At 50.9% G+C, this 230,686-nt stretch carries 211 protein-coding genes and 1 pseudogene (2 of these 212 cut by a window edge); 113 read left to right on the top strand and 99 right to left on the bottom strand.

Annotated features, from left to right (window positions below; translation table 11 throughout):
- The 3 genes in view from ACF8PK_RS16935 to ACF8PK_RS16925 are tightly spaced (at most 41 nt apart) and all read right to left on the bottom strand, a layout consistent with a single transcriptional unit that may run on beyond the window.
- A protein-coding gene (locus ACF8PK_RS16935) for a DEAD/DEAH box helicase (RefSeq protein WP_004727803.1) crosses the window boundary here: on the bottom strand, positions 1-486 show its 5' portion. Its footprint begins 783 nt before the window's first position; the window shows 486 of its 1,269 coding nt (coding positions 1-486); its start codon is at positions 484-486; the stop codon falls past the left edge of the window.
- Between the two features lie 36 nt (positions 487-522).
- Positions 523-1,104, bottom strand: coding sequence for an ACP phosphodiesterase (locus ACF8PK_RS16930; RefSeq protein ID WP_014258139.1), 582 nt, complete (start codon positions 1,102-1,104; stop codon positions 523-525).
- A 41-nt stretch (positions 1,105-1,145) separates the two neighbouring features.
- Positions 1,146-1,274 (bottom strand): hypothetical protein, encoded by a 129-nt coding sequence (locus ACF8PK_RS16925; RefSeq protein ID WP_004727801.1) that lies wholly within the window; start codon positions 1,272-1,274, stop codon positions 1,146-1,148.
- Positions 1,275-1,615: 341 nt separating this feature from the next.
- Between ACF8PK_RS16925 and ACF8PK_RS16920 the strand changes: the two genes are divergently transcribed.
- Positions 1,616-2,821 (top strand): aromatic amino acid transport family protein, encoded by a 1,206-nt coding sequence (locus tag ACF8PK_RS16920; RefSeq protein ID WP_143679465.1) that lies wholly within the window; start codon positions 1,616-1,618, stop codon positions 2,819-2,821.
- A 220-nt stretch (positions 2,822-3,041) separates the two neighbouring features.
- Entirely contained in the window at positions 3,042-4,466 is a 1,425-nt protein-coding gene (locus tag ACF8PK_RS16915; RefSeq protein WP_172562843.1) for a methyl-accepting chemotaxis protein, read from the top strand.
- Positions 4,467-4,638: 172 nt separating this feature from the next.
- On the opposite strand, the gene galE is transcribed toward ACF8PK_RS16915, so the two are convergent.
- Both galE and ACF8PK_RS16905 read right to left on the bottom strand, forming a co-directional pair.
- Positions 4,639-5,655: a UDP-glucose 4-epimerase GalE gene (gene galE, locus ACF8PK_RS16910; protein WP_004727798.1), complete on the bottom strand. Its 1,017-nt coding sequence runs from the start codon at positions 5,653-5,655 to the stop codon at positions 4,639-4,641.
- Positions 5,656-5,710: 55 nt separating this feature from the next.
- Positions 5,711-7,693, bottom strand: a complete 1,983-nt coding sequence (locus tag ACF8PK_RS16905) for a diguanylate cyclase (protein ID WP_392442565.1) — start codon at positions 7,691-7,693, stop codon at positions 5,711-5,713.
- 553 nt (positions 7,694-8,246) lie between these two features.
- Here ACF8PK_RS16905 and ACF8PK_RS16900 point away from each other — a divergent pair.
- Genes ACF8PK_RS16900 through ACF8PK_RS16890 form a run of 3 tightly spaced genes read left to right on the top strand, consistent with a single transcriptional unit; the run spans position 8,247 to position 10,647 of the window.
- Positions 8,247-8,987, top strand: a complete 741-nt coding sequence (locus ACF8PK_RS16900; protein ID WP_392442563.1) for a 5-oxoprolinase subunit PxpA — start codon at positions 8,247-8,249, stop codon at positions 8,985-8,987.
- Between the two features lie 14 nt (positions 8,988-9,001).
- The gene (locus tag ACF8PK_RS16895; protein ID WP_392442561.1) at positions 9,002-9,721 is read left to right on the top strand and encodes an allophanate hydrolase subunit 1; all 720 of its coding nucleotides are present in this window, start codon (positions 9,002-9,004) and stop codon (positions 9,719-9,721) included.
- Positions 9,718-10,647, top strand: a complete 930-nt coding sequence (locus ACF8PK_RS16890) for a biotin-dependent carboxyltransferase family protein (RefSeq protein ID WP_004727793.1) — start codon at positions 9,718-9,720, stop codon at positions 10,645-10,647. Before ACF8PK_RS16895 ends, ACF8PK_RS16890 begins: the two co-directional genes overlap by 4 nt.
- 104 nt (positions 10,648-10,751) lie before the next feature.
- Here the strand turns inward: ACF8PK_RS16890 and ACF8PK_RS16885 are convergent, their stop codons facing one another.
- From ACF8PK_RS16885 to ACF8PK_RS16875, 3 genes are all read right to left on the bottom strand, one after another.
- A complete protein-coding gene (locus tag ACF8PK_RS16885; protein WP_392442763.1) occupies positions 10,752-12,197 on the bottom strand; it encodes an FAD-dependent oxidoreductase in 1,446 nt (481 codons plus the stop codon).
- Positions 12,198-12,552: 355 nt separating this feature from the next.
- Positions 12,553-14,994: an ABC transporter permease gene (locus ACF8PK_RS16880; RefSeq protein WP_392442558.1), complete on the bottom strand. Its 2,442-nt coding sequence runs from the start codon at positions 14,992-14,994 to the stop codon at positions 12,553-12,555.
- Complete coding sequence (locus ACF8PK_RS16875) at positions 14,991-15,668, bottom strand: ABC transporter ATP-binding protein (RefSeq protein ID WP_014258130.1); 678 nt, start codon at positions 15,666-15,668, stop codon at positions 14,991-14,993. Before ACF8PK_RS16875 ends, ACF8PK_RS16880 begins: the two co-directional genes overlap by 4 nt.
- On the opposite strand from ACF8PK_RS16875, the gene tesA reads away from it, so the two are divergent.
- From tesA to ACF8PK_RS16855, 4 genes are all read left to right on the top strand, one after another.
- Positions 15,667-16,266, top strand: a complete 600-nt coding sequence (gene tesA / locus ACF8PK_RS16870) for a multifunctional acyl-CoA thioesterase I/protease I/lysophospholipase L1 (RefSeq protein ID WP_154180038.1) — start codon at positions 15,667-15,669, stop codon at positions 16,264-16,266. The genes ACF8PK_RS16875 and tesA overlap by 2 nt on opposite strands.
- 166 nt (positions 16,267-16,432) lie before the next feature.
- Entirely contained in the window at positions 16,433-17,617 is a 1,185-nt protein-coding gene (gene fabV, locus ACF8PK_RS16865) for an enoyl-ACP reductase FabV (protein WP_014258128.1), read from the top strand.
- Positions 17,618-17,812: 195 nt separating this feature from the next.
- Positions 17,813-19,729: a sensor domain-containing phosphodiesterase gene (locus ACF8PK_RS16860; protein WP_158108807.1), complete on the top strand. Its 1,917-nt coding sequence runs from the start codon at positions 17,813-17,815 to the stop codon at positions 19,727-19,729.
- A gap of 152 nt (positions 19,730-19,881) precedes the next feature.
- Positions 19,882-21,531: a P-loop domain-containing protein gene (locus tag ACF8PK_RS16855; protein ID WP_392442554.1), complete on the top strand. Its 1,650-nt coding sequence runs from the start codon at positions 19,882-19,884 to the stop codon at positions 21,529-21,531.
- A gap of 164 nt (positions 21,532-21,695) precedes the next feature.
- On the opposite strand, the gene ACF8PK_RS16850 is transcribed toward ACF8PK_RS16855, so the two are convergent.
- A complete protein-coding gene (locus tag ACF8PK_RS16850) occupies positions 21,696-22,319 on the bottom strand; it encodes a DNA-J related domain-containing protein (RefSeq protein WP_143679472.1) in 624 nt (207 codons plus the stop codon).
- A gap of 173 nt (positions 22,320-22,492) precedes the next feature.
- Positions 22,493-23,332, bottom strand: a complete 840-nt coding sequence (locus tag ACF8PK_RS16845) for an isopenicillin N synthase family oxygenase (protein ID WP_055465082.1) — start codon at positions 23,330-23,332, stop codon at positions 22,493-22,495.
- 230 nt (positions 23,333-23,562) lie between these two features.
- On the opposite strand from ACF8PK_RS16845, the gene ACF8PK_RS16840 reads away from it, so the two are divergent.
- Positions 23,563-24,171 carry a DUF2238 domain-containing protein gene (locus tag ACF8PK_RS16840; RefSeq protein WP_158141465.1) on the top strand — a complete coding sequence of 203 codons (609 nt, stop codon included), beginning with the start codon at positions 23,563-23,565 and terminating at the stop codon, positions 24,169-24,171.
- A 148-nt stretch (positions 24,172-24,319) separates the two neighbouring features.
- Here the strand turns inward: ACF8PK_RS16840 and cutA are convergent, their stop codons facing one another.
- Positions 24,320-24,655, bottom strand: a complete 336-nt coding sequence (gene cutA, locus ACF8PK_RS16835) for a divalent-cation tolerance protein CutA (protein ID WP_232659464.1) — start codon at positions 24,653-24,655, stop codon at positions 24,320-24,322.
- A gap of 417 nt (positions 24,656-25,072) precedes the next feature.
- On the opposite strand from cutA, the gene ACF8PK_RS16830 reads away from it, so the two are divergent.
- Positions 25,073-25,288: a hypothetical protein gene (locus ACF8PK_RS16830; protein WP_038151933.1), complete on the top strand. Its 216-nt coding sequence runs from the start codon at positions 25,073-25,075 to the stop codon at positions 25,286-25,288.
- 95 nt (positions 25,289-25,383) lie between these two features.
- Here the strand turns inward: ACF8PK_RS16830 and ACF8PK_RS16825 are convergent, their stop codons facing one another.
- Positions 25,384-26,040, bottom strand: coding sequence for an HAD family hydrolase (locus ACF8PK_RS16825; RefSeq protein WP_392442549.1), 657 nt, complete (start codon positions 26,038-26,040; stop codon positions 25,384-25,386).
- Between the two features lie 166 nt (positions 26,041-26,206).
- A complete protein-coding gene (locus ACF8PK_RS16820; RefSeq protein WP_392442547.1) occupies positions 26,207-26,713 on the bottom strand; it encodes a hypothetical protein in 507 nt (168 codons plus the stop codon).
- Positions 26,714-26,881: 168 nt separating this feature from the next.
- Here ACF8PK_RS16820 and ACF8PK_RS16815 point away from each other — a divergent pair, with 168 nt between their 5' ends.
- From ACF8PK_RS16815 to ACF8PK_RS16800, 4 genes are all read left to right on the top strand, one after another.
- On the top strand, positions 26,882-27,358 hold the full coding sequence (locus ACF8PK_RS16815; protein ID WP_014258119.1) for a CreA family protein: 477 nt from the start codon (positions 26,882-26,884) through the stop codon (positions 27,356-27,358).
- 120 nt (positions 27,359-27,478) lie between these two features.
- Positions 27,479-28,783 (top strand): inosine/guanosine kinase, encoded by a 1,305-nt coding sequence (locus ACF8PK_RS16810; RefSeq protein ID WP_392442544.1) that lies wholly within the window; start codon positions 27,479-27,481, stop codon positions 28,781-28,783.
- A 321-nt stretch (positions 28,784-29,104) separates the two neighbouring features.
- Positions 29,105-30,820 (top strand): GGDEF domain-containing phosphodiesterase, encoded by a 1,716-nt coding sequence (locus ACF8PK_RS16805; protein ID WP_004727776.1) that lies wholly within the window; start codon positions 29,105-29,107, stop codon positions 30,818-30,820.
- Between the two features lie 223 nt (positions 30,821-31,043).
- Positions 31,044-32,267 carry a diguanylate cyclase gene (locus ACF8PK_RS16800; RefSeq protein WP_392442540.1) on the top strand — a complete coding sequence of 408 codons (1,224 nt, stop codon included), beginning with the start codon at positions 31,044-31,046 and terminating at the stop codon, positions 32,265-32,267.
- Here the strand turns inward: ACF8PK_RS16800 and ACF8PK_RS16795 are convergent.
- From ACF8PK_RS16795 to ACF8PK_RS16785, 3 genes are all read right to left on the bottom strand, one after another.
- Entirely contained in the window at positions 32,194-33,300 is a 1,107-nt protein-coding gene (locus tag ACF8PK_RS16795) for a S1 family peptidase (RefSeq protein ID WP_392442538.1), read from the bottom strand. The genes ACF8PK_RS16800 and ACF8PK_RS16795 overlap by 74 nt on opposite strands.
- A gap of 154 nt (positions 33,301-33,454) precedes the next feature.
- Entirely contained in the window at positions 33,455-34,588 is a 1,134-nt protein-coding gene (gcvT, locus tag ACF8PK_RS16790; protein WP_392442534.1) for a glycine cleavage system aminomethyltransferase GcvT, read from the bottom strand.
- Positions 34,589-34,891: 303 nt separating this feature from the next.
- Positions 34,892-35,515 (bottom strand): helix-turn-helix domain-containing protein, encoded by a 624-nt coding sequence (locus ACF8PK_RS16785; protein ID WP_004727772.1) that lies wholly within the window; start codon positions 35,513-35,515, stop codon positions 34,892-34,894.
- A gap of 438 nt (positions 35,516-35,953) precedes the next feature.
- Between ACF8PK_RS16785 and ACF8PK_RS16780 the strand changes: the two genes are divergently transcribed.
- From ACF8PK_RS16780 to ACF8PK_RS16765, 4 genes are all read left to right on the top strand, one after another.
- Positions 35,954-37,261, top strand: coding sequence for a serine hydroxymethyltransferase (locus ACF8PK_RS16780; RefSeq protein ID WP_004727771.1), 1,308 nt, complete (start codon positions 35,954-35,956; stop codon positions 37,259-37,261).
- A gap of 96 nt (positions 37,262-37,357) precedes the next feature.
- Positions 37,358-37,738, top strand: a complete 381-nt coding sequence (gene gcvH / locus ACF8PK_RS16775) for a glycine cleavage system protein GcvH (RefSeq protein WP_004727770.1) — start codon at positions 37,358-37,360, stop codon at positions 37,736-37,738.
- Positions 37,739-37,791: 53 nt separating this feature from the next.
- Positions 37,792-40,656: an aminomethyl-transferring glycine dehydrogenase gene (gcvP, locus tag ACF8PK_RS16770; protein WP_392442530.1), complete on the top strand. Its 2,865-nt coding sequence runs from the start codon at positions 37,792-37,794 to the stop codon at positions 40,654-40,656.
- 354 nt (positions 40,657-41,010) lie between these two features.
- Entirely contained in the window at positions 41,011-42,675 is a 1,665-nt protein-coding gene (locus ACF8PK_RS16765) for a BCCT family transporter (protein WP_004727768.1), read from the top strand.
- A gap of 86 nt (positions 42,676-42,761) precedes the next feature.
- On the opposite strand, the gene ACF8PK_RS16760 is transcribed toward ACF8PK_RS16765, so the two are convergent.
- Positions 42,762-43,328: a hypothetical protein gene (locus tag ACF8PK_RS16760; protein WP_370447179.1), complete on the bottom strand. Its 567-nt coding sequence runs from the start codon at positions 43,326-43,328 to the stop codon at positions 42,762-42,764.
- A 292-nt stretch (positions 43,329-43,620) separates the two neighbouring features.
- Here ACF8PK_RS16760 and ACF8PK_RS16755 point away from each other — a divergent pair, with 292 nt between their 5' ends.
- A complete protein-coding gene (locus tag ACF8PK_RS16755; RefSeq protein WP_004727765.1) occupies positions 43,621-44,622 on the top strand; it encodes a phospholipase A in 1,002 nt (333 codons plus the stop codon).
- A gap of 65 nt (positions 44,623-44,687) precedes the next feature.
- On the opposite strand, the gene ACF8PK_RS16750 is transcribed toward ACF8PK_RS16755, so the two are convergent.
- The 10 genes from ACF8PK_RS16750 to thpR form a co-directional block, all read right to left on the bottom strand.
- A complete protein-coding gene (locus ACF8PK_RS16750) occupies positions 44,688-45,209 on the bottom strand; it encodes a DUF2058 domain-containing protein (protein WP_038151923.1) in 522 nt (173 codons plus the stop codon).
- Between the two features lie 97 nt (positions 45,210-45,306).
- The gene (locus ACF8PK_RS16745; RefSeq protein ID WP_392442527.1) at positions 45,307-45,843 is read right to left on the bottom strand and encodes a DUF3750 domain-containing protein; all 537 of its coding nucleotides are present in this window, start codon (positions 45,841-45,843) and stop codon (positions 45,307-45,309) included.
- Positions 45,844-46,032: 189 nt separating this feature from the next.
- Positions 46,033-46,308: a nitrogen fixation protein NifW gene (locus ACF8PK_RS16740; RefSeq protein ID WP_392442525.1), complete on the bottom strand. Its 276-nt coding sequence runs from the start codon at positions 46,306-46,308 to the stop codon at positions 46,033-46,035.
- A 100-nt stretch (positions 46,309-46,408) separates the two neighbouring features.
- Positions 46,409-46,996 carry a cold shock and DUF1294 domain-containing protein gene (locus ACF8PK_RS16735; RefSeq protein WP_143679484.1) on the bottom strand — a complete coding sequence of 196 codons (588 nt, stop codon included), beginning with the start codon at positions 46,994-46,996 and terminating at the stop codon, positions 46,409-46,411.
- A gap of 76 nt (positions 46,997-47,072) precedes the next feature.
- Complete coding sequence (locus tag ACF8PK_RS16730; RefSeq protein ID WP_392442523.1) at positions 47,073-47,411, bottom strand: hypothetical protein; 339 nt, start codon at positions 47,409-47,411, stop codon at positions 47,073-47,075.
- A gap of 128 nt (positions 47,412-47,539) precedes the next feature.
- A complete protein-coding gene (locus ACF8PK_RS16725; RefSeq protein WP_392442522.1) occupies positions 47,540-48,058 on the bottom strand; it encodes a hypothetical protein in 519 nt (172 codons plus the stop codon).
- A gap of 122 nt (positions 48,059-48,180) precedes the next feature.
- On the bottom strand, positions 48,181-48,615 hold the full coding sequence (locus ACF8PK_RS16720; RefSeq protein WP_004727758.1) for a DUF1360 domain-containing protein: 435 nt from the start codon (positions 48,613-48,615) through the stop codon (positions 48,181-48,183).
- Positions 48,616-48,713: 98 nt separating this feature from the next.
- Complete coding sequence (locus ACF8PK_RS16715) at positions 48,714-49,130, bottom strand: Rrf2 family transcriptional regulator (protein ID WP_081454243.1); 417 nt, start codon at positions 49,128-49,130, stop codon at positions 48,714-48,716.
- A gap of 92 nt (positions 49,131-49,222) precedes the next feature.
- Entirely contained in the window at positions 49,223-49,855 is a 633-nt protein-coding gene (locus ACF8PK_RS16710; protein ID WP_392442518.1) for a LysE family translocator, read from the bottom strand.
- A 172-nt stretch (positions 49,856-50,027) separates the two neighbouring features.
- Positions 50,028-50,609 carry an RNA 2',3'-cyclic phosphodiesterase gene (gene thpR, locus ACF8PK_RS16705; protein WP_392442516.1) on the bottom strand — a complete coding sequence of 194 codons (582 nt, stop codon included), beginning with the start codon at positions 50,607-50,609 and terminating at the stop codon, positions 50,028-50,030.
- 122 nt (positions 50,610-50,731) lie between these two features.
- On the opposite strand from thpR, the gene ACF8PK_RS16700 reads away from it, so the two are divergent.
- From ACF8PK_RS16700 to ACF8PK_RS16690, 3 genes are all read left to right on the top strand, one after another.
- Entirely contained in the window at positions 50,732-51,682 is a 951-nt protein-coding gene (locus tag ACF8PK_RS16700) for a ketopantoate reductase family protein (protein ID WP_392442515.1), read from the top strand.
- Positions 51,683-51,757: 75 nt separating this feature from the next.
- Entirely contained in the window at positions 51,758-52,393 is a 636-nt protein-coding gene (gene catB / locus ACF8PK_RS16695) for a type B chloramphenicol O-acetyltransferase (RefSeq protein ID WP_392442512.1), read from the top strand.
- Positions 52,394-52,821: 428 nt separating this feature from the next.
- Positions 52,822-54,480, top strand: coding sequence for a putative transporter (locus ACF8PK_RS16690; protein WP_392442510.1), 1,659 nt, complete (start codon positions 52,822-52,824; stop codon positions 54,478-54,480).
- Positions 54,481-54,572: 92 nt separating this feature from the next.
- Here ACF8PK_RS16690 and ACF8PK_RS16685 read toward each other — a convergent pair whose 3' ends face one another.
- Positions 54,573-55,607, bottom strand: a complete 1,035-nt coding sequence (locus ACF8PK_RS16685) for a methionine synthase (RefSeq protein ID WP_143679489.1) — start codon at positions 55,605-55,607, stop codon at positions 54,573-54,575.
- Positions 55,608-55,635: 28 nt separating this feature from the next.
- Positions 55,636-56,613 carry a DUF1852 domain-containing protein gene (locus tag ACF8PK_RS16680; protein WP_158164170.1) on the bottom strand — a complete coding sequence of 326 codons (978 nt, stop codon included), beginning with the start codon at positions 56,611-56,613 and terminating at the stop codon, positions 55,636-55,638.
- A gap of 454 nt (positions 56,614-57,067) precedes the next feature.
- Here ACF8PK_RS16680 and ACF8PK_RS16675 point away from each other — a divergent pair, with 454 nt between their 5' ends.
- From ACF8PK_RS16675 to ACF8PK_RS16665, 3 genes are all read left to right on the top strand, one after another.
- Positions 57,068-58,612: a methyl-accepting chemotaxis protein gene (locus ACF8PK_RS16675; RefSeq protein ID WP_392442506.1), complete on the top strand. Its 1,545-nt coding sequence runs from the start codon at positions 57,068-57,070 to the stop codon at positions 58,610-58,612.
- A 255-nt stretch (positions 58,613-58,867) separates the two neighbouring features.
- Entirely contained in the window at positions 58,868-60,253 is a 1,386-nt protein-coding gene (locus ACF8PK_RS16670) for a sensor histidine kinase (protein ID WP_055465045.1), read from the top strand.
- Positions 60,250-60,882, top strand: a complete 633-nt coding sequence (locus ACF8PK_RS16665; protein ID WP_004727747.1) for a response regulator — start codon at positions 60,250-60,252, stop codon at positions 60,880-60,882. The genes ACF8PK_RS16670 and ACF8PK_RS16665 overlap by 4 nt, the downstream gene beginning before the upstream one ends.
- A 186-nt stretch (positions 60,883-61,068) precedes the next feature.
- On the opposite strand, the gene ACF8PK_RS16660 is transcribed toward ACF8PK_RS16665, so the two are convergent.
- Positions 61,069-62,307 carry a DEAD/DEAH box helicase gene (locus tag ACF8PK_RS16660; RefSeq protein WP_392442503.1) on the bottom strand — a complete coding sequence of 413 codons (1,239 nt, stop codon included), beginning with the start codon at positions 62,305-62,307 and terminating at the stop codon, positions 61,069-61,071.
- Between the two features lie 12 nt (positions 62,308-62,319).
- Here ACF8PK_RS16660 and ACF8PK_RS16655 point away from each other — a divergent pair, with 12 nt between their 5' ends.
- The 14 genes from ACF8PK_RS16655 (at position 62,320) to ACF8PK_RS16590 (ending at position 73,745) form a co-directional block, all read left to right on the top strand.
- Positions 62,320-62,508 carry a hypothetical protein gene (locus tag ACF8PK_RS16655; protein ID WP_222732016.1) on the top strand — a complete coding sequence of 63 codons (189 nt, stop codon included), beginning with the start codon at positions 62,320-62,322 and terminating at the stop codon, positions 62,506-62,508.
- Between the two features lie 219 nt (positions 62,509-62,727).
- Complete coding sequence (locus tag ACF8PK_RS16650) at positions 62,728-63,354, top strand: LysE family translocator (protein WP_014258096.1); 627 nt, start codon at positions 62,728-62,730, stop codon at positions 63,352-63,354.
- A 51-nt stretch (positions 63,355-63,405) separates the two neighbouring features.
- A complete protein-coding gene (locus ACF8PK_RS16645; RefSeq protein ID WP_392442500.1) occupies positions 63,406-64,470 on the top strand; it encodes an NAD(P)H-dependent flavin oxidoreductase in 1,065 nt (354 codons plus the stop codon).
- A gap of 252 nt (positions 64,471-64,722) precedes the next feature.
- Complete coding sequence (locus tag ACF8PK_RS16640; RefSeq protein WP_143679496.1) at positions 64,723-65,337, top strand: outer membrane beta-barrel protein; 615 nt, start codon at positions 64,723-64,725, stop codon at positions 65,335-65,337.
- A gap of 306 nt (positions 65,338-65,643) precedes the next feature.
- Entirely contained in the window at positions 65,644-66,360 is a 717-nt protein-coding gene (locus tag ACF8PK_RS16635) for a carbonic anhydrase (protein ID WP_392442497.1), read from the top strand.
- A gap of 558 nt (positions 66,361-66,918) precedes the next feature.
- The gene (locus ACF8PK_RS16630) at positions 66,919-67,317 is read left to right on the top strand and encodes a hypothetical protein (RefSeq protein WP_004727741.1); all 399 of its coding nucleotides are present in this window, start codon (positions 66,919-66,921) and stop codon (positions 67,315-67,317) included.
- On the top strand, positions 67,318-68,088 hold the full coding sequence (gene atpB, locus ACF8PK_RS16625) for a F0F1 ATP synthase subunit A (RefSeq protein ID WP_014258092.1): 771 nt from the start codon (positions 67,318-67,320) through the stop codon (positions 68,086-68,088). It begins immediately after the preceding gene.
- Between the two features lie 54 nt (positions 68,089-68,142).
- Complete coding sequence (gene atpE / locus ACF8PK_RS16620) at positions 68,143-68,379, top strand: F0F1 ATP synthase subunit C (protein ID WP_004727739.1); 237 nt, start codon at positions 68,143-68,145, stop codon at positions 68,377-68,379.
- A 44-nt stretch (positions 68,380-68,423) separates the two neighbouring features.
- Positions 68,424-68,894: a F0F1 ATP synthase subunit B gene (locus tag ACF8PK_RS16615; RefSeq protein WP_038151913.1), complete on the top strand. Its 471-nt coding sequence runs from the start codon at positions 68,424-68,426 to the stop codon at positions 68,892-68,894.
- A gap of 8 nt (positions 68,895-68,902) precedes the next feature.
- Positions 68,903-69,445: a F0F1 ATP synthase subunit delta gene (locus tag ACF8PK_RS16610; protein ID WP_004727737.1), complete on the top strand. Its 543-nt coding sequence runs from the start codon at positions 68,903-68,905 to the stop codon at positions 69,443-69,445.
- 12 nt (positions 69,446-69,457) lie between these two features.
- Positions 69,458-70,993, top strand: a complete 1,536-nt coding sequence (atpA, locus tag ACF8PK_RS16605; RefSeq protein ID WP_004727736.1) for a F0F1 ATP synthase subunit alpha — start codon at positions 69,458-69,460, stop codon at positions 70,991-70,993.
- A gap of 30 nt (positions 70,994-71,023) precedes the next feature.
- Complete coding sequence (gene atpG, locus ACF8PK_RS16600) at positions 71,024-71,884, top strand: F0F1 ATP synthase subunit gamma (RefSeq protein ID WP_004727735.1); 861 nt, start codon at positions 71,024-71,026, stop codon at positions 71,882-71,884.
- A 22-nt stretch (positions 71,885-71,906) separates the two neighbouring features.
- Positions 71,907-73,289 (top strand): F0F1 ATP synthase subunit beta, encoded by a 1,383-nt coding sequence (gene atpD, locus ACF8PK_RS16595; RefSeq protein WP_004727734.1) that lies wholly within the window; start codon positions 71,907-71,909, stop codon positions 73,287-73,289.
- 15 nt (positions 73,290-73,304) lie between these two features.
- Positions 73,305-73,745: a F0F1 ATP synthase subunit epsilon gene (locus tag ACF8PK_RS16590; protein ID WP_004727733.1), complete on the top strand. Its 441-nt coding sequence runs from the start codon at positions 73,305-73,307 to the stop codon at positions 73,743-73,745.
- An 83-nt stretch (positions 73,746-73,828) separates the two neighbouring features.
- Here the strand turns inward: ACF8PK_RS16590 and arsB are convergent, their stop codons facing one another.
- Positions 73,829-74,854: an ACR3 family arsenite efflux transporter gene (gene arsB, locus ACF8PK_RS16585; protein WP_055465041.1), complete on the bottom strand. Its 1,026-nt coding sequence runs from the start codon at positions 74,852-74,854 to the stop codon at positions 73,829-73,831.
- Between the two features lie 335 nt (positions 74,855-75,189).
- On the opposite strand from arsB, the gene ACF8PK_RS16580 reads away from it, so the two are divergent.
- Entirely contained in the window at positions 75,190-76,104 is a 915-nt protein-coding gene (locus tag ACF8PK_RS16580; protein WP_004727731.1) for a LysR family transcriptional regulator, read from the top strand.
- Positions 76,105-76,210: 106 nt separating this feature from the next.
- Here the strand turns inward: ACF8PK_RS16580 and ACF8PK_RS16575 are convergent, their stop codons facing one another.
- Positions 76,211-78,115 (bottom strand): TRAP transporter permease, encoded by a 1,905-nt coding sequence (locus ACF8PK_RS16575; protein WP_392442489.1) that lies wholly within the window; start codon positions 78,113-78,115, stop codon positions 76,211-76,213.
- A gap of 13 nt (positions 78,116-78,128) precedes the next feature.
- Positions 78,129-79,070 (bottom strand): TAXI family TRAP transporter solute-binding subunit, encoded by a 942-nt coding sequence (locus tag ACF8PK_RS16570; protein WP_055465038.1) that lies wholly within the window; start codon positions 79,068-79,070, stop codon positions 78,129-78,131.
- A 414-nt stretch (positions 79,071-79,484) separates the two neighbouring features.
- Between ACF8PK_RS16570 and glaH the strand changes: the two genes are divergently transcribed.
- Positions 79,485-80,441, top strand: a complete 957-nt coding sequence (glaH, locus tag ACF8PK_RS16565; protein WP_392442486.1) for a glutarate dioxygenase GlaH — start codon at positions 79,485-79,487, stop codon at positions 80,439-80,441.
- A gap of 105 nt (positions 80,442-80,546) precedes the next feature.
- Complete coding sequence (gene lhgO / locus ACF8PK_RS16560) at positions 80,547-81,782, top strand: L-2-hydroxyglutarate oxidase (RefSeq protein ID WP_392442484.1); 1,236 nt, start codon at positions 80,547-80,549, stop codon at positions 81,780-81,782.
- Positions 81,783-81,891: 109 nt separating this feature from the next.
- Here the strand turns inward: lhgO and ACF8PK_RS16555 are convergent, their stop codons facing one another.
- The 10 genes from ACF8PK_RS16555 to ACF8PK_RS16510 all read right to left on the bottom strand — a co-directional run bounded on the left by ACF8PK_RS16555 (position 81,892) and on the right by ACF8PK_RS16510 (position 91,943).
- Positions 81,892-82,611, bottom strand: coding sequence for a molecular chaperone (locus ACF8PK_RS16555; RefSeq protein ID WP_392442481.1), 720 nt, complete (start codon positions 82,609-82,611; stop codon positions 81,892-81,894).
- Positions 82,577-83,872, bottom strand: coding sequence for a fimbrial protein (locus tag ACF8PK_RS16550; protein ID WP_392442479.1), 1,296 nt, complete (start codon positions 83,870-83,872; stop codon positions 82,577-82,579). The genes ACF8PK_RS16555 and ACF8PK_RS16550 overlap by 35 nt, the downstream gene beginning before the upstream one ends.
- Entirely contained in the window at positions 83,873-86,767 is a 2,895-nt protein-coding gene (locus ACF8PK_RS16545) for a fimbria/pilus outer membrane usher protein (protein ID WP_392442477.1), read from the bottom strand.
- Between the two features lie 9 nt (positions 86,768-86,776).
- Positions 86,777-87,499 (bottom strand): molecular chaperone, encoded by a 723-nt coding sequence (locus tag ACF8PK_RS16540; protein WP_241669753.1) that lies wholly within the window; start codon positions 87,497-87,499, stop codon positions 86,777-86,779.
- 79 nt (positions 87,500-87,578) lie between these two features.
- The gene (locus ACF8PK_RS16535) at positions 87,579-88,055 is read right to left on the bottom strand and encodes a fimbrial protein (protein ID WP_392442472.1); all 477 of its coding nucleotides are present in this window, start codon (positions 88,053-88,055) and stop codon (positions 87,579-87,581) included.
- Between the two features lie 466 nt (positions 88,056-88,521).
- Positions 88,522-89,445 (bottom strand): aromatic amino acid DMT transporter YddG, encoded by a 924-nt coding sequence (yddG, locus tag ACF8PK_RS16530; RefSeq protein WP_392442469.1) that lies wholly within the window; start codon positions 89,443-89,445, stop codon positions 88,522-88,524.
- Positions 89,446-89,497: 52 nt separating this feature from the next.
- On the bottom strand, positions 89,498-90,070 hold the full coding sequence (locus ACF8PK_RS16525) for a sugar O-acetyltransferase (protein ID WP_238771223.1): 573 nt from the start codon (positions 90,068-90,070) through the stop codon (positions 89,498-89,500).
- Between the two features lie 82 nt (positions 90,071-90,152).
- Positions 90,153-90,758: a DUF1294 domain-containing protein gene (locus ACF8PK_RS16520; protein ID WP_392442465.1), complete on the bottom strand. Its 606-nt coding sequence runs from the start codon at positions 90,756-90,758 to the stop codon at positions 90,153-90,155.
- 101 nt (positions 90,759-90,859) lie between these two features.
- A complete protein-coding gene (locus ACF8PK_RS16515) occupies positions 90,860-91,264 on the bottom strand; it encodes an OsmC family protein (protein ID WP_014258077.1) in 405 nt (134 codons plus the stop codon).
- 34 nt (positions 91,265-91,298) lie between these two features.
- The gene (locus ACF8PK_RS16510; RefSeq protein ID WP_392442461.1) at positions 91,299-91,943 is read right to left on the bottom strand and encodes an exopolysaccharide biosynthesis protein; all 645 of its coding nucleotides are present in this window, start codon (positions 91,941-91,943) and stop codon (positions 91,299-91,301) included.
- Positions 91,944-92,767: 824 nt separating this feature from the next.
- On the opposite strand from ACF8PK_RS16510, the gene ACF8PK_RS16505 reads away from it, so the two are divergent.
- Both ACF8PK_RS16505 and ACF8PK_RS16500 read left to right on the top strand, forming a co-directional pair.
- A complete protein-coding gene (locus ACF8PK_RS16505; RefSeq protein WP_004727710.1) occupies positions 92,768-93,232 on the top strand; it encodes a dCMP deaminase family protein in 465 nt (154 codons plus the stop codon).
- 271 nt (positions 93,233-93,503) lie between these two features.
- Positions 93,504-95,318, top strand: a complete 1,815-nt coding sequence (locus ACF8PK_RS16500; protein WP_392442459.1) for a putative bifunctional diguanylate cyclase/phosphodiesterase — start codon at positions 93,504-93,506, stop codon at positions 95,316-95,318.
- Here the strand turns inward: ACF8PK_RS16500 and ACF8PK_RS16495 are convergent.
- Positions 95,296-97,956, bottom strand: a complete 2,661-nt coding sequence (locus ACF8PK_RS16495; RefSeq protein ID WP_392442457.1) for an ATP-binding protein — start codon at positions 97,954-97,956, stop codon at positions 95,296-95,298. The genes ACF8PK_RS16500 and ACF8PK_RS16495 overlap by 23 nt on opposite strands.
- 116 nt (positions 97,957-98,072) lie before the next feature.
- On the opposite strand from ACF8PK_RS16495, the gene ACF8PK_RS16490 reads away from it, so the two are divergent.
- The 5 genes from ACF8PK_RS16490 (at position 98,073) to ACF8PK_RS16470 (ending at position 106,922) form a co-directional block, all read left to right on the top strand.
- Positions 98,073-98,516: a hypothetical protein gene (locus ACF8PK_RS16490; protein ID WP_038151894.1), complete on the top strand. Its 444-nt coding sequence runs from the start codon at positions 98,073-98,075 to the stop codon at positions 98,514-98,516.
- Complete coding sequence (locus tag ACF8PK_RS16485) at positions 98,513-99,556, top strand: hypothetical protein (protein ID WP_004727706.1); 1,044 nt, start codon at positions 98,513-98,515, stop codon at positions 99,554-99,556. Before ACF8PK_RS16490 ends, ACF8PK_RS16485 begins: the two co-directional genes overlap by 4 nt.
- Before the next feature lie 355 nt (positions 99,557-99,911).
- Entirely contained in the window at positions 99,912-101,348 is a 1,437-nt protein-coding gene (locus ACF8PK_RS16480; RefSeq protein WP_286281089.1) for a glyceraldehyde-3-phosphate dehydrogenase, read from the top strand.
- Between the two features lie 468 nt (positions 101,349-101,816).
- Positions 101,817-104,996, top strand: coding sequence for a DUF748 domain-containing protein (locus tag ACF8PK_RS16475; protein ID WP_392442453.1), 3,180 nt, complete (start codon positions 101,817-101,819; stop codon positions 104,994-104,996).
- A 429-nt stretch (positions 104,997-105,425) separates the two neighbouring features.
- The gene (locus ACF8PK_RS16470; protein ID WP_392442450.1) at positions 105,426-106,922 is read left to right on the top strand and encodes an EAL domain-containing protein; all 1,497 of its coding nucleotides are present in this window, start codon (positions 105,426-105,428) and stop codon (positions 106,920-106,922) included.
- Positions 106,923-107,002: 80 nt separating this feature from the next.
- Here the strand turns inward: ACF8PK_RS16470 and ACF8PK_RS16465 are convergent, their stop codons facing one another.
- The gene (locus ACF8PK_RS16465; protein WP_392442447.1) at positions 107,003-108,046 is read right to left on the bottom strand and encodes a 2Fe-2S iron-sulfur cluster-binding protein; all 1,044 of its coding nucleotides are present in this window, start codon (positions 108,044-108,046) and stop codon (positions 107,003-107,005) included.
- A 48-nt stretch (positions 108,047-108,094) separates the two neighbouring features.
- Positions 108,095-109,756, bottom strand: a complete 1,662-nt coding sequence (gene hcp / locus ACF8PK_RS16460; protein WP_004727701.1) for a hydroxylamine reductase — start codon at positions 109,754-109,756, stop codon at positions 108,095-108,097.
- A 282-nt stretch (positions 109,757-110,038) separates the two neighbouring features.
- On the opposite strand from hcp, the gene ACF8PK_RS16455 reads away from it, so the two are divergent.
- Positions 110,039-110,263, top strand: coding sequence for a hypothetical protein (locus ACF8PK_RS16455; RefSeq protein WP_004727700.1), 225 nt, complete (start codon positions 110,039-110,041; stop codon positions 110,261-110,263).
- Between the two features lie 95 nt (positions 110,264-110,358).
- Here the strand turns inward: ACF8PK_RS16455 and ACF8PK_RS16450 are convergent, their stop codons facing one another.
- The 3 genes from ACF8PK_RS16450 to ACF8PK_RS16440 form a co-directional block, all read right to left on the bottom strand.
- Positions 110,359-110,973, bottom strand: a complete 615-nt coding sequence (locus tag ACF8PK_RS16450; RefSeq protein WP_014258067.1) for a LysE family translocator — start codon at positions 110,971-110,973, stop codon at positions 110,359-110,361.
- A gap of 72 nt (positions 110,974-111,045) precedes the next feature.
- Positions 111,046-111,972 (bottom strand): LysR family transcriptional regulator, encoded by a 927-nt coding sequence (locus tag ACF8PK_RS16445; protein WP_143679521.1) that lies wholly within the window; start codon positions 111,970-111,972, stop codon positions 111,046-111,048.
- A gap of 86 nt (positions 111,973-112,058) precedes the next feature.
- Positions 112,059-112,508 carry an Lrp/AsnC family transcriptional regulator gene (locus ACF8PK_RS16440; RefSeq protein WP_392442442.1) on the bottom strand — a complete coding sequence of 150 codons (450 nt, stop codon included), beginning with the start codon at positions 112,506-112,508 and terminating at the stop codon, positions 112,059-112,061.
- Positions 112,509-112,815: 307 nt separating this feature from the next.
- Between ACF8PK_RS16440 and yjeH the strand changes: the two genes are divergently transcribed.
- A complete protein-coding gene (yjeH, locus tag ACF8PK_RS16435; RefSeq protein ID WP_038151884.1) occupies positions 112,816-114,075 on the top strand; it encodes an L-methionine/branched-chain amino acid transporter in 1,260 nt (419 codons plus the stop codon).
- A 65-nt stretch (positions 114,076-114,140) separates the two neighbouring features.
- Here the strand turns inward: yjeH and ACF8PK_RS16430 are convergent, their stop codons facing one another.
- From ACF8PK_RS16430 to hutW, 4 genes are all read right to left on the bottom strand, one after another.
- On the bottom strand, positions 114,141-116,264 hold the full coding sequence (locus ACF8PK_RS16430) for a methyl-accepting chemotaxis protein (protein WP_392442438.1): 2,124 nt from the start codon (positions 116,262-116,264) through the stop codon (positions 114,141-114,143).
- Between the two features lie 331 nt (positions 116,265-116,595).
- Complete coding sequence (gene hutZ / locus ACF8PK_RS16425) at positions 116,596-117,126, bottom strand: heme utilization protein HutZ (protein ID WP_014258063.1); 531 nt, start codon at positions 117,124-117,126, stop codon at positions 116,596-116,598.
- A gap of 23 nt (positions 117,127-117,149) precedes the next feature.
- Positions 117,150-117,653: a heme utilization cystosolic carrier protein HutX gene (hutX, locus tag ACF8PK_RS16420; RefSeq protein WP_004727692.1), complete on the bottom strand. Its 504-nt coding sequence runs from the start codon at positions 117,651-117,653 to the stop codon at positions 117,150-117,152.
- A gap of 14 nt (positions 117,654-117,667) precedes the next feature.
- On the bottom strand, positions 117,668-119,023 hold the full coding sequence (hutW, locus tag ACF8PK_RS16415) for a heme anaerobic degradation radical SAM methyltransferase ChuW/HutW (protein WP_392442433.1): 1,356 nt from the start codon (positions 119,021-119,023) through the stop codon (positions 117,668-117,670).
- A gap of 166 nt (positions 119,024-119,189) precedes the next feature.
- Here hutW and ACF8PK_RS16410 point away from each other — a divergent pair, with 166 nt between their 5' ends.
- Genes ACF8PK_RS16410 through ACF8PK_RS16385 form a run of 6 tightly spaced genes read left to right on the top strand, consistent with a single transcriptional unit; the run spans position 119,190 to position 123,760 of the window.
- On the top strand, positions 119,190-119,969 hold the full coding sequence (locus tag ACF8PK_RS16410) for an energy transducer TonB (protein ID WP_392442430.1): 780 nt from the start codon (positions 119,190-119,192) through the stop codon (positions 119,967-119,969).
- On the top strand, positions 119,969-120,661 hold the full coding sequence (locus ACF8PK_RS16405; protein ID WP_004727689.1) for a MotA/TolQ/ExbB proton channel family protein: 693 nt from the start codon (positions 119,969-119,971) through the stop codon (positions 120,659-120,661). Before ACF8PK_RS16410 ends, ACF8PK_RS16405 begins: the two co-directional genes overlap by 1 nt.
- Positions 120,658-121,077 carry a biopolymer transporter ExbD gene (locus ACF8PK_RS16400; protein WP_004727688.1) on the top strand — a complete coding sequence of 140 codons (420 nt, stop codon included), beginning with the start codon at positions 120,658-120,660 and terminating at the stop codon, positions 121,075-121,077. The genes ACF8PK_RS16405 and ACF8PK_RS16400 overlap by 4 nt, the downstream gene beginning before the upstream one ends.
- A gap of 8 nt (positions 121,078-121,085) precedes the next feature.
- Complete coding sequence (locus ACF8PK_RS16395; protein WP_158164142.1) at positions 121,086-121,940, top strand: hemin ABC transporter substrate-binding protein; 855 nt, start codon at positions 121,086-121,088, stop codon at positions 121,938-121,940.
- 42 nt (positions 121,941-121,982) lie between these two features.
- The gene (locus ACF8PK_RS16390; protein WP_004727686.1) at positions 121,983-122,978 is read left to right on the top strand and encodes an iron ABC transporter permease; all 996 of its coding nucleotides are present in this window, start codon (positions 121,983-121,985) and stop codon (positions 122,976-122,978) included.
- Entirely contained in the window at positions 122,978-123,760 is a 783-nt protein-coding gene (locus ACF8PK_RS16385) for a heme ABC transporter ATP-binding protein (RefSeq protein ID WP_154179224.1), read from the top strand. The genes ACF8PK_RS16390 and ACF8PK_RS16385 overlap by 1 nt, the downstream gene beginning before the upstream one ends.
- Positions 123,761-123,840: 80 nt before the next feature.
- Here ACF8PK_RS16385 and ACF8PK_RS16380 read toward each other — a convergent pair whose 3' ends face one another.
- Positions 123,841-124,302, bottom strand: coding sequence for a TetR family transcriptional regulator (locus tag ACF8PK_RS16380; RefSeq protein WP_004727684.1), 462 nt, complete (start codon positions 124,300-124,302; stop codon positions 123,841-123,843).
- Between the two features lie 580 nt (positions 124,303-124,882).
- On the opposite strand from ACF8PK_RS16380, the gene ACF8PK_RS16375 reads away from it, so the two are divergent.
- Both ACF8PK_RS16375 and ACF8PK_RS16370 read left to right on the top strand, forming a co-directional pair.
- Positions 124,883-125,185 (top strand): YfcZ/YiiS family protein, encoded by a 303-nt coding sequence (locus ACF8PK_RS16375; protein ID WP_143679536.1) that lies wholly within the window; start codon positions 124,883-124,885, stop codon positions 125,183-125,185.
- A 160-nt stretch (positions 125,186-125,345) separates the two neighbouring features.
- On the top strand, positions 125,346-125,945 hold the full coding sequence (locus tag ACF8PK_RS16370) for a hypothetical protein (protein ID WP_041943319.1): 600 nt from the start codon (positions 125,346-125,348) through the stop codon (positions 125,943-125,945).
- 66 nt (positions 125,946-126,011) lie between these two features.
- On the opposite strand, the gene ACF8PK_RS16365 is transcribed toward ACF8PK_RS16370, so the two are convergent.
- Entirely contained in the window at positions 126,012-127,118 is a 1,107-nt protein-coding gene (locus ACF8PK_RS16365; protein WP_004727681.1) for a 1-acyl-sn-glycerol-3-phosphate acyltransferase, read from the bottom strand.
- Positions 127,119-127,369: 251 nt separating this feature from the next.
- On the opposite strand from ACF8PK_RS16365, the gene ACF8PK_RS16360 reads away from it, so the two are divergent.
- The gene (locus ACF8PK_RS16360) at positions 127,370-127,978 is read left to right on the top strand and encodes an AraC family transcriptional regulator (protein ID WP_286281108.1); all 609 of its coding nucleotides are present in this window, start codon (positions 127,370-127,372) and stop codon (positions 127,976-127,978) included.
- 51 nt (positions 127,979-128,029) lie between these two features.
- On the opposite strand, the gene ACF8PK_RS16355 is transcribed toward ACF8PK_RS16360, so the two are convergent.
- Complete coding sequence (locus tag ACF8PK_RS16355) at positions 128,030-129,850, bottom strand: MOSC N-terminal beta barrel domain-containing protein (RefSeq protein ID WP_392442422.1); 1,821 nt, start codon at positions 129,848-129,850, stop codon at positions 128,030-128,032.
- Between the two features lie 256 nt (positions 129,851-130,106).
- On the opposite strand from ACF8PK_RS16355, the gene pyrC reads away from it, so the two are divergent.
- Positions 130,107-131,135, top strand: a complete 1,029-nt coding sequence (gene pyrC, locus ACF8PK_RS16350; protein ID WP_055465010.1) for a dihydroorotase — start codon at positions 130,107-130,109, stop codon at positions 131,133-131,135.
- Between the two features lie 77 nt (positions 131,136-131,212).
- Here pyrC and rlmC read toward each other — a convergent pair whose 3' ends face one another.
- Both rlmC and ACF8PK_RS16340 read right to left on the bottom strand, forming a co-directional pair.
- Positions 131,213-132,346 (bottom strand): 23S rRNA (uracil(747)-C(5))-methyltransferase RlmC, encoded by a 1,134-nt coding sequence (rlmC, locus tag ACF8PK_RS16345; protein ID WP_392442419.1) that lies wholly within the window; start codon positions 132,344-132,346, stop codon positions 131,213-131,215.
- A 92-nt stretch (positions 132,347-132,438) separates the two neighbouring features.
- The gene (locus tag ACF8PK_RS16340; protein WP_392442416.1) at positions 132,439-133,347 is read right to left on the bottom strand and encodes a DUF808 domain-containing protein; all 909 of its coding nucleotides are present in this window, start codon (positions 133,345-133,347) and stop codon (positions 132,439-132,441) included.
- Between the two features lie 177 nt (positions 133,348-133,524).
- Between ACF8PK_RS16340 and ACF8PK_RS16335 the strand changes: the two genes are divergently transcribed.
- Positions 133,525-134,445: a M14 family metallocarboxypeptidase gene (locus tag ACF8PK_RS16335; protein WP_392442414.1), complete on the top strand. Its 921-nt coding sequence runs from the start codon at positions 133,525-133,527 to the stop codon at positions 134,443-134,445.
- Positions 134,446-134,504: 59 nt separating this feature from the next.
- Here the strand turns inward: ACF8PK_RS16335 and ACF8PK_RS16330 are convergent, their stop codons facing one another.
- Positions 134,505-135,293, bottom strand: a complete 789-nt coding sequence (locus ACF8PK_RS16330) for a helix-turn-helix domain-containing protein (protein WP_014258049.1) — start codon at positions 135,291-135,293, stop codon at positions 134,505-134,507.
- A 99-nt stretch (positions 135,294-135,392) separates the two neighbouring features.
- On the opposite strand from ACF8PK_RS16330, the gene ACF8PK_RS16325 reads away from it, so the two are divergent.
- The 3 genes from ACF8PK_RS16325 (at position 135,393) to ACF8PK_RS16315 (ending at position 138,084) form a co-directional block, all read left to right on the top strand.
- Positions 135,393-136,292 (top strand): DMT family transporter, encoded by a 900-nt coding sequence (locus tag ACF8PK_RS16325; protein ID WP_392442412.1) that lies wholly within the window; start codon positions 135,393-135,395, stop codon positions 136,290-136,292.
- Positions 136,293-136,455: 163 nt separating this feature from the next.
- The gene (locus tag ACF8PK_RS16320) at positions 136,456-137,217 is read left to right on the top strand and encodes a DeoR/GlpR family transcriptional regulator (RefSeq protein WP_004727672.1); all 762 of its coding nucleotides are present in this window, start codon (positions 136,456-136,458) and stop codon (positions 137,215-137,217) included.
- 144 nt (positions 137,218-137,361) lie between these two features.
- Complete coding sequence (locus tag ACF8PK_RS16315; RefSeq protein ID WP_238771260.1) at positions 137,362-138,084, top strand: LuxR family transcriptional regulator; 723 nt, start codon at positions 137,362-137,364, stop codon at positions 138,082-138,084.
- Position 138,085: 1 nt separating this feature from the next.
- On the opposite strand, the gene ACF8PK_RS16310 is transcribed toward ACF8PK_RS16315, so the two are convergent.
- Positions 138,086-138,667 (bottom strand): acyl-homoserine-lactone synthase, encoded by a 582-nt coding sequence (locus tag ACF8PK_RS16310; RefSeq protein WP_004727670.1) that lies wholly within the window; start codon positions 138,665-138,667, stop codon positions 138,086-138,088.
- A 337-nt stretch (positions 138,668-139,004) separates the two neighbouring features.
- On the opposite strand from ACF8PK_RS16310, the gene ACF8PK_RS16305 reads away from it, so the two are divergent.
- Together ACF8PK_RS16305 and ACF8PK_RS16300 are read left to right on the top strand one after the other, a co-directional pair.
- Positions 139,005-139,496 (top strand): acyl-CoA thioesterase, encoded by a 492-nt coding sequence (locus tag ACF8PK_RS16305; protein ID WP_014258046.1) that lies wholly within the window; start codon positions 139,005-139,007, stop codon positions 139,494-139,496.
- A gap of 201 nt (positions 139,497-139,697) precedes the next feature.
- Positions 139,698-139,949 carry a hypothetical protein gene (locus tag ACF8PK_RS16300; RefSeq protein WP_004727668.1) on the top strand — a complete coding sequence of 84 codons (252 nt, stop codon included), beginning with the start codon at positions 139,698-139,700 and terminating at the stop codon, positions 139,947-139,949.
- Between the two features lie 336 nt (positions 139,950-140,285).
- On the opposite strand, the gene malG is transcribed toward ACF8PK_RS16300, so the two are convergent.
- The 3 genes from malG to malE form a co-directional block, all read right to left on the bottom strand.
- The gene (gene malG / locus ACF8PK_RS16295; RefSeq protein WP_004727667.1) at positions 140,286-141,176 is read right to left on the bottom strand and encodes a maltose ABC transporter permease MalG; all 891 of its coding nucleotides are present in this window, start codon (positions 141,174-141,176) and stop codon (positions 140,286-140,288) included.
- Positions 141,177-141,190: 14 nt separating this feature from the next.
- Positions 141,191-142,762, bottom strand: a complete 1,572-nt coding sequence (gene malF, locus ACF8PK_RS16290; protein WP_158108888.1) for a maltose ABC transporter permease MalF — start codon at positions 142,760-142,762, stop codon at positions 141,191-141,193.
- 81 nt (positions 142,763-142,843) lie between these two features.
- Positions 142,844-144,025: a maltose/maltodextrin ABC transporter substrate-binding protein MalE gene (malE, locus tag ACF8PK_RS16285; RefSeq protein WP_038152314.1), complete on the bottom strand. Its 1,182-nt coding sequence runs from the start codon at positions 144,023-144,025 to the stop codon at positions 142,844-142,846.
- A gap of 739 nt (positions 144,026-144,764) precedes the next feature.
- Between malE and malK the strand changes: the two genes are divergently transcribed.
- On the top strand, positions 144,765-145,889 hold the full coding sequence (gene malK / locus ACF8PK_RS16280) for a maltose/maltodextrin ABC transporter ATP-binding protein MalK (RefSeq protein WP_014258045.1): 1,125 nt from the start codon (positions 144,765-144,767) through the stop codon (positions 145,887-145,889).
- 37 nt (positions 145,890-145,926) lie between these two features.
- On the opposite strand, the gene ACF8PK_RS16275 is transcribed toward malK, so the two are convergent.
- The 3 genes from ACF8PK_RS16275 to ACF8PK_RS16265 form a co-directional block, all read right to left on the bottom strand.
- Positions 145,927-146,283 carry a hypothetical protein gene (locus ACF8PK_RS16275; protein ID WP_392442405.1) on the bottom strand — a complete coding sequence of 119 codons (357 nt, stop codon included), beginning with the start codon at positions 146,281-146,283 and terminating at the stop codon, positions 145,927-145,929.
- A 26-nt stretch (positions 146,284-146,309) separates the two neighbouring features.
- On the bottom strand, positions 146,310-147,224 hold the full coding sequence (locus tag ACF8PK_RS16270) for a hypothetical protein (protein WP_004727662.1): 915 nt from the start codon (positions 147,222-147,224) through the stop codon (positions 146,310-146,312).
- A 70-nt stretch (positions 147,225-147,294) separates the two neighbouring features.
- Positions 147,295-147,945, bottom strand: a complete 651-nt coding sequence (locus ACF8PK_RS16265) for a curlin subunit CsgB (RefSeq protein ID WP_392442402.1) — start codon at positions 147,943-147,945, stop codon at positions 147,295-147,297.
- 311 nt (positions 147,946-148,256) lie between these two features.
- Here ACF8PK_RS16265 and ACF8PK_RS16260 point away from each other — a divergent pair, with 311 nt between their 5' ends.
- The 3 genes from ACF8PK_RS16260 (at position 148,257) to ACF8PK_RS16250 (ending at position 149,982) form a co-directional block, all read left to right on the top strand.
- Complete coding sequence (locus ACF8PK_RS16260; protein WP_392442400.1) at positions 148,257-148,673, top strand: CsgE family curli-type amyloid fiber assembly protein; 417 nt, start codon at positions 148,257-148,259, stop codon at positions 148,671-148,673.
- Between the two features lie 94 nt (positions 148,674-148,767).
- The gene (locus tag ACF8PK_RS16255; protein ID WP_004727658.1) at positions 148,768-149,130 is read left to right on the top strand and encodes a curli assembly protein CsgF; all 363 of its coding nucleotides are present in this window, start codon (positions 148,768-148,770) and stop codon (positions 149,128-149,130) included.
- An 18-nt stretch (positions 149,131-149,148) separates the two neighbouring features.
- Positions 149,149-149,982 (top strand): CsgG/HfaB family protein, encoded by an 834-nt coding sequence (locus ACF8PK_RS16250; RefSeq protein ID WP_004727657.1) that lies wholly within the window; start codon positions 149,149-149,151, stop codon positions 149,980-149,982.
- Positions 149,983-150,076: 94 nt separating this feature from the next.
- Here ACF8PK_RS16250 and ACF8PK_RS16245 read toward each other — a convergent pair whose 3' ends face one another.
- Positions 150,077-150,982 carry a DMT family transporter gene (locus ACF8PK_RS16245; RefSeq protein ID WP_275724851.1) on the bottom strand — a complete coding sequence of 302 codons (906 nt, stop codon included), beginning with the start codon at positions 150,980-150,982 and terminating at the stop codon, positions 150,077-150,079.
- 97 nt (positions 150,983-151,079) lie between these two features.
- Between ACF8PK_RS16245 and ACF8PK_RS16240 the strand changes: the two genes are divergently transcribed.
- The 4 genes and pseudogenes from ACF8PK_RS16240 to ACF8PK_RS16225 all read left to right on the top strand — a co-directional run bounded on the left by ACF8PK_RS16240 (position 151,080) and on the right by ACF8PK_RS16225 (position 153,858).
- Positions 151,080-152,501, top strand: a complete 1,422-nt coding sequence (locus ACF8PK_RS16240; RefSeq protein ID WP_172562800.1) for a PLP-dependent aminotransferase family protein — start codon at positions 151,080-151,082, stop codon at positions 152,499-152,501.
- A gap of 72 nt (positions 152,502-152,573) precedes the next feature.
- Positions 152,574-152,975, top strand: a pseudogene (locus tag ACF8PK_RS16235) (DUF2391 family protein); the annotation flags it as partial.
- A 94-nt stretch (positions 152,976-153,069) separates the two neighbouring features.
- Complete coding sequence (gene speG / locus ACF8PK_RS16230) at positions 153,070-153,603, top strand: spermidine N1-acetyltransferase (protein ID WP_206981171.1); 534 nt, start codon at positions 153,070-153,072, stop codon at positions 153,601-153,603.
- Positions 153,604-153,606: 3 nt separating this feature from the next.
- Positions 153,607-153,858, top strand: a complete 252-nt coding sequence (locus ACF8PK_RS16225) for a Rho-binding antiterminator (protein WP_143679549.1) — start codon at positions 153,607-153,609, stop codon at positions 153,856-153,858.
- A gap of 81 nt (positions 153,859-153,939) precedes the next feature.
- Here the strand turns inward: ACF8PK_RS16225 and ACF8PK_RS16220 are convergent, their stop codons facing one another.
- The 4 genes from ACF8PK_RS16220 to kdgR form a co-directional block, all read right to left on the bottom strand.
- The gene (locus ACF8PK_RS16220) at positions 153,940-154,548 is read right to left on the bottom strand and encodes a 2OG-Fe(II) oxygenase (protein ID WP_392442394.1); all 609 of its coding nucleotides are present in this window, start codon (positions 154,546-154,548) and stop codon (positions 153,940-153,942) included.
- A 111-nt stretch (positions 154,549-154,659) separates the two neighbouring features.
- Complete coding sequence (locus ACF8PK_RS16215) at positions 154,660-155,376, bottom strand: exonuclease domain-containing protein (RefSeq protein ID WP_004727650.1); 717 nt, start codon at positions 155,374-155,376, stop codon at positions 154,660-154,662.
- Positions 155,377-155,380: 4 nt separating this feature from the next.
- Complete coding sequence (locus ACF8PK_RS16210) at positions 155,381-157,252, bottom strand: DUF294 nucleotidyltransferase-like domain-containing protein (protein WP_392442391.1); 1,872 nt, start codon at positions 157,250-157,252, stop codon at positions 155,381-155,383.
- An 82-nt stretch (positions 157,253-157,334) separates the two neighbouring features.
- Entirely contained in the window at positions 157,335-158,117 is a 783-nt protein-coding gene (kdgR, locus tag ACF8PK_RS16205) for a DNA-binding transcriptional regulator KdgR (RefSeq protein ID WP_004727648.1), read from the bottom strand.
- A 259-nt stretch (positions 158,118-158,376) separates the two neighbouring features.
- Between kdgR and kduD the strand changes: the two genes are divergently transcribed.
- The 16 genes from kduD to ACF8PK_RS16125 all read left to right on the top strand — a co-directional run bounded on the left by kduD (position 158,377) and on the right by ACF8PK_RS16125 (position 172,795).
- Positions 158,377-159,138 carry a 2-dehydro-3-deoxy-D-gluconate 5-dehydrogenase KduD gene (gene kduD / locus ACF8PK_RS16200; RefSeq protein ID WP_004727647.1) on the top strand — a complete coding sequence of 254 codons (762 nt, stop codon included), beginning with the start codon at positions 158,377-158,379 and terminating at the stop codon, positions 159,136-159,138.
- A 22-nt stretch (positions 159,139-159,160) separates the two neighbouring features.
- Positions 159,161-159,682 carry a YgjV family protein gene (locus ACF8PK_RS16195; protein WP_004727646.1) on the top strand — a complete coding sequence of 174 codons (522 nt, stop codon included), beginning with the start codon at positions 159,161-159,163 and terminating at the stop codon, positions 159,680-159,682.
- Positions 159,683-159,696: 14 nt separating this feature from the next.
- On the top strand, positions 159,697-160,020 hold the full coding sequence (locus ACF8PK_RS16190) for a cupin domain-containing protein (RefSeq protein ID WP_004727645.1): 324 nt from the start codon (positions 159,697-159,699) through the stop codon (positions 160,018-160,020).
- 49 nt (positions 160,021-160,069) lie between these two features.
- Complete coding sequence (locus ACF8PK_RS16185) at positions 160,070-160,705, top strand: RpiB/LacA/LacB family sugar-phosphate isomerase (RefSeq protein ID WP_000684798.1); 636 nt, start codon at positions 160,070-160,072, stop codon at positions 160,703-160,705.
- A gap of 113 nt (positions 160,706-160,818) precedes the next feature.
- The gene (locus tag ACF8PK_RS16180; RefSeq protein WP_392442386.1) at positions 160,819-161,718 is read left to right on the top strand and encodes an alpha/beta hydrolase; all 900 of its coding nucleotides are present in this window, start codon (positions 160,819-160,821) and stop codon (positions 161,716-161,718) included.
- 255 nt (positions 161,719-161,973) lie between these two features.
- Complete coding sequence (locus ACF8PK_RS16175; protein WP_392442384.1) at positions 161,974-162,966, top strand: TRAP transporter substrate-binding protein; 993 nt, start codon at positions 161,974-161,976, stop codon at positions 162,964-162,966.
- Between the two features lie 39 nt (positions 162,967-163,005).
- The gene (locus tag ACF8PK_RS16170) at positions 163,006-163,539 is read left to right on the top strand and encodes a TRAP transporter small permease (protein ID WP_238824682.1); all 534 of its coding nucleotides are present in this window, start codon (positions 163,006-163,008) and stop codon (positions 163,537-163,539) included.
- Positions 163,532-164,839, top strand: a complete 1,308-nt coding sequence (locus tag ACF8PK_RS16165; RefSeq protein WP_004727641.1) for a TRAP transporter large permease — start codon at positions 163,532-163,534, stop codon at positions 164,837-164,839. The genes ACF8PK_RS16170 and ACF8PK_RS16165 overlap by 8 nt, the downstream gene beginning before the upstream one ends.
- 19 nt (positions 164,840-164,858) lie before the next feature.
- Positions 164,859-166,001 carry a glycoside hydrolase family 105 protein gene (locus ACF8PK_RS16160; RefSeq protein ID WP_004727640.1) on the top strand — a complete coding sequence of 381 codons (1,143 nt, stop codon included), beginning with the start codon at positions 164,859-164,861 and terminating at the stop codon, positions 165,999-166,001.
- A 213-nt stretch (positions 166,002-166,214) separates the two neighbouring features.
- A complete protein-coding gene (gene rhaB, locus ACF8PK_RS16155) occupies positions 166,215-167,657 on the top strand; it encodes a rhamnulokinase (protein ID WP_014258033.1) in 1,443 nt (480 codons plus the stop codon).
- A gap of 10 nt (positions 167,658-167,667) precedes the next feature.
- Positions 167,668-168,933 carry an L-rhamnose isomerase gene (locus ACF8PK_RS16150; protein WP_004727638.1) on the top strand — a complete coding sequence of 422 codons (1,266 nt, stop codon included), beginning with the start codon at positions 167,668-167,670 and terminating at the stop codon, positions 168,931-168,933.
- Between the two features lie 6 nt (positions 168,934-168,939).
- On the top strand, positions 168,940-169,269 hold the full coding sequence (gene rhaM / locus ACF8PK_RS16145; RefSeq protein WP_232281722.1) for an L-rhamnose mutarotase: 330 nt from the start codon (positions 168,940-168,942) through the stop codon (positions 169,267-169,269).
- A gap of 22 nt (positions 169,270-169,291) precedes the next feature.
- Complete coding sequence (gene rhaD, locus ACF8PK_RS16140) at positions 169,292-170,116, top strand: rhamnulose-1-phosphate aldolase (RefSeq protein ID WP_154179262.1); 825 nt, start codon at positions 169,292-169,294, stop codon at positions 170,114-170,116.
- A gap of 168 nt (positions 170,117-170,284) precedes the next feature.
- Positions 170,285-171,091 carry a helix-turn-helix domain-containing protein gene (locus ACF8PK_RS16135; protein WP_004727635.1) on the top strand — a complete coding sequence of 269 codons (807 nt, stop codon included), beginning with the start codon at positions 170,285-170,287 and terminating at the stop codon, positions 171,089-171,091.
- Positions 171,092-171,234: 143 nt separating this feature from the next.
- The gene (locus tag ACF8PK_RS16130; RefSeq protein ID WP_004727634.1) at positions 171,235-172,161 is read left to right on the top strand and encodes a sugar kinase; all 927 of its coding nucleotides are present in this window, start codon (positions 171,235-171,237) and stop codon (positions 172,159-172,161) included.
- A gap of 10 nt (positions 172,162-172,171) precedes the next feature.
- On the top strand, positions 172,172-172,795 hold the full coding sequence (locus tag ACF8PK_RS16125; RefSeq protein WP_000854585.1) for a bifunctional 4-hydroxy-2-oxoglutarate aldolase/2-dehydro-3-deoxy-phosphogluconate aldolase: 624 nt from the start codon (positions 172,172-172,174) through the stop codon (positions 172,793-172,795).
- Between the two features lie 242 nt (positions 172,796-173,037).
- Here ACF8PK_RS16125 and ACF8PK_RS16120 read toward each other — a convergent pair whose 3' ends face one another.
- The 4 genes from ACF8PK_RS16120 to ACF8PK_RS16105 all read right to left on the bottom strand — a co-directional run bounded on the left by ACF8PK_RS16120 (position 173,038) and on the right by ACF8PK_RS16105 (position 180,926).
- Complete coding sequence (locus tag ACF8PK_RS16120) at positions 173,038-175,590, bottom strand: pectinesterase family protein (protein WP_392442377.1); 2,553 nt, start codon at positions 175,588-175,590, stop codon at positions 173,038-173,040.
- 121 nt (positions 175,591-175,711) lie between these two features.
- A complete protein-coding gene (locus tag ACF8PK_RS16115; RefSeq protein WP_392442373.1) occupies positions 175,712-177,739 on the bottom strand; it encodes a methyl-accepting chemotaxis protein in 2,028 nt (675 codons plus the stop codon).
- 132 nt (positions 177,740-177,871) lie between these two features.
- A complete protein-coding gene (locus ACF8PK_RS16110; protein WP_004727631.1) occupies positions 177,872-180,109 on the bottom strand; it encodes a hypothetical protein in 2,238 nt (745 codons plus the stop codon).
- An 88-nt stretch (positions 180,110-180,197) separates the two neighbouring features.
- The gene (locus tag ACF8PK_RS16105) at positions 180,198-180,926 is read right to left on the bottom strand and encodes an oligogalacturonate-specific porin KdgM family protein (RefSeq protein ID WP_014258026.1); all 729 of its coding nucleotides are present in this window, start codon (positions 180,924-180,926) and stop codon (positions 180,198-180,200) included.
- A 631-nt stretch (positions 180,927-181,557) separates the two neighbouring features.
- Between ACF8PK_RS16105 and ACF8PK_RS16100 the strand changes: the two genes are divergently transcribed.
- From ACF8PK_RS16100 to ACF8PK_RS16060, 9 genes are all read left to right on the top strand, one after another.
- Positions 181,558-182,442 carry a carbohydrate ABC transporter permease gene (locus tag ACF8PK_RS16100; RefSeq protein ID WP_004727629.1) on the top strand — a complete coding sequence of 295 codons (885 nt, stop codon included), beginning with the start codon at positions 181,558-181,560 and terminating at the stop codon, positions 182,440-182,442.
- Between the two features lie 2 nt (positions 182,443-182,444).
- Positions 182,445-183,356, top strand: coding sequence for a carbohydrate ABC transporter permease (locus tag ACF8PK_RS16095; RefSeq protein WP_143679565.1), 912 nt, complete (start codon positions 182,445-182,447; stop codon positions 183,354-183,356).
- A 33-nt stretch (positions 183,357-183,389) separates the two neighbouring features.
- A complete protein-coding gene (locus tag ACF8PK_RS16090; RefSeq protein ID WP_014258025.1) occupies positions 183,390-184,532 on the top strand; it encodes an ABC transporter ATP-binding protein in 1,143 nt (380 codons plus the stop codon).
- A gap of 22 nt (positions 184,533-184,554) precedes the next feature.
- Positions 184,555-185,841 carry an ABC transporter substrate-binding protein gene (locus ACF8PK_RS16085; protein ID WP_004727626.1) on the top strand — a complete coding sequence of 429 codons (1,287 nt, stop codon included), beginning with the start codon at positions 184,555-184,557 and terminating at the stop codon, positions 185,839-185,841.
- 137 nt (positions 185,842-185,978) lie between these two features.
- Positions 185,979-187,616: a pectate lyase gene (locus ACF8PK_RS16080; protein ID WP_392442368.1), complete on the top strand. Its 1,638-nt coding sequence runs from the start codon at positions 185,979-185,981 to the stop codon at positions 187,614-187,616.
- A 33-nt stretch (positions 187,617-187,649) separates the two neighbouring features.
- Positions 187,650-189,110 (top strand): EmmdR/YeeO family multidrug/toxin efflux MATE transporter, encoded by a 1,461-nt coding sequence (locus ACF8PK_RS16075; protein ID WP_148228018.1) that lies wholly within the window; start codon positions 187,650-187,652, stop codon positions 189,108-189,110.
- A 377-nt stretch (positions 189,111-189,487) separates the two neighbouring features.
- Positions 189,488-191,257: a sodium:solute symporter family protein gene (locus ACF8PK_RS16070; RefSeq protein ID WP_004727623.1), complete on the top strand. Its 1,770-nt coding sequence runs from the start codon at positions 189,488-189,490 to the stop codon at positions 191,255-191,257.
- Between the two features lie 62 nt (positions 191,258-191,319).
- Entirely contained in the window at positions 191,320-192,483 is a 1,164-nt protein-coding gene (locus ACF8PK_RS16065; protein WP_041943313.1) for an oligogalacturonate lyase family protein, read from the top strand.
- A gap of 139 nt (positions 192,484-192,622) precedes the next feature.
- Positions 192,623-192,943: a heavy metal-binding domain-containing protein gene (locus ACF8PK_RS16060; RefSeq protein WP_004727621.1), complete on the top strand. Its 321-nt coding sequence runs from the start codon at positions 192,623-192,625 to the stop codon at positions 192,941-192,943.
- Between the two features lie 97 nt (positions 192,944-193,040).
- On the opposite strand, the gene manA is transcribed toward ACF8PK_RS16060, so the two are convergent.
- The 4 genes from manA to mngA all read right to left on the bottom strand — a co-directional run bounded on the left by manA (position 193,041) and on the right by mngA (position 200,134).
- A complete protein-coding gene (manA, locus tag ACF8PK_RS16055) occupies positions 193,041-194,228 on the bottom strand; it encodes a mannose-6-phosphate isomerase, class I (protein WP_392442364.1) in 1,188 nt (395 codons plus the stop codon).
- Entirely contained in the window at positions 194,215-195,378 is a 1,164-nt protein-coding gene (locus ACF8PK_RS16050) for a glycerate kinase (protein ID WP_392442362.1), read from the bottom strand. The genes manA and ACF8PK_RS16050 overlap by 14 nt, the downstream gene beginning before the upstream one ends.
- 43 nt (positions 195,379-195,421) lie before the next feature.
- Positions 195,422-198,061, bottom strand: a complete 2,640-nt coding sequence (gene mngB, locus ACF8PK_RS16045) for a mannosylglycerate hydrolase (RefSeq protein ID WP_392442359.1) — start codon at positions 198,059-198,061, stop codon at positions 195,422-195,424.
- 135 nt (positions 198,062-198,196) lie between these two features.
- On the bottom strand, positions 198,197-200,134 hold the full coding sequence (gene mngA, locus ACF8PK_RS16040; protein WP_392442759.1) for a PTS 2-O-a-mannosyl-D-glycerate transporter subunit IIABC: 1,938 nt from the start codon (positions 200,132-200,134) through the stop codon (positions 198,197-198,199).
- Between the two features lie 241 nt (positions 200,135-200,375).
- Between mngA and ACF8PK_RS16035 the strand changes: the two genes are divergently transcribed.
- Both ACF8PK_RS16035 and ACF8PK_RS16030 read left to right on the top strand, forming a co-directional pair.
- Positions 200,376-201,095, top strand: coding sequence for a GntR family transcriptional regulator (locus ACF8PK_RS16035; protein ID WP_055464984.1), 720 nt, complete (start codon positions 200,376-200,378; stop codon positions 201,093-201,095).
- Positions 201,096-201,158: 63 nt separating this feature from the next.
- On the top strand, positions 201,159-203,231 hold the full coding sequence (locus tag ACF8PK_RS16030) for an ATP-binding protein (RefSeq protein ID WP_392442356.1): 2,073 nt from the start codon (positions 201,159-201,161) through the stop codon (positions 203,229-203,231).
- Positions 203,232-203,397: 166 nt separating this feature from the next.
- On the opposite strand, the gene ACF8PK_RS16025 is transcribed toward ACF8PK_RS16030, so the two are convergent.
- The gene (locus ACF8PK_RS16025) at positions 203,398-204,528 is read right to left on the bottom strand and encodes a lytic polysaccharide monooxygenase (protein WP_392442354.1); all 1,131 of its coding nucleotides are present in this window, start codon (positions 204,526-204,528) and stop codon (positions 203,398-203,400) included.
- A gap of 36 nt (positions 204,529-204,564) precedes the next feature.
- Between ACF8PK_RS16025 and ACF8PK_RS16020 the strand changes: the two genes are divergently transcribed.
- Both ACF8PK_RS16020 and ACF8PK_RS16015 read left to right on the top strand, forming a co-directional pair.
- Complete coding sequence (locus ACF8PK_RS16020; RefSeq protein WP_392442352.1) at positions 204,565-205,002, top strand: hypothetical protein; 438 nt, start codon at positions 204,565-204,567, stop codon at positions 205,000-205,002.
- Positions 205,003-205,068: 66 nt separating this feature from the next.
- Positions 205,069-205,416, top strand: coding sequence for a DUF3316 domain-containing protein (locus ACF8PK_RS16015; RefSeq protein WP_154179284.1), 348 nt, complete (start codon positions 205,069-205,071; stop codon positions 205,414-205,416).
- A gap of 136 nt (positions 205,417-205,552) precedes the next feature.
- Here the strand turns inward: ACF8PK_RS16015 and ACF8PK_RS16010 are convergent, their stop codons facing one another.
- The gene (locus tag ACF8PK_RS16010; protein WP_154179286.1) at positions 205,553-207,118 is read right to left on the bottom strand and encodes a PAS domain-containing methyl-accepting chemotaxis protein; all 1,566 of its coding nucleotides are present in this window, start codon (positions 207,116-207,118) and stop codon (positions 205,553-205,555) included.
- 305 nt (positions 207,119-207,423) lie between these two features.
- Here ACF8PK_RS16010 and ACF8PK_RS16005 point away from each other — a divergent pair, with 305 nt between their 5' ends.
- The 3 genes from ACF8PK_RS16005 (at position 207,424) to glpQ (ending at position 211,532) form a co-directional block, all read left to right on the top strand.
- A complete protein-coding gene (locus ACF8PK_RS16005; RefSeq protein ID WP_392442350.1) occupies positions 207,424-208,629 on the top strand; it encodes a diguanylate cyclase domain-containing protein in 1,206 nt (401 codons plus the stop codon).
- A gap of 310 nt (positions 208,630-208,939) precedes the next feature.
- Positions 208,940-210,310 carry a glycerol-3-phosphate transporter gene (gene glpT / locus ACF8PK_RS16000; RefSeq protein WP_004727169.1) on the top strand — a complete coding sequence of 457 codons (1,371 nt, stop codon included), beginning with the start codon at positions 208,940-208,942 and terminating at the stop codon, positions 210,308-210,310.
- A 166-nt stretch (positions 210,311-210,476) separates the two neighbouring features.
- A complete protein-coding gene (gene glpQ / locus ACF8PK_RS15995; RefSeq protein WP_392442348.1) occupies positions 210,477-211,532 on the top strand; it encodes a glycerophosphodiester phosphodiesterase in 1,056 nt (351 codons plus the stop codon).
- Between the two features lie 119 nt (positions 211,533-211,651).
- On the opposite strand, the gene xapA is transcribed toward glpQ, so the two are convergent.
- On the bottom strand, positions 211,652-212,482 hold the full coding sequence (gene xapA / locus ACF8PK_RS15990) for a xanthosine phosphorylase (protein ID WP_172475442.1): 831 nt from the start codon (positions 212,480-212,482) through the stop codon (positions 211,652-211,654).
- Positions 212,483-212,589: 107 nt separating this feature from the next.
- On the opposite strand from xapA, the gene ACF8PK_RS15985 reads away from it, so the two are divergent.
- Positions 212,590-213,510 carry a LysR family transcriptional regulator gene (locus ACF8PK_RS15985; protein WP_392442345.1) on the top strand — a complete coding sequence of 307 codons (921 nt, stop codon included), beginning with the start codon at positions 212,590-212,592 and terminating at the stop codon, positions 213,508-213,510.
- A gap of 37 nt (positions 213,511-213,547) precedes the next feature.
- On the opposite strand, the gene ACF8PK_RS15980 is transcribed toward ACF8PK_RS15985, so the two are convergent.
- The 6 genes from ACF8PK_RS15980 to rbsD form a co-directional block, all read right to left on the bottom strand.
- Positions 213,548-214,552 carry a substrate-binding domain-containing protein gene (locus tag ACF8PK_RS15980; protein ID WP_014258009.1) on the bottom strand — a complete coding sequence of 335 codons (1,005 nt, stop codon included), beginning with the start codon at positions 214,550-214,552 and terminating at the stop codon, positions 213,548-213,550.
- A 16-nt stretch (positions 214,553-214,568) separates the two neighbouring features.
- Entirely contained in the window at positions 214,569-215,486 is a 918-nt protein-coding gene (rbsK, locus tag ACF8PK_RS15975) for a ribokinase (RefSeq protein ID WP_154179297.1), read from the bottom strand.
- Positions 215,487-215,654: 168 nt separating this feature from the next.
- Complete coding sequence (gene rbsB, locus ACF8PK_RS15970; RefSeq protein WP_004727175.1) at positions 215,655-216,533, bottom strand: ribose ABC transporter substrate-binding protein RbsB; 879 nt, start codon at positions 216,531-216,533, stop codon at positions 215,655-215,657.
- Positions 216,534-216,595: 62 nt separating this feature from the next.
- Positions 216,596-217,579, bottom strand: coding sequence for a ribose ABC transporter permease (gene rbsC / locus ACF8PK_RS15965; RefSeq protein WP_014258007.1), 984 nt, complete (start codon positions 217,577-217,579; stop codon positions 216,596-216,598).
- A complete protein-coding gene (gene rbsA / locus ACF8PK_RS15960) occupies positions 217,576-219,081 on the bottom strand; it encodes a ribose ABC transporter ATP-binding protein RbsA (RefSeq protein ID WP_004727177.1) in 1,506 nt (501 codons plus the stop codon). The genes rbsC and rbsA overlap by 4 nt, the downstream gene beginning before the upstream one ends.
- Before the next feature lie 31 nt (positions 219,082-219,112).
- A complete protein-coding gene (rbsD, locus tag ACF8PK_RS15955; RefSeq protein ID WP_055465188.1) occupies positions 219,113-219,532 on the bottom strand; it encodes a D-ribose pyranase in 420 nt (139 codons plus the stop codon).
- Between the two features lie 408 nt (positions 219,533-219,940).
- Between rbsD and ACF8PK_RS15950 the strand changes: the two genes are divergently transcribed.
- Positions 219,941-220,204: a DUF3012 domain-containing protein gene (locus ACF8PK_RS15950; RefSeq protein WP_038152245.1), complete on the top strand. Its 264-nt coding sequence runs from the start codon at positions 219,941-219,943 to the stop codon at positions 220,202-220,204.
- Between the two features lie 157 nt (positions 220,205-220,361).
- On the opposite strand, the gene ACF8PK_RS15945 is transcribed toward ACF8PK_RS15950, so the two are convergent.
- From ACF8PK_RS15945 to ACF8PK_RS15935, 3 genes are all read right to left on the bottom strand, one after another.
- Entirely contained in the window at positions 220,362-220,763 is a 402-nt protein-coding gene (locus ACF8PK_RS15945; protein WP_392442337.1) for a hypothetical protein, read from the bottom strand.
- Positions 220,764-220,869: 106 nt separating this feature from the next.
- The gene (locus ACF8PK_RS15940; RefSeq protein ID WP_238825167.1) at positions 220,870-221,184 is read right to left on the bottom strand and encodes a hypothetical protein; all 315 of its coding nucleotides are present in this window, start codon (positions 221,182-221,184) and stop codon (positions 220,870-220,872) included.
- Positions 221,178-221,408: a hypothetical protein gene (locus tag ACF8PK_RS15935; protein ID WP_392442755.1), complete on the bottom strand. Its 231-nt coding sequence runs from the start codon at positions 221,406-221,408 to the stop codon at positions 221,178-221,180. The genes ACF8PK_RS15940 and ACF8PK_RS15935 overlap by 7 nt, the downstream gene beginning before the upstream one ends.
- Before the next feature lie 167 nt (positions 221,409-221,575).
- Between ACF8PK_RS15935 and ACF8PK_RS15930 the strand changes: the two genes are divergently transcribed.
- Positions 221,576-222,610, top strand: a complete 1,035-nt coding sequence (locus tag ACF8PK_RS15930; RefSeq protein ID WP_392442334.1) for a formylglycine-generating enzyme family protein — start codon at positions 221,576-221,578, stop codon at positions 222,608-222,610.
- A gap of 100 nt (positions 222,611-222,710) precedes the next feature.
- On the opposite strand, the gene ACF8PK_RS15925 is transcribed toward ACF8PK_RS15930, so the two are convergent.
- Positions 222,711-222,908, bottom strand: coding sequence for a hypothetical protein (locus tag ACF8PK_RS15925; protein ID WP_238770447.1), 198 nt, complete (start codon positions 222,906-222,908; stop codon positions 222,711-222,713).
- A gap of 593 nt (positions 222,909-223,501) precedes the next feature.
- On the opposite strand from ACF8PK_RS15925, the gene ACF8PK_RS15920 reads away from it, so the two are divergent.
- Positions 223,502-223,666 carry a DUF3012 domain-containing protein gene (locus ACF8PK_RS15920; RefSeq protein WP_392442331.1) on the top strand — a complete coding sequence of 55 codons (165 nt, stop codon included), beginning with the start codon at positions 223,502-223,504 and terminating at the stop codon, positions 223,664-223,666.
- A 9-nt stretch (positions 223,667-223,675) separates the two neighbouring features.
- Here ACF8PK_RS15920 and ACF8PK_RS15915 read toward each other — a convergent pair whose 3' ends face one another.
- The 5 genes from ACF8PK_RS15915 to ACF8PK_RS15895 form a co-directional block, all read right to left on the bottom strand.
- Positions 223,676-224,254, bottom strand: coding sequence for a hypothetical protein (locus ACF8PK_RS15915; protein ID WP_238770448.1), 579 nt, complete (start codon positions 224,252-224,254; stop codon positions 223,676-223,678).
- An 18-nt stretch (positions 224,255-224,272) separates the two neighbouring features.
- Positions 224,273-224,641: a hypothetical protein gene (locus ACF8PK_RS15910; protein ID WP_238770449.1), complete on the bottom strand. Its 369-nt coding sequence runs from the start codon at positions 224,639-224,641 to the stop codon at positions 224,273-224,275.
- A 472-nt stretch (positions 224,642-225,113) separates the two neighbouring features.
- Positions 225,114-225,314 carry a hypothetical protein gene (locus tag ACF8PK_RS15905; RefSeq protein ID WP_392442327.1) on the bottom strand — a complete coding sequence of 67 codons (201 nt, stop codon included), beginning with the start codon at positions 225,312-225,314 and terminating at the stop codon, positions 225,114-225,116.
- 236 nt (positions 225,315-225,550) lie between these two features.
- Entirely contained in the window at positions 225,551-225,934 is a 384-nt protein-coding gene (locus ACF8PK_RS15900) for a hypothetical protein (RefSeq protein ID WP_238770451.1), read from the bottom strand.
- A 321-nt stretch (positions 225,935-226,255) separates the two neighbouring features.
- A complete protein-coding gene (locus ACF8PK_RS15895) occupies positions 226,256-226,372 on the bottom strand; it encodes a pesticin C-terminus-like muramidase (protein WP_392442324.1) in 117 nt (38 codons plus the stop codon).
- A 415-nt stretch (positions 226,373-226,787) separates the two neighbouring features.
- On the opposite strand from ACF8PK_RS15895, the gene ACF8PK_RS15890 reads away from it, so the two are divergent.
- Positions 226,788-227,822 (top strand): SUMF1/EgtB/PvdO family nonheme iron enzyme, encoded by a 1,035-nt coding sequence (locus ACF8PK_RS15890; protein ID WP_222789422.1) that lies wholly within the window; start codon positions 226,788-226,790, stop codon positions 227,820-227,822.
- 34 nt (positions 227,823-227,856) lie between these two features.
- On the opposite strand, the gene ACF8PK_RS15885 is transcribed toward ACF8PK_RS15890, so the two are convergent.
- Positions 227,857-230,373: a LysM peptidoglycan-binding domain-containing protein gene (locus ACF8PK_RS15885; protein WP_392442320.1), complete on the bottom strand. Its 2,517-nt coding sequence runs from the start codon at positions 230,371-230,373 to the stop codon at positions 227,857-227,859.
- Between the two features lie 2 nt (positions 230,374-230,375).
- Positions 230,376-230,686 carry the 3' portion of a DUF4123 domain-containing protein gene (locus tag ACF8PK_RS15880; protein WP_392442317.1) on the bottom strand. Its footprint extends 292 nt past the window's final position, so 311 of the gene's 603 nt are visible here — the last part of the coding sequence; the start codon falls outside the window, past its right edge; the stop codon is at positions 230,376-230,378.

Here is a 230,686-nt window from a genome sequence, read left to right as displayed (position 1 = left end):
ATCCAGCACCAACGCTTCCGCATTGCCCAAATAGAGTGTTTTCACATGAGCGTGATCCAGCAAACGACCGGGCGTTGCGATCAAAATATCGGCCCCGCCACGCAAATTCTGCTTTTGCACGTTCATGCTGGTGCCGCCATACGCGGTGACAATTTTCAGTTCACTGCCTTGCGCGTACGACTGTAAATTATCAAACACTTGCTGCGCCAGTTCACGAGTCGGTACCAATACCAAAGCGCGAATGTCTTTGCTATTGGGTTCCCGTTGCAACGGATGGTCAACAAAACGCTGAATCAAGGGCAAACCAAACGCCGCTGTTTTGCCGGTGCCCGTTTGCGCGCCCGCCAATACATCTTTGCCTTCAAGCACATGGGGAATGGCTTGTGCCTGAATCTCGGTTGGCGTGTGAATACCAAGCGCAGACAAGCGTTCGACCAACGCGGGTGCGATGCCTAATGGAAGAAAAGGGGAAGATGGTGCGGACATGTCACTTACTCGAAAAACAATGGGCCGCGGATTGTATCAGACCTCAGCCAGTTTGGCTTTCTCTAATACGTCAGGGTACAGGGTAGCAAAAAGCGCATTCAGGGGCTGGTAATGGTGCTGCATGCTATCAAAGCAGTGAGCAAGCGGCGCCATACGCGGACTGCGCTGCGACATCCGCTGCAACGCAAACTCAATATTGTCAAAATCGGCATACGATTCCAGCCAGCGCCCCTGCCACATGTGCGTCGACACACGGGTAAAGCGCTCAGGCAGAACCGCCGGATGGGCATGTTGTACCCGTTGCTGTGCTTGATTGACAAACGAGCGTAGTGACAATGAATGGTATTGTCGCCACTCGTTTGCCAAGCAGTGATCCCAGAACATATCCAGCGCAATCGGCGCAAAGCGGCGCGTTTGTGAGGGGAAATAGGCCTTCGCCTGTTGCATCACGGGGTGGCTGTCGGTGTAAGCGTCGACCAGACGGTGCAAGCGAATACCACGCGCGATCTCCGTCGAGAACTGCGTATCCGGATCACCTTTGACGAAATCACCTAACAGGTTACCCAGCAGGCTGCTGTGGCAGTAGTCCGCAATGTGCAAATGGGCTAGATAGTTCATGCTCTAAAAGCCAACCATTTCAGTTGACTTCTCTGATGGGATTATTGAAGACAGAAATCGTCGCCGACTTCTTCGCGAGTCGCTTCGTACTCGGATAGATCAAAGCCAATTTCGAGCGCGTCAAGCAGCTCGAGACAATCATCTTGTTGGTATGTTGTTTGGTCACTCATTTTGACCTCCTTTATCATGCAACGGGAATTGCATCCCGTTTCCTTTCTAAACTGCTTTCATGACACGACGATGAAATTCAAGCGTCATTTTGCAGCGAAGTAAGATCTTTATCATAGGATGTGCAACTGCGCTAGTCCTTTCTTTCTGCGCTAATCCCCCACGCCAAACCGAATGTAATCTTAAGTTTACAGTTGTGGATTTTTATTTTTACAAACCCGTTGACCAGAACCCATAACTCCTACAAAATAGCCAAAAACCAGCGAATGAATGTCGAATATTTGTTCAAAATTCGCACAATGCACTTATGCAACCACAACAATCGTACAGATAAGTTTACATTATGATGAAATCAAAGCTTTTAGGCAGTACTTTGATTATCGCTGGCACCACAATTGGTGCTGGTATGCTGGCGCTGCCGCTAGCGTCCGCCGGGATCGGCTTCTCAACCTCACTGATGATCATGTTCGCTTTGTGGGCCATGATGGCATTTACCGCTTTGTTGATGGTCGAAATCCACCAATACGCAGATAAAGACGCCACCCTGCACACCTTGGCGAAACAGATCCTCGGCCGTAAAGGCAAATGGGTCGCGACCTTTGCGATGCTGTTCCTTTTCTACGCACTTTGCGCAGCATACATTGCAGGTGGCGGCGCACAATTCACCAGCCGGATTGGTGAACTGACGGGTTTGGAAGTCAGTGGCCCAACGGGCACCTTGATTTTCACGTTGATCGTGGCTGCGGTGGTAACCATCGGTACGGGCACGGTAGACCGCGTGAACCGTTTGCTGTTTGCCGGGAAAATGGTGGCCATGGTGATGGTATTGACCTTTCTTGCGCCAAACGTCAGCCAATCTTACCTGCTGAGCATGCCGCTGGGCCAAGGGTTGGTGATTGCATCCATTCCCGTCATCTTCACCTCGTTTGGTTTCCACGGCAGTATTCCTGCAATCGTGAACTACTTGGATGGTCACACACCTTCCTTGCGTAAAGCGATTGTGATTGGGTCTGCGATTCCGCTGATCATTTATGTGTTTTGGCAAATTGTGACATTGGGTGTGGTTAGCCAACCACAACTGGTTGAAAACGCAGGGCTCAGCGCGCTGATTGGCACGTTGTCGCAAACCGTTCATCAATCTAATTTGGGTAATGTGATTGGCATCTTCGCTGATTTGGCACTGCTGACTTCTTTCCTTGGCGTGAGCTTGGGTCTGTTTGAATTCATGGGCGATACCATCCGTAAAAAAGACGGCAATATGAACCGAATGGTGGCATCTCTGGCCACATTTGTTCCACCGTTGATGTTTGCCCTCTTCTACCCACAAGGCTTCATTATGGCACTGGGATATGCAGCCATCGCACTGGCGGTGCTGGCGATTTTCCTACCATTGATGATGGTGTCTCGTGTGCGTCGTCAAAGCAAAGAAGGCACCTATTACCAAGTGATGGGGGGAACACCTGCCCTTGCAATCACTGGTGTGGTGGGCATTCTGATTGTAGGCGCGCAGTTGCTTATCACCATTGGAGTGTTACCGTCACTGGGATAAGCACACACGCAAGCTGGCACCCAAAAGGCGAATACTCGGTATTCGCCTTTTTTGATTGCATGGTTTGGCTACACGGTTTGATTGAATGCGATTTATTTGACAAAAGTCTCAATTGTATCATTCGATCAACACCCATTGCATAAATTTATGTTGGATAGAACACCTTCGGCGTTAGGATAGAGTTCGTCTATTCAAATCTATTTTTAGCACCGGAGTTACCATGAAAGAAGTTCAATTCAGGACGATTGACCGCGTGTTCATTAAGATGTCGATCAACGACAAAATGTGGGCCATCGTCGTCCTCTTTCTGACCGCGTTAACTGCCATTGCTGGCGCTCGTTACTTCGACACGCTGACGCGTTTTGAAGCGCAATCCAAACTGGCTGTGGAATACAAATTACAAGGCATCTTGAGTCACCCTGATGTCACCACCCTTCCTGGGCTGCAAACCCGCACGAACACGGCTGAAACCACCTATAATAATGGCCGAGTCACCGCAACAGCCACCGCCGCCAACGGCAAAGTCTATGCACTGAGCGACGATTTCAGCCGTGAAGCAGCGCAAGTGCGCTCACAAGCACTGACCTCGTTCTTGCTCTCTTACCTGTGGACGTTGCCTTTTGCCCTCTTCGTTTACTGGGTGGCCACGTTCATTGGCGGCGCTTTGTGGGTTCTCTACAGCACCACGCTGAAAATTGCTGAAGGGGATTTAACATCGCGCTTGGGCTTCCACCCGGGTCGTGACGAATTCGGCACCATTGGTTGTGCGTTGGACAACGCCATGGACACGCTGACCGACTTGGTGGTTTCGGTGAAAGACAACGCTTCAACCTTGAGCGAAACATCGAACTCGTTTGCCAACGAGATGAAAGAGAGCGAAACGCAAATTCAAAACCAATACGCGTCGCTTGATTCTGTGGCAACCGCCATGGAAGAGATGACCGCTTCCGCGCAAGAAGTCTCCGGCATTTCTCAGCAAGCGACTCAGCAAGCCGAACAAGATGCCAAACAGGTGGAACGTGGCCGTCAACGTGTTCAGCAAGCCATCCACGAAATTGAGCAGCTTTCGCGTTTTATTTCGCAAACCTCATCATCGGTCTCCACGCTCAATGACAATGCGATTCAGATTAACGAAGTGATCACCACCATCAACGCGATTTCAGAGCAAACCAACCTGTTGGCACTCAACGCAGCGATCGAAGCAGCGCGCGCGGGTGAACAAGGCCGTGGCTTTGCCGTGGTGGCAGATGAAGTTCGTACGCTGGCCAGCCGCACTCAAGCCGCAACGGTCGAGATTCAATCGATGATTGAAAAACTACAAACCGAGAGCCAGAACATTGCGAAGATGACCCAACAAACGGTCAACCAAGCGGAAAGCAGCAACACGCTGGTGGCAGAAATCGGTCAAGACATCAATCTGATCGCCGAGTCGGCGCAGATGATCAACGACATGAGTATTCAGATTTCGACCTCGGCAGAAGAACAAAGCTCGGTAGCCAACGATATCGCCTCTGAACTGAGTGACATTCGCGCGCAGTCGAACACCATTCGCACCGTGGCGCAGCAATCATCAACAGGGATTGCCAATATCGCTCAAGCGACGCGTAATCTGGGGCAAACGCTGCAGCGCTATCGCACGAACTAAGACCTCGCTTCTCCGCATCCACAAACGCGGAGAATCATGATCGATAGAAAAATGTTGATAGTAAAAAAGCCAGTCATTCGACTGGCTTTTTCTTTGCTTTGCACTGTGCGAATACCCACAATATCAGGACAAAGGCGATGAGGACGTGACGCAAGCGAATGCGTCCCGCGCCTTACGCGTCAGGATAACCTTGCGGGTTATGAGACTGCCAACGCCAAGTATCTTGCGTCATCTCTTCCAAAGTACGGGTCGCTTTCCAGCCCAGCTCTTGCTGCGCTTTGCGCGGATCAGCCCAACACTCCGCGATGTCGCCCGGACGACGTTCCACCAACTTGTAAGGCACCGCTTTATTGGAGGCGATTTCAAACGCTTTCACCATGTCCAGAACGCTGTAGCCATTGCCTGTACCTAGGTTGTAGATGTGCAAACCAGATTTCTCACCCACTTTTTGTAGTGCTGCGATGTGGCCATCCGCCAGGTCCATCACGTGGATGTAATCGCGCACGCCGGTGCCATCTTTGGTTGGGTAGTCGCTACCAAACACAGAGAGAAACTCACGACGACCGACCGCCACTTGAGAGACAAACGGCATCAAGTTATTTGGAATCCCTTGGGGATCTTCGCCCAATTCACCCGATGGATGCGAACCTACAGGGTTGAAGTAACGCAGCAGCGTAATGCTCCAGTCTGGGTTGGCCTTTTGGAAGTCTGTTAGGCACTCTTCCACCATCAATTTGCTTCGGCCATACGGGTTGGTGGCACTGGTGGGGAAATCTTCAGTAATCGGCACTGATGCCGGATCGCCATACACCGTCGCCGACGAGCTAAACACCAGTGATTTGACGCCTGCTTCACGCATGGCATCCACCAGCACCAATGTTCCGTTGACGTTGTTATCGTAGTATTCCAACGGCTTTTGAACCGATTCACCCACGGCTTTCAGGCCCGCAAAATGAATCACCGATTGAATGTGGTAACGCTTCATCACCTCAACCAACAGCGCTTTATCACGAATATCACCTTCGATAAATTGAGGACGAACGCCCGCAACTTTCTCAATGCGCGCCAGCACGCTGGCTTTGCTGTTGTAGAGGTTGTCCAGAATCACAGGGGTCATGCCAGCAGCAATCATTTGAATGCATGTGTGGCTGCCGATGTAGCCCATGCCGCCGGTTACTAAAACGTTCATACCTAGCCTCCTTAGAATTTAAGGCTATTGTAACGACACTTGCCCCTGAAATCACTTAGGAATTTAGGGTTCTTTGCCTTGTATGATCCATGAGAATGTAACGTCCTTTACCAGCACATTTTGCTTGATACATAGCGCTGTCGGCCGATTTCATCACGGTGTCCAAATCGAGATTGGCGTCATCCACATAATAAACCCCCATGCTCGCGCCGACACGCAGCACTTGCCCGCGGTAGACCATGTCCTGCGCAATGACACTTAGCAGTCGGTTGGCAAGATGGGTGACACGGTCACGCTCGCTAGGATAGATCACCAACACGAATTCATCCCCAGACAGACGCGCAACCAGATCGTGACTGCGAACTTGAGACAACAAACGCTCTGACACCTGCTTGAGCACTTCATCGCCCGCATCGTGGCCAAATGAATCATTCACCTGTTTGAAGCCATCCAAATCAAGGTATATCAATGCAAACGGTACCAGCATGTTGTGGTTGCTCGCCAAAATATCCTCCACCACGCGATACAGTTCCGAGCGGTTGGCAAGGCCAGTGAGCGAATCGTGATGCGCCAGGTAAGCAAGCCGCTCCATCTCTTTGATGTTGGACAGATCGGAGATCATGAACACCATGTCATCGTCGTGCGGCGCTTCCGGCAATGAGATGCGATTCACTTTGATGAGCAGCGGCACAAGGTGCCCGTCCTGATGCTGCTCCCACACTTCCCCTTGCCAATACCCTTGCGCCGCCACGGCCTCAGTAATCGCCGGCATGAGCAATGAAAGCTGCTGCCACGCCACACTGTGTTGCAGGGGTTTATCAAGCAACGCGTCGCGATGATAGCCTATCAACTGCGATACCGCAGGGTTTAGGAGCGTGATGTCCCCTTGCGCATTGAGCACCATCAACCCATCTTGGCTGTTTTCAAACACAGCGGCCGCCAAGCGCTGACGACGCCTTGCGATTTCGATTTGGGTGACATCTTGAATCGCAAACAAGGTTTGCCCTTCACGCGATAGCGCTCGGCTGCCCACACGTAACAGCAGCGGCTGGCTGCGCACATCCATGGCCACCACCAGTTGTTCATCCAATTGCGTTTCGTTGCGAATGGCCGCTTGGATGACGTCAAGCTGATCCGTTTTCAACACATGCAGTAAATTGGCCCCCCGCAAATACGCGCGGGTACATTTGAACACGTGATTGGCGGCATCGTTGGCGTGAAGAATCATCCCCATGGCGTCCACCACCACCAGCGCGTGCTGCACTGTATCGACCACTTCGTTAGCAAATGACTTTTCTTGTTCAAGTTTGTCGAGCGTAAACAACACCTGTCGTTCACGTTGATCGAGCTTGTCGAGCATGGTGTTGAACGCCTGCACCAGATGGCCGATTTCATCGTCGGCGCGGCGGACCAAGGTCTGACGGCGTTCTTGGCGTTCGATGTAGGCCTGCACTGCTTGATTGAGCGCCAAAACGGGCGACAGAATCATCCGCTGCGCCATCCAATAGAGAATCAAACCGCCCATAAACAGCAGCGAGAAAAAGAAGGTCGCGTTATACATCGCCGATTGATAAAGCTGCGCAATCGACTGTTTGGAGATGATGACGCGCAGCGATGCCCCATGTGTTTCATCAATCACAACGGGAACCCGCAAATAAATGTAGTCCTCACTGATGGCGTATTGCTGGCGTTGAATCTGCTCGCGCTGCTGCGCATTGGGGATCGGCGCACTGCTGTCATAGCGTTCATACATGGCAAACAGCTGTTCAGCCGCGTCATACAGTTTGACGCGCACCACGTCTTTGTCGGCCGAAAATGCCGACAGCACTTCCTGCGCGGCCAATTGATCGTCAAACACCATCGCGGCTTGCAGATTGTACGCCACCCCTTTCGACAGCACGTTCACCCGCTCGATCAGGTTCGTTTGTCGCAATTGAGTCCCGGTGTACAACCCAAAGCCCTGCGCAATCACAAAGATGAGCGTCATCAGCATAAAAATGGGCAGCAGCAACTTGGTGCGCAGTGAGAGTTCACTCATCGCGCCGAGCCCTGTCGCCGTGTGACCGAGAACTTGAGGTCAATATCAACGCAAATCGCTGAATCATGGGTCCTTCGTGAGTCGTTGTGTGGGTCGGTATGAAGATAAAGATAGGCATAATCGGCCACGAACGTGACACTTTAAATGCAACAAAGTGACTAATACACGCACTTATTTTGAACTAACGCACATTATTTAGCCGCTGCGCACTGTTTAGCCGCTGCACACCGGTTGAACGTGTACCGACTTTTGACATCGTATTCGCGGCGACGCATCACGATGAGATTTCACACTTCACTCAACCGATGTCGCTCAACTGATGTTGCTCTGCGGCATGTTTGAGTCGATGAAACTGACCCCATGCAAAGAATTCATCGCCAAATTTTCCTATCCGTTTTCGGTTCACTATTCTTAAAAAGAGCAACGTAAATCTCTGGACAAACGGCTGAGAAACCGGAGACTGCATAGACATCATCAATGCATGCTTTCACGGTGTGCCATGCAGCATGGCAGCACATTCGCCGTGGCCAATACAACAAGGATATGGAATCCGGTGACGACACGAACAATCAAACTCAACTGCGACATGGGCGAAAGTTTTGGCGCTTGGATCATGGGCGCAGACCACCTCGTGATGCCTTATGTCGACATGGCAAACATTGCCTGTGGATTCCACGCGTCCGATCCGCATGTGATGAGCAAAACCATCGATATGGCGCTGCAGCATGATGTGATGATTGGCGCCCATCCGGGTTACCCTGATTTGCAAGGCTTTGGCCGCCGCTCTATGGCATTTAACGATGAAGAGATCTGCGAGATCTTGATCTATCAAATTGGTGCATTGAAAGCGTTGTGTGAAAGCAAAAATGCCGAACTGAGTTACGTCAAACCCCACGGCGCGTTGTACAACGACATGATGCGGGACAAAACGGTGTTTCGGGCGGTGGTCGATGCCGTCTCGGTGTTCAATGTGCCGCTGATGATCCTCGCCTCATCCAACAATCAAGATTATCTTGATATCGCGGATCGTTACGATGTACCGTTGTTGTTTGAAGCATTTGCCGATCGTACCTACCTGGCCAACGGCACACTCACCCCGCGCTCGATGCCCAATGCGGTGCTCAAAACCGAAGATGCCATTCTGAGCCAAGTGCAACAGATCGCCAAATACGGCAAGGTCACCAGTGCCGATGGTTTTGTCATTCCCATTGAAGCCGATACGCTATGTGTTCATGGCGACAATGACGAAGCCATTGCCCTCATTGCGAAGATTCGCGATCAACTTGAGAGATAAAAAAAGGATTTTAATTGCGACTGAATTACGCCATTGAGCCGGTTGCGGAAAACAGCCTGCTGATTCGTTTTGAGCATCAAGCGCATGCCGCGTTGTCCGTCACCATCGGAGAAATCGCCAAACGAATTCGTCTGACACTGGGGGATTACGTGATGAACGTGACGCCCTCCTACACCACCATTCTGATTGATTACTTGCCCTACCGCATCGCGCCAAGTTCATTCGCGAAACGGGTGATTCAGTGCGTCGAAAAAGCCAGCCTTATGGATGCGCAACCTTCGGCGCCAGTGGAACTGCCCGTGTATTATCACCCAGAGGTTGGCCCGGATTTGGCGCTGTATCAGCAGCAAGGGTTAAGCGTCGACGACGTGATTGCGCTACACACCCGCCCAACGTATACCGTGTGCGCCATCGGATTTGCGCCGGGATTTGCATTTATGACCGATGTGGCCGAGCCGTTGCGCCGCCCACGCCATGCGACGCCAAGGCTTTCGCTGCCCGCCGGTAGCGTCGCCATTGCCGAGCAGCAAACAGCCGTCTACCCGAACGCTTCACCGGGTGGATGGAATGTCATCGGCAACTGTCCACTGCCACTGTTCACGCCCAACCACTCGCCCATGCTGCCTTGGGAAATCGGCAGCCAAGTGACATTCCGCGCCATTGCGCGCGATGAGTTTTTAGCACTCGGCGGCATCATTGCGCCAACACAGTTTCAAGCGGGAGGTGAACGATGAACGCCTGCATTCACGTGATCAAGCCCGGGCAACTGAGCTTGATTCATGATTTCGGCCGTTTTGGCCTCAGTCATTTGGGCATCTCGCAATCAGGACCGGTGGATGATTATGCCTACAGTTGGGCGAACCATTTATTGGGCAATCCGGTGAACGCGCCCACCTTAGAAATTACTTTAGGCCAGGCCGAATTTGAGATTCAACACCCGTGTCAATTGGCCCTCACCGGCGGGGATTTGGCCGCAACCCTCGATGGCGAACCGTTGACGAACTGGTGTACATTTCGCGCGCAAAAAGGACAACGCCTGAAGTTTGCCCTGCCGCGCAATGGCCTGCGTGCTTATTTGGCGGTGCGCGGTGGCTTCTTGGTTGAACAACATCTGGGCAGTGTATCGACGGTGAAAAAAGAGACTTTGGGCGGTCTGCATCGCGACGGGCGCGCCCTATTAGCAGGTGATGCACTCTATTTCGACTCGCATCCGTTGGACAATAAGCCGCTGCAAATGACGTTTCGTCTCAAACCGGATTACAACTTGCCGCTGCGGTTACGGGTCATTGAAGGCTATCAGAATGACTGGTTTGACAAAGAGAGTTTGCACACCTTTTTTACGCGCACTTACACCGTCAGTCAGCACGCCGACCGCATGGGCTATCGCTTGACGGGCCCAGAAGTGCCTCCGCCCACCGAACCGATCTTGTCTGAGGGAATTGCGCTGGGTGCGATTCAAATTCCTCCCGACGGACAACCCATCGTGCTATTAAATGATCGCCAAACCCTCGGCGGCTACCCGAAAATAGGCTGCGTGGCGAAAATCGATCTGCCGCGATTGGCGCAAGCCAAACCCGGGCAAAGCGTGCGCTTTGTGAAAGGAGATTTAGAAGGTCTGCAAGATGTGTGGTGCCAATGGGCGCGCTTCTTTGGTTACTGATCGGCTCACGGTGACTGGCACCCAGCGACATCGGCATGACATCGACAAAAAAGCCCTGATTAATCGGGGCTTTTTATATATCTCTCACCGTTTGTCTCGCAAAGCTACGCCATGCCGACCACTTTCGCCAACGCAACTGGGTAGCCACGTTCTTGCGCCAGTTGCAACGCTTTACACTCCACCTGCGCTGCGGACAGGCTCATGCTGACTGGATGCTGCGCCTCAATGGACGCTGCGGCATCTTCATCCGCCAGTTGCCACTCAGAGACAATTTTTCTCGCCGCTTCAAGTGCAGAGGAGCCTTTCACCACTTCAATGCGCGCATAATGATGGGCTTCAAAGGTCACATCAGCGGCTCGCAACGTGGCGTCATCGCCCGGGATCTGCTGCGCGCCAAACAGCGGCTTTCCGCCCACTTCGGCTCGAGCAAACGCGGGCACAAACTGACTCATGTGCTCAATGGCGCGCTGCGTGCGCTCACGCGTCGCATCTGCTTGCCAGCCTTGCGTGATCTTGTGAGTCAAGTATTCGGGCAATTCTGGCTGTGATGACATGCCGTTGGACGCCACCAAGCCATCATCAAAGAGCGTGATGCCCTGCGTCATGCCGTGCAGTTGGAAAACACCATCTGCATACGGGGTGAGCTGCGCCATACCTTGCGGCGTGCCGCGTGGCCCATGGAAAATCACTTCCGGCCACTGCTGCTGACATTGCGGCCAGTGCGTCACGTAAGCGGCCTTAAACTCCACCAATCGCTGACGCTGGAAATGGGTCATGTCATCCACGGTTCCAGTTTCAAAGCCGCACGCGTTGATCAAGTAATCACACACCAACTGGTGTTGATGGCCGTCGGCATCCTGATACGTCAGTTGCCACTGGCCATCCACAAACGCCGATGCAATCAAGGTCGCGTGGGTCAAAACCTGACAGTTACTCAGCGACGCCAGCACCAGTTCCGCGCTGGCCGCTAAGCGAAACACGCTCCAGCCGTACTCTTGCACCGCAACCACCGGATACTTCAGCGCGGAAAGATCCGCATGCTGCGCAAACGGGATCAACCACTCCGCCATGGTGGTCGGGTTGTGTGGCTGCGTCTGGGTTGCTAACGCTTCCAGTTCCGCACGTTCAAACGTTTGATAGTAATCTTGCGGCGCGCCCAGAATCTCATTGCGAGGATCGTCGTTCACCAGCGCCTGATATGCGCTTTGAATCGCCACCAGCCGAGGCAAAATATCCTGCGGTTGACCCGGGTCCGAATGTGGCACCGCAATCACTGTCGGGCGTTTATTCAACGTATGAGGATACAGCCGAACGGTTTCGATCGACTGTCTTAATAATTCGATGCACTGCTGCTGAGAAATTTCGCGGTACAAGTTGCCGCCTGCATGCAAGTGACAAATAGGAGGGCCATTGACTAAACCCGGCCCTTTTTCCAACAGCAGCACATTGAGTCCTAACTCACTCATGTGAACTGCTGCGGTCGCCCCCGCAACACCACCACCAATGATAGCGACGCTGGGTGACACGGTATTTGGCGTTGTTTGTAACATGTCGCTGCCGATCGTCATTTATTCGCTGCTTATTCTAATGCTTGTAAAACGCTATGAAAATCACATTTTTTACGCGGTCTTCATTCAAGAACGACTCATTTATGTCGTCAATTTTTTTGTTACTACCCATCAATAGAGCTGGATCACTCTCTGAACAAATCAAGACAAAAAAAGCAAAAAAAAGCTTGACTCATTATTGCCAAAACCGCGTTTTCAGCCCCTTGTGCATAACGCAGGGTCTGGATCCTACGGCGGCACGGGGCTGGCGCGAAACTGTGAGTTATTAACAGGCTGAGTTATCCCAAACTTTATCCACTGTTTTTGTGGATAACTAAACTAATTACTCAAGTGAGGTCTAATTAAACGCTTTATTTATAGGAACTAATAACCGTTTGATGAGACTGCTCACAACCACAGCAAGTGTGCAAAACGTCACCACAGGAAGCGTCAACCACATCACAAAATGCGCAGATGGCGTGAGCTCAAAACCAAACTTCATCACGCTTGCCACCACGGCGTCCGCACTGAGGCTCGCGACCAAACCTGCGATCAGTGCCATTAAGCCGTACTCTGCCCAAATGGTGCGTGTGACGCGGCGACGGCTCGCCCCCAGCGTGCGATAGAGCTGAATCTCTTGCTGGCGCTGGCTCAAACTCAAGCGCAGCAGCGTGAAGATCAACAAGATACCAGCCACCACGCCCAATGCCGCCAACACGGTGATCGACCAAACGATCTGCGTCAGCAAGGTTTGGATCTTCGCACCCATCGAGCGGATATCCATCAAGCTTACGGTCGGGTGGTTACGCGACAGCTGGTTGAGCAGCGCATCATGCTGGGGTTCAACCCGAAAGCTCACCAGCCAGCTGCCGGTGATGTCTTTCATGACATCTGGGGTAAAGATGAAATAGAAATTCGGCTTCATTTCACGCCATTCCACGTGGCGAATGGTGTTCACCGTCGCTTCAATCTTTTGACTGTTGATCACAAACGTCAGTGTATCGCCAATCTTCAAGCCCAGATCGCGCGCCACATCCTCTTCAACCGACACCCCATCGTGCGTGGTCCATTGACCATCCAGCACCTCGTTGTAGCTCGGTAGCGTTTCCCCCCATGTGAAGTTGAGCTCTCGGCGTAACGCATCAGTGCCCTCTTCTCCCTGAGTCCGTGTTTTGGCATCCACACCGTTGATATCAGCCAAGCGACCCCGAATGATTGGGAATGCCTGAGAGCGCTCAATGCCAGCATCATCGAGCGTTTTGAGATACGCCTCTTTTTCATACGATGCAATATTCAGCGCAAACGCATTCGCGGCATCCGGCGGCAATGTGCGTTGCCAATCCGACAGCAGATCAGTACGCACCAGCCACATCACGGCTAAAAGCATCAACGACAGCGACAACGCGCCAAACTGAATACCGGTCGCGACACTCGAACGATTGATGCGGCTCAGCGCCAGTTTCATCGAGGTGTTCAACGGCAGGCGGCCAAGGGCTTTGGTCACCGCCACACTCAGCAACGCCAAGACCACAAACAGCACCACGATGCCAGCGAGCACAATCCACACCAAGCGGTTTTGCCAGTACACCGCCAGCATCGGCACCAGCGGCACCAGAATCAGTGCCACATTCCAGCGGTGACGACGCTGTTGTTGCGTCGCTTGCATCACGCTCACGGCATTCACATTCAGCAGATGCCCCAGCGGAATGCCCAACGCGGGCACCGCAATCAACACGCTTGATGCCAACGCAACCATCACCGGTTTGTAACCATAACCCGGCAGCGGATTGGGCAGCAGATCCACCAGCGGCACCCGCAGCAGATATTCCAGCCCCACACCAATCACGATGCCAGCAAGGGCAGCAAACCCCAGCAGCATCAACACTTGAACAGCCAACCAGCGGAAGATCCAACGCTTGCTGGCGCCCAAACTTTTGAGCATCGCAATGGTGCGTTGACGCGTAGAGACATAATGCTGACACGTCAGCACTAAGGTGGTCGCGGCCATAATGATGACGATGGCGACGGTCAACGAAAGGTATTGCTGAGTGCGTTCAAACACCTCGTTGGTGCGACTGGCGCTGTTTTGATCGCGCCAACGGTCGCTCGGCGTCAGTTCAGTTGCTTTTTTCAAGGCCTCAATTTGCGCCGGTTCCCCATTGATAAACAAGCGGTAACTGACTCGGCTTCCCACTTGCAATGCACCGGTTTTGGCCACGTCCTGTTGGTGAATCAACACCGACGGCATTTGTTGAAAGGGGTTAAAACTCAGCCCCGGCTCTTCGACAATACGTCCACTCACCGTAAAGTCGGCATCGCCAATCGTCACGTTCTCTCCAATCGCGACATCAAGCTGAGCAAAAATGCGTTCATCGAGCCACAGTTGACCGGGCTGAAGATGATTAACGATGGTTTGACCGTCGGAAAGCTGCATCTCACCGCGAATCGGGTAATGGCTATCGACGGCTTTGACCGTCACCAACTGCATGCCGTTGTCGCTAAAGGCCATGGTCGCAAAGCGGGTCATGGTGGATGTGGTCAACGCTTGCTGCTCAGTCAGCGCTTGCAGCGCGGGCGGAATCGGGTTGGCAGAAACGAACACACTGTCCGCAGTTAAGGCATCTTTGCCCTGCTTCACCACCACTTGTTCCATGCGACCAGCCAGCGCCGTTAGCGCAAACACGCATGCGATGATCAGCGTCAGCGCGACAGAAATAGGCCACAACTGGCCGTGACGAATCTCGCTCAAACTCCAACGAATGAGACGTCGATTAAGCGCAGGGGCCGAATGCTGACTCATGTGCGCTCCTCCAGCATGCCCGCTTGCATGTGAAAACGACGGTCACAACGCGCTGCCAGTTTTGGATCGTGAGTGACGAGCACCAGCGTGGTGCCATGTTTCGCGTTGAGTTCAAAGAGCAGATCAATCACTTTCGCCGCCGTCTCTTGATCGAGGTTACCGGTTGGCTCATCAGCAAACAGCACTTGCGGGCCAATCATGAATGCGCGCGCCAAGGCGACGCGTTGTTGCTCGCCACCGGACAGTTGGCTCGGCGAATGATGAATCCGATGTTCCAATCCGACAGACGTCAGCAGCGCAGTCGCTCGCTCGCGATCTTCCGCTTCCCCTTTCAACAAGCAGGGCAGCGTCACGTTCTCCAAAGCCGACAGGCTCGGGATCAACAGAAAACTCTGAAACACGAACCCGACCGATTCACTGCGAATGGCCGCGCGCGCTTCGTCATCCAACGCGGAGAGCGCTTTGCCCAGCAGATGAACTTCTCCGTGGCTTGGCGTATCTAACCCGGCAAGCAGGGTCATCAGCGTGGACTTGCCCGCGCCAGAGGTACCGACGATGGCAACGCTTTCCCCCTGATGAATCTGCAGATTCACCTCTTTAAGGATTGTTAATTGCTCCTGATTGGTGGAGACTACTTTGGATAACGATTGAGCTGAAATAACAGGTGTTTGCATGATGAGACGACTTTCCTTGATTCTTGTTCTTTTCTTTTCTGCTAGCGCTAGTAGTAACACACTCTTAATACTTGGCGATAGTTTAAGCGCTGGCTACCAGATGCCGATTGAGCAAGCTTGGCCCAGTTTACTCAGCAGTGCGTTGGCGGGAAACGGCAAAAATGTATCGGTTGTTAACGGCAGTATTTCCGGCGATACCACAGGCAATGGCCTTGACCGTTTGCCATCCCTGCTGAAACAACATCAACCCGATACCGTGTTGATCGAGCTGGGCGCCAATGACGGTTTACGCGGCTTTCCTCCCAAAGTGGTCGAAAACAATTTACGCGCGATGATCGACCAGATTCAGGCCAATAAGAGTCACGTGATTCTGATGCAAATTCGCATTCCGCCCAATTACGGCAAGCGTTACAGCGATGCGATCGCCCAACTGTACCCCACCCTGTCTGACGAAAAATCCGTGCCGCTGATCCCGTTTTTTCTGGAACAAGTCATCGTTAAACCCGAATGGATGATGAACGATGGTTTGCACCCTAAACCGGAAGCACAACCTTGGATCGCCGACTTTATGGCTCAACAACTCGCGCCATTGCTCTGATCCTATTTTCACCTTTTCTTCCCCGATTCCGCGGCGTTCACACCATGCGGAATCGGCCTTCCCTGCTTAAAATCCCAGTTTTTAATGGTCTAGCTCAATAAAATTTACGCAGCTTTACGATATTGTTAACACTCCCCCTACTGTAATGTTTAAAAGGTGATCATCAATGCGCATTGAGCCCGTGATTCAGGGTGTAGTGGCCCGCACCGCTCATCCACTTGGCTGTGAACAAGCGGTTTTACAACAAATTGAGTACGTTAAATCGGCAAAACCGATCACACAGGGGCCCAAACGCGTTCTGATCCTCGGCGCCTCTTCTGGCTTTGGTTTGGCGGCACGCATTGCACTCACGTTTGGTGGTGCCAACGCCGACACGATTGGGGTCTCTTTTGAACGCGGCCCGTCTGAGAAAGGGGTGGGCAGCGCTGGCTATTTCAATAATCTGGCGTTCAAGAAATTTGCAGAACGTGAAGGCCACATCGCGGTCAACATCAACGGCGATGTGTTTTCCGATGCCGTGCGAGAACAAGTCGTTGAAGCGATCGAAACCTACTTTGAAGGTGAAGTGGATCTGGTGATTTACAGTATTGCCAGTGGCATGCGCCGCAAACCGGGCAGCGATGAGTTCTGGCGTTCCGCCATCAAACCGATTGGTGACGCCGTTTCTGGCGCGACGATTGTGTTGGAAAACGACACATGGGTCGACACCACCTTGGAACCGGCTAACGATGAAGAGATCGACAGCACGCTGCATGTGATGGGGGGTGAAGATTGGGAAAGCTGGATTGATACGCTGATCAACAACGAGTCCATCGCGCCAGGATGTAAAACCATCGCATTTTCGTATGTGGGTCCATCAATCACGCATCCGATCTATCTCGATGGTACGCTCGGCCGCGCAAAAATCGACCTGCATCAAACCAGCCATTCACTCAACCTGAAACTGGCAAACTTTGACGGCGGCGCCTACGCCACCGTGTGTAAAGCCTTGGTCACCAAAGCCAGCGTCTTTATTCCCGGCTTAAGCCCATACATGTTGGCGCTGTACCGCGTGATGAAAGAAAAAGGCACACACGAAGGATGCATTGAGCAGATGCATCGTTTGTTCAGTGACAAACTCTATAGTCACACCAGCGTGCCTGTTGATGGTGAACGTCTGGTACGTATGGATGACTGGGAACTGAACCCTGACACGCAACAGCGCGTGCGTGAAGTGCTTGCTGAAATGAACGGCAGCAACTTCCAACAAATGGGCGACTACGCGGGCTTTAAAGCCGAGTTCCTGCGTTTGAATGGATTTGGTTTTGACGGCATCGATTACGATGCTGACGTCGACCTAGAACGCTTTTAGACGCTTCGCCAGAGCCGAATGTCGAATCGGCGACAATTTCTGTCAATTTGTGAAGGTCCCGTGCATTTGCCGGGACTTTTTTTGTCGATTTGCCAACCCGTTCATATACTGTAAATACGTGCTGCAACAACGCAGCGCACGAAAGCTGAGCACGGATCGCTCAGCGGTTCCGCCGACGTTCAAAGGATGGGCTGTATGTCGAAAATCAATACACAGTCATTAACTGTTCCTCAAGAGATGCTGAGTGGCTGGCAAACCATCGTCAATCTGTTGGCCGATATCCTCCAGGTTCCTGCCGCACTCATCATGCGTCTGCACGATGAAGAAATCGAAGTTTTCTGCGCCAACACCAATGTCAAACAGCCGTATCGCAGCGGTGACACCGAAGCCCTCGGCCAAGGCCTGTATTGCGAAACAGTGGCCAAAACACGTCAAGAACTACTCATTCCAAATGCCTTAACTGACATGAAATGGCGTCATAACCCTGATATTTCTCACGGCATGGTGGCCTATTGCGGGATTCCGGTCTGTTGGCCCAATGGCGACCTGTTTGGCACCATCTGTGTGCTGGACAATAAAGCGAATGCCTTCACGCCCACGTATCGCAAGCTGCTGCAAAGTTTTCGTGTTTCGCTCGAATCGCAACTCACTGTGATTTACCAACATCAGAAGCTCAAACTGCTCAATGATGATCTGCAAGCGCGCATTCAAATTCGCACCCAAGATTTAGCCGACCTCAACTACTCCCTCAATCAGGAAATTGACAAGCGTAAAGCGGCGGAACAGTTAGTCGCGTTCCAATTGCACCACGACACCAGCACCGCTTTCTTCAATCATTCCGGTTTGGAGCGTGAAGTCGACAAAGCACTAACGCGTGGCGATCACGATTTGGCACTGCTGTATGTTGGCTTTGCCAACGCCCGTCATCTGCAATCGCGCTTGGGGTATCAAAACTGGGAGAAAGTGCTGAAGCGCTACCGCGAACGCGTTGGGCATTTTGAAGGCATTGAAATCCTCACGGCGCGCCCCACCGCCAACGATTTGGTGCTGTTGGTCAAAGCGCCATCCTTAGAGAACAGTTTGGAGCTACTGTGCCATCGGCTGGTCGGCATTCATCAAGCCGAGTTTCAACTTGAGCAAGAACGCTTTCACCTCAACGCCTACATTGGCATTGCGACCCATGCCGACTCCGCTCATGCCGGAGAACTGATCCACTTTGCGTCCGAAGCCATGTTGGCCTGCAAAGATTCCGGCTATCAGTTCCACTACCATTCTCAATCCAGCGCGGATCAATTGGCGTCCGCCAATGCACTGGAAAGTTACCTGTTGCAGGCGTTGCAAAATGATGACTTAGCGCTCTATTTTCAACCCAAAGTGGATCCCCGTTCACGCCGTTGGTTAGGCGCGCAAACCGTCCTGCGTTGGAGCCATCCACTGCTGGGCGACGTCACACATGAAGCGCTCATCAACATGGCCGAACAAAACGGGCTGATGTTTGAAGTGGGTAACTTTGTGCTGCGCCACACCATTGAAATGGCCGGCCGCTGGCGTCACTCCTTCCCCTCGCTACGACTCACCGCTGCAATTTCGACGGGTCAGCTACAAAATGGTCAGTTGGCCCAACAGATCGAAGCCTTGCTTAACGCGCATGATGTACCGCCCGCGCAACTTGATTTGGAGATCAACGAAAATGCCTTGTTGTCCGATGAAGTCGTCGCGCGCAACACACTCAGCGCCTTACATCAACTGGGGGTTCACCTCACACTGAGCGAGTTTGGATCGGGATTTGCGTCATTCCATCACTTAAAACATTACCCATTTGATGCAATCAAACTCGACAAAACCTTTGTGCAACAACTCACCCATAACGACGAAGACGAAGAGATTCTGCGTTCAGTCATTCACGTTGCGCAGAAACTGCATTTGCAAGTTGGGGTTGAAGGCGTCGACACCCCAGAGCAAGACACGTTTTTCATTGAAGAAGGCTGCGATATCGCAGAGGGGTATCTGTACGGACGCCCATTGCCAACCGAAGAGTTTGAACTGGTGATGCTCAATCAAAGTTATTCCTTTGCCAAATTGGGCGGCAACACCCACTTAGCATCAAAGTAGTTTCGCGGCTCGCCTCGGTTCCCCTCGCGCACGCAAGGCGAAGCCAATTAAAGGTTTCCCCACTGCTTTGAATTGCTTATCATCCCTTTACTCTCTGGTGGGCGCTCCCTATAATCGCCCCCTTTTCTCTTTCTCAATGAGCGATAAACGAGATGGATCTATTAACATCTATACTGAAAAAACTCGAAAAACAGAACTACCGAGCGTATCAGCAAATTAAAGGCCAATATGATTTTGGTGACTACACCCTGTATATCGATCACGTTCAGTCGGATCCTTACGCTTCGGCCTCTCGTCTTCGCGCGACCCGCGCTTGGTCGCTCACCGGCCTTGATTGGTTGCGCGAGAAATCGCCGTCTTACCAACGTGCGGCGCGTGATTTTATCGCTCGTTCCTTTGCTGAATTTGCCAAGCAAGAGAACTCCATTTCCATTTCGCTCAGTGGCCAGACGGTGCTCGACAGCACCTCCGTGGTGTTCACCAATGACGGAATCGAACTGCGTTTTCGCATGAGTCTGCCGGCAGAAGGGCGTGATATTTTGGCCAAGAAAGCGCTGAATATCTTGACGTTCCACATGCCAAAATTCATTCGCCGCGCCACCATTGAGCGTGAGCTGGATAAAGACGCACTGATCCACCACTGTGAGATCATCGAAGATCAAGATGCACTGCGCGATCAACTGGCAGACCAAGGCTTGGTCGCGTTTGTTGCCAACGGGAGTGTGCTACCACGCCTTGCCGGTAACTGTGACCTGCCGATGAAAGACGCCGTTCCTTTCACTGCGCCAAGCGCACTGGAAGTGACGCTGACCACCCCCAACCAAGGTGAGATTCGTGGTTTGGGGATCCGTCGAGGCATCACCTTAATTGTGGGCGGCGGTTTCCACGGGAAATCAACGCTGTTGACTGCGCTAGAACGCTCAATTTACAACCACATTCCGGGAGATGGCCGTGAGCGCATCGTGACCGATGGCAATGCGATGAAGATTCGTGCCGAAGATGGTCGCTGTGTGCACAACCTGAATTTGGCTAACTACATCAACCACCTGCCCATGGGCAAAAACACCAGCGATTTCAGCACGCAAGACGCATCGGGCTCCACATCGCAAGCGGCATGGTTGCAAGAGTCCATCGAAGCTGGCGCGACCACGCTGCTGATCGATGAAGATACCTCTGCCACCAACTTCATGATTCGCGACGAACGCATGCAAGCGCTGGTGAGCAAAGGCGATGAACCCATCACGCCGCTGGTCGACCGTATCGGTCAATTGCGTGATGAACTTGGTATTTCAACTTTGGTGGTCATGGGCGGCTCAGGCGACTATCTGGATGTGGCGGACACCGTGATTCAAATGCACGATTACCAAGCCGTCGACGTTACCGAGAAAGCACAGCAAGTGATCGCTCAGCACCCAACGGCCCGTCGTAACGAATGTGAAACGCCACTGGCAACCTTCCCTCCGCGCTCGTTTAACCGTGCCGCGCTGCAAAAACTGCTGGTTGAAGGGAAGTTCCGCGTCTCCGCCAAAGGGGTTGATGCGCTGCGCTTCGGGAAAGAGTTTGCAGATATTTCGGCGCTAGAGCAGTTGGAATCAGCGTCTGAAGTGAATGCGATTGGTTGGTTGTGGTTTCAGTTGGCGCAGCTGCCAGGTTGGTCAAAAAACCCAGCCAAAGAGATGGCAGAAATGCTCACCGAACACTGGTACACCGCGATGCCAAATCACGGCGATCTGGCCAAGCCACGCATTCTGGATGCCATGGCTGCATTGAACCGCATGCGCAAATCGCAATTCAAAGCGTAAACGCCTCAGCGAAATCGGCTGGCCTTTGATGCGTGAGCGCATCCAACGTGTGCCCTCGAAAAGCTGAGAAGCGAGAGCCGCTGAGCCGTTAGAGCCGCTGAGAAACAATAAAAACGCCCGCAGACCTTGTCGCGGGCGTTTTTATTGGTATTCAAATCAGCAAATTAATACTCTTGACGCAACACATTCCATGCAGCGCATAAAATACGAAACTGCTCGGCATTGCCATTGTCACGGTCCGGATGCCAACGCAGCGCCAGTTTGCGCCATGTTTTGCGAATCTCAAACGATGTTGCGTCGCTCGGTAAGTCAAACAAACGCAAGGCCTCATGACGATTGAGGTGACTGACCGTTTCCCCCCCGACAAACCGGCGATAACGAGTCCAAAACTCATTCAATAGCCGCTTCACTTCCCCTTCACTGGCCTCATAATGGGTCCAGTTGGTGTAGTAATCGCGCAAAGGCTCGTCCGGGTCGATAACATGGTTGGCATTGCGAAACATCGGCATCAACACAATGTCCATCGCTTCTACTTGCAACCATTTTTGTGGATACAAGATTTCCTGCAACTGATAGAGCGCGTTCATGATCAGAAAGTTACGTTTAAACAAGTCTTTCTCTGGCGCATCATCGAGTACTGGCACCAATTCAAGTTCACTCAAATGGGCGGCCAATGTGTGAACTTTCCAGCCCGATGGCTGTTGTTTCAACACTTCCAGAATCGGCCAAAGCAGCGGATTTTCCATGTACGTTTGGAAGGTCGCGCTCAGCGGTTGTGTATCAGACATACGATGCTCGTTTTTCAATCCCTGCATTAAATTCAAATCCAAATTGACCGATTTGTCGAGTCGCACTCCGTTTCACGATGCAAGTTTTTGAACTAGCGTCTGTTTCTGATGTAACGTTGACACAATAAAAAAGCCAGCACGTGGCTGGCCTTGAGGTAGATAACCGAGCGCGGTTAAATCACGCCCAGTTCACGTAAACGTTCCATCAGGTAGCTGTGCGCTGTGTAACGCTCAGACAACACCACTTCTGGCTTCGGGTGCAGGAACAGCGGCAGAGAAATGCGCGATTGAGTTTGGCGCTCACCACTTGGGTTAATCACACGGTGCGTGGTCGACGGGAAGTAACCGCCCGATGCCTCTTGCAGCATGTCACCGATGTTGATGATCAAGTTGCCAAAATCACAAGGAACATCGATCCAGTTGCCATCGCTGCCCATCACTTGCAAGCCCGGCTCGTTCGACGCAGGAAGCACCGTCAGCAGGTTGATGTCTTCATGCGCTGCCGCGCGGATTGCGCCTGGCTCTTCATCACCACTCATTGGCGGGTAATGGAGCACACGCAGCAAGGTTTTCTCACTGCCATTGATCATCTCAGACAGAGCAATCGAAAAACGCGCCTGCACGTCTGCCGGAGCATGCGCTTCCACCCAGCTCAATAGCTCTGCGGCAAATGCATTCGCGCGGTCATAGTAATCCAGAATCTGTTCTTTCAGCTCTTGCGGGATCTGCCCCCAAGGATAAACGTGAAAGTATTCTTTGATGTCTTTCACGGTGTGACCTTTCGCCACTTCCGAGACGCTGGGAGGGAAATAACCGTCTTGTGTATCGACGTTAAACTGGAACTCATTTTTACGTGCGGAGGTAAAAAATTGGTACCAATTTTCGTAGATGGATTCAACCAGCTCTTTGGGAATCGGGTGGTTTTTGAGTACACCAAAGCCCGTTTCGCGCAGTGACTTTACAAATTGCTCGGCAGCATCCGGAGCAAGATAATCGACAGTGTCCAGTTTCATGACTTTACTTTTTTGTTATGAGAATTGAACGCGGGATTTTAAAAGTCACTATGGGGTAAATCAAACTTTAATGAAATGATCGGTTTTGAATGCGTTGAATCTGAGCGAACCACGCCAATTTCAACAGTAAACGTTTACGTCAGATGACTTTCCCGCGTAAAAACACAATTGAACAGCGTTCATAATAGTGGCACCATAGACTCAGCACTTAAAAAAGGATTGATCACCCAATGAATTTTCCCAAAAGTTTGATTGGCTTTACGCTCGCCTACGCTGTGGTCTTTGTGTTCTCGGCCATTGCCCCATCGTCACGCGCGGTATGGATCGCTGAAATTCTGCCCGCCGTACTGATTTTGGTTGGGATTTGGTGGACATCCACCCATCAAACGTTAAGTAAAACGGCCTACCTGCTGATGTTTATTTGGTTAACCCTACATACCATTGGCGCGAAATACACATTCGCAGAAGTCCCGTTTGACTGGTTCAACCAACTGATTGGCTCTGAGCGTAATAATTTTGACCGCGTCGCACACTTTGCGATCGGCTTATATGCTTACCCCATCGCGGAATATCTCATTCGCCGCCAACTCGCGAACCGCTGGATCGCAGGAGCGTTTGCGCTGTTTTGCATCATGAGTATTGCCGCTGGCTATGAAATCATCGAATGGTGGTATGCCGATTTGGCGGGCGGCGAGGAAGGCATCGCGTTTTTGGGATCACAAGGCGACATTTGGGATGCTCAAAAAGACATGCTGTGCGACACACTGGGAGCGATCACCGCGTTGTGCGTGATGAGCGTGCAGTGCCGAATGCAACCGCAGCGCTTCTCCGTGGCTTAACCGGTTATACCTCGTATGGTATAGAAAATCGCACGCATAGAACGCGCATAGAAAAAGGAGCTGAGGCTCCTTTTTTATTTGGATGATTCGATGTGCTTGAGCGCCTCGATTTGTGTGCGCGACCTGATCGGTTCGGGTGACTCGCCTGCTACCGGGTTTCTGTCGTCGGTGTATTTTGCTCAATCCATGTCAGATATGGATTGAAGCCATCGACAATCGGCACTTGGACAATTTGTGGCACTTCATAACAATGCAGCTGTGCGATTTCCTGTTCAAGGTCGGCATAACACGCTCGGCGCGTTTTGATGATCAGCAAAATTTCGGCATCACAGCATACTTCGCCATTCCACAAATAATGACTTTGAATTGGCATGGACTGCACGCACGCCGCCAGTTGTTTTGACAGCAGGCTATGTGTGATTTGCTGCGCGTTCTCCGGACGATTGGTGGTGGTCAAAACCATGCAGAATGCCTGCTTATCCATCGTACTCTCCTCTCATCGAGTTCAATCGAAACCTCATCACTTCACAAAGCATATACCGAAATCGTCGGTGCGGAGAGTGCTATACCACCACGCTGCGATCTCAGTCCCCCCCATTCAACGATGTGGTCATTTCCACTGAGAATCGGTATGATTTTCATTCAGAATTTTAAAAGTGCCATCAGCCTTAGAAATAGAATAAATTTCTATGTTGTTTTTCAGTGTGATGACAGATTTATTTATGAATTCACTCTCAAAACCAGCACAAAACCCAACACTGTAACAGTACGGATTCATGATTCCGATTATTCTAGAAGCATAACAAATGAAACCCAACATCATGGCGCCACCGGCGAGCAGCCAAGGCTTCATCCATAAGGGTCAACATTCACGCTTTTATCGCTGCTGAGTAAGTTCATTATGACAAAATCAAACCATACCGATGCTTTATCGCTCGATTGCTGTCCACTATGCCAACATGACGAATACCTGATGTCGGAGGATGGGGAAAAGTTTATCTGCGGTCAGTGCGGATTTAAAACCGACCATCTGAAAAGCATTCAACTGCAATTGATGCTGCTGCATCATTCATCTGCATTACATCGCACGCACTCGCTTCGCCCAACCATGCACTAAGCTAGCGCGGCGTTTATTAGTGTTCAACAAACCGATGTGTTCAACGAACCGATGTATTCACCGAGTCGCTCTGTTCGCTGACACGTCGTATTCGCTTAACAGACATAGTCCGTGAGTTGTTCTAATCTACTGAGGATCACCACGTCGTCGTGCGTGGTGCGGTTGGCCGGGCTCAACGGTTCCAACTGATACGTGGTCACGCCCGCTTGCACACCCGCTTCCACCCCTTTTGCGGTGTCATCCACATACACGCACTCATCCAACATGAAGCCCATATTCATCGCACAATAGCGAATCAAATCCGGTTCAGGTTTCCAACTGTTGGCTTCAAACGCCGAAAAGACTTTGCCATTGAAATACGGCAGCAAGCCGGCCAACTGCAGCGTGGTTTCAATTTTATTGCGCGGCGCATTTGAGGCCACGCAGAACTCTACATTGTGACGCGTCAACGTCTCCAGCAGAGGTAACACGCCATCCATTGGTTTCAGTTCATGAGCGAACAGTGTATCCAACACATCGCGGTAGCGCGCTTCCAAAACATCTAAATCCGCAGTCATGGATGCCAGCTCTAATGTGGCGGTCAGAATGTCCGCAATCTTGCCCCCCTCGAAGGTATCCGCGACATCGTCCACCGTCAGATTTGCATCTAACTCATTGAATATTCGAACAAGGGCTTCGCAACAAAGACGCTCGCTGTCAACCAACGTCCCTTCACAGTCAAAAATAACGCAGTTTGTTTTTTTGTTAGTCATATACGCTCCCCCTTTTCGAGCAGTGTATACGCATACAATCACGACGAAATAACACAACGAAGGAAATGAAACCGTTCTCACATGGTGAAAAACAATTTCCCAACCAACATCACTTTTCTGAACGTGAGTAGCCTAAGCTGTCTTAAAGCTGCAACATTATTGACGTTTATACTTCGAGGAACGCCTCGCCATCGAACGCATGGGCTTGGCACCACTTCGCCAGCACGGCCGCGGCAAACTGAGGGGCATCGGCGTAGGTTTGATTGGTATTCAGTGCGATATCCGACACCAACACGTTGTCGTCGTGTGCGGTGACGATCGCGGCCGCCACTGGCTGTGAGTTTTCAAACCCGACATACAGCGAGCAAGGCTCAGAAAAGATAATTTGGGTGAAGAATTCGACCAGCAAATTTTGCTCAGCTTCCGTCTCCATCTGCGCCGCTTGTAGCAGTGCAAACATGATGGTCAGGCGGTGAAAATCGACTAGAAAGATGTCATCCAGTGCCGCTGAATCCTGCAGTTGGCTGGCAAAGGGTTGAACCTGGCGAGATGCGGTGTGAGCTTGATAGAGCGCACGCCCCTTGAGGCTTTCCGGTGTCGGATACTCGACATCAACTTGGCTCCAGAGCCACTGATTTTTGATTTCAACAATCGCATGAGATGACGGTGTCATAAGGCGTACTTCTTATCGTTAGCAAAATATCAGGTGCAGATGGCGATGATCGCACGCAGGCGAAATCGTGTCACAGCACCGAAAACCTAGAGTCTACCACAATTCGGTTCTGTCTTTCTCGTAACATACTGCTATCATGGACTCAACGTGAACAGTTGGAATAATAAAATGATCAAGAAATTAGCCGTAATTTCTTTAAGCGCGCTTGCCCTTGCCGGGTGTGATAACTCCGAAGTGGGCGACGTCAGCTTGGGTATGTTTACCATGAAAGATATTAAGATTGGCTCGCTCAAAGATGATGTGGTCACGGGTGTGACATGTCACATCGCTTCCATTGAAGCGAATCTGAGCTTTGCAGATCCAAGCGACAGCTCCATCTCTTGCCGTCAAACTGGCGACATTACGCCAGAAATGATCGCGCAGATTGATAAGAGCAAATCGGGTGAAGTGGTCTTTAAGAAATCAAAGAGTATTTTCTTCAAAACCATGAAAGTACGCCGCATCTACGATGCTGAGAACCAAACGCTGCTCTACCTCTCATACACCACCAAAGAAACCGAAGGCAGTTTCAAGCACAGCCTGTCGACTGTACCGCTTTGGGGAACAAAGGCTTACAACGCCTTCCCCGCGACTGCTGAGAAATAGCGCACATCATGAATGCCCGCGACTCGTTCTGAGTCGCTTTTTTATGTCGTTAAAATGAAACTTTGCATAAATTTTTGTGATATCATCCGCGAAAATTCTTTCACAATGCCCACTTAACACATGAAGTTTCCTGGACAGCGCAAATCTAAGCATTATTTTCCGACGCACGCCCGTGATCCGTTGGTCAACCAAATCCAACAAACCCCACTACTCCATCGCCCTACGATCGTCGGTGTCGGTCAGACCATCGTTGATATTGAAGCGCGCGTGGATAATGCATTCTTAGACAAATACAGCCTGAGTAAAGGACATTCTCTGGTACTGGAAGAGAGTCAAGCCGACGCGCTTTACCAAGAACTGGTCGAACGGAATTTGATCACACACCAATACCCGGGTGACACCATTGGCAATACCCTGCACAACTATTCCGTGCTGGCGGACAGCAAATCGGTCCTACTCGGCGTGATGTCAAAAAACGTCGAAGTTGGCTCTTACGCGTATCGCTATTTGTGCCGCACGTCGTCACGCATGAACCTCAACCATCTTCAAACCGTGGATGGCCCAATTGGCCGTTGTTACACCCTCATTTCTGAAAATGGTGAACGTACTTTTGCGATCAACGAAGGTCACATGAACCAGTTGCATCCTGAAAGCATTCCTGAAGACGTATTCGACAAGGCGTCCGCTTTGGTGGTCTCTTCATATCTGATGCGCGGTAAGCCAAACGATCCGATACCTCAAGCCGTACAACGCGCCATTGAAATTGCCAAAGCGAAATCGGTGCCGGTGGTACTCACGCTTGGCACGAAGTACGTGATCGAAGGCAATGAAACATGGTGGCAAGACTACCTCAAAGAACACGTCACCGTTTTGGCGATGAATGAAGAAGAAGGTGAAGCGCTGACCGGCGAAAAAGATCCGCTTCTGGCTGCCGATAAAGCACTCGAATGGGTCGATTTGGTGTTGTGTACCGCTGGCCCAGTTGGCCTATACATGGCCGGTTATGTCGATGAAGCCGCTAAACGCGAAACCGAACTGCCGCTGCTGCCGGGCAATATTGCTGAGTTCAACAAATACGAATTCAGCCGCGCAATGCGCCAGCAAGACTGCGAGCAGCCACTGCGTGTTTATTCTCACATCGGCCCATACCTTGGCGGCCCCTTAGAGATCAAAAACACCAACGGTGCTGGCGATGGCGCGTTGTCGGCATTGCTGCACGACATGGCGGCCAACAGCTACCACCTGCGCAATGTACCCAATTCGGCCAAGCACGATCGACACTATTTGACCTACTCGTCGCTATCGCAAGTGTGCAAATATGCCAACCGCGTCAGCTACGAAGTGTTAACGCAGCACTCGCCACGTCTGTCACGTGCGCTGCCTGAACGGGAAGACAGCCTAGAAGAAACCTACTGGGATCGATAAATCGTTCACGAAGACTGGCACTCCACCACTCATATGGATTAGATTAGCGGCTTGTAAGCCGCTTTTTTTGTGCTTCAACATAGTCGACTAACACAAATCATTCTCAATAGATATTCAATGTGTTGAAAAGTATGGGTGTACGCACGCTTATCATTTACATGGAATTTCATAATTGAGACATTCTTTCATAAAAGATATAGTTGACGCCTAAAAGAAAATTAAATTAATAACTTTGTTATCAACGCCTTTTATTTTTTAACGTTGTTGCTTTAACTTTAGTGCTCAGAATCCGTATGGTTCAGTAGAGCTAGGTGCATTGATATGTCATTGACGCAGGAAAAACCCGCAGACGTGATCAATATGTTTTCAGACGTCTATCAAAAACGTTTGATGCATATCTTTGACGTATTCAGCGAGGGGATTTTTCACATGGATGAGCAGGGCTGTATGACATTTTACAACCCTGGCTTTTATCAACAATTTGGTTTCAATGCTTCCACAATCACTTTGAATGAGTGGTTCACTGTCGTTCACCCGCAGGATCGTGAGGATCTGGAAGCGCGGGTGCATCACCATGTTGCGAGTATCGGCCGAGCCACCGCGCAGTACCGAGCACGTAAAAGCAATGGGCAGTATGTTTGGATTGAAGGCACCGCCGTCACCTGCCAGCGGGATGGCGAAACGTTTATGGTTGGCAGCCATCGGGATATCTCTGATCAGAAGTTGATGGAGTCTTATCTCAATCAGGCGGCGTTTTACGATAACGTTTCAGGCTTAGCCAACGCGACCAAACTGCTCAAAGATATTGATCAAATTAAACTCGACGACCAAAAGTCGGGCACCTTGCTTTACATCCAAATTGACGACATCAAATCCTACTTGAACCAATACGGTACGGAAGTGGTGCAGCACATTTTGCACCATTTGATCTCCGCGCTAAACAGCGTGACCAATCCTGACACCGAATTCTATCGCGTTCGCTCCGATGACTTTGCCCTATTGCTGAGTCAGAACATCAGCCATGACGCGCTGACCGCGTTGTGTCACGACATCTTGGATCGCTACGCAAAATCAGCGCAAGAACATGGGCACTTGTTTGGCGACAGCATGAGCATCGGCGTCTATCCTGAATTTTCAAATGCGTACAGCGCCGAGCAGATCATCAATATTGCCTCACGCACTTGTCAGTACGCTGGTGAGAAAAAGCGCTCGCGGATTGAAATCTACAACGGCAAAACGCAGCGTGCAGTTGATCGCTTCTTCTATATCGAGCGCGGGCTCAAAGAAGCGCTGCAATCGCGTTCACTCTCCGTCAAATTCCAACCCATTTTGAATGCACAAAGCGGCCAAGTATCGAGCTTTGAAGCGCTGGTACGTTGGCGTTCCAAAGAGTTTGGCGAAATTTTCCCCGACGAATTCATTCCCGTGGCCGAAGAGAAGGGGTTAATTACCGACTTGGGTTATCAAGTCTTTGAAAAAGCGTGTGAATTCATCAGTCGCTACAACAAAGTCAACGGCGTGAACATTCGCGTCAACATCAACGTTTCGGTGTTGCAACTGCTCAATAGCACCTTCCCTTCCAACATCAAAATGATGGCCAGTGAAGCGGGCATTGATCCTCAATCCATCGTGTTAGAACTGACGGAAACCGTGATTTTGGATGGCAACAAGAATGCGCTCAATCAATTGGAAACCCTGAGCAAAATGGGCTTTCAGCTCTCTTTGGATGATTTTGGCACCGGCTTTAGCTCCATTCACAGCTTTTTCGATTTGCCGTTGAATCAAATTAAAATCGATCGTTCTATGGCCACAAAAACCTTGACCAACCAAGCCTCCGAAGAGTACCTGAGCTTCATCATTCAGCTCAGTCGTAGCAAAGGCGTCGACATCGTGATTGAAGGCATTGAGAACAGCGACATGTTTAGGAAGTTTCGTGCAATGGGCGCGTCCTATTTGCAGGGCTACTGGTTCTCGAAACCACTGTCGCTTGCCAGTGCCAGCCGTTACACACTGTCTAGCAACCTCACCACTGGTTAAACCACACGATGTGAACTCGCTCTGATTCAAAGCGATGTTCATAAATCCTTCATCTAAGTGACTGGATTTTAGTGAGATTGCTCCATAATATCGCCGAAACATACGGAAGTGTTTCAGGCGCATGATCCTCAATCAAACCCCAATATCCAGCTCATCATCCTTTCAACTGGAGGTTAAATGCCTTCTGTTTACGCTCGTCATCGTGTTCCTGATTAATACGCCGATGCGCTACGTAAAATCTGACAAAGAATCCGACTTCGCCGCGCAACTCAAAACGTTAGAAAATACCCTGATCCTCAAACGCAACCTGGCGTCGAGCTTCCTCGCCATCGGTGACTCGCACATTGCCACCCGTTATTTTGACGATCCAGCGCCGTTTTTAGATCTCGCCAATCAGTTGCTCGCCACCCAATCCTTGATCAAATCCATGACGATCGTGGCGAAGACGCCGCCCGTGGGGTATCGCTACCAACGTTGGATCACCACTTACAACCGGTTTTACAGCAGCAGCCTCAATCGCCAGAAAACGCAACTGCTGCTCTCACCGCAATGGGGCGTATTCACCGAGTTTAAGGCCATCTATCGCCATCAGCGCCACATCGGGTATCTGGTGTTGGAGATCGATCTCAATGAATTTTCTGAAATTGGCGGCGACAACATCCTGCTCATCAATCAGCTCGGCACCGTCTATTCCAGCTCTCATACCGGAATCGACAGCCTGAGCAATTTGAGCGATAGCTTGCCCCATGTATGGCAGGATTTACAACGCTCTAACCGCTTTGCCGGTTTATTTGAATACGATGATTTTAGCTTTATCTACCGCAAACTCGATCTGCTGAATGACGGCAAAACCTACTTGGTCAAAGTGGTCGATAACCATGAACTGGTTCCGCCCTACTTCTACTTGATTTTGATGTTCGGCAGCATCACAGCGGGCGTGAGCCTCTACCTGTATCGCATTCGCAAAGACAAACAGGAACTGACGAAAATCACCTTCACCGACGAGCTTTCCGGGCTGCACAATCGCCACTATTTGAAAAAAGTCAGTCGTCAGCTCAAAGCGCATCACCGGTATCATTTGTGTATTCTGGATATCGATCACTTCAAGTTGGTGAACGATAAATATGGCCATGACATTGGCGATCAAGTGATTAAGCGCGTGGCCTCTGTGATCAAAAGCCGCATTCGCTTATCGGATTATGCGTTTCGTTTTGGCGGTGAAGAGTTCGTGGTGGTGATCAAAACTGACTCTGCCGAACAAGCTGTGCGTATTTTTGACCGGATTCGCGAGGATGTGGCGCTGTATGTACAAGCGCCGAAAGTGACGATTTCAGGCGGTGTTTGGCCCGTCACCGAATCGGTGGATGCCGCAATCAAACACGCCGACCGTTTGTTGTATATGGCGAAAGAACAGGGCCGCAATACGATTTTGAGTGAAGCCGCTTAACCCGACGCGCACGCCACAATCCCAGGACCAATAATGCACCAAAGCTCACTATGTTCAGCGAACCGCCGCCGCCACTGTCGGATGTTGTCGTTCCATTGAGATAAGCAACCCGTTTGTCATCCGTGGCCACAAAATCTGGCGTTTCGCTGCCAGCCAGCACGCTGTTGATCCAACTGGTGTAGTCAACCACTTCGGTAAATACTGCATCGGCGTTGGACATGGTCCACGGGTTGCCGCACGTGGTGGGGCCAAAACTGACAATGCCCACTTGTTTTAATGTACCGCTGTCATTCCAATAAATGGGGCCACCCGAGTCGCCCTGACAGGTGCCGTTGTCCAGCCCCGTGGTCACGCTGGTATCACCACCAAAACAGATCTGTTTGCTGGTCAGCGCAGTCAAATCCAACTGACACGTCGCGTTCGAGACATAGTTCATGTCGGTCACCAGCAGGTCGTCACTGTCATCGGTGCCGGTACTGGTATTGCCATGGCCGACGGCTTCAAACACATTGTCGTTGGTATCATTATCTGTGTTATCGGTTCCTAAGCGATAAGTCTCAGTACTGGGGATATCGGTATAGCCAATCACGTTCAGGGGCGATTCTAACTTGATGATCGCAATGTCATTCGGCCACAGGTTGGTGGAGGAGTCTTCATACCCGGGATGATAATAGAACTCAGACGCTCGCACGGTTTCAATATTGCCGTTCGGGAAGGCGGATTCACTGTCAGTTTGCGCCACCACCGTAAACAAATTGTAGTTTTCATCTAAATTGCCGGAGCCATCAAAGATACAGTGTGCGGCCGTAAGCACATGCGTCGCATCCAGCATGGTGCCGCCGCAATAACTGCCGACACCATAGACGCCATCGTATTCAATGCGGTCGTAATACAGGCTGACAAACGAGTCATACGTCGTCACCGAGGTCGTGGTGCCGTTAACGATGTATGTGGTCACGTCCGTCGTGGCTGCCAATGCGGGTACAGCAGCAAAGAAACTGGTGAGCGCCGCCAACGCCTTCCATGTCGTCATGTCGATATCCTTAAAGTAAACCTGCTCAGATAGTACTTGATACGTACCATTCAGCAACACTGGCCTTACGCGCCAGTCAAAGCGTCAATAAAAGTATGCATGATAAATAAAAAAACAGCCCCTAAAAAGGAGCTGTTGTCGCAAATTCAATCGCTTAGCCGCGGTAGTAACGTTGCGGTACAAACGGCATTTTTTCCACCAGCATCGGCAGCATTTTACCGCGCACTTCAGCAAACACTTCCGTGCCAATGGCCGCTAAGTCGGCACGCACATACGCCATAGAAACCGGAATTCCCGCAGTTGGACCAGCAGTGCCGCTGGTCACGAGACCAATTTTTGCGCCATCGGCATCAAACAGTTCGGTGCCTTCACGCACAGGCGCTTTGGTTTGACCAACCAGACCTACACGTTTGCGCGACACATCTTTTGTCGCGATTTGCGACAGAATGATATCCGCACCTGGGAAACCACCTTCACGCGCGCCGCCCGTGCGACGAACTGGCTGAATTGCCCACAGCAGGCTGGCTTCAACCGGTGTGGTGGTTTCATCCAAATCGTGACCATACAGACACAGGCCACACTCCAGACGCAGCGAGTCACGCGCGCCGAGGCCGATCCACTCCACTTCTTCAAACGCCGTCAAGGTGCGAGCCAACGCTTCGGCTTGGTCAGCTGGGACTGAGATTTCGTAACCATCTTCGCCGGTGTAACCACTGCGGCTTACGATGCAGTCGATGCCATCGATTTGCACTTGCTGGATATCCATAAACAGCATATCCGCGACCGCAGGTTGCAGGCGAGCCAGCACGTCAGCCGCTTTCGGGCCTTGCAGCGCTAGCAGCGCGCGGTCGTCAATGATTTCCAGCTCGACACCTGATGGCAAATGCGCCTGCAGGTGATTGATGTCTTGGTCTTTACAGGCCGCGTTCACCACCACAAACAGGTGATCGCCCAAGTTCGCAACCATCAGGTCATCCAGGATGCCACCTTGCTCGTTGGTGAAGAATGCATAACGTTGTTTGCCTTCCGCTAAATCAACCACATCAACCGGAACAAGCGTTTCCAGTGCGGCAGCCGCCCCTTCACCGTGCAGACGAAGCTGACCCATGTGTGAAACGTCAAACAGACCCGCCGCTTCGCGTGTGTGCAAGTGCTCTTTCTTCACGCCCAAGGCGTATTGCACCGGCATGTCGTACCCCGCAAAAGGCACCATTTTTGCGCCAACTTCCACGTGAAGCGCGTGCAATGGTGTGATCAGGAGTTCTTGTGTCGCATGTTCTTGAGTCATTTTCTTCTCCATTAAGCCAGACTCCGTCTTTTGAGTGTAGCCGCTAGTGTTTAGCAAAAACTGTCGCAAAAGTGCGCATCAGGAAACCATGTTTCCAATAGTGAACAAAGATGCCCTTGTTTTAGCGGATTAACAAGTTCAAAACAGTGAGAATCGTCATAATTAACAACTCAATCACATTTAAAGCGGTAAAAGAAAAACGCCGCACTGACGACATTCTCATCATTGCGGCGCATTTTTCTTCAATTCGCAACAAAAAGCAAACGGTTGCTTTCACTATAGGAAATTTTTTAGTTTTTCACTTTATTTGGCCGTGACCCACAAGATCAGCGCATCGTCCTCACTCACCGAGACCAACATGTGGCCCATATTGGCGTCATAATACACACTGTCACCTTCGGCCAGCAGCACCGGTTCATAGAACTCACTGTAGAACATCACCTCGCCTTCAAGGATCAACAGGAACTCTTCACCGTCATGGCGAACCCAGTCACCATACTCTTCAAATGCACGTGCTCGAACTCGGCTTTTAAACGGCATCATCTTTTTATTCGACAGTTGCGTAGCCAGCAATTCATGCTCATAAGTTTGGGTTGGATGCGGTTTACCCTGCCCTTTCTTGGTCACATCACGACGGCCGCTTGCCATAATTTTTTTAGGTGGCTCAAAGAGTTGAGGCATATCAATTTGCAAACCATGCGCCAGTTTCTGCATGGCTTGAAACGTTGGTGAGATCTGTTCATTTTCGATTTTGCTGAGTGTGGAACGAGCCAACCCCGTGCGTTGACTGGCCTCTTCCAGCGTGATGCCAAGCTTGGCGCGAATGTCTTTAATGCGCTGGCCGAGTTTAAGCGGTTCGATCGTTTGGTCGCCGGATTCCTTGGCGAGCGTCAATGATGGGTACTCATCATAAATGTCTTCTGACATGCTTTCCCTCGAATATTTATTCTTCCTGTCGTAAAAAACATTGTTGCACGAAGCGACAGAGTGATTAAAGAGCACAATCGGAAATAAAGCGTGCTTTAGGTAGCAAAAACCGAAACCGTGTTTCCTATAGGAAATTTTTGATTGATTGTTCATATCACAGGGAGTATGTTACGTCCTTGTTAGATGAAGAGATGCAAGTTACCGCGTTCAAGTGGCAAGGATTTAACATTTGGCTGCGGGTTTGGACCCTGTTTTTGGGGTCAGTTATCGGTGCAATCACCACGAGTCACCTCAGTGGCTCACCCGCGATTGAACCGATAGCCGTGATTAAGGAACAACCAACACATGCACGATTTTGCTTTGGCAGAATCGAAGAAGAAGGACCGACGAGCCGCAAGACGCTCAAACGCTCGTCAGATTATGGGAAGGTCATCTACCATGAACGCAAACGTGAACAAAGCTTACCAAAATCACAGCCTGGAGAGCTTCTTCTCCACGAACCTCGCGGCTACGGACGATGCGGTATTTGCCGGCATTCAAGCCGAATACACCCGTCAAAACGAACAAATCGAACTGATTGCTTCCGAAAACATTGTGTCGAAAGCCGTCATGCAAGCCCAAGGCACCTGCCTGACTAACAAATACGCGGAAGGCTATCCGGGTCGTCGTTACTATGGCGGCTGTGAGCACGTCGACAGCGTTGAAGCCATTGCCATCGAACGCGCAAAGTCACTGTTTGGCTGCGAATATGCCAACGTTCAACCGCACTCTGGCGCACAAGCGAACGGCGCAGTGATGCTGGCGCTGCTACAACCGGGCGACACCATCATGGGGATGTCGCTGGACGCTGGCGGCCACCTAACGCACGGCGCGCGCCCTGCTTTATCGGGCAAATGGTTTAACGCCGTGCAGTACGGTGTCGACCGCGCAACGTTGGAAATCAACTACGACGACGTACGCAAACTGGCGCTGGAAAGCCAACCAAAGCTGATTATTGCCGGTGGCTCAGCCATTCCACGCATCATTGATTTCAAAAAATTCCGCGACATCGCTGACGAAGTCGGCGCACTGTTGATGGTTGATATGGCGCACATCGCCGGTTTGGTTGCCACGGGCGCTCATCCAAGCCCGCTGCCACACGCCCATGTCGTGACCACCACCACACACAAAACCCTGCGCGGCCCACGCGGCGGCATGATTCTGACCAACCACGAAGAGATCATTAAGAAGATCAACTCGGCTGTATTCCCCGGCCTGCAAGGTGGCCCACTGATGCACGTCATCGCAGCAAAAGCGGTTGCATTTGGTGAAGCGCTAGGCCCTGAGTTCTCAAGTTATATTGATTCGGTGATCGAGAACGCAAAAGTTCTGGCCGAAGTATTGCAAACTCGCGGCTGTGACATTGTGACTGGCGGAACCGACACGCACCTGATGCTGGTTGACCTGCGTCCGAAAGGATTGAAAGGCAACGTGGTCGAACAAGCACTGGAGCGCGCGGGAATCACATGTAACAAAAATGGCATCCCTTTTGATGAAGAGAAGCCTATGATTACTTCGGGCATTCGTTTAGGTACGCCCGCTGGAACCAGCCGTGGTTTCGGTCGTGAAGAATTTAAACTCATTGGTGAGTGGATTGGCGACGTGCTGGATGGCTTAGTTGAAAGCCCTGAAGGTAACCCGGATGTGGAACAACAAGTTCGCAAACAAGTGAAGACGCTATGCCAGCGCTTCCCGCTTTACCAATAAACAGTTAATGACGCAGAAGGCGCATCAACGTCAAACCCAATTCAACGTTGATGCTCACCTTAGGCAGCAAATTCGATACATTTTGGAGATTATGCAATGGACAAAACACTGAAGTTTACAGACAGCCATGAATGGGTGCGCGACAACGGTGACGGTACAGTAACAATCGGCATCTCTGAGCACGCTCAGGAAATGCTGGGCGATGTTGTGTTTGTTGAACTACCCGAAGTCGACAGCGAATGCGATGCAGGCGAAAGCTTCTCACTGGTTGAATCTGTAAAAGCAGCTTCTGACATCTACGCGCCTGTATCTGGTGTGATTGTGGAAGTGAACGAAGACCTTCAGGATAGCCCAGAGCTAATCAACGAACAGCCATACGACGGCGGCTGGATTGTAAAAGTGAAACTGTCTGACGCAGCTGAACTCGACGATCTGAAAGACGCCGAAGAGTATCTGAGCTCTATCGAAGAAGACTAATGTCTCAGAATAAAGCTGCCCTTACGGGCGGCTTTTTTTCAAGGGAAAGGAAAATGACTGAATTACTTCACAGCCTAAGCACTCAAAATGAGTTCGTTGCTCGCCACAACGGACCCAACACCGCTGACCAAGCGAAAATGCTCAACACAATCAACGCGGCTTCTCTGGAAGCGCTGATTGCAGAAACCGTTCCAGCGAACATTCGTCTGGAAAAACCAATGAGCCTTGCGCCAGCGAAAAGCGAAGCCGACATGCTGACTGCCATGAAAGCATTCGCCCAACAAAACCAAATCAAACGCACTTTCATCGGTCAGGGTTACTACAACACCTTCACGCCCAACGTCATTCTACGTAACGTGATGGAAAACCCGGGCTGGTACACGGCTTATACGCCTTACCAACCAGAAATTTCTCAGGGTCGTCTTGAATCGCTGCTGAACTATCAACAAATGGTGATGGATCTGACGGGGATGGAAATCGCGAACGCCTCTCTGCTGGACGAAGCGACCGCGGCTGCCGAAGCAATGGCGCTATGTCACCGCGCAGGTAAGAGTAAGAGCAATGTCTTCTACGTGGCAGACGACGTTCACCCGCAAACCATCGAAGTGGTGAAGACTCGTGCGGCTTTCCTGGGTTTTGAAGTTCAGGTTGGCGCAATCGATTGCCTAGCAGAACAAGACGTGTTTGGTGCGCTACTGCAATACCCAAGCACCACGGGTGAAGTTCGCGATCTGACGGACATCATCGACAAAGCGCACGCCAATAAAACCTTGGTGACAGTCGCGACTGACCTGCTGGCCAGCACGCTGCTGAAACCTGCCGGCGAAATGGGCGCAGACGTGGTGATCGGTTCTGCGCAACGTTTCGGCGTGCCGATGGGTTACGGCGGTCCGCACGCGGCCTTCATGGCAACGCGTGATGCGTACAAACGTACCATGCCAGGCCGCGTCATCGGTGTATCTATCGATGCCAAAGGCAACCAAGCCCTGCGTATGGCGATGCAAACGCGTGAGCAGCATATTCGCCGCGAGAAAGCGACCTCCAACATCTGTACCGCTCAAGCGCTGCTGGCAAACATGGCCTCATTCTACGCCGTATTCCACGGTGCTGAAGGCCTGCGCACGATTGCTCGCCGCACGCACCACCTGACTGCAATTCTGGCCGCTGGCCTGACCAAAGCGGGCTTCGAACTGGCGCACAACAGCTTCTTCGACACCATCACCATCAATTCAGGTGCCAACACTGACGCGCTGTACCAGAAAGCACAGCAGGCCGACATCAACCTGCGTAAATTGCCTGTTCAACTGGGCATCAGCTTAGATGAAACCACCAGCATCGCCGATATCGAAGCGTTGTTTGGCGTGTTCGGCGTCAGCGAAAGCGTTGAAACGCTGTCGGCGTCGATTGAAACGAACGAGTTTGCTGCGATTCCAGAAAACTGCCGTCGTACGTCTGAATACCTGACTCACCCGGTCTTCAACACGCACCACAGCGAAACGCAAATGATGCGCTACCTGAAAAAACTGGAAAACAAAGACTTCTCTCTGACGCACGGCATGATCCCACTGGGCAGCTGTACCATGAAGCTGAATGCTGCGGCAGAAATGATTCCGGTGACTTGGCCAGAATTTGGCTGCATTCACCCATTCGCACCCAAAGCTCAAGCGGCGGGTTATGCGGCTCTGGCCAGCGATCTGAAAGCGAAACTGTGTGAAATCACCGGTTACGATGCGTTCTCACTGCAGCCCAACTCGGGTGCGTCAGGCGAATACGCAGGTCTTGTTGCGATTCAGCGCTACCACCAAAGTCGTGGCGAAGGCCATCGTAACGTCTGCCTGATCCCAAGCTCTGCGCACGGTACAAACCCGGCGACCGCATCAATGGTTTCGATGAAAGTCGTGGTGGTGAAATGTGATGACAATGGTAACGTGGATATCACTGACCTTGCAGAGAAAATCGAAAAACACAAAGACAACCTGTCAGCCATCATGATCACCTACCCGTCGACACACGGTGTGTACGAAGAACAGGTGCGTCAGGTGTGCGACATGGTTCATGCCGCTGGCGGTCAGGTTTACCTAGACGGCGCGAACATGAACGCTCAGGTGGGTTTGACGTCGCCAGGCTTTATCGGCTCTGATGTCTCACACTTGAACCTGCACAAAACGTTCTGTATTCCTCACGGCGGCGGCGGCCCGGGCATGGGTCCTATCGGTGTGAAATCGCATCTGGCACCATTCCTGCCAGGTCACATTGAAGGCGGCCTGGAAGGCACAGATTTCGCAGTTTCTGCCGCGGATCTGGGTAGCGCCTCGATTCTGCCTATCTCTTGGGCTTACATCGCGATGATGGGTGCAGAAGGCCTGACCAACGCGACTGAAGTGGCGATTCTGAATGCGAACTATGTGATGGAGCGTCTGCGTCCTCACTATCCGGTTCTGTACCGTGGCGCGAATGGCCGCGTTGCGCACGAATGTATTATCGACATTCGTCCGCTGAAAGAAGAAACCGGCATTAGCGAAGAAGACATCGCAAAACGTCTGATGGACTACGGTTTCCACGCGCCAACCATGTCGTTCCCTGTTGCGGGCACGCTGATGGTTGAACCAACAGAATCGGAAGATCTCGCCGAGCTGGATCGTTTCTGTGATGCGATGATCGCGATTCGCGAAGAGATCAACCAAGTTCATTCTGGTGTATGGCCACTGGCAGACAACCCATTGGTAAACGCGCCACATACACAAGTTGACCTTTCAAGCGACGAATGGGTTCACCCGTACTCGCGCGAAATCGCCTGCTTCCCTTCCGCGCAAGCGAAAGCCTCGAAGTACTGGCCAACGGTCAATCGTGTCGACAACGTCTACGGCGACCGTAACCTGATTTGCTCTTGCCCGAGCATTGAAAATTACGAAGAGTAATGACGTTTTTCACGTACACGCAAAAGGCGAACCTCAGGGTTCGCCTTTTTGATGGGTTGTTTTACACAACCTGATGGATTGTTATCGACGTGCGAGAAAACGATAAATTCTTGTATCGAGAAAATAAAATGACACTCCTGAAACATTTCCCCCTCAAAATAAGTTCAGAAATTCTATATAATACCGTGTTGAATATCACATTTGTACACATTGGACGAACGCTCGCGCGTTCATTCACTGCGTGGAACCCTCGTTGAATTTTGCCCAAGATGTGGCACAAAACCGGGGCATCATGCCCGGCCAGCAAACGGGTCACGATGTGATGTAAATGCATTCAAAGCAATAGGAAGGACTATGAGTGATAATAATGGCGGCATTCCGCATCCAAGCGGAAAAGCAACGCCCATAGACACCGACTATACCGTCGGACAGGACAACGTCATTGTGTCCGTAGGGCCATTTGGTCTTGATATTCATAACCGCGTGTTTGCGGTTTCTGGGTTAGCGATCGTGATTTTCGTCTTCGCAACCTTAATCTTCCGTGAACAAGTTGAGCCTCTGTTTGTTCACATGCGCTCTTGGTTGACCTCAAGCTTAGATTGGTTTTTCCTTCTTTCCGGCAACATTTTTGTCATCGTCTGCTTGGGTTTAGCCATTTCACCATTGGGCCGCGTGCGCATTGGTGGCACCGACGCCACCCCAGATTACAGCTACATGGGCTGGCTGGCGATGCTGTTTGCCGCTGGCATGGGGATTGGTCTGGTGTTCTTTGGCGTGTCTGAGCCAATGTCGCACTTCAGTACATCACTGGCAGGTCCGGTGTTTGAAAACGGCGTACGCACCGACTGGGCGCCGCTCGCAGGTGCAATCGGCGATGTGGAAGCGGCCCGCTCACTGGGCATGGCTGCCACCATTTACCACTGGGCACTTCACCCGTGGGCGATTTACGCGCTATTGGCGCTGGGTTTAGCCATCTTCTCCTTTAATAAAGGATTGCCCCTGACCATGCGCTCCATTTTCTATCCGCTGTTTGGCGAACGCGTGTGGGGCTGGACGGGTCATATCATCGATATTTTGGCGATCATCGCGACGGTCTTTGGCCTTGCCACCTCGTTGGGATACGGCGCGTCGCAAGCAGCAACAGGCTTAAATTTCCTATTTGGTGTACCACTCACTGACACCACGCAAATCGTGTTGATTGTGGTCATCACTGCGTTTGCATTGATCTCGGTGGTCGCTGGCCTGAATGGCGGCGTGAAACTGCTGTCTGAAATCAACATGGGCTTGGCGGCACTGCTCCTGCTGTTTATCGTGATTGCAGGCCCAACGGCGGCGATTTTGCTTGGTTTCTTTGACAACATCGGCGCTTACCTCACGAATCTGCCTGCGTTGTCGAATCCGTTCGCACGACCTGATGTTAACTTCTCACAAGGTTGGACATCATTCTACTGGGCATGGTGGATCTCATGGTCACCATTCGTTGGCATGTTCATCGCTCGCGTCTCTCGCGGCCGTACCGTGCGTGAATTCATCGTGTGTGTGCTGTTGGTGCCATCCGCCGTGTGTGTATTCTGGATGACCGCATTTGGCGGCACCGCCATCAGCCAATTCGTGAATGAAGGCTACGAAGCGGTGAAAAACGCTGATTTACCACTGAAGCTATTTGAAATGCTGGAAATCATGCCGCTGTCGAGCATCACCTCGATCGTGGGTATCGTTCTGGTCGTGGTGTTCTTCATCACATCTGCCGACTCCGGCTCACTGGTGATCGACACCATCGCCGCGGGTGGTAAAGTGGATGCGCCAACACCGCAGCGTATTTTCTGGTGTACGTTTGAAGGCTTGGTGGCGATTGCCTTGTTGCTGGGCGGCGGGCTTGCTGCCGCGCAAGCGATGGCGGTAACCACGGGCTTCCCATTTACGATCGTGCTTTTGATCGCCACGGCATCGCTGATCATTGGCTTGCTGGACGAACCCCGTTCAGTGCCGAAAAAAGCGGTGCTACGCCCCGGTAAATAATCGGCCCCAATGCAAAGAACCCCAATATTTGGGGTTCTTTTTTATCTGGAGAACGCGCTACTGCGAAGACGCAGGATCAAACGCCCTTAATCCCGATCCCATGGCGACACCGTTTCACCGCTGTGTTTTTGAAAGAAACGATAATTGCGTTGCATGTAGTCATCTTTCTTCAACGCGTCAAAATCCCAAGATTCCCCGCTGAGATCAAACTGAAAATCGTTGTTGGCCAACTGCAACTGATGAAAATCAGGTTTGGCAATTCGATACACGGCGCTGTTGGCTGTTTGGCAGATGAACTTCACCGTTTCGCTGGGCGCCTCATTCACCTGTAACGTGGCTTGAATCGGTGACTTTTCATCACACGGCGCATCTTTCACGAAGGTAAACAAAAAGAAACCATTGTTGGTGGTGTTGAGGAACACAGCCAGATGATGGCCGATATCCACCTGACGATAAATCAGTTGATTGGAATGATGTTCACGGGCGCTTTGCATGGCGTGATCGTTGAAACTGATCAGTTGACTGTCGACCCAAAACCACCGCAATCCGTGATTCATGAACGTCAGCGACTGGTAGGAATGAAAGGCGAGCACACCAAAGCCCACCAAAAATACCGCGCTCACCGAAACCATTATTTTAAACAACTTAGACATCATTTTTTCTCAAACCCACTGCAAGCGCACCATTCTAACATGACCATTGTGATGAAGTTTTGAACGTGTTCGCTAAATGTAATCCGGCATGATGCGAGCAGGTTGCCCTCGATGTCAATCAGGATATTTTTATGGATGGCCGTTTCCTCACGCGACATCATGCATCGATGATCATGGGGCAAAGCAGCACAGTTATCGTTTTTAGCGCTCGAATAACAATTCTCTTACGTCCTACTTTCAAAGCGCCTTTATAATAGCGAGGTTGAACTTAATTGAATGCGAAGGAAGCAACATGGATGCAACCATGAAGACGACACTGCTAGCGGCAACGCTACTCTCGTCGCCTTTATTGAAGGCGCAAGAACTCAGTGACTATGACCGATGTCTGTTGACGGCCACCCAATCGCAGAGCGGTGAAATGACCATCAACCAAGTGCGTCAGCGTTGTCAGTCGATGAGTGAAACCCCGTCCGAGACGCAGAAAGAAGACCTACTGAGCCAACGCCGCGAATCAGAAAAAAGCACCGAATTTCGTCCTTTTGTGATGACCGCGCATCGCATGAACTACATTTTACCCATCGTCTACACCGATAGTATCAACCGACAAGCGTATGAAGAATCAGGTTGGGCAGATGGCCTGCGCAAAGCAGAATCGGAGTTTCAAATCAGTTTTAAAGTGCCACTCAATTATACCGATCTGCTGTTTGAAGATGATGCCCTGTTCTTTGGCTTCACACTGCGCTCGTACTGGCAGGTGTATGCAGAATCGATTTCTCGCCCATTCCGCGAAACCGATTATCAACCGGAACTGTTTTACTTCACGCCCACCCGTTGGAAACCGCTGGGCGGGAACACCTGGTTAGGATTTGGCATTGAGCATCAGTCCAACGGCCAACGACAAGATTTGTCGCGCAGTTGGAACCGCGTATATGCCTCATTTGCCTACGAGAAAAATCGTTTGGCGCTCAACCTGCGTCCGTGGTGGCGCATTCCCGAAAATGACAAAACCAGCGCTGATGATCCCAACGGCGATGACAACCCAGACATCACGGATTACATGGGGCACTTTGAGCTGATGGGCGCGTATAAATGGGACAACCTCACCCTGAACTTTACCGGACGTGAAAACTTCGCCACCCACAAAGGCTACGCCGAGTTGGGGTTAACCTTCCCGATCTGGGGTAAAGTGCGCGGCTACGCGAAATACTCCACGGGGTATGGCGAAAACCTGATTGACTACAACCACAATCAGCAGCGCTTTGGTGTCGGCATTGCCATCACCGATCTGCTGTAATCCCGTTTTACGAAGATAAAAAAGCCCGAGCATTGCTCGGGCTTCTGTCTGTTTTTTGCGGTGAATTACCACATGAGATCGTCTGGTACGACGAAGTCGGCGTACGGATCGTCTTCATCCACCGTGTCGCTTGAAGCAACCTGTTGCTCGATGATGGTTTGCTCATCACGTTGCGCAATTTTATTGGCGACAACGCTTGGAATAATCACGTATGTGTCTTCGTATCGCGCAATCGCCACAATGCCTTTGATCAATTGCTCGCGCAGCAGTGAGGTCACATACAACGATTTCACCAGCGTGCCGTCGGTAAAGTTGTATTTGATGTCGCCATCTTTGGTGTTGAGCTTGTTCAGCTCAATCAGTTGCTTCACTTGTGACTGAATTTCTTTGCTTAAACGCGCTTCGTTCTTTTGCGTATTCAGTTCTTTGTCACGCTCTTGCTGCTGACGCTTTTGCTCTTCAACCGCCGCTTTGACTTCGCGTGATTGAACGCGAGATTTTTTCGCGCCTTTGGTAACTTTCTTGAATTTCTTCTCGTTCACCAAGCCCGCTTTTAACATTTGCTCCTGGAGCGTAAGTTTTGCCATGAGATGTCTACTTTTCTGTGCTTTTTGCGCATTCTATCGGCTCCGCTCACGCAAATAAAGTCGCCTGATGAACCGCTTTCACACTCGGGAGAAATTCTTACCCGCCATAGCCACTACCAATCGCGCGAAATGGCATTTTCAGCCCCAATTCTGGCACTTGCCGCCCCACCCATGCCGGAAACGTATTGCTGTTTGGCCCCGGGAACAAGGTGTATTCGTTGGCCCACGGATACAGCGCCACCACATCCTGCACTTTCGGGATCAACTGCTCGGCTTTTTCGCCTTGAATCGACAGCACTTTTTCAGGGCGTGCGCCATACCAGTAACGATCCGGCGTCGCCGTTTGATATTGATACAGCGCAGGCTGACCGCGATCCACTCGCCAGCCAATCACTTCATAGACCGTGTATTGCTCGGCATCGTGCGGCTTCACCGCCACCCACGTATGCACAGCAAACCAACCGCGCCAACTAAACGCATCGGCGGCGTAAAATTCAATCACTGCTTGACGATTGTGTTGCGGATCGGGCGCAATGCCTGCCGGTTCTCGGCTTGCGGTGCGCCAATCGCTCTGCGTGCACGCGCCTAACAGCGCGCCTGTGGCGAGCAACATCCACTTGACCGATCGCTTCATATTCAAACTCCCTGTCATTCTTGGCTTGGCTATTAGTTGGCTATTGGTTGGCTTCGCGTCACTGTATCAAACCGATAGCGATTGAGAAAACGTTCACCACAAACTCTATACGCAGCGCGAGGAAAATGAAGGCAAATGCAATCCAGTCACTTGTCTATCGCCCCCGCATTCTTTCCGCAGAAACATCACTCAGCGACGCTGGCATGACGTGTAGCCACGGCACGCCGAACGCGTGTGAGGATCCAACCGCCCTCGTTGAATTTTACAATAAGCGTTTTTCAGTGCACGTCGCGCAGCAAACCAATCCTGCGGTTTTTCGAGCAGTAAATAGCCATAAAAACGTTTGGCCAGAGGTTCACGATACTCGTCGATAAATCGGCTATCAAAGTCGATCTCAAAGTAGGTCAGTGCCTGTTCAATGGAAGTAAAGCTGGCAATGATGTCTTGAATAGTGTTGTCGCTCACGGTTTCGATCCTCGGTCATCGTAACACCAGTCTACAAACGCAAAACGCCCGCTGCATTGATATCGCGCGGGCGTTTTGCACATTCTTTAAGCGCGATGCGCTAGAGAATCAAATGGGTCAAACGGGTGATCACGTCATGTCCGGGCTGAGAGAACGTCCAGAAAAAGCCGGCCATATTGATGAAAATAGTCAGCCACAGAATGGTTTTGAACGGCTGCTTTTTCGATTTATGCCGCAACTGGCTTTGTGCCATTAACGCGCCGGGCCAACCACCGGCGAGCGCCAACACATGTAAGGTATTTTCTGATGTGCGCCAATTGCCCAATTGTGCGGCCCGTTTATCGCCCGCATACGCCATGTACGTCAGGACACTCATCACCAAATAAAGCGGAATAAACAGCACCGAACCGCCCAATAGAACGGTGGCACCCGACACAAACACCAAAAACGTGCCACCAAACAACGCGGTGACTGACAGCCCTTTAACCCCAGTCAATTCGACATTCACGGCGTTCAATCGGCCTTTGCGATCCTGCTCTACATCGAATGACACGGTGTCGTTTTTCGCCAGTCGTTTAGCGCGATGTTTCACCGCCGAAATGTGGACGAAGATTTTACTCTTGCCGTCCGGCGCCGTAATAAAGCCGTACCCTTTGTCATCATGCCAACGCGTAATTTTGCCTTTCACTGATTCTTATTCTCTGTCGGTGATTATTTTTTATAAGCTTAAACCAGTTCGTCTCGAACGCTAGTACAGCCCGCAACTACTGCTGAGCACGGCGAATATTGAGCCAAAATGCCTGCTGACACGCATTGATAAAATGCTTTCGCTTCGGCGTAATATTCATCGTGTCTGGCTCGCTCACGACACGATAGCTGATCCAACATTCGGCGCACACGGCATCGTTGGGCTGCATATCGAATGCTTGTTCAATCGATTGATGGATCACCACACCATTGGTAAACGTCACGGTTTGTTCGCGCGTGTAAAGTCGCTCACCTTGGTCGTCTTGCGTGGTGTCTTCATTTGTGGTGCGTTCGGCAATCGTCAGCGCAAGCGTCGAATCCAACATCGCCGCCACGTAGAGGTGGAGATCGTTCATGAGCTCGTGATCCTAAAATGGAGTACGCCATTGTGCCATGCTTGGCGACATGAGGCATCCATGAATTGTTAAGCCACTGAAAAACAAAGGGCGAACCTAATGTTCGCCCTCAAAATGCCGATGGACACTCAGTAGGTTTTGTCTTTTTTGTCCTTCTCTTTTTTCATCATTTTGTCTTTGTTCATCTGTTTATCGAGTTTCGCCTGACACTCTTTTGCGCTGCGGCCATCTTTCTCACACGCTTTGAGTTTCGTCATGTACGCTTCACGCTCCTCCGCGGACATGCCTTTGGCATTCGCTTTATCCATCGACTTGGCCTTTTCCATGGACTTTCCTTTGTCTATCGACTTTCCTTTGTCCATCGATTTGGCTTTGTCTTCGTCGATTTGATGCATCGAACCCGCTTTGCCGAGGCTGCGCTCTAACTTCGCTTCACACGTTTGGGTACTGTGGCCCTCTTTTTCGCACGCGTTGAGTTTCATCCTGTACGCTTCACGTTCTTCAGCAGACATGCCCATGGTTTGATGCATGGCGCCCATGTCGTCGTCATCCATCATCCCTTCGGTTTTTTCGTGGTGGTTTGCCAAGGCCAACGTCGAGAAACTACAGGTTAAGCCAATCAACCCAGCCATGATCCAATTGTTCATCGTCTTTCTCACTTGTTTCGGTGAATCCCTTCTACAGTGTAGTTCAATCACCACTCGCGAGACGCAAGGAGGCCGTGTCGCGCTTCAACAGCACTCACAGCCTCCTTTCACAACAAGCAGATTTATGCCTTAGCCTTCTCCGCCTTGACGGCCGAGGATGCATTGCTGGCCGCAGCCGCCATCAGCGCTTGGACTTCAAGCTCTTTGATTTTTTTACCCATCGCCGCCTGAAACACCTGAAACATCAGACCGCTGAAAAAACTGCTCAGCGTGATGGCAAAAAACGTGGAAACCACCAGATCCACCGGCCAATACGGGCTTTGCACCACCACCGGTTGATAAACCACAACGCCAGCAATCACCACCCAGTGGCTCATGCAGTAAAAACAGCGAAACAGGTAACCAATCATGTGCCCCAAACGCTCAGTGAACGCGCGCAGCGGCGCAAACAACTCGGTTTGTGTGATGGTGATGGAAATGCTCGATGCACTGATCGCCAGTACCAAACAAACCCAAACACCGTGTAACAGTTCTTGATCAAATAGTGTATTCATCATGACGCCTCCTAATGTAACTTAAAATGTTACGTTAGGAGATAAACGAGATCAACGCCAAAAAAATTAAGGTTATTTTTTAAACAGAGGGGATGCGGGGATTATTCCAGTTGCGCGATAAATTCTTGACTGAGATCCGCCAGAGAGATCTGAGAAAAGCGAGTCAGTAGCAGCACTTCCGCTTCGTGCAACACATCACGCAACGACGCATTCACCGCTTTTTCAACCACGCAATTGGGGTTGACGTTGTCAAAGCCGATCGAAAAAATCTTCGGCTCGCCAACCGCTTGATAGATATCGAGTAAGGTCACGCGCTGGAGATCGCACGACAATGTCCAGCCGCCGCCCTGCCCTTTGGTGGACGTCACATACCCCGCATCTCGCAGCCCCGCCATCGTGCGACGAATCACCACCGCGTTGGTGCCGAGCATGGTCGCAAATTGCTCCGACGTCATCGGTTGTTTCACCAAATGCAAAAGGATGTGCAAAACACGGGAAAGGCGGCTGTCTAGTCTCATGGGGTCGGATATCGGTTACAGGGTTGAGGTCGTCATCTTAACAAGCCAACGCACGAAGACCAACGGCCAATTGCAGCGACGCCTCACTGACATTAAGGGCGAGAACTGAGCAGCACACCGCTGCCCATGGTGATGAACAAGCTTCCACTCACTTTCGCCATGATGTGCTCAAAATGCCCGCGGCTCACTTTTTGCCCGACTTGAGTGACCAACCACACATACGCCAAATGCACCGACATCACCGTCACCGCGATGGTTCCAAACATCACAGCGAACTGTTCACTGTGCGGGTGTGTTACATCGAGGAACTGCGGCAAAAACGCCGACAAAAAGATCATGGTTTTGGGGTTACTAGCCGACACCAAGAATGACTGACGAAACAGTTGAAGATTGGATTTGCGCGCGCCGCGCGATGTGCGTTCAATGGTGGGTAAACCTTGCTGCTTTTGACGCAGTGCTTTGACTCCAAGGTAGATTAAATACGCGCCGCCCAGTACTTTCATCACCAAAAACCACAGTGGCATTTTGCTCAGCAACTCGCCAACACCCAACGCAACCAAACTCACGATGATCAACTGGCAACTGAGATTACCCGCTACCGTAACAAAGGTGGTTCGCCAGCCATATTGCACGGCGTTTTTCAGCACTAATAGTACATTCGGCCCCGGCGTCAACGTGGTTGCCAAATACGCCAGCGCAAACATCACCCACAGTTCAATACTCATATATCATCCTTGAAAAAATCACGCTGCGATTCCCACCTCACCATTCACAAACTGAAAGATGAAATAGCTGCGTGGCATTGCAGTCAATAGGTGAGCATTATGCCACCAATATCATCCATGAACATGCTTTGTTCATGTTACACGCACGCTGCCCATGGTACATACGGGCGGCTCAGTCGACCAAACGAATTTCCTCTAGCACGTCATAGATCAGCTTGTTGTCAACATGCTTGCTTTCCATCAATGCGACGGAATGCACCACCAGCGTCAACGGCGCCATCGGTATGTCTCTCAAACGGGTATCGAGCATCACGTGCCGTCCCAACGTAATGTGCGGCACATAAGGTCGATTTTCTGGGGGAAAGGGGGTGTCAGCGAGCTTCATGCGTAGCGCTGCTTGCAGAGCCATCAAGTCATGTTGTTGGGTCACACCCAGCCAAATCAGTTGGCGACCTTTGATATGGAAATGGCCGAGATGGTCGACATGAAGTGTCATCGGCGCGCATTCAAGCTCATGCAATAAGCCTTTCAGCGTGGGTAAATGCTCACTTGCGACCTCACCAATGAATTCCAACGTGAGATGAAAGTTATCGCTGTGCGTAAACGTCCCTTTCGTGGCATGAGTTTTGAGCCGCTCGCGCTCGCGGCGAAGCTGGGCTTTTTCCTCGGCTGCAAAGGTCAGTGCAAAGAAACAACGCAAGTCCGAATTCATCATCCACTCCTGTGGGTTGAGATCCTGAATGAAAGACGACAAATTATTCTCCCTTTCTGCGGCGTTTTAAAGCAGATTTTGTCGACTGAAACCGCTGGCCGCATACTCCGATAAGGGGTAACCTGTTGACTCTAATATAAATAAGGTCATTCAGGAGGAGAACCTTGAAATTCGCGATTTTAGGCGCTGGCGGCATTGGATGTTACTACGCAGCGCGTTTACTACATGCTGGTCACGATGTGGTTTTGGTAGCCCGAGGCGCTCACCTTGATGCCTTGCAAAGCCAAGGCTTGTCGCTCAGCCATCCTGATTTCTCGTTTGAAGGCCGCGTGAACGCCACCGACGTCGCGGGCCTTTGCAAGCAGGAGAACGCAGCGGACTTCGATCTGCTGATCCTCGCATCAAAAGGCAGCACAACCGCACCGATTTTGGCGCAAATGCAGCCTTGGTTGGCGGGCAGTTCAGTGCCGATGTTGTCGATTCAAAACGGCGTGACCAACGAACAAGTGATTGCCGAGGCGCTCGGCATCGAACGCACCATTGGTGGCTTGGCGGTGAAAATTGGTGCCCATGTGCTCAGCCCCGGCGTGGTGGAAGCGACTGGCATCGCACAAATTGATTTTGGCGCCTGGCCCAACGTACAACACAACCCGACCCTCCAACCATGGCTAGAACAGCTCGCGGCCATCTTCCTTGATGCGGGTATTCCCAACCAATTGTATGACGACGTGAGTTACGCCTTGTGGCGCAAGCTGATGATTAATAACGCCGTCAATCCCATCACTGCGCTGACCATGCAAGACACTGGCGTGGTGACGCGCGATCCGGTGCTGCGCCGCACCATTCACACCATCATGCAGGAAACAGCGCGTGCGGCAAGTGTGGCCGGCGTGACCATGACCGAGCAAGACGTCGATGCGATGTTCGATCTCATTTGTCAGTTTGATGCGATCAAAACCTCTATGCTGGTCGATCGTGAAAAAGGCCGCCCGATGGAGATTCACGAAATCTGTGGCCCGGTGATTGAGAACTGTCGCCAATTGGGCGAACCGGCGGTCACCACAGAACTGATAAGCCAACTGTTGCAGCACGCCAGTGGTCAACGGCCAGCTTAATCGTTTACACTTTCCGACGTGTTGAGTGGCACGGCCACGCAATGCCGTCGTCTAAAACCGTCTTAAGGAATCGTTGTGAGTAACTACTTTGACAACCCATTTTCAGGTAAACCGCTCACCGAACAGGTGACCAATCCTAACATTCACGTGGGTCGCCACAGCTATTACTCGGGTTATTATCACGGCCACAGCTTCGACGATTGCGTGCGCTATTTAAACCCTGATCGCGAAGATGTGGATCGGCTGATCATCGGCGCGTTCTGCGCCATCGGCTCCGGCGCAGTCTTTATGATGGCGGGCAATCAAGGCCATCGCACCGATTGGGTCAGCACTTTCCCGTTCTTTTATGTCGACGACGATACCTTTACCGATGCCGACGATGGGTTTGTTCGCGCTGGCGATACCGTGATTGGTAATGATGTGTGGATTGGTTCAGAAGCGATGATCATGCCCGGCGTGACCATTGGCGATGGTGCCGTGATTGCCAGCCGTGCGGTGGTGACGAAAAACGTCGCGCCGTATGAAATCGTCGGTTCCAATCCCGCGAAACACATTCGTTTCCGCTTCACGCCCGAACAGATCGAGACACTCTTGGAGATGCAATGGTGGCATTGGCCAGATGCGCAGCTCAAGGGGGCAATGAAACTGCTGACATCCGGCGACATCGACGGGTTGTACCACTACTGGCAAAGCAAGATCCGCAACCACTAAGCCGCGCAAAACCTGTCTCTAATTTTTCAATTTTCAACGGCGCATGACGGCGTAAAAACCGTCATCGCTCACACACTTCGTTGGCCAATTATGGCTGGCATTCACGTCGCATTTTATTCACTTTCATCCCTTTTTATAAACGCCATTTACCTATAATTAACAAAGATTTATCACAGCGAACCAATATCCGCCAAGGTGCACAATTTTGCATAACCACGGTTAACTTTTATGCACCATTGCAGTATTACTGGTAATCAGTTCAGGGCAACAACAAAACGGACGACAGCCATTGAGTCTCCGTATTTGAACCCCTCAGCTGTAGACCTAACCACGCTTGCAGTTTTACTCTCGCAGTTCTTACGCCTACCCCTGTCTGCTGTTCAATCGCGTTTGCCCGCCATGATTTTTAATTGATCAGGAGACTCGCTATGAGTGATATCGCACTCTCTATCAGTATTCTTGCGCTGGTAGCGGTGTTGGGTCTGTGGATTGGGAATTGGCGCGTGTATGGCGTCGGTTTGGGGATCGGTGGGGTGCTGTTTGGCGGCATTCTAGTCGGTCACTTTACCGGCTCTTGGGGCGTTCAACTCAACTACGAAACCTTACACTTCATTCAGGAGTTTGGCCTCATTCTGTTTGTTTACACCATCGGAATTCAGGTCGGCCCCGGTTTCTTTTCTTCACTGAGAAGTTCCGGGCTCAAACTCAACGGCTTTGCGGCCCTCATTGTTCTGCTCGGTTGCGTGGTGAGCGTTGCGCTTTATTACCTGTTTGATGTACCACTGCCCGTCATGTTAGGCGTCTTTTCCGGAGCAGTCACCAACACGCCCTCCCTCGGTGCTGGCCAACAAATCCTCACCGAACTGGGTGCAGAGAGCAACTTACTCGACCTCACCGGCATGGGGTACGCCATCGCCTACCCATTTGGTATCTGCGGCATTTTGATCACCATGTGGCTGCTTCGCATGATTTTCCGCGTCAACGTCAACAGCGAAGCGGACGAGTTTGAAACCCACAACGGCCACAAAAAAGAGAATCTGCACACCATCAACGTCGCCGTTAAAAACCCCAATCTGAATGGTTTGCAACTGCAAGATATTCCGGCATTGAGCGAAGGTGACATTGTATGTTCGCGCCTCAAACGGGGTGAAACACTGCACGTTCCCAAACCGGATTCACGCGTAGAAGTGAACGACTTACTGCACTTAGTGGGCGACAAAAGCGCCCTCGAAAGAGCGCGGTTGGTGATTGGAGAAGAAGTCGATGCGTCGCTGTCGACTCGTGGCACAGCGCTGCGCGTGCAACGTTTGGTCGTCACCAATGAAATTGTGCTCGGCAAGAAGCTGCGCGATCTGGATTTGAAAGAGAAATACGACGTGGTCGTGTCCCGTTTAAACCGTTCGGGTATCGAACTGGTGCCCACCAGCAATTCAACCCTGCAATTTGGTGACATTCTCAATCTGGTTGGCCGTCAGGAAGCAATTGAAGCGGTTAGCGGCATGGTGGGTAACGCCCACCAAAAGCTGCAACAGGTGCAAATGCTACCCGTGTTCGTCGGGATCGGTTTAGGGGTTTTACTGGGTTCGATTCCGTTCTATCTACCGGGTTTCCCTGCCGCGATCAAACTGGGATTGGCGGGCGGCCCGCTAATTGTCGCGCTGATCCTCGCCCGGATTGGCAGCATCGGGAAGATGTATTGGTTTATGCCACCGAGCGCCAACTTAGCGCTGCGTGAAATCGGCATTGTGCTGTTTCTGGCGGTGGTCGGGCTTAAATCCGGCGGCAACTTTGTCGAAACGCTGGTGCAAGGCGACGGCGTGAGTTGGATGGGTTATGGCGTCTTGATCACCGCGATTCCACTCATCACCGTCGGCATTCTCGCTCGCGTGCTTGGCCACATCAACTACCTGACCATCTGCGGCATGCTGGCCGGTTCGATGACCGATCCACCAGCGCTGGCCTTTGCCAACGCCATTCACGAAGAGAGCGGCGCGTCTGCCCTTGCCTACGCCACCGTCTACCCATTGGTGATGTGTTTAAGGATCCTCTCGCCGCAAATCCTCGCGCTGATTCTATGGAGTATGTAGATAAAAAAACGGGCTTCGGCCCGTTTTTTGTCGTCAGTCTCGAGATGTCGAGTCACCGGAACTACTAGTTCAATCCCAGCGTGCAAAGGCGCTTATGATTTGGCCAAAATCTCTTGGCGAATGATCTCCGCGCCAGCGCTAAGTGCGCTTAACTTGCCGCGAGCAACGTCGCGTGACAAAGGCGCCATGCCGCAGTTGGTGCATGGGTAGAGCTTATCTGCATCAACAAATTGCAGCGCTTTGCGCAGCGTAGCGGCCACTTCTTCGGGGGTTTCAATCGTGTCGGTCGCCACATCAATCGCTCCAACCATCACTTTCTTGCCGCGCACCAGTTCCAGTAGTTCGATCGGCACACGGGAGTTGTGACATTCAAGCGAAATGATATCGATGTTCGATTGCTGCAATTTCGGGAACACTTCTTCGTATTGACGCCATTCATTCCCGAGCGTCTTTTTCCAATCGGTGTTGGCTTTGATACCGTAGCCGTAGCAGATGTGCACCGCGGTTTCGCATTTCAGGCCTTCGATCGCGCGCTCCAGCGCCGCAATGCCCCACTCGTTCACGTCATCAAAGAAGACGTTAAACGCAGGTTCATCGAACTGAATGATGTCTACACCTGCCGCTTCCAGCTCTTTGGCTTCTTCATTCAGAATTTTGGCAAATTCCCACGCCAGTTTTTCGCGGCTCTTGTAGTGATCATCATAAAGGGTGTCGATCATGGTCATCGGCCCAGGCAGCGCCCATTTGATCGGCTTGTCGGTTTGCTGACGCAGGAACTTCGCATCTTCAACAAACACCGATTTCTGACGCGACACCGGCCCCACCACGGTTGGCACACTCGCCTCATAGCGATTACGAATGGTGACCGTTTTGCGGTTCTCAAAATCAACGCCGCTCAGGTGTTCAATAAAGGTGGTCACAAAGTGTTGGCGCGTCTGTTCGCCATCGCTGACGATATCGATTTCCGACTGTTGTTGCTCTTGCAGTGACACACGCAGTGCGTCGTGCTTGCCATCGGTAAGTTCCTGGCCTTGCAGTTTCCAAGGTGACCAAAGTGTTTCCGGTTGAGCCAGCCATGTCGGTTTCGGTAGGCTGCCAGCGGTTGAAGTCGGTAGTAGTTTTTTCATAATCAATGCTTCTATCAATGTGAGTGAATTACAAAGGTGTGTTGGCAGACCACTGTTCAAGAATGGTTTGATACGGCTTGATAAAGTGTTCGTGCGCAAACTTCCCTTGCTCAACCGCTAACTGGCTACGCTCTGCACGGTCATACACGATTTGGGTAATGGAATGATCGAGGTTCTTTAAGTTCGGCTGGTAGCGTTGTCCTGCCGACGAATTGGCGTTGTAGATCTCCGGGCGATAGATCTTTTGGAACGTCTCCATGGTGCTGATGGTGCTGATCAGCTCTAGATTGGTGTAATCATTCAGCAGATCGCCAAAGAAGAAGAACGCAAAAGGCGCGGCGCTATTCGCAGGCATGAAGTAACGCACCTGCAAGCCCATTTTTTTGAAGTATTGCTCAGTCAGCGACGACTCATTCGGCAAGTATTCATCGCCCAGAATCGGGTGATGATTTTCCGTGCGCTCGTAGACTTTGCTGTCTGACACGCTCAGGCAAATGACTGGCGGTTTAGCAAACGCTTCTTTGTAGGTTGGCGAATCCACAAAGGTTTTAAACAGCTTGCCGTGCAGGTCGCCAAAGCCATCTGGGATCGAGAATGTCGGTTGGTTCTTATTGTGCTCTAGCAGCAATACGCTGAAGTCATAATCACGCACATAAGAGGAGAAGTTATTGCCCACAATGCCTTCAATGCGCTCGTTGGTTTTGTGGTCAAGGATGTTGGTTTTCAGAATTTCAATCGATGGAAATGCTTGGCCGCTGCCTTCGATATCCAGATCTACCGAGATGATTTCCAGCTCAACAGAGTAACGATCGCCGCTGGCGTTGTCCCAGTTCGCCAGTGCGTTGAAGCGGTTATCAATCATCTTCAGCGCATTACGCAGGTTCGACTGACGGCTTTCGCCGCGCGCCAAGTTGGCGAAGTTCGTAGTAATACGTGTGCTATCAGAAGGATGATAATTCTCATCAAAGACCACACTGTTAATCGTAAATTTAAAGCCTGTATTCATGGTAATCATCCTTCCTATTGCTGAGCTAAACCTGAGTGACTTTTCTGCGCTTCGTCCATTTCACGGTTGTTATGCGATGTGGGCGGCGTGATTGGGTTGGGTGAATCCGCCCCATCAATATTATTTAGAGTTATGAGCGCTGTAGTTTTTATACATGTGCGGTTATATGAATAAAAGTGGCATTACTTCATGTTCAACATGAAAATAATTAATGATTAGGTTTTCGACGGTCTGCATACAAGACGGAATGGCGGGTGGCACGCCAAATCGCGACCTAACATATCTGCTTTGAGGCGCAATTAGACTTTAGTGAAAGGCAGCACAAGCTCAACGTTCTACAGATGAAAATCACGCTATAGTTTAGGCGCTACTCTGCTGTTTCAACGCTGGCACGGTCGTCGTCAACACGGAGCTGCAGGGATAAAAATCACAATAATAACGACTAGGACAACGTATGCTATCCGCTCAACAACGTATTGGCTTGAACCTCGCTGCCTGCGCCATTTTGGCAGCCGCAGGTGGCGCTTGGCTCAGCATCGAAAGTGCTGCACTGATTCTTCTCACGGGCGTCATCATGGAGCTGTTGCAACGGGTTGGGCACACAACTGCCAACGCTGACATAGCTCAAACCGAGGCAGAGGTGATTGCCCCCTTGATCGCCGCCGAGCTCAACACCAACGCCGTGAGTGCGGCCAAAGTCTCGTACGCGATTGATGTGGTGAAAACGCAAACCTCACGCCAAGTCGACTCCATTCAAACCATCGCAGACACCTCCAATGCGATCACCGAAACCCTCGCCGTGACCGCCACCAGCGTGCAATCGGCACTTGGCGCGACGCAAACCATGCGCGACACCAGCGAAGCGGGGCGCGGCGAGCTCGAATCCGCCATCGCGGGCATGCAGCAAATCAGCGCGCAAACGGCGACGTCGGTGACCCAAATTCAAACGTTGGACGCGCAAGTGCACCGCATCAAAACGGTGGCCGAAGTGATTGAAAACATCGCCGCGCAAACCAACCTTTTGGCGCTCAATGCCGCCATTGAAGCGGCGCGAGCCGGTGAAAGTGGCCGCGGGTTTGCGGTGGTAGCCGATGAAGTTCGCAGCCTTGCCGAACGGACTTCGCGCAGCACCGAAGAAGTCTCGGGCATTGTGCAGCAAATTTTCGATGAAACGCAGGAAGTGACGGCCACCATCACCGCGCTGTCCGATAAGGTCGAGCAAGGTGTCACCCGAGTCGAAAGCGTGAATCAGCGGCTGCACAGCATCGCCCACCAATCGCAAGAAGTAGAATCGCAAATGAGTGGCATCAGTCAGGATGTGATTGCCAACGAACGCAGCCTGCGCCAAATCGCTGAATCAATCGAACACATTCAGGGCGAACTGTCCGACAGCGACAATGAACTTTCTGATTTACAAAGCGAAGCCGAGCAATTAATGCAAATCGCCGAACACAGCAATGCGGTGTTGGTGGAACATTTCGAGGAGAGCATTCATCGTCCGTTCTACGATTTAGCCGCCGGATTGGCGAAAGCCGTGGGCGCGCGTTTTGAAGCCGATATTGCATCTGGCAAAATCGCCGAACAGGCGCTGTTTGATCGCCAGCACCAACCCATCGCCAATACTTCGCCAGCCAAATATCACACTGCGTTTGATCAATACTGCGATGCCGTGTTGCCTGAACTGCAAGAGCAGGTCATCCAACAGCGCCGCGAAATGGTTTACGCCATTGCCACGGACGATCACGGTTACGTGCCCACCCATAACAACCAATTTTGCCAAGCCTTGACGGGCGATCCCAAAGTCGACATGGCGCGCAATCGCACCAAACGAATTTTTGGTGACCGCGTCGGCCTGCGCTGCGGCAAGCACACGCAAACCATGTTGCTGCAAACCTATAAACGCGACACGGGCGAAGTGATGCATGATATTTCGGTGCCGGTGATGGTGAATGGCCGCCATTGGGGCGGCATGCGCCTTGGTTACTATCCACCCAAGTAAAACGTCCTTGGCAAAGCGCTGCTGGCATAGTGCCGCCGCGATGCCTGATAGAACCGCCCACCGATAGCAACACATGAGCGTTCGTGGCCACTCGCGGATTGTCACGAACGCCGCTGGGTCAATTCCCTGCCCGCCCCTCAATGCCCCAAGCCTGTGCAAGCGGCGTGCTACAATACCGATTCCTGCAATCTAACTGTGATGTTTTGAGCAATTTCCTCAATTGATAGTCGCATTTATGTCATTTAGACTCGCGCAATGGACATGCTCATCATTTTCAAACTCTATCTGCTTTCAGGGCTGGCTTTTTTCGCCGCCGCTTTCGCCATATTCTCGCGAAACCTAAAAAACAGCAGCAATCGAATTGCCCAATTACTGCCTATTTTTGCCCTGTTTGGCTTGGTCCACGCCTTTCATATTTGGTCTGAACTTTATTTCGATCTCTATCAACATGAATTCATTCTGACACGCGGCATCGACACCTTTCGTGTGTTAAAACTGGGCTTGTCGTTTCTGCCTTTGGCCTATTTTGCTTGGCGCATGTTACCTTTAAGTATGTGGTCGCAACGCCAAATTACGTTGATCAAAAAAGCCATCGTCTTGTTTCTGTTCGTGTTTGTGGTCAGTGTGTACTGGCTGCATCATCACTATGCGTATCCGGTGTTTATCCATTACGCCAGCAACCACATTCGTTGGGTGTTGGGGCTGGGCTTTAGCTCATTGGCGGGGCTCGCGGTTTACAGTTATGCCGACCGAGTTGAGTTTGAAGGGTTTGGCTCACCCGGCGCGTTTAAATTGCTGGGGGTGGCGCTGATTGCCTATGCCTTTAGCACCGGCTTTTTGACCGACGACGCGGCGTTGTGGGTACAGATCATTCGCTTACTGTGCGGATATGGGATTTTGCTCAGTTTGTGGAATGCGATGCGCGTGTTCGATCAAGAGCACGATCAGCAATTGCAATCCGCGCTGCAGCTCTCGCTGCAAGATGCCAAACTGCGCGAGTTGGGCGAACTGACTTCCGCCATCGCCCATGAGATCAAAACGCCTTTAAGCAGTGCGCTGATGAGCTGCGATTTGCTCGAACATCAACTGGCACACGACAGCAATCACAAACGTCAAATCGACCGCATTCGTTACGGTTTAGGACGCGCGGCGGAGATCAGCCAAGAAGTGCTCAATTACGCGCATCACAAAGCGATCCATCGTCAACCGGTTCGGTTGGCCGAAATCGTCGATCAAGCGCTGTCGCTCAATCAATATCGTTTGGAAGGCTTTGATGTCTTGGTGAATGTCGACAGCACGTTGAGCGTTTATGGTGATGCAGGCCTGCTCGAAGAAGTGTTCACCAACCTGATTGGCAACAGTGTGGATGCGAGCACAACCCACAAATCGCTGCGTATTCAAGGCTTTCAAAATAAGCTCAATGCCATCCTGACGTTTACCGATTGCGGTGGCGGCATGCCCGATGCACTACTCGCTAAAGCGACCCAGCCTTTTTTCACCACCAAGCCCAAAGGCGAAGGGACGGGCATGGGATTGGCACTATGCAAACAAATTATTTCGCAACACAACGGCGAACTCTTACTGTATAACCATGATAATGGACTGACCGTTGAAGTTCGTATCCCGAGGAAAATGCAATGACGTTACAACTGTTACTCGCAGAAGACGATCCACAGCTACGCGAAGTGCTGGTCGAAGCGCTGACGTTAGAATCGTTCGCTGTCACGGCCTGTGACAACGCCGAAGACGCGCTCGATATCGCCGCTAAACAGCCGTTTGATTTGGCGCTGTTCGACGTCGTGATGGGCGGCATGACGGGCATTGATGCGTTAACGTCGCTGCGTCGCTTGCAGCCAAATATCGGCATCATCATCACCACCGCATTTGCCACTGTCGATATCGCCGTTGATGCGATGAAAAAAGGCGCCGATGAGTTTCTGACTAAGCCATTTAATCTCGCGGCTTTATCGGTCACTCTGAAGCGCGTCCACGCAGAGCACGCACCGAAAGCGGATATTGCCGAAAGCGAGCACGACCAAATCTTCAGCGCGCTGTCGAACCCGATTCGCCGCACGGTGGTCAAACAGCTCAAATTGCATCGTAAAGTGAAGTTTATGGATCTGTGCCGCATGGTTGGCATTGAAGATCACACCAAATTTAACTTCCACCTACGTCAATTGGTGAACAGCGGCTTGGTTGCCAAAGAAGACGGCCGAGTGTACTCACTCACCCCGCAAGGCTTGCAGATCTACGCCAGCTTGCTGAAATAACCCATCTCCATAGATTGAGTGATTCGGTGCCCGTGCGCCGGACACTTGAATCGCCACCGAGTCAGTAATCACGCGTAAGCCAAGCAAACCCAACAAACGCCAGATAAAACAGAGCCACGCGGCTCACTTCGAGGTGGAGAAGCATGGTAGCTCGAGGTGTAGAAGCATAGCAGCGTGGCGGTTCGTTTATTTGCTTTTCGGCGCTGGGCGTTTCACCTTCCCCTGAAACTGTTTAATGCTGCTCTTATTGTTGGTGCGGCGGTTGGCCTTTTTATCACGTGGCGCACGTTTGCTCTCACCCGTTGACGGTTTGTCCGTCACAGGAAAACCTGCTAAATCTTGCACGGGTAATGCACGTTGAGTGAGATGACGAATCGCGTTCAGTGCGTCCATTTCACCATGACAAACCAACGACATCGCCACACCTTGCTCGCCTGCGCGGGCGGTACGCCCCACTCGGTGAACGTATGTTTCAGCATGCATGGGCAGTTCAAAGTTGATCACAACCGGCAGCTGTTCAATGTGAATGCCACGCGCTAAGAGATCCGTGGCGATCAATACGTTGACCTGACCGGATTTAAATTGAGCCAGCGCTTCTTCTCGCTCATCTTGACTCTTATTCCCATGCAGCGCAGTGGTCGACACCCCCGCTTTATTGAGCTTTTTCGCTAAGCCATCGGCGTTCTCTTTCGCACCGATAAAGACCAACACTCGCGTCCAAGCATTTTGTTGGATAAGTTCAATCAACGCTTTGGTTTTACTACCTTTATTGACTAAAAACAGCGTTTCAGTGATGTCTTGATTGGTGCTATTTTCTTGATGCGCGGCCACCTGTTTGGGTGCGTGCATCAACTGCTTCGCTTTTTCCTTCAACGCATCAGAGAAGGTCGCGGAGAACATTGCCGTTTGGCGCTGATTGGCGGTTTGCATCGCGATGTTTTGTACATCCGGCCAAAAGCCCATGTCTAGCAAACGGTCCGCTTCATCCAATACGAGGGTATGAATATGGCTCAAATCCAAACCGTGAGTCACCAGATCAACCAAACGACCGGTCGTCGCGACAAAAATATGAGGATTTGTCGCGAGCGCCTGCTGCTGCTGCGCTTTATCAACGCCGCCACACAAACACACGGCGTTGAGTTCAAGCGCTTGACCAACTTGGTTGATCGCTTCACTCACTTGGATTGCCAGCTCACGCGTTGGCACAAGAATCAGCGCTTTTTGCTGAGGATTGGCGTGGAGTTTGTCTAACAACGGCAAAGCATAAGCGAGCGTTTTGCCGCTGCCAGTATTCGCCAGTGCCAACACATCTTTGCCAGCTAATAACTCTGGAATCGCTAGCGCTTGAATATCGGTCGGCTGCTTGACGTCTTTTGGCAGTGCGTGAATCAGCTCAGAACTCAATGAGAGAGTAGAAAATGGCATTAGCGACACCTTGTGCTTTGGGTTGAAGAGGCAATAGAAACAATAAAAATACGGGAAAACGCAGGCGCGGACTTTACCACAATCTATGGGGTGAACCATCCTATTTTAGGCGCTGAAAGCAGCGGCGCCGATACCATGCGTCAGAAAGCAAAACAGCGCAGTGCCGAAATGCTGCGCTTTCAAGTAGGTTTTACATTGTAAATCGTGCCTTGGGGTAGAAAGCGCACTTCAAAGCCATCTCTCAGCCGCGAACACCAAACCATGTGCGCAAGCCGTTGATCTTTGCGCTGCAATGCATCGCATTTTATGCACCATGTTGTCGTTGCTATCAAAGTTTCAATCGCCTAAATCACAATCTATTTGACTCATTTCCAGTCATCACGCAACGTTAATCGGTGTCAAACCACATGGAGCTTAGGAATGGAACACCACACGTTACTACTATTCACGATCGCCTGTCTGTCGATTAATTTGATCCCCGGGCCCGATGTGATTTATATCGTATCCAATACCATGAAAGGCAAGATGGCCGCAGGGATGAAAGCGGCGCTCGGCCTCGGGGTCGGTTATGTGGTGCACACACTGGCAGCCTGTTTGGGATTGTCGGCATTGATCTTAAGCTCTGCGCTGGCATTTAGTGTCGTGAAATGGCTCGGCGCTGCTTATTTGATCTACCTTGGCGTAAAATCGCTCCTCGCGATGTGGAAAGGCGGCAGCCAGCTCAACGTCGACACACACAGCCAAGCACCACAGAACATCTTCATGCAAGGCATGATTGTCAGCGTGCTGAACCCAAAAGTGGCGCTGTTCTTTTTATCTTTCCTACCTCAGTTTATCGACCTTGCGGCCGGCTCGGCCAGCCTACAATTGTTCACGTTCGGCCTAGTGTTTAGCCTGCTGGCGACGCTGTGCAATGTGTTATACGCCACGGCCGGAAGCTGGTTACTGAGCAGCCCGAAAGCCAGTCGTTATTCACGCACGTTGGAAGGTGTCTCGGGAGTGCTGTTAATTGGTTTGGCAGGGAAAATCGCCGTTAGCGACCGCTGATGCCTTCCCCGACTGACTATTGCCGTTTAACGATCTCATCAAGGAAGCACGATGTATAAAGGAAAGATCACTGAGTTGTTAGGGTCCGAGTTTCCGATCATTCAAGCCCCGATGGCAGGCGTGCAAGATAGCACGTTAGCCATCGCGGTGTGTGACGCCGGTGGCTTGGGATCGCTGCCTTGCGGCATGCTGAGCGCTGATAAAATCGAGAGCGAAATCAAGACGATGCAAGCGGCAACCGACACAGCGTTCAACCTCAACTTTTTCTGCCATACCATGCCGCCACACGATGCCGAGCAACAGGGCGTGTGGCGCGAGACGCTACGTCCCTACTTTGACGAACTCGGCAGCGCGCCCGAACATCACAGCGGCGGCGCGAGCCGTTTACCGTTTAGCCATGACATCGCCGATGCCATTGAGCCGTACCACCCTCGCGTGATCAGCTTTCACTTTGGGCTGCCAAGCCCTGAATTAGTGACGCGCGTAAAATCGTGGGGCTGTGCAGTGTTGTCTTCGGCCACCACATTGCAAGAGGCGTTGTGGCTAGAAGCACATGGCGCGGATGCCATTATCGCGCAAGGTATTGAAGCGGGCGGCCATCGCGGTATGTTTTTAACCGATGACGTCACCACCCAACTTGGCACCATGGCGTTGGTGCCACAAATTGCCCACAACGTGCGGATTCCGGTCATCGCGTCTGGGGGCATTGCCGATGGCCGAGGGATCAAAGCAGCGCTGACACTGGGCGCTGAAGCGGTGCAACTGGGCACAGCCTATCTGCTGTGCAGTGAAGCCAAGACGTCCCCACTCCATCGCCAAGCGATTGCCACACCTCGCGCTGAGCACACCGCCTTAACCAATCTGTTTTCCGGACGACCAGCACGTGGCATTGTCAACCGAGCCATGCGCGACTTGGGCTATCTATCTGCACTGGCACCGCAGTTTCCTTATGCTTCAGCCGAGATGTCGGCGCTGCGTGCATTGGCCGAACCTCACGGCCGTGACGATTTCTCACCGCTGTGGTGTGGTCAGAACACCTCAGGCTGCGTCGCGATCTCTGCCGCCGAACTGACGTTGTTGCTGGCCAGTGAAAGCGGCATGTGCCCCCTCCAATAACGCGCTAAACCACCTCCCCGCGATGAGGCATTGCACCTGTTTGCCTCATCGCCATCACACATCATTTACAAAACAACGCACTATTTACAAAACAACGCACTGTAACGCCACGTGGACGTTCACCCCATCTGTTGCCTTAGTCATTCTTATAACAATCAATTGCATACTCAACAAAGAGCTATGCTATCGTTACGCCACTTCATAGATGACGCCATCGTCGTCACCCAAAACACAATCTATTCAGAGGAAACTATGCACTTCAATCCATGGTTCGCGTCTGCTCTGGCGATGCTGAGCATCAGCTCTGCCGCCATCGCTCAGACCGAGGACACTCCGCGCACGAAAGAAAAATCCAACGGCACCATTTACGTCGGCGCTGGGCTGGGCGTATACAACAATGCAGAGATCGAATATGGCAGTTTGTCGACCAACGAAACCGGGGATTTCGGTGATTTTGGCTATAACCTGCTCGCTGGTTATGAATTTAACACCCACAAAGTGGTGAAATTGGGGGTCGAACTTGAGTACCGCCATTTCGGTGAAGTGAATTTTGCCGACCAACTTGACGTGGAAGGCGATGCATTTTTCATCAATGTGCGTCCAAAATTCATCGTTTCATATGATCACGCCGATCTGTACGTCGCGCTCATTGCCGGTTTGGGTACCATCGATCTGGATGCAACCGCCACGCAGTACGGTGTTTCAGCCTCAAAATCAGAAGCTGCGTTCCAATACGGCGCTGAATTTGGCGTGTTATTGAACGAACATGTGGATCTGCACGTGGGTTATCGCGCGGCACAAGTCGATGTCGAAGACTTTGACGTCACATTAAGCACCGGTTACGCCGGCATCCGTTACCACTTTTAATCACGTGGACCGACTTGGCGCGCAGCAAACGAACACCGAAAAATGAGCACATCACGCGCGCCAACCGATAACTTGAGGTTTATTTATATTTATCTCACTGATAAATAATAAGAATTCATAAAAAAAACTGCCGTTAACCTGCCAAAATCAGCCCATCTTTGAAGCTTTGAGAACACCCTTCCAATTTCACGCCTCAATCTAATGTTTCAGCATACGCCCTGCATAAAAAGGGGCATTACTATGCAGCGTTTGCCCACGGGATCACGCAATCACCCGAGGCAATTCAATCACATAAAAGGAGGTATCATGAAAACATTAGGTTTGGCGATGGCCGTGAGCGCACTGTGCGCGGTCAATGCGCATGCATCAGAGTGGGGATATGAGGGCGAACATGGCCCGGCGCATTGGGGGAACGTGTCGTCCGTGTGCGCTGCAGGGGTCAACCAAAGCCCCATCGATATCAAGCAAACGGTTAGCGCCAAACTGGCCCCTTTAACGGTGCATTATGCCGGTACGGTCACTGCGTTAACCAACAATGGGCACACCTTGCAGGCCAGTGTCAGCGGCGATAACACGCTGACCGTGGATGGCAAAACGTTCACGTTACAGCAGTTCCATTTCCACACGCCGTCTGAAAACCTCATCAACACGCATCAATACCCAATGGAAGCACATTTTGTGAATGCGGACGCACAAGGCAACTTGGCAGTGTTGGCGGTGATGTTTGAAGTGGGTGAAGCGAATACGGCACTGAATCAACTGACGGCGACATTGCCGAAACAGGGTCAATCACAGCCGCTAAGTACGACATTCTCAGTGGGCGATTTATTGCCACAAGTAGCTGATTATTATCGATTTAATGGCTCGTTAACTACGCCGCCATGCACTGAAGGGGTTCGTTGGTTGGTGCTGAAACAGCCGCAAGTTTTGTCGGCTCAGCAAGAGGAAATGCTGACCACCCACATGGGCCACAATAACCGCCCAATTCAGCCGCATCATGCACGACTGATATTAAGCAATTAGTTGCTGGTAAAAAATCTAAAATAATCCAAAAATATGAATAACCTCGTGAATAAAAACACGGGGTTAATTTTTATTACGTTTAAATAATCACCTATTTAATAAAAATCAAATAAAAAAAACCACTCTAGACAACGGGTCTAGAGTGGGATTCTGGTAAATCAAAAAATTAGCTTTTATTTGGGTTCATATTGCCAACACATAATAACTCGAGCCGATGGGGTCGCGTCCTTGTGAAGAGCTATGTTTGTGTTGCGATACAAACTTGCTTTTTAATCTATCCCCAAAATTTCTGAAAAACAAATAAATATAACCGTCAAAAATGAAATGATAATTTTCAGCTTATTAGGCTTCAAACCTTTCGAATGATGGGTGTATATTTTTTCGGACTCACGAGAAGGTTGTTTTCTCGGGTTACCATTATTCTGTGAATTATATTTATCATCGGCAATTTAAATCTGTGAATTTTAATTATCGGAATATTTTAAATTCAACAAAATAACGGTTTTTGTGAATTTTAATTATCAATTTGAAGTGTAATTTTAATTAACAAGGTGGTTTATGGAAGCAAGTATTACCAGCAATGCCATTATGGTGGCAGGCAAGCGGATACTGTGTGCTCAAGCAGCCCTAGGGTTGTTATTCATCGGATTTGAGTACGTGCGATACGGCACATTAAGCGCAGAATCTGCGTTTGTGGGTGTCGTGATCGCGGTGGTCCCGTCCTTGATCGGAATGTTACTGGCATCCATTAAATCGAAGTTCAAACCTACGGAGAGTTTGCGCGACTTAATGAACTTAAGCCGCAATATCAAAGTGATATACACCATCCTGATGTTTGTATTGACCTTTCGATTCATGGCTCTACGCAACATTGTGGTCTTGCTGGCGTTCTGTGTCACGATGCTTGGGCATTTTTTCACACCGATGTTCAAAGACAAGGCCGAAAGGAAAGCATAGATGGAGAAGGTTCAATCTGCTCATGATTACATTGAGCACCACCTGACCTTTCTTACCTCTGGCGAGGGTTGGTCGGGCATCAATATCGATTCCATGATCGTGGTTTGGGTGATGGGTCTCGCCTTCATTCTGGCGTTCCGCTTTGCGGTTAGCAAAGGAACTAAAGAAGTACCGGGTCGTTTCCAATGTTTAATCGAATTAATCTTTGAATTCGTGGACAACATGGTGAGTGAGATTTTTCTGGCCAAAGACAAGTTGATTGGTCCTCTCGCTCTGACGATATTTGTTTGGGTTCTGCTGATGAATGCGATCGATTTATTACCTGTCGATTTAGTTCCAGCAGTCACACGAATGATGGGAATTAGTCACTTTAGAGACCTACCGTCAGCCGACGTAAATATTACGATGTCGATGGCTTTGGGTGTATTCGTTTTAGTGATCTTCTATACGTTAAAAAACAAAGGTCTGAAAGGGTTTATTAAAGAGTTAACTACGCAACCTTTTTCTCATCCTTTGTTATATCCAGTTAACTTTGTGTTAGAACTGGTAACGTTAATTTCAAAACCTATCTCACTAGGTTTGCGATTATTCGGCAACATGTACGCAGGGGAAATGATATTTATTCTGATTGCATTGATGCCATGGTGGATGCAATGGGCACTGAGTGTTCCATGGGCATTATTCCATATTTTAATCGTCGTTCTTCAGGCCTTCATATTCATGGTTTTGACCGTTGTTTATTTGGCGATGGCTGTTGAAGAAAACCACTAATTTATTTCTTAATTTATTTAATTTTAACTTGTTGATTCAATTCTAGGAGTTGTTATGGATATCGTTAGCGCAGTTCTCTATGTAGCCGGTGCACTATTGATTGGTTTGGGTGCCGCGGGTGCAGCCGCAGGTATCGGTAACCTGGCAGGTAAATATCTGGAAGGTGTCGCGCGTCAACCTGACTTGACCCCAATGCTTCGTACCCAGTTCTTCATCATGATGGGTCTTGTGGATGCGGTACCAATGATTGGTGTCGGTATCGGTCTATACATCATCTTCGCCGTAGCGTAATTCGAAATTAATCGTCAAAAACACGTTATGAATGTGAGGGTGCTATGAATATCAATGCCACTATGCTCGGCCAAGCGATTTCGTTCGTGATTTTCGCGTGGCTCTGCATGAAATACGTATGGCCACCACTCGTCAAACTACTGGATGAGCGCCGCGCCGAAATTGCTGAAGGTCTGGCTCAGAAAGACAAAGCCGCAAAAGAACTTGAGCTGGCGAAAGCCAACGGCGCCACAGTGATTGCCGAAGCGCGCGAAAAAGCGCAGGCCATCATCGCGCAAGGTCAGCAGCGTCAGGACCAATTGGTCGCTGAAGCGGTGGAACTCGCCAGACAAGAAAAAGACCGCATCATTGCGGAGGGCAAGGCGGAAATCGACAACGAACGTAACCGTCTGCGTCAGGAACTGAAAGCGGAAATGGCTGACTTGGTGATCGAAAGTGCCAGCAAGCTGATTAGCCGTAATCTCGACAGCACTGCGAATCGCGATCTTGTGAACCGATTCATCAGTGAAATGTAGGAGGACGCATGTCTGACTTAACTGTCGTCGCTCAACCTTACGCCAAAGCCGCGTTTGATTTCGCCAAAGAAACCGACGCGCTGGACGAATGGCAGCAAATGCTGTCCATCGCCGAGATGATTCTGACTCAACCCAACACCATCCTGATCCTCAATGAGATGGATGATGACAGCTCTGAACAGCCGCTGCTGGAGATGATGCTGCAAGTGGGCGGTGAGTTTATGAGCCAATACTTTCAAAACTTTCTGAAAGTGATGGCAGAGAATCATCGGCTCAAAGCGATGAGCGAAGTCCTGAGCCAGTTCCGTGATTATGTGGCGGAACTCCAACAAACCATGAATGTGACAGTGTGTACGGCCGAGCCGTTGGATGATGAGCAAGCGCTACAGCTGACTCAAGCATTAACACAGCGATTTGGTAAAACCATCACGCTGGAACAACAACTGGATCCATCCCTGGTAGGTGGTGTGGTGATTAAAGCCGGCCAAACCGTGTTTGATGGCAGCGTCATCTCAAATATCGGCCGCCTCTCGACCAACCTACATGTGTAATGGGGTAAAGAAATGCAATTAAATTCAAACGAAATCAGTGAATTAATCAGACAGCGTATCGTCAACTTCGATCTAGAAAGCGAAGCACGTAACGAAGGTTCTATTGTCTCTGTCAGCGACGGTATCATCACCATTCACGGCCTGTCTGACGTGATGCAAGGTGAAATGCTGGAACTGCCAGATAACCGCTTTGCACTGGCGCTTAACCTTGAACGTCACTCAGTTGGCGCGGTGGTCATGGGCCCCTATGCGGACCTATGCGAAGGCATGAAAGTCAAAGGCACCGGCCGCATTCTGGAAGTGCCTGTGGGTAACGGCCTGCTGGGTCGCGTGGTGAACACACTGGGTCAACCCATCGATGGTAAAGGTGCGGTCACATTCGATCGCATGGAACCTGTTGAAGTGATTGCACCGGGTGTTATTGACCGTAAATCGGTCGACCAACCGATTCAAACGGGCTACAAAGCCGTGGACTCCATGGTGCCAATCGGCCGTGGTCAGCGCGAACTGATCATCGGTGACCGCCAAACAGGTAAAACCGCGATGGCCATTGACGCCATCATCAACCAGAAATCTCTGGGCGTGAAATGTATCTACGTGGCGATTGGCCAAAAAGCCTCCACCATTGCCAACGTGGTTCGTAAACTTGACGAGCACAACGCGTTAGACAACACCATCATCGTGGTGGCTTCTGCTTCTGAAGCGGCGGCGCTGCAATACCTGGCACCTTACGCCGGTTGTACCATGGGCGAATACTTCCGTGACCGTGGTGAAGATGCACTGATCGTTTACGATGACTTGTCTAAACAAGCGGTCGCTTACCGTCAAATCTCCCTGCTGCTGAAACGCCCACCAGGCCGTGAAGCATTCCCGGGCGACGTGTTCTACCTCCACTCTCGTCTGCTCGAACGTGCAGCACGCGTGAACGAAGCATACGTAGAACGTGCAACAAACGGTGAAGTGAAAGGCAAAACCGGTTCATTGACTGCGCTGCCAATCATCGAAACCCAAGCGGGTGACGTGTCAGCGTTCGTACCAACCAACGTCATTTCGATTACGGATGGTCAGATCTTCCTGCAAACCCAACTGTTCAACTCCGGCCTACGCCCAGCGGTTGACCCAGGTATCTCGGTATCTCGTGTGGGTGGTGCAGCGCAAACTAAAGTCATCAAAAAACTGTCTGGTGGTATTCGTACCGCACTGGCGCAGTACCGTGAACTGGCCGCGTTTGCTCAATTCTCTTCCGACTTGGATGAAACCACACGTCGTCAACTTGACCACGGTGAAAAAGTGACTGAGCTGATGAAGCAGAAACAGTACTCACCGATGAGTGTGGCAGAGCAAGCCGTAGTGATTTTCTCAGCAGAGAAAGGTTTCCTGACCAACATCGCGCTACATGACATCGCTAAGTTTGAAGACGATTTGCTGTCTTACGCTCGCTCGAATGCGGCTGAACTACTGCAAACCATCAATACAACCGGTGACTACAACAACGAGATTGAAAGTCAGTTGTTTGCGCTGATGGAAGCGTTCATGGCACTGCAATAAGGGTATTGCATCACTCAGTAGGAGGCCTTTATGGCAAATACGAAAGAGATCCGCACCAAGATTGCCAGTGTTCAGAATACCCAGAAGATCACCAGCGCGATGCAGATGGTGGCCGCGAGTAAAATGCGCAAGGTACAGGACAACATGGAAGCATCGCGTCCTTATGCCATCAACATGCGCAAAGTGATCGGCCACGTATCATCCGGCACGCTGGAGTACAGCCATCCGTTCCTGCAAGAGCGGGAAATCAAACGTGTGGCGTACATCATCATCTCTTCAGACCGCGGCTTGTGCGGCGGTTTGAACTCCAACCTGTTCAAACAGGTGCTGACTGAGATGCAGGATTGGCGCGCCAAAGGCGTGGAAGTGGATACCACCTTGATCGGTTCAAAAGCCATTGGCTTTTTCCAATCGATGGGTAAATCCATCGCACAGACTTCCGGTCTGGGCGACAAGCCAAAACTGGAAGATATGCTGGGTACCGTGAACGCCATGATGGAGCACTACTCCGAAGGCAAAATCGATCGTTTGTATATGGTGTTCAACCAGTTTGTGAACACCATGGTGCAAAAACCAAACGTACTGCAACTGCTGCCATTTCCGAAAGAGGACATTGAGCGCGATAAACACAGTCGTTGGGATTACATCTACGAACAATCACCTCGAGACATCCTTGACCATTTGATTCACCGTTACGTGGAATCGCTGGTGTATCAGGGTGTGGTTGAGACTATCGCCTGTGAACAGGCCGCGCGTATGGTGGCCATGAAAGCTGCGACAGATAACGCGGGCCAACTGATTGAGAACCTGCAACTGGTGTACAACAAAGCGCGTCAAGCTGCGATTACCCAAGAGCTGAGCGAAATTGTTGCAGGCGCCCAGGCGGTTTAGAGAGAAATTTGAGGTTTTTATTATGAGTATTGGCAAAATCGTCAAAGTGATTGGCGCGGTTGTTGATGTGGAGTTCGAGCAGAATCAAGGCCCGAAAGTCTACGACGCGCTGAAAGTGGTTGGCGGCAACTCGTCACTGGTACTGGAAGTTCAGCAACAAATGGGCGGCGGTATCGTACGTTGTATCGCCATGGGTTCATCAGACGGCTTGAAACGTGGCATTCAGTGTGAAACCACTGGCGGCCCAATCACCGTGCCTGTTGGCGAAAAAACACTTGGCCGTATCATGAACGTGCTGGGTGACCCAATCGACGAATGTGGTCCGATTGGTGAAGAAACAAAATACGGCATTCACCGCGCTGCACCAAGCTACGAAGAACAAGCCAACAGCACTGCCCTGCTGGAAACCGGCATCAAAGTCATCGACTTGATCTGCCCGTTCTCTAAAGGCGGTAAAATCGGTCTGTTCGGTGGTGCAGGTGTGGGTAAAACCGTCAACATGATGGAACTCATCAACAACATCGCCAAAGCGCACTCTGGTTTGTCTGTGTTTACTGGTGTGGGTGAACGAACCCGTGAAGGGAACGACTTCTACTACGAAATGAAAGAAGCTGGCGTTCTGGACAAAGTGGCCATGGTGTACGGCCAAATGAACGAGCCACCGGGCAACCGTCTGCGTGTGGCGCTGACCGGTTTGACCATTGCGGAACGTTTCCGTGATGAAGGCCGTGACGTGCTGCTGTTCGTCGATAACATCTACCGTTACACCTTGGCGGGTACCGAAGTATCAGCGCTGCTAGGTCGTATGCCTTCTGCAGTAGGTTACCAACCCACCTTGGCGGAAGAGATGGGCGTGCTGCAAGAACGCATCACCTCAACCAAGAGCGGTTCGATCACGTCTATCCAAGCGGTATACGTTCCTGCGGATGACTTGACCGACCCATCACCTGCCACCACCTTCGCGCACTTGGATGCGACCGTTGTACTGTCACGTAACATCGCAGCACTTGGTCTGTACCCAGCGATTGACCCATTGGATTCCACCTCACGTCAGTTGGATCCACAAATTGTGGGCCAAGAGCACTACGATGTGGCTCAACGCGTGCAGATGACGCTGCAACGCTACAAAGAGCTAAAAGACATCATCGCGATTCTAGGTATGGATGAGCTGTCTGAAGAAGACAAACGTCTGGTGTCTCGTGCACGTAAAGTAGAACGTTTCCTCACTCAGCCTTACCACGTGGCGGAAGTGTTTACCGGTCAATCCGGCGTGTTTGTACCGCTAAAAGACACCATTACTGGTTTCAAAGCGTTACTGGATGGCCAGTACGACGATATCCCAGAGCAAGCATTCTTGTACTGCGGCACGATCGAACAAGTACTTGAAAAAGCCAAAACAGTTTAATTGGCAGGAGGCAACATGGCGATAGCTGTTACACAAAACACGTTTCAACTGAACGTAGTGAGTGCCGAAGGCACGTTGTACTCTGGCCCAGCCCATGGCCTGGCCATCGCCGGTGCTGACGGTGAGCTCGGCATTCGTCCGGGCCACTCTCCGCTGATCAGTAAGATCAAACCGGGCGTGGCACGTATTGTCGGTGACTTGCACAAACCAGAAGAGATTATTTATGTCTCCGGTGGTTTGGTGGAAGTCCAACCGGATGCCGTGACCGTTCTGGCCGATACCGCATTGCACGGGAAAGACATCGACCGCGCACGTGCTGAATCAGCACGCAAAGCCGCAGAAGAGAATATTCGTCACCACGGTGATGATATCAGCTTCGCGCAAGCGCAGATTGAACTGACCAAAGCGCTGGCACAGCTACGCGCCGTTGAACTGGCAATGCAGACACGACGCTAAGCGATACGCTGGAAGCCAACTGAAAAGGCACGCGCACTTCGAATCATCGAGTGACGTGCCTTTTTTATTACCCGCCATTCTGACTACGCCGCAACATCAAACCAGCCGCGCGTGCGGTTCACAAACCACACCAGTGAGAGCATCACCGGCACTTCCACCAACACACCAACTACCGTCGCCAGCGCGGCTCCCGAATGCAAGCCAAATAGCGATACCGCCACAGCCACCGCTAATTCAAAGAAATTCGAGGTGCCAATCATGCAGGCAGGCGCCGCCACATTGTGAGGCAGCTTCATGCGTTTGGCCGCCCAATACGCAATCGCAAAAATAGCGTAGGTTTGGATCAGCAGCGGAATGGCAATCAGCACAATGGCTTCCGGACGCGCCAAAATCGTCGGCGCCTGCAAACCAAACAGCAGCACCACTGTGGCCAACAAGCCAACAATCGACCACGGTTTCATGGTGGCAAGGAACTGATTCAAGCGAGTGTGATCGCCGCCTTTTTCGAGTTGACGACGCACAATCGCCCCAGCCACCAGCGGGATCAAGACATACAGCACCACCGACAACAGCAAAGTATTCCATGGCACGGTGATGTCCGTGACGCCCAGCAAGAACCCCGCGATCGGCGCGAACGCAAAAATCATGATAATGTCGTTAATGGACACCTGCACCAAGGTGTAATTCGCATCACCTTTGGTCAGTTGACTCCACACAAACACCATCGCCGTACACGGCGCGACGCCCAATAGAATCATCCCCGCGATGTATTCGCTGGCGGTTTGCGGGTCGACCCAATCAGCAAACAGCCCTTTGAAGAACAACCACCCTAAAAACGCCATGGTGAACGGTTTGATCAGCCAGTTGATGACCAGCGTCAGCACCAAACCTTTGGGTTTCTTGCCCACATCCTTTAAAGATGAGAAATCAATCTGCACCATCATCGGAAAAATCATCAACCAAATCAGCACCGCCATCACAATGTTCACGTGCGCCCATTCCACACTGGCAAGGGTCGCAAACGCTTGTGGCGCCACGCTGCCCAATCCAATCCCGCCCAAAATGGCGAGCCCAACCCACACGGTGAGATACCGTTCAAACAATCCCATTTTATCCTCCAAACCCCTTGATGTTGGCGGTGAAACCATGCCAAAAGACGTTCACAGCCATCGCAATCATGGCCCTACTTTAACGCCGTTCAAAATATATGGAAAGCCATATATATGAAAAATCATATATTTAAAATCCACCATTCGAGCCGGTGATAAATGCTGCATGTAAAACGACTCGATGCGGGTCCGAAGACATTTGAGCGATGCCCATAAACTGTGAGCCTCCACTGATCTTGAGCATTTAAGCGCATGAAATCCCCCATCGCGTTTGAATTGCAACGATGTATCTATAAATTAGATTGAAATAGCCCTACTCATCGAAAAATATAATTATGGAACTGAAACGCCTTCAATACTTCGTTGCGCTCGCGGCCAATGGCAATTTCACCAAAACCGCCGATCAGCTCAACATTGCCCAATCGGCGCTGAGCGTCAGCATGCAAAAGTTAGAAAAAGAGATTGGCCTGAAACTGATTAACCGCACCAATCGCCAGATTCAGCTCACATCCGATGGCATGCGATTGTTATTCCATGCGCGACGCATTTTGGAAGATGTCGCCTTAGCCGAAATTGAAATGGACGAACTCAAAGGGCTCGAACGCGGCAAAATCGACTTTGGGGTCTCGGCGATGCTCGGCTCCTACTTTTTCCCCGAAGCATTAGCAGCGTTTACGGAAACCTACCCCAACATTCGCATCCATATTCAAGAACATGGCACGGCGACACTGGAAAAAATGCTGCTAGAGGGTGCGTTGGATCTGGCGTTTGTTCGAACCGACCAACCTCTCGAACAACTTCGCTATGTGGCGCTGTGCCCGGAAGAAATCGTCGCCTGTGTGAATAAAAGTCACCCCTTTGCGCAGCGTTCCGAAGTGTCGCTGGAGCAATTTTGTCAACAGCCGCTGATCCTGTTTCGGGATGGTTATTTACTGCGAGAAGCCATCAGTCGTTATTGCAGAAATAACAACATCACGCCCGATATCCGCTATGAAACCAACCTGATTGAATTGGTGAAAGCGTTATTGAAAAAAGACATTGGCATTAGCACCTGCCTGCGACGCATTATTCACGACAATGAACCCTTGGTGTGCGTGCCGTTTAATCCGCCAATCAAAGTTGAATTTGGCATCGGCTGGAAAAGCAGTCATTACCTCTCCAACGCCGCGCGTGCTTTCCTGAAATTCATGGAAGATTGGCACAAGACGAATCATCATCAAACCCACCTTCAAGACACAAAGCTTTCTTGAAGCCGCTCGCACGGGATTCTGGCGAGCTTGCTGTCATCAACCAACACAAAAAAAACAGCCCCTCGGTGAAGCACACGGAGGAGCTGCGGTTTATTTCGGGCGCTCGTTAATCTGTGCGAGCGTTCAGCACTTGCCGACCTTTGAGTTGATTGAGCGCCGCAATCATCGCAATCCCGATCGTTGCAGCGATATTGATCATATCGCTATCGAGCAAGGCCAATGCCAACGCGCCAATAAACAACATCGCTCGCGCCCAAACGGACAAGGGATGAAATAAGCGACCTTCAATGCTACCCGCAAAGGACACAATGAGCGCCAACGTATAAACCACCGAGAGAACGAACGGCACCAACGCAAACTCATGCATCCAGATCAGTGCCCCATGAGCCATCATGATGGGGATTAAGAAGAAGCCTTGCGCCAGTTTCATGGCCTGAATCGCTGATTTCATCGGAGAAGCATGCGCGATCCCCGCCCCAGCGAATGCGGCCAATGCAATTGGCGGCGTGATATTTGAGGTTTGTGATAGCCAAAACACAATCATGTGCGCAGCGAGCAAACTCACGCCCAACCCGGTTAATGCGGGCACTGCCATCACCGACAGCACAATGTACGCGGCGGTCACGGGTAACCCCATGCCCAGCACCAACGCTGCGATGGCAATCAACCCCAACACCGACCACAATTGCCCGCCAGACATCGCCAGCAAGAACTGCGTAAACTGCAAACCAATGCCCGTTTGGCCAATCACGCCAACGATGATCCCAGCGCTGGCACACGCCACCGAGATTGGCAGCGCCATCAACGCGCCCTCTTTCATGCCTTGGATGATCAGCGCCAATGACACGCGCGTCGATTTTCGAAATAGAGAAGCGGCCAATATCGCGCCGCAACCGGCAATGCCGACCAAGACTGGCGAGTAACTCATCATCAGCAGTACAGTAGTGAACAGCAGTGGCGCTAAGAAATGCCAACCCCGCATCAACACGACTTTGATTTTTTCGGTCTGCGACATGCCTTGTAAGCCGAGTTTGCAGGCCATCAAGTGGATGTAGAGCAACGCTGACAGAAAGTAGAGTATCGACGGCACAATCGACACCATCAGGATGTCGGCATAGGCAATCCCCGTAAATTGCGCCATCACGAACGCCCCCGCGCCCATGACAGGCGGCATGATCTGCCCGCCCGTCGACGCCGCCGCTTCAATACCCGCCGCCTGTTCAGGCCGATACCCCAACTTCTTCATCATCGGAATCGTCAGCGAACCGGTGGTGACGGTGTTGGCAATGGCCGAACCGGAGATTGAACCGAGCGCGGCCGAAGCCACCACACTGGCTTTCGCCGGGCCGCCACGGTATTTCCCCGCCAAGGCAAAGGCGCAATCAATGAAGAATTGCCCAGCCCCCGTGACCTGCAAAAAGGCACCAAACAACACAAAGGTGAACACCACGCCTGCGGCAATCCCAAGCGGCGCGCCATAAACACCATTGGTTGAAAAAATGTGGAATCGGATCATTTCTTCAATCGAGAAGCTGTTGCTCGCAATTGCATCGGGCAAGTTGGCGCCAAACATGGCATAGAGGATAAAAACAATCGCCAGCCAAGACATCACCGCCCCTACCGTACGACGCGTGGCTTCCAGCAACATCGCGATCACCAACACACCGGCAAGCGTATCCGCCGGTTGCAGACCATCCATCAAGAAGCTCATGTCATCGTAATCAAAAATGCTGATGCGCCAAGTTGCCCACACCGTCACCAGAATGCACAGCAGATCCAGCACTCTACCCAGCAGGTACACCGACGGGGTTGCCTTTTGAGAGAATAGCGGCTTCACCAAAAACACCAGCACCAACACCCAACTCAGGTGGATCGGCCGAAAGGTGGGTGAGGCGAGCGACGCGGTGATCCCCTGCCAAATCTGAAATGCCGACAGCAGCACCGCAAAAACCGCAGCGACAGCAATCAAACGTTCGGTGACCCAAATGTTCCAGTCTATGTTGCCTTTCATGAGTCACCCAGCCTTACTCTGCTTGCTTATTCCGTTGTTCCAGAAGGTATTTCTGTGCTCCCGGATGCAGCGGTACTGCACTGAGTTGATTCATGTTGTCGAGGGTGGTGTATTTGGCCACACTCAATGCATTGGTTATTTTGGACGCGTTTTCAAAAATGAGCCGAGTCATGTTGTACGCCAGCTCGTCATTCAAACGTTGGTTCACCACCAACACGTTCCACACTGCCGGTGCCGTAAAACGCTCGACACCGTTGTAGACTCCTTGATCCACGCTCACGGATTGATACGCAGGCAGCGCTTTCTGAATGGTCGCCAAATCATCTTGAGAGAAATTAAGGACGCGAATATCGCGAGTCAGCGCCAACTCGCTGATAGCTCCCAAGCCAGCACTGCCAACAAAAACGCCCGCATCAATCTGACCATTGGCCAGCGCTTCAGTGGTGGCCGAGAAATTCAGTGACTGTACTTTCATACGCTTTTCATCCACGCCGAGCGCCGCAAGAATGCTTTTCGCGCTCACGCGAGTCCCCGAACCGGGCGCGCCCAACGACACAGTTTTCGACGCCAAATCACGCAGAGAATGAATATCGGAATCAGCCATCACGACAAACTGCACCACATTTGGATACAAGGCCGTCAGCACGGCCACGTCGAGTGGACGCGGAAATGGCTTGCTGCCTTCCTGCGCTTGGATCACCACATCCCCCATGGCAAGACCCACCAACTGTTTATCCTGAACCACTTTGATGGTGTTCTCGACCGACGCCGCCGTCACTTCAACCCGCATGTTGAAATCCGGCAAATTTTCACTCCAGATCTGCGCCAATACGCCACCATAAGGGTAATAAGTCCCGCTCTGACTTCCCGTGCCAATGGTGTAATTTTCTGCCTGCGCTCCGCTTAAAAAGCCAAACAGGGAGACAAACAGCAGCGATTTAATGGTGTTCTTCATTCTCATCCTCACATTTTTTATTGGTATTGTTCCTCAAAAAATCTTTTACACAGCATTAACAACTCTAACAAACCGAATCTCTGCTTTTGAGAGACCAACAAATAAATGTCGATGAAAAAAAGCTGCAAACAGGCAGTTTCAATATCAATCGATGATGAAACACATCGATTTCATTAATAAATGGTGAGTAAACGATGTGTTCATCCTCAATATCGCCATTTACTATCAACTAAATAGATTGAAAGTATATTTTCAATATATTGATTATATAACAACAATTCAGTTACCTTTTCATAACAGCAACCGCAATAAGAAAGCAGCGTGCTTACCCCAATTGCCTGCACGGCTGAAAGCTCATTCCAGCACAAGGCGAACACGGAACCCCTCTTGACATGAAAGGATAGGAATCACTCTATGAGACTGGAAACAAAAGACGCCGAAGTGACCGCGCAACACGCATTCACCGTACAACCGCACTCAACCACCCCACGCCTACAAGTGGTGACACTGGCACGCTGCTTATTGGAAAAGTTTAATGACCTGACGTGTGAGTGGGATCTTCAATCGATTGAATACAAACCGTTTCTTCGCTTTGCAGTCGCCGATGCGCTCGACAAAGCGTCGGATTACCAACTGGGTTCGCTGCTCAAGCGCATCATTGATGACCGCGACCAAGGGGCGTTTCTGCTGGAAGCAGACAAAGACGTGCAAGCAGAATTTGAAGATACCGAAACGCAACGCCGTTATTTCGTCAAACTCTCGACCGCCATTTCGCACCTGATTGGTTTGCCTAACTTCGATGCGATGTACGGCAAGTATTACGCGCGATTCACTGTGAAGAACGTCGACAACAGCGACAGCTATTTACGCCAAGCACATCGCCGAATGGAACTGCACAACGACGGCACGTATGTCAATGAACGCACTGATTTTGTCCTCATGATGAAAATGCATGAAAGCCACATGGAAGGCGGCGATTCGCTCCTCCTGCACCTCGACGACTGGCAAGACTTGGGCAAGTTCTACAACCATCCGATGGCGAAACAAGACATCACGTGGGGCGCGCCGCCAAGCAAAAACACGGGCTATGACATTGCGCACCCCGTCTTTTTTGAAGAGGATGCCGACGGCAAACCGCACATGCTGTTCATCGACCAATTTGCCAAGCCGAAAAATGTGCGTGAAGGCTTGTACCTGTATGAAATGGGCGAATCACTTGAGCACGATCCCGCATGTTTTAATGTGCGCGTGAACGTCGGTTCGATGCTGGTGATCCATAACCATCGCTGGCTGCATGGGCGAGACAAATTTGTGCCGCATCCAGAGCTGAGCCGCGAATTACTTCGCCAACGCGGTTATTTCTCGCGCTAATCAACCGCCTCAAGCAGCACACAGGCTCATACCGAGCCTGTTCAAACCCAACGATAATTATCAGCCCGTGGTCCGACACGGGCCAAGCTATTTGGAGATTTGTACATGGAGCAGTCGTACGACTATGTCATTGTTGGCGGTGGCATTGTAGGGATATCCACCGCGTGGCAACTCAAACAACGTCATCCCCACGCGCGTGTTCTGGTGGTCGAAAAAGAATATGACGTGTCCATGCATCAGACTGGGCACAACAGCGGCGTGATTCATGCGGGGGTTTATTATCAACCCGGCAGTCTGAAAGCACGCTTTTGCCGCGAAGGGGTCGAAAAGACGATTCAATTCTGTCAAAAACACCACATTCCTTATGAACAGTGCGGGAAGTTGCTGGTTTCCACCAATCCGGTGGAATATCAACGCATGCAAGCGCTCTATGAACGCTGCGCGCAGAACGGTATTGAAGCGGAACTGTTGAGCGAAGCACAACTGCGTCAACGAGAGCCCAACATCACCGGTAACGGCGCGATTTATGTCAAATCGACGGCGATCGTCAATTACCGCTTGGTGACACAAAAAATGGCCGATGAATACACCGCCATTGGGGGCGAACTGAGCTTAAAAACCGAAGTGCTCGATATCGAAGAAACTCCCGAGCAGATCAGGCTTCGCTGCCAAATCGGCAACCAATCCCACACGTTCCGCACGCAGTTTTTAATCAGTTGCGCAGGCTTGATGGCCGATCGCATCACGCGCATGCTCAACATCGATACCGATTTTCAGATCGTGCCCTATCGCGGCGAATATTACCGTTTACCAGAGAAACACAACCGCATCGTCAATCACCTAATCTACCCGATTCCCGATCCAGACCTGCCGTTTCTTGGCGTGCATTTAACACGTATGATTGATGGTAGCGTCACGGTCGGGCCGAATGCTGTGCAAGGCTGGAAGCGTGAAGGCTACGGCAAAATTAACCTGTCGCTGCGGGATATCAAAGACATGCTCACCTTCCCCGGATTTTGGAAAGTCACCCGCAAGCATCTGAAAACCGGATTGGTTGAAACGTTCAATTCGTGGTGGAAACCGGGCTACCTGAAAATGGTGCAGAAATATTGCCCCTCCTTGAAGGTCAGCGACTTGCAACCTTATCCGGCTGGCATTCGCGCCCAAGCCGTGATGAAAGATGGTTCACTGGTGCATGACTTTCTGTTTGCGGAAAGCCCGCGCTCACTGCATGTTTGCAATGCGCCATCGCCCGCCGCAACCTCTGCCATTCCCATCGGCCATTACATTTGCGATAAAGTCGCCGAGAAAACGGGCACTTCATGGTCTGACGCGGCCTAAAATGCGGCTCACGTGAAACCTCCGTGAGTTCAAGCGCAGCATAAAAAACCCCGCGCAACGTGACGTTGACCGCGGGGTTTTGATGTCGAGGGCAGAAGCGTTCACTGCGTCACTTGAGTGATGCAGTTGCTTCGTTGACGTTGCCCCAATCATCAATATAGGAAAACGTCAGGTTGTCGCCTGCGGTTAACCCATGAGTTGGCGGCAACAGCACATCGGCTTGCGAAAATGGCGACACCATAACGCCGGGCAGCACCAACCCACGCTCAAAAACAAATTGGCTGTAAGTCACAAAGAAGGGCGAGCGATTGTCGATCGTCATGTGCTGACGTTGCAGCGAAAACGCTTGTTCGTCAATGAGTGAGGCGAGTTTACTTTTCAGCGCCGGCGGACGATAGAACACTTTCATTTGCGTGCGCATCGTCAGTTGCAAGCGAAACGCCATCTCCTTTTCCGAGGGCGGCACTTCATAGATATTCAGCCAGAATAACTGCTCGCGATCGTGAACCGCCTGCGGCGCTTGATTGGCGTTGATGATTCGCAGTGGCTTCTCTTCCCCCGGTGCCAAATGAAAGACTGGCGGAATGGTGATCAACGGCGATTGCGCATCCGACGGCGTCGCTTGCGGGCTGCCGTCATCAATCCATGTTTGGACGATGACGGGATAAGCGTTGAGATTGGCCAACTGCAACGATTGCTCTTTCTTGCTGCTGTTAAACACAACCCGCGATGTTTCAGCCGTCACGCCCGCATGCGCAGGCAGGACAAACAGCAAGCCTTGCAACAAGGTGAGGCTACTGAACGCGAATAAAAACTTGAGCTTGTGCATAGACTTTCCCTGGGGTCGCCGTTTGACCCGGTAACGCTTCCAAAATGGCCGAAAAGCTCTCTTGATAGCTATCTGCCACATCGCCTGTTGCCACTTGTGTTCCGTTGAGTTTGTACCAACCGTCGGCATTGCCCCCGGTCATGACGTTGGCGTCGCTCAACCAGTTTAAGGTTGTGCCCTCACGCTCTAAACGAATCCCCACCCCCGTTGCCACGTTGCTGTCCACGCCATATTGGTTGCTCAATAGGTACGTTAAGCCTGAACCTGTCGTCGTCAACCCTTCAGCCAGCGCCGCCGAATAACTACCACTGCTGACTTGAAAACCAACGGCGTTCTGCCCCGCGCTCACGCCAGCGGTATAACCCGATTGACACTGATACGTGATGTCGATATTGGCAGTTCGCGAACCGCCGTTGTTGATCTCTTCGGTGGAAATTGTCGGAAACAGCACAGTGGGCGTCACACTGTTGAAGCGGCACGCTTTGGAGCGGCGAATCGCGACATTGGAATAAAGGTTAATAATACCGGGCCAATAGAGATACCAACCCGGATAAGACAATTGACTGTCTGCGCCATCCGCCGGATAAGAGATCCCCGGGCCGCCAAATGCGATATAACCAGCCGGTCCAGGATGAGCATACGTCCCGACGGCCGTGACACCGCGCACTTTACCAATGCGATAGAGCTCAATCGTGACACTAGTGAAGTTCTTCGCTTTCACCAATAAATTACCGGAAGCGTCCGTATCGAGATCCGTTAACGTACGATATTGCCAATTCTTCTTAAAATATTCGCCAGTTTCATTATTGGTGATTCGAATGACCATATTTTGAATGTAGGTTGCATAAGCATAATCAAGGCCATATTCAGCACCATCATTGTAAAGCCCCCCCCAAAGATCATCACCATTGGTGGCATATATTTCGTACAACTGGCCCGCACTGTCTGCGGTGCAAGAGAATAAAACCTGCTCTGGGTCATAGCCATTTTTTTGCCCATATTGCACAAAATCCACCACCGAAGACGCCAACAAAGTGCCGTTGGGTTGGAAACTTTCATCGGTAATATTGATTGTACTCGGCAAATTCAACGGGCCATTATTGGCATCATAAGCACCACCCCAAACGCCATAGCTGCCATATTCATCCGTCGCTTGCGTCTTGGAAATACGCGTACAACTGGCCGCATTGCTGTCTTCAACCACGGCCAAAAACAGCAAGACAAACGCACAAATCGAATAATAGACATGTTTGCTTCCCATCTATTCCCCTCCTACCTTGATATACGATTCCACCCCAAAACTTTGCACGTCGTTTTTGTGTTGAGACGCCAATTTCAGGTCAGAGAATTTATTGACGATGATCCAATGGCGGTTGCGATAACCGACTAACTGGGTCGTTGAAAATCCGTAATCCAACAATCGTTCCAGTTGGGCGCTGGCATTCGTCAGCTCATCAAAAACACCTGCGACCACCCAATATTGACCGCGCATCCGTGTTGGTGTGACAGCCGGTGTCACTGCTGGTAATGGAGCCAGCGAAGCCGCTGGCGCCATCACCGTCAGCGTGTCAGAGGCGCTGGTTTGTAGCTCTTTCTCTTGGGGATCAGCCATTTGTGGGTCGTTCAGGGGAGATGTTTCCGCCTCACAACGCACGTCTTGATACAGAATGCTGGCAGGTTCAATGTCGCGAATGTCGTAATCAAAGCGACAGCTTTTCGCTTTACCCCATGTCACCTGTAGCGTGCCCTGCAACTGTTCAACACGAACATAGGCTTGCATCGCTTGCCCGACCATGCCCAGGCTTTGCCCGGACGGGCTGGAAACGTCCGCCCCCATGGGGATCTCCTGTTCGCCGTCGACTGTAAATAGCACCGCTTGGCCGTAGCGCGTTTGATAAGTCACTTTGACCGCCGAACCCGCATATGGCGCGACTTGTTTTTCACTGGTCAAAATTTCCACTTGCTCACTGCCACTGGCGCCAAGTGTCACTTTGTTGTAGCGATACGGCGTCAAAGAAGGCACCAACGCATAACCGTGACTATCGACTTGCGTCCCTTGTGAGTTACGCACTTCGGTTCCTTCGGCACCTTCCGCCTCGACGATCGCAAACGTCTCTCCGAGCGTGTGCCCCGCCGTCACACCGCCGCTGTGTAGCACCAAGGCGCCGCGAGCACTGGCACCAAACTGGCGATAGCGATCCGAATGGCTGTAGCTCGCGCCCAGCTGCACTTTCGACAATCGTTTCTGGCCAGAAATGGCTAGGTTTGTGTCATCTGTACTTTCATCGTGAGATGCAGAAATCCCGTAGCTCAGCGTTGCGTCGTCATCCAGCACACCAGAAGCGCCCATGTAATACGAGCTGCCAGAGCTCTGGCTATGCGTGTAACCGGCGTTGATATTTGGCGCATTGCGTTCATGTGCGGCACCCAACGGAAACGACAAGTTCAATGAGACGATATCCTCTTTCTCACGACCTAAACTCTCTCCCGAAAAAGGATCAATACCACGGCTCATGTACTGGCGCGCATACGTCACCCCATAGTTCACACGGCCTAGTCGGCTTGAAAACCCCATTTGGAACTGATCGTTGTCCTTTCGATTGTCGCGATATTGGATCTTAGAGCCGGACAAATACAGAACGCCTCCGGTACCGAAGTTCTGGTTCATGGTCAGGGTAAAATGACGACTCTGGTTAAACGACGTCGACGTGTACGTTGTATTGTCGGTGTCTAAAGCCATTAACCCGAGGTGGTCCGTCAATTCACGATACCCTTCGGTTGAATAGCGATACCCTGCCAGCGTGACTGACGTCCCGCTGCCAAATGAACGGCTATAGTTCAACCCCAAACGCCAACCTTGTTCCGCGCTTTCGTTGGGCGTGTCGCTGTGCGAAAACACCACATTGGAGCCAAATGCTCCCAGTGACGAGCCATACACGCCGCCCAACGACATCGCCAAATAGTGATCCGAAAGGCGCACTGCGGTGTTGCCGGTAATGGTGTTGCTGATACCCCGTTCCAGCGTTAAATCCGCAAACAGCTTCTCGACTTGCGTGTCGTCCGTTCGGCCGACCGAAATGTCGTAACGAAGCAGATCGGGGCGCAATGACCCGGGGACCGCGTTAAATGGAATCTGAAAATGACTGCTCGATCCATCCGCTTCGATCACTTCAACATCTAAGTCGCCTTCGTAACTTGTAGGATACAAGTCACTGATGCTGAAAGGGCCTCTTGGCACTGTGGTTTGGTAAATATCGCGACCGTTCTGACGAACAATCACTTTCGCCGTTGAGTTAGCAACCCCATTGACCACCGGCGCATAACCACGCTGAGATTCCGGCAACATGCGACTGTCGGATTTAAACTGCAACCCCACAAATCCGATGCTGCCTAGGAATGTGCCGCTGGTGTAACTTTCCCCGACAATCACTTCGCCATTCAAACGCGACACCGGACGAGAGAGATAAGTACGAATCGAGTTGAACTGCTCTTTCGTTTGCCCTGAATTGTTGGCACGCTGATAGTTGGAGATATTTCGTAGGTGCCACAACCCTAAATTTAACCCGCTGCTCAGCCCCAGATATTGGGAATCTGAACGAAATTCCTGGCCATTACTATGGTTGGAATTGGCATGGTAATAGTTGTAGGTGTAGTTGCTAAAAAAGACCGGTTCACCCGCATCCCATTGCGATGAATCCACATAACCACGTGGATGTCGAACCAAATAAGCTTGGGGAATGCCTAAGTTCAGCCTCAATTTGGCGATATCAATGTGTTCCGTGACACCTTCGATCTGCACGCCGCTTTCACAATTGGCGCTTTGCGACTGACGCACGACGTCAGGCAATACGCCAGCCTGTTGATAAAACTCACCGCTTAAACACGCGTTCAGGGCATGCTCGCTCTCATCACTCACAAATAGATACACATCATGGCTGCCATAAAATGAGGCGTTGATGTACACGTCGAGCTGATAAACACCCGGCTCCGCCTGAGGACCATTACTGATTTTTTTCAGCAATTCACTGTTATAACCATCCCCAAGCAACAGGTTTTCATCAAAGAAATACGTTTCAGCCGCCACGCAGTGAATCGGAGTCAGCACCCAGAATGTTATAGCAGCCTTGATGATCAAATGACTTGTCAATTTTTTCATAATCGTCTTCTATAACTTGATGGCGTAACTTTTCTTTACATGAGCCCCAAAGTCATTAATTAGGTAAAAGTCCACTTCGTAATTCGTTAAAGACGGATCAAAATCGTTGAGTGTCCAATGCAACATCGACTTGGGCGTCAACATGCTATTTTCGATTGGCCACGTTTTGTCGCCAGACTTCAGCACGATGTGATTGATGGTCACGTGATAGCTACTGTTATTCTGAGCCACCACTTGCCAGCCATTGGTATTGCTGACGGAGAACGATAAATTGCGATCAATCTCTTCGACCGAATCTTGAAGATCAGCCGGACGATAAAAAAGTTTCACCCTATTTTTTAAAACAATGAGCATTTTATTATCTTTTTCCGCCGCTTTGCTGGTTGGCGGAATTTGAACCATATTCAGGTAAAAAACACTTTCTCGGTCTTTGGGTAATGCTTTGTTGGTATTAAACACTCGGATTCTTTGGCCTGAGTTGGCTTCAATTCTAAAGATAGGTGGGACAACAGAAAATTTATCGGATTGCGTTTGGATGGTAGAACTTGGGTTGCCTTCGTCGACCCAGACTTGAACAAGATAAGGGAAATCATCTTTATTTGAAAATTGCATCCCATTATCAGACTGCGATTCATAATAAATCACACGCGTATTGGTCATCACGACACTGGCGACTGAATTAAAGCTAAAAACCAACAGTATAATTAGACCTATTCGGTGAGCTAAATACATATATCCCCTCACGATAAGTATTATTTGGCGGAGGTATACACACTCCGCCATTATTATGAATGATTACAAAGAACCATTATTATTGGTAAGTCAGCGCGTATTGTACCGAGCTGATGACGGTACCCGCAGTCGCATCGCCACCTTCAGCTAAGTAACGAACTGCAAAGTTGTGGCTTGCTTCAGTTTCACCAGCAGCAAGGACTAAGCCCGCCGCAGTGGCCGTTGACGTTAGATTCAGTGCGTCAGTGGCTGTATCAGATTCCAAAAGTTGCAGCACAACGTTGGTTGCTGTACCGGTGTTGCCCAAGTTACCCGCTGCGGTAACGTTGTTGCCGACAAACACCGTGCCAATGTTTAGGCTGGCTGCTGGCGCAGTACAACCCGTCACACCCAGAGAAAAGTTTGTAGTGCCTGTCGAAGCACCATCGGTTAAATCTGTTGCAGCAACCGTTGGTAGCAGGACCACAGGAGATTCAGCATTGCCGTTCACTGAGACAGAACAAGTTTGGTCAGCAACTTCTCCTTGGAAAGTAATTGTGTTTGCGCTTTCTGCCATAACAAGAGATGGCGTGAATAATACTGCAAGTGTTGTTAGTGTGAGTGCCTTATTCATTATAACTATTCTCCGATTTGAAGGTTGACTTTGACTTTGTCCTACAATTGACCCTTAAATTATTTTTTAATATCTTCACCTGAATCAGGTGGGACAACTTGAGCGACAGGGACAGTCTATTAACAAATCAGAAATAATAATGTCATCCGCTTCCTGCGAACGTGTAAGACGATTCCCACAGGGTAAATAAGGCTTTTTAATTGGGGTGACGTTTAAAGATAAATATAAAGAAGAATATAGATGTAGCGAGGAGAAGTTATTTTTTTACAAAGCGAGTCAATAAATGTCAAGTCCTCAACGCCGAATAATTTTCGCGTGATTGCACGTTTCATGGCGTTGCAATTTAGACAGTGAAGAATGACGCAAACTGCGCAGAGACTCAACGCAGTTTGAAGCCACAGGAGTCGCTTTATAGCGCTGACTCGTGTGGCACCGCGTGGCGTTTTTTCGTCGCGCGCTCTCGCGTGACCCACCAGCATACCAGCGAGCCGATGGTCACCATCGCCACACCTTGCCAGAAGCTCGCACCCAGCATCACGCCTAGAATCATGGAGGAAAACAGCGTTGAAATCACGGGGGTAAAGTAGGATAAGGTGGCGAGCAGCAGCATGTTGCCGCGTAAAATCGCCACGTTCCACAAGGCATAACCACTGCCCATCACCACGCCCGTCAAAAGTAAACTGAGCGTTCCCGAGGCGGTGAATACCAACGGGCCTTCATCGCTCATGGCATATTGAAACCACAAGACGCTGGCCGTCGCGATAAAAAACAGGCCAATCGCATTCTGGCCCTTGGCAATAATTTTGGTGACGTTGCAATACACCGCCCAAATGATGGCACCGAAAAACGCCATGGCGTACGTCAGTGGATTGGTGGCCACGTTGTCTGCAATCAGCGTAAACGACAGTCCTTGATCACCGGTAATCGTCCAAGCCACGCCAACAAAGGCAAGCGCAATGCTCGGATACACCCACACGCTAACGGGCTGACGGCTGGTCAATACCGCAAACAATACCGTCAAAGCGGGCCATAAGTAGTTGATCACCGCCATTTCCAGCGCTTGATGGCGGGAGTTTGCCATTCCCAAGGCCAGCGCCAAGCAGATCTCGTAGCTGACGAATAGCGCGCCGCCAATCAACACATAGCGCAAAGAGAATTGATGAACTTTAGGAACGCCCATCACGATCAGCAGAAACAGCGACGCCACGCTGTAAATCAGTGCGGCGCCGCCAATCGGGCCGAATTGTTCTGCGACCGTGCGAGTCAGCCCCATCAGGCAACCCCATAACAAAATCGCTGCAATACCAAACAGGGTATACCGATGACGGGACAAAGCAGACTCCACTAAAAAATGATGAAAGGAATCAACACTGTAGCGGAAAACGTCAGCAGAAAGAAGCGTCCTCTTCTCGCGCTAAGTGACGAATGATTTTCGCCGGTGTGCCGCCCACCAGCGTGTCTGGTGGCACATCTTGGTTGACCACAGAATTGGCTGCGACCACAGAACGGGCGCCAATCGTCACGCCTTGGTTAATCACCACATGACCGCCAATCCACACATCATCTTCGACGACGATCGGTTTCGATTCAGTCTCCCATAAACGGCGGCTGCGGTAATCCAGCGAGTGGGATGCGGTGTAGAACTGGCAGCTCGGGCCAATCAGTACGTTGTCACCAATCGTAATCGGCGCGTTGTCGAGCATCACCACATTCATGTTCAGAAAGGTGTGATGACCAATGCGAATGGTTTGTCCAAATTCACAATGGAAAGGCGGCTGCACAACACTGTCGGTGCCAAACGAGCCGAATAACTGTTGTTGCAACGCGTTGCGCTCGTTGTCATCGATGCACTGGTTGATGCGTAGTTTCAATGCTGTGGCGCGTTGGCGAATGGTGACGATCGACGGGTCTTCTCCGTCAAAGACTTGGCCGGCAATCATTTTTTCAAATTCGGTCATCGTGTTCTCCTGTCATTCTATTCGCACAGCGTACCGACTTTTTTAGTAGAAAAAAGAGTAAAAGCCTCAAATTGACTTTCCCCTATTTCCAACGCAAGGCGAGGAGCGAAGCGATAACGCTTTCTAGCCCCTGAATTCCCGTCGGCGTGAGCGTCCAGAGCAACAAGAAAAAATGTCCTAAAACAATGAAAAACAATACGATTTGATAAAGAAGTGAGCGATGAGGTGGGTTGAAATGGTATTGACCCAGCAACGCGCCAGGCCAACCGCCCAGCAGCGCCAAGCTCAACAATGCCGACGCGCCAGTGCGCGGTTTTTTTCGCTTTTCCGCTCGTTTATCGAAGCCGTAAATACACCACAGCACGGCACTCATCGCACCATAGGAATACGCCACTTCAGCGGGGTAACGCCAATACACCACACCGCCAACCAACGCGGCCAAAAACCACATCGCCAACAGCGACGCCCAAGGAAAAGCACGCACACCATCCACATGCGTCGCGCGGCGATTCCCGGCATCATCCTGCACAAGGCGAAACCGTACGGCTTGCCCGGCATGCCCGCTCAAGTCGACAGAGTTGGACACATCACGCTGATAAAATTTGATTCGCAACGCGTCGGCCTCCGAGGTGACGTAACCGTACCCTTTATCGGCATACCACTCTGTGATTCGTCCTTTGATCGCCATGTTACTGCTGAGTTTTCTATCAACGGTGCTATAAGCATAGCCAAGGCAACAAGAACAGCGAATTGCGTCCAATAAAAAACCGGGCGTTAGCCCGGTTTCCATCAGTCGGTGATGATTTCCCAACTGTGGGTCATCTCAACCCCTTTGCCCAGCATCAAGCACACCGAACAGTATTTCTCTAACGAATCTGCCGCCACGCGCGCCACCACCGCTTCATTTAGGTTGTCGCCCGAAACGGCAAAGTGAATGTTCACTTTGGTGAAAATCCGTGGCGCCGTATCGCGACGTTCTGTGGTCAGCTTCGCCGTGCATGTGCGCACTTTCTCACCCGCCGATTTCAAACCATCCACCACGTCAACCGAGCTGCAACCACCTGCCGCCATCAACACCATCTCCATCGGACTTGGCGCTGTTGCGCCGCCGCTGCCATCCATCACGATGGAATGACCCGATTGAGATTGTCCGATAAATTTAAACGCTTCGACCCACTTAACTTGTGCTTCCATTTTTACTACTCATCTTAACCAGAAGATTGTGGCGTCATAATACCAGCATCAGCGAGTTCATCGCTATACGTACCAGAAGATAGCCAACCCACAACGCAAGGACGCTAATCGCGCTACCGACGACCAAAAACAGACCATCGCGCTCAATGATACCGAGCGCAAAAAAGATAATGGCAATGTTCGGTGGAAAGTTCACAAACGGCAGTGGCAGTACAGCGACCGCCGCCAGCACGCAGATGATGAGACCAATCACGCGGCGCGCCAACGCATTGGAAAGCGGCGCCCAACGCGGTTTGATGTAGTGTTCCACTCGTTCAAACCACGGCAATAACTCTTCAATGAAGCGAATGGTTTTCTGGCGATGCAGTTTGCGCTTTTGAATGAGACGCGGCAAACGCGGCGCTTGTAGCCCCAAAGCAAGCTGCAACCCCAATAGGAAAATCGCAAACCCGGCAAAAAAAGAGATGCCCGGAATCAGCCCTGCCAAGCTGAGCATGATCAGCAGTGCCCCGTAAGAGCGTCGTCTCAGCAACTCCAGTAAAGTGCCAATCGACAGGTAAGGTTCAGGGTGACCTTTTAGGGATTTCAGCAAGAACTCAGAGGTTTTCTCCACGTCGTGTTCGCTCTCATTATTCGGTTGGCCTGACGCCGTCAGGCGGATGGGCACATTATCATTCATCCTTCTCGCCTCACGCAATCGAGATTATTGTCATGACGACAACGTGCCACAAGGAACCACACGTTATGTCAGCGCAGATAAAAGAAAACCCCACTAAGCTTTCGCTTAGTGGGGTTCAGTTCTTACTCGCAGCAATCCGGCTACTAATAGGTGCTCCCTGCATCTATTCCTTGATAGTCTGCTGTATCCTTCAGCGCATTCCGTTTCATCGCCTTCCTAGCGGTGTCCCTTATCCATCATCCTGACAGATTCACGCCTTATTCCTTTAAGTTGTCCATTAACCATCCGTTGTAACCATCCTAGTTACCAAGCTTCCAGCTAATGTCCTTCGCTTTCCATGCCGATCATTCATCCTGAATCATCGAATCTTCGTCCTGAAGATGACCTGTCCTTGGGTCTTTCCTGTTCCGTGTCTGCTTCCTGCTGACAACTTGAGATTACGACATCGGAGATTTTCAGCAAGCGGCTCACAACATCCAACTGAGCAAGAAAGTGGGCAAAATTTTATCATATTGATATATTTCAATAGGTTAATAAAACAAACTCGTTTTTCTCTTCACTCAAAATGGACAATATCTTACAACACGTGTAAGAAATATCTCACAAAGCGAATCTCAAATATTCCCTATTGCTAAAATACACCCAACCCACAAAGTTTGATGCAGATCTCACCCCAATCCGAGCAATCAGGAAGCAGTTGGGTTCCATTGGCGGATAAAGCCCAGATTTTCCTAGACTCACCTTGGTAAATTAAGGATATTAGGAGCAATCTTGATCACACAATCGGCAAAATAGACCGCTAACTCTGTTGAGGAAACCATCCTATGATTTCTAAATGGGCACAACGCTTTTACCAAATGGCAGAACTTGTTGGCTCGTGGAGTAAAGACCCTTCCACGCAAGTTGGGGCCGTGATTACCAAACAGAACCGTATCGTCTCCGTCGGCTTTAATGGCTACCCACATGGCATTTCCGATAGTGCCAACACCGACGATCGCGATATGAAATATCTCAAAACCTTGCATGCGGAAGAGAACGCCATCTTGTTTGCCAAGCGCGATCTAGATGGCTGTGAAATCTACGTCACTCATTTCCCTTGTCCCAACTGCGCAGCCAAGATCATTCAAACTGGCATTTCTGCGGTGCATTGCCCAGAGCAATCGGCAGACTTTTTGTCTCGCTGGGGGGACAAAATTAAAGTGAGTCAGGATATGTTCCTGCAAGCGGGCGTGAAGGTGAACTGGCTGCCCGTTCACGAGCTTCAACCCATCAGTGAAATCCATAAATAATATCAGCCCTCCATTCGGAGGGCTTTTTACTGCGCATGATCTCGCCTAAAAACGCTCATTTTTCAACCTTTTGAACTACATCAAAAGTTAACGAATTTTTAAATACGTCTCTTTAGTGAGAATGCCTTACAACTTTGTCCATAAAGCGATGGCTTTTGACTTGAGTCGGCTTTGCCCCTACAGAACTAGGACTACAATTCCAAACATAATCCAAAATCATTGCTGCACATGGTTTCATTTGCGGCGTAAACGCGACTCACACGGGATCCATATGGCATCGACGTCAATTCAGTCAGGTTCGGGATTAGGTACGCGTTTCGTTATTACGTTGTTGTATCTGCTTTCCGTTTCCGTCATTAGCTACACCTTGCTCACCGAGCATCACACTGCGGTACAATATTACTATGCCTACCCGGCCTTGATGTTGATCGCGCTGATCAGCCGTCATCGTTGGACGAAACGATTGGCGGCGATGGGGTCTATTGCAGTCATTGTAGTGGGCAGCTATTTTGAGCCGCTCACGCTCGACGCCATAGAAGAGTCATTTCTTCTGATTCCGTTGACCTATTTGGTGCTGTTTCCTGGCTCACTGTGGCCATTTGTGTCTGCCATTTTGCTGATTGGGAGCTACCTGCAATATCAGAAAATCGGCACGCCGCCGTTTTATGAATTTACAGAAGATGCCGTCGAGCTGGCGGCCATTGCCTTTTTTGCGACCGTCGGCGTCTATTACAAACAGAAATTGCAGCGTCAACTGGAGCGCTATCGCCGCGACAGCTACACCGATTTTCTCACCAAACTGGCAAACCGCAAGGCGTTTACCCGTGACACCAAAGCACTTGAACGTCAGCGCGACACTGAGACGCACTACGCCCTGCTGCAACTGGATATCGACGATTTCAAATTGATCAACGACAGCTTGGGCCACCAGCAAGGCGATAAGCTGCTGTTTGAACTGGCGAAACGCCTGAAAGGACTCGATTTTTCACGGGTGGATTTATACCGCATGAGCGGTGATGAGTTCGCGATTATTTTGAAAGACCAATACGACATTCGTTTCTACGCGGATCAGGTGGCACATTACATTTTGGATGCATGCAGCCAAGGCTTTAAGCTCGACAACCGCAGCTATCACATGACGATGAGCATCGGGATTGCACTGTTTGAAGATGCAATGCACGACAGCGATATTTGGTGTCGTAACGTTGATCTTGCCGTGCTGCGCGCCAAACAAAAAGGCAACAACATCATTCAGCATTTCGACGAAGAGCTGATTGGTGAAACCATTCGCAACTATCAGTTGGAACGCGAACTCAGCAATGCGATTGAAAAGCAGCAGTTAACCCTGAACTACCAACCCAAAGTCGACATCAAAACTGGCGAAGTACACAGCGCCGAAGCGCTGATTCGCTGGCACCATCCCGATTTAGGATTGATCTCGCCCGAAGAATTTGTCGGCTTGGCCGAGAAAAGCCAACAGATCATTCCGATTGGCCGCTGGGTGATTGAGACAGCTTGCAAGCAAGCCAAAGCGTGGCAGATCACGGGACACAACATCTGCATCGCGGTGAATGTTTCCACCGTGCAGTTTCTCTACGACGATATCTTTAATGTGGTGACCAAAGCGCTGCGAGAAACGCATCTGGATCCGAAATTATTGCAACTGGAAATCACCGAAACCACATTGATGCAGCAACCACAAAACGTGAGTGAAACTTGTCAGGACTTGCGCACCCTTGGGATTCGCATTGCGATTGATGATTTCGGCGTGGCTTATTCTTCACTGAACTACCTCAGCCAGCTTCCGATTGACGTCTTGAAAATTGACAAGTCATTCGTCGACAATTGCGTCAACAACCATGACGATCACATGCTGGTGCGTACCATTATTCAGCTTGGGCACAACATGGGAAAAGTGGTGACGGCAGAAGGGGTGAATAACCACAATCAACTGCATCTGTTGGCCATTGAAGGCTGCGACGAGTACCAAGGGTATTACTATTCAAAACCCCTGCCTGCCAAAGCGTTTATTGAACGTATCGAGCAGATGGATTACCCCGAACCTACGCGACTTCTAGCTCAGTAAAGATGTCAAACAACTGCTTCGATTTATACGGCTTCGGCAAATAAGCGTCCATGCCCGCTTCAAAACAGTGGGCAATGTCTTCATCCAACACACTGGCAGTCAGCGCAATAATGGGAATGTTTTTCAGCCCCTGCGCCGACTCCCATTCGCGAATTTTACGTGTCGCGGTAAAGCCATCCATCACCGGCATCATGCAATCCATCAGCACCGCAGAAAACTGGCCACCTTGGGTCACAATGTCCACCGCTTCCTGACCGTTACTGACAATCACGTAGGCTAACCCGGCTTTTTCTAAAAAGAAGGTCGCGATTTTTTGATTCATCAAGTTGTCCTCGACAATCAAAATACGGGGATTTGTCGCTTCCTCTTCTTCTTGCGCTGGCCGAGGGTGGCGAGCATCCTGCACGGGCGAAAGCAGCGCACTTGGCGACGATTCGCGCAACAGCTTTTCAAATCTCAGGCCCAAAAATGGCAACGTAATGCGACCATGAATGGCATCTGCGACGGCTTTATTCGTGAACAGATGGTGTTGCAACATGATGAGCCGAGCGTGCGGGAAGCGCTGCTTTAAATCATCGATATCGGATAACTTGCCGTGGGTCAAACTGTGGCAATAGAGCACATTCACCACTTGATTTACTGAAGCGTCCTCGATATGAGCAATGGTCGATGCTTCCACCACGGTCAGTCCCAAACGCGTGCACTCTCGGCGAATGGCCGCGGAGTAATTGGAATTATTGGAGATAAACAGCGTGGTTTGATTCAGCGGTTGCTGCGTTGGCTGCTCGAGTGGCAGCGTCACGGGAACCGTGAATTCAAATTGGCTCCCCAAATCTTTGGTGGAGTGCACTTGAATCGAGCCATCCATCAACTCCAATAACTGGCGGCAAATCGCCAGCCCTAACCCCGTGCCACCAAAGCGGCGGGTAATACTGCCATCTTCCTGAGTAAAGGGGTCAAAAATGGTGCTCAGCTTGTCTTTGTCGATGCCTTTACCGGTGTCGGTGACGCTACAGCGAATCAGCGGCGTGTCTTGACCGACATAATTCACTTCCACATTCACATAGCCGTCTTGGGTAAACTTCACCGCATTGGAGAGCAGATTCATCAGGATCTGTTTCACCCGATACTCATCCGCCACCACCATCACCGGCAGCTCAGGGTCCAGTTGAATCGCCAACTCGATGTGCTGGCTGATCGCTTTCACATTCACCAAATTCACGGTGTCGTACACCATTTCGGCAAAATTGAACGCATTGGGATTTAACGTCAGGCTGCCCGCCTCGATCTTGGATAGATCGAGAATGTCATTGAGCAGTATCAGCAGCGATTGGGATGAAGTATCAATGTCATCTAAAATGTCCTGCTGGTTCACGTTTAATCCGGAAGAGGCCAAAATTTCAGTCATGCCAATGATGCCGTTGAGCGGTGTGCGAATTTCATGAGACATATTGGCCAGAAACGAACTCTTGGCCCGGTTGGCGGCAATCGCTTCTTCTTTGGCGTGAATCAAACGCTCTTCATGCGCTTTGAGTTCCAAAATAATGTGGTTGAGGCTACCGACGAAATCGGAGAACTCATCGTTCCCATCAATGGCGATCTGCTTCACGCTATCGCGCTTGTCCCGTAGCTGCCCCATGGTGGCGAGGATCCGATTGAGCTTGGACGAAATGCGATAAAACGTCCCAAGGCCCAGCACCAACAGCAGCACAAACACCCCCGCCACCACAGCGCTGATCACGGCGATCCGCTGACTTTCCTGACGAACCTGTTGATCAATTTGCTGCGACAGATGTTCGGAAAAGCCCAAAAACAGCTTCTGCACCGCCGCTTGGCGATTCTCCAACGTCTGCACATATCCGCTCAACTCACTGGGCGTCACTTCTTGGCGCAGGATCTTGTCGCGCAGAATGGCGCCTTGGCGAAAATCTTGTTGGGCAAATAACTTGACGATCTGATCCAACTGAACCGAACTGGCGCCCGTATCAATAAAGCGTTCAAGGTGTTGCTGTTCACGCTCCGCAATTTGGAAATACTGACCGAGCTGCTGGGGCGTCAGCGTGTCCGTCTGAGATAAATCGCGAATAAACCACGCCTCACGCTGCATCCAATATAAAAACCAACTCAAATCGTCATATACCACATCCAAAGTATGAATGTCGGTGGGCGCTTCATGATTGCTGCGCTTTTGAATGTCGGTGAGCAATTCGTAGATCAAATCAAACGTCCAGGTGCCGTATTCGTGGGTCTCGGCCACCGTCGCCGAAGCAATTTCGCTGGCGAGGCTTTTTAGCTCTGCGACGTTGCTGCTACTTAGTGAGGCCGAATTCCCGGACACGCGCATGAGATTTTGATCATCGATGTTGGCGCCAACGAGGGTCAATTCGTTGTCGAGAGCAATCCGCAAGCGCTGAACGTCGTTTTGATGAATGCGCCCGATCAGCATGTCGTACGCCAGATGGGTCGCGTTCGTCAGATGATTCAACGCATCGATTTTTTTGGTGATCACACGGTAAGCGACCAATTGCGTTTGGAATTGGCTGAACAGATTCCAAGTTCCCCAACCAATCACCAGCATCGGCATGAGACACAGCAGCATCAGTCGAGCTTTTATTGAGAAACGAGAAACAGTGCGCATTCCTTAACCTTGAATGTGAAGAGACCTAGCCTATGGTTAAAGAGTAGACAGTGTTTGTGCCGTTTGCGCCCATAATTTCAAGAAAGTTGAGTCAGTTAGGTGAAGGAAAACCGTTTTTGCTGAAACGAGTCTGGTTGGTTATCACATCCCTTGTGCTGTTCTGGAGTACCGCCGCGTACCCGGAGTCGTACGCCATTGTGACGCTCAATCCCAACCTGCCGCCCCTCAAAGCCAGCCAAGTCAAGATGCTGTACCGCGGCCGCTTGAGCCACATCGACGACATCAACATCTCCTTGCTCGACCTGCCGCAGAACTCCCCCCTGCGTCAGCAGTTTTATTACGGCCTGCTCGGTAAAAGCCCGGCGCAGATGCAAGCGATCTGGGCGCGGCAGACTTTTTCTGGCCGTAGCAAAGCGCCTTTCGAGGCGAAACAGAGCGACATCCAAGAGGTCATCGCTTGGCTCACCCACAATAAAAATGGCATCGCTTATATCCCCGCGAGTTGGGTGACAGGCTCCGTCCATGTCATCTATGTCTTCAATAGTGAGGAACCACTATGAACGCAACGTCTCTCATTGGCTTCATTCTTTTTTCTCCACTGGCGATGAGTCAAATCAACGTCGGGGAACATCTGCGCGTCAGTGGGTTTGGCAACGTGTCTGCCGCCAAATCTGACACATCCGTGCCGATTTTTGTGCATCGGGATATTGATGACGACGGGTGTTTTGATTGTGATACCACGCTGGGATTGCAAGTGGATTGGATCCTCAATGATCGCTGGCGCGCGTCGGTGCAAGGCGTCAAACGCCCGCAAGATCATTTTTCCAGCCCCGAACTCGAGTGGGCCTATTTGGAATCGGCGTGGGGCGCTTATAGCGCGAAAGTCGGTCGCTTGCGCCTGCCGGTGTTTATGATGTCGGAATATTATTATGTCTCGGTCGCCTACCCGTGGATTCGGCCACCCCAAGATGTGTACGACAGTTTGCTGGGCATTACCCACTATGATGGCGCATCGTTTGAGTGGAATACCATGCTCACCGACACCTCACAACTGCGGGTATCGACCTTTGCAGCGCTGCCGAGTAAAAATGATTACCAGATTTACGACATGCAATACACGCTGGATGCTGATGCGGCCTACGGCTTGACGGTCGACTGGTATCGCGATGATAACGTGTTCCGTTTGGCGTATCTCACCAGTGAAGCGGATCTGCAAACCGGCGGTTACAACGTCTCGCATTACGATATGGATTTGTTGGCGCTGGGCATGAACTATGCGCTCGGTCCGTATCACCTGTTTGCCGAATACATCTACGACGATCAACTCTACTCAAACTGGTACGTGGGATTGGCACGCCAATTTGGGAAATGGCAGCCTTATCTACAATACGGACAACGGCGAAAACTGTATGACAACGACTCGTATCTGGTGGGGCTGCGATACAACATTGTGCCCAATGTCGCGCTCAATGGAGAGTGGCAAGTGGTCAATAGCACAGAAAATGCGTTGAGCGGCCACTTCACCAAAGCGCAAAACCCAGCAACCGGCATCGAAACCCAAGCACACATTATTTCCTTGGCGATCTCGTTTACCTTTTAAGGGGGTAACTTGATGAATATTACATTTTTGTGAAACAAATAATGCAAACAAGACCGACAAGCTAGATATGAAACCAAATTAGCACGAAATAAGTCGGCCTATCTGCATTTGTCAATCGGTGAAAATACCGGCCTCCACCCCATATATTGACTGGTTTATCACCAAATTAAAGCAAAAAATTTGGTCATTATTTTTCCTAGCAGAATAACCAGTTAGCCATTACAATCCGGCCACATAAAAATAACAAACTCCCCCTATGCCAAACGCAGTCCAAACTGCGGGCAAAACCGCTGTTGTTCATCTCCCTACCGATGGACAAAAAAGCTCAACGAAACGTGAAAGGTCCCGAGTAAAAATGAGTCCAGAGAAACATCTCCTAGAATGGCAAACAAGCCAAACGATTGCTGAATCCATGTCTCCCCTCATCGGTCAGCTTTATCGTCAAAAAGGGGTGGAAGTGATCCTGTTCGGTAAAACACTGATCAACGCTGACACCATCGACATCATCAAAACTCATCGTATTGCTCGCCGCTACACCGGCTCCCCGCTTTCCCTCGAACAAACCATGCCGATCGTGCAACAACTTGCTGACATGAACCTGTCGCCATGTCGTGTTGATATCGGTCAAATGGCACACCAATTCTGGCAATCGCATGATGACGCGCACGGTCTGAAAGATTTTCTCGCCACGGCGCTGCAAGGCGCGCTGAATGGCGATGTCATGAATGAGCCAAAAGATGTGGTTCTCTACGGTTTCGGTCGCATCGGTCGTCTGTTGGCGCGTTTGCTGATCGAAAAAAGCGGTCCGGGTTACCCACTGCGCCTACGTGCGATTGTGGTTCGCGGTGGTAAGAAAGGTGACCTCGAAAAACGCGCTAGCCTGCTGCGTCGTGACTCTGTACACGGTCAGTTTAATGGCAGCATCATCATCGATGAAGAACGTAAAGCGCTGATTGCAAACGGTAACTACATTCAGTTCATCTACGCAAACTCACCAGCAGACGTCGACTACACCGCGTACGGCATCCACGATGCCTTGGTTGTCGATAACACTGGCGTTTGGCGTGATTCTGAAGGCTTGGGCCAACACCTGGGTTCGCAAGGCGCGGCAAAAGTACTGTTGACGGCGCCAGGCAAAGGCGACATCAAAAACGTGGTGTTTGGTGTGAATGAGTCGGTCATTCAGCCAGAAGACACCATCATTTCTGCCGCCAGCTGTACCACCAACGCGATTACGCCAGTGCTAAAAGCAATGCACGACAAATACGGCGTGGTCTCCGGCCACATCGAAACCGTTCACTCGTTCACCAACGACCAGAACCTGATCGACAACTTCCATAGCGGCGATCGCCGTGGCCGTTCAGCGTCTCTGAACATGGTGTTGACGTCCACCGGTGCGGCAAAAGCAGTTGCCAAAGCGCTGCCTGAACTGGCTGGCAAACTGACGGGTAACTCGATTCGCGTTCCGACACCCAACGTTTCCATGGCGGTGGCGAACCTGAACCTTGAAAAAGAGACCGATAAAGAAGAATTGAACGCTTACCTGCGTGAGATGGCGCTCAACTCAAAACTGGCCGCGCAAATCGACTACACCGAATCCACTGAAATTGTCTCGACCGATCTGGTTGGCTCTCGCCACGCTGGCGTGGTCGATGGCGCAGCCACCATCGCGCAAGGCAATCGCTGCGTCCTGTACGTTTGGTACGACAACGAATTTGGCTACAGCTGCCAAGTGGTTCACTGTATGGAACAGATGATGGGCGTACGCTACAAAACGTACCCAGCGGCTTAATCACCGCAAGACAAACACATTCAACTCCACAACATAATAACAACCAATCCTGAAGAAGGCGGTTCACGACAGATACCTCGCGTGACACACGCCTTCTGACGGCATACACACCCCCGTGCTTGCCGCCCTAACCTGATGTGGGCGGCCCTTTTTCTCTCCCTTGCGACTCTCTGCCTCTGGATACACAATAAATTCGTGTTGAATCTTATTCATACGCGTCAAATTTAGGTACACTGAACACCACTGTTCTAATCCCCTAGATTGACCACAATCTGGCTCGACTCCTCAAGCCTCGGGTTAGGATATACAATCATAACGAAGCCCTCGTTCGGAACGCCTCATTCGGCAGTCGCGCAAAGGTGGTGACCCATCATCCAACCGGCCTGACCCGCTGCCCTTGTATTGCCTGCAGGTATGAGGCCCGCACGACGGACAAATACTGAAGTTAACAAAGGGATCTCCCCTGTTATGTCAAACGCCTTGTCACATTTTGCTCAGCGCTTTAAACAAGCGCCCAAACCAATACGCTATGGCGCCTATGCGGTATCTGCGTATGCCGTTTATGCCGTCACCTTAGGTTTAATCACCCCTGCCGTGCTCAAAGCAAAAGCGCCTGAAATCATCACGCAACAAACCGGTCGTAGCGTGGTGTTGCAGCAGGTCAGCATCAACCCATTCTTATTGCGCGCTCGCATCGATGGGTTTGCCATTCAAGAAGCAGATGAGCAGAGCGCTTTCACGCAATTTGATCGTCTGGAGCTCGAATTTAGCTTCTGGAAAAGCTTGTTCACATTCACGCCAACCGTTGATCACGTCACCTTGACCGGGCCGAAAATCGCACTGCAACGTTTGAGCGCAGGAGAACACGCGCGATTCAACTTCAGCGATATCCTTGATACCGTCGAGGCCAACGCGGCGCAAAACCCACCGAAAGACGAAGCCGACACTCACGATGCTGGCATTCCTGCGTTTCGCATCGGCAGCATTGAAATTGCACAAGGCCAATTTCATTTCAAAGACGATGTGACGGGTGCAGCACTTAATTACGACGGCCTGAATCTGAACCTGTCACAATTTGACAGCCAAGCATACAGCCTCGCATTGCCGCAAAATGCACAAGACAAGAATCTGCAACTCGCCTCAGCAGCCAACCATTACAACTTCATGATTCGAGGCGTGGATAACAGCCAGTTCACCCTCAAAGGCCAGTTCCAATTGGCGCCACTGAAAGTTGAAGGTGACGTGGCACTGCAAGGTTTAACACTGCCGCCCTTCTGGCCATTTACCGCCGATCAAATGCAAGCATCCGTGACCGACGGGATGATTGGCTTCGCCGCTCATTATCAACTGGATCGTGAAACCGACGCGCTGCGTTATCAGGTGAGCAACGGCCAATTTAACCTTGATCATCTCACCATCAGCGATGGGCAAACACCGAAGGTGAAACTGCCGTCATTGGCCGTGCATGGCATTGGAGTGAGCAGCGAAACCCAAACCGTAGACATTGCTGATGTGCAGATCAACGGACTGTGGGTCGATGCAGCAATGGATCGCCAAGGGTTGGATCTACAAACGCTGTTTCAACCGAAACAAGCGACAAGCACTAAAACCCCTGACGCGCCAGCGCAACCTAAGTCCGACACGGAGACCACGGCTCGCACCGATGACTCTGCAAACGGCACCGCGAATGGTACTGATGACAACGCGAATAGCACTGATGACACCGCGCCAAGTTGGTTAGTGCGCCTCAACCAATTTGCGATGACCGACACCGACATCAACGTGAAAGAAAGCGTTCAAAGTAGCGGCGTCTTCTGGCGCGTGTTCCCGCTGTCGATCAAAACCGGTCCGGTGATCAGCGATCTCAACACGCCCATTGATTACGATGTGTCACTGGCCGTCAGTTCGAATACGCGCGCGCAACCAGAGACTCCGCGTGGCGAAATCAAAACCTCAGGTAGCGTCGATGCCAAAGCGCTCAGCGCCCAGGGTCAATTGGCGATCACCGATCTCGACCTCACACAATTGCAGCCTTACCTCAAGCCGTATGTGAACCTCACGCTGGCCAAAGGCAAGTTCTCGACCCAAGGCAAGTATGCCGGTGACGCCAACGGTCAAGCGAGCTACCAAGGCTCAGCCGCGATCAACACCCTGCTGATCCGCGACACGGTACAAAACCAACCGCTGGTCAAATGGCAGGCGATGAACATCGATGCACTCAACTTCGATGCCAAGAAAAATACGCTCAAAATCAACACCATCACATTCAATGCGCCTTATGCGAAAGTGATGATTGCCAAAGATAAGCGCACCAACATTGGCAACCTTGTGGTAGAAAACAAAGCGCCCGCAGCGAAGTCGGCCCCACAAGCCAAATCGGTGGCGGTGAAGACGAAAACCAGCCCAGCCAACCAGAAACCGCTGGCGATTGATATTGCCGCCGTCAAACTGGTCAACGGGTCGGCCTTCTTTGCGGATAACTCGCTGACGCCAAACTTCGCATCTGGCATTGAGTCGCTGCAAGGCTCAGTCCGTCACTTGTCGTCCACACCGGGTACCAAAGCGCAAGTGGACATCAAAGGTAAAATCGACAAATACGCGCCTGTGACGCTGAAAGGTGAAATTAACCCACTGATTGAAAAACCGTATCTGGACTTGGATTTGGTCTTCAAGAGCGTAGAACTAACCTCCGTGAACCCATATTCCGGCACGTATGCGGGCTATTACATCGACAAAGGCCAGTTGTCTCTCGCATTGAACTACAAGCTGGACAACAACCAACTGGAAGGCAACAACCATTTGGTGATCGACCAGCTCAAACTGGGTAAACCTAGTGAATCCGATCTGGCCACCAGCCTGCCGCTGACCCTTGCGATCGCCATTTTGCAAGATAAAGACGGCGTGATTGACTTGGGCGTACAAGTGTCTGGCGATGTCAAAGATCCAAGCTTCAGCTTCGGTAGCGTGATTCTAAAAGCGCTCAGCAACATCATCGTCAAAGCGGTGACTGCGCCGTTCTCACTGCTGGCGAACTTGGTGGGGTCGGACGAAGAACTCAACCACATTGCGTTTGCATTTGGTGACAATGAACTGTCCAAAGAAGAGCAAGAGCGCCTGCTGAAACTGGCGCAAGCGCTGGATTCACGCCCGCAACTGAAACTGAGCATTGCGGCGTCAGTGTCTGCAAACGATGACAGTACAGCGTTGGCAGAGAAACAAGTGCAGCAAGCGATGCTGGAAGAGAGTGGCCTTGAAGCCATTCCTGACAACTTCAGTGCGAGCCGCATCGCCGATTCTGAGCCGTTGGCAGACGCCGTAGAAACCTTGGCGAAAAAACAACTGGATCTCAGCATTCGCCAAGAGCGAAACAAAGTGGAGCAACAGTTGATCGAACGCGCAGAAGGCAAAGAGGTCACGGATGAACAAATCCAAACCACCTTGCTGCTGGGCCTCTACAACCAACTGGTCAATGCGACTACCATCACACCAGAGCAGTTGGGCAACCTTGCTGAAGCGCGTGCCAAAGCGGTGAAAACCTATCTGGTGGATGAAGCACACATCGCGCCTGAGCGTGTGTTCCTGCTTGACAGCAAAACGCAGCTCAAAACAGAAAGCAGCGGTGTAGACCTCACGGTCGATGCTCAATAACCCCGGTTGAACCTGACAAAACGCCCCGAACATTCGGGGCGTTTTTATTATTATTATTTGTTTATATTATTTATTAAATGAATTAAAACCTGAATGTTATAATTATTAAAATGTCAGAATAATATAAATTATATATCAGTACATCCTAATTAATTACCCTGCATACTCATCAACAGAAATAAGCAGAAACATTGACTATTTCATGGCTATCGACGATGATGTTCGTTCGTTAAACGGATTAAAAATACCTAATATGGCAAATAGTTACTGGTCAAACCATCCGTCACACAAACATACTCGCCATGGCAACGCGGCTAAGTTGGAATTCGATACTGTATGCAATTAATTCGAACAAAACTGAGTTGTTTCCTAAAACGATTGGACCGCCAATCTTTAATACATCAGGTTATTTTGCTCGGGATTGCTTTATTGGCTTACGCTTTATTTTGCGCCTTATACAGCCATCAACGATTTGACCGATTAGGTAAAGAATCCATCCAATTTATTGAACAGGCACTGCAACACACGCGTCAGCAAACAGAACCGTTAATCACGCTGGTGCAACATGAACGACCGTGTTCAGAGGTCGCAGGGCATCTGCGACAAAGCGTGTTCCAATCGGACTACGCCAAAGAGATCGGTATTTTTAACCATTCACCGATGATTTACTGCACCAGCACGCAAGGCTATTCCGCCGTCAACATCTATCCGTCTATTTTTGAGCGAGTCCTGCACTCCCCTTCACACGAAACACTAGCGTACACCAAAACCGCGATCACCAAAACGTATTCGCTGATCTATATTTTCGCCAACAGCGATTTAAAAGGTATCAGTATGTTGATACCGCCTCGTTATCTCACACGTATTGTGAGTGATGTGATTGATGAAGATCTGCTGCCATTTGAAATTAAAGTTTATGAAAACAAAATTTTAAATAAAGAAATCAAAGAGATAATAAATACACTGCAGTTTAAATCTTCGGTATTTCCTTTGGTCCTTGAATTTTATATTACGCCGAAAACCTACCTGCATTTTATTGTCAGTGAAGCGTGGATATTACTGTGTATCTACTTTGTGATGTTGTCTGCATATCTGTACAAGCGCAAAAAAGTGCTGCAAAAACAAAGCCTAGAAAGTTCTATTTTGCATGCACTGCGTGAACGCCAATTTGATGTCTATTTTCAGCCGATCGTCAAAGCCTCCACCCAACACGTGATTGGCTGTGAAGCCTTGCTGCGCTGGAACCACCCGACGCAGGGGCAAATTCCACCTACCATATTTATCCCTCTTGCCGAGCGGTTGGGTTTTATTGAACAACTGACAGATTTTGTCATCGACCGCGCGTTGGCTCTGGTCGACAACAACGCCGAACTGATGCAAGGCAAGTACATTGGCGTCAACATTGATCGCAGCTTAATGTGCAATGAAGCGTTCACCTATCGCATGGTGGAGCGCGTGAATTCAAACCCAAGCTTTGCGGAATACATCGCATTTGAAATTACAGAAAATGGCGATTTCAGCGAACAGGAACTCAAAATCGTTGAACGTAATTTTCAGCGTTTGACTCAGTCTGGCATTCGCTTGTTGGTGGATGATTTTGGCACGGGGTATTCCGGGCTCAATTTCGTGCGTCAGTTCCATTTCGACACGTTAAAAATCGACCGCGTGTTTGTGAAGAATTTAGGCCACGAGCTGCATCTCAACAACTTGTTGGTGTCGATGCTGCAACTCGCACAGAGCTTGAATATGCAGGTGATTGTGGAAGGGGTAGAAACACAGGAACAGCTCGATATTTTGCGCGAGCTGGGCGTGGACTACATTCAAGGCTATTTTTACGCAAAACCGCTGCCGGTGTGCGCATTTATCACTTTCTTGAATCAACACACGCAGTGCGATGAAGGCCAGCTGTCACTGGCCCTCCAATAGTTCAACAATTGATGGCATCACTGCGCCGCATTGAGTTGACGCGACTTGAGTAGGCGTGACTTGAGTTGGCACAACATTGATTAGTTGAGCGCAACATCGACGTCCGATTCAATCACCGTGGAGCAGGCCAACACGTATCCCTGCGCAATCTCGTCAGCCGTTAAGGTGTCCTGACTGTGACTGCGAACCGTTCCCGAGGTCACGCGGCATTTACACGATCCGCAGATGCCACTGCGACACGCGGCGATAATCGGCAGTTGACCCGTTTCCAGCGCTTCGAGCAATAAGCTTTCACTGGGCGCGTCGATTGTCGCGTCAAACGCCGCCACGCGTACTCGAACCGACGAATTGCCCACTGGCACGGGCTCGGTCACCGCTGAAGTCAAGCTCTCTTGGTAAACTGGTGTAAAGCTCTCTTGGTAGAAATGCTGCATATCAAACTCAAGCGTCTGTAAGTAACGCTCGACATCCTGCATAAAGCCCACTGGCCCGCACAAATAGACCGTGCGCTGATGCAGGTCGGGAATCAAATGTTGCAGCCCCGCTTGATCCAAACGCCCCTGCGCATGTTCGGTGCCGCTGGCATCTTTGAGCAATAATTTGAGATGAAACTGCGGATATGCCGCGGCCAGTTGTTGCAATTCGCGCGCATAAATCGTTTCCGAGAGGCTGCGCGCCACATGCAGAAAATCAATCGCCACGTTACCCTGCGCAAGCCAGTTTCGCGCCATCGACATCACGGGCGTAATGCCACACCCAGCGCTGATCAACACCACCTTCTCGCGCGGTGGGCAATCGACCGTGTTGAATTGCCCCTGCGGCTTCATCACGCGAATCACATCCCCCGCAGTGAGGGACTCCACCACGTGGGTCGACACTTGACCGCCCGCCACGCGTTTGACGGTAAATTGCAATACCGACTGCGTTGGCATCGAGCTGATGGAATAGGCGCGAAACACCGTTTGACCGGCAAGCTCAAACCCCAAACTGGCAAATTGACCCGGTTTGAAATCAAATGCCACCGTATCGGGTGAGGCCAGCTCAAAGCTGACACAGTCTGGCGTTTCCATCCATTTACGCGCGCACACTAATTCGAGAATGTCCTGTTCTGCCCAAGCAGACATAATGCTCTCCTCTTGTTGTCAGGCCCTGCACGCAGGGCCTGATTGTGATTACGCGGCGAGAATGGTCGCCAGATCGTTTTCGACTGTGGTGATGCTGCGCATATCAAACTGCGCTTGCAGCACTGCCATCAGGTTCGGCGTCAGGAACGCTGGCGCCGTTGGGCCGGTATAAATGCCTTTCACGCCCAGTGCCAACAAGGTCAGCAAAATCACAATCGCTTTTTGTTCAAACCAAGACAGCACCAACGTCAGTGGCAAGTCATTCACGCCGCAGTCAAATTCGTTTGCCAGCGCCAATGCCAACTGAATGGCCGAATACGCATCGTTGCATTGGCCGACATCGAGCAAACGTGGAATGCCGTTGATGTCGCCAAATTCATTTTTGTTGAAACGGAACTTGCCGCATGCCAGCGTTAGAATCACGCTGTCTTGTGGGGCTTGTGCGGTAAAGTCGGTGTAGTAGCTGCGCTCTGCTTTGTCGCCGTCACACCCGCCGACCAGGAAGAAGTGTTTGATGTTGCCCTGTTTCACTTGATCAACCACCGCAGGCGCTGCCGCCATCAATGCGTTGCGACCAAAACCAACGGTAATGTAGTGCTCAATTTCGTCATATTGGAAACCCGGTTGCGCCAGCGCACACGCGATCACGGCGCTGAAGTCGTCCCCTTCCACATGCGCCACGCCCGGCCAGCCCACGATGCTGCGGGTAAACAGGCGATCCGCGTACTGACCGACATTCGGGTTCAGCAGGCAGTTTGACGTCATCACAATCGCACCCGGGAAGTTAGCAAACTCTTTTTGTTGGTTCTGCCAAGCGCTGCCGTAGTTCCCCACCAAGTGCGGGTATTTGTTCAATTCTGGATAACCGTGCGCAGGCAGCATTTCACCATTGGTGTACACATTGATGCCTTTGCCAGCGGTTTGTTGCAGGATTTTTTCCAGATCATGCAGATCGTGGCCAGACACCAAAATACATTTGCCTTTGACCGGTTTCACGTTCACTTGGTTGGGCGCTGGGTGACCAAAGGTTTCAGTTTCGCCTTTATCCAACATTTCCATGATGCGGTAGTTCATCATGCCGATCTGCATCGCAGTCTTCAGCAGCGCGTCGATGTCGGTTGGATCCGTACCCAACCACGCCATGATCTGGTGATATTCCGCGTACACCGCATCGTCGGTTTGGCTCAGCACGCGCGCATGTTCCATATAAGCCGCAGCGCCTTTGAGGCCATATAAACACAGCAAACGCAGGCCAATGATGTCTTCGTGCAGGCTCTCTTTGCCACGGTTCACCGCCGCCGTCGGTGCAAATGCCAGCAGCGCCGCTTTGTCCTGTGGCAGCTCAAACTCAGCCGCCGCTGACAATGTTGGAATCTCAAAGCCGGTCAACGTCGCCGCGGCACGGACCTGTTGTTCCAATTGACGTTTGTATTGATGAGATAACTGAGCAAATTCAATAATGCGGTCAGGGTCGAAGTTGACGTTGGTCAACGTCGCGAAGAAGGCTTTCGGCGCCCACTGGTCGATCGCGTCGATCGTCACACCGCATGCGCGGCCCAGATTAGCCCAAAATGAGACACCCTGTAATGAATACACCAGCACGTCTTGCAGGTCTGAGACTTCTGCTGTTTTGCCACACATGCCTTGGGCATAGGCACAACCTTTCACAGCAGGGGTAGATAGGGTTTGCTCGCATTGAATACAGAACATATTGAAGCTCCAGAGTGATGAGGGCGAGTTTATCTCGCTTATTTATGCTTTCCGCAGCTCTTATGGCATATTGCGTGCCAATTTTTATCTATATGATTTATATGCCATTTATCATATTCATTACATTTTACAAGGTCATTTCGACCACGCAAAAATCAGGTAAAAACACTCAAACAGGTCATTATGACTTACACCCTATTCTGAATATCTTAATGATCTTGTTCATGTTTGATTCATCTTGACCCGGTTAGAGTAACCACTCATGACACAGAGGAGCAGAACATGTATCGATTTCTAGTCACCACACTGGCTCTGATCACCGGATTCTTCGCTTTGATGTTTAGCCTGTTACTGGCGATTCCCTTGGCTATCGCCGCCGTCATCACAGGAAAACGTCTGGAAAAGCAACTGAAACGTCGCCCGTTTTATCAGGCGCAGGGTAACCCAGGCCATGTTATTGATGGCGAGTTTGAAGACGTATCCGGCGGCCATCACCGATCATCGTAATCACAGACACAACAAAGCCGCTGGCATCACATGCTCAGCGGCTTTTTCTTTGGGATAAACGGAGGTCGTGCCGAGACAAGGCAACCCCAGGGCAATTACACCGTCATCACCACACGCACAGCCAATGCAATCAAAACTACGCCGGAGATACGGTCGATCACCACCGCTTTCGCGCGCAACTTGTTCAGCAGTTTGGGGCTCGACAGCACGAACGTGATCAAGGTGTACCAAAGGCCATCAACGACCCACGGCGTCATCACGATCGCCGCTTTACTGCCCACACCGCTGCCAACAGCGACGTACTGACTGAACAGCGCGATGAAGAACAATGCGATTTTTGGGCTAAGCAGTGAAATCATCAGGCCTTCTTGCGCCGATTGCCACACCGTCACCCGTTCGCCCGATTCCAATTTCGCAGCCACGCCGCCTTTCGAACGCAGGGCGTTTAATCCCAAATACGCCAGATAAAATGCACCCGCGTAACTCACGGTTTTAAACACCAATGGCGATTGATGCAACACCACCGCCAAACCAATTAAGGTGATAAACGCATAGAAACCAATCCCGCACGCATGCGCCCACGCCGCTGCGAGGCCATTTTTTCGGCCGCCCGCCAGCGTATGTTTGGCAACAGTTGCCAAGCTTGGGCCCGGTGACATCGCACCTAAAATCGAGATAGTAAGAAGGGAAAGCCAAACCGTGAATGTCATAGAAACTCCTTAGTGAAGTCACGACATTAACAAGCCTTACGTATTAATTGAAATCAACAATTCTCATGAAAGCTATGATTTGTAATCATACCCAATCGAATAAGAGGTTTCGGTCATGATGGCATGGACTAACGTTCGCGCCCACTGATGGGAAGCTTGATTGTCGTATTTGGCATGCCACAACAACCAATACTTGTGCAGTGGCGTCGTCACGGGCAAGCGTTTGTACACCACGTCATAGTGGTGTTGAAGGTTGTTGGCAATGTGCTCCGGCACCACCATCAAATGCTGACTAAGACACAAGGAGCGAAACGCTGCGGAGAAGAACGGGACTTTCAAGGCGACTCGGCGTCGCTGGCCTAATTTGGCCAACGCTTCATCGATGTAAGTGTCTTTATCGCCGCCGCCAATCACTTTGATGTGCGCGTAATCGAGCAAATCATCGACCGTGAGCGTGGCTTGCGCGGCCAACGGATGCTGATTGTGCATCGCCACCACCGGATAATCGGCGCCAATCAGCAACGACGACACGCCGACTGGCGGCTCTGGCGACATGGTGGAAGCGAGTTGAATGTCGGATTCTGCCATCTGCGGCAGTAAATCAGGCTGCCAAAGAGAGTACTTGACCGACACCTGCGGCGATTGCACCGCCATCGCTTCAACTATCTCTGGCAAGATAAATTGCGCCACGTAGTCACTCGACGCCAACACAAACTCCCCTTTCCATTGCGCAGGCTCAAATTCAGCCTCCACCATCAGCTCATCGAGTTCGAGAAACCAATGCTCGAGTTTGGCTTGAAGCTGTAACGCTTTCGGTGTCGGGATCAACTGATTGCCATCACGCACCAACAGCGGATCGGCAAACAGCTCGCGCAGCTGGCTGAGCTGACGACTCACCGCAGACTGCGTGATGTTGAGTTTATGGGCGGCTTGGCTAACATGGCACTCATCCAGCAGGACTTTGAGCGAACGCAGTAGATTAAGGTTGATGTGATTCATACGTCACTCACCTGTCGGTTGGTTGGTAAGACATCGTCGCGGGCCATCGCCTGCTCACCTTGTTCCACAGTCGGTTGTGCGCTCATTCACACCTGCTTTTTGGTATTGAAAAACTCTTTGAGTACCGCGTGCGTCATCAAATTCCGCAGTTGCGGGTTGAGCTGCAATTCATCGCGAATCGCATTGAGCTCTGCCATGCTCTCCACTTCCACATACAGCATCAAATCGGTTTCCCCGCTGATGGCATGGCACCATTTGATCCCCGGCAGTTGATACAGTTTTTCGGCATACCGCTCACACGAATGCAAACTGGCCGAGGTATCAAACTTCAACGCGAAGTAAGCGCACAGATTGTTATTTGTTTCGGGCTGCGCCACTTGAGCGTGGTAGCCCAAAATGACTTTATCCTGTTCGAGTTTCTTGATTCGGGCCGTAATGGCGGAACGGGAAAGACTCACTTCACGTGCGATGTCACTCACGGACATTCGCGCATCACGCCGAAGTAAGTTGATGATCTGGTTGTCAAATTTATCCATTTTTATAATTTCCACACAAATAGGTTTTTCGTCGCACAGTCACGGTGAAAAACCACCAACTTATCCTGTTGATTCCTCGCTAATTTGACATAAATTTCCCAGAGAGACTACTTGTTCTCACACTTTCCGCATACTTTAACCGTCAAAATGACGGTAAAGCCAAGAAAATGCGTCAATTTGACGTGAAAGCCAGCCACTTTGGCAGATGCATAAACAACAACTTAAGCGTATCCTTTTTCCCATAAGCCCTATGTTGGTGCAATGCCAAATGGACAGGGAATCATAATAAAGATCAGGGAACGAGAACGTGCAGCAACTCAGACAAGACATCACTCTTTTGTCCGGTATCGGGCAGCTTTCAACAACATTAATGGGGACGGGCTTATTCATGATTCCTGCCATTGCGGCTGGGATTGCGGGCGAGTTCTCGTTGTGGGCGTGGTTGATTTTATTTGTCGCCATCTGCCCGATCGCCCTGACCTTTGCCGCCTTGGGTAAACGTTACCCAAACGCCGGTGGCACGGCCTATTTCGTCCGACAAGCGTTTAACGCCCGCTTAGAGCGCGCGGTCGCTTGGCTTTTTGTTAGCGTCATTCCTGTAGGCGTTCCCGCAGCAATTGCTTTGGCTGCCGGGTTTTTACAGCAACTGTTACCCGCTCCGATTGACCACCCTTTATTGGCACAAGCGCTGACCATCGCGCTGCTGATTGGTGTCAATTTGGCGGGTACCAAATCCTCCGGCCGTCTGCAAACGGTCATCGCGTTAAGCATCTTTGTGCTGATCGCCTCTTTCTTTGTGGTTGGTGATGTCAGTAGTGACGATCTGAAGATGCCACCGTTAACCCAAGCATCGATGTGGCCCATCGGCGCCGCGTTGGGGGTCATGTTCTGGTGTTTTGTCGGCATCGAAGCTTTCGCGCACATGGGAGAAGAGTTTAAGAATCCGCAACGTGATTTTCCGATTGCGATTCTGGTGGGCTGTTTTGTCGCCGGTGCAACCTATTGGGTCTGCTCGGTGGTGATCCTCAAATTTGGCGCCTACGGCAGCCCCCAATTTGATAGCGCATCGATTCCATGGCTGAGCGATCAACTGTTCGGCGCCAACGCTGCCATTTTGATCAGCCTGGTGGGTTTTTTCGCCTGCTTTGCCAGTGTGAACCTCTACACGCAAAGCCTGTCGCGTATGGTGTGGACGCAAGCGCGTGAATATCGCCCAAACAGTGCCGTGGCGAAATTGTCACGCCGCGGCGTACCCGCGCATGCTACGTGGATCGTCGGCCTCATTTTGTTGGTCTCTTGTGTCGTCGCCCAGTGGTCTGGATTGAATCTGGAATTCTTCCTGAAACTGGCCAACAGCATTTTTGTGCTGGTTTACCTGTTGGCGATGTTCGCCGCCTACAAACTGCTGCACGGTTTTGCCAAAGTACTGGCCGCCATCGCGCTGCTGCTGTGTACCGGTGTATTTATCTGTTTGGGTTGGTCAATGTTTTATGCGCTCGGCATCTTCGCGCTGCTCGCCGTGCCTTGGAAAAAATCGGCGCGCACGCCGCACCCAACCTCGAAATAAGCCAACCTCATTCAACGTGAAAAGGCGGGTCTCCCCGCCTTTTTTGATCGCGCCAGAAGCGTCCGTTACGACGCCTTGCTCACTTCAAATCGCCCAACCAGTTGGTCGAGTCGCTGCAATGAGTTTTGCATCAACGTGGTACGCCGCGCCAACTCGGATGAGGCTTCCTGCAATTTCACCACGGTGTGCTGCGCCGAATCGGCGGTTTGGCGATGCTCTTCACTGTTGCGCGCAATGCCTTGAATCAAGGTAAACAACCCCGTGACGGACGAACGCAGTTGCTCGCTACGCGCGGAATCATCGACGATTTGGGTGCTATTTTCGACGTTGGTGATGCCTTCTTGCATGTAACGCACCGCCAGCTCCGATTGGCTGTGCAGCGCTTTCATCAAGTCGCCAATGTTGTTGGCCGCCTGTGAGGTTTTATTCGCCAACACGCGGACTTCATCGGCCACCACCGAAAATCCGCGACCGTGCTCACCCGCGCGCGCCGCTTCGATGGCCGCATTGAGCGCCAACAGGTTCGTTTGGGCAGTAATTTCAGTAATCAACGCGACAATGCCGCCGATTTTCTGCATTTCGCTGTTCACTTCGTTCACCGTCTGCGCCGATGACTGCACAATGGTTTTGATGTCGTGTGCGCTTTCCGCGGCCTTTTGATAATCCAACTGCGCCGCTTCGACCGTTTCCTGCATCAACACATTCATTTCATTGGCCGTGTCGTTGGCATTGTTGATCTCCTGGCTTTGAATCCCAGCCAGAGACAGCATGTCGGTGATCGAGGTCGCGGTGGTGTCACTGGTCGACAGCAACAATTGACTGCGACGAAACATCGACTCTGATACGCTTTGCACTTCGCGGCTGGCAAACACCAACTCTTTGATGATGCCTTCAAGGCTGTCGATAAAACTGTTGGTCCAGCGCCCCAAATCGCCTGTTTCATCGGCCTTGAACCGACTGGCATCCAATCGCCGAGTCAAGTTGCCATCCCCTTCCGCCAGAACCTGCATCACTTGCGTCATACTTTCAAGGTGCTTGGCCATCGGCCGCGAGGTAAAACCATGGAACAGCCCGACCGCCAGCGCGCCCATCAGCAGCGACAAGAGCAGCAACTGCCACTCTTGTAGCGGATACACGTAACTGACTAGAAAGGGCAGCAACAATGGCGCGAAGATACTCAGCGTGAACTGTTGGTCGAGTGTTTGTGCCAACGAACGATGGCGATAGACCTCTTCCAGATCCGATTCACACATCATGCCCCAGCGATCCACCGACCCCGGCATGGTAAACGTCACCCCTTTACCAATCACGGGAATGTGGCGATAGTCCGAATACCCCGGATATTCGACAAACAAGTTGCTGCCATTTTTGATCGTTTCGCGCACGCCAGGATGCAATTGGTTGGTGGCCGGATCATTAAACACAATTTCAAATTCAGTGTGACGCTGCACTTTCACCACGCCCCACCGCGTGTTCACGCCTTCCTTGAGGTTTTCCCCATGAGAAAAACGGTTGTCTTCAAAGCGCGAACGCGACAGCGCCACGCCCTGCTGAATCGACGGGTCAAACTGCGATTGCACCATAAACAGGTAGTTATCACCCGATTCGCTGTAGATGTGCCCCGCTTCCCGTTGGATCAAGTCCCCAATCACATCATTGGGTACGCGGCCACACAAACAGCCAATCTGCACGCCATCGTTGATCAGGGGTTGGTAGAACATCAGCGTCACTTCATCATGGAACAGCGAACTCGACGGCCCGATGGCTAACGTGACATCGTCACGATAAGGCCCGTGCAAAAAAGGTTGCGTCAATCCGGTACGTAACGCGGACATCGACACGACCGACTTTCCCTGCTGAGGCGGATAGGTGGAATCCACAATTTTTCCTTCGGGCGAGACAATAAACAACTCAGACAAGTCGCTGCTGCGTTTGAGCAACCGATTGAGTGTATCTCGATATTCTTGAGGGGATTTGGTCGCGACATAAAGCGCGGCATCGTGTAGAAATGACCATTCATTCTCCGCCCAAGTGGTGAGAATCTGAACCCGTGTGTTGGCAATATTTTCAAAGGTTTGCTGTAGCGATCCCACGCGTTTCCGGTTCATAAAACACGCTTTGCGCATCGCCAATTTTCCGGTCTGACCCAGCCATGGAAGCCATCCTCGCTCCGCCGACGTTAACTGCATAAATCCACCATCCATGTGTATTATTATTCATTCAAACTATGCAAAGCACGTTCCAAAAATTGAGAAACAATACGCTGTGCTGAATTTCACGCCTGCGAAAAACGACTTCACTAATCCTGACGTCGTCACCAGGACAACTCACTTATGTTATTGAATTGTTTCATTTTAATTTGCACCAAACCAATGCATCGCATGCACAATGATGCACCACAATGCACTATGTTGGTGATGCCGCCGGTTTCATGCCCATATCCACGGGTGAATCCGACATGAAAAAGGGCTGCGATGTGCAGCCCTTAGATTTACTTTGATGCAGTGACGCGCAACGCGATCAGCCGTTTGAGATCTTGCGATGCCCTTCTTGCAGATGAACAAAGTCCACCAGATCATCGCCAGATACTTGATACGCTTGACCAAAGCCTTTCACGAACAGGCCTTTTTCTGGTTTTAGGCAGTACAGGGTGAAATCTTCGAGTTGGCTCAGGCCATCAATGATCTCACCGAAGCGATCTTTCATTTGACCAATCACCTGTTGCCACAACGCCGCATCACGAGGAACACTTTTGGCAACCGCATCAAACGTCAGACGTTTACGCGCAAAGAGTTGCTTTGCATCGCTTTCGTCTTCGATCATCATGATCGACACCTGAGGGTTGATATCCAGGTTACGGGCATGACGGGCAATGTGGGAAATCAGAATGAAGTACCCTTCCTGGTTTTGCACGAACGGGGCGTAACTGACATTCGGGCGACCGTCTGCATCGACAGTAGCCAGTTGCAGCGTGGCACGTTCCTGACGAAACGCTTGGATTTCCGGCTCCAGACGTCCTTGCAGGCGCTCCTGCTTTACTTGCTGATCCATTTACTTTCTCCTCAAACCGATCATTATTTTTGTAGTTGTTGTTGCCATGCTTTAAAGCGAGTGACTTGGTCGGATAACAACTCACGCTTTTCGTCCCGTCCCAAATACACCTTAAAAATGTTGTCGCCCTGCGCACTGAAAAAGCCAAAGTAGTGGCTTTCACGTCCCATAAACGGCTTGCTGACCAACGCAATGTGCGCAATGGTATCGAGCTTCAAATGGCCATGCAGCTGACCGTCACGCCCCATCAAATTGTAGTAGCCGCGCGCCATTTTCCCTTTCGGTAGTGGGGCTTTGACCTCAAAAATCGAACCAAACGACTGGACGATGGTGGTCACGGTGCCCCAATCGGCAATGTCGCTCAGCAGGGTTTCAGCGTCACTGCCCGCCAACACGGCGACCATCTCTGCTGGCAGCGCGTTGACCACATCAAATTCAGACACATTGAGACGTTCAGCCATCGCCGCAGGTAACAATGTGGGTTCTTGTTCAAGTAGCTGCGCCACTTGCTGTTGTAGAGATTCCATAGTTCTATCCAAGGTTATTGCGCAATACGATGTTGCGCCGTGTTGGTTTGTAAAACCTGAATGCAGGCTTGCGCCAAGGTGACGGACCAAAAGCGCCCCGCCAGTGTCAGAACCAGATACGCATCGTCATTGGTGACGAGCCCGCGCTGCGCCCAATGCGCAAACAGCGGTTTGAGCCGGTCAAAACTGTCGCCGCCATCAATCTGTTGGAACGCAGAACGCGCGACCACGCCAGCATCAAATCCGGCTTTCAACGTCGCAAATACCGGTTCCAACGCATGCTGCGCGAACATCATCGCGATGGGCGTTTCGCCTCGTTTCACCGCGTCCATATACGCTGGCAGTTGGCGATGTTGCATCAGTGAATACCCACCGACATTCCCGCCCGCGCCGCAGCCAATCGGCAACACTTGCGCATAGGTTTTGGCCAGCGAGTTGTATTGGCTGCGCTCACGATTGTCACGCGCCCAATGGTTCACACTTAATGGTTTGAGGTGATGACGCGCGAAAAAGTTCACGCCCAGCTCATACATCGCCGCTTTGTCTGGCGTGGTCGCTGGCGGTGGCAAACGCCCTTTTTCCACCAAGTTCAGCATCGGTGCGGAGCCGCCCACAACCAGTTGGTACAAGTCGACACCATGCGCGCCAGTTTGCAAATAATCACGTAAATCTTGCTCGAAGACGTCCAGTGTTTGATGCGGTAAGCCGTACAGCAAATCGATCACGATGGGCGCCTGTTGCGTGGCACTGAGGTCGCTCAAACGCTGCAAGACCGTTTCTCGCTCATCCAAGCGTTTGGCACTGCGGCGTACCAAGGTATTGAAACTCTGCACGCCAAACGAAAAGCGGTTAAAGCCCCCTTCCAAAGCGTGATCAAACATTTCATCGCTAAAGCGGTTGGTGCGCCCTTCAAGGGTGATTTCACAATCGCTGCTGAGGGGAAAGTAGTGACGAATGGCTTGTCCGAGCTGACGAATTTGCGCAGGGGACAAATCCGTCGGCGTGCCGCCGCCAACGTACACGGCGTGAAACACGCCCGATTGGGTCCACGGCAACGCTGCTTTGGCGCGTAGCTCGGTCATCAAGGCGGCAAAATAGCCGTCCACCAGTTCACGACTGGCTGCATTCTGAAAAAAGTTACAGAAGGTGCAACGCACGCGACAAAACGGCACGTGAATGTACAAACAACGCTGAGTGGCGTGGATGGTTTGATTCGCGATGCGATCCCACGTCGATTGGGCCAATGGCGGCGGCACAGGCACCACGCCGCCACCCGCGTGTGCGGAGTGTTTGGCCTTGAATGCGAAACGCAGCGGATCTGGGGTCTCTAACCCAAGAATTGATTCATCAAAATTATTTAAATCCAACATACATTATCTCTAGCGAATGCTTGATACGACTGGTCTCGAGCATCCTTCTGTACAAAGTGACAAAATGATAGATACAGATAAATGAGAATGCAATTGATAATTGATCTTATTTGCATGTTGAGTGATAATTCTGAAACTTACTAACCCACAGGCTTTGGAGCTGAGCGTGAATTTTCCAAGATATGTTGTCGCAGGCGGCGTTTCTCTTGCACTGCATGCCGCATTCATGTTGGTGGCAAACCAATCCACTGCGCTGGCGATGCCCGCTGGCAATCAGTCCACATCCGTCGCCATTAATTTCGTCGCAGCCCCGCAGCCCGCACCGCAGCAAGCGAAGGAACGCGTTGTCGAAAAAACAGTGCCAGACAAAACAACGCCTCAAACCGCACCGGAACCTGCGCCGGCCCCCCCAGCGAAGGTGGTGAAACACACCGCAGTGCCCAAAGCGATACCTAAAGCGACACCCAAAGTCACGCCAAAGCGCGTCAAACCCACGCCGTCGAAGCCAACGGCCGACACCGTGGCTAAATCGACCGCCCCCATCGCCACACCAGCGCCCAAACCTGAACCGGTGAAGCCCAAGCCCGCCGCAAACCCCGTCGAACCGGTAGCCGCGAGCAAACCCGCCCCCATCGTCAGCAGCCAAGGCGCCAATGCCACACCGATGATGGTGGATCGCCCGTCGTTTGTCTCTCGCCCGGTGCGTCCGAGTTATCCGCGCTTGGCGCAAAAACGGGGCATTGAGGGCGTGGCAACGTATGAAGTGTGGCTTGATGAACACGGCCGCCAAATCAAACAGATTTTAATTTCGTCTTCCGGTACTGCGATGTTGGACCAATCCGCTCTGGATGCCATCAAACAGTGGAAGTTTTCTCCGCACATCATCAACGGTGAAGCGCTTGCTCACCGAGTGCAAATCCCCGTTCGTTTTAGGTTGGATGGATAATGGAACCGCTACATCAATTACAACAACAACTCGGCCTGATGACTTGGCCACTGCTGATCTGCTCCGCGCTGACGGTCATGATTCTGGCTGAACGCGCATTTCAGGTGATCTTGAGCTTGGGCGTCGGAAAAGGGGCGATTCGTCGTCACTTGAATGGCATTTCCCCCACCAACGCCACGCAACTTGAAGCGCTTGCCGAGGCGTTGGCAGGCAAGCGTCCATTGTTATATCGCTCCGTCGCAATGCTATTGGCGCACCATGCGTTTCCCAAAGCATTACGCGAAGATGCGGCGGGCATTTGGTTGCAAGAAAAGCGTCATCAACTCAACGCCGGATTGCGTCTGCTGACGCTCATTGGCGTCATCAGCCCGTTGATTGGCCTGCTCGGCACCGTGCTGGGCCTGATTGAAATGTTCAAAGGCGTCGCCGCCTCAAGTGGCAACATTACCCCAAATGATCTGGCCGATGGCCTTGGCATTGCGATGCGCACCACCGCGGCGGGGTTGATGATTGCGCTGCCCGCCATCGCTGGCGCGCAGTTACTGAGCTTATGGGCCGACAAAGTGATGGCCAAGCTTGAACACACGCTCAACTACGTCAATCTGTGGCTGGAAGGCATCAGCCTCAATACCCATGATGCGCGCCGCACGCAAGACAGCACCGCCACTTCACCTGAAGTGAGTACACCATGATCAAAAGCGCGCCCTACAAACGTGATTTTGGATTAACGCCGGATCTCACGCCGCTGCTCGACATCATTTTCATCGTGATGGTGTTTTTGATGCTCACCGCCGCGGTGAAGCTCGACTCGCTGGACGTGAGTTTACCCACCAGCGATTCGGCGGCAGTGACCACGGTGGCGTCGCAATCTCTCACCATCAACATCACTGCCGAAGCGCCGTATTGGGCCATCGACGGTCAGGCGTATCTGGACTGGCACAACTTCACGCTCGCTTTGCTGGAAGCCCATCAACACCATCAGCGCCCGATCGTGATTGGTGCCGATAAACATGCGCAAGTCCAGCATCTGGTCAAGCTGCTGGCCTTCTTACAAGACAACGGCATTCCAGCCACACAACTCTTAACCGAAAAACCTTCAACAGAATGAGATTTGTTATGAAAACCTCTGTTCGCGCCGTGTGGCTGGCAGCCACGGCACTCACCGTCTTTTCTACTCCCACTTTGGCCGCAGAGCGCATCATCAGCGCTGGCAGCAGCGTGACCGAGCTAATTTTAGCCCTCGGCGCACAGCAGCAATTGGTCGGCATTGATGTCACCAGCGTTGCACCGCCCGCCTTGGCGCTGCCGAAAGTCGGCTATCATCGTCAATTGTCCGCCGAAGGGCTGCTGGCGCTTGAGCCGACGCAAGTGTTGGGTTCCAACGAAATGGGCCCGGACACCACATTGAACCAACTGAAATCGGCTGGCGTTGCGGTGAAAGTCATCAATAGCGATTCAACGCCGCAGGGATTATTGCAACGTATCGACCAGATTGCTCGCCTGACGCACACCGAAGACGCAGCCGTGCCGCTGAAACAACAAGTCGACGATGCCCTGCAAACGCTGCAAGCACACCAACCGGAGATGGCTGCGCGCAAAAAGGTACTGTTTTTGCTGATCCACGAAGGACGTGCAGCCAATGTGGCCGGACGTGACACCGTGCCGGATGCGATGATCACCCTCGCTGGCGGCGTGAACCCGGCGGCTCGTACTTTGAACGCCTACAAACCGTTGTCCATGGAAGCCATGGTTCAAATGCAACCGGATGTGATTCTGGTGAGCGGTCGCAGCTACGACAAGATGGGCGGCGCGGACGCTATTCTCAAAGCGATGCCCATGCTGGCTGCCACACCCGCGGGCCAAAGCAAACGCATCGTCACCGTCGATGGTCATGCCCTCGTGGGCGGTTTGGGGCTGAAAAGCTTGGAAGAAGCACAGCGCCTGCAAGCGTTGCTCTACCCACAAGGTTAATCAATCGTGTTAAGACAGGTTCCGCTTTATGTGACCACATCGATGTTGGGGCTGATCGTCGCGATCGCGACCCTTTATTCGATCACCGTTGGTCCAATGGACATCAGTTTCAGCGACAGTCTGCACAGCTTGCTGCTGCGCAGTGACACCATTGCCAATCACATCAATTTGGTGATCCACGAGATCCGTTTTCCGCGCACCTTGTTGTGCTTGTTGGTTGGTGCAATCCTCGCGCTGTGCGGCACCGTGATGCAAGGGCTGTTTCGCAACCCATTGGCAGAGCCGGGCATCATCGGCGTCTCGGCGGGCGCGTCACTGGGCGCGGCACTGGCGATCGTCTTCCTCGGCAGCTTGAATTTTGACGCACGTTGGATGAACGCAATCACGTTGCCCTTGTGCGCGTTTCTCGGCGGCGCGTTGACGACCATCATCGTCTATCGCTTGGGCACCAATAAATTCGGCACTTCCGTCACCATCATGCTGTTGGCAGGCGTCGCGATCAGCGCCGTGTCCGGAGCGGGCATTGGTTACCTCAATTATGTCGCCGACGATCAAATGCTGCGCGATTTGACCTTGTGGTCGATGGGCTCCTTTGCCGGAGCGAACTGGCAAAGCATCACCTTGTGCGCGCTGACGTTACTAGGGCTATACCTCTACTTTGCACGCCGAGCGATGGCGCTGAACGCGCTCCTGCTTGGCGAATCCGAAGCGCGTCACCTCGGCATTCCAATTCAGCGCCTCAAACGCGCGCTGATCGTCCTCAGTGCCGTGGGTGTGGGCGTCACGGTCAGTGCCGCCGGAATGATTGGCTTTGTTGGCTTGGTTGTCCCACACCTGGGGCGCATGTTGGTGGGGCCGGATCATCGTTATCTGCTGCCCGTTTCGGCATTGCTTGGCGCGCTACTATTGACCATCGCCGACATGGTCGCACGGGTTGCCGCGACACCAGCCGAACTGCCGATTGGCATTGTCACCGCTCTGGTCGGCGCGCCTTTTTTCCTCTACCTTCTATTTCAGCAAAAAGGGAAGATTTTCTGATGTCGTCGATTGCCATTCAGGCGCATGGCCTGTCCGCTCGGTTTGGTGCTCGCACCGTGCTTGATGAGATTGATCTTGAGATTCGAGCAGGTGAAGTCACCGCGCTGCTCGGCCCTAATGGCGCCGGGAAAAGTACCCTATTGAAACTGCTCAGCGGCGAACTCGACAGCGCCGCACCGATCCACTTCTTTGGCCGCGCGCGCCATGAATGGTCGCCCGCAGAACTTGCCCGTCATGTAGGGCTACTGCCACAAAGCAGCAGCCTGAGTTTTCCATTTACCGCGCAAGAAGTAGTAGAGCTGGGCGCCATTCCTCTCCATGCCAGCAAGCAAGAGACACGTCAGCTCGCCCGTCATTACATGACGAAAACCGATGTGGTGCATCTTGCCGAGCGCGTCTATCCGGCGCTTTCCGGCGGTGAAAAGCAGCGACTGCATTTGGCACGCGTGCTGACACAATTGCATCAAAGCGGCGAACAGAAAGTGCTGATGTTGGACGAACCAACCTCGGCGCTTGATCTGGCCCACCAGCACAACACGCTGCGTATTGCGCGTGATTTGGCACGCACCCAAGCCTGCGCAGTGATTGTGGTGCTGCACGACCTCAACCTCGCGTCGCAATACGCAGACCGTCTGGTGCTGTTACATGAGGGAAAACTGGTGTGCGATGCACCGCCCTGGCAAGCGCTCAGCAGCGACCTCATCGAACGGGTGTACGGCTATCACGCAATGGTGGCACCGCATCCGCAATTGGATTTTCCGATGGTTTATCCAGCGGCTTAATCGCGACACCTTCTTCATCGCGACACCTTTCAGAAATGAAAAAGGCCAACATGAGTTGGCCTTTTGAGTTATGGGGTCGGTTACTGGCTCATGGTGACCAGCGATTTGCCGATCAACCACTCAACCTGTTTATCACTGCCATCACCCAGCTTTTCATCCGCAAGGCGGTACAAACGTTCAATGCCGTTTGATGCAAAGCTCTCTGCACGTTCCGTGGTCACAATGTGATGGAACAGCAGACGAAGGATGGCGATAAATTCCGAGTTATCTAACGCTTTCACCCAACTGGATGAGAACGAGTCTGTGCCATTATCAAAATCCAGATGATCGATAAACATTTTAAAAATACGTCCATCGAGCGCGGAGGCGAAATCTGTTTTCTTCGGAAAATGGTGACTGATCCCGGTGCGTGACACACCCGTCTGCTGGCTTAGCGTGGTATATGACATTTTGTCGTATCCAAGTCGCAACAGTTGATCAACAACGGCATCCATGATCTTTTGAATTGTGATTTCTGTATCTTCTTTACTACGCTTTGGCATGGTTAAAGCTCTTCTTATGTAATCCCATATTGTTTTTTATTCGCGGACAAATCACGCAACAAGCCTACCAGCACTCGACTACATACTGTACAAACATGGTTGCACGAACATGACTGTACAGTGGCAGGCTACATCGCGAGGTCGATTCATCATTTATTATTTATCAATGCCCTATACCTTGCTGCCAAGACAACACACAAGCGCCCTAAGACCACCCGCGTGACAGACCGCATGCGAACCATGACCGACACGAATGGGTTCATTGAATGGATGAAAACACCCGAACAAACGTCATCAAACGACGACAAAATATTGCTAACTGGATTGAGGATAATCTTACAATCCATAAGCTATAGCAATGAAATTGGTGGCAGTATGACAAAATAATGGCACTAAAACTCACAAAAAATTGACTCACATCACATCTCCCCGCCAGAGATTCGCCATGATGCAAGAATTGAAATGTGACCCGATACGAAATATCACACTGTAAAACAGTGCAAAAACAGCAAGCTCTGACTCTGGAATACGGTTGCATACAGGGTTAGAATGACCATAACTTTTGTAAGAGGATTATGAGATGAGTAACGAAAGCTACGTAGAAACCGAAGTGTGTGAAGCGTGTGGTGTGGCCGGTGAAATGGGTTATATCATCCGTGAGGGCGATGATGTGGCAGAAGTGACTATCTTCGCTGACAACCGTGAACAACTGAATGCTGAGCTAGAAAAATACCTCGCTGTTGCCAAACAGGTGAACGAGAACGTGCAACACGAAGTTCTGCCCCTCGCCGATGACGCAAAAGAATTGCACGCCCGCTTTCAGTTTGAAGTGAGCGCTGAAAAACTGATTTTCGAATTGAAAACTCGCTCACTGGCGCGTTAATTCGAAGTTCAAGCATCCGATGCTGTGGAACGGGCCGACCTGGCCCGTTTTTTTGTGACCTTTTCCCACGCTGCTCGCCTTTTCGCGCAACAGGGATTGAAGCCGCGCGCAATGCTGGCGATACTAACCAACGTGATTGTGACAACTACCGGAAGCCGCTATGCCGCGACTGCTGCTTTGTTTAATGTTGTGCTTGCCCAGCATACCGCTGATGGCAACCCCGCTGGATCAATACCATATCCTCAATTATCTCGATAACTACGGGAACTTGGATCTGCGCAATAAGCCATTTACCAGCCTGCCCGATGGTCTGGAGGTGAAAGGCAACCTCAACATCGCCAAAACCGGCATTAGCCGCCTGCCCAGCGGGCTCAAAGTCAATGGCAGCCTCGATGCATCAAACAGCCAGTTGGCACGCGTCCAACGAGGCACATTCATTCGTGGTTACGCCAATTTGCTTGGGTCGAAGATCACCAATTGGCCAGCAGGCATTAACGTCGGCGGCTACCTCAACTTTACCGACACGCCCCTTGCGACGCTGCCACCGCGTTTGACCGTAAAAGGCGATCTGAGCGTGATTCGCACACCATTAAGCAAGTTGCCCGAAGGCTTGGTCGTACAAGGCAGTTTGTTTATCGGCGGCTCGCAAATCACCACCTTCCCCGAAACCATGACCGTCCACGGCAATATCTATCTGGGCGGCAATCAGATCACCCAATGGCCAACAAAGTTAACCCTTGGCGGCGCTGTCGCCCGTTAACATCCCAGTTCCCAAAGACAAAAAAGAGAAGCCAAGGCTTCTCTTTTTTTAGGCTGACGCTGCGCGTTATTTACGATTGCGCACCGGGTTGGCGTAGCTATCAAGCAAGTACGCGTGCGCCCCTTCTGGCAATTGCGCCAATTTCTCATTCAGTTTCGCGCGCACAGCAGGCGTGATCTCATCACTCTCTTCACCGGCAGCCAACAGGTTGATGGGGTACAGCAGATAGTTTTCATGGATCTGACGATCAATCTCCTCGGCCAACGCTTCCGGCGTGTCAAAGGTTTGATCAATCACATGACCAAACGCAACATGCACGCGGCCTTTGTCACCGACGATGCCTTGAATGATACTTTCGATATCTTCAAATTCACCTTTTTCGTATTTGCCATGCGTGGCTTTCTCATACAGTTCGCGCGCTTTGGCGATGTCACACGGGTCGTTTTCGTAGGCGATCGACACTGGCACAATTTTCAGCGACTTAATGTAGTCCGCAAACTCAATCTTCTGTTTACGACCTTCCACATGGAACATCTTCAAAATGGCTGGATCTGTAAAATCGTTGCCATCTTTCGCGCGGCCTTCCTTCTGTGCAATCCAGATGGAGTTGCCCGTTTCGAGCGAGTGTTTGATGTAACCCGACAGCGTGCCCAGTGCTTTCATCATTTCACGCGGGCCTTTGGCCGAACGTTTAACGATAAAGCTTTTGTTGAGCTTCATCAGCTCAGTGGCACACGGTTTTTTCAGTAAGTTATCGCCGATGGCGATGCGCACCGTCCGGTGACCGCTGATGTGCAGACCGTAGTTCACCAACGCAGGATCCATCGCAATATCGCGGTGGTTCGATACAAACAGGTAAGCGGTGTTTTTGTCGAGCTGATTCAGACCGCTGTACGTCACGCCACGCGTGGTGTGTTCCAGCGTCTGGTCGAGGTATTTTTTCACTTCCAGTTGAATTGCTTCCACCGAAGTCAGCTTGGCCCATTTAAATTTGAGGTAGGCTTTAACAAACGGCCCCATCAGAGATTTTAGCCAAGACGGCTGGCGCTCAAACCGGTGCTGCAAAATGGCAGCAATAAACTCTTCGTCATTGATCAAACGATCAAGGGCCGCAGGAATCTCATCGTCGTTGTATGGACGAATGTCTACAAAAGGATCAGTTGTTGAAGTCATATACTTATACGTCAAATAAAAAGCTGGCCTATTCTACGCATACTCATCGAGCGTCGCAGCTATCGTTACCACATAATTCATAAGGTCAGACCAGCTTTAATGAAAAAGGTTTCCATACGCGTCACATCGACGCGTGTTTCAATGCAACCCATTGAGTAATGCATTGAACGTGCCTGTTTGCAGCGCGAGAGAATTGGCTTTTGTGAGTGAAAGCGGTACCCTTAGCGCCCCAAATTATCTCGAGGCCATCCATGAATTACGCTATCCAGTCAGAAACGTGCTTATTTCCCTATTTAGAAGCCACGTCTCGCAAACGGGCCACCAAGCACAGCTTGATTCATGTGGAGCAAGGACTGGTGCTGATCAAATTGGGGAAACAGGAATACGCCGTGGAACCGAATCAAGCGGTGTGGATACCCCTCGATTGTTTATGCGCGTTGACCTTCTTCCCAAACACCCAAATCAGCCGCGTCGATTTCTCTGTCCGTTTGCGTGATGTTTTTCCGCATCAAGCGGGCTTCGTACACCATAGTGCACTGAGTTTGGCCGTGCTGGAACGTTTACGTCACACTCAACGCGAAGACGCAGTGTATCCGCATTTGCTGCAAGTCTTAAAAGCCGAAGTGCAAAACTTTGAACCGACGCTGCGCACCACGCCGTTTATGCAGGCGCTGGCAAATTGGTCGGTCACCGAACACGTCGGCATCAGCAAAGAGCAGCATTGCGTGCTGTTGGTGCGCGAGGCGATGAAACGCCGTTTGTCCGGCGGAAAAGAAGAGGCCATTGTCGCGGAGCTGTTTGCCGGCAATCACGCGCAATATCAGCAAATGTGCCAACTGGTATTAGGCGACGCCCAATAAGACGATTTGATAAAAAAACACCTCCCATTGGGAGGTGTTTTTTTATGGCGATTAGTCCACCACTTCGATATCCGTTTCCGGAATACAACAGCAAGCCAGCACAACCCCCATGTTGCGCTCATGCGCTTGGAGCGCAGGCACATCCGGTTGATGCACTTGGCCAGATTCGAGGGTCACTTTACATGACCCACAGAAGCCTGCACGGCAACTGCTGGCAATCGCAATCCCCGCCGCTTCCGCTTGATCGAGCAAAGTCGCTTGGTTGTTGCCTTCAAACACGTTGCCGTTCACGCTCAATTGCAGGGTTTTAAATGCCTTGGTCACGCTCTGCGCCACACCAAACGCTTCCTGATGATAGGCCGCTTCTGGCAATCCTTGTTTCAACAACAGATTTTTAGCTTTTTGCATAAACCCATCCGGGCCACAGACAAACACTTGGCGAGCGGCCACATTGGGCACTTGCTTCAAGTGCGACAGTGAAAAGCGCCCTTTAAGACCAAACCAATCCACCGGAGGCTGCGTCAATGAGATAAAGACTTTCAATCCGTCAAACTCGCGATTGAGCTGTTCCAGTTCTTCGCGAACGGGAATGTCTTCCACCGCGCGGCATTGATGGTAGAACACCACATCGTTGATTTGCTGGTGATCGGCCAAATAACGCAACATCGAGAGCATCGGCGTCACGCCACTGCCCGCAGACAGGAGCAACAAAGGTTGCTGGTGCAGCGCTTGTTCAAGATGGAAGCTGCCATCCGGCAGTTGGGTGGACAGCGTATCGCCCACTTGCAGGTTTTCCGCCAACCAATTGGACACTCGCCCGCCATCAATGCGTTTCACCGAAATCGCCAAGCGTCCGGGGCGTGAGGGGCTGGATGAGAGCGTGTAGCGGCGCGCGACATTTTCGCCATCCACCACCACTTCGATCGGCAGGTGCTGACCCGGTTGGTAACTCGGTGCTTGGCCGTGTTGCGGTTCAAGCCAGAAGGTCACAAAGTCTCGCGCAATCTCTTCTCGCTCAACACACGTCATCAGGTAATGGCTTTGGCCATGATCGGGGTAATACTCTTTCTCTTTATATTCGAGCACTTCCACCACATCACCCGTGCGGATCATGCCTTCATTTTTAGCCACTAAGTTCTGGCCGAAAAATACGCCCCCGCGTTCATTGGCACGAAACTGAGACAGCGTTCGCAGCGGCTCTTTGGTTGGACGAAACTCACCTTTCTGTACGTCGACGGTGGTCAAAATACAACGCTCGCACGGTTTCACAGCTTCAAACTCCACCTCACCAATGCGAATGCGTTTCCAGCCATCTTCGCCAAACGGTTCAGTGCCCGACACCACCAAATTGGTACGGAACTGATCCATGCTGTGTTGTTCTGGGCTGCGACGATTGAGTTCTTGCAACGAGCCTTCACTGATCACCAGCAGTGGGTAGCCATCGGCAAAGCTGACATTGCCGCCCACTTTCTCACGCACACGGTTGGATTGCTCGCCGCTGAACAGCAGCTCAACGCGCTGCCCCAACACAGCGCTAAACCAATCATCGGCGTCATCGGTGGTGGTGTATGCGGTGAAGTTGTCTTTCCACACTTGCGCGGGCGCTTCTTGCATTTTGAAATCTTGGTAGCGCAGTTTCAAAGGCGGCTGCCCCTGAGCAGAAAAAATCAAGCCATCCGGCGTTAAGGTGGAGCGCACCTTGACCATGCTCGGGTATTTACGCGCGGTCACCATACTGCCGTCGGCCAATGCCACCATGAAGCGTCGGTCAAACATCAGGCCCTGTTTTTCAACCCAAGCATTCGAAAGCGCAATGCCTCCGACGGATTTGACCGGATAGACGTTAATTTGAGAAAGATGAGCTGACGACATTGCAATTCCTTACGCATGATGATGATTCAATGATGATAAAACAAAAATCGTCAGGCGACTAATCGCGATACCGATCGCCCCTGCGCCTCACACAAAACTAATGAAAATGGCGATTTGGTGCGATTTTCAAAGAAAAGGGTGAAATGACGACCCTTTTCCTCTATCATCCTGTCGCCTAAACGGAAGCGTTTGCGCAGAAGACATCGCTGGCCGTTTTGGCTCCAATCACTTAACAAATCCATGGTGGGAGCAATTCATGACAACTCTAACGATCACACGTCCTGACGACTGGCACGTTCACCTTCGCGATGGCGAAGTGCTGACTGACACCGTGCGCGATATCAGCCGTTACAACGGACGCGCGCTAATCATGCCCAATACTGTCCCACCGGTGACCACGACGGAAATGGCCCTCGCCTACCGCGAACGCATCATGGCGGCCAAGCCACAAAGCCAGTTTCAACCTCAGATGGCACTGTACCTCACCGACAACACGTCCCCAGAAGAGATTCGTAAAGCCAAAGCCTCGGGCGCTGTGGTTGCTGCGAAATTGTACCCAGCGGGTGCCACAACCAACTCAGATTCAGGTGTGACGTCTGCAAAAAATATCTACCCAGTGCTGCAAGCCATGCAAGAAGAAGGCATGTTGCTGCTGGTTCACGGCGAAGTGACCACGCACGACATCGACATTTTCGACCGTGAAAAGACGTTCCTAGAGACCGTGCTGGCACCCATCGTCAACGATTTCCCCAATCTGAAAATCGTGTTGGAACACATCACCACTGCAGAAGCGGTCGAATTTGTGAAAAACGCGGGCGACAACGTGGCCGCTACTATTACCGCGCACCACTTATTGTTTAACCGTAACCACATGTTGGTTGGCGGCATTCGCCCACACTTCTACTGCTTACCTATTTTAAAACGTGCCACGCATCAGCATGCGCTGGTTGCTGCTGCAACGTCAGGGAGCAAGAAATTCTTCCTCGGCACCGACTCGGCGCCACACGCCAAAGGTAAGAAAGAAGCTGCATGTGGCTGCGCGGGCTCTTACACAGCGCACGCCGCGCTAGAACTGTACGCAGAAGTGTTTGAACTGGAAGGTAAACTGGATCAACTGGAAGCTTTTGCGAGCCACAACGGCCCAGATTTCTACGGCCTGCCGCGCAACAGCGACACCGTGACGCTGACCAAACAAGCGTGGGACGTCCCGGCATCCATGCCATTTGGCGGCGAAACCGTTGTGCCAATCCGCGCTGGTGAAGCCGTGCAGTGGACGGTGAAATAACCCGCTAAGCCACGACGTTAACGGCTGCATGGCAAACACAAAAAAGGAGAGGCTCACCTCTCCTTTTTTAATCCGTTTCAGGCAGTACGTTCAAGCAATAGCAACACTTCAGCATGATCAGTGTGCGGGAACATATCAAACCATTGCAGTTTCACCGCGCGATACTCCGTTAGTTGTTCCACATCGTTTTTCATCGTCAATGGATTGCAGCTGGAGTAGATGATGTGTTTCGGGGACAACATCGCCAATTGCTGAGTCAGCGCATCCCCTAAACCACGGCGAGGCGGATTCACTAACACCAAATCCGGCGCCACGTCCTGCCCCAATGAAAACTGCGCCGAATCGAGCGCCGCGAAGCTGAGATTATCAATCCCCATCGCGCTGGCCGAGCGCTTGGCACTGGCGATCGCTTCCGGCTCAATCTCAATCCCGGTGACTGCCGTGGTGGGCGATGCGCAATGCAGCGCAAAACCACCCACCCCACAAAACAGATCCCACATGTGCGCCGGCGCTAACTCGCGCACCCATTGACGCGCGGTGGCATACAACGATGCCGCGACCTGCGGGTTGGTTTGGAAAAAGCTTTTCGGACGAATCACCATCGGCACATCGTTGAACTGCTCCATCAACACTTGCGTGTCAGTGAGGAAAATCTCTTCCTCACCTTCAAGCCTTGCCATGTGCACGGGCTGAATATTGACCGATACGACTTCAATCACCGGAAACGCCGCCAACAATGCAGGCAAATTGCGTTCAATTCGCGGCAGCACCGCTGTGCTGCGGCTAACAAAACGCAGCATGAACTGGCCGTTGTATTCGCTGCGAGTCAGCAGGATGAACTTGAGTTCGCCCTTTTTCTTGGCTTTGTTGTAGGGCGGAATTCCCGCAATGCGAATCCATTGCTGCAGATATTCGAGCAACGCTTGCGTGGGTGCCGGATAGAGTGGGCACTGCGTGAGTGACAACGCAGCGCCGTCAAGTTGACTTTCAATGCCCAGAATCGGCGCATGTGCGGCGCCAAGCACCACCATTTTGGCTTTATTGCGAAATGTGGTTTCTTGACTGCGCATGGGCGCCAGCCATTGTTGTGGCGCCAAGTTCGTCAGCAGTGCTTTGAGTTGGTTATCTTTGATCTCAACCTGAGAAGTGTAAGGCGTGGCGCAATGCGTGCAAGACATGCAGCGTTGCTGTTCAAAGAATTCACAATGCATAAAGGGTGACTGCCGGAAAAAGAAAAGCGCTAGTCTATTCCTTCACTGACAAATCACCATTGAAATGTTTTATCTTCACGACAACGATTTATTTAATGGCCGCGTACTTTGTGCACTACTTCCATCACGGCCACAATCACTAAGCCTGCAACCAGACCAATCAAGCCATTGAGCACCACCGGAACCAGTGAATTCACCAACGACAGATTCGGCAAATCCATCAACACCGGCTCAATCCAGTGATGAATCATCGGTACGTTGTGCACCACAATGCCACCGCCGACCAAGAACATCGCCGCCGTGCCGACCACGGTAAGCGCTTTCATCAACTTCGGCGCAAAACTGACTAACACACCGCCCACGCTTGCCAGCCACCCTTGGCCTTTGGACTTGCGTTCAAGATAAAAGCCCAAGTCATCAAGCTTGACGATCCCAGCCACCAGCCCGTACACCCCAGCGGTCATGATCATGGCAATCAAGCTCACCACCACAATTTGCGTCATCATCTCTTTGCCTTGAACGGCGCTCAGCGCAATCACAATGATTTCGGCCGACAGAATAAAGTCGGTGCGGATTGCCCCTTTCACTTTCTTCTGCTCGTACTCTTCCAAACTGAGCTGACCCAACGCGTCTAGGGCTTCTTCCGGTGATGTCTCCGGCTGCGTGTGAAACAGCTTTTCCAGCACTTTCTCTGCGCCTTCAAAACAGAGGAACAACCCACCCAGCAGCAGTAGCGGCATGATGAGCCAAGGCGCAATTGAACTGATGATTAGCGCTGCCGGCACCAAAATGAATTTGTTGCGAAACGATCCTTTGGCCACTGACCACACCACCGGGATCTCTCGCTCTGCCGTTACGCCCGACACTTGCTGGGCATTCAACGCCAAATCATCACCCAGTACCGCTGCGGTTTTTTTGGCCGCTACTTTCGACATCACGGCAACGTCATCCAGCACCGTCGCAATATCGTCCAACAAAGTCAGTAAGCTCGCTCCAGCCATGAACAGTCTCTTTTTGTTATCAGGAATCGATGAAACGAAATGTAACACTAACCCGGTGAATCGGTTAGTCATAACCACAAGAAAAGTCGCAAAACACATCGTCACCCTGAGCCACAGTTGCACACCGGGCGTTGGCGGATTACTCTGCTTAGCTTGTTCCACTTACAGGGAAAGTCCATGAACTCTGCATACACCTACCCCATTGGCACGCCAGGTCAACCTTGGGGTGAATCTGAACGCCAAGCTTGGCGCGCACAAGCCACCGTCAAACGAGAATACCAACGTGAAGTGGTGCCCAAAATTGAAGCATTGCGCTCTGCTTTTGAGGTCGAACAATATGGCGCACTGTCGTACGATCCAGCGCGTTTTCCGCTGTTTTGCATCAAAACACGCGATTGGCAAGCCGATAAGCCGACCATGTTGATCACCGGTGGCGTGCACGGGTACGAAACCAGTGGCGTTCACGGCGCGCTGAAATTTCTCGCGACCCAAGCCAAACGCTACGAATCTCATGTCAATATTGTGGCCGCGCCTTGTATCAGCCCATGGGGTTACGAGACGATCAACCGCTGGAACCCAAATGCGATTGATCCCAACCGGTCGTTTTATGCCGAAACCCCAGCTGAGGAATCCGCGAATCTGATGAGCCTCGTGGCAACGCTGCCAAACGTCTTGATGCATATTGATTTGCACGAAACCACCGATACTGACGAAAGTGAGTTTCGCCCGGCATTGGCGGCGCGCGATGGTATCGCCTATGACGCCGGCATCATTCCGGATGGCTTTTACACCGTTGGCGACAGCGACAACCCACAACCTGAATTTCAGGCGGCAATCATTCAATCGGTGCGCCAAGTGACCCATATCGCGCCAGCCGATGACAACGGCGAAATTATTGGCTCGGCAGTGGTGCAAGACGGCGTGATTCTTTATCCGATGAAGGCTCTGGGTCTGTGCGGCGGCGTAACCAATTGTGTGTATGGCTCCACCACCGAAGTGTACCCAGACAGCCCGAGCGTTACCGATGAAGAGTGTAACGATGCGCAAGTGGCTGCGATTGTTGGCGCGCTGGACTATGTGTTGACTCAGATTAAGTGAGTTGAGTGTGCTGGCTGAGGTTTAACGCCAACACCGCCGTGTATCACGCCTCATGGCGATCACAACAAACGGTTTTTATACTGCTCCGGGGTCTGCCCGGAGTATTTTTTGAACATCGCAATAAACGGACTGGCTTGGTTGTATCCCAACGTCAGCGCCACTTCTTTCACCGAATGCCCGTTGCGCAGCAAATCCATCGAATACAGATAGCGCACGCGCAGTCGCCACTCGGTAAAACTCATGCCCAACTCCGCCTGACAGTGCCTCGCCAAGGTGCGCTCCGTGGTGTGCACGCGCTCGGCCCACTGTTGCAAGCTGGTGTCATCGGTCGGGTTCTCTTCCACCGCCGACAAAATCGGCGCTAAATACTTATTGCTGCTTGATGGCAGAAAATGGTGCTGAGTTTCACGGGTTGCCAACTGGTCGAGCAACACTTGCACCAAACGCAGGTCCTGCGGCGCCTCCGCCACGCTGATTTCCCGTTGACGAAAATCATCAATGATCGCCGAAACAATTGGCGTGACTTTGATCAGGCTGGTTTTGCTGGGGAATGCCGTGGTCATCGCCGCAGCGATGTTGAGGGAACAATACTCGATTGGTTTTCGATTGTAACTGCGATGGCGAATACCGGCTGGCACCCAAATCGCCAAATGCGGCGGCGCAAGAAAGCGCGTGTCTTCCGCTTCCATCTCCAAAATTCCCCCCGAGATGAGCTGAACCTGCCCCCAGGGGTGGCTGTGTTCGCGCGTTTCGGTATTAGACAAAAACGCCTCGAAATTCATAAATACGTCGGATGGTGCACGCTCGATTGATAATGATGGATGAAGGTTTCTGGCGCGTTTTTTCAAACTTGTCTTCCTATCGCTCGCAATGTCGTTTTAGAGATATATGTAATTATATAGACCTGTCAAACTAGTTTCCATGACGCAAATTGAGACGAGGCGCACATGATTTATCTTCTTCCACTGTTTACTGTGCTGATTTGGGGTGGTAACTCCATCGTCAATAAACTTGCAGCCAGCACCATCGAACCCAGTGCGATGAGCTTCTATCGCTGGTTTTTAGCCATGTTGATTTTAACGCCGTTTTGTTTACCAGCGGTGATTCGTCAGCGTCACATCATCAAACCCTATTTAGCAAAATTGGCCTTTTTGGCATTGATCGGCATGGTGCTGAACCAATCGCTCGGCTATTACGCGGGGTTAACCACCACCGCGTCTAACATGTCGCTCATCACCTCGCTGGTGCCGTTGATGAGCGTGTTCATCAGCGTGCCGCTGCTGAACAAACGCATTTCCGGTTTGAGTATTGTTGGCGGCGTGATTTCGTTGTCAGGGCTGGCATTTATGCTGGGTCAGGGCGATGTGCTGTTCTTTCTCAACCAAGACGTGACGCAAGGCGACGGCTTGATGGTCTTGGCGGCACTGGTGTATGCGATTTACTGCGTGCTGTTAAAACGCTGGAAAATGCCATTGAGCAACTGGACGTTAATCTACCTGCAAGGCGTGTGTGCGGTTATCATGCTGGTGCCCTTATGGCTAACCAGCGACCACTTGCTTCCAACCGAGGGGTCGCTGCCGCTGATCGCTTACGCTGGAGTTGCGGCCTCTTTGCTAGCACCTTGGATGTGGATCAAAGCCATCGATGCGATTGGCGCAGATTCCACCGCTATGTTTATGAACTTGCTGCCCGTGGTTGCGGTCAGCTTAGCGGCCACGCTGCTGGGCGAACAGATTCACGTTTATCATGTCTTGGGCGGCGTGATGGTGGTCAGCGGGGTGATTCTGTCGCAACTGAAAGTACGTCGCAGAGTAATCAAACCCGTTGAAAACGCAGCGCAGGCGTAAGCATGAATGCTCATATGAGCATCAAAAGCCGCGGCAGGTCATGTTCGTTTTATGTGAAACGAAGCTTAAAACGAACAGCAACGTTGTAAAACTCTCGCTAATCAATTGAATTTAGTGCGCTAAACCGTACACTTGTAGCAATTCAATGTATAAGGACATGCCTGTGAAAGCGGTAAAACGCCATCAAGAAATCATCGAATTGGTTCAAAGCCAAGGGTTTGTCAGCACCGACGAACTGGTTGAACGATTCAATGTAAGCCCACAAACCATTCGCCGTGATCTGAATGAGCTGGCGGATGACAACAAATTGCGTCGCAACCACGGCGGCGCCACCATTGCAACCAGTTCTGAAAACTCGTCCTATCATACGCGTCAGGTGACATCGCAAGGCGAAAAAGAGAAAGTGGCCTCCGCGCTGGTCAAACACATTCCCGACGGTGCCACGCTGTTTATCGACATCGGCACCACCCCCGAAGCGGTGGCTCGCGCTTTGATGGATGAGCACCATAACTTGCGCATCGTGACCAACAACATCAACGTCGCGACCATTTTGATGGCGAAACCGGATTTCAGTATCATTTTGGCCGGCGGTGAAGTGCGCAACAAAGATGGCGGCGTCACGGGGGAAGCCACGCTCGATTTCATCTCTCAATTCCGGCTTGATTTTGGCATTCTCGGCATCAGTGGTATCGACTACGACGGTTCGCTGCTCGATTTCGACTACCATGAAGTGCGAGTGAAACGTGCCATTATCGAAAACAGCCGCTGCGTCTTTCTCGCCGTCGATCACAGTAAGTTTGGCCGCAACGCCATGGTGAAGCTCGGCACGCTGGCCGATGTGGATTTGATCATCACCGATCAAGAACCACCAAAAGAAATCGCGAATTTTGCGAAAGAGCACGAAGTCACCATTCAAGTGGCTTAATTAGAAAGCGCGAGTCCGCGCTTTCTTTCGTTTTCGCCCACCTGCGCACAAAATCCGGACATCAGACTAATGTCATCTTGCCTTTCGCGCTTATCTGATATTAATATCACTATCTCATTATTGCTCTTAGATTATTATCCTTAAATGCAGAAGATTCTCCGCCTTGTTCAAGAAAACCAAGTGATCACCAGTTACGAAAATCTGGAGAGTACGCTGGCGGCGCTAAATAATATTATCGACCACGAATACTTCTTGTTTGGACTGTCATTGCAACCGACACTGACCACCAGTGAAACCTTAATCACGGATAACTACCCAGCCAGTTGGCGTCAACAATACGATGAAGCAGGCTTCATGCACGTTGACCCGATCGTGCAATACAGCATGACCAACTTTTTACCGATTCGATGGTCGCAGATTCCCGTGGCATCCAATCAAGCGCACGAAATGTTTGAAGAAGCGCGAATTAACGGCTTAAAAGAAGGGTTTTCGATTCCGATTCACGGCCTGCGCGGTGAGTTTGGGATGTTGAGTTTCGCCACCTCGGATACGCGCCATTACGAGCTCAACAGTGAAGCGATTCAAACCTCGCAACTGATCATTCCACTGCTGTCGCACAACATTCATAACATCGCACGCTGCCACAAAGATGCGGCGCCGCGTATTGAATTGACCGCCCGAGAAAACCAATGCCTCACTTGGGCAGCAGAGGGGAAAAGTGCGTGGGAGATTGCCAAGATCATCGACACCTCTGAGCGCACGGTGAAATTTCATATCGCCAATGCCTGTAAAAAGCTTGGCGCGACGAATCGCTACCAAGCTATCACTAAAGCCATCTTAGGTGGCTATATCAATCCTTATATTTGAATTAAGCGCCCACACTCTCACGATAGTGGTCGTTCATGGGGATCAACAACGCCACGGAGCGCGTATCGCCCAGCATGTGAACCTGCTTGTCCCCCACCCGCTCACACGGAATGCCCAGTCGCTTAATCAGCTTTTCTACGCCAGTCGAGGTGACGGTCACATACCGTTCAATGCCTTGACGCTGCGCGTGATGATAGAGCGATTGGAACATCTTCATCGTGACGTTACTCACCCCGCCGGATTGCGCCGAAAACTCTTTGTCGACCGCAAAACGACTCAGTTCATAAATACGCTTGCCTTTCGGGGCCTGTACGTCGCCCAGAAGCTCCGGAAAGGTATCTTTGAGCATGTAGTTGTCTGTGGTTGGCAAAATGCGCCAGCAGCCAATCAGGTGCCCTTCATCCCCTTTTGCATAGAGGTAATGGGCACTTGGAATGTCGTACTCGTCGCTTTCTAACCCTTCATGGGTTTCCAGCTCCCAGTGCAAACGTTCAGAGAACACCTTAAAGCGCAGTTTAAGCAGCGCCAGGTAGTCGTGTGCTGGAACGGTAGTGAATTGATAACTGTGGATTGAGATACTCATCGGACTTCTCCTATTGGTTAATGGAGAAATCACGCTAAACAATCTCTTAAATGAGGAAACCTGTCCGATCGAACAGTTACGTCTTAGCCTTGTTTACATTATTATCAGGCCCTCTGATTTACTAGCAATCAGTTGGCTAAAAATTAAGGTACACCCGAATATAATTAATCGTACCATTCCGACATGAGACCCCTTTTGTTGCACGCAAAAGGGGTTTTTTCTTGCCTTTTTCACCGGCAAAGCGAAACAAAATGAACAAAACATTGCGAATAAGTTATAGATTCGTTATTAGTACAGAACAATCCCTTGTCCGTGTTGAATAATGAAGGATCAGCCTATGAGCAGTGGCAAACGAGATATTACTCTGCGTTTTTTAGCAGAGCCCGGTGATGTGAATTTTGGTGGTAAAGTGCACGGCGGCGCCGTGATGAAATGGATCGACTTGGCGGCCTACGCCTGTTCGGCGGCTTGGAGTGGCAAATACTGCATCACCGCTTACGCCGGGGGCATTCGTTTTGTGGCGCCGATTCATGTCGGCAACTTGGTCGAAGTGAGTGCCAAAGTGATTTACACCGGCAAAACCTCCATGCACATCGCGATTGATGTTCAGGCCAGCGATCCAAAAGAGTTGAAAAACCGTCTGACCACGCATTGCATCGTGATCATGGTCGCCGTGGATGAAAGTGGTAAACCCACCGCAGTACCGGAATGGATCCCCACCACGCAAGAAGACATCGAACTGCACAACTCCGCCGTCCGATTGATGAATATGCGCACCGAGATCGGCGAAGAGATGGAAGCGCACGTGAAATACCTTAAAGCCAAATAGCCCTTTCGCACCGCTTTACGTCACAGCGGCGCTTCAGCCGCTGTGTTCCTATCAACCTCAGTCTTCTCATCAACCGCAGCCCTCGAATCAACCGCTGTTGCAGCCAATCACCGTCCACTGTCATCGAACGTTCATTTTTCTCTGCTTTAATGCGCGATGATCAGGCAAACGTGTGCCTGACACGACCGAGAAAACAGACCCATGGCATTAACGCTCAGCGATATCACTCTCAGTGAAACAACCTTATCCAATCCAAAAGCCGTCGAGTACCAATGGGTTCGCACCCTGTATGTTGAAGGGTATCAGCCCACCGAAATCAACCACTATATTAACGCTTGCTTTGGCGGGGATGACACCTTTGCCGATCTGTTTCGTAAAGTCGCGCTACAGCAAGAAAGCCTGTACGTGCTGCTGCAATACATCGGATGCGCGCCGTCCAGTCGTGAGTTCTGATTTTTCTGCAGGATTTGCGCCGCTTACACCAACAATTCAGATCTGACTCGCACTCCTTTTCCGCTCACCTTTTGTCCATTCACACCGTCTATATACTGAATCGGTTTCCGCATGGAAGGTCATCACACGAGGCCACCCCCAAACGGCAGACATAAAAAAACCTGAGCTCAGCTCAGGTTTTGGTTACAAAAACTGTTAGTCATGATACGTAAGGAATAGAGCTAACAGCCAGCTATGCGTAACGCCAGAATTGTCTCCTTCTTAACTGATCGGCGGCCAAACCAAAAGTGTTAAGGGTGGACAAAATGGGCGACCTTGCGGTCGCCATTATCGTTGTTATCCTTTGACACCACCAGCTGTCAGGCCTCCGACTAACCAGCGTTGTGCAAGCAGGAATACGATAGTGATTGGTAGTGCAGACAAGACTGCCGCTGCCGCGAAGTCGCCCCACAAGTAGTTCTGAGGGTACAAATACTGCTGCATACCAACCGCGAGTGTGTACGAGTTTACATCAGAAAGTAGTAACGATGCTACCGGAACTTCACCCACCACCATGATAAACGACAGAATGAACACCACGGCGAGAATCGGCACAGACAACGGTAACAAGACCAGTCTGAACGCTTGCCAAGGGGTTGCACCATCCAGTGCCGCCGCTTCTTCCAGCGAATTATCAATCGTTTCAAAGTACCCTTTAATCGTCCATACGTGCAGCGCAATACCGCCTAAGTAAGAGAAGATCAGGCCGCCATGCGTGTTCAACCCGAGGAACGGAATGTACTGTCCTAGCTTGTCAAACAGTGCGTAGATAGCCACCAGCGCCAGTACCGCTGGGAACATTTGGAAAATCATCATCGCTTTCAGGATGGTTTCTTTGCCTTTAAAGCGCATACGAGCAAACGCGTAAGCCGATGTGGTCGACAGCGACACAATCAGCACGGATGAGATTGCCGCGATTTTCACCGAGTTCCACAACCAAGTCAGTACCGGGAAAGGTGGCGGTGTTACGCTACCATCCGCGTTGGTGACCGAAAAGCCCAGCGCCAGTTTCCAGTGTTCCAGAGACGGGTTGTCTGGAATGAGGCTACCCGTTGCGAAGTTACCTTCACGAAATGAGATAGCGACAATCATCAACAGTGGAAAGATGATGAGTGACAAAAATGCCCACAATGCGATGTGTGTGGCCCACACACGGTACTTGAGCGATTTACCTTGAACCATTGCCATCGTCGTCGCTCCTCTTAATTCTGACTGACTTTAGTGAAACGTAGGTTGATGAGTGCCAGTGCACCGACCAACAGGAAGATCAGCGTTGCAATCGCACTTGCCAGACCGAAGTCTTGACCACCTGCGCCTTCAAATGCGATACGGTAGGTATAGCTCACCAAAAGGTCGGTATAACCTGCTGGTTCCGAGGTGCCGATCATGTTCGGACCACCGGCGGTCAACAATTGGATCATCACGAAGTTGTTGAAGTTAAACGCGAAGCTTGCAATCAATAGCGGTGTCAGCGGTTTAATCATCAGAGGCAGTGTAATCTTCTTGAAGTTCTGCACAAAGTTCGCGCCGTCAATCGCTGACGCTTCGTATAAATCTTCCGGAATAGCTTTCAACAGGCCCATACACAGAATCATCATGTAAGGGAAACCCAGCCACGTGTTGACGATCATCACCATGGATTTCGCCAAGAATGGGTCTGAGAACCAAGCTGGGCTGATCCCAAACAGCGCTTGTAGCACCATGTTGATTTCACCAAAGCTTTGGTTGAACAAGCCCTTAAAGATCAGAATCGAAATGAACGCCGGCACCGCGTAAGGCAGAATCAGCAGCACACGGTATACCGCGCGGCCTTTCAGCTCTTCCCACTGCACCACACTCGCCAGAATCAGACCGATGATGAGCGTAAAGATCACCGTCAGCACGGAGAACACAACCGTCCAGATGAAGATGCTGATAAACGGCTCTTTGATGCCATCATCTTTCCACACACGTTCGAAGTTGTGTGTTCCGATAGAGACCACAAAACCTGGCGACACCGTGTTGCCCACGAACGCGCCGTTTTCATCGATTGGCTGGTAGAAACCCAGTTCCATATTCGGGCGCAGCGTTTCACCGGTGCGGTTGTTGTAAAGCGTTTCACCATCCTCTTGCATGGTGTACAGCGGAACGACCGCCGCAAACTTACGCAAGCCACTCATGCGAATGTCATCGCCCGATGGGAAATGCAAGTCCAATCCGCCCAGCGCACTACGATTGCTGATGATGGTTTTAATCGGTTCTTTCTCACCGCTGATGGCGTCAATCGGAGCAAGGTCTAGATCCGAAGGCACATTGGTAATCGAGAACGCCGGGGTTGCGTACAGTTTGTCACCGTCTTCAATCGAGATGCGGTAACCATCTTCTGTGCTGTAGAGATGAAATGAATAACTTTCTCCGCTTTGGAACGTACGGTCCATCAGGACAGATTGAGCACGCTCGTAGGAGAGTTGGTTTTTGGCGCTGTAGTTGGTAAACGCCAGGTTCACCGTATAGGCTAATGGGAAAAGGATGAATAGGATCATCCCGGCGACACCTGGATAGATATAACGATGCGCGTATGTTTTCTTGCTGCCGAAAATGTAGAGCGCAAGAGCGGTTAGAATCAGGGTCAGCAAAGCAAAAGCCAGCTCACCGCGGGAATACATTAGAATCGTTGCATAGCCATTCACGATACCCACTGCGCCTAATACGGCCCATTTGATGAATGCGCGCTTGTTGGCCGGGAGTGTCGTTGCTGGTGCTGACATCGCCTCTGTACCTTGAATTGACTGCATAGAACAACCTGCTAGCGAAATAAAAAAATGGGAAAGTAAGGAGAGGTTGCCCCCTCCTCAAAATAGTTGACGAAGGATGGTTTATTTCGTCATTTGTTTTTCTGCGTCTGCCAGAGCAGCGTCTACAGTCTGGCGGCCATCAACGACGTTGATAATGGCGTTTTTCGCTGCGCCCCAGAATGCGTTCATTTGTGGAATGTTCGGCATGATTTCACCGTTCATGGCGTTATCCATGGTCGCTGCGATACGTGCATCTGCATCCAGTTCACGTTGGAATGAGTTCAGTGCAACCGCGCCCAGTGGCTTGTCGTTGTTCATCGCACGCAGACCGTCGTTAGTCAGCAGGTAGTTCTCGATGAATTCAACGGCCAAATCACGGTTTGGAGACGCTGTGCTGATACCCGCAGTCAATACACCCACGAATGGTTTAGAAGACTGACCGTTGAATTTCGGCAGCGTGGTGACACCGTAGTTGACGCCTGATTTGTCGATGTTGCTCCAAGACCAAGGACCATTGATGGTCATCGCCGTGTTGCCTTTGATGAACTGCGCTTCAGACACTGAGTAGTCCATGTCCGCAGAGATCACGCCGCTGTCCACCAAGCCTTTCACGAAGCTCATCGCTTCTTTCACGCCTTTCTTGTCGATACCCGCGTCTTTCACGTCGTAGCCGTCAGAGGTGTATTTGAATGCGTAACCGCCATCAGCAGCCATCAGAGGCCATGTGAAGTACGGTTCTTTCAGGTTCCACATGATCGCAGACTTGCCGTTTTTCTTCAGTTTCGCGTCAAGCGCAGCCACTTCTTCCCAAGATTTTGGTGGGTTTGGCACAAGGTCTTTGTTGTAGATCAGAGATAGCGATTCAACCGCAACTGGGTAGCCGATCAGTTTGCCGTTGTATTTCACAGCATCCCACGCGAAATCAACGATGCCGTCTTTCACTTTTTGAGATGGCTTGATTTCAGCCAGCAGGCCAGCTTCAGCGTAACCACCGAAACGGTCGTGAGCCCAGAACACGATATCAGGACCATCACCCGTCGCAGCGGTTTGTGGGAACTTGTCTTGTAGTCCATCAGGATGCGCCACGGTCACTTTGATACCCGTGTCGGCTTCAAACTGTTTACCAACTTCTGCAAGACCGTTGTAACCTTTGTCACCGTTGATCCAGATAGTCAGTTGTCCTTCTTGAATAGCAGCGTGTGCACCAAAAGAACCAAGAGCGACCATAGTACTTAGCGCTACCGTGCTTAGGGCGTTTTTCATGTTCATATCCTTTTTATTAGTGTTGTAGGGCTCACCAGATGAGGTTTCGCCGTATTTCGCCATATATCATCAGAAAAAACGGGCTCGTCCTCATCCTCCTACTCCCTACGCCCTTTGCATTATGGCGTATTTTCGTGATCTCTATCGTTGAGAGTTCGAGACAAAAGTCACAAAAAAAACAAGGTTTGTGATCATTATCAAGTTGATGGCAATCAATAATTTGAACTCGATCAGACTTGGTGTTTCTCTCACCCCTCCACCTCCTCCTTGACTACTCCCCCTGCAAAAAAAGTGATTAGGAGGATGTATTCACTCCCTGATTCACAGAAACTGCATACATCCAAGAGTGGATGGTAAGAACCTTTCCAGTATGTCAGATAATACTGGCTTGCATCGCCGAATTGGTTTGCTGTCACAGAGGGTGCGTTCGTGGTAATTATTGTACGGGGGAGACGTGCATCTGTGTCGGGGGAAGCAAACGATTCTTGGCTTTGATGGGTGATGGTTTCTTCAGATCCTTTGTCTGAAGCATCACCCTTTCTTTTCTTACTTGCCAGCTCTTTGATGCATCAACATAAAAGGTATGTGCGGCCTGGCCGCGGAATCATTCACACTCACCAGAGCGTTGATTCACCTAAAACGTATTCCTACTGTTATTGCTCGCAGACATTTTTTATAAAAAAGTTCATATAATGACGAGCAGTAATCATTAAAAAATCTTGATCCGAGGACGAGCTAGATGGCGAGTGTCACGTTAAAAAATGTATGTAAAGCTTACGGCGATGTGCTGATTTCTAAGAATGTCGATTTGGACATCAAAGAGGGTGAGTTTGTCGTCTTCGTCGGTCCATCAGGCTGTGGTAAATCGACCCTTCTGCGCTGTATCGCGGGCTTGGAAGACATCACTTCCGGCGACCTGTTCATTGGCGACCAACGCATGAACGACATCGAACCCTCCAAACGTGGCGTGGGCATGGTGTTCCAATCTTACGCACTCTACCCGCACCTCAACCTGCACGATAACATGTCGTTTGGCCTGAAATTGGCAAAAGCCGATAAGAAAGAAATCAGCAAACGCGTTGAACACGCCGCCGAAATTCTTCAACTGAGCCACCTGCTGGATCGTCAACCGAAAGCGCTGTCTGGTGGCCAACGTCAACGTGTGGCCATCGGCCGTACATTGGTCTCGCAACCGAATGTCTTCCTGCTGGATGAACCGCTGTCTAACTTGGATGCGGCGCTGCGTGTTCAGATGCGTTCTGAAATCACCAAACTGCAACGTAAACTGGGCTGCACCATGATTTACGTTACCCACGATCAGGTCGAAGCGATGACCATGGCCGATAAGATTGTGGTCCTCGATGCAGGCTTTGTATCACAAGTGGGTAAACCGCTTGAGTTATACCACTACCCACAAAACCGCTTCGTGGCAGGTTTCATCGGTTCTCCGAAAATGAACTTCATGAGTGTGACGGTTGATGAAGCCGAGAAAGAGCGCGTAAAAGTGAGCTTGTCGAATGGCTTCTCATTCTGGATTCCTGTGGATGGCACCACGGTCACACCGGGCTCTCGCATGTCTTTGGGCGTACGTCCTGAACACTTGGTTGAAGCCGACGACGGCGATGCACGCATCGAAGGCAAAGTGATGATTGTGGAGAAACTGGGCAACGAAACTCAGGTGTACATGAACGTGAAGGGTTCTGATTCAGACATCATCTACCGCCAACCAGACACGCTCGATATCGAAGTGGGTGATACACTGACTATCGGTATTCCAGCGCACCGTTGTCACCTATTCCACAGCGATGGCCGCGCGTGCCAACGTCTGTTCCAAGAGAAAGGCGTCGAGTTCCTGAGCGAATAAGCGCAACCTTTCAACACACAAAAAACGGCCGCTTGCATCAAGGGGCCGTTTTGCATTCTGCGCCAATTGTGAGGGATTCACTTTCGCCTGCCATCGTGCCCGCCGTCAGCGTGAGCGGTAACTGCTCCGCCCCAAGGCCTAAGGTGAGCGTTGTTTGCCCTTGCAAGCGATGCAAAATCCGGCTGCCAGACGCCGAAACCACACTCACCGAACCAGAAAAACTGGCCTGACTTTCGACCGTCAGGTGCAATGTGTGCTCGCTGTCGAAGGTGCAATCCACCTGCAATTGCCCCTCCAGTAAGGCGACATGTGTCATCTCATGCCCTTGCGCCATCGCGGCGGTTGAGAGAAGCAAAAAAGCGGCGCATAGCGCCGCTGTCTCGTGATGTGTCATAGCCAACGTGCCGTTGTCGCGCTGCGTTAGTACTGGCTGATCGCGACCGTGTTGTTGTGGCTTAAGGCCAGATTCACGTTCGCCGTATCCCCGTAGGTTTGCACCACGCTGATGGTGTTGTTACTACTCCAGTTCACATACACGTTCGCATCGGCATTAGAGTTGCTTTGTGTCACGTAAATGTCGTTGTCGTCACTGGCAATCAGGTCGACATCCGCAGCGTTATTTGAACCGGTTTGATTGACGTGAACGGTGTTGATGTCACTGTAAAGCACGTCTACATCCAGTTGGTTCGCGGTGCCGTTTTGCGTGAATGCCACTTCGTTGCCGTAACCACTGTCAATCAGCACATCGGCCACGTTGTCAGTGCCTTGCACATTCCCCGTCACCATGCTGCTGTCAGCCCAATCGAGCACCACGTTAGCTTGGTTGCCTGAACCCGACGCCGCCAATGAGACGTTGCTGTCATCGGTGCCACGTTTCAGTTCAACACTGGTGGTGTTTTCCGTACCATTTTGGACCACAGAAACGGTGTCATTGTCGTAAGAGTATGCGCGACCACGATGGTAGTTGTCGGTTTTGATCGAGGCATCATTCAAATCACCGCCTTGATTGATGGAAAAGTTGGCGTTCTTCGCGCCCAATGCAGTGATGCTGCCGGTGTTGGTGTCACCCGTTTGGTTGATGGCCAGCGTAGAGCCGTCGACGTCAAACGCGCGAATCGTTGCCGCATTGTCACCGCCATTTTGATACACAGACAGCGTGTTTCCAGACGAGAAGCTGGAGTCGATCAGCGCCGAGTTACCTTGAGATGAGGAGACTTGCGTAATCGTAACAGCCGAGTCGTTGGTCAAATAAAGATTGGCCGTTGCATCATTGTTTGCCAAAGCACTGCCTGATGCCAACGCTGCGGTGATGAATAGAGCAATTTTTGTTTTCATGACATTTTCCTTGATATCATATTGTTACTTTTGAATAGACGGGAATGACAACACGTGTCGTACGCTATTATTAGTATTGCGTGACGTACACATTAATCCCTGAACCACCAATTATGGCGAGATAGTCATTACCATTTTGACTGATGCCATAATTAGAGCCACCTTTATCGACAATATAAGCTTGGTTATTATGTCCGGTTTGATTAATACTTAACGAACTCGCTGCACCGGTTTGAATAATAGCCGCTACGTTAAAGTTACCGTTTTGATTAATCCACGCTTCATGCCCATAACCACTCTGACCAATGACTGCTTTATTCTGGTTTCCGGTTTGGGTAATTAACGCCGTGTTCGCCGAGCCTTCTTGCCAAATTGTTGCCTGACTTCTTCTGCTGTCGTGCTGAATAACTTTCACTTTGTTGCCAGCCTGACGACCATACTGTTCAATGGTGACCTCGCCACCGATCGCATTCTCCATAGAGACTTCAGCGTAGTTATCGGCGGTGATAACATCCTCCAACTCATTGAAAGGACTTAAATCACCCATGCCAGTACCGAAGCGACCGATCGCCGTGCCACCCCACGAATACGCGACGGATGTGTCAATATCGTCGTGTGTTTGATTATTCCGGTCTTGCGACCAAGCCATGTTGGACATCATCAATATCACGATGACCTCCATCAACAGCATCATGACGTAGGCAGTTATACTGACGAACATATTTCCTCCCTTACGCAGAGAACATTGTGCCCTCGAAGAAATAGATTAATCGCGATACCGATATCCAGCCATCAACTTTACATTAATATTTAAAAGTATTTTTTTATAATTTAGTTATTCAAAAGTGAGGAAATAAACACTCCTTCGCATGATAGGAATAATATTAAAACCACGACTTTAGTTTATATCTAATCAGGCAATAAAAACCTATGATTAGCGCTGAATAAAATATGTTAATAATAATGGTATCAACAATGAGAAATAGAATATTACGTTCTGTATTTTTCTTCTGTTCTGCCATATTTCTGTTAATGAGTTCTTCAAGCAATGCCAATCCTGAGGATCAGGCGAGCTTGGAAAATGGCCAGCAACTGGAAAGTAATGACTCGTTGAATCTGAATGATGTGAACGGCCTCATTATCGACCGAACCATGACAGGCATCGGCAGCAATTTTTATACGGAATTTTCCAAATACATGAATGAAAGCCAGCCCGACCTGAATGAAAACTTCACGGTGAAAGAGCGAGCAACCGCCTCACAAGGCAGCATTATCACGGTTTGGCACTCACAGAAAGTGGTGTATCGCACCACGTTGTCGCCCGGCGCCGGACAAGCCCGAGAGAAAGCACAAGCCGCCGTTGCGACCGTGAGCAATTACTTATTGCGCTGGAAAATAGAACGGCTCTATTCAGATACGTTTGATCTCGACCACGACGAATTGCAGTAACAGTGAAGCACACAAGGACATCACAATGAATAGCGTAAAACATGGATGCCGCGCGCAGTGTCGCGTTCTCCCACCACGAGTGACTCACGCAGTCATGGTCAGCCTGCTCGCCACGACTCTATCTGCCCCCGCGTTCAGCTCTTCTCTGGTTTATGAGCCCGTCAATCCAACTTTTGGTGGCAACCCGCTCAATACCACACACCTGTTTTCACGCGCGGAAGCCATCAACGATTACGAGGGTAGCTCAGGCTCTTCCAGCTCCTCGTCGGTGCTCTCGTCACTCACTTCCAGCTTGCAATCGCGCCTCATCAGCCAACTTTTGGCGACCGGAGAGGCCGGCAGCCTAGAAACCAATGATTATTCTTTGGTGATCACCGATAACGACGGCTACCTGACCATCACCATCACCGACAAGGCGACGGGTGAGTCCACCGACATTCAAGTGTCTGGGCTGTAACACAGGATGACATGGACCATGAAAACAGGACTGATGCTGTGTGTTGCGCTGCTGGCGGGGTGTTCAAATTCGATGTCGATTCCCGATGCCGATGAATCGCCAACCCTGACACCACGTGGCCCCACGTACAACGACTTGGTGAAGCTACCGCTGCCCAAAGGCAAGATCATGGTGTCGGTGTACGATTTCCGCGATCAAACCGGACAATACAAATCGTCGCCCAACAGCAGTTTCTCCACGGCGGTTCCACAAGGCGGTACCTCCATGTTGACCACGGCGCTGCTTGATTCAGGTTGGTTCTTGCCTTTGGAGCGGGAGGGGCTGCAAAATCTGCTCACCGAGCGCAAAATCATTCGCGCGGCGCAGAAAAAAGATCAAACACCCGCCAACATTGGCGACGACTTACCGGCGCTCAAATCGGCCAATCTGGTGATTGAAGGCGGCATCATCGGCTATGAATCGGATCTCAAAACCGGTGGCCATGGCGCAGGTTATCTTGGCTTTGCGGCTTACGGTCAATATCGCATGGATCAGGTGACGGTCAATTTGCGCGCCGTGGATGTGCGCACCGGGCAGATTGTGCTCAGCGTCACCACCAGCAAAACCATCTTTTCGCAAGAGGTCTCTGCCAGCGTCTTTCGCTATATCGCCTATCAAGATCTGCTGGAACTCGAATCGGGCTACACCAATAACGAGCCGGTCAATATCGCCATCATGTCGGCCATCGATTCCGCGGTGATTCACATGGTGGTCAATGGCATCAAGCGCGGCTTATGGCAACCGGCAGACGAAGCGCAGCTCAAAAACCCGATCATTCAGCGCTACTCGGATGAAACGGTCGCGATCCTGTAAGCCGTCGCGATTCTTTGAGCAGCCATCACGACAAAGCCCCGTATCCACGGGGCTTTTGAATATCGAGTCGCCAATGGCGCGTGTTCGACCGCGGTTAACTGTCTTGGCGAAGCGCAACTGGCATGTTGCGGCGCAGCAACACTGGTTTTTTCACCACCAGATAGACTGCCATCGCCGCCATCGCAAACCCCAGCACGCCAAGGGCATCAAACGATTCGCCAAAGCAGAGCCACGCCTGCAGCGCCGTGGTCGGCGGCACCAGATAAAACACAGAGGCAACACTTGATGAAGCGCCGTGCTCCACCATGTACAACAGCAGCAAAATGGCGATACACGACAACACAACCACGAGCCACGCGAGCGTCATAATAAAGGTCGGCGTCCAATCCACCTGCATGGTTTCAAAACTAAACGCCACAGGAATCAGTAGCGCGGCCGCCGCCACATACTGCACCAAAGCCCCGCCAATCAAGTCGACGCCCTGACAAAACTTCTTCTGATACAGCGTGCCCAGCGTAATGCCTGTCAATGAGATGAGACACATGCCAATCGCCGCCCATTGGTGCGCGTCCGATTGCCACTCCATGTTCCCCAGCAGCACACAGCTAATTCCTGCAAAGCCCAATCCCAGCCCCACCCACTGCGCCAGATTCAAACGCTCGGTCGCCATACAGACCAAAAGCAGCGCGGTCAAAATCGGTTGAATGCCCACCAGCAGTGACGTTAGCCCCGCGGGCATGCCCCAGTAAATCGCCTGATACGTACCGCCCAGATAAAGGCCGTGAATCAACAGCCCCGTCACGCAAGAGTGCCAGAACGATTTGCCCGTCGGCACGCGGCGTTTGAGCACAGCAATCAGCCCGGCAAACAGCAACACGTTAAACACCATCCGCAAGGTTAAGAACGTCATGGGCTCAGCGTACGCCAGCCCAAAGCGAGCGCCAACAAAGCCGGACGCCCAAAGCACCACAAACAGGAACGGAATCATTTTGACAAGCATGGAAAAATCTCTGGAGTTCTGAGTCACAATGACGTTACTTTAGTTGGGTACAGAAAAACTAAAAAGGCACAGTTGATAGCGTTTTAATGGGTACAGAATGAAAGACGATTGCAAATACAGTGATGTGGAAGCGCAGCTGCGCCAGTCGATGGAAGATGGCCTGTTTCAAGCCCACGACAAGCTGCCCTCGATTCGGCAGTTGAGTGAGCGCCAGCGGGTTGGCAAAAACACCGTCATTCGTGCGTATCAAGAATTGGAAGCGCAAGGCTGGGTCTATGCCGTGCCGCGCTCGGGTTATCGCGTGGCTGAACGGGCGTTGAAAACCGAGACACCTTCCCATCCGCCATCGCGCGTTGATTTGTTATCGATGTCGAAGTCCATTTTGACGCAGCCGATCATTCAACACGACATGCCGGCCGGCTCGGCGCATCCCGACACCGATTCGCCCGCCATTCGCAGTTTGTATGCTGAAATTGGCCGCCACAGTCGCCTGCAAACCCACATGCCCTGCCACTATCAATTGCCACCGGGTCACGATCAACTGGTGCGCCAACTGCGCAAAATCACGCGCGATCTCGGCATCGATGCCCAGCGGAGTGACATCGCCATCACGCACGGCGGCCAGCAAGCGATCAGTTTGGCACTGCGCGCCTTGACGCAGCCCGGCGATATTGTCGCGGTAGAATCGCCCTGCTACTTCGGCACCTTATTGCTGCTGGAATCATTGGGATTGCGTGTAATTGAAATTGCGTGTCATCCCGCCACCGGCATCGATATCGACGCTCTGCAAGATGCCGTGACCCGCTGGCCAATCAAGGCCTTGTTGGTCACGCCCAATTTCAATAACCCAACCGGGGCGCAAATGCCTTTGAGTCACCGCCAAGCGCTGCTTGCCGTGACGCGCACGCTGCCCATTATTGAAGATGATGTGTTTGGCAGCCTAGGGTTTGGTGAGCCGATTCCCAGCCTCAAAGCGCTTGATACCGAAGAGCGCGTGATTTACCTCAACTCGCTGTCTAAAACCCTCGACTCGCGCCTGCGCATCGGCTGGATTGTGGCTGGTCGCTACCTGCCGCAAATCGAAAAGGTACTGCTGAGTGAAAACATGGGCAGCCTCAATTTAATGCAATCGGCGGTGGCCGAATTTCTCACCACCGGCAAATACCGCACGCACCTCGCCCGCATGCGCCGCGTCTATCAGCAACGCCAACAGCGTTTTGCGCGCTTGTTACACCAAGCGTTTCAACAACAGCCTGCACTGGCCGGGCGCTATCATGTGTCGCGCCCGGACGGCTCGTTTCTGTGTTGGTTGACGTTGCCGCACACGGTGGACACCTACCGCATTTATCATGCCTGCTTGGCAAAGAAAATCAGCCTGTTACCTGGACATTTGTTTGCCACCCAAGGCCAGTTCAATCACTGCATTCGCTTTAGTGTCGCGACCCTCAACGATGACGCAACGTGGTTGCGCAGCTTGACGGTGCTCGCGGCGCTCATCGCCGAGCAACTGCAATCTTGACGTGGCGAAGCTCGCCAAATGCGCCGAGTCAGCGTACAGTGAAAAGAGCAACAGAATCAGCAGCCTGGGAAAACATCGATGAAATTCAGTTTTAATTTGGAAGATGCAGGACAAGTTTGCGTGGGCGCATTTGCGCTTGCCGTACCCATCTCGTTTTCAGAAGAAGCGTGGCAACTGGGCACCTCGCTGCCGCTGCCCAACCTCCTGTTATTGCTGACGCTATCGCTGGGTTTCTTGGGCGTCTTTGCCTATGGCAGCGTCTTTCAAAGCAACATTCGCGCGCGCATTCCGGTGTTCGTGTTTCGCATCTTAATTGCCTACGTCATCACCGCTTTGGTGGTCGGGTTTGTGCTGCTGGCGCTGGATAAACTGCCGCTGCTGGATGAACCGCTGGTGTCGCTCAAACGCATCATCGTCATCGCCATGCCAGCCTCGATGGGCGCCATTGTGGTCGACAGTTTCGATAAAGAATAATTCGTGGTAACGGCTTGTTTTGCCATCAATCGGCGCTATATTCGTTATCCGATACGACCCATCATGAGTCAGGATGAGAACATCAGGAATCGTTATGAAACATCAATTAAGCCTCAGAGCGCTTGAACGCGGCGATTTGCGTTTTATCCATAACCTAAACAACAACCGCAACATCATGTCGTACTGGTTTGAAGAACCTTATGAATCATTTGATGAACTGGAAGAGTTGTATAACAAACACATTCACGACAACGCAGAGCGTCGCTTTGTGGTCGAAAATGACGACAAAGAACTGGTTGGCCTCGTCGAGCTGATCGAAATCAACTACATTCACCGTAGCGCCGAATTTCAAATCATCATCACGCCGGATCACCAAGGCAAGGGATTTGCGCGCACGTTGATCAACAAAGCGCTGGACTATTCGTTCACCATTTTGAACCTGCACAAAATCTACCTGCATGTGGCCATCGAGAACGAAAAAGCGGTGCATTTGTATGAATCGTGCGGCTTTGTGGAAGAGGGGCATTTGGTGCAGGAGTTCTTCATCAACGGTCGCTACCGCGACGTGAAACGCATGTACATTCTGCAAGAAGATTACATCAACAAAGTCCTCAACAAAGACGAATAAGCGATGATTTCCTGCAGCCAATATGACGCCATCGAACTGGCCTGCGTCTACCAATTTCCGGTTGCTGTGACGCTGCTCAACGGCGAGGTGGTGCAAGGCATCGCCAAAGGCACCGGGTACAATGCCGAGCGCCAAGAGTGTTTGGTGCTGCAGCAAGCCGAATGCGAGCGTTGGGTTGAAACCGCCACGCTGCGACGCATGCAAGTTCTGATTGAAAACCCGCATCTCAGCGACATTCACTTTCAGCAGCAATAAAAAAACCGCGCTACGGCTAAGCCGTAGCGCGGTTTTTTTATTGGGTATTATCACCGAGATTTTGGGTGTGATCACCGAGATTCAGTTGGCGATGTCGAGCTTGTTTTCCGTCACACCATTGGTTCGAAACCAACCTGCAATGCTGATGCGCTCAGCGTTGGTGGTCAACACTTCGTGGGGAAATTTCTCCGACAAAAACACCACCAAACGCCCCGCCACAGGCGCAATCGTCTCAATCAAATGGTCATCGAGATCGTAGAGTTTCAGCTCGCCACCATCCGCCGGTTGCCAATCGGAATTCATGTAGAACACCGTGGTCAGCTTGCGATTTTCTTGGCCGCGAAACGCATCCAAATGCTTCTTGTAGAAATCGCCCTGCTCATATTTGGCAAAATGCGCTTCATACTCAAACAGGCCGAGGAAAAAATCGCGGTTCACCGTCTGACGAATCTGCTCCATCCGTTCCAGATAATCCTGAATCGGCTGCCCCATGGTTTGGCTCAGCCACTGGATCTTATCGCTTCGAATGGTGGCCTCACGCTGCACGTCGTCGTGGCGACCGATGCGAGCACGATGCCACGTTTCCGGCACACATTCGCTGAGACGCTGCACCTGCTCGGGTGCCAAAAAGTCGTCCCAAATAAACCATCCTTGATCCGCGATGGCGTCTAATAACGCATCTAATGCCATAATTGTTATGCACGTTGACAAAAAGAGGCGTTATAGAGGTCTGGCGAAAAAGCCGCAAATCGGATTGTTTGTCTTAAAGGACAAGAATAATTATCAACAATCAATTCGCCATTACGGCATCATGATTTTCGATACTTTGGGCGGGTGGTTTTTGAACAGCGATTTCATCTGCGCGGTGAACAATTCCGCCGTCGCCAGCGCATCGATGGCTGCGGAATGGGCGTTATATTGCGGCAACGCGTAACGCGTGCGCACATCGTTGAGCTGAAAACTGGTGCCACACTCGGTTTTACCGGCATAGGTCATCTGCTTTTCTATTTGCAAGGTGTCGACCCACACACACGGAAAGTGTTCGATTGCAAAGCGTTCACGCATGTACTGCGCCACAAACGCCCGTTCGATGCACGCCCCGTGCACCAACGCAATCTTACCGGCCAATTGACCAAACAACCGATCCATCGCCTCATCCAGCGTCACGCCATGTGCCAACACTTGCGGCGTAATGTGGTTGATCACTGCCGAGTCAGCGGTGACAAATTCCGGGTGACGCACGAATATCTCTTCGCTGGCGGCCACATCGATTTGGTCCAGCGTCATGCCGACCCAGCCCAAGCTCAGAATTTGATCGTGCCCGGCATCCACGCCGGAGGTTTCAAAATCAAATGCCAGTAAATCGTGCTGGTAAACCAACGCGTCCACATCCGGTAATGGCTGGCTGAAATAGTTCGCCAGCCCCGGCGTCCAATCGGCGCGAGCGGCCAGCGCGTCATGCTGCTGCTGTAATTTGGGCAGGCCGCCCCCAAAGTGGCGCTTGATGGTTTCCAACATGGTTTTACCCTTTCACAAACCGTAATTTCGCCACGTCTTGCAGCTCACTGATGATCTTAAACGCATCTTTCAGGTGCTTCCGTTCAAAGCTGCTGAACGTGTCCGGCGCGATGTGGTTGTTTGCCTCTTTTCCTTCCCGAATCGCCTGCAACTGATGTTGGAAACGCACTTGGGTAATGAACTTGTAGGCGCCGATGATGTTCTGACAGCTGTCTTCCGACATGCTGCCTTGCTGCGCGGCGTAACGAAAACGCTCTTCGGTGCCCGTCATCGAGCCGCCCGCCGCCAAGCTGAAAATGCGCGCTAAGTCGATGATCAGATTGAGCGCGTACTTTTTGATGTTGAGGGTGTTGCTGTTGTCGCCGCCCTTTTCCAACACCAGATTATTGAAGATCCCGAGCGGCGGCTGCGTATCAATGGCGTCAGTCACCAAAGCAGGCAAGAAGTTCGGGCTGTTTTGAATGCACTGGTGCAGATGCGCCTGCATTTGGTCAACCAGCTCGCTGTTACCGTAAATTGAACGCACTTCCAAAAACACGCTGATACTCAGCAGTTTGTTGTACTCCGGGCTGGCAACCCATTTGCGGTAATACTCTTTCCACACGCTCAGTGGCTGACACCATTTCGGCGAAGCGGCCATGTATTTGCCGTCGCACAGCGGATAACCGCATGCGGCCAAGCCGTTGCACACGCGCATCGCCAAATGCGTGAAATAGAGAATGTGTTCGGGTTTCACATCATCCGACAGTACCAACGCGCTGTCTTGGTCAGACAACATGTGCACTTCATTGCGCGCATGCGAACCCGCCACCACCCACGCGTATTCGCACGGCGGCGGCCCCAGCAACTCTTCGGTAATTTGCAGCAGACGGCGTGTAAACGCATCCATGATCATCGACATCACGCGCCCTTGGATTTCGGCGCTGACCCCGCTTTCCACCAGCGATTCGAAAATCGATTGTTTCTCAACTTTCAGTGCCGCCAGCGCATTGACCGAGCTGGCGTATTTGATTTTCTCAATCAAAAACAGCGCTTGCGTGCGATGGTTGTGCACCAGATGCGAGGTGGTCAGCAAGCCCACCACGTCGTTGCCACGCACCACCGGCAGGCAGCGAATGTTGTATTGCAGCATGATGGAGATGGCCTGAATGACTTTGTCATCGGCCTGAATCAGCTGCGGGTTTTGCGTCATCACCCGTTGAATAGGTTGTTGAATGTCAATGCCGGACGCCACCACGCTGCGCGTCATGTCGCGGTCGGTCACGATGCCCACAATGTCACCGCCCCGCGTGATCACCGCACACGAGCTGCGGCGGCGCTCATCATCACACATGATTCTGGCGACCTCTTGAATGGCGGTGTTTTCATCGACAATGGCGATGTTTTCACTGGCAATTTCACCCACACGGCGAAAGAACAAGCCCTTCTCTTCTTCGCGGCACACGCTGTTGACCGCCGACACCAAACGCAATTGCGCTTGCGAGGCGAAGTAATCAGCAAACTCCGGGTGCTCTTGGCACACCGTCAACACATCGCGGTGCGGCACAAGGTAGAGCAGCGAGTCTTGAATCGCCTCGGCCTGATAGCCGTCTTCAGCATCTTTAAGCGGCGCTAAGAAGGTAAAGCCAAACTGATCTTCTTCGCCCAATCGGGCACGCAACTCACCGTCGCGGCGGCGCTGCTCAATCGCACCCGTACGAATGATGTAGAGATAGCGGTCGTCACACAGGGCGCTGAATTCAATCTTCTCCCCTTTGGCGAGGTAGCGCACTTTGACGTGATTAGCCAGCGACGCAACGATCGTGGAGGGCAATTTATCAAACGGATCGAGCTTGATAAGAAAGTCATAAATGTTAGGAGTTAATGATGAGCCCAAAATGCCCTCCAAATTCAAAACGCTGTTTCAATACAAAAAGTGTGACTAAAAAAAGCAGCCCTGCGGCTGCTCATACTTCAGACTAAGCGGGATACTTGTTGTAGCCAAGTTGCTGTGAGATATTGCGACCGGCGGTCTGCAACATGCTCACGTACTCGTGCAAGCGTTCTTCCTCAAAGCGAATGGTTGGGAAGGAGATCGAAACCCCGGCAATCACGCGGCCAAAACGGTCGTAGATTGGCGCTGCGATACAACGCAGGCCCGGTTCTTGTTCTTCGTTATCTTCCGCGTAGTGTTGCTCGCGAACCAGTGCTAGTTCTTCCAGCAGTTGGTCGACATTTTCTAGCGTACGGTCGGTGTGCTTGATGAACTCAACGTCTTCTAAAGTGTGACGCACAAATTGTTCTTCACGTTCAGCCAATAGCACTTTACCAATCGCGGTACTGTAGAGCGGGTTACGACGACCAATGCGCGATTGCATGCGCAGGTTGTACCCTGAATCGATTTTGTGCACGTAAATGATGGCGTTTTCATCCAACGCCCCAAGGTGCAACGCTTCGTTGGTCTGCTCAGAAATGCAGCGCATCTCTTTGTCAGCCAGTTCAATCAAATCGACGTATTCCAGCGATTTTGCGCCCAGTTCAAACAGTTTCAACGTCAGTTTGTATTTATCCGCTTCCCCTTCCTGAGCCACATAGCCCATAGATTTCATGGTTTGCAGAAAACGATAAGTGGTGGCTTTAGACATCATCAATCGTTGAGACAGTTCGGAGACTCCGATTTCTTTCTGTTCACCCAGCGCTTGCAGAATGCTGAATACTTTTAAAACCGACGAGACTGCTTCCGGTTGAGTTGACTTTTCCATGGTTGATCCTTTGTATCTTTTATTGCCGCCTATTATAACCACTCACTTTCTTCGTACCACAATTTTTAAAAAGCCTTTTCAAAATTTTGAAACCGCGCAAGTATTGCGAGCATTAAAAAGACGATCACCATCAATATTTTTAAAACACCTTTTCAAAAATAATTGCCTTCGGTTTCTTTTTGATCCACGATACAGACATACGAAGTGAGATGGCCAATCCGCTGCCACTCAAATACCAGCTACCATTGAGGAAAACGTTATGATTCTTGATTCATTCAACCTGAAAGGCAAAGTTGCTATCGTGACTGGTTGTGACACTGGTCTTGGTCAGGGCATGGCACTTGGCCTAGCCAACGCAGGTTGTGACATCGTGGGTGTCAACATTGTTGAGCCAACTGAAACCATCGCAAAAATGGCAGAAACCGGTCGTAAATTCATCGACGTTCGCGCCAACCTGATGGCACTGGACGACATCCCATCCATTGTTGACCGCGCGGTGACTGAACTGGGTCGTATCGACATTCTGGTGAACAACGCAGGTATCATTCGTCGTAACGACGCCATCGACTTCAGTGAAAAAGACTGGGACGACGTGATGAACATCAACATCAAGTCTGTATTCTTCATGTCTCAAGCTGTGGCGAAACAGTTCATGGCTCAAGGCGAAGGCGGCAAGATCATCAACATCGCGTCAATGCTGTCTTACCAAGGTGGTATCCGTGTACCGTCTTACACCGCATCAAAAAGCGGCGTGATGGGTGTGACTCGTCTGATGGCAAACGAATGGGCGAAACACAACATCAACGTGAACGCGATTGCACCGGGCTACATGGCAACCAACAATACCGCTGCACTGCGTGCTGATGAAGAGCGTAACCAAGCGATCCTTGAGCGTATCCCTGCAGACCGTTGGGGTACACCAGAAGACTTGGCTGGCCCAGTGGTGTTCTTGGCATCAAAAGCGTCTGATTACATCAATGGTTACACCATTGCTGTGGATGGCGGCTGGTTAGCACGTTAATCACGAAGAAGTATCCGAGACGATGATTGCAGATTTATCTCTGGCGCAAGCATTAGGCTTTGTCAGCTTTGGTTTAGGCATCTCTACGTTCTACCAAAAAAACGACCGACGTTTGAAGATCGTCATGTTCGTTTTCAATCTCAATCATCTGCTCCATTTTATTTTGCTTGGTTCGGCCGTGTCAGCGCTCAGCGCGGCACTGTCGGCCATGCGGACAGCCAGCTCCATTTACACCTCGTCAAAGTATGTGGCGGCACTGTTCCTGCTCGCTGGAGCGGGATTGGGGTTAGCGATTGCTGACCATTGGTGGGATTTGTGGCCGGTTATCGGCACCATGATTGGTACATTTGCTATCTTCATGTTGCGCGGTATTCAGATGCGCATTGCGTTTCTTGTCGGCGCATGTTGTTGGCTGACCAACAATATTCTGGTGGGCTCGATTGGTGGTACATTGCTGGAAATGACGGTGATTACCGTGAACTGCCTGACCATCTATCGTATGGTGCGTGAACAAAAACGCGCACTGGCTGATCAGACTCTGTAACCAAAGAGGACACTATGTTTGTCTATAACCAAGATGTAAAACTGGAAGATCTGGGCGCTGGCGTATCACGCAAGATCCTAGCCTACAGCGACAACATCATGAGTGTTGAAGTGCATTTTGAAGATGGCGCAGTTGGCGCGATGCACAGTCACCCCCACGAGCAGCTCACTTACGTGCTGTCGGGTGAATTCGAATTTACCATTGGCGATGAAACCAAAATCGTCAAAGCAGGCGATGCGCTGTACAAAGAGCCGAACGTGATGCACGGCTGCGTCTGCCTAAAAGCGGGTGTGTTACTCGATAACTTCACCCCAATGCGCAAAGATTTTATTCAATAAAGATTTTGTTTTAACTTATTTGTTGCGGTCACCCCGCAGGAGAAACTCCATGAAAATTGCACTGATGATGGAAAACAGCCAAGCTGGCAAAAACGCAATGGTTCTGAACGAACTGAACACCGTAGCGGCGCCACTGGGTCACGACGTTTTCAACGTTGGTATGTCTGACGAAAACGACCATCACCTGACTTACATCCACCTTGGCATCATGGCAAGCATTCTGCTGAACTCAAAAGCAGCAGATTTCGTGGTTTCAGGTTGTGGTACAGGCCAAGGCGCAATGATGTCTCTGAACCTGCACCCAGGCGTGGTCTGTGGTTACTGCCTAGAGCCATCAGACGCATTCCTGTTCAACCAAATCAACAACGGTAACGCACTGTCTCTGGCATTCGCAAAAGGCTTCGGCTGGGCGGGTGAACTGAACGTTCGTTACATCTTTGAAAAAGCGTTCACAGGTGAACGTGGTCAAGGTTACCCAATCGAGCGCGCTGAACCACAACAACGCAACGCAGGTATCCTGACTCAAGTGAAATTTGCTGTCGCAAAAGACGTGGTTGAAGCACTGCGTTCAATCGACCAAGAGTTGGTGAAAACCGCTGTTGGCGGCGCTCGCTTCCAAGAGTGTTTCTTCAGCAACTGCCAAGTGCCAGAAATCGCAGAATACGTTCAATCTCTGCTGGACTAAGCACTGATTGACTCATTTATCGGGAACTAAGCAAAAAGCCAGCGATTTCGCTGGCTTTTTTTTATGCCATTCGTGGCACAATCAATCATCTTTCAACACGGCAAGGATTGGATATGTCTGATTTTTCATTTACCTCGCTGACGCAGTGGTTTCCCGACCACGATGTCATGGCGCTGTGGCCATCGGTTCACGCGGCGCCGCCGCTTTCGCCGCGCTTTAGCGAGCGCAGCAGCGATGACGTCATTCGCGATCGCGAAGTCTCTCAAATTGTGATGCCGGAAATGGTGGTGGTCACGCCGCAGCAATCTAACGGCATTGGCTTGTTGGTGATGCCCGGCGGCAGTTACCAGCGTGTGGCGTTCGATAAAGAAGGCATGGACACCGCGGTGGCAATGAGCGAGAAAGGCTACACCGTGTTTGCCATGACGTACCGAATGCCGGGCGATGGGCATGCCGAAGGTGTTCACGCGCCGCTGGCGGATGCGCAGCGCGCCATTCGGCTCATTCGCGCCCACGCAGACCGCTGGGGATTGCGCCATGTGGGCATCGTCGGGTTTTCGGCCGGCGGCCACGCAGCGGGCACCTTAGTGATCCATCACGCCCAAAACGCCTACCCCGCGCAAGACGCCGCAGATGAGATCAGCGCGCGGCCCGATTTTGCCGCCTTGATGTATCCGGTGATCAGCATGGACGATGACATTGGTCACCCCGGTTCACGTCATGAGCTGATGGGCGACCATCCGAATCCTGAGACGCGCCAGCACTACTCGCTGCACACCCAAGTGCGCAGCGACACGCCCCCCTGCTTTTTGCTGCATGCCAGCGATGACGCTGCGGTCAAGGTTGAAAATAGCGTGGTGTTTTGGCACGCCTTGAAGTCGCATCGCGTACCCACCGAGTTGCATCTTTTTGAACGCGGCGGTCACGGGTTCGGCGTACGCGGCGCGCAGCAACTCCCCGCGCAGCATTGGCCACAACTGCTTGATAGTTGGTTACAAAGCCAGTTTTCTTAACGGTTTGATTCGGCGCACATTCATGGAGTGGCGCCGAATTCCCACCTTCGCCATGCAATCCTTAAAACTGTGATTTTCTGCGTACTCTCCACGATTAAAGCGACGTTTCTTGAACGAAGTTGGCGCATTTTTAAAGGTGCCTGAGTGGCCAAACTGCCAAGATATCCCTGCCCTACAAGAACACTCAGACGCTGCTACTGACAGACGTCATTACTCAATAACAAGGAACATCACACGCAAGTGTATGGAGGATTTATGTCCAAACCTCACAGCGCTTTAAAGTGGTTATTGGCTTCGGCCATCATGGTACCCTTTTCGCAGTCCGCTTATGCCACCACGATCTTACGTCTGGCGTACGCAGAAAACAGTCAACCCGTTAAAGAAGCTTTGCACTACATTGGCAAAGCCGTCGAAGAAAAAACCAATGGCAGCGTCATAGTGCAGTTTTTCCCCGATGGCCAGTTAGGCGGGGAACGTGAACTAGTCGAGATGACGCAAGTTGGCGCCATCGACCTAACCAAAGTCTCCTCAGGTCTACTTGAAAGCTTTTCACCCCTTTATGGTGTCTTTTCCCTCCCTTACCTGTTTGAAAGCGAAGCACGTTTTTACCAAGTCATGGACAACCCAGACATCATGGGCCAAGTATACCGCTCGACGGAATCACAAGGCTTTGCCGGTGTCGGTTGGTATGACTCCGGCGCGCGTAGCTTCTACATGACGCGCGGCCCAATCAATACGGTGGCGGATCTACGCGGCAAAAAGATTCGCGTGATGCAAAGTGAAACCTCGATTGAAACCATGAAACTGCTGGGCGCATCGCCAATCGCCATGGGTCAGGCAGAAGTCTATACCTCACTGCAACAAGGCATCATCGACGGCGCAGAAAACAACGAATTCGCGCTGACCATCGCCCGCCATGGTGAAGTGGCCAAATTCTACAGTTACGACATGCACACACGCATTCCTGACATCGTGATCATGAGTACGTTGACCAAACGCAAGCTCACGCCCGACCAACTGGTGGCCCTGAAAGAGGCCATCACAGAATCGGTCGAAGTGGAAAAACAAGCGTGGAAAGTCGAAATGGAAAAAACCCGTGAACTGGCACAAACGCAATTCGGCGTGCAGTTCAATACGGTCGAACTCGCGCCCTTTAAAGCCGCCGTTCAACCCATTTACGACAGGCTGAAAAACAAGCCGCAAATCTATGCCTTGTATCAGCAAATCAACCAACTAACTAACGAATAACAGGCAGAGAGTACGCTCTCTACCTTCTGTGAGGTCTACATGCGTAACATTCGACTCTGGTTGGATAGAACCATAGAAGTATTTGGCTGCGGGCTGATGATTGTGATGGTCTTGGTTGCCTGTTGGCAGGTGATCAGCCGTTATATCTTCAACGCACCCAGCACATTTTCAGAAGAGTTCCTGCGCTTTGCGCTGGTGTGGCTGTCGCTGATTGGTCTGGCCTATGTGTCTGGCAAACGTGAACACATCGCCCTAACGCTGTTTCTTGACAAATGCCCGCCGCAACTGCGCAGCTCGTGGCACATCATCATTCAAGTGGTGTTTATTCTGTTCTCGATCTACGTGCTGATCATCGGCGGCTGGAAAGTCTCTTCCAACGCGATGCAACAGATTTCGCCGGTGCTGCAACTGCCGATGGGCAAAGTGTATTACGCGCTGCCAATCGCAGGGGTGCTCACCATCGTCTACAGCGTGTTGAACATCATCGATTTGGTGCGTAAACCGCAACACAGTCACGCGCACGATGAACATCACGATCTAAACCAAAAACTTGCCGGAGGTCAGCATGATTGATCCCATCATTGCAGCCAGTATGCTGGTTGGTATATTTGTCGTCCTACTTGTCCTAGGCACCCCTATCGGTCTGTGTATCGTGCTGGCGTCGAGCGCCACCATCATGTTGGTGCTGCCGTTTGATATTTCGATGTTTACCACGGCGCAAAAAGTCTTCTCGAGTTTGGATAGTTTTGCCCTGCTCGCCGTCCCGTTCTTCATTCTTTCGGGCGTGATCATGAACAACGGTGGCATCGCGACCCGTCTGGTGAACTTTGCGAAGTTGTTTACCGGTCGCATTCCTGGCTCTCTGTCGTACACCAACATCGCCGGGAACATGATGTTTGGTGCGGTGTCTGGCTCAGCGATTGCCGCGTCGACCTCGATTGGCGGCGTGATGATCCCGATGTCGGCCAAAGAAGGATACAACCGTAACTTTGCGTCTGCGGTAAACATCGCGTCGGCGCCGACCGGCATGCTGATTCCACCGACCACGGCGTTCATTCTGTATGCGCTTGCTAGTGGCGGCACCTCCATCGCAGCGCTGTTTGCGGGCGGTTTGGTCGCAGGTAGCCTTTGGGGCATCGGATGCATGATCGTCACCTACATCGTGGCAAAACGAAACAACTACACCAACTTCTTCTCACTACAAAAAGGCGTGGCTTGGAAAGTAACACGTGATGCGCTGCCAAGCTTGTTGTTGGTGGTGATCATCGTGGGCGGTATTGTCAAAGGCATCTTTACTGCGATTGAAGCCTCGGCTGTGGCGGTCATCTACACCGTGTACCTGACGTTGGGCCTGTACAAAACGCTGACCCTCAAAGACATGCCGAAAGTGCTGACCCAAACGTTTGTCATGACCGGCATCATCATGTTCCTGCTGGCGACCTCCTCGGCAATGTCGTTCGCGATGGCCATGACCGGTATCCCTGCCGCGCTCAGCCAGATGATTCTGGGGATCTCTGACAACCCAGCCATGATTCTGTTGGTCGTGACCCTGTTCTTGTTGGTGGTTGGCGCCTTCATGGACATCGGCCCTGCGATTCTGATTTTCACCCCGATTCTGCTGCCTATCGTGCAAAAAATCGGCGTTGACCCAGTCCACTTCGGCATCCTGATGGTTTACAACCTGGCGATTGGCACCATCACCCCACCGGTGGGGAGCGGCTTGTACGTCGGTGCCAGCGTGGGTCAAGTGAAGGTTGAGAATCTGATTAAACCCCTGATCCCGTTTTACGTGTCCATTGTCGCCGTACTGTTACTCATCACCTACATACCGCAACTGACACTGTTTTTGCCAAAACTGCTTGGCGTCATGTAATTGAATTTGAGGATTTAACATGAAAGTTTTTCCAGTAAAACACAGCTCACTATTGCGCCGCGTAGAGCGCACTCATCCTCGCCATGTTGTCGTGGATAAAATTACAAACTTGATTGATAACCTGATCAACATTCAGGACCACACGGGCGAATTTCTGCTGCACTTGGATGACGGTCGCACCATCGATACCAAAGGCTGGGCAGGCTGGGAATGGACACATGGCATCGGCCTGTACGGCATGTACAAGTACTACCAGCAAACCAACGACCTGAACGTGCTAAACATCATCGACGAGTGGTTTGAAGACCGCTTCGCCGAAGAGCAAGCAACCAAGAACGTGAACACCGTGTGTCCGTTCCTGACACTGGCGTACCGCTACGAAGAGACGGGCGACCAATCCCTGATCCCTTACTTGGAAACATGGGCTGATTACGTGATGTACCAGATGCCACGCACCCAAAGTGGTGGTATTCAGCACATCGTCTACAACAGCGAAAACCCAGAGCAAATGTGGGATGACACGCTGATGATGAGCGTGATGCCGCTGACGAAAATCGGCCTGCTGCTGGATCGCCCAGAGTACGTGGAAGAAGCGAAATACCAGTTCCTAACGCACATTCAATACCTGACCGATCGCGAAACAGGCGTGTGGTTCCATGGCTGGACATTTGAAGGCAACCACAACTTTGCCAACGCCCGTTGGGCACGTGGCAACAGCTGGGTGACGATCGTTATTCCTGATTTCCTAGAGCTGCTGAACCTACCAGAGCACGACGCGTACCGCCGCCACCTGATTCACATTCTGAATCGTCAAGTGGAAGCACTGGCCCAATACCAACAGCCAGGCGGTTTGTGGAACACCCTACTCGACGACAGCAACTCGTACGTTGAAGCGTCAGCCACCGCTGGATTTGCCTATGGTATTTTGAAAGCCGTACGCATGCGCTACATCGATGCGAAATACGCCGACATGGCGCACAAAGCGGTCGATGCGCTGATCAGCGACTACATCAACGATGCGGGTGAATTGATCAACGTCTCGTTCGGTACCGCGATGGGCTCTGACCTCGATTACTACCGTGAGATCCCACTGACATCAATGCCTTACGGACAAGCGATGGCCATCCTCTGCTTGTCTGAATACCTCCGTACTTATTTGTAAAATTGCGTTCAACCTCGATACGCGCTTTGCCCCACTTCGGTGGGGCTTTTTTTATGCGAAATCCCCGCCACACCTGAGTTTCTCTAAGTGTGATATCACTCACCGCCACTAAGAAAAAACGGACAGACAAGCGTGTCTGGGTGCGGTTTTTTTAAGTCTTCACCGCTGCGATTTCCCGATAATTTGCCTATACGAAACGGATAGGAGCCATTTATGGCAAAGCTATTTATCGCCGTCGACATCGGCGCATCCAGTGGCCGATTGATGGCGGGTGAGTACACCGCTGAGCAGCTCACACTGACCGAAGTCCACCGCTTCAACAACACATTGGTTGAACGCGACCAGCAGGTGTGTTGGAACCTCGACGAACTACTCGGCCAAATTCAATACGGCGTCGACCAACTGGTCGCTGGCGGACAAGTGCCAGATTCACTGGCCATTGACACGTGGGGCGTCGATTACGTGTTACTCGACAACCAAGGCGAACGCATTGGCGAAGCCGTGTCGTACCGCGACCCGCGCACCAGCGATGCCATGAATGACTTTTTCGCCCACACGCTCACCAAAGAGCAGTTGTATGCCGAAACGGGTATTCAGTTCCTGTCGTTCAATACCCTATTCCAATTGAGCGTCGACAAACGCCTGCAAGGCCCTGAGCGCGACACGATCGCCAGCTTGCTGATGATCCCGGATTACCTCAACTACCGCCTGACGGGCAACATGCATTTCGAGTACAGCAACGCGTCAACCACGCAACTGCTCAACGCGGCGCAGCAGCAATGGAGCCCATTGTTGCTTGAATGCTGCAACATCGACCGCAACTGGATTCGCCCAACCGAGCAACCGTTCCAAGTCATCGGCGAGTACACCGTGCGCGACCACGCGATTCCAGTGGTTTCCGTCGCCAGCCATGACACTGCCTCGGCCGTCATTGGCGCGCCGCTGCTAGACAGCCACAGCGCGTATCTGTGTTCGGGCACATGGTCTTTGATGGGCTTTGAGCATCACAGCCCGGTCATCAACACCTTTACTCGTGAAGCCAACATCACCAACGAAGGCGGCGCAGAAGGGCGTTACCGCATTTTGAAGAACATCATGGGGCTTTGGCTGGTTCAAAACGTTCAGCGCCAAAACCCAAGCTACAGCTTCGCCGAACTGGCCACGCTGGCCGCTGCATCGACGCCATTTGCGTACCTGATTAACCCAGACGATGCCCGTTTCCTCAACCCAGAGGACATGCAGGCGGAAATCATCGCGTTCTGCCAACAAACCGGTCAGGGCACACCGCCGGATCTGGCGGCCATTGTTCGCTGCATTTACGACAGTTTGGCGCTGCAATACCTCAATGTTTTCCAAGAACTCAACCGCGTGGCCCCACACCCGTTAACGCATATTCAGGTCGTGGGCGGCGGTTCCAACAACACGTTTCTTAATCAACTGACAGCAGACGTATGTCAAACCCCAGTTTCCGCAGGCCCGGCTGAAGCATCCGCCATCGGAAATCTGATCGGGCAGCTTATTGCTCATGGTGACTTGGCTCATGTCGAAGAAGGACGCGCCCTCGTTCGCCGCTCTTTCACCTGTCACGAGTACCAGCCAAAGCCAATCAAAGGCATGGCTCAAATTTACGCGCGCTTTCAGCAATTAACTTACTAGGAATTTCACTATGTCAGACTTTCAACATATCCATGACGCTTACCAATTGGCGAAAACTCAATTTGCTCACCAAGGGATCGACACCGAGGCCGTGCTGGCGCAACTCAACGACATCGCGATTTCTGTACATTGCTGGCAAGGCGACGACGTCCGTGGATTTGAAAACCCAGAGCAAGCCCTGAGTGGTGGCATTCAAGCGACCGGCAACTACCTTGGCCGCGCCAGAACGCCGCAAGAACTGCGTCAAGATCTGGACATGGCATTTCGCCTCATCCCAGGCAAAAAACGCCTGAACTTGCACGCGATCTACCTGGAAGCCGAGCAGCCAGTGTCGCGCGATAAAATCGAACCCAAACACTTCGCGAACTGGGTGGAATGGGCGAAACAAACCCAAACGGGCCTCGACTTTAACCCGTCGTGCTTCTCTCACCCATTGAGCGAAGATGGCATGACGCTGTCGCATCCTGACGCGGCCATTCGTCAGTTCTGGATTGATCACTGTAAAGCCAGCCGTCGCGTGTCGGAATACTTCGGCAAAGAGCTGGGCACCCCATCGGTGATGAACATTTGGGTTCCAGATGGCATGAAAGATTTGCCATTTGACCGCCTCGGCCCACGCAAACGCCTGATGGAATCGTTGGATGAAATCATCGCCGAGCCAATCGACACTCGTTTCCACAAAGACGCCGTTGAGAGCAAGCTGTTTGGCATTGGCACCGAAGCCTACACCGTCGGCAGCAACGAATTCTACATGGGCTACGCGGCGACACGTAACATCCTGCTGTGTCTGGATGCCGGCCACTTCCACCCAACCGAAGTGATCAGCGACAAGATCAGCGCATGTTCTCTATACGTGAATGAGTTCCTGCTGCATGTCAGCCGTCCGATTCGTTGGGACAGTGACCACGTGGTGCTGCTGGATGATGAAACACAAGCCATCGCCAATGAGATCGTGCGTCATCAAATGCTGGATCGCGTCAACATCGGCCTCGATTTCTTTGATGCCTCCATCAACCGCATCGCCGCGTGGGTGATCGGCACACGCAACATGCGTAAAGCGCTGTTGAAAGCCCTGTTGGAGCCGCATGCACAACTCAAGCAAGCCGAAGATCAACGCGACTTCACCTCACGTTTGGCGCTGATGGAAGAGTCACGCTCAAGCCAGTGGGCGGCGGTGTGGGATTACTACTGCTTGATCAACGATGTGCCGGTGGGCGCAGATTGGCTCAACCAAGTGAAACATTACGAAACGACTGTGCTTCAAGGCCGCGACTAAGGACGCATGATGAACCCATCACATACTCGATTGGCCTTTGTGATGCAGTTAAAGCCGGGCTTTGAGGCGCAGTACCAACAACGTCACGACGAACTGTGGCCGGAGTTGGCGCAAACCCTGAAAGCCCACGGCGCCCACAACTATTCGATTTTCCTTCATCCCGACACCTTGCAGTTGTTCGGGTATGTCGAAGTCGAGTCGCAAGCGCGCTGGCAAACCATTGCAAACACCGAAGTCTGCCAACGTTGGTGGTCGTTTATGGCAGAGCTGATGGAAGTGAACGACGACAGCTCACCACAATCGACCCCATTAACCGACATGTTTTATTTGGCATAAGCAACGATTCAGGAACGAGAAAATGCACACACTTACCCTTAACGCAGCGGTGCTGCGTGAAATCAGCAAAGTCTCCGAAGTGGCCGAATATTTGTGGCAACGCGAATGGGCAGAGCGCAACGGCGGCAACATTTCGGTCGACATCACCGAAATCTTTGGCCTGGTACCAGCCAACCTCAACGACTTTCCACACTGCTCGCTGACCATGGTGGGCGACGATGTGTTCCCGCTTGAAGCGGCCGGCCACATCTTCTACGTCAAAGGCACCGGCGAGCGCATTCGTGAACTGCGTGACCCAGAATTGGCCGGTTGCGTGCTGCGCATCGATGATGAAGCGAAAGGCTATCACCTGCTGTGGGGTGGCCGTGGCAATCCAAACTTCGCGCCAACCAGCGAATTCATTTCGCACGTCGAGATCATTCTGGCCAAACAGCGTGCCGGCTCACCCGATCGCTGTGTGGTGCACACGCACCCGCTGGAGCTGATTGTGCTGTCGCACCACGCCGACTACGCCCACAATGAACTCGCGTACACGCACGCTTGCTGGCAAATGTTGCCGGAAGTTCGCGCCTTCGTCCCAAGAGGCATTGGCATCGTGCCGTACTGCATGCCCGGCAGCAAACAAATGGCCGATGGCACACGCGACAAACTGGCCACGTTTGATGTGGCGGTGTGGGAAAAACACGGCGCCGTGGCAACCGGACGTGATGCGCTAACGGCTTTCGATTACATCGACGTGGCCAATAAAGGCGCGAAGCTGTTCCTCAAATGTCTAGCCAGTGGCTTTGTGCCAGAAGGCGTCAGTGAAGCGCAAATGCACGACCTGAAAGTGACGTTTAACCTCTGATCCCATGCGCGCCCGTTGCCTCCCCCGACCTCAACGGGCGCGAAACATATAAGCCGATCACGTTTATCAAACTTGGCCGAATTGAACGGCATATCTATGATCCCGCTCACTTGAGTTTGATGCGCATTTTCATTACTTTCTACTTCGCATAGAAAGGAAAATGAAATTATGTTTCAATTAAATTGTAATGATTTCTTCAATAATTCAGATGCGACTGTTTGCACCGAGGTGCGTGCGCCTCAGGAAGATTTTCCCGAGCACAGCCATGACTTTCATGAGCTGATGATCGTCACCAAAGGTGCGGGTCAGCATATTCTTAACGACGTCCCGATTAACTTGGCTCAAAACTATATTTGTTATATTTCACCCAAAGATCGCCACTTGTTCGAGCAATCGGACAATCTGCATCTCACCAATATTTTATTTCAAAAAAACAAACTGGCTTATTCTCCCCTGCTGAAAAGCGTGCTCCCGAAAGAGAGCGATGCGCAGCAAAGTTGGTACATCAGTACCGAAACCATGAAAAAAGTGTGCACCTTGATGGCGCAGATCGAGCACGAATCCAGCCTGCATTCGGTGGAATCTCGCCTGATGACCGAAGCGCTGTTTCAACAATTGGTGGTCGAAATTTCTCGCGGACGCCTCACTTCGCAAAGCAACAATGCGTCCGACAACAGCATTTTGAAGATCATCGATTGGATCCAAAACAACTACGCGGAAGAGTTCAACGTGGGCGATATCTCCGATCAATTTGAGATCTCCTCGCGCACGCTCAGCCGCCGGATCAAACAAGTCACCAACTTGTCATTCAACAACTATGTGCATCGCGTGCGCATCAACCACGCCATGAACTTGCTGCACTATTCTGACCTTTCGGTCACGGACATTGCATTCCAAGTTGGGTATAAAGACAGCAACTACTTCAGCACCAAATTCAAGCGATTCACCAACAAAACCCCCACTGAATTTCGTTAAACGACCTTCAAACGGTTTTTCTTCGATGAATAATCGTAAACAAAGACTGAACTCACAATTTAAATGAACCATCGTTTTAATTTTATTGTTTCAGTCTTTGTTTATTGCCATAATGGCGCCAGATTATTTTGAGGAGTACCCCAATGAAGGTGAATCGAGTCGCGGTGATCGGCGAGTGCATGGTTGAATTGCAAAAAACCGACGATCAACTCAAGCAAAGTTTTGGTGGCGACACGCTGAACACAGCGCTGTACCTGTCTCGCTTAACGCAACAACATGGCGTCACAACCGCTTACGTGACTGGGCTGGGTAAAGATCCGTTCAGCAAAGAGATGTTAGCCAATTGGCAGCAAGAAGGTCTCAATACCGACTTGGTGCAGATCTCAGACAACAAGCTGCCCGGCATTTACGCGATTGAAACCGCACCCGATGGTGAGCGCAGCTTCTTCTACTGGCGTAACGATTCTGCAGCGAAATACTGGCTGCGTGACGGTTCCGTGGAAAGCTTTGCAGCCGCGCTGAGCCAGAACCAAGTGATTTACCTGAGTGGCATCAGCTTGGCGATTCTGCCAACCGATTGCCGCGAAAAATTGGTTGAACTGCTGACGCTCTGCCGCAAAGATGGGGTGAAAGTCGCCTTTGATAACAACTTCCGCCCAGCCTTGTGGGAATCGCTCGATGCGGCACGTGACATGTACGCCAGCATTCTGCGTTTAACCGACATTGCTTTCCTGACATTTGACGACGAAGTGATGCTATACGGCGACAGCGAAGAACAGCAAGCGATTGAACGCACGCAAGCGTTCGGCGTGAAAGAAATTGTCGTGAAACGTGGCGCGCAAGAGTGCTATGTTGTGACCCCCAATGATTTCATCGCCGTCCCTGCGGTGAAAGTCAGCAACGTGGTGGATACCACCGCAGCGGGCGACTCATTCAGTGCCGGTTATCTGGCAAAACGTCTGACAGGCGGCAGCACTGTCGACTCTGCGGTAGCTGGCCACACGTTGGCAGGCACCGTCATTCAACATCGTGGGGCCATTATCCCGCGCGATGCTATGCCTCTCATTTAAGGAAGAACACATGAAAACTCTTAACGAGCAACTGAGCGACATCAAAGTCGTTCCCGTGATTGCAATTCAAGATGCAAACAAAGCCGTCAAACTGGCCCAAGTGCTGGTTGAAAACGGCCTGCCATGCGCTGAAGTGACATTCCGTACTGAGCAAGCAGCACAAGCCATGAAAAACATGCGCGAAGCGTTCCCAGAAATGCTGATTGGCGCAGGCACCGTGCTGACCACGGCGCAAGTTGATCAAGCGATCGACGCAGGCGTGGACTTCATCGTCAGCCCAGGTTTGAACCCAACGACCGTGAAATATTGTCAGCAACGTGGCGTGGCGATCGTCCCTGGTGTGAACAACCCAAGCTTGGTTGAACAAGCGATGGAACTGGGCCTGAAAACAGTGAAATTCTTCCCAGCAGAACCATCCGGCGGCGTGGCGATGCTTAAAGCCCTAACGGCGGTTTACCCAGTGAACTTCATGCCAACAGGCGGCGTGAATCCAAACAACGTGAAAAATTACCTTGCGATCCCAGCCGTACTGGCCTGTGGTGGCACGTGGATGGTACCGAACGATCTCATCGACAACGAAAAATGGGACGAACTGGCGGCGCTGGTCAAAGAAGTCGCCGGTATCATCGCTTAATCCTTACCGATCCTTTCGAGACCATCATCTCGACCTTGATTTTACTCCTGCAGCCCAAGACTGCTCGCGAACTGGTAGAAATCCATGCCTGCCAGTTTGCGGTCAGAATGCATAGGTGTTTGCCCATACTTCGGTATGGGCTTTTTTTTATCTGTCGAACGGGTAAAAAAATCGGGGCCAAAGCCCCGACACTATTTGATGCTGCGATCTAACTGGTGCAGCGATTGAGCTGATGCAACGATTTAGATATTCTCAGTGAACGAGGCGATTTGAGCGCGCATTTCATCCCATACCAGCTCCGCGACCAATTGCGCGCCCGCTTGCTGGAAGTGCGTGGTATCGGGCTTATCGAGGCTGCCGGTACGCCCTTGGTAATACGGGTAATCGTTCGGGTCGACCGCCAACCACAGGTGACGCCAATCGCCTTGTTGGTTTGTCGCCTCAATCATTCGTTGTTGAATATCGAGCACAGGCACCTGATGCAAGCGCGCGGTATCAAGCACGGTTTGATAGTAACTGCCCACAAACTCAAAGCCATGTTGGCTGTTTTGGCGCGTCACATGCTGCTGCGTCGTCAGCGGTAACTCCGAACGATTGCTGTCGTTACGCACACGCGGCACAGAAGTGAGCAGTACCGGCTGCATGTTGTGTTCCAGCGCAAACTCAATATAGCGCTCTAAAGAGCGTTGGAACGACAAAGCCGCTTCGCCTTGCGGAAACTGCACCTGACCGTTGGTATCGTTGGGATAAGTACACAAATTGAGGACATCGACCTCACCGCGACCGCTGGCTGCGCGATTGCACTTCGAATCGTTGTGACCAAACTGAATAAACAGGTAGTCGCCCGCTTTCACCATCGGTTCAAGATGGCTTAACCACAGGCCGTTAATGAAATCACGCGAGCTGCGCCCAGAGCGCGCCGCATTCACCACCGCCAAATTTGGCATGTCACTCAATTTTTCCGCCAACGCTTGACCCCATCCCATGCGCGGAAACACATCCGGCTCGTAATTCGAAGCGGTGGAATCCCCAACAATAAACAGGCGCGTTTCGGCGTTTTGAACGCGCTGACGCTGCATGGCGAGCTGATCGGCGGTCACCAAATACTGCGACACCGCATTGAGGTTGATGATCGGCTGAAATGCAGCGTCGGTTAACGCCACTTGATTCGCCAGCCCCGTGCGACTGTTGTAGCCGCGGTTGTGCACGACGTTGTCCGCCAACGCTTTCATCTGTGGATGCAGGGTGGGCGCATACGACACGGGTGAATTCAGGGCGTCTTGCCCACCGTTCAACTGTCGAAATTGCTGGTTGGTCTCAAGCCAGATTTGACGAGAGAACGCGGGCAGGCGTTCGAGTTCCAGCAGATGCTGCGGGCCGTCGATGCCTTCTCGCGTCGCCAGATTGGAGACTTGTAAGTCACTGAAAGGGTTAACGTTACCGGTCGAGACGGCATTGTTGTTCAGATCCACCACCAACGCCGTTGCACACACCGAACGCACTTGGTCGCTGTGCAAGCACGATGACCCACTGCGATCATCGGCACTGACCAGTAGCGGCCCCGTCATGCCCGCAATCGACAGTTGGTATCGCCCTTTGGCATCGGTTTGTGTTTGGCGCTGCTTGCCCGCGCTGTCACGCACGGTTACCTGTGCAGGGAAGCGCATCAGGTTGTGTAGCACTTCGCCGTGTAACTCACTGTTTTGCCCCAGCGACAGATCCGCTTGCCAACCGGAAAGCACTTTGTCGTCGCTGTATTGACTCAGTGCCGCCGTTTTCAGTTGTGGGCGTTGTTCGCCCAACGCCGCGCCCGGGCCTCGGCTTTCATATTCCCAGAAACGGGAATCTTGCGGATAGAACCAGATGGTTTGTTGATCGATGTCGCGACCGCTCATCTTGTCCCAGCCGTAAATGTGGTCGTCCATATCGCAATCAATAAACGCCGCATGACCAATGGCGTTCGGATCCGCGTAACGGCCATCAGCAAACGTGGTGGTGGGGTGCCAAGGACGCCCTAAACCGTAGCTGTCTGCTGGCACGCCCTCTTCCTTGGTCAAACGGCAATCTTTAAATACCAAGCCAAAGGGTTGCTCAATGTTGGTGGACGGCGCGGTGATGTAGCCATACGGCGTACCCGGCGCGACGTCAAAGCGGTTGCGTGCCACCAGCTCGGTCGACTTAAACAGCCCGGTGCCGTGGCCAAAAATAAAATCGACGTTACCGCTAATCACGGATTCTTCAAACACGCTACGCCCCCCGCGCAAATAGAGCGTGTCTTGATAGCCGACCAGATTCACATCTTTAAATTGGGCGCGATCTGCTTTTTGCGCCACCATCAACGCCACGGCTTGTGTGTCGCGTAACTTGGTGGGATCGTTGGCGTCTTTGGCTTGGTTCGCGTTGAAATCAAAGCCATTTTCAATCGTGACCGTGCGCGCTTTAAAATCGAGGGCATTGACGTACACCGTGCGGCTGCCCGCGGTGCCCGTTCGCACGCCATTGGCATCGAGCGTGCCATTGGCAAACGATGCGGTGATGATGGTGCGATCCCGATCTTCGCCGATCAAATAGAGGTTGTTCCGCGTGATATTGAGTCGCTCGGGGTAAATGCCTTTGCGAATGTAGATGACGTATTGCTGATTATTCTGCGGGGCCGCGTCAATGGCTTGTTGGACCGACGTGAAGTCGCCACTGCCATCTTTCGCCACCACCACGTCATACAAAGGGATAGCGGCACTGACGCTGCCACACATCAGCGACGAAATCCCAATAGCTAACCGACTGATACGATTCATGGTTCTCTTCCTTTCATTTGAATGATACGCCCAACAGGCGTTGAAATTCACAAACAACACCGACCTGGGCGGTGGTACAGAAATCAAAAACGATGCAGGTGCCTCCATCGGCGCAAAGCCATCAATGGAAATAGGCCACTTGCGCTTCCAGCTCGCTGGCATCCTGCTGCAAACGCTCGGCACTTTGCGCGGTTTGCTCCGTGCTGCTGCGCCCCAATGCATTGAGTTCGCTGATCTGGCTGGCGTTGTCAGCCACCTGCGATGACACCTGCGCTTGCTCTTCCACCGCAGCCGCAATGGCCTCCGATTGCTGAGCGATGGACGCCACTTGCGACGCAATCGCCTGCAGCGCGCTGCCGGCCTGCGCTGAGTGCGTTTGCACTTCGCTCACTTTGCGCTGGCTCTGCTCGGTGAGCGTCACAGCACTCGCCGTGGAGCGGCGTAATTCATCAATGATGGTGACCACGTTTTGCACCGAGCTTTGGGTGCGATGCGCCAACGTGCGGACTTCATCGGCCACGACCGCAAAGCCGCGCCCCTGCTCACCGGCGCGCGCGGCCTCAATCGCCGCATTCAGCGCCAACAAGTTGGTCTGCTCGGCAATGTCATCAATCATTTGGGTTAACTGTTGAATCCGCTCGCTGTTCTCGTCCACTTGGCGAATCGCCTCGGTCGAGCGCGTCAATTGCGCCAACAGTTCGTCAACGTGCGTGCCCACCGTCGCGACCACCGCCAGCCCTTGCTGCGTATCGCGGTTGGCATGCTGAACATTGTCGGCAATCACATCGATCTGCTGGGCGGAATCGCGGGCGGAAGTCGCCATCTGTTCAATGGCCGCCACCACTTGTTCAATCTGCTGTTGCTGGCTTTCCGATTGCGCCAGATTGGTGTGCGCGTCGCGCGCGACACTGACCGATTGCGCGGTGATGCGCTGGCTGGTCTCACGAATCTGCGCCACCAATTGGTTCAGTGCTTGGGCCATCTGCCCGGCCCCTTGAGTGAGTAACACCATTTCGTTATGAGACGTGCCACTTGGCGCCGCCAAATGAAGACTCACTTCGCCTTGCGCCATTTTCGCCATCGTGACGCGCAATGGGCCCAGCGGTTTCAACACGCGATGAATCACGCCACTCATCACCACATAGGTCAGCGCGCCCACCAGCAAAGAAATCAAGGCGATCAACGTGAGTAACTGCTGACTACTTTGGGTAATTTCATCCACCTGAGTGCCGCCCAAAACAAGCCAGTTCCAACCCGGCACCGTGGTGTAGAGTCGATAGTGCTGAACGCCGTCGACGGTAAAGTTGACGCGGCCTTGGGGCGCATCACGCAAATTGGCAAAGGGCATCGCGCCACTTGCATCGCGATAGGCCACGATGGAACGAGAAGCTGCGCGGGCATCCACGCTGCCCAATAAAAACTCGCCAAACCGATCGCGCGCGCCATTCACCACCCAAGTTTCACCGCTCGTGCCCCAATGAATGGCTTTGAGCGACGTCAGAATACTGACCGTGGCTTGATCCACCGGCAGCGCCACACTCAATACCCCCGCGACATCGCCCTGCGAGTCCTTTAATGGCGAGTAATAGTTGATGTAATCACGCCCGTTGTCCGGCGTGAGTTCGACAAAATCTTTGCCTTGGCGCAGCGCAGCATAGGCCGCATGCTTGGCATCAAGCGGTTGTAAAATCAGTCGGCGATTGTCACTGGCGAGCATCGAACTGGCGATACTCAGCCAATGATCGTGGGAAGCGCTGTAGAGGGTGACAAATGCACCGGTATCGCGCGTGAACATATCCACGATGTCGGTGTTGTTGACCAGCGGTAACCCGTAGAGGTGGATGTTGCGAATCGGTTGTCCGGCAAACGCCATCACGTCATTGCTGATCTCATACCCAGCCAGATAGCCGTTTTCAAACGTTGAACTGAGCACATGCGTGGTGTTGACATAGGCATTGAATTGGCCGCCGATGGTTTGTGCGACGGCTTCGAGTTTGGAGCGTTGCTCGTCGTAGCGGGTGTCGAGCAAGATGTCAGAGGCGGTGCGATACACCAGTGTTGCAATCGCGCTAAAGGCGATCAACAAGCAGAGCATGATGATCAGTTTGAGCTGGAATCCGACGCTGCGGTGCGTAAAAAATGCGTTCATAGTCGTCCCTGTCGCCGTCACGTATGGCGATACGTGTCTCACCGCTCAACGCGCGTCGAGCAGAAGACCCAAAAGAAAAATCAAGCGAAAAAAAAGAGTGGCTCCCGACAGAAAGCCACTCCAAAAGGACGATTAGTCCATGTTTAAGATATTTCGAATCTGTTCCACTTGCTGATGACCCGGATGCGATTCAGTCTCCGTTAGCAGCGCAGCCGCTTTCAGCTCTGCCAGCGGTGAGAGATCCACAGCCTTGCCTTGGTCATCCACCGTGATGCCATCGCGAATAAAGCGGTTGTTTTTCAGGGTGTCACCGTTGACCACATCGCTGTATTGGCTGGTCACATGGAAGCGGTAAGACTGGTTGTTCGTAAACGTGCCTTGCTTGCCTGCTTTTTCGTAAGGGCTCTTACGGAACAGGTAGTTAAAGCGTACGTTGTCGATCGCCACGTTGTTTTCCAACGTCAACGCGCCTGGGTTAAAGTTGTCGGTAAACCCGTCCATGTTGTTATGGTAAGCCAAGCTGTTCTTCACGATGTGCGCCACCGGCAGGCCTTCGCCACCCAGTTTGAAGCCGTTCCCGCGAGTGCCGCCTTTCGCTTCGACATCCATGGTTTGACCGTTCATGTACGCCACAGAATCCAAAATGGTCACCACGCCGTTCGCGCCGTCTTCCACTTTGTTAAACAGATCCCAGCCGTCGTCGATATTGTGGTGCGACGCACAGCGAATGAAGGTGTTGCCGTCACCAATACGCATCTTGGCCGCAAAGCCATCGGCGTTGATTTGTGACTTATCCATGTTGTTGAAGCTTTCACTGTCAGTCACTGTGTTGTGGCTTGCCCACAGCGCACGGCCGATTTTCTCTGGCGACGAGATTTGGAAGCCAGTATCTGGCGCGCCATGCGTCACCATGTGGGAGAAGTGGTTGTGGCTGCCATGCACGATGGTGCGCGCCCCAAACACTTCAATGTTCGACACATTCCAGTAGTTGGCTTGGTGAAGGTAATCGCCCACGAAACGCACCTGATCGCCCGCAGTTTTCAGCGTTTTCATCGCCTCTGGTGTGCCGCTGGCCGAGACCGGCAGCGTCAGACCGGCGTAATCACCATCTTCCAGCACAATCGTGCCACCCGGTGGCAGCAGTTTCACCGCAGCATCCAGCGTCATGCGGCCATCCGTGCCGTTTGGATTCACGCGAATTTCCATCGGGTTGTTCACCGCGACTTTCTCGACGCTCTGCTGGTAACTAAGCGGCTGAAGATCCGGGCCTTCGATTGGGGTAAACGTGACATTGAATTGGGTTGAAGCTTGCGTCAGCGTGGTCGGGAAACCAAACATTTCACCCGCTGATACCGCTTGTTTGTCCGCCAAGAGCTGGCCATTTTGCGTGACGCTGAAGGTGCCACTGTAGTTGGCACGCGCTTGTACGGTGTAGTTGTCGATCGCCGATTGATCCGCCGAAGCTTGTTGCAACACTGGGTTGTCCAAGCGCGCTTGGTAACGCGGCGCATCCACAGTGTTGGCATTTGACAAAGTCAGTGCCACGTCGGTGACTGTCATTTTGGCGTTGCGTGAAGCAAAGAAGCCCACGTATTGGTGCTTGCCGTCTTGCATCTGCACGATGTTGGCATTCGCGCCGCGCACTTCCTGAGTTTGCTTCACGGTGCCGTCATCGTAACTCACCACATAGCCGTCATCAGTTCGCGTGAGCGTCATGTGGTAGGTTTTACCCGGGCCAAACTGCACGCCTTTGATAAATTCGTTGTGGGTCATGCGATTGCCTGCAGTGCCCCACGGTTGGTAAATCCCTTCGCGGTAAGACGCATTGATGTTGGCTAACCCGTTGTGCTCTTTTTTGTTCGCACGCACGAGGTTCATCACCATGTTGGATGCCGCCGGAAACTCTTCCAAACCTTGCGGCTGTGGATCCAAACGCGCTTCACCCAGAATATCGCGCACCATCAGGCCTGCACCTTCTTGGCGGTTCGGTGTTGATCCGGTTTCAGGGCCCAGTTGATCGATGGTCACGTTCGCAGACAAGGTGAAGTTCACATCGGTCGGTAATTCGGTGTAATAGAACGTGCCGCCTTCATGCGAGTTCGCAATTTTGCCGCCACGGCTTTCAATGGTGAACTGAGACGCAACCGGCCCCGGCTGAACCTCTTGGCCATTGGCCACCACGTGGTTCAAGCCCACTTTTTCCGGCAAGATCGTCGAACCGAAGTTCAAATCGGTCGACTGACCAAATGTGATCGCTTGCCAAACTGCCTGGCTACCATCGAGGTTTGAAACCGGTGAAACAGAAGTCGTCGAACAGGCAGACAGCGCCAGCGCAGAAGCGATGCATAATGCAATGGGTGTTTTTTTCATCAGAGCACCTTTAGCAGAAAAAAAGCTGGCTCAGAGTGAACACTTAGAGCCAGAGGAGTTATGGACAGGTTTTGATTAATTCGATGTGTTAGAAGTTGTACTTCATGCCGACACGGAAACGTGGGCGGTAAGAATCAACATCGGCATCATCTTTGCGAGACGGCGTCATACCGAACTCACCGAATGGACGCCAACCACTTTCAAGGCCGCGGTATTCCGCTGTGAAGTTCACTTCACTGATGCCATGGCTGTCATCTTTGTAGACGATGTCTGACGATTGTTTCCAGGTGTAATCCAGTGATGCACCCAGTGACCACAGATCAAAGCCGGTGTAGCCCGCGCCGAATGTCCAGCGGTTGTAGTGTGAGCTTTCATCGACGTTTGGTTTGGTTTCGTAGTGGTAACGGTGACGGAATGACGCGCTCCAGTCGCTGTTGATTTTGTAGCCCAGTGTCAGGTTGAACTGGTTACCCATTTTGCTGTCGTTCGATTCCCATTTGTACTGCGGGGTCAGTGTGAATGAGTCAGACAGGCGGTAACGGTAGCTCACGTTTGCTTGTTGGCCGTTACCTGCGAATTCATCAAATGCGTTCTCATTTTCATCACTGGCTTTTTGGTTGGAGCGCCATTTCGCTTCCACTTCAAAGCCAATGCCGTTGTCAAAGCGATGGCTCACTGCGATACGGTCGCGATGTTGGGCCTTAGCGCGATCGCCGTGCTCTGGCGAGAACTCATGACGAATGTTAATGGTGGCTGCACTTGCTGCCGCAGAAGTAAGTGCAAGAAGGACGGCAGTGGTAAGGATTTTAGCTTTCATAATTTGAAACACCGTTTTGTTTTGTTGGATTTAGAGTTTCATTTTATAAATCCTATTCCATTGTAAAAGTGAGAAATAGACAAAGTGTGATCGATGAAACTGCGCAAAGGCCAAAGAGTCAAATATGTGTGATCAAAGTTGAAATAACGTTTTATTTTTAAGTTCAAATAAATATCTATTTAATTTTAGAATCACAATAAACGTAAGAATAGCCTGACAAATAAAATCGACAAAATCTTAAAAATGATAATTATATTGATTTAAATCAAAAAACAAATTTATCAATAGTGCGCTCGATTCGCCTCATCAAAACCGACACTCCCCCCTCCCATTTAGATCGAACGTTAATCCCATAAAAAAACAATAAGTTATAGGTAAAAATAAGTAGCTCTCACATCTCCATCAAACAACACGACAAACATCACATCTAAAAGGATGACAACATCAAAACAAAACGTTGTTTCACATTTTTATTTTAATTTATTTAAAAATAATAATATCCGATCACATTTATCAAAACGTCATGTGGCAAATAAAATTTTATCGGCGTTAAATAAAAACCGAAACCGAGGAGTGATTTCGGAGCGATGCTTTCTACTTTTCGGTGAATAAAACTAACGAGGACAAGAAAATGTATGAAAATCGTAAGCTAGGATTGGCATACCTCTCTCCCTACATTATCGGGTTGATTGTGTTTACTGCCTTTCCTTTCGTTTCGTCATTTCTGATGAGCTTTACCGATTACGACTTAATGACCGCACCTGAATTTGTCGGCATTGAGAACTATCGATACATGCTCACAGAGGATGATTTATTCTGGAAATCAATGAGCGTGACGTTTGCGTACGTTTTCTTGACCATTCCAGTCAAACTGGCGTTTGCGTTATTTATTGCCTTTATTTTGAACTTCAAGCTCAAAGGCATCGGCTTTTTCCGCACCGCTTATTACATCCCTTCCATTCTCGGCAGCAGTATCGCGATCGCTGTTCTATGGCGCGCTTTGTTTGCCATCGATGGTGTCTTGAACGGCATGCTGGGCTTTATTGGTTTTGATCCAGTGAACTGGCTGGGTGAACCTGCATTCGCACTGTTCTCTATCACGTTATTGCGTGCATGGCAGTTCGGTTCAGCGATGGTGATCTTCTTGGCTGCGTTACAAAACGTACCGCAATCTCAGTATGAAGCCGCGATGATCGACGGTGCGAGCAAATGGCAAATGTTCATGAAAGTGACCGTGCCACTGATTACGCCAGTGATTTTCTTCAACTTCATCATGCAAACCACGCAGGCATTCCAAGAGTTTACCGCGCCGTATGTCGTCACCGGTGGTGGCCCAATGAAGTCAACGTACCTGATTTCACTCTACATCTACGAAACCGCGTTTAAGTTCTTCGACATGGGTTACGGCAGTGCGCTGGCTTGGTCGTTGTTCATCGTTGTTGCGATTTTCACCGCCATCACGTTCCGTTCTTCAAAATACTGGGTGTTCTACTCCGGTGACAAGGGAGGCAAATAATCATGTCTACAACCATCACTGCCCAAAACGGGGCGAATGAAGTTAACGCCAGTAACGTTGAAAACGAACGTACACTGCGCCGCGAGAAGATCAACGCCACGATCCGTTACGTCGTACTGATCAGCGTCGGCATTATGATGCTTTACCCATTGTTGTGGATGTTCTCTGCGGCAATGAAACCCAACCACGAGATCTTCTCTTCCATGAGCCTCATTCCAAGCGAATGGAGCATGGAAGGTTTTATCAACGGTTGGAAAACCGGTACGGAATACACCTTCGGCCACTACATCATGAATACCTTCTTGTATGTATTGCCAAAAGTGTTCTTTACCGTGGTGTCTTCAACCATCGTGGCCTACGCTTTTGCCCGCTTTGATATTCCGTGGAAAAAGTTCTGGTTCGCGACTTTGATCGCCACCATTTTGTTACCTCAGTCAGTCCTACTGATTCCTCAGTACCTGATGTTCCGTGAGATGGGTCTGCTAGACAGCTACTTACCGCTGTACCTGCCACTGGCATTTGCAACGCAAGGTTTCTTCGTCTTCATGTTGGTGCAGTTCCTACGTGGCGTACCAACAGACATGGAAGAAGCGGCGATGATTGACGGCTGCAACTCGTTCCAAGTGTTGTGGTACGTCGTGGTTCCGGTGATTCGTCCGGCCATCATTTCAGTTGCACTGTTCCAGTTCATGTGGTCAGTGAACGACTTCCTTGGCCCACTGATCTACGTATCGAGCGTAGAGAAGTACCCGATTGCACTGGCTCTGAAAATGTCTATCGACGTCACTGAAGGCGCACGATGGAACGAGATTCTGGCCATGGCATCGATCGCCATCATCCCATCAATCATCGTCTTCTTTATGTCTCAAAAATACTTCGTTGAAGGCGTGACCAGCAGCGGCATTAAAGGCTGATTTTGGAATTAAACAAGTTTTGGAGTTAAAACAATGGCTGAAGTGAAATTCAACAAATTAGAAAAAGTCTATTCCAACGGATTCAAAGCCGTACACGGCATCGACCTGACCATCAACGAAGGTGAATTCCTGGTGATCGTTGGCCCATCGGGCTGTGCGAAATCGACCACACTGCGCATGCTCGCTGGTCTGGAAAACATCACCGGTGGCGAAGTCACCATCGGCAACAAAGTGGTGAACAACCTGCCACCGAAAGATCGCGGCATCGCGATGGTGTTCCAGAACTACGCCCTGTACCCGCACATGACCGTGCGTGAAAACTTAGGGTTTGGTCTGAAGCTACAAAAACTGCCTAAAGAAGAAATTGAACAACGTGTGAACGAAGCCGCCAAGATCCTAGAGATCGAAGAGCTGCTTGAGCGTCTGCCTCGCCAGTTGTCTGGTGGTCAGGCACAGCGTGTGGCCGTGGGCCGCGCGATCGTGAAAAAACCGGATGTATTCCTATTCGACGAACCGCTTTCGAACCTCGACGCTAAGCTTCGTGCCTCCATGCGCGTGCGCATTTCGGATCTGCACAAGCACCTGAAAGCGGAAAATCGTCCCGCTACGGCGGTTTACGTCACGCATGACCAAACCGAAGCCATGACCATGGGTGATCGCATCTGTGTCATGAAGCTGGGTGAAATCATGCAAGTTGACACCCCTGATGAGCTGTACAACAACCCGGTCAACATGTTCGTGGCCGGCTTCATCGGCGCGCCAGAAATGAACCTACGCGATGTCACACTCGAAGACATCGACGGCGAATTGGCGGTGCAGATCGAAGGCCAGCGCCTCACCATCTCGGCAGAGAAAGCAGCGAACATCAAAGCCCACGGTTACAACAAAACCGTGCTGGGCATTCGCCCAGACAACATCACACTGAACCTGACTGACGAAGTGCCAGAAGGCATGCAATCGCTCATCGGTGACGTGATTCGTATGGAAAACATGGGCCACGAAGTGTTTGTTTACTTCCGCGTGGGTAAAGAAGAGTTCACGGCGCGTGTGCCAATCGACGATGTGAAAGCGAAACTCAACATGGAATTGAAACGCGGTGTGAGCTTCATGGTGGACATGAACAAAGCACACATTTTCGATAAAGAAACTGAAAAGAACATCTCCCTAAAAAAATAAATTAGCTTGGAGGCTAAACCCTATGAACATGAAACGAACGCTGCTATCAACGCTGACTGCGCTAGCGCTAGGTGGTATGGCTGCCAGTGCCTACGCACAAACGGAACTGCGTATGTCTTGGTGGGGTGGCAACGCCCGCCACCAAGCAACCCTACAAGCGCTGGAAAAATTCCATGAGAAATACCCAGACATCGTCGTGAAAGGGGAATACACCGGTTGGGATGGTCACTTGTCGCGCCTAACCACGCAAATCGCAGGGAACACTGAGCCAGACGTCATGCAGACCAACTGGAACTGGTTGCCTATCTTCTCTCGCGATGGCGGCGGCTTCTATGACATGACCCAGAAGAAAGATGCGTTGCAGCTCAGCGAGTTCCCGCAACAAGCGATCAACATGACCACCGTCAACAGCAAGATCAACGGTTTGCCGGTGAGCATGACGTCACGCGTGTTCTACTACAACAAGGACATTTGGGCGAAAGCAGGCGTGGATTATCCAAAAACTTGGGATGATCTGATGAAAGCAGGCCAAGCCTTCAAACAGAACTTGGGCAATGGTTATTACCCACTGGTGATTGAAGCCCGTGACGTGTTTGCGATGAACCGTTCGCTGTACATCCAAAAACATGGCCGAGACATTATCGATCACGACACCAACCTGCTGGCGTTCAACGAAAAAGAGATGACCGAGTTCTTCCAGCTGTATGTGGATCAAGTCAACAGCCACGTGTTCCCATCAACCAAAGAGTTCGCCTCTTACGGGAAAGGGAACTTGTACGAAATGCGCCCTTGGATCGACGGTCGTTTCGGTGGTCTTTATATGTGGGATACCGCCGTTGAGAAATACGCCGACAACCTACAACCCCCAATGTCACTGGAGTTAGGTCCTTACCCAATGAGTGAAAACGCCGTGGAAGCAGGCCTGTTGGCACGCCCATCCATGATGTTATCTATCGGTCGTAACACCAAAAACCCAGATGCAGCGGCCAAACTGGTGAACTTCCTGCTCAACGATCCTGTGGGTATTGAAGCGCTGGGGCTGACCCGTGGTATTCCAATGAGCCACGCGGGTCTGTCTACGCTGCAAGAGAGCGGTCACATCGATCCAAACAGCTTGTCGTTCCTAGGTTATGAGCAGGCAAAAGAGCTTCCACAGAAGATTATGCCAACCACATACACCGACAACGCACAGTTGATGGAACTGTTTAGTGAAGAGATGCAACGCCTCGACTACGGCCGTGCCTCGGTTGAAGATGCAGCGAAAAACTTCCTGCGTCGTGGTAACCGTGTACTGAACCGTATGAACTAACAACCCAACCACCAGCACCCCGCAAGGGGTGCTGAGTTGTTTTCACGAAGTAATCAACGCTAAGCCCGGCGCTTAACCTTGTTTATTTGCCCGATCTCCAATGTTGGGCCTTTTTATTTTCAATATGGGGTGATGTCATGGCGTACACACGCAAATCCTACCTGCCTTTATTAACCGAATACTATCAGCGCCTCGGTGCATTGGCTCAATCGCCAACCTCTCCTTTGCTCGCAGACGGCATCGACACCCAAACGTTGAAACCGGTCGCGTGGACGTATCCCGATAGCACGCGCGTGCCGATGAGCAACTTCGCCAGCCAACAAAACTTCCTGCGTGGCCTCGTTGCGCTCAGCACGCTGACCGGCGATGACCAGTATCGCGAACACGCCAGCAAGGTGACGCGTTATTTTCTGGAGCATTATGTCGATGACGCCAGCGGCCTGTTCCATTGGGGCGGTCACCGCTTTGTACACTGGGAAAATGGCAACATTGAAGGGCCAGCCAGCAAAGAGTGCGTGCATGAACTCAAACACCATTTCCCGTTTTATGCCTTCTTGCATGAGATCAGCCCCGCCACAACCGAAACCTTCCTGAAAGGGTTTTGGGCGGCGCATGTGTCGGATTGGGATAAGCTCGATCTCAGTCGCCACGGTGAATACGGCCAGCCGTACGCCGCCGATCTGTTTGCACGTCATCAGCCCAAACCTGTGGTCGACCCCACGCACTGGCCCGCGCTACCCGAAACCATTGGATTGACGTTCGTCAACGCGTCCACCGATTTGATCTACGCCGCGAGCCACTATTATCACTACACCGGGGACGCGCACGCCAAAGTGTGGGCCAAACACCTCTATCAGCAATTTGTGTTGGCACGCCATCCCGAAACGGGCATGCCGGTGTATCAGTTCTCGTCACCGCTGCAAAGAGAGCCGATTCCAGACGACGATACCCTCACCTACTCATGGTTTGGGGACCGTGCAAAACGCCAATTCGGCCCCGAATTTGGTGACATCGCGCGTGAAGCGAACGTGCTATTTCGCGATAGCTGGCCGGTGGTGGTCGATAACCCACTGGCGATCCTCGAATGCGCCAAACTGCTCGATGAACCGCAAATGCGCCAATGGGCAATAGACGGCATCACTGCTTACTTTGCCCATGCGTGGGATGAAGCGCGCAACGAAATCATCCCCATGTGGAACAGCGGTGAAGACCTGACGGGCTACACCTTTGTGCGCGACGGATATTACGGCGACAAAGGCACCACATTAACTCGTCAACCAACCGATCCGGCCTATCTGCTCACGCTGATCCGCGCCAGCTTGCAAAGTGAAGACGCACAGCTGCGCGACTTAACCGCACGCATGTGGCAACGTTTTGGTTTGGGTGAACTCGACCCACGCACACTGCGCCCAAGTCAGGTGAGTGAGCGTACGTCGCTGGCTTCGGCGTATCTGTTGATGGCGCTGCTCGAATTACACGCAGCCACCCAAGAGGAACCACTGTTGCATTTAGCCGACGGCGTCGCAGAAAATCTGCTCAGCCAGCACTATCATGCCGGCTTCTTCTTACCCGGACCGCACCATCGTTATGTTCGACTCGATGATCCACTGCCTTATGCCTTGCTGGCTCTCGAAGCCGCGCATCAAGGCGTGTACACCGACATTCCCGTCATGATCTCCACCGGTGGCTACCTGCATGGTGAACGCTTAATCGGTGACACGATCAAAACGGTGTACGACTACGACGTGATTTACAATCAGACCGCAGAGGCCTGACCGGTACGTCTCTTGAAATAATGGAAGTGAACTTTGTCTGACTCATGTTCTTCTGTATCGGAGCAGGCTGCCCAGCCTGACTCCGAACCGCCGTATCTTCGGCGCCGTTGGCAATTGCGCTATCGCCACCGGGTGCTTATTCAGCGCAGCATTCTTCCGTTTACTTGGCCCATTCTGATCGAACTGGTGTGCGTGGTGCTGATGGGCATCGTCAGCACCATTCTGGTTAGCCGGATTGGCAAAGACGCCACAGCCGCGGTTGGGATCACTGACAGCGTGACCTATATTATTTTGTCCCTGCTCACCGCCATTGCACTCGGCGGCTCCGTTCTGATCGCCCAAGCCTTTGGCCGCCGCGATCGCCCCAAAGCGCTATTTGGGGCCAGCCAAGTGATGAACCTGGGCGTGTTGGTGAGCCTGCTCTGCTGCGCCGCGATGTTCCTGTTCTCCGAATCGGTGCTGACCGTTGTGGCCTACGGCGCAGAACCCGAGGTGATCGACTTGGCGGCGCAATACCTTAAAATCATCGCGCTCAGCTATCCGGCACTGGCCATCACGCTCTCTGGCAGTGGTATTTTGCGCGCCGTGGGCAACTCTCGCTCGCCTGCCACCACCAACATTCTGATGAACATTTTCAATATCGCGATTAGCTATCCGTTAATTTACGGTATCGACGCAGTGCAGTGGCAAGGACTGGGCATGATCGGCGCAGGGATTGGCATCACGGCGGCACGCTGGATTGGCGCAGGCATGATTCTGTTTGTGCTCACCCACAACGGTTCATTGCGTGTGCCTGCCAATGCGTTCCTTAAACCATTCAATCGCCTGATTTTGCGCGAAATTTTGGTGATTGGCGTGCCCGCCAGTGTCGAATCACTGATGTTTAATATCGGCAAACTCATCACCCAAATCATGGTCGCAGGCATGGGCACCATCGTGATGGCGGGTAACGTCATCACCTTCTCCGTGCTGCTGTTTGTCAATATTCCCGGTAACGCACTCGCCATGGCTGCCACCGTGTTGATAGGAAAACGCTTGGGGCAAGGGCAAACCCGTGTGGCGCGATTGGAAATGCACCTGATTCTGCTGCTCGCCACTGGCGCATTGACCGTGCTCGGCATCGCATTTGTGCCTTTTGCCCACAACATCGGCGCCATTTATAGCGACGATGCGGCGGTGATTGATGTGGTGGTGAACCTGATTTACCTCAACGCCCTGATGATGCCGATCTGGGCTGCATCGTTTGTCTTACCGGCAGCATTCAAAGGCGCCAAAGATGTCAAATACAGCATGTGGACCGCGATCATGAGCATGTGGGGATGCCGCATTGTGCTGGGATATCTACTTGGGATTCATTTTGGTTTTGGCATTTACGGCATTTGGCTTGGCATGTTTGCCGATTGGTGGCTGCGCGGCGCGCTCTATTTATACCGCATGATCAGCCAGCGCTGGCTGACCGCTTATCTCACCGCTGAGAAAAAACGAATGAATTGACTCAAGGCGCCGTTGGGCGCCTCATTTTTAACCATTGCCACACACAACTTTTCACCACATCGCGTATGCTGCGCCACACCACAAACGTAAACCAGCGTCACACCACCTGCTCAAAACGTACAATGTTCGCTAATTTTTTCACGCTTGTGATCGCCGCTGACGGATTACTTTTCTTGGATGTTAAATGCTGGTAAACCTTGGGGCACAAGGCTCAGACAATTCTTACACCCCAAACGCGCCGCGCCATTTGTGTATGACTCAGATCACTAATTTGAGAAAAATATAAAAAATGAACCATTGTTTCGATTTTTATCACATACCATTTCAACTTATTTCCATATAATCCACGAAAATTAAAACAGCGTTTCGAGGTTTACATGCAATACGATTATCTAGTCATTGCAGGCTACTTTGCCCTGATGGTGGCAATCAGCTTGATATTTAAAAAAATGGCGAGCAACAGTACCAGTGACTACTTCCGTGGGGGCGGTAAAATGCTCTGGTGGATGGTAGGTGCCACTGCATTTATGACTCAATTTTCAGCTTGGACATTCACCGGTGCAGCCGGTAAAGCGTTCAGCGACGGCTTCGCGGTTCTCGCGGTGTTTGTTGGTAACATGGTGGCGTATGTGTTTGCATACTTCTATTTTGCTCGCCGTTTCCGTCAAATGCGCGTCGACACACCAACTGAAGCTGTAAAACGTCGTTTTGGCGGCGTGAACGAACAGTTCTTTACTTGGGTGATCATTCCTCTGAGCGTGATCAACGCTGGTGTATGGCTTAACGGTCTGGGCGTGTTCGCGTCTGCTGTATTTAATGCCGACATCGTCACCACCATTTGGATTACCGGTCTTGCGGTTCTGGCCATCTCGCTATTGAGTGGTGCATGGGGCGTTGTGGCGTCTGACTTTATTCAGACACTGGTTGTTGCCGTGATTTCCGTGGCGTGTGCATTGGTTGCATTGGTTGTTGTGGGCGGCCCAGGCGAGATCGTTGAAAACTTCCCTGGCGGCTTCATGATGGGCCCGGATATGAACTATCCGTTGCTACTTGTATGTACGTTCATCTTCTTTGTGGTGAAACAGCTACAAAGTATCAACAACATGCAGGAATCTTACCGTTTCCTTAACGCAAAAGACTCGAAAAACGCTAGCAAAGCCGCACTACTTGCTTTGGGCATGATGGTCGTGGGCGCGGTGATTTGGTTCATTCCACCATGGGCTTCTGCGATTCTTTACCCAGATGCAGCAACACAATACTCATCACTGGGCGCGAAAGCAGGCGATGCGGTTTACCTTGTGTTTGCTCGTGAAACCATGCCGTTGGGTACTGTTGGTCTTCTGATGGCGGGTCTGTTCGCAGCAACCATGTCGTCAATGGACTCTGCACTGAACCGTAACTCAGGCATCTTTGTTCGCAGCTTCTACGCACCGATCATGCGTAAAGGTCAAGCGACTGATAAAGAGCAGCTACGTGCTGGCCAAATCGCATGTTTGATCAACGGCCTGCTGGTTATCTTCATGGCACAGTTCTTCAACTCACTGAAACACCTGAGCTTGTTTGACCTGATGATGCAAGTTGCGACCCTACTGCAATCGCCGATTCTGGTACCGCTATTCCTGGGTATGCTGATTCGTAAAACGCCAAAATGGGCACCATGGGCAACGGTTGTATTCGGTATGGCTGTGTCTTGGTCGGTTGTGAAAATCTTCACCCCAGAATACGTGGGTAGCTGGTTCGGCCTAGAAGAACTAACTCGCCGTGAAATTGGTGAAATGCGCACGATGATCACCATCGCCGCTCACCTGTTCCTGACCGCTGGTTTCTTCTGTCTGACCACACTGTTCTACAAAGAAGAGAAAGACCCATACATCGCATCAACACAAGATTTCTTTAAAGACATCGACACCGAGTGTGTGGCTGAAGAAGGTCAAGACATCGTTGACCGTATGCAACGCAACAAACTGGGTACGTTGGTGATGTACATGGCAGCAGGTTTGTCACTGATGATTCTCATCCCGAACCCAATGTGGGGACGCCTGTTGTTCTTGGGCTGTGCGGCGGTGATTGCCATCGTAGGCTACGCGCTGAAACGCAGTGCAGGCCTAGACAACGCAACCAACAAATGCGTAATTTCTTCTAACTGATTTCATTAAGTTTTCACTGCCAATCCTCACCGGTTGGCAGTGCTATTTCGGAGGCTATGTTTATGGCTAAAGGTGATGTAATTCAGCTGACGTTCGAATCGTTCATCGACAGCGACACCCAAGTGAAAGTGACTCGTCTAACCCCAACCGACGTGATTTGTCACCGTAACTACTTCTATCAAAAATGCTTTACAACAGATGGCAGCAAGCTGCTGTTTGCAGGTGACTTCGATGGGAACCGTAACTACTACTTGGCCGATCTGAACACGCAACAAGCAACACAGCTGACAGAAGGCAAAGGCGACAACACCTTCGGTGGTTTCATTTCAGACGATGACCGTTCTTTCTTCTACGTGAAAAACGAACTGAACCTGATGAAAGTGGACCTAGAAACGCTGGAAGAGCAAGTCATCTACACCGTTGACGAAGAATGGAAAGGTTACGGCACATGGGTGGCGAACTCTGCGTGCACCAAACTGGTTGGCATCGAAATCCTAAAACGTGATTGGCAACCGCTGACCTCATGGGAAAAATTTGCCGAGTTCTACCACACCAACCCAACTTGCCGCCTCATTAAAGTCGACATTCAAACGGGCGAACTGGAAGTGATCCACCAAGAAAACGCTTGGCTGGGCCACCCAATTTACCGCCCATTCGATGACTCAACGGTTGGCTTCTGCCACGAAGGTCCTCACGACTTGGTTGACGCACGTATGTGGCTGGTGAACGAAGACGGCACGAACGTCCGCATGATCAAAGAACACGCGCCGGGTGAATCGTGCACGCACGAATTCTGGATTCCAGATGGCAGCGCGATGGCGTATGTGTCTTACTTCAAAGGCCAAACTGAGCGTGTGATCTACAAAGCCAACCCAGAAACGTTGGAAAACGAAGAAGTGATGGTGATGCCACCTTGTTCTCACCTGATGAGTAACTTCGATGGCACGTTGATGGTCGGTGACGGTTGTGATGCCCCAGTCGACGTTGCAGATGCAGAAAGCTACGACATCGAAAACGACCCGTTCTTGTACATCATGAACACCAAAACCAAGTCTTACGCGAAACTCGCGAAACACAATACCTCATGGGATGTGCTTGATGGTGACCGCCAAATCACCCACCCACACCCATCATTTACACCGGGCGATACCGGCGTGCTGTTCACCAGTGATTTCGAAGGCGTACCGGCCATCTACATCGCTGACGTTCCAGCAGAGCTGCGTTAATCTCCCCCCCCCCCAAATGCTCCACACAAGCCTTCGCCTCGCGCGAAGGCTTTTTTTTATTCACTTTTCTCCCGAACACGGAACTCTGGCCTGAGTTACACTTCTAACAGGCATTCACTGATTCACACGAGAACGAATTATGATCATCACAACGACGCCTCACGTCGAAGGCAAACGCATCGTACGCTATTGTGGCGTGATTGCGGGCGAAGCCATCATGGGCGCCAATATCTTCAAAGACATGTTTGCAGGCATTCGCGACATCGTGGGTGGGCGCTCCGCCACTTACGAACACGAACTGCAGAAAGCGCGCACCATCGCGCTGCAGGAACTGGAAGCGCGGGCGGCAGAATTGGGCGCCAATGCTGTGGTCGGCATTGACCTCGATTACGAAACGTTTGGTAAAACCAACGGCATGTTGATGGTGTCGGTCAGCGGCACCGCGGTGATTGTGGACTAACGCTACGATTGACCACACCTCATACACCGAAAAAAGCCCATCCGAAGATGGGCTTGGCTAACGAAGGTTAGGGGCGTATTTGAGCCACAAAAACCGATTAGTTGTATGCCCGAGCAAGCGTTCCTTGGCCAACATAGCTGAAACGTAACGCATCATTGCTGATAAATGCCGACTCACCCGCCGACAACACAATCTCTTGCTCTTCGCACGTCACACTCACTTGTCCGTCAATGCAGAATAGGATCTCTGCGCTGCGGATGTACTGCTCTCGGATTTCATCGGTCACCGTTAAAATATCGAAGGCAAAATCATCCACCGGCACCGGATAGCTTTGTTTGCCATCTTTGTGAACCGGAGCCAGTTTGATCGCTTGTGGATGCATCGGGTTAAAGCTGGTGTTCCGAATCAACTCTACAACGTCAATATGCTTGGGCGTCAACCCGGCTCGGAGTACGTTGTCGGAATTGGCCATAATTTCCAACGCCGTTCCTCGTACATACGCATGGGGTGTTTCTGCATGCAGGAACATCGCTTCCCCCGGGGCCAGCTCTACCGTATTGAGAAACAGCGGCGCAAGCAGGCCGATATCATGGGGAAACAACTGCTCAAACTCTGCGATATACTGCAAAGCTTCACGCAGTTGCGACGTTTTAGCCGGACGCAACATAGACTGTTTAAGTTGCTGTAATACTTCCGCTTTTCTCTCATCATTCATTGTCATTAACGTCGTAAAAAAGACGTTTAATCCCGCGTTGGTTGGCTGGCTCTCAAGCCGCGCCAAATCTTGTTCTAACGCATGAATATTCATCTGACCAAATAATTCGATGATGTCCGGAATCGGACGAAAACCATTCATCGCACGAAAAAAAGTGAGCGCGTAAACTAACTCTGGTTTGTGATTCGCATCCTTGTAGTTTCGCTGCGGCGAAGTCAGTGCAATCCCTTGTTGATTTTCGCGTTCGAATCCGATTTCCGCATTGCGCTTATTGGGGTGAACCTGAATCGACAACGGTGCCTCAGCGGATAACACTTTGAGCAAAAACGGCAGTTCGGCAAATCTTGCTGCCGTGTACGCTCCCAAATAGCGTTTGTTGTTCTTCGCCAGAAGATCCGCCAACGACTCGCCCGTACCATGCACCTTGGCACAACCATTGGGGTGTGCCCCCATCCAGATTTCGGCCTGAGGTTGCCGCTGTGGATTGGCGATACCAAACATCTCCGTCAACGCACTTTTGCTCCCCCAAGCATAGTTCTGAACGACATTATCCAGTTTAAACAGTGTCATCTCGATGGCCTCCTGTCAGGTGAGCACCCAGTTTCAGCATCGCCGCGACATTACGTGCCGTACGTTGTAGGTTCTCACTCGCTTCAGAAAGCACTTGCTCCAATGATTGCGGTGCGCGAACTGAGTCAAATACCCCGGTAAAATGGAGATTCAGAGCATCCGTCTCAGCCCCCAACGAACCCGCAATACCAATCACCGGAATGCCTAAATTTTTCGCCCTTTGCGCAATACCAAACGGGGTTTTGCCTTGCAGCGTCTGGTTATCCATCTGCCCCTCGCCCGTAATCACCAGATCAGCGTTTTTCAGAACGCGCTCTGCATCAAGGGCATCTAACACCATCTCAATGCCCGGTTTCATCGCCATCGGAAACAACAGTGATAGCCCAAGAGGTGCACCGCCAGCGGCGCCAAAGCCGGGCATGTTGCCGCAATGAGTGCCACACTTTTTCGCGGCAACATCAGCAAAGTGAGTCAACGCCTCATCCAGTTGTGCGACATCCTCTGGCGTTGCACCTTTCTGCGGACCAAAGATATGGCTGGCTCCTGTAGGGCCAGTCAGAGGGTTCGCCACATCACAAGCGATCACCATGTCAACGTGAGCGCAGCGACCATCGAGTGCGGTCAGATCTATTTCGGCAACATCAGCAAGTGCCTGCCCGCCTCGGCCGATGACTTCTCCGTTGGCTTTGCGCAGCACCCCGCCAAGCGCTTGAATGATCCCAGCGCCAGCATCATTGGTCGCACTGCCGCCTAATCCGATGAGGATTTTTTTCACACCGAGATCCAGTGCCTGCTGAATGATTTGCCCTGTACCGTAGGTTGAGGCGATCAATGGATTACGCTGCTGCATGGGCACTTTATCAAGCCCAGATGCCTGAGCAATTTCAATGAGTGCTGTACGCCCATTATCCAAAAGCGCCCATTCGGCCGCGATGATATCGCCGAGCGGCCCCTCGACCCGAGAGACGATTTTCTCGCCACTCAGCGCTTGCAACAGTACATCGACGGTCCCTTCTCCTCCATCGGCTAAAGGCATCAGATGATAGTCAGCCTCAGGAAAAATGGCATAGAATCCATGTTGAATGCACTGACACACCGCCAGTGCAGGCAAGGACTCTTTGAAAGAATCAGGCGCGATAACAATTTTCATGAAAGGATCCTTACCCGCTCCGAAGAGCGGGCATTGCAGAAAGTTACAACGTGAAACGGAAAGATTTCACCTGACAAGGTTTAAGCACACCAAACGACTCAGCATCGACGTCATTCGAGATGGCTTTTTCATCCAAACGCACTGCTTGCCAAGAGGTCACTCCACCTTGAATCTGCACGGCATCTTCAACCACGGCCGATTCCGATGGGTTATAAACCCTCAAAATTAAGGCATTTTCGTCTTCTGCTTTTTTCAGCACACTCAATACCGCACCGCGTTGATCTTTGCGAAGCAAGCTATGGGTCAATGGCAAATTCTGCTCACCAACATTGAGTTTCATCGCGTTGTAAGGAATTTTGTTGTAACACTGAATCGGCGTCACATTATCACGGGCAGCCGCCATCACATTGGCGTCAATGTGGTTACCCGCAAAACCAAACAGCGTAAATTCACACACCAGCTTGCCTCGGACTTGCGAGTCCGGTGTTGGAATTTTGATCCCTGAAGGACGGCCCGGGCGCAGCAACAAATTCTCTTTGCCCAGCACACCAACACCACGCAATAACGTGAGCGCAAACGTATCGCGCTGCTCATTACCCTGGCTAGAAATGACCTCAAATTCACGTAGGCCATTGCTCATAATTGCCATTCCACCTTGAGCATCTTCCAGTGCAGCAAAGTTCATCAGTTGGTAAACCGGAACTGGCGCTTCTTTCCAACCATCGGCTTCCCAGTTGGCCATTTCCGGATCGTTGGTAGGACGCGTGATCAGACCAAACTGGTTGTCGGCCACAACTGTTTCAGACACAAACGGCGTAGGAACCAACACGCGAACACGGTGGTCATCCGCCTGGTTATCCAGCACCATCCGTACTTCAATGCGGCGCGAACCCTGTTTGAGAACCACCTGACAATCAACATCCACGAAACCATTTTGACCGCTACGCGCTTCGCGTTCGCTCAAATCCTGCGGCACATTCATTCGCAGCATGATGCTTGCAATAGATTGGAACCCTTCATGTTTTACAGTCACGTCAGCTTTAAATTCATCTGAATACAACAGCCATTCGTGACGAGATGGAGAATAATCGTACTCATCACCATCATCGGAACCATCTTCAATACGCAGCACTTGCGCATAGGTATGCTTGGTCTCTTTATCGAAAATATCCAACGTGCCGTTGCTGTTCACATGGATGCGGTAATATTCGTTTTCCAGCAGAAAGTCTTTTTGCTCTGCGACTTTTTTCACACCTTTTTCATGCGCTTGAATATGCAAAGTGGTAAAGCCCATCGCAGGGACTGAGTGTTTGATTTGAATGTCATATTCAATGAACGGATCGTAATTTCCGTAATGCACGATCTGGCGATCAATTTTACCCGGGTCAATGACGCGTTGATCCTGAATGAAGTATTCAACGGGCGTACCGTGCTCATCAAACAGATTGAATTCTTCTGCGCGAATAGTGATGGTGGTATTAATCACTTCATCGCGAGCATAAGGAGACAAGTTAAACAGCGCCAATTTGTCACAGCCTTCGCGAGCAGGCATGTGGTCAACAATCTTACGCTTGTAGAAATTAATCAGATTGGTCGCCATATCGTCAGCGAGAATATAACGATTGAGAATCTCCGCATGCACTTTGTCTGAGCAGCAGCAGCCGATTGAATCGTGCGCATGGTTCTTCATGCTCTCTTTCCACATTTTCTCAATCAAACCGTGGTGATACTCAAAGCCCAGTGTCCAGGCAATCGACGCCAACGGTTCAAGAATATTGACGATCTTATTTTCGACTTGAGCGTGGATCAGCTTAATATCCATACGAGTCGAAGAAATCGTGCGGTGCACACGCATGTATTTGCCATCGTTAAATTCACCTTTCACCGTGTCTAGGTGCTGGCGCTCAGCTTCAATGCGTTCAAACACTTCTTCGAAGCGGCTCATTTGGAATGTTTTGTCTGGGTAGATTTCACGCAATGTTGCCATCACATCAAAAATGTCTTTTTGAATTGGCATCTGGTCATGACCATTCGGCAGCAAAATATCTTTGGTCACCGACGGTTTTTCCAACACAGGGAAATATTTGTCCAAACGAGCACGCAGGCCAGCTTCATCTTGTGGCAAGTATTTACCAATCGCATAGCCGAGTGGCAGCACTTGCGCTGTCACTTCACTGCCATCGTTTGACTGCCACACAAATTCCGTTTTATCTGTGCCATGGCGCTCAGAACAACCGCGCCAGAACATCGCACGCTGAATGCCAAAGCCGTTATAGATGGCCGGCAGTTGAGAACTCATTGAGAACGAGTCCGGCAGATAGCCAATTTTCATCGGTTCACCCAATGCCAGACAATCTCGCAATCCATACAACATATTGCGCACAATCGACTCACCGGACACTTGCATGGTGTCGGTTTGTGAATACCAAGGTCCAATAATGAGTTTTCCCGCTTCAACCAAGGATTTCACACGTTGTTTGTGTTCCGGTTTAATCGCGAAGTAATCTTCAAGTACAGCGGTCTGTCCATCAAGCACGTAATATTTATAGTCCGGATCGTTTTCCAGACGAGTCATGATTTCTTCCATGTTGTTCACCAACAAAATGCGTGACTCTTCGGTCGTGAAATACCATTCACGATCCCAGTGCATGTGAGGTGTGATATGAACGCGAGATGTAGTCATAACGGTTTACCCTAGTCGGCAATACTTGCCATCAATGAATTAAAAAATTGAGTTGTTCTATTCGCACGAGCGAATTTTAGGGCGCAGAAATCCTGCGCCCAACAGTGGTATTGAGCGAATGAATCCATGCTCTAATTAGTTCTGAGTGACAGCCTCAGTGGCAAACTTGCCCTTTTTTACTGCATGAGCCCGCCATGCAATCAGAGTCAATGTCGAGATCGTGGCACCGACGATAGCCGCACCAAACCAGATGGCCGCCGCCATAAACGCGCCGACACCGGCATCATGAAGCAAGAAGATAGAGAAAATACCTGCACCAGGGGTAGACAAACCAACGCCAGCCGCACCGACCATAGCCCCTGTCACCACCGACCCCAGTAGGAATGAACCGATGACGCGGATAGGGTCTTCAATTGCCATAGGAATCGCCCCTTCAGTAATCCCCGCCAAACCGAGCAACCATGTGGATTTGCCCGTTTCGATTTCAAAGTCTTTAAACAGTTTAGGTGCCAGTAAAGTGGAAGCTGTCACAGTAAACGCGGACACCATTTTCACCGAGCCGAAGATGGCATAAGGGCCATACACACCATTTGCCATCGCCCCCAAACAGAAAGCATAAGCCGCTTTATTGACTGGGCCACCAAGGTCAAATGAGACAAAAAAGCCGATGACAGCGCCTAGCAACAAGGCATTGGTTCCCGACATGCTGTTTAGCCAGTCTGTTAGGCCTTGATTCAACCAAGCAACCGGTTTACCAATCACAAACAGCATCAACGAACCAGCCACTAAAGTGCCGATCACCGGATACAAATAGAAAGTCAGAAAACCGTTGAATGCAGGGGTCAAACGCACATTTTGTTTCACCCAACGCATAACGTAACCGGCGATCAACCCACCGACAACCCCACCCAAAAAGCCTGAACCAATCAGGTTAGCAGCAATCCCCGCCGCAAAACCTGGCCCCAATGCCGGCTTATCCGCCAAAGAGTACGCGGTGTATGCAGCCAAGACAGGAACCATTAACGTCCCCAGTAGGCCACCACCCAATTGTCGATACATCCATAACCACGAGCCTTGCTCTGCATACAGATCCTGCAAATTAAGCATTTGCGCGAGGAGCACCGCCACAGCCAACACAGTACCACCAGCAACAATCAGCGGGACGGCATAAGAAATGCCGGATAACAGCGCCTGTTTGAGTTCTGTTTTTAATGGCAGTTTCTTCGGCTGATGGTCATTCGCAACCGTGCGATTCGCACCTGAATCTGATTTGCCCACTTCAACCGCTTCTTGCAAAATACGTTCGGCGTGTTTAATCGGCTCCGCCACAGGCACTTCGACACGAGGAATACCCTGAAAACGCTCCAGTTCTTTGATCGCCACTTCCGCTGCAAACACGACTGCTGTTGCTTTATTTAACTGTTCAGCAGTCAGTCGATCTTCAATACCATTCGCGCCCTGCTTTTCTACCGAGACGTTATAACCCAGCTTTTTACCTGCTTTTTCGAGATACTCCGCGGCCATGTAGGTATGCGCGATCCCTGCCGGACACGCTGTCACACAGACAATCGTAGGCGCATCTTTGAGTTGATGAGTCTCTGATTCTTTGTTCTGTTCTGCTTGGTTATCAAGTAACTCAAAAATTTGTTCTATATTTGTAGCATTCAATACCGCTTCTCGAACCTCATCATCCACCAAGGTTGTGGTCAGTTCAGTCAGCAGATGCATATGGGTCGAACCTGCTTCGGCGTTAGGAATCGCGATGAGGAAGATAAGGTTGACATCTTCCTCATCATCTATGCCTTGCCATTTCAGGTCATCTTTCAGTGTCGCTATCGCAAAGGCCGCTTCTTTTACCGCATCGGTTTTACCATGAGGTACAGCCAAACCTTCCCCAAGTGCTGTCGGCCCTTGGGTTTCACGAGCGAAAACCGCCTGTAGATATTCGTCTTTGTTATGCAATTTTCCCTGCTGATCCAACATCTCAGCAAGTGCACGAATCGCTGCGTCACGACTTTCAAAGGTCGTTTGTAATGTTATCAGCGACGGATTGGTTAGAGAGGTAAGTTTCATCATTTGTCCCATTGTCACGTTTACATTCGTTGTCCGTCCAACAACAATGGAATAATACCTTTTAAATACATCGATACCATGATCAAGATCTCAGTTGTATTAATATATGTATTATACTTGTATTTTAATTTATCACAGAAGTCGCAATGCGTGCTTGTCATATTGAATCACTTTCGTATCATACAAATGACGATAGACCGCGTTAAAATCCCTGTTAAGCATACAGTTACTGAGAGAAAGTATGGCCAGATTACCCATGTATCGGCAGATCGCTGATGCGATTCGAAAAAAGATCAGTTCGGGTGAGTATAAGGTAGGTGAAGCCCTGCCAACAGAAGCACAGTTGCGTGAAGCATTTTCAGTCAGTCGAGTAACCGTTCGCCAGGCCATCAAATTGCTAGTGGAAAACGAGGAACTGGAAAGTGTGCAAGGCAGCGGCACTTACGTGAAAGCCAACAAAGTCAATTACGACATTTACCAACAAAGTAGCTTTTCTGAAAAGTGGGAGCACCTCAACAAAGTGACCCACAGTGACGTTGTGGCTTTTGAGATTCAACGAGCGGCTCTGCATATCGCAGAACATCTCAATATAAGGGAAGGTGAGCGCGTTTATTTTGTCAAACGAGTTCGCTACATCGACGACACGCCAATCACCGTTGAAGAGACTTGGATGCCGACCAACTTGTTTCCCGATCTGACTTATCAAGTGATGCAAGGCTCTAAGTACGACTATATCGAAAACCAGAAACAACTGGTCATTGATCGCAGCGAACAAGAGATCATCCCAATTTTGCCCCCCAAAGACATCGCTGAGCTGTTAAAAATCGATGCTGCCACTCCCATCATAGAGAAACGCACCATCGGATATTTAGAAGATGCAACGGTATTTGAATACAGCCGAAACTACACCAGCCCAACAGAATACAAGTTTACGTTAGTGGCGAAGCGCAAACACGGATGACGCATGTGTGGCGGAACGCTGGACGTTGTCACACCGAAGACAAAGGAAAGTACAGGTGAATACATGACGCTAGCGCAGAAAAAGTTGGGATGGGTGATATTGGCGCTGTTACTGATTCTGGGCGTGAAAACGGCATCGACCACGATTGCCAAGCAGTGGCAGTTGGAACAGGCGCAAAGCCACGGTGAGCAGCGCTTGCTGGATTACATAGGCGATGTGCGTCAAACGCTGCGCCGCTTTTACCATCTGCCCTATCTCATCACCAATGAGGCCATCAGCCAACGCTTGCTCAGTGGCGATGCGTCGGTGATTGAGGAGATGCAAACCACGCTGGGCCAACTCGATAAAGCCGCCAACACCAAAGGGTGGTACGTGCTCTCGCCGAGTGGTGACGTGTTGGTGTCGAGCAAAGACGCCGAAAACTGGAATGGCCATGACGGCGATGCGATCGTGGCAAAAATTCACCAGCAACGCGAAGGTATTTCGATTGTCACCAAAGCCATCGGGGCCACGCCGATCTACTTTTTGGCAGCGCCAATCTACATCGATTTGGACATTGTCGGCATCGTCGCGGTGCAGATTGACCTCAGCGTGCTGGCCGACCAATGGTTTGCCAATGATGAACTGATCCTGTTTCAAAACGCCAGCGGCCAATACTTTCTTTCCAGCAGCCCGCAATACAATGCCGACTGGCTGAACGCCCATCCGCACATCACCAATGCCGCCCAGCCCATTCATCTCTACAACGACGCGCGTTTGGTGCAGTGGCATTTGCAATCGGATCCGTACCTCGCACAATCCGTCACGTTGGATGATTTAAACTGGACGTTGACCTATCTGACACCGATGAAATCGCTTTATCAAACGGTCAATTGGCTCAGCATGAGCTGCGTGGTGGCGGTGTTACTGCTGATGCTGCTTGGCACGCTGCGTTATGAGCAGTACCAAAAACAGCTCAGCCAGCGCAAACTGCAAGACATTGTCCAAGAGTCTGAGCAGCGCCAACGCAACATGATTCAGAAAACCCATGTCGGATTGTTGTTGCTCGATGAAACCGGCCGTATTGAAGAGATCAACCCGATGGCGAAACGCTACTTCAGCCTGTCGGAGTTGATGGTGAAAAACGTGCGCGCATGGGAGCTATTTGATATTGGCAACCCAAATGCCACCATTCCGCTGCTGCTTGAGAACTTGGCGCGCAATCAGGAGCTGGCCGACATCACCTCCGTCGAAACCATGGCACGGCGTAGCGACGGCAGCCTGTTTCCAATTTTGTTCTCGCTCACCTCCGTGCAATGGAAAGACAAGCGCCATTATTTGGTGACGATCCTCGACATCAGTAAGCGCAAAAAAGCCGAAATCGCGCTGCAAACGGCGAACCAAGCATTGCAACACCGAGTGGAAGAGCGCACCGCAGAACTGAAGTCGGCCCAGCAAGAGCTGATTGAGGCTAGTAAAATGGCAGCACTCGGGCGCATGTCGAGCGCCATCACCCACGAACTCAACCAGCCATTGACGGGGCTGCGCACCCTGCTGTCGAGCAATGAATTGCTGCTGGCGCGCGGTGAAACCCAATTGGCTCAAGCCAACATGAAGCTGGTACACACGCTGATCGATCGCATGGCGAACATGACCACACAGCTCAAATCGTTTGCTTTTAATCGCCCCGAAACGCTGACGCCCGTCTCCATTCCGGATGCGCTGCAAGAGATCCTGCGCGTTCATCAGGCGCGTCTGGAACGCGTGGATGTGCGTGTACGAATGTCATCCGATCTGCCATTGGTACGCGGCGAAGCCCAGCGCCTGCGCCAAGTGCTGGGCAATTTAGTCACCAATGCGCTCGATGCGATGCAAGAGCAGCCAGCCCCCAAACTGATCATCAGTGCAGTGGTCGATGCAGACACCGTGTTACTGCGTGTACGTGACAACGGCTGCGGCATTGCAGAAGAGCAACTCACCACTATCTTTGAGCCGTTCCAAACCAGCAAAAAAATGGGCGAAGGATTGGGCTTGGGGCTGTCGATCACCGCCAACAGCGTGCGCGATATGCAAGGCGCCATTCGCGCAGTCAACAACCCGGAAGGCGGTATGACGTTTGAAGTGATGCTGACCCTCAATCCGCCGGATCCGGCATGATCCCGCGAAAAGCATGCCCCTGCTAAACCATGACCCTGCTAAACCATAATCCCGTTAAAATACAGTCCCCTCCCGTCACGTAACATCAGGCCATAAAAAAGAGGCACTCACGCCTCTTTTTATTCATCAAACCTCTTTCATCCATCAAACAAGCACGCTGGCTTGGCTAACGCCAAACGCCCCACTCGCCGGTGGTGCCCGGTTCATCCCCTTGCGTCCACCACTGCGCTGTCCATTCGCGGCCATTGTGGCTGACCACATCGCCCGCATTATAAATGGCATCGCTGCGCCACGCGTTGTCCGGGCCGGTCGGCGGAGTCGTTTCGCCTTTGATCAGAGATAACTGATAACTGAAGGTGGCATTCGGCGCCAACACCTGATTCGCGTAGATATTGGTGGTATCAAACATGTAGTGGCCCATCGCCTCATGCCAAATGCCGATATACCATGCCCCATTCGTCAATTGATTAAATTGCCCTGCCAGTTCCGCCGCCCAAGTCGCGGTATTGTTGGCCGAGATGGCGAGGCTGAGGTCAACCTGTTCATTGCCATTGGCATCAAAGGTGCGAAAACGCACGCTATCCCCCGATTCGATCGGGCCGAAACCCTGCGCAATGAAATAGCCCAGCGCCGTCAGATCCGCCGGTTGCGTCGGATCGGCGGGATCTGTGGGTGCCGTGCCGCCATCAAAAGTGATATCACTACAGTTGTAAAACCCTTCGCCCGCCGCATCTTCACGCTGCCAGCGGGTATACAGCACCGCATCACCACTACGCCCAGAAGGGAAAGTCACCGCAATGCGGTATTTTTTATCGTCGTCGACCGCGACATTGCCTGCGGTGTCGATCAGTTCTAAATCCGCCCAGGTGAGCGGGGCCGCCTGATCGTATTCCGGCGTCGTCAAATAGAACTGCCAGTAGGACGGGCTGTGCGGCGCGGTGGCATTGAACACCAGTTCGATCTGCTGATTTGCATCTAGCGTGATAGCGGTTTTCTGCCAATCCGGTGACGCAACGTTTAAGCCCGATTTGGCACTGTCCGCCGCTGAACACAATGAACCATCGCGCACAATGGCTTGCACATGCGCCATATCCTGATAGTTAGGCACGTTGGCTGAAATTTCATTTCGCTGTACAAACGGAAACGCGCCCGATTCATCAAACGCGGCCTGACACGCCGCATTAGGGATGGTGTTGTCCCAAAAGCCGCCATCCTGATAACAAGTATTCTGGCGAGCACTGGGAAACTCCACCCAACCATGGGCGGCAACCGGCAGCGAAACCGTACTTGCGAGCATCAAGGCGCTAAGCGCCCCGCATTGAAGCACCTTGTTTTGAAGCCGATTGTTTTGAAACCTGTTGTTTTGAAGATTGTTGTTTTTACAACGATGGTGTTGAAAACGATTGTGTTGAAAACAATAGTGTTGAAGCATCTTTTGCATGATTTATCCTTTTTCACTGACGTTGAAGCGACCCCATGCGCACGCCGCAGGGGCTCAACAAAGCTAGCAAGGATTTGTCATCACACAGGCCATGCCATGGCGATTTCGCATGATTTGAACGTCAAACTGATGGGTCGTTTCCAAAGCGGCGTCTGCGGTTTCTTGTCATCACATTTCGCTTCGAGTCACTTCAAACTTTCGCCTGTCGGCGGCAGGTCAATCGCCGTTCAATCTTTGGTCATTAAATTCACACTGTTGAAAAATCCGCCACCAAATCCGCGTTTGTCAGAAATCTTAAACAGACGTTATCCAAAGACTGACGCACGCTGACGGACTCCTCACAGAAGATTTCATAAGATGAATGCGTGCATATCGCACAACAACAGGAGAAAAGTTATGAAGAAAGCACTTGTGATCTTAACGACTATGACCCTTAGTGCTGGTGCATGGGCATCCATTGGCACCACTGAGCAGGAAACGACGTTAACCACCCACGCGTATGCCTCGGAACAACAAGCGTATGATGCCGGTTTTGCCAAGGTGGATGCGCTGAAGAAAATGCCGTCGAACGAGCTGGCCAACGCGCTCAATGTGTATGACGCCAAACTGGTCCAAAACACACTGAAAGTGAGCGACGCCGAAGTGAAGGTTGAATCCTTTGCGAAACAGGATGGTCAGGTTCAATATCGCGCCGTGGTGGATGTGGACTACCAATACACCGTGCGTGAAGGGAAAAACAGTTAATCCTTCAATCCGCGCCATCGTTCAGGTAACAGGGTGAGTAACACGCTCACCCTGTTTGCCTGCCAACGCACGTCCCCGCGTGGGAACGCCCTCACGGCATCAGCTGTTAATCGTGTTCAAGCTAATGGCGCTCAAGTTAGTGGCGCTCAAACTGATGAATCAACCGCTGCAGTTGCTCGAGATTGTGCACCAGATGACGCGTGCGCTGCACCGATGACGACGATGCATCCGAATTCTGCTGCGTCAGCGTTTTGATGTTGACCGCATTGGCGGTAATTTCACGCGTTGCACTGGCTTGTTGCTCCACCGCCGCCGCGATTTGCTGGCTTTCAAGCGTCACTTGTCCCAGCTTGGCCGCAATGTCTTGAATCACCCCACCCGTCGAATCGGCTGCTTGCTTACAGGCCGAAGAGAGCGCTGAACCACGCTGCATGGAAGCCACCGCTTGGGTTGCGAGCGATTGCAGCTCGGCGATCATGGTGTGTATTTCACTGGTTGACGCACTTGTTTTCGCCGCTAGTTGGCGCACTTCATCCGCCACCACCGCAAACCCGCGCCCCGATTCACCAGCGCGTGCGGCTTCAATGGCCGCGTTAAGTGCCAGCAAATTCGTCTGTTCTGAAATTGCCGAAATGACATCCAAAATGGTTTCCACTTGCTGGCTGTGCTTGGCGAGCGTGGTCAAAATGGTCTGGCTGTCGGCCAGTTCGCTATCGAGCGCATTCACTTGCACCACGGTGTCGCGGATCCGCGCCAGTCCGCACAACGAATCGTGTTGAGCAATCTCAGTCAATTGCGATGCCGCCGAGGCGCTGTTGGCAATGTCGTTGATAGAATGCGTTAGCTCTTCCACCGCAGTGGCAACCTGCTCGGTTTCCTGCAATTGCTGCACCAGTGCTTGCTCAATATCCCGCGTATTGCCCAATTCACGCTGCGCATCTTTGAGAATCTGTCCCGAAGTTTCGCTGCTACGCGCCACCACAGCGCGTAGCTCCGCTTTACGCATCATCAGCGCCAGTTCAACTGGCGAGCATTCATCGCAATGACCGGTATACACTTTTTCCATCAATGGGTTGCTGTACGCTTCACGAGCCAACTGAGACAGCTGCGCATGGCGTTTGTGCAAGTGCCTCAGCCCCAGCAACACACTCAGCTGAATGCCCAACAACGCGCTACCCGGCAACCAAGCATGTTGCTGCCACATCCAACCGGCGCTCACCAGCAGGCCAAGCCACGCGGCCCCTTGCATGAGGCGCATCACTGGCCAACGTCGCACGGACACCGATTCGCCTTGATTGAGTTTGGCATAGAGCGCCTCGGCGCGCGCGATTTGTTCTTTGCTGGGTTTGGAGCGCACCGACTGATGCTCAACGATGTTGCCTTGGGCATCTTTTATCGGGGTCACAAAGGCCGACACCCAATAGTGCCGCGGGCCTTTACAGCGGTTTTTAACAATCCCCATCCAACTGTGTCCTTGGTTGAGGTAATGCCACAACTGCTCGAACGCCGCTTTGGGCATGTCTGGGTGCCTCACCATGTTATGCGGCTGCGTCAGCAGATCATCAAGTGAATATTCGGCGATATCGCAAAACGCCTCGTTGGCATACGTAATGTGGCTGGAAGGCTGGGTGGTAGAGATAAAACTGATATTCTCCGGATAATCTTTATTCTCGGTCGCGGCCATGCTGAGTAAGTTCTTCATTTATCGGAAGTGAGTCGTAAACAAAGGTGTAACACGCGCAATTTGTCGCCATCTTGACACACATCAATTCTATCAATACCTTGTCACACTAATACCAAATACGAGACATGTTATTTTCCTGTTACATTTTTATAGCGATATGCTCACATTAATTTGAGAAAACAGGCCGCACGATCCGACGAATGCAGGCGCTGAGCGTAAATCAATTAAACTTAACTCAATCTTGTCCTTCGATGACGCCTCAAAAACAACGTCAAAGACGACGTGATTGACCTATGCCATACGACCCATTTCAGGATGCGCCAATGGATCAGCTGAAACAGTGCTACTTTGACCAATCCCCCGCCGGCATCGCGATTACCGATCTCGATGGCCTGATCGAACTCGCGAATGAGCGTTTTCACCAATTGACTCATCTTCACGAACAGCACAACATCACCCCGATGATGAACCTCGCGTTGCCATTGAGCGTACCCCAAATCATTGATGATTTGGTGCAGGGCAAACAGGTCATGCACATCTTTGAAATCAAACACGGCTTTACGCCCGACACCCTCAACTGGTGCATCATCAAAGTCAGCTTGGTGGACAAGAACGAGAAAAAACACGTCTCATTTGTGATCGAAGATATCAGTCGCAACCGACAACTCAACCCGCGCATGAACGTACATCTCAACACCATTGTCGATAGCTTGCCGGTGTTGATTGCCCAGATTGATGCGCACAACCGTTACCTGTACGCCAATAAAACCTATGAAGCGTACTTTCACACCACGTTGGATCAGGTGATTGGTGAAACCATCGAAAACCTGATTGGCGACGAATCGTTTTCACACAGTGCACCGTTTATTGAACGCGTACGCCAAGGCGAAACCGTCACCTTCGACAACACGCTGTTCTTCACCAACGAATTGCGTGTCTTGCACCTTAAATTGGTTCCGGATGAAATGAATTGCGGCGGGTTTTACATCTTCGGTCAAGATGTCACTGAACTGCGCGCCTTTCAGCGCAGCTTAGAATTTAAGGCCTACCATGATGCGCTTACTGGCCTGCCCAACCGTAGCTTTTTTATGAAATCGCTCGCCAATGTACTGCGCTATAAACAGCACGGCTCAGCGTTATTGTTTCTAGATTTGGATGGCCTGAAACTGGCTAACGACCGTTATGGGCACCATATCGGCGATGGCTTATTGAAAATTTTCGCCCACGTGCTGCAAGATGCAATTCGCCCGCAAGATTTCGTATCACGTCTGGCGGGCGATGAGTTCACCATCATTCTGACGGAATTAGACGATCCGCTCGCGAACATGCGCGAAGTGTGTCAGCGCATCCTCGATCGCCTGCCAGCCAGCGTCGAGATTGAGGGCCACGCCATTCCATGCAGTTGCAGTATTGGCGCAACGTTGCTTGATCATGCCCTGCACCTGTCTGAAGAAACTTGGTTAGCGCGCGCCGATGCGGCCATGTACAAAGCCAAAACTGGCGGCAAAGGCGGTTTCGTCATCGAATAATTTTTCGCCGTTTATCCCCGCTACGAACTTTCGAATGGGTATTTTTAGCAAAATACCCTCACTTCACTTACGCCTTTTCGAGCAAAAACAATCATTTATAAGCGTTCACTAAAACACAATTTATGTAAAAAGTTTGAAGCAACTCAATAATTTTGCAAACTAATCATTTGTTTTTATGTTCAAATTAATTCACATGCAACATTTATCACAGAAATAAGATTACTTTCGAACAACAATTCACGAAATTTCGAACGAAACTAATTTTTCTCGTTCGCACTTCAAAACCATCGCAAAATAAATGAGGTCACCAATGTTTGGGATTTTCAAACCACAAGCTCACATCGAACGGCTATCGCCGGATCGGGTTGAGGGCGCTTATACACGTCTACGCTGGCAACTTTTCATCGGTATTTTTGTAGGCTATGCAGGTTACTATCTGGTTCGTAAGAACTTCAGCTTGGCGATGCCATATCTGATCGAGCAAGGCTACAGCCGCGGCGATCTCGGTGTCGCTCTGGCCGCGGTTTCAATCGCTTACGGCTTGTCTAAATTCTTAATGGGCAGCGTGTCTGACCGTTCTAACCCTCGTTATTTCCTCAGTGCAGGCTTGCTGTGTTCTGCACTGGTCATGTTCTGCTTTGGTTTTATGCCATGGGCAACCGGCAGTATCACGGCCATGTTTATCCTGCTGTTCCTGAACGGTTGGTTCCAAGGCATGGGTTGGCCAGCCTGTGGGCGGACGATGGTACACTGGTGGTCGCGTAAAGAACGGGGCGAAATCGTTTCGGTATGGAACGTCGCGCACAACGTCGGTGGCGGTCTGATCGGTCCTATCTTCCTGCTGGGTTTGTGGATGTTCAACGACGACTGGCGCACTGCGTTCTACGTGCCTGCCTTCTTCGCGGTTCTGGTTGCAGTCTTCATCTGGATCACCATGCGTGATACGCCGCAATCGTGTGGTCTGCCACCGATCGAAGAGTACAAAAACGATTACCCGGACGATTACGACACCTCACACGAAAAAGAGATGACGGCCAAAGAGATCTTCTTTAAGTACGTGTTCTCGAACAAACTGTTGTGGTCAATCGCCATTGCCAACGCGTTCGTTTACCTGATCCGTTACGGCGTGCTCGACTGGGCACCAGTCTACCTGCGTGAAGCGAAAGAATTCACCGTGGATAAATCGTCTTGGGCGTACTTCCTGTACGAATGGGCGGGCATTCCGGGCACACTGCTGTGTGGTTGGATTTCGGACAAAGTGTTCAAAGGTCGCCGTGCACCTGCGGGCATTCTGTTCATGGTACTGGTTCTGCTGGCCGTTCTTGTCTACTGGTTCAACCCGGCTGGCAACCCAGCGATTGACATGGCAGCACTGGTTGCGATCGGCTTCCTGATCTACGGCCCGGTGATGCTGATTGGTCTGTACGCGCTGGAACTGGCTCCGAAGAAAGCGGCCGGTACTGCGGCTGGCCTGACCGGTCTGTTTGGTTACCTCGGCGGCGCTGTGGCAGCGAACGCGATTCTGGGTTACACCGTGGACCACTTCGGCTGGGACGGCGGCTTTATTATCCTCGTCGGCTCATGTATCACGGCCATCATCTGTTTGATTTACGCTTTGATTGGCGAGCGCGCTCACCACAAAGCGAAAGCAGAAAAAGAAGCCAAGGAAGCCGTCGCGTAAGTCACGCTTCCTCACGCAAAACGGGCACGACATCTGAGGTGCCCGTTTTTGAACGTGTCATTTTATCTCCATTTCGGTGTGGTTAACTCCCCCATTCATCGCGCTCTTCCCCCGATTCAGAGCGCGATTTTTTCTAACCACGCTCGACAAAATACAAGGATTCCACATGAACAAGATGCTTTCCCTTTCTCTGCTCTCTCTGGCCTGCAGTGCCAGTGTGTACGGCAACCCTTTAGTGATCGCGCACCGTGGCGCATCGGGCTATTTGCCGGAGCACACGCTGGCAGCCAAAGCGCTGGCCTACGGCATGAAACCCGATTACATCGAGCAAGACGTGGTAATGACCAAGGATGACCAATTGGTGGTGCTGCACGATCACTACCTCGATCGCGTCACCGATGTTGCCGAACGTTTTCCAGATCGCGCACGGGCTGATGGCCGTTACTACGCCATCGACTTTACATTGGCGGAAATCAAAAGCCTACGCGTGACCGAAGGGTTCAACATTGATGACCAAGGCAACAAAGTAGCCGGCTTCCCCGACCGTTTCCCGATGTGGAAATCGAGCTTTACCGTGCCCACCTTTGCAGAAGAGATTGAGCTGATCCAAGGGCTGAACAAATCGCTCGGTTATGACATCGGCATCTATCCTGAGATCAAAGCACCGTGGTTCCATCGCCATGAGGGCAAAGACATTTCGAAAGCGGTATTGAACGTGCTCAAACAGTACGGCTACGACAGCAAAGACGACAAAGTCTACCTGCAATGTTTTGATGCCAACGAGCTGAAACGCATTCACGATGAGCTGCTGCCATCGATGAAAATGGATCTCAATCTGGTGCAGTTGATGGCTTACACCGACTGGAATGAAACCATGACCTATCAAGGCGATACCGCGACACCTTACAGCTACGATTGGATGTTTGAGCCGGGCGGCATGAAGCAAGTCGCGCAATACGCCGATGGTATCGGCCCTTGGAAACCGATGCTGGTGGACGACAAGAGCACCCAAGACAACATCATCATCAAACCGTTGATGGGTGAAGCCAAAGCTGCTGGCCTTGTGGTGCATCCGTATACTTTCCGCGCCGATAAAGGCCGCATCGCACCGTATGCGCAAAACTTCGATGGCATGCTGGATGTGTTCTACAACCAAGTGAAAGTCGATGGTCTGTTTACCGACTTCCCGGACAAAGCGGTGTCATTCCTGAACCATCAGTAACTGACGTTGCGCTGAATGTAACAAGGTCAGCAAAAACCCATCGGCACAGTCGGTGGGTTAGAGATAGAAAAAGGGACGATCATGGATCGTCCCTTTCGTTTTCACGCGATCTGTGATGATTACGCGGCAAAATGATGGCGCATAAAAGATTGGATCAACGTGATGAAGTCTTTCTCCGCCAGTTTTGCGCAGCGCAGTGTTTGCTCGTGAGACAGCGCCACATCGCCCAGTCCTTCGGCCATGTTGGTGATGGCGCACACCGCCAGCACTGGCAAGCCACAATGCGCGGCCGAGATCACTTCCGGCACGACCGACATGCCGACGACGTCTCCGCCGATGATTTGCATCATGCGAATTTCTGCAGCGGTCTCAAAGTTCGGGCCGGTGTAGGAGACAAAAACCCCTTCATTGAGATGAATATTCTGTGCCTTGGCCACCGCCAGCGTCTCTTCACGGAGCGTTTTATCGTACGCATTGGCGAGGCTAAAGAAGCGGGGACCGTAGGCGTCATCATTCGGGCCTGTCATTGGCGATTCCGGCATGGTGTTGATGTGATCGGTAAACACCACCAGCGAACCGACATCAATGCGTTCTGGGCGCAGTGAGCCCGCAGCATTGGTCACCAGCATGAATTCACAACCCAGACGCTTAAAGGTACGCACCGGATTGGTCATCACTTTCATGCTTTGGTGCTCGTAGTAGTGGCCACGACCTTTCATGCACACCACTTGTGTGCCAAACAGTGTGCCCAGCACCAATTCGCCAGAGTGTCCTTCGACCGTGCTGACGGGGAAGCCCGCCAACGCCTCGTAAGGAATCACCACTTTGTCTTCCAGCTCGTCCGCGATCACGCCAAGACCAGAGCCAAGAATGAATGCAGCCTGAGGCTTGAAGCCAGGCTTGTGCGCGTAGATCGTTTCCAGAGCTTGATTCACCGGATCAGACATGATGTTCACCTCGTTATGTTGTTTGCATCACTCTAACGCAATCACTGTGCTGACAAAATCGCAAAATTTGGCACAATTATGTGATTATTCAGCACAATCAGAGCCCCGTCATGTTGCCACTCAGTCAACGCATTACATTGAAAATGCTGCGCTATTTCTATCAGGTCGCGCAGTGCCAACAATTCAGTCAAGCAGCAGAACAACTCAACATCACCAAATCGCCACTCAGTGCGCAGATTAAAGAGCTGGAGCAAGCGCTGGGCGTGATACTGTTTGAACGCGATACGCGCAATGTGCGCTTAACCACCGCGGGCAAACAGCTCAATCAAGAGTGTGAGCGTATTTTTGACGTGCTGGAAACCTCGCTCAATCGCGTGGCGCAAAGTGCGCGCGAAGAGCAGGCGACCTTGAATCTCGGCTTGATGAGCTCGATTTTCTGGGCAGGATTTGGCGATGCACTGCATCAGTTGCAGCAAACTCACCCAACCTTGACGCTCAATCTGTTGGAGCTATCGCCAGAGAAACAAAAACAGGCGCTGCTGCAGCACCACATCGACATCGGACTGGTGCGTTACGCCGACACCACGCAGATCGCGCCGCTGCATGCGCGCAGTTTGTATCAGGAGAAAATGGTGGTCGCATTGCCAACACAGCACGCGCTGGCAGCACGTAAGCAGCTCTCACTACAAGAGTTGCGCGATGCAGAATTTGTGATGCTGCGCCAAGAGAATTCCGCCTCGACCGCGCTGATTCGTCAGCACTGTCAACAGGCGGGATTTGAGATGACAATTTTACAAGAAGTGGTGGAGCCCAATACGCTGCTGGCGGTCATTTCCACCCGCGGATTGTTGTCGATTGTGCCCGCCAGTTACGCCAACTTAGCTTGGCCGCACGTGCGGTTTGTCGCATTGAAAGAAACCATTCGCGCCGATATCTGCGCGCTGTCTGCCAAAGCGTCACACCCTCTGACTAACGCGCTGTTGAACCAGTTAAGTCAGGCCTTACTCAACCCTCAAACGAGCGAACCGTAGAACGGTTGAATGGTTGAACGGTTGAACGGTTAAACGGTTAGTTGAGCAGTTTCACGCTTTTTCTCACCACCAACGTGGGTTCCAATTGCACCACTTGCGGCTCATTGGTCACTTTGTCGAGTTTTTTCAGCAATGTTTCCACCGCCGCCTTGCCGAGACGATACTTCGGTTGGTGAATGGTGGTCAACGCAGGTGACATGAATTTTGCGATGTGAATGTCATCGTAACCAATCAGCGAGACATCGTCGGGAATACTCAAACCCTGCTCATTGGCTGCGTTAATCGCCCCCATCGCCATCATGTCGTTGCTGACAAAAATCGCACTCGGCAGCGGGCCACGGGCAATCATGGCGTTCATGGCGTCGTAGCCGCCTTCGCATTCAAAGTCGGCTTCGACAATCCATTGCGGATTGATCTCCAACCCAGCTTCCAAAATGGCGCGCTTGTAGCCTTCATAACGCATTTGCGCCTGCTGGCGGATCAACGGCCCCGTGATACAGCCAATCTGTGTGTGGCCGCAGGCAATCAGGTGCTTGGTCGCCATATAACCGCCCTGCAGCGAGTTGTCCTGAATCTTATCACTGGCAAACAGCATCGGTCCCCAGTCCATCACCACCACCGGAATATCCGGGTAACGGTCGAACATGTCGATCCGCTCGCCCGCCAACGTAGAACACATCAAAATCACCCCATCCACGCGCTTTTGTAGCAACGTATTGATGGACGCTTTCATGCGTTCGTGATCGCCTTCGGTATTGCACAAAATCAGGTTGTACCCTTGGTGATAACAGCTGCGTTCGACCCCTTTCACCACCTCGCCGAAAAACGGGTTGGTGGAGGTCGTCACCAGCATACCGATGGTTTTGGTGCGGTTCATTTTGAGGCTACGCGCCAGTGCAGACGGCGCGTAATTGAGGTCTTGCGCGGCTTTGTTGACCCGTTCGGCGATTTCATCGCTGACAAAACGGGTCTTGTTGATGACATGGCTGACGGTCGACGTCGATACGCCGGCAAGTCGTGCAATATCCTTCATGGTTGCCATGTCATGGTCTCCTTGATTAATGATCGGCCAAAAACGCGTCCACTTCCTCACGGTTCGGGATGGAAGTTTGGGCACCAAAACGAGTGACCGAAATGGCTGCCGCCGCATGAGCAAACTTAATTGCTGATTCTAAAGGCATTTCCTCTAACAAACCAGTGACCAGCGCCCCATTAAAGGTATCGCCCGCGGCGGTTGTGTCCGTTGCCTGAACGCGGAAACCCGGGATCAGCGTGCCACGGCCATTCTGGCTCAGCCACACGCCTTTTGCACCCAGCGTGATCATGACAATTTCAATCCCTTTACCATGCAGTGCATCCGCCGCCAATTGCGCAGACGCGTCATCGGTCACCGTGATGCCCGTCAGCACTTCCGCTTCAGTTTCATTAGGTGTGATCACATCCACACAACTTAATAAGGCATCCGGCAGTTCACGTGCGGGCGCAGGGTTCAGAATCACATTGGTACGGGCTTCTTTGGCCACTTGCGCCGCTTTGACGATGCCATCGAGCGGCGTTTCCAGTTGCATTAACAGGTATTTCGCGTCACGAATGTGTTGCAGATCGGGGTCAATTGCTTCAGCGGTCAGTTTGGCGTTCGCTTCAGCAGAAATGCAAATGCTGTTTTCGCCGCTGTCCGAGACCTGAATCATCGCAATGCCGGTTGGGCAGTTCGGCTGCATTTTCACGCCGCGAATGTTCATGCCATCGAGCTTAAAGCTTTCTCGAATGTTGATGCCAAATGAGTCATCACCGACGCAGGCAATGAAGCCGATATCGGCATTTAAGCGCGCGGCGGCGACCGCTTGGTTGGCACCTTTGCCACCTGGGATAACTTGGTAGTTGCGACCGTGCAGCGTCTCGCCGGGGCGAGGAAAAGAAGGCACTTGAAGAACATGGTCAGCATTGACACTACCTAATACCACCAACTTGTTCATAAGGGTTATCCTCAGTTTGAGTAAAATCGATTGGGAACGGAAATAGAGAGAGATTTGACGCCTCACGCGAGACGCAAAGCGTCAAAGCTGTCTGTATCATCCTGCGCAACCTGCGTGGCGCAAGGCGCTGCTCTCTCCTGAGCCTCTGGAGAGAGCAGCAAATGACACTTATTCAGCGATAATTTTCAGCGGAACGGGAATGTACTCATCCACAGTTTCGCCTTTCAGCATGTGGTCTGCGGTTTCCACGCCCAGCGCACCAATCAAGTCAGGTTGCTGCGCCACAGTGGCTGCCAGTTTGCCACGTTTCACGGCAGCGATACCGTCATCTGTGCCATCAAAGCCCACAATCATCACGTTTTTGCCGGATGCTTGAACTGCGCGCAGTGCGCCCAGCGCCATTTCATCATTTTGAGCAAATACGGCTTGAACATCTGGGTTCGCGGCCAGCAGGTTTTCCATCACGTTCAGACCTTTGGTGCGGTCGAAATCCGCAGGTTGGCTGGCAAGCAGTTGCATTTCGCTGCCTTTCACTGCGTTCATGAAGCCTTCACCACGTTCACGCGCGGCCGATGTACCGGCAATGCCTTCAAGTTGAATCACTTTGGCTTTTTCGCCCACTTTTTCCATGATGAAGTGACCGGCCATTTCGCCGCCCACCACGTTGTCAGATGCAATGTGGCTCACCACGGTGCCACGGCTTGCACCACGGTCAAGTGTCAGCACAGGGATGTTCGAGCGGTTGGCAATGCGAATCGCGTTCGAGACTGCATCGGAGTCGGTTGGGTTGATCAGAATCGCTTTCACGCCACGTACGGTCAAATCTTCAATGTTCGACAGCTCTTTACTTGGGTCGTTTTGCGAATCCAGCACGATCAAGTTGTACCCCAACTCTTTCGCTTTCGCTTCAGCGCCGTCTTTCATGGTCACAAAAAATGGGTTGTTCAGCGTCGACAGCACGATTGCCATCGTGTCCTGAGCCTGTGCTGACACAGAAACGGTGGTAGACAGCAGCGCAGCGGAAATCAAAGTTGCGAGTTTTTTCATGTTCATCGTCCTTTATTGTAGGGGACCGGGTCAGGAATCCCTGAACCCGGTGGTTTCACTGTTTACTTGTTTTTGTTGTCTACCAGTACCGCGAGCAAAATCACGACGGCTTTTGCAATCATCTGGTAGTAAGAAGACACATCGAGTAGGTTCAATGCGTTATTGAGGAAGCCGATAATTAGCGCACCAATCAGGGTGCCCATGATGCGACCTTTACCGCCCATCAAGCTGGTGCCGCCCAGAACAACGGCTGCAATCGCATCCAGTTCGTATCCCATCCCCGCGGTTGGCTGCGCAGAAGAGAGACGAGAGGTCACGATGATGCCCGCCAGTGCAGAGAGCAGACCACAGATGGCGTAGACACCAATCTTGACGCGATCCACGTTGATGCCCGACAAACGTGTCGCAGATTCGTTACCGCCCAGCGCATACACATAGCGGCCAAAGCGCGTGTGGTTGAGCAGATACCAAGCCGCTGCAAACACCACCACCATGATCCACACCGGCACAGGAATGCCCAGCGCGTAGCCCGTACCAAACCAAGCGAATGCATCCGCGGTATCGGTAAAACCGGTCGAAATAGGGCGACCATCGGTGTACACCATGGTCACGCCACGCAGCAACGTCATGGTCACCAACGTGGCGATAAACGCCTGCACTTTCCCTTTGGCGATGATGATGCCACTGATCCCACCAAGAACCGCGCCTGCGAGCAGCGCCGTCGGTACTGCCACCAACACGGGCACTTCCATCGCAATCAGGCTGGCGGCAAACGCGCCACACAATGCCAGTACGGAACCCACACTCAGGTCAATGCCCGCGGTCAAAATGACCAGCGTCATCCCCACGGCGATGATCGCATTCACCGACGTTTGACGCAGAATGTTCATCAGGTTATCGAAGGTAAAAAAGTTCGGGTTTAGAAACGAGACAACGACGATCAGAAACAGCAGTGCAATTAAAGATTTCTGTTCAATCAGCCACTCTTTACTCAGCAGCTTTCTGCCGCCAGTTTGGGTTGGGTTGGTCATGCTTTTTGTACTCATGCTGCGTCCTCGTTCAGCGTTTTGCCAACGGCACACGCCAGTAGATTTTCTTGGTTGGCATCTTTCGCGTCGAATTCTCCGCTAATGCGACCTTCATGCATCACCAGAATGCGATCGCTCATGCCCAGCACTTCTGGCATTTCAGAAGACACCAAAATGATGCTCATGCCATCGGCTTTAAATTTGTTGATTAGTTGGTAGATTTCTTTCTTCGCACCGACATCCACACCGCGGGTCGGTTCATCCAAAATCAATACTTTGGGACGTGTCATCAGCCCTTTGGCGATCGCCACTTTCTGTTGGTTACCACCAGACAAATTGCCGATGATTTGATCGCGACTTGGCGTTTTGATGTTGAATAGCTTGATGAAATCTTCCACCGCCATCACTTCATCGCTGTGCTGAATTTGCACACCTTTGGTCAGTTGATCGAGCGCGCACAGCGACATGTTCTCTTTCACCGACAAACCGAGGATCAAGCCATCGCCTTTGCGGTCTTCCGAGATATACGCGATGCCATTGGCCAGTCCATCTTGTGGGCTGACGGGATTAATAGTTCGGTTGTTGAGATTGATCACGCCCCGTTCAGAAGGCAGCGCACCATAAATCACTTTCATCAACTCGGTACGGCCGGCGCCCATCAATCCGGAAACCCCTAAGATCTCGCCGCGATTGAGCGTGAAACTGACATCGTGCACACCCGAGCCCGTCAGACCAATCACCTCAAGACACACGTCACCATGTTTCACGGCGACGCGTGGGTACTGTTCTTCGAGCTTGCGGCCGACCATCATCTCAATCAGGCCGTCTTCATTGGTGTCCGCGACGCGGCACTGGCCAATAAATTTGCCATCACGCAGCACCGTGATGTCATCACAAATCTCAAAAATCTCTTTCAGGCGATGCGAGATGTAAACAATGCCACACCCTTGCGCGCGCAATTCGTTGATCACGTTAAATAGCGATTCAGTTTCCGTGTCGGTCAGCGCGTCCGTTGGTTCATCCATGATGATCACTTTGGATTCAAACGACAGTGCTTTGGCAATTTCCACCATCTGTTGCTCACCCAGGCTCAGCTCGCCAAGCAACGTTTTCGAACTGTGTTTCACGTTCAGGCGTGCCAACAGTTTGTCGGCTTCGGCATACATGTGTGACCACAGAATACGCCCCAGCGCGCTGGTTTTTTCACGCCCCAGAAAGATGTTTTCCGCAATCGTCAGTTCCGGGATCAGGTTCAGCTCTTGGTGGATGATGCTGATGCCTGCGTGTTGCGAATCACGCGGACCTTTAAAGCTGGTTGGTTGGCCCTGATACTCGATGCTGCCAGCATCTTTGGTATAGATGCCAGTCAGCACTTTCATCAGCGTCGATTTACCCGCGCCGTTTTCGCCCATCAACGCCATCACGCGGCCCGGATAGACGTTCAAGCTCGCTTTATCCAGCGCTTTCACGCCCGGAAACGCTTTTTCAATGTTGCTGAGAGCCAGAATTGGTTGAGTCATAATCAGTCCTCAATCGAGTGTGAGCGTGGCGTTAAAACACCACGCCAGCTTGGAAAATCACGTTTGCGTAAGGCGTGCATTCTCCGGTTCTCACAACAGCACGGCTGTAATGAGTACGAGCTTTGAACTCTTCGTGAGAGACGTAAGCGATGGCGATGGATTTGTTGCAACGTGCTTCTTCGGCTTTCAGCTCGTCAAGCAGCGCAGCGTGTAGTGCGGGGCTAACTTTGGCAAATTCTTCCGCCAGTACCACACCTTCAATTTGTGATTCCGACAAGATCACGCGTACGGTGTCCATAAAACTGGGCACCCCATGCGTGAGGGCTAAATCAATACGTTGTGTCTCTTCAGCAATCGGCAAACCCGCATCACAAATGGTGATTTCATCGGTATGACCAAGCGTCGCGACCAAATAAGAGAGGTCGGCATTAAGTAGGGTACTTTTTTTCATCGTTTTACCTTCGTGTTCGCTCACGTTCGACTTCTTCCGAGCATTTTCTAGGGCAGAAAAGTAAGAAAAACACTCATCGAAACGTTTCGATGAAATCCTAACGCAAGTTTTTTGATTTGCACTAAGGTAAAAATCAGAGTGTGAGTTCGATCGCCGAAATCGATTCACAATGCCAACAAAGGGTGAGTGTGATCACTGAGTTTTCTATCATCAAGACCGCTTTTTGATCGGCATCGATGGCGGGGAATCCAACATCCAATAAGCATTCACATGCATTCGAGCCCGCCACTGCCTCATGCGATAAACTCTGGTCGAGCGCAGATATTTGGCCTAGATTTAACAAAGCTTCAACCAATTTGGGTATAGTGACGCGCATTAAGCACTTGCAGCGGAAAAGGATTGTTTATGATGAAGAAAATTGCACTGGTCATGCTAAGCGCACTCGCCCTCACCGCGTGTGACAATGAGGTCGGCAGCGCTGGCTGGTGTCAGGATATGCGTGAAAAGCCAAAGAATGAATGGAGCGCGCAAAACGCCGTCGATTTTGCGAAACACTGCTTGTTCCAAGAAGAAATCGGAACTCCCCAATGGTGTGAAAGTATGGATGCCAAACCGAAAGGTGACTGGACCGCAAACGAAGCCACCTCCTACGCCAAGCACTGCATCTTTTAATCAATTCAGATCGTTTGTAATAAAAAATCAGGCCGAGTGGCCTGATTTTTTATTGCACACATTTCATTGTTCACTGCGACTAAACTCAGTATCTCTTGGTGATATGTTCACCTTACGCCCCCGGCCCGCGCTGATTTTTATCTCAGGCTATATGGATTCATTCTTGAGTTAATTGGCCATCGTTGTAAAGGTAGCAAACATTTGAATAAATGGTTACGTCGTAAGCACTCTCACCAGAAATGCATAGTTTTGAACTTTCCTTACTGAATTTCAGTTCAAACTCAATCTTTTCAGAGTCAATTAGATAACCATCAGGAAAATCGACAAAACTTTCTTTCTGTGAGTCATAAATGTTGGCGCATATCGCTCCGCCACCACAGCCATACGAGAATATGTAATCATCACCGTTAAAATTCGGACCGATATTATAAGCTTGATAAAAGCTCTCTTTGAACGATTCTGAATAATCTTGCCCATTCAGTACATGGTTAATGTCAGCACATGCTACCGAGCTAAATAGAAACCCACTGTAAATAAACACTGAGAACCACTTCATCACTTCAATTTCTTAGTAGAAGAATAATTTTCCATTCTTATTATAATTAACATTAATACTTAAGAGGCTCAGACAACCTTTTCACAATAAAAATTCCGCACGTGTATTATTATTTATAATTATTAACATTAATGTTTTTTACAACATCACCTAAGGCAAAAACTGAGTTGCTATCAAACAAGATATCCGATTTTTCTGTAATAGAAAATTGGAATTCACCATATACCCATATCCCGTTAATACGTACACTGCCGCTCTGAACATAAATATCTGCAGTACAAATGTCACACGAATTCCTTGTAATATCATTTATTATCCAACGTTCATCCTTTGGAACCGTATAAACACTTGAATTGTCCAAATATTTTGCTTTACAGGCAAATGATATTAACAAGAACAAAAAACAAACTAAATTTTTCACCATTTTTTATATATTCCTTTTTGATATACATCCAACTCACATTTTCTTCTATTTATTAGGCCATTCATTACTTGGCCCTGAGACTGGTTCCATGCTAACCTTGCCGACATCATAGCCGGAATGTGTCGAATGGGACGGCGTATAGTTTTGCTAGAACATTTTACTTGGCGCTCCGTTGTATTACTAAAGCTGCCATCTGCGCCGTAGGTACCGAGATCAAACCCCAGTTTTATCAGTGCTTTCTGAATCGATTCAACTTTTTGACCTTTTGAACTCGTTTTGTAGGAAGCAACTTCACGGTCCGTTATCCAAGATCACACAAATCATCCTATTGCTCTACAACCGGATAAGCGAGGCGTTTAAAATATTCTTCTAAAATGAATAGGATCAAATAATGACTTATAAATGGCTAGGCGTCCTTAGTTTCTTACCTATGTTAACTGCTTGTAACAGCGACGTTGATGTCTCAAGCAAAATTCTGTCCAAAGAACAAATACAGACCATCGTTAATAATATCAACTCACAATACCCAAATGCAGATTATGAGTTAAAACAAAACATCGCGGCAGTCGCCGTTAAGTCGATTGAGAATATGGTATTTGTAGAAGGCGGAACCTTTACCATGGGGGATTTTAGAATGCCCTGTATCAATGCCGATCTAAATCGCCCAGTCTGGACACCAGAAGCAAACTGTTACAGTCAGGTAGAAATAGTCAATCGTGGCGCTGACATCCAACATGAAGTGACTTTGAGCAGCTATTCACTTTCTAAGTATGAAGCGGAAGCTTTGGATTACGATATATATTTACAGGTCTTAAAGCGACCATTTGAGCAGTTTAAGTATGAAGGGAAATACCTTGAACGCAACTCTAAGATTTACAAAACGTTATTGCCTGGTTTTGTCAAAGAAGCAGCAATGAAGGTCAGTTGGCAAGATGCTAAAAGCTATTGTCAATGGGTGGGGCAATTGACGGCTCTGCCCGCCGATCTCCCTACCGAAGCACAGTGGGAATATGCCGCACGTAGCCGTGGTCAGAAACTTTACTACGCTACCAATAACGGATTTAAACAGTATAAAAATAGAGGTTATTACAATCCAGAGCTTGGTGGTTATGAGGAGTTTACCGCTGAAACGGCCAATATCGATGGTGATTTAAACCCTGTTGGCATGTTTGCGCCCAACCCCCTTGGATTATACGATATGACCAACAATGCGGAGGAATGGGCCAGTGATTGGTATGCAAAAGATTACTATAAAGTGTCACCGGAACTTGATCCAAAAGGCCCCGAATCAGGTGAGTATAAAGTGGTTCGAGGTGGGCTAAATATGGTCACTGTCGCCCGCGCATTTGACCCAATAAAGAGTGATAATCTGTCATTCCGTTCAGGGTTTCGCTGCGCTGTCCAAAGCACAGAACAAGCTTATTAGCATCGAAAACGTCCGCCTTACGGCGGTCTCTGTGGTTAAATATAGTAGCCATTATTGTTATCTAACTGGGCAATTTGCTGTTCAACAATGGCTTTCTTGTTCACCCATGCGTGGCCTGTGCACGGTGTATAATGGCGCATCTTAGCAAAATTACTTTCATCAATTTCATTTTTTTGATCCAGTAATATACCCAAGTATTAAAGCTTCGCTGCTGCTCACTATCTAAAATCGCATTAATGCGTGCTAAGTTATCAAATAGGGCTTTATCGCCTTTTTGTTTCTCGCCCGTTGTATTCATACGCGACAAAATTTCCTCGAAACGTCACCATGATTTCACTTCCCCAAGAAGCAATATGTAAATAGCCGTTTTCTGTTGTTCTTCCCATGAAAAATAGAAAGTCGTCACTGAGATATTCAACATCATACCCACTGTTTTGAGAAACAGCTCTTCAAACGGTACGTCGCCACCATCATTACTGACTCCTGAACGATATGTCTGACAGGGTCATCTGCTTCTTTTTCTTTTCGGATTCAATCTGCTATAAGCCATAGGCGGGTTCACTCTTTCCAGCAGTCATTGATAGATTGACGGGTATTCATGACGGCTTGCTTGAGTGCCTCTTCTAGATCGGTGATTATATTGCTGGCAAAGGCAATATAGCTTGATTCAACAAAGTGTTGCCATACTTCTCTATAAGATTATTCAGTACTCGGTAATCCGTCGCCTTTATGCCTTTAGAAGATAACGGCAAGCTGCCATAACTGCTCAAAATCAATCGCAGTACCAAAGCCTCCGCTGGCTCTTGGCCCAAAGACCAAACGCCCGAGCAGTTGAAATAAAACTGTCTGTTAAGTACTAATTATTCCCAAAAGAGTCGGTACACGGAAATTATGGACGCCAAACCGAAAATCGACTGGATTGAAAATGAAGCCACCACCTATACCAAGAATTGTATCTTTCAATACGTTAAGATCGTTCGTGTAATAAAAAGCAGGCCGTGTAGCCTGATTTTTTTGAGTGATTCACGCTGGATTTTCGGTCCTATGCAGATTTAGGATGAATTCTTAGTCGTCAGAATCATTGCATACTTTGGTTTCAAAAAGTCTTTTATAAACCCTTATTTCATCATAATAAGGATAATTAACTTTTGGCGGAACATCGTCAATAATTAAGCGATTGAAATAATCATCACCGTAAAAATATTTATTTTCTTTAATTTTATCTCTTTCGAACTTTCCATTCATATATTCATATATATATGAATTAAACTGAATATACCAAGGATATATGTTACTAGAGCTAGAAAACTTCGTTTGAACAAACAAAACTGTCTTATCGTCACTTTTACACGTAAGCACTAACGCGCTCTGTCCATAAGGATTAAACTCTCCTTGATGAAACAAAAGAGATTGCTTTCCATCGATAACGTAGAAAGCTGATAAAGATTCGTTATTCAATCCTTCTTCATTTTTGACAAAACCATTTTTATCGAAATAAATTTCAAAATAATTGTTTTTAAATGATGGAATTTTATCATTTTTTGTTTCTATATACGACTGACTAATAATGTCATCAACTCCTCGTTCCGTAGAATAAGCACAGCCGATAAATAAGAAACCAATAAAAACATAAATATATTTCATAAAACATGTATCTCTAAATTAGGTGTTATCCAAATCATCAATATATTTTTTTACAAATAAATCCATTGAAATTACTCCATCAAGCTCACATTGAGTCATCAATAGCTCTCCCCTTTGCCCACCTAAGTTCATATATAAAACACATTTTTCATGAATAGCTAGTCTTTGTTTATTGTAGAAATCTTTATAGAACCCATAGTATTCATCTGATTTAGTAACAGCTTTCTTTACTTTGCTTTCTACACTTTCAATTTCATTTTGTATGCACAAGATCATCTCATGATGATCTCCAAATGTACTATTACAAGCGTTGATAGCAACGGCATTGTTACTTATCATCCATAAAAATCCTATTGTAAAAGTAGTCTTTTTCCATAATTTGCTCATTTCAACCTCTAATCCTTTATCTTCTAGTTAAAGCAATGATTGATTGTCTGATTTAGTGCATTTTCTCAAACAGATATGAGTATGGGCGCAAAAAATCGACTGAACCGATAACAAAGCCAACGCTTACGCGAAACACTGCATATTTCAATAAGTAAATATAATTGGTCTTATAAAATTCCATTAAATATCCAATGAAAGTATACCAATAACATCCCAAAGCTAAATTTCCACTCTTGATTGACAAGAACAGATTATTATATGATTGATATATTTAATAGATAATCACCTTATAATAAAATTGTTCAACTACGGAACGTAAATGAATTAGAAACTTATCCCTATTCTTATACTCTTCAGTCATACACTCACTAAAAGTAATGTCGTAAACTATTGTACCTTCTTCAACAAAGTATGAATATACATCACAATTTTTGTGTGCAGACTTAGACCATAGCTTTTGCGAAAATACAATTTATTTTTGATACCCTTCAACATAAGACAAATATTCATACAAACCAGAATAGCTTTTTTGCATGTTGGACTTTGATTCATCCTCTACTGCTTTTTGGCAGTTTAAACGCTCGCTGGAAGATTCAATTTTTGAGCATGCATAAGTAGATATACTTGAAAGTAGACCTAAAAAAATAAAACCCAGTCTTATTTTATTATTCATTGATGCCTCAAATAATTAGATCGTGCCTACCCAGTTCATTAGAACTTTGAACCGAACTTCCTTTAATGTACTCAATAAGAGTTTGTATTACATTGTTCTTGGTATGGTGAACTCGGCTTTGATTTTGTTTGCGAAATGATTATAGCCTTCACCATGTCGTTCAAAAAGCATCACGAAAGATCCCCCCTGGCACGACAAATGACTTGAGGAGATACCTATAGCAAGGGAAACCAAACCTACTTGGCAAAGTCTTCACAAACATCGGAATTCATTTTAATGGCAACGTACTCATGCGCATATTTTCGAATGATCATAGGCGTTTGAACATCATATGATCCCCATTTGGATTTATCGATAAAGCAAACGTGTATTCCACTCTCATCTTGTTTTATAAACTGCATTTCGTATTTCCAATACTCACTTTCAATAAGAATGGTATTTTTAGACATAACAGGAATAGGTATGTTCAGATCGGAAAAATGTTTCTGTCCTTGAGCGGCTTTTTGAATCAAAGAACTATTAAAGGAGGTGATATCCAAATACGCATATACCTCATTTGTAGGAAAAGCTTGGACACAATAGGTAGCCCCCCAAAGAAAGACTATGAGCAGTTTTTTCATTTTATCTCCTTGATTAAAGCGGCTTATTTTCTCTTCCAATCGGATATTTATCACTAAATTTCATTAGGTTATTGAATATTGCAGCCCCATCTTGTTCGAACACTTGTTTCCCAAAATTCTCTGTTTCTGATGGTAGATAACCGTATTGATACGAAACAGAAGCAATCACGGTTTTAGCTCACCAAGGTAAACATCAAAACTTGGTTGTTTTTGACGTTCGGTTGTACAACTCAACAATACACTTCGTTTCTTACCTTTTAACTGTAGAAATGAACCGTTCTAACTCTTGCTCATTTATTGACAATGGATTTTAGCAAAAAATCATACCGCCTCCACTAGATAAGGAATGAGTTTATCAGCTATTTTTTGAGACAGTCCCTGTGCTAAAAAACCTGATTTAGATCTTGAACCAATATCAAAACCGGATGCGATAGTCACTATTTTAACATCAGGAACATAGCCACCTCCTTAACTCTAATCAATTCAAAATTGATCGTTTACTTTCATTCATGCTAATAGACCCATCTATCAGCCTTGCTGACTTTGAAATCGGGATGTGTCGAATGGGACGGGGTATAGTTTTACTAAAACATTTTTACTTGACTATCTGTTGTATTACCAAAACTGCCATCGGCACCATAGTTGCCCGAAATCAAACCTCAGTTTTATCAGTGCGTTCTGAATCAATTCAACTTTTTGAGCTTTTGAACTCGTTTTGTAGGAAGCAACTTCACGGTCCATTAATTTACCCAAAGTTCAAATAGGAACTAAGATCACATAAATCATCCTATTACTCTACAACCGGATAAGCGAGGCGTTTAAAATATTCGTCTAAAATGAATAGGATCAAATAATGACTTATAAATGGCTAGGCGTCCTTAGTTTCTTACCTATGTTAACTGCTTGTAACAGCAACATTGATGTATCAAGCAAAATTCTGTCCAAAGAACAAATACAGACCATCGTTAATAATATCAACTCACAATACCCAAATGTAGATCATGAGTTAAAACAAAACATCGCGGCAGTCGCCGTTAAGTCGATTGAGAATATGGTATTCGTAGAAGGCGGGACCTTTATTATGGGGGATTTTAGAATGCCCTGTATGAATGCCGATCTAAATCGCCCAGTCTGGACACCTGAGGCAAGCTGCTACAGTCAGGTCGAGATCGTAAATCGTGGTGCAGACATCCAACATGAAGTGACATTAAGCAGTTACTCGTTATCAAAATATGAAGCAGAGCTGCTTGATTACGATGTTTACCTACAAGCATTTAATCGACCATTTGAGCAACGAAAAATCGACGGTCAATATCTAAAGCGCAACTCCCAAGACTTTGAATCGAGAAAACCCCATTATGAAGGTAAGCCAGCGAGAAGAGTGGATTGGCAAGATGCGAAAAACTATTGTCAGTGGGTTGGGAAACTAACTTCTTTAGCTGTAGACTTGCCCACTGAAGCACAATGGGAATACGCAGCGCGCAGTCGTGGGCAAAAGCTTTACTACGCAACCAATAATGGGTTTAAGCAGTATAAAGGTGGAGGTTTTCATAACCCACAACTAGGCGGGTATGAGGAGTTTACCTCTGAAACCGCCAATATGGATACCGACCTAAATCCAGTTGGCACGTTTCAATCAAACCCTCTAGGTATCTTCGATATGACTGGAAACGCCACTGAGTGGGTCAATGATTGGTTCTCCAAAGATTATTACAAAGTGTCACCTAAGCTTGATCCTAAAGGCCCAGACAGTGGTCAGTACAAGGTTGTTCGAGGTTCGGGAGCAATGGTTACCGTGGCTCGTGCATTTAATGATTTAAAAGTCGAATATATCGCTATTAACTCAGGGTTTCGCTGTTCAGTTCAGAGCCAAGCTAGGCTTTATTAAAACTTAAGAGGCCGCCTTATGGCGGTCTCTTTGTTTAAACATAGTAACCATTGTTATTGTTCAATTGAGATATTTGCTGCTCTACCATTTCCCTCTTAGTTCGCCATGCATAGCCTGTACGCGGTGTATAAGGACGCATCTTGGCAAAATTACTTTCATCAATTTCATTTTCTTGAGCCAGTAAATATACCCAAGTATTAAAGCTTCGCTGCTGCTCACCATCTAAAATCGCATTAATGCGTGCTAAGTTGTCAAATAGGGCTTTATCGCCTTTTTGTTTCTCGCCCATTGTATTCATACGCGACAAAATCTCCTCGAAACGACGCCATGATTTCACAGCCCCAAATAACAATATGTAAATGGCCGTTTCCTGTTGTTCTTCCCATGAAAGATAAAAAGTCGTCACTAAGGTATTCAACATCATACCCACTGTTTCGGGAAGCAACTCTCCAAATGGTACGTCGCCAGTCACAGAGTGACCATCATTCCTTACTCCTTGAACGATACGTTCGGCAAGATAATATGCTTCTTTTTTCTTTTCGGATTCAATTTCCCAGTTATCTAAACGAGCATCCCACCAACTCTTAATTGATTGAGTGCTATTCATGATCGCGTGTTTGAGCGCCTCTTCAGGGTTAGTAATAAAATCAGCGGCAAACGCAGCATAACTAGAACGCATAAAGTGTTTGTAGACTTCACGGTCTATATTATCGAGAATTCGATAATCGGTAGCTTTTAATCCTTTAAATAAGATAACAGCGAGCTGCCATAACTGCTCAAAGTCAATCGCAGTACCAAAGCCTCCGCTGGCTCCTGGCCCAAAAACCAAACGCCCCGAGCAGTTGAAATAAAACTGTCCATTATCAAGCGCCAACTGGAAATCCCACCCAGCACCTGCACCGATAGCGATATTCCCATTCGCGCCTACTTTGGCTAAGGTGGCAAAATCAAACACCTTATCGAACTTGGCATCTGGTGGGGCTTGCCACTCCAACCCGCCTTCAACTTGTCCGCCAGCCTGAACACCACCGAAAATATCCGCTTTAACTCCAACACCACCAGAGGGACTTGTACCCATATTGATAGTTGGGGCCAACAATACTTTATGCCCCGGATTTTCATTCGGTTGATTACTGATATCTAAACGACCATTAGCCATTCCACCAATAAAGCAACTCAGCATAAGGCTCATCTTTGCTCTGAAACAACCAAATGGGTAAACGGCTGGTTGTTTGTTGGCGTCAATATAACTCAGTTCAACCGCGTATCCCCTTTCATAAGGGAAATAGCGATTTAAGCCTACCGCCCCTTCAGCTAAAGCAAAGCTTGCTTCTGCACCAATACCGATATCAACCTTACCATTGGTCGGTTCAAGCACACTTTTAACACTTGCCTGTGCGGCAAAGCGCAGCAGTTGGGCCTCTTCTGTTACAGCAAACAACACTTCGCCATTCTCATCATAGAGCTTTTGTGTTGCCTTCCATTCGTGGGCCTTCCACCCCTCTGCTTTCCAACTAGCAAATACCGCTTCAAGCTTGCTGGCATCGATATCATTTTGAACACCTTGTTTGATGTCTTTAATAAAGGCTTGCTTTAAACCATTCCAGTCACGAGCCTCAAGCGCCTTAGTGGCTTCTGTTTTGACCGGATTTCGAATCCAACGAGTTTTTGCTTGTTCAAAAAAGTCGACTCGAATGTAGACCAATCTATTTTCGCTGGCCAGCCAAGCTTCCACTACGTGCCTGCGTGCGGGTTTACGTTCAAAAGTTTTAGGGTTGAAGTTTTTTAGATCAATCCCTTGTTTATTGGATGATTCACGCGCTGCTGGTTGATTGACGAGTGTTTTCCAATGAGCAATTTCTTTATCAATTCCTTCTATCACTTTGTCGCGCATAGTCACTACTGACCATTCAGAGAAGAAAGGGACATAGTTTTTCACCATGACACGTCGCTTCTCCAGCTCAGTAATTTTACTTGCGATATAATGCTGAGTTGGCGCCGTATTTGATGATTGTGTCGCTACACCTACCGTAGGTTGTGGCTCTTCAACATTAATCGCCCCCGCATAGACACACTGTTCAAGCCACGCTTTTTTCTTTAGTGCATGCTCTTGTATCTTATTGGGGTCAACATTATCTCCTTGAGGTGCATTTTCCAGCAGCTCTTTATAGCCTTGGATGAGTTCGTCCGTGTATTTGATCTCTTCTTGCAGCTTCGTTTGATGCTCTTGCGTCAAACAGTAATATTCTGTTGGAGAATCTCCTGTAACAAAGAGAACATCATGCACCTCTACACCTTTACAATCAGGCTCTGAAATAATTTCTCCAGAGGTTTTAGGCTCTAGGTTTTGACTTGGTGGTTCAATGGAGTAATCCGGCTCTAACTCTTCAATGTTTTTCTTTTCAGGCAGAGTCAGTGTATCGCCTGCACGAATATAATTCGGATTGCTTTGATATTGCGGATTAAGTACCAACAAATCGGTATATTCGACGTCTTGGTCAATGGCAATTTGGAGTAGAGAGTCACCCGGCTGAATAGTATATGTAGGCATAATTATACGGCTCCGCGACTTTGCGTTAGAATCGATTGCATTGTTGATATGTGCTCAGGTGTGATTGTCCATTGATAGGGCTCAGGAGGATGAACAATTTCAGAGATACGAGCAGACAGCCACTGCTCTTGATACCAATAGATTTGCAAGACATCTTGAAAGAATAGGCTGCGTTCTTCATCCGTCATTGAGCCGAGTAAAGGCAGCAGCGTTCTTGGCTCATAATAGCGAAGCAATGCCGTCGCTTTACCTGTCATAACAATCAATCCATTTCTAAGAATCATGCTCAATCTATCTTGCGACGTCCCTTTCT

The sequence above is a fragment of the Vibrio sp. CJQ_6 genome (genome assembly GCF_043106745.1).
In the GTDB taxonomy this organism is placed as follows: domain Bacteria; phylum Pseudomonadota; class Gammaproteobacteria; order Enterobacterales; family Vibrionaceae; genus Vibrio; species Vibrio furnissii.
The sequence above is the reverse complement of the archived record's forward strand: the minus strand, read 5'-3'. Positions and strand labels throughout refer to the sequence as shown.

What these genes read in the sequence shown, in the direction of transcription:
- ACF8PK_RS16255 (WP_004727658.1), top strand. Translation starts at nt 148,768, where the DNA reads ATGGTCAGCCTGCTCGCCACGACTCTATCTGCCCCCGCGTTCAGCTCT.
- ACF8PK_RS16225 (WP_143679549.1), top strand. Translation starts at nt 153,607, where the DNA reads ATGATTTCCTGCAGCCAATATGACGCCATCGAACTGGCCTGCGTCTAC.
- ACF8PK_RS16355 (WP_392442422.1), bottom strand. Translation starts at nt 129,850, where the DNA reads ATGTCGTCAGCTCATCTTTCTCAAATTAACGTCTATCCGGTCAAATCC.
- ACF8PK_RS16845 (WP_055465082.1), bottom strand. Translation starts at nt 23,332, where the DNA reads ATGAAACTGGACACTGTCGATTATCTTGCTCCGGATGCTGCCGAGCAA.
- rbsD (WP_055465188.1), bottom strand. Translation starts at nt 219,532, where the DNA reads ATGAAAAAAAGTACCCTACTTAATGCCGACCTCTCTTATTTGGTCGCG.
- ACF8PK_RS16190 (WP_004727645.1), top strand. Translation starts at nt 159,697, where the DNA reads ATGTTTGTCTATAACCAAGATGTAAAACTGGAAGATCTGGGCGCTGGC.
- ACF8PK_RS16275 (WP_392442405.1), bottom strand. Translation starts at nt 146,283, where the DNA reads ATGACACATCACGAGACAGCGGCGCTATGCGCCGCTTTTTTGCTTCTC.
- ACF8PK_RS16855 (WP_392442554.1), top strand. Translation starts at nt 19,882, where the DNA reads ATGGATCTATTAACATCTATACTGAAAAAACTCGAAAAACAGAACTAC.
- ACF8PK_RS16635 (WP_392442497.1), top strand. Translation starts at nt 65,644, where the DNA reads ATGAAAACATTAGGTTTGGCGATGGCCGTGAGCGCACTGTGCGCGGTC.
- ACF8PK_RS16610 (WP_004727737.1), top strand. Translation starts at nt 68,903, where the DNA reads ATGTCTGACTTAACTGTCGTCGCTCAACCTTACGCCAAAGCCGCGTTT.
- ACF8PK_RS16240 (WP_172562800.1), top strand. Translation starts at nt 151,080, where the DNA reads ATGAAAGACGATTGCAAATACAGTGATGTGGAAGCGCAGCTGCGCCAG.
- mngB (WP_392442359.1), bottom strand. Translation starts at nt 198,061, where the DNA reads ATGACTACATCTCGCGTTCATATCACACCTCACATGCACTGGGATCGT.
- ACF8PK_RS16720 (WP_004727758.1), bottom strand. Translation starts at nt 48,615, where the DNA reads ATGATGAATACACTATTTGATCAAGAACTGTTACACGGTGTTTGGGTT.
- rlmC (WP_392442419.1), bottom strand. Translation starts at nt 132,346, where the DNA reads ATGCATTGTGAATTCTTTGAACAGCAACGCTGCATGTCTTGCACGCAT.
- ACF8PK_RS16180 (WP_392442386.1), top strand. Translation starts at nt 160,819, where the DNA reads ATGTCTGATTTTTCATTTACCTCGCTGACGCAGTGGTTTCCCGACCAC.
- ACF8PK_RS16500 (WP_392442459.1), top strand. Translation starts at nt 93,504, where the DNA reads ATGGCATCGACGTCAATTCAGTCAGGTTCGGGATTAGGTACGCGTTTC.
- rbsK (WP_154179297.1), bottom strand. Translation starts at nt 215,486, where the DNA reads ATGAACAAGTTGGTGGTATTAGGTAGTGTCAATGCTGACCATGTTCTT.
- ACF8PK_RS16170 (WP_238824682.1), top strand. Translation starts at nt 163,006, where the DNA reads ATGCGTAACATTCGACTCTGGTTGGATAGAACCATAGAAGTATTTGGC.
- ACF8PK_RS16725 (WP_392442522.1), bottom strand. Translation starts at nt 48,058, where the DNA reads ATGAACAATTGGATCATGGCTGGGTTGATTGGCTTAACCTGTAGTTTC.
- ACF8PK_RS16390 (WP_004727686.1), top strand. Translation starts at nt 121,983, where the DNA reads ATGTTGGGGCTGATCGTCGCGATCGCGACCCTTTATTCGATCACCGTT.
- ACF8PK_RS15940 (WP_238825167.1), bottom strand. Translation starts at nt 221,184, where the DNA reads ATGGTGAAAAATTTAGTTTGTTTTTTGTTCTTGTTAATATCATTTGCC.
- ACF8PK_RS16095 (WP_143679565.1), top strand. Translation starts at nt 182,445, where the DNA reads ATGTCTACAACCATCACTGCCCAAAACGGGGCGAATGAAGTTAACGCC.
- ACF8PK_RS15985 (WP_392442345.1), top strand. Translation starts at nt 212,590, where the DNA reads ATGTTGCCACTCAGTCAACGCATTACATTGAAAATGCTGCGCTATTTC.
- malK (WP_014258045.1), top strand. Translation starts at nt 144,765, where the DNA reads ATGGCGAGTGTCACGTTAAAAAATGTATGTAAAGCTTACGGCGATGTG.
- rbsB (WP_004727175.1), bottom strand. Translation starts at nt 216,533, where the DNA reads ATGAAAAAACTCGCAACTTTGATTTCCGCTGCGCTGCTGTCTACCACC.
- ACF8PK_RS16050 (WP_392442362.1), bottom strand. Translation starts at nt 195,378, where the DNA reads ATGAAAATTGTTATCGCGCCTGATTCTTTCAAAGAGTCCTTGCCTGCA.
- ACF8PK_RS15920 (WP_392442331.1), top strand. Translation starts at nt 223,502, where the DNA reads ATGGACGCCAAACCGAAAATCGACTGGATTGAAAATGAAGCCACCACC.
- ACF8PK_RS16340 (WP_392442416.1), bottom strand. Translation starts at nt 133,347, where the DNA reads ATGGCTGGAGCGAGCTTACTGACTTTGTTGGACGATATTGCGACGGTG.
- malF (WP_158108888.1), bottom strand. Translation starts at nt 142,762, where the DNA reads ATGCAGTCAATTCAAGGTACAGAGGCGATGTCAGCACCAGCAACGACA.
- ACF8PK_RS16555 (WP_392442481.1), bottom strand. Translation starts at nt 82,611, where the DNA reads ATGCACAAGCTCAAGTTTTTATTCGCGTTCAGTAGCCTCACCTTGTTG.
- ACF8PK_RS16060 (WP_004727621.1), top strand. Translation starts at nt 192,623, where the DNA reads ATGATCATCACAACGACGCCTCACGTCGAAGGCAAACGCATCGTACGC.
- ACF8PK_RS15950 (WP_038152245.1), top strand. Translation starts at nt 219,941, where the DNA reads ATGAAGAAAATTGCACTGGTCATGCTAAGCGCACTCGCCCTCACCGCG.
- ACF8PK_RS16780 (WP_004727771.1), top strand. Translation starts at nt 35,954, where the DNA reads ATGAACGCAAACGTGAACAAAGCTTACCAAAATCACAGCCTGGAGAGC.
- rhaD (WP_154179262.1), top strand. Translation starts at nt 169,292, where the DNA reads ATGCACACACTTACCCTTAACGCAGCGGTGCTGCGTGAAATCAGCAAA.
- ACF8PK_RS16120 (WP_392442377.1), bottom strand. Translation starts at nt 175,590, where the DNA reads ATGAATCGTATCAGTCGGTTAGCTATTGGGATTTCGTCGCTGATGTGT.
- ACF8PK_RS16215 (WP_004727650.1), bottom strand. Translation starts at nt 155,376, where the DNA reads ATGTTGGAAACCATCAAGCGCCACTTTGGGGGCGGCCTGCCCAAATTA.
- ACF8PK_RS16890 (WP_004727793.1), top strand. Translation starts at nt 9,718, where the DNA reads ATGAACGCCTGCATTCACGTGATCAAGCCCGGGCAACTGAGCTTGATT.
- ACF8PK_RS16815 (WP_014258119.1), top strand. Translation starts at nt 26,882, where the DNA reads ATGATCAAGAAATTAGCCGTAATTTCTTTAAGCGCGCTTGCCCTTGCC.
- ACF8PK_RS16570 (WP_055465038.1), bottom strand. Translation starts at nt 79,070, where the DNA reads ATGAAGAACACCATTAAATCGCTGCTGTTTGTCTCCCTGTTTGGCTTT.
- ACF8PK_RS16270 (WP_004727662.1), bottom strand. Translation starts at nt 147,224, where the DNA reads ATGAAAACAAAAATTGCTCTATTCATCACCGCAGCGTTGGCATCAGGC.
- atpD (WP_004727734.1), top strand. Translation starts at nt 71,907, where the DNA reads ATGAGTATTGGCAAAATCGTCAAAGTGATTGGCGCGGTTGTTGATGTG.
- ACF8PK_RS15910 (WP_238770449.1), bottom strand. Translation starts at nt 224,641, where the DNA reads ATGAGCAAATTATGGAAAAAGACTACTTTTACAATAGGATTTTTATGG.
- mngA (WP_392442759.1), bottom strand. Translation starts at nt 200,134, where the DNA reads ATGAAACTTACCTCTCTAACCAATCCGTCGCTGATAACATTACAAACG.
- ACF8PK_RS16445 (WP_143679521.1), bottom strand. Translation starts at nt 111,972, where the DNA reads ATGAATCACATCAACCTTAATCTACTGCGTTCGCTCAAAGTCCTGCTG.
- ACF8PK_RS16400 (WP_004727688.1), top strand. Translation starts at nt 120,658, where the DNA reads ATGATCAAAAGCGCGCCCTACAAACGTGATTTTGGATTAACGCCGGAT.
- pyrC (WP_055465010.1), top strand. Translation starts at nt 130,107, where the DNA reads ATGACAACTCTAACGATCACACGTCCTGACGACTGGCACGTTCACCTT.
- ACF8PK_RS16385 (WP_154179224.1), top strand. Translation starts at nt 122,978, where the DNA reads ATGTCGTCGATTGCCATTCAGGCGCATGGCCTGTCCGCTCGGTTTGGT.
- ACF8PK_RS16485 (WP_004727706.1), top strand. Translation starts at nt 98,513, where the DNA reads ATGAACGCAACGTCTCTCATTGGCTTCATTCTTTTTTCTCCACTGGCG.
- ACF8PK_RS16010 (WP_154179286.1), bottom strand. Translation starts at nt 207,118, where the DNA reads ATGAAGAACTTACTCAGCATGGCCGCGACCGAGAATAAAGATTATCCG.
- ACF8PK_RS16310 (WP_004727670.1), bottom strand. Translation starts at nt 138,667, where the DNA reads ATGAGTATCTCAATCCACAGTTATCAATTCACTACCGTTCCAGCACAC.
- lhgO (WP_392442484.1), top strand. Translation starts at nt 80,547, where the DNA reads ATGGAGCAGTCGTACGACTATGTCATTGTTGGCGGTGGCATTGTAGGG.
- ACF8PK_RS16880 (WP_392442558.1), bottom strand. Translation starts at nt 14,994, where the DNA reads ATGAGTCAGCATTCGGCCCCTGCGCTTAATCGACGTCTCATTCGTTGG.
- ACF8PK_RS16810 (WP_392442544.1), top strand. Translation starts at nt 27,479, where the DNA reads ATGAAGTTTCCTGGACAGCGCAAATCTAAGCATTATTTTCCGACGCAC.
- ACF8PK_RS16005 (WP_392442350.1), top strand. Translation starts at nt 207,424, where the DNA reads ATGGATCAGCTGAAACAGTGCTACTTTGACCAATCCCCCGCCGGCATC.
- ACF8PK_RS16070 (WP_004727623.1), top strand. Translation starts at nt 189,488, where the DNA reads ATGCAATACGATTATCTAGTCATTGCAGGCTACTTTGCCCTGATGGTG.
- ACF8PK_RS16395 (WP_158164142.1), top strand. Translation starts at nt 121,086, where the DNA reads ATGAAAACCTCTGTTCGCGCCGTGTGGCTGGCAGCCACGGCACTCACC.
- ACF8PK_RS16640 (WP_143679496.1), top strand. Translation starts at nt 64,723, where the DNA reads ATGCACTTCAATCCATGGTTCGCGTCTGCTCTGGCGATGCTGAGCATC.
- ACF8PK_RS16920 (WP_143679465.1), top strand. Translation starts at nt 1,616, where the DNA reads ATGATGAAATCAAAGCTTTTAGGCAGTACTTTGATTATCGCTGGCACC.
- malG (WP_004727667.1), bottom strand. Translation starts at nt 141,176, where the DNA reads ATGGCAATGGTTCAAGGTAAATCGCTCAAGTACCGTGTGTGGGCCACA.
- ACF8PK_RS16715 (WP_081454243.1), bottom strand. Translation starts at nt 49,130, where the DNA reads ATGAGACTAGACAGCCGCCTTTCCCGTGTTTTGCACATCCTTTTGCAT.
- fabV (WP_014258128.1), top strand. Translation starts at nt 16,433, where the DNA reads ATGCGCATTGAGCCCGTGATTCAGGGTGTAGTGGCCCGCACCGCTCAT.
- ACF8PK_RS16650 (WP_014258096.1), top strand. Translation starts at nt 62,728, where the DNA reads ATGGAACACCACACGTTACTACTATTCACGATCGCCTGTCTGTCGATT.
- ACF8PK_RS16745 (WP_392442527.1), bottom strand. Translation starts at nt 45,843, where the DNA reads ATGAAGCGATCGGTCAAGTGGATGTTGCTCGCCACAGGCGCGCTGTTA.
- ACF8PK_RS16550 (WP_392442479.1), bottom strand. Translation starts at nt 83,872, where the DNA reads ATGGGAAGCAAACATGTCTATTATTCGATTTGTGCGTTTGTCTTGCTG.
- ACF8PK_RS16475 (WP_392442453.1), top strand. Translation starts at nt 101,817, where the DNA reads ATGTCAAACGCCTTGTCACATTTTGCTCAGCGCTTTAAACAAGCGCCC.
- ACF8PK_RS16300 (WP_004727668.1), top strand. Translation starts at nt 139,698, where the DNA reads ATGGCATTAACGCTCAGCGATATCACTCTCAGTGAAACAACCTTATCC.
- ACF8PK_RS15890 (WP_222789422.1), top strand. Translation starts at nt 226,788, where the DNA reads ATGACTTATAAATGGCTAGGCGTCCTTAGTTTCTTACCTATGTTAACT.
- atpB (WP_014258092.1), top strand. Translation starts at nt 67,318, where the DNA reads ATGGAGAAGGTTCAATCTGCTCATGATTACATTGAGCACCACCTGACC.
- ACF8PK_RS16505 (WP_004727710.1), top strand. Translation starts at nt 92,768, where the DNA reads ATGATTTCTAAATGGGCACAACGCTTTTACCAAATGGCAGAACTTGTT.
- ACF8PK_RS16165 (WP_004727641.1), top strand. Translation starts at nt 163,532, where the DNA reads ATGATTGATCCCATCATTGCAGCCAGTATGCTGGTTGGTATATTTGTC.
- ACF8PK_RS16915 (WP_172562843.1), top strand. Translation starts at nt 3,042, where the DNA reads ATGAAAGAAGTTCAATTCAGGACGATTGACCGCGTGTTCATTAAGATG.
- ACF8PK_RS16875 (WP_014258130.1), bottom strand. Translation starts at nt 15,668, where the DNA reads ATGCAAACACCTGTTATTTCAGCTCAATCGTTATCCAAAGTAGTCTCC.
- atpE (WP_004727739.1), top strand. Translation starts at nt 68,143, where the DNA reads ATGGATATCGTTAGCGCAGTTCTCTATGTAGCCGGTGCACTATTGATT.
- ACF8PK_RS16510 (WP_392442461.1), bottom strand. Translation starts at nt 91,943, where the DNA reads ATGAATGATAATGTGCCCATCCGCCTGACGGCGTCAGGCCAACCGAAT.
- ACF8PK_RS16675 (WP_392442506.1), top strand. Translation starts at nt 57,068, where the DNA reads ATGCTATCCGCTCAACAACGTATTGGCTTGAACCTCGCTGCCTGCGCC.
- atpA (WP_004727736.1), top strand. Translation starts at nt 69,458, where the DNA reads ATGCAATTAAATTCAAACGAAATCAGTGAATTAATCAGACAGCGTATC.
- ACF8PK_RS16245 (WP_275724851.1), bottom strand. Translation starts at nt 150,982, where the DNA reads ATGCTTGTCAAAATGATTCCGTTCCTGTTTGTGGTGCTTTGGGCGTCC.
- ACF8PK_RS16380 (WP_004727684.1), bottom strand. Translation starts at nt 124,302, where the DNA reads ATGCCAAAGCGTAGTAAAGAAGATACAGAAATCACAATTCAAAAGATC.
- ACF8PK_RS16925 (WP_004727801.1), bottom strand. Translation starts at nt 1,274, where the DNA reads ATGAGTGACCAAACAACATACCAACAAGATGATTGTCTCGAGCTGCTT.
- ACF8PK_RS16760 (WP_370447179.1), bottom strand. Translation starts at nt 43,328, where the DNA reads ATGTCTAAGTTGTTTAAAATAATGGTTTCGGTGAGCGCGGTATTTTTG.
- ACF8PK_RS16185 (WP_000684798.1), top strand. Translation starts at nt 160,070, where the DNA reads ATGAAAATTGCACTGATGATGGAAAACAGCCAAGCTGGCAAAAACGCA.
- ACF8PK_RS16785 (WP_004727772.1), bottom strand. Translation starts at nt 35,515, where the DNA reads ATGTCAGAAGACATTTATGATGAGTACCCATCATTGACGCTCGCCAAG.
- ACF8PK_RS16590 (WP_004727733.1), top strand. Translation starts at nt 73,305, where the DNA reads ATGGCGATAGCTGTTACACAAAACACGTTTCAACTGAACGTAGTGAGT.
- ACF8PK_RS16730 (WP_392442523.1), bottom strand. Translation starts at nt 47,411, where the DNA reads ATGAACGATCTCCACCTCTACGTGGCGGCGATGTTGGATTCGACGCTT.
- ACF8PK_RS16545 (WP_392442477.1), bottom strand. Translation starts at nt 86,767, where the DNA reads ATGAAAAAATTGACAAGTCATTTGATCATCAAGGCTGCTATAACATTC.
- ACF8PK_RS16755 (WP_004727765.1), top strand. Translation starts at nt 43,621, where the DNA reads ATGGATGCAACCATGAAGACGACACTGCTAGCGGCAACGCTACTCTCG.
- galE (WP_004727798.1), bottom strand. Translation starts at nt 5,655, where the DNA reads ATGAACGTTTTAGTAACCGGCGGCATGGGCTACATCGGCAGCCACACA.
- ACF8PK_RS16535 (WP_392442472.1), bottom strand. Translation starts at nt 88,055, where the DNA reads ATGGCAGAAAGCGCAAACACAATTACTTTCCAAGGAGAAGTTGCTGAC.
- ACF8PK_RS16015 (WP_154179284.1), top strand. Translation starts at nt 205,069, where the DNA reads ATGAAGAAAGCACTTGTGATCTTAACGACTATGACCCTTAGTGCTGGT.
- ACF8PK_RS16065 (WP_041943313.1), top strand. Translation starts at nt 191,320, where the DNA reads ATGGCTAAAGGTGATGTAATTCAGCTGACGTTCGAATCGTTCATCGAC.
- ACF8PK_RS16685 (WP_143679489.1), bottom strand. Translation starts at nt 55,607, where the DNA reads ATGAAAAAACTACTACCGACTTCAACCGCTGGCAGCCTACCGAAACCG.
- ACF8PK_RS16680 (WP_158164170.1), bottom strand. Translation starts at nt 56,613, where the DNA reads ATGAATACAGGCTTTAAATTTACGATTAACAGTGTGGTCTTTGATGAG.
- ACF8PK_RS16710 (WP_392442518.1), bottom strand. Translation starts at nt 49,855, where the DNA reads ATGAGTATTGAACTGTGGGTGATGTTTGCGCTGGCGTATTTGGCAACC.
- rhaB (WP_014258033.1), top strand. Translation starts at nt 166,215, where the DNA reads ATGGCAAAGCTATTTATCGCCGTCGACATCGGCGCATCCAGTGGCCGA.
- ACF8PK_RS16540 (WP_241669753.1), bottom strand. Translation starts at nt 87,499, where the DNA reads ATGTATTTAGCTCACCGAATAGGTCTAATTATACTGTTGGTTTTTAGC.
- ACF8PK_RS16905 (WP_392442565.1), bottom strand. Translation starts at nt 7,693, where the DNA reads ATGAGTGAACTCTCACTGCGCACCAAGTTGCTGCTGCCCATTTTTATG.
- ACF8PK_RS16665 (WP_004727747.1), top strand. Translation starts at nt 60,250, where the DNA reads ATGACGTTACAACTGTTACTCGCAGAAGACGATCCACAGCTACGCGAA.
- ACF8PK_RS15905 (WP_392442327.1), bottom strand. Translation starts at nt 225,314, where the DNA reads ATGAATAATAAAATAAGACTGGGTTTTATTTTTTTAGGTCTACTTTCA.
- ACF8PK_RS16800 (WP_392442540.1), top strand. Translation starts at nt 31,044, where the DNA reads ATGCGCTACGTAAAATCTGACAAAGAATCCGACTTCGCCGCGCAACTC.
- ACF8PK_RS16360 (WP_286281108.1), top strand. Translation starts at nt 127,370, where the DNA reads ATGAATTACGCTATCCAGTCAGAAACGTGCTTATTTCCCTATTTAGAA.
- hutX (WP_004727692.1), bottom strand. Translation starts at nt 117,653, where the DNA reads ATGGAATCTCTACAACAGCAAGTGGCGCAGCTACTTGAACAAGAACCC.
- ACF8PK_RS16580 (WP_004727731.1), top strand. Translation starts at nt 75,190, where the DNA reads ATGGAACTGAAACGCCTTCAATACTTCGTTGCGCTCGCGGCCAATGGC.
- glaH (WP_392442486.1), top strand. Translation starts at nt 79,485, where the DNA reads ATGAGACTGGAAACAAAAGACGCCGAAGTGACCGCGCAACACGCATTC.
- glpT (WP_004727169.1), top strand. Translation starts at nt 208,940, where the DNA reads ATGTTTGGGATTTTCAAACCACAAGCTCACATCGAACGGCTATCGCCG.
- ACF8PK_RS16840 (WP_158141465.1), top strand. Translation starts at nt 23,563, where the DNA reads ATGAATTTTCCCAAAAGTTTGATTGGCTTTACGCTCGCCTACGCTGTG.
- ACF8PK_RS16370 (WP_041943319.1), top strand. Translation starts at nt 125,346, where the DNA reads ATGCCGCGACTGCTGCTTTGTTTAATGTTGTGCTTGCCCAGCATACCG.
- ACF8PK_RS16520 (WP_392442465.1), bottom strand. Translation starts at nt 90,758, where the DNA reads ATGGCGATCAAAGGACGAATCACAGAGTGGTATGCCGATAAAGGGTAC.
- ACF8PK_RS16450 (WP_014258067.1), bottom strand. Translation starts at nt 110,973, where the DNA reads ATGACATTCACGGTTTGGCTTTCCCTTCTTACTATCTCGATTTTAGGT.
- ACF8PK_RS16035 (WP_055464984.1), top strand. Translation starts at nt 200,376, where the DNA reads ATGGCCAGATTACCCATGTATCGGCAGATCGCTGATGCGATTCGAAAA.
- ACF8PK_RS16335 (WP_392442414.1), top strand. Translation starts at nt 133,525, where the DNA reads ATGAACTCTGCATACACCTACCCCATTGGCACGCCAGGTCAACCTTGG.
- ACF8PK_RS15915 (WP_238770448.1), bottom strand. Translation starts at nt 224,254, where the DNA reads ATGAAATATATTTATGTTTTTATTGGTTTCTTATTTATCGGCTGTGCT.
- glpQ (WP_392442348.1), top strand. Translation starts at nt 210,477, where the DNA reads ATGAACAAGATGCTTTCCCTTTCTCTGCTCTCTCTGGCCTGCAGTGCC.
- ACF8PK_RS16660 (WP_392442503.1), bottom strand. Translation starts at nt 62,307, where the DNA reads ATGCCATTTTCTACTCTCTCATTGAGTTCTGAGCTGATTCACGCACTG.
- kduD (WP_004727647.1), top strand. Translation starts at nt 158,377, where the DNA reads ATGATTCTTGATTCATTCAACCTGAAAGGCAAAGTTGCTATCGTGACT.
- rbsA (WP_004727177.1), bottom strand. Translation starts at nt 219,081, where the DNA reads ATGACTCAACCAATTCTGGCTCTCAGCAACATTGAAAAAGCGTTTCCG.
- cutA (WP_232659464.1), bottom strand. Translation starts at nt 24,655, where the DNA reads ATGGATAAGCAGGCATTCTGCATGGTTTTGACCACCACCAATCGTCCG.
- ACF8PK_RS16850 (WP_143679472.1), bottom strand. Translation starts at nt 22,319, where the DNA reads ATGTCTGATACACAACCGCTGAGCGCGACCTTCCAAACGTACATGGAA.
- hutW (WP_392442433.1), bottom strand. Translation starts at nt 119,023, where the DNA reads ATGTTGGATTTAAATAATTTTGATGAATCAATTCTTGGGTTAGAGACC.
- ACF8PK_RS16670 (WP_055465045.1), top strand. Translation starts at nt 58,868, where the DNA reads ATGGACATGCTCATCATTTTCAAACTCTATCTGCTTTCAGGGCTGGCT.
- ACF8PK_RS16690 (WP_392442510.1), top strand. Translation starts at nt 52,822, where the DNA reads ATGAGTGATATCGCACTCTCTATCAGTATTCTTGCGCTGGTAGCGGTG.
- ACF8PK_RS16105 (WP_014258026.1), bottom strand. Translation starts at nt 180,926, where the DNA reads ATGAAAGCTAAAATCCTTACCACTGCCGTCCTTCTTGCACTTACTTCT.
- manA (WP_392442364.1), bottom strand. Translation starts at nt 194,228, where the DNA reads ATGACACTGTTTAAACTGGATAATGTCGTTCAGAACTATGCTTGGGGG.
- ACF8PK_RS15885 (WP_392442320.1), bottom strand. Translation starts at nt 230,373, where the DNA reads ATGCCTACATATACTATTCAGCCGGGTGACTCTCTACTCCAAATTGCC.
- ACF8PK_RS16100 (WP_004727629.1), top strand. Translation starts at nt 181,558, where the DNA reads ATGTATGAAAATCGTAAGCTAGGATTGGCATACCTCTCTCCCTACATT.
- ACF8PK_RS16820 (WP_392442547.1), bottom strand. Translation starts at nt 26,713, where the DNA reads ATGACACCGTCATCTCATGCGATTGTTGAAATCAAAAATCAGTGGCTC.
- ACF8PK_RS15925 (WP_238770447.1), bottom strand. Translation starts at nt 222,908, where the DNA reads ATGAATACAACGGGCGAGAAACAAAAAGGCGATAAAGCCCTATTTGAT.
- atpG (WP_004727735.1), top strand. Translation starts at nt 71,024, where the DNA reads ATGGCAAATACGAAAGAGATCCGCACCAAGATTGCCAGTGTTCAGAAT.
- ACF8PK_RS16325 (WP_392442412.1), top strand. Translation starts at nt 135,393, where the DNA reads ATGATTTATCTTCTTCCACTGTTTACTGTGCTGATTTGGGGTGGTAAC.
- ACF8PK_RS16260 (WP_392442400.1), top strand. Translation starts at nt 148,257, where the DNA reads ATGAGTTCTTCAAGCAATGCCAATCCTGAGGATCAGGCGAGCTTGGAA.
- ACF8PK_RS16615 (WP_038151913.1), top strand. Translation starts at nt 68,424, where the DNA reads ATGAATATCAATGCCACTATGCTCGGCCAAGCGATTTCGTTCGTGATT.
- ACF8PK_RS16805 (WP_004727776.1), top strand. Translation starts at nt 29,105, where the DNA reads ATGTCATTGACGCAGGAAAAACCCGCAGACGTGATCAATATGTTTTCA.
- ACF8PK_RS16115 (WP_392442373.1), bottom strand. Translation starts at nt 177,739, where the DNA reads ATGAACGCATTTTTTACGCACCGCAGCGTCGGATTCCAGCTCAAACTG.
- ACF8PK_RS16885 (WP_392442763.1), bottom strand. Translation starts at nt 12,197, where the DNA reads ATGTTACAAACAACGCCAAATACCGTGTCACCCAGCGTCGCTATCATT.
- ACF8PK_RS16265 (WP_392442402.1), bottom strand. Translation starts at nt 147,945, where the DNA reads ATGTTCGTCAGTATAACTGCCTACGTCATGATGCTGTTGATGGAGGTC.
- ACF8PK_RS16525 (WP_238771223.1), bottom strand. Translation starts at nt 90,070, where the DNA reads ATGACCGAATTTGAAAAAATGATTGCCGGCCAAGTCTTTGACGGAGAA.
- ACF8PK_RS16795 (WP_392442538.1), bottom strand. Translation starts at nt 33,300, where the DNA reads ATGACGACATGGAAGGCGTTGGCGGCGCTCACCAGTTTCTTTGCTGCT.
- ACF8PK_RS16150 (WP_004727638.1), top strand. Translation starts at nt 167,668, where the DNA reads ATGTCAGACTTTCAACATATCCATGACGCTTACCAATTGGCGAAAACT.
- kdgR (WP_004727648.1), bottom strand. Translation starts at nt 158,117, where the DNA reads ATGGAAAAGTCAACTCAACCGGAAGCAGTCTCGTCGGTTTTAAAAGTA.
- ACF8PK_RS16130 (WP_004727634.1), top strand. Translation starts at nt 171,235, where the DNA reads ATGAAGGTGAATCGAGTCGCGGTGATCGGCGAGTGCATGGTTGAATTG.
- ACF8PK_RS16830 (WP_038151933.1), top strand. Translation starts at nt 25,073, where the DNA reads ATGACAAAATCAAACCATACCGATGCTTTATCGCTCGATTGCTGTCCA.
- ACF8PK_RS16110 (WP_004727631.1), bottom strand. Translation starts at nt 180,109, where the DNA reads ATGAAAAAAACACCCATTGCATTATGCATCGCTTCTGCGCTGGCGCTG.
- hutZ (WP_014258063.1), bottom strand. Translation starts at nt 117,126, where the DNA reads ATGGATCAGCAAGTAAAGCAGGAGCGCCTGCAAGGACGTCTGGAGCCG.
- ACF8PK_RS16025 (WP_392442354.1), bottom strand. Translation starts at nt 204,528, where the DNA reads ATGCTCGCAAGTACGGTTTCGCTGCCGGTTGCCGCCCATGGTTGGGTG.
- ACF8PK_RS16175 (WP_392442384.1), top strand. Translation starts at nt 161,974, where the DNA reads ATGTCCAAACCTCACAGCGCTTTAAAGTGGTTATTGGCTTCGGCCATC.
- gcvT (WP_392442534.1), bottom strand. Translation starts at nt 34,588, where the DNA reads ATGACTCAAGAACATGCGACACAAGAACTCCTGATCACACCATTGCAC.
- gcvP (WP_392442530.1), top strand. Translation starts at nt 37,792, where the DNA reads ATGACTGAATTACTTCACAGCCTAAGCACTCAAAATGAGTTCGTTGCT.
- ACF8PK_RS16515 (WP_014258077.1), bottom strand. Translation starts at nt 91,264, where the DNA reads ATGGAAGCACAAGTTAAGTGGGTCGAAGCGTTTAAATTTATCGGACAA.
- gcvH (WP_004727770.1), top strand. Translation starts at nt 37,358, where the DNA reads ATGGACAAAACACTGAAGTTTACAGACAGCCATGAATGGGTGCGCGAC.
- ACF8PK_RS16630 (WP_004727741.1), top strand. Translation starts at nt 66,919, where the DNA reads ATGGAAGCAAGTATTACCAGCAATGCCATTATGGTGGCAGGCAAGCGG.
- speG (WP_206981171.1), top strand. Translation starts at nt 153,070, where the DNA reads ATGAAACATCAATTAAGCCTCAGAGCGCTTGAACGCGGCGATTTGCGT.
- ACF8PK_RS16645 (WP_392442500.1), top strand. Translation starts at nt 63,406, where the DNA reads ATGTATAAAGGAAAGATCACTGAGTTGTTAGGGTCCGAGTTTCCGATC.
- ACF8PK_RS16455 (WP_004727700.1), top strand. Translation starts at nt 110,039, where the DNA reads ATGTATCGATTTCTAGTCACCACACTGGCTCTGATCACCGGATTCTTC.
- ACF8PK_RS16220 (WP_392442394.1), bottom strand. Translation starts at nt 154,548, where the DNA reads ATGGCATTAGATGCGTTATTAGACGCCATCGCGGATCAAGGATGGTTT.
- ACF8PK_RS16495 (WP_392442457.1), bottom strand. Translation starts at nt 97,956, where the DNA reads ATGCGCACTGTTTCTCGTTTCTCAATAAAAGCTCGACTGATGCTGCTG.
- ACF8PK_RS16430 (WP_392442438.1), bottom strand. Translation starts at nt 116,264, where the DNA reads ATGCAGTTAACGTCGGCGGAGCGAGGATGGCTTCCATGGCTGGGTCAG.
- ACF8PK_RS16375 (WP_143679536.1), top strand. Translation starts at nt 124,883, where the DNA reads ATGAGTAACGAAAGCTACGTAGAAACCGAAGTGTGTGAAGCGTGTGGT.
- ACF8PK_RS16125 (WP_000854585.1), top strand. Translation starts at nt 172,172, where the DNA reads ATGAAAACTCTTAACGAGCAACTGAGCGACATCAAAGTCGTTCCCGTG.
- ACF8PK_RS16080 (WP_392442368.1), top strand. Translation starts at nt 185,979, where the DNA reads ATGGCGTACACACGCAAATCCTACCTGCCTTTATTAACCGAATACTAT.
- malE (WP_038152314.1), bottom strand. Translation starts at nt 144,025, where the DNA reads ATGAAAAACGCCCTAAGCACGGTAGCGCTAAGTACTATGGTCGCTCTT.
- ACF8PK_RS16195 (WP_004727646.1), top strand. Translation starts at nt 159,161, where the DNA reads ATGATTGCAGATTTATCTCTGGCGCAAGCATTAGGCTTTGTCAGCTTT.
- ACF8PK_RS16765 (WP_004727768.1), top strand. Translation starts at nt 41,011, where the DNA reads ATGAGTGATAATAATGGCGGCATTCCGCATCCAAGCGGAAAAGCAACG.
- ACF8PK_RS16305 (WP_014258046.1), top strand. Translation starts at nt 139,005, where the DNA reads ATGAGCAGTGGCAAACGAGATATTACTCTGCGTTTTTTAGCAGAGCCC.
- ACF8PK_RS16575 (WP_392442489.1), bottom strand. Translation starts at nt 78,115, where the DNA reads ATGAAAGGCAACATAGACTGGAACATTTGGGTCACCGAACGTTTGATT.
- ACF8PK_RS16030 (WP_392442356.1), top strand. Translation starts at nt 201,159, where the DNA reads ATGACGCTAGCGCAGAAAAAGTTGGGATGGGTGATATTGGCGCTGTTA.
- ACF8PK_RS16085 (WP_004727626.1), top strand. Translation starts at nt 184,555, where the DNA reads ATGAACATGAAACGAACGCTGCTATCAACGCTGACTGCGCTAGCGCTA.
- ACF8PK_RS16440 (WP_392442442.1), bottom strand. Translation starts at nt 112,508, where the DNA reads ATGGATAAATTTGACAACCAGATCATCAACTTACTTCGGCGTGATGCG.
- ACF8PK_RS16405 (WP_004727689.1), top strand. Translation starts at nt 119,969, where the DNA reads ATGGAACCGCTACATCAATTACAACAACAACTCGGCCTGATGACTTGG.
- ACF8PK_RS16750 (WP_038151923.1), bottom strand. Translation starts at nt 45,209, where the DNA reads ATGGCAAAACTTACGCTCCAGGAGCAAATGTTAAAAGCGGGCTTGGTG.
- ACF8PK_RS15980 (WP_014258009.1), bottom strand. Translation starts at nt 214,552, where the DNA reads ATGGCAACCATGAAGGATATTGCACGACTTGCCGGCGTATCGACGTCG.
- ACF8PK_RS16825 (WP_392442549.1), bottom strand. Translation starts at nt 26,040, where the DNA reads ATGACTAACAAAAAAACAAACTGCGTTATTTTTGACTGTGAAGGGACG.
- ACF8PK_RS16135 (WP_004727635.1), top strand. Translation starts at nt 170,285, where the DNA reads ATGTTTCAATTAAATTGTAATGATTTCTTCAATAATTCAGATGCGACT.
- ACF8PK_RS16250 (WP_004727657.1), top strand. Translation starts at nt 149,149, where the DNA reads ATGAAAACAGGACTGATGCTGTGTGTTGCGCTGCTGGCGGGGTGTTCA.
- ACF8PK_RS16465 (WP_392442447.1), bottom strand. Translation starts at nt 108,046, where the DNA reads ATGTCTGCTTGGGCAGAACAGGACATTCTCGAATTAGTGTGCGCGCGT.
- ACF8PK_RS16860 (WP_158108807.1), top strand. Translation starts at nt 17,813, where the DNA reads ATGTCGAAAATCAATACACAGTCATTAACTGTTCCTCAAGAGATGCTG.
- hcp (WP_004727701.1), bottom strand. Translation starts at nt 109,756, where the DNA reads ATGTTCTGTATTCAATGCGAGCAAACCCTATCTACCCCTGCTGTGAAA.
- tesA (WP_154180038.1), top strand. Translation starts at nt 15,667, where the DNA reads ATGATGAGACGACTTTCCTTGATTCTTGTTCTTTTCTTTTCTGCTAGC.
- ACF8PK_RS16480 (WP_286281089.1), top strand. Translation starts at nt 99,912, where the DNA reads ATGAGTCCAGAGAAACATCTCCTAGAATGGCAAACAAGCCAAACGATT.
- ACF8PK_RS16090 (WP_014258025.1), top strand. Translation starts at nt 183,390, where the DNA reads ATGGCTGAAGTGAAATTCAACAAATTAGAAAAAGTCTATTCCAACGGA.
- rhaM (WP_232281722.1), top strand. Translation starts at nt 168,940, where the DNA reads ATGATGAACCCATCACATACTCGATTGGCCTTTGTGATGCAGTTAAAG.
- ACF8PK_RS16930 (WP_014258139.1), bottom strand. Translation starts at nt 1,104, where the DNA reads ATGAACTATCTAGCCCATTTGCACATTGCGGACTACTGCCACAGCAGC.
- ACF8PK_RS16160 (WP_004727640.1), top strand. Translation starts at nt 164,859, where the DNA reads ATGAAAGTTTTTCCAGTAAAACACAGCTCACTATTGCGCCGCGTAGAG.
- ACF8PK_RS15900 (WP_238770451.1), bottom strand. Translation starts at nt 225,934, where the DNA reads ATGAAAAAACTGCTCATAGTCTTTCTTTGGGGGGCTACCTATTGTGTC.
- arsB (WP_055465041.1), bottom strand. Translation starts at nt 74,854, where the DNA reads ATGGGATTGTTTGAACGGTATCTCACCGTGTGGGTTGGGCTCGCCATT.
- ACF8PK_RS16315 (WP_238771260.1), top strand. Translation starts at nt 137,362, where the DNA reads ATGCAGAAGATTCTCCGCCTTGTTCAAGAAAACCAAGTGATCACCAGT.
- rbsC (WP_014258007.1), bottom strand. Translation starts at nt 217,579, where the DNA reads ATGAGTACAAAAAGCATGACCAACCCAACCCAAACTGGCGGCAGAAAG.
- ACF8PK_RS15930 (WP_392442334.1), top strand. Translation starts at nt 221,576, where the DNA reads ATGACTTATAAATGGCTAGGCGTCCTTAGTTTCTTACCTATGTTAACT.
- ACF8PK_RS16365 (WP_004727681.1), bottom strand. Translation starts at nt 127,118, where the DNA reads ATGACTTCAACAACTGATCCTTTTGTAGACATTCGTCCATACAACGAC.